We start from the raw sequence: 230686 nt of genomic DNA on the forward strand, positions 1-230686 counted from the left end.
GCCTGGGCCACCGGGTTGCTGGTCTTCGTGGAATCCAGCATCAGCGTACTGACGGTCGGCACCCTCTACCGTCCCATCTTCGACAAACTCGGCCTGAGCCGCGAAAAGCTGGCGTACATCGCCGACTCTTCCTCCGCCCCCAGTTCCATCCTCATCCCCTTCAACGGCTGGGGTGCCTTCATTATGACGCTGCTGGCCGCCGAAGGCTTCGCCAACCCCTTCGGTACCATGCTGCGGGCCCTGGGCTACAATTTTTACGCCTTTGCGGCCCTGTTCCTGGTGCCGGTCGTGGTCCTCACCGGCGTGGAGTGGGGCCCCATGAAGAAGGCCGAGCAACGGGCCCGGGAGGGCAAGCCCCTCAACGACAACGCCCAGCCCGTCGTCGATACCTCCCTTACCGATATCGAGGCCAAAGACGGTATCACGCCGAAGGCCTACAATATGATCGTACCCATCGTGGTGATGGTCATCTGCATGCCCTTCATGCTGGCCTACACGGGCTGGGCCGACGCCCGGGAGATCGTAGGCGAGGGCGCGGGCGCGGGTGCGATGATTTTTCAGGCCATCGGCAGCGGCTCGGGTTCCACCGCGGTGCTGGTGTCGGTCGCCATATCCATTCTCGTGTCCATAGCCAGCTACAAGGTGCAGGGGATCTTTGGCGTACGCGAGTCGGTAGACCTCGTACTCAAGGGTATCGCCGGACTCATTCCCCTGGCCCTGCTGATGCTGCTGGCCTTCGGTATCGGGGCGCTCTGCAAGAAACTCGAAACGGGTATTTACGTCTCCGAACTGGCCCGCGGCTGGCTTTCGCCGGGGCTGGTGCCCTTTCTTGTGTTCGTCGTGACCTGCTTCATCGCCTTCAGTACCGGCACCAGCTGGGGCACCTTCGCCATCATGATCCCCATCGCCGTGCCCATGGCCCAGGAGATGGACGCCAACGTGCTCATGGCCATCGCCGCGGTGCTCGGGGGCGGCGTCTTCGGCGACCACTGCTCCCCCATCTCCGATACTACTATCCTGTCCAGTCTGGCGTCCGCGACCGACCACATCGATCACGTGAAAACGCAGCTGCCGTACGCGGGGCTGGCGGGGGGGATCGCGGCTGGCCTGTACCTGATCCTGGGCTTGTTGTAGGGTTTCACCGCGGATTGCGGCCAGTACAACGCTGCCTCCGGCAGCGACAGTAAGAGGCTGCCTCCGGCAGCGCCGATGGCTACACCAGCTCATCAGTCCTCTCACCCACCAGACCTGGATAAACCAACCCCGCTAAAGCGGAAACGTCATGCCCGTTACCCCAAAAACTCCAGCAACTCCCGCAGCTTGTCTTCCCCCATTACCTTCGGGAACTTGATCTGCCCGCCCTTTTTCTTGGTCTGCTCAAGGAAAGCGTAGAGGCGGTCCGCCGGCTCCACCCGGACGCGCAGGTCCTTGAGGGCTTTCTGCCGGGCTACTTTATAGTTCTTGTTGACCTCCTGCAGGTGGGCATCCAGTACCTTCTTCGCCTCCTCGGAGTCGAGCTCGCCCTCTTCCAGGCCGAGGACCCACTGGTGTACGTACTCACCGTCTTCCTCGCGCTTGATCGCCCCGACGGTAAATTCCTTCACGTTGGCACCGGTTTTCTTGTTGAGGGTGGCGATCGCCTTATTGAGCTTCTCCTCCGACAACTGGCTGCCGACCACGTTGAGGAAGTACTTCGTGCGGCCGGAAATGACCATTTCCATACGCTCGAGGTCAGTGAACTTGATCGTATCGCCGATCATGTACCGCCAGGCGCCCGCGGGAGTGGATACGAGCAGCGCGTAGTCGACTCCTTCTTTCACGTCGCGGAAGTCGAGTACCTCGGGTTTTTCGAGGATCGTGCCGGTCGCGTCAAAGCCCCGTTCGTCGTGGGGAACGAACTCGTAGTAGATGCCGTGGTCCAGGGCCAGCTGCATCGACATGGTGCCGGGCCGGGCGTTGAAGGCAAAGAAGCCCTCGCTGGCCAGGTAGGTATCCATGATGACGATCGGGTGGTCCAGCAGGGCCTCGAAGGTCTGCCGGTAGGGCTCGAAGGCCACCCCTCCGGTCGTAAAAATGGACAGGTTGGGCCAGATCTCGTGGATGTTGTTGAGTTTATTGACCTCGATCACCTTGCGGAGCATCATCACCATCCAGGAGGGGATGCCCGCGAGGGCCCCCACGTCCCACTTCGGGGCCTCCTCGGCGATCCGCTGTACGCGCTCGTCCCATTCGGGGATGCGGGCGATGTCGATGCCGGGCTTATAGACGCCCTCCATGAATTCCGGCAGATTACTCACGTTGATGCCGCTAATCTCCCCCTCCTGGTAGCCGTCGCGCTCCTCCAGGCTGGCGGAGCTGCTGAGCATGAGAATGTCCTTTTCGAAGAGGTCCGCGTCCAGGTCGAAGTTGGCCAGGCACTCGGCCTGGGCGCGGCCGACCCGTTGGGTACACTCGAGCATCTCGTCGGTGACGGGGATGCGCTTGCTCTTCTTTCCGGTGGTACCGCTGCTGAGGGCGAAAAATTTGGGCCGCCCCGGCCAGGTGATGTCGGGATCCTTGCGCTGCTTCTTCCACCACTCGTCGTTCATTTCGTGGTAGTCGAAGATGGGCACCTCCCTGCGGTAGGCTTTGCGGATGTCCTCGGCCCCGAGGATGCGTTCGAAGTTATAGTACTTGCCGAAGGCCGTGTCCTTGGCCTCCTCCAGCAGGTCGCGCAGTTGCCGCTGCTGGGCGGCGGCCGGGTCGGTGGGTTCGTGCGGTAAGAGGTTGTGTTTGGTCTCGATCAGGGCTTTGATCACGTGTCCGTAGAAGGCCATAGAGGGGGGGCTAGCATGTAAGTGATGAGTACTCCCCCAACAAGACTTTGAAAGGTGGCGTTCGAGCCTCAGATAAACAATCTCCGCACGACCACCCGCAGGCCCACCTGGTAATAATTGCGGTTAACGTCCGCAGCTGTGTCCGGCCGGAGGCTCCCGTTGAGGAAGAACTGGAAATTCGGCTGCACCCGCAGCGCCCAGTTGGCCGATAGCTTACGATCGTAGCCGATGCCGGTAACGAAGGACGCCAGGAAGGGGCGATAGTCCGACCGCTCCAGGTCCAGCGCCGAGGACCCGGTCTCGGCACCGCCCGTGAGGCTCGTGCGCTGTCCCCCCGTGCCGAGGTGGTACTGTCCGGCAATTCCCAGCACGAAAAGTACGCGGTCCTTTTCCGTAACGTCCTGATAGAAGTTGACCTCGAAGGGCAGCGAGAGGTAGTGGGCGCTGACCCGGTCGGTGTAGGTGCCGCCGCCGGGGGCCGCCTGTTCCAGGGTTTCGTAGCCCACGTAGGTGTAGCGAAGCCCGGTGGTGAAGCCGATGCGGTCTACCCGCGACTCGTAGACCGCCCCGATGGCGAAGCCGGCCCGCCCCTGCTCGAGGCTGTCCAGCCGTTCCAGCCGGTCGAGGATGACGCTGCGGGCGTTCGAGAGGCGGTGAGACCCATAGTGGGGGGTGAGCTCCAGCCCCAGGCTGCGTTCGAGGGTCTGGGCCGGCAGTACGGCCGGCAGCAGCAGGCCGAGGGCCAGGATGAGTCGTAACATAGTGTCGCTTTCCCCTTAAACCGCCGGGGCGGACCCAAAATTATCCGCGGGGCCCGCTTCCGGTCACTCCTCCTCCCCTTCCGTCTGGAAGAAGCTGAAAATGGTTTTTCCGTAATTCCGCACCTCGGTGCAGCGGGGATCGCCGGTGAAGTCGTGGTGGGGGTTATGCTCCAGTACGAACAGTCCGCCGGGCGCCAGCAGGCCGGCGTTGAAGACTAGGTCGGGCAGCTCGGGGATGTTGGGCAGGGGGTACGGGGGGCCCGCGAAGACGTAGGTCCAGGGCTTGCTCACGGGCCGCTCCAGAAAGCGGAAGACGTCCATCCGGAAGATCTCGATGCAGTCCTCCACGCCCAGGGTAGCCACGGTCTGCCGCACGAAATTGACCGCCGGGGGGTGTTTATCGACGTAGGTGACGTCGCAGCAGCCGCGGCTCATCCACTCGTAGTCGTGGCTGCCGGTGCCGCCGAACAGGTCGAGTACGCGCTGGTCCTCGAAGTAGATGCGGTTGTTGAGGAGGTTGAAGAGTCCCTCCTTGGCGTAGTCGGTCGTGGGCCGCGTGGGCCAATTGTCGGCGGGCGGCGAGAAGCGGCGGCCCTTGAATTTTCCCGAGATGATACGCATGGCGGTGAGTTTGCGCCGGCCCTAGCCGAGGCAGAGCAGGTCGAAGTAGAGATGCCCCGGCAGGCCCGCGAGTTCGGGCGGGGCGGCCGGCGGGGTCGGATAGTCGCTGAAGCGAAGGTCCTCTACGTAGCGGTAGAACTGCTGGTAAAGTTCGCCGCTGGCCGTCACGTCGCCACTGAGGTAGAGGGGTACGCGGTCGGGGGCGAAGCCGCACTGCTCGAAGGCGAGCAGGAGGTAGTATACGCCGTCCTGGGAACTGCCGAAATGAAAGGTGTTGAAGTACGCCAGCGCGCCCTTGCGGTGTCCCGCCACGAACAGGCGGTTCTCCCGCACCGAGCAGGAAACCGAGGCGTGGCCGAGCCGCCGCGAACGGAGGGACCAGGCGGTTAGCAGTCCGCCGGCCACGTGCTGGGTGCGCAGCGCGCCGAGCTGTTCCTCGGCCGTCCGGAGGTGGTCGCGGCGGGCGGAGAAGATCAGTTCGGCACCAAGCTCGTGGTAGTGCTCGTGGCGTACCTCGTCTTCCAGTCCCACCACCGTCAGCGATTCGAGGTAGGCGAACGGGTTGCCCGACCGGTACAGGGCCGCCGGCACCAGCGTAAGGACGGGCGTATCCCAGGCCAGGACCGCCTTGCCGTACCGGAGCCCCGACAGCCGTTCGTCGTTGGCTACCACCGCGGCGAGGGCCGCGGGCCAGTCGGCGCGTTCCTCCCGCCCGAAGGAGTAGGAGCGGTAGGCCAGCAGGCGGTTGGCCGTGCGGTCGCGGATGATATACGCAAAACTGTCCACCCCCGTGAGGATGGACAGTTCGTAATCCTCCGTCCGGTCCGGCCGGAAGGCCGCGGAGGCTATATCGTAATTGCTTACTCCCAATTCCCCGCCAAGCTGGGCTTGCTGAGGTCGCCGAATTTGATGGGCTTGTTGGGGTCGTACCGCTGGTCGTAACGCTTGAACCGCTCGTCGGCAAAGCGCCCCATGAACTCCTTGTAGGGGACACCTACCTGAACGACGGGCACCTTGGTCGACTGGTAGTCGATGGTATCGGCGGCGATGTCAAAGGTCACGTTATCGGTGTAGGGAACGTACTCGAGGCGGTCGAGATCGATGCCCAGGGCATTGATGCTGTCGATGGCCGGCGAGTAGATGGTATCGTAGGCGGTGGCGGGGTCGAAGTCGGGGTCGTCGGGGTCTCCGATGATCCGTACTTCCATGAAGTCCTCCTGGCGGAGTACCTGTTTCAGCGTGTCGAAGCTCGGGGCGAACATGCCGGTGATGTCCCGGTACATTTCCTGCGTAGTACGGATAATCTTCAGTTGCTCCTCGACCGCGTCTTGCCGCACTACGCGCTCGTCCGCAAACGTGATGGGTTCTTCGATACTGCGGTACAGCAGCCATCCGAGAAAGAAGGCGAGGACCAGGAAGGCCAGACTAAATAATTTACGCATCGTGAGCTGTTAGTTTGTGCAAGTATAAAACATTTCCCCTAGAGCCGCGAAAACGACCGGGGATAAATATACGTCCGCAAGATGTGGTTTCCCCGCACGTTGGCGTTTGCCCAGCCGAAAATCTGGTCCCCGGCCCTACCTTCGCGGGCCATGCCTACCCTCTTAGCCATCGAATCGAGCTGCGACGACACGTCGGCCGCCATCGTGCGCGACGGCCGCGTACTCAGCAACGTGACCGCCAGTCAGCAGGTACACGTAGAGTACGGGGGCGTGGTGCCCGAATACGCCAGCCGCGCCCACCAGCGCAACATTGTGCCCACCGTGGAGGTCGCCCTGCGGCGGGCGGGGGTCAGCGCGGAGGACGTGGATGCCGTGGCCTTCACGCGGGGGCCGGGCCTCATCGGTTCCCTCATGGTGGGCGTCAGTTTCGCCAAGGCCTTCGCCCTGGCCCGCGACCTGCCCCTCATCGAGGTCGACCACATGCAGGCGCACGTGCTGGCCCACTTCGCCGAGGATCCAAAGCCGGAGTTTCCCTTCCTCTGCCTTACCGTCAGCGGGGGCCACACCCAGCTGGTGGTGGTGCGTTCGCCGCTGGAGCAGGAGATCATCGGCCGGACCATCGACGACGCCGCCGGAGAAGCCTTCGACAAGTCGGGCAAGCTCCTCGGCCTGTCCTACCCCGCCGGCCCGGAGATCGACCGCCGCGCGGCACTGGGCACCCCGGTGCTCGACTTCGCCCAGCCGGACCCGGGAGGGCTCGACTTCAGCTTCAGCGGCCTGAAGACCAGTATCTTGTACACGCTGCAGCGGCGCGCCCGGGAGGAGGAAGGGTACGTCAAAGATCACCTCGACGACATCTGCGCGTCGATTCAGGATGCTATCGTATCTACCCTGCTGCGCAAACTCGTCGCCGCCAGTGAGCAGACGGGCCTCAGCCGCGTCGCGCTCGCGGGCGGCGTATCCGCCAACCGCGAGCTTCGCCAGCGCCTGGAGCAGTTGGGCCGGGAACGGGGGTGGCAAACCTTCGTCCCCCGCCTCGAATACTGCACGGACAACGCGGCCATGATCGGGGTCACGGCCGCCTTTAAATTTGAGCGCGGACTGTTCGTCGGGCAGGACGTGGCCCCGGCGGCCAGGCTCTGATCCGTTACCGGCCCGGCCGGCCCTTCCAGGAGGCCCGCGCGCCGAAGAGCGCCGCGGTACCCACCGCTACCAGGTATACGGGATAGAAAGCCTGAGCGGCGGGGTACCAGGTCATGAGCTTACCGTGGCCGTAGTGCCTGCACACATCCCCCAGCAGGTAATAATCGATGGCCCACTTCAGTGCCCAGCCGCCCAGGCCCGCCAGCAGGATGCGGTAATCGAGGATACCCAGGGGGAAAGAGAAGAGAATGACCAGGGAGGTAAGAAAGCTGAGTGTCTGCGCCCAGTTCAGCGAGTGACTGCCGTACTGTCCGGCCTTACTCGCCCAGCGCAGTCGCTGCCGCCAGAGGGCCCGCCACCCGGTTACGGGTCGGGTACGCACCAGGGCGGGCGGGCGACAGGCGACGCCCACCGCGCGCACTCCGAAGCGGATGAACTTATGGAGCAGCAACACGTCGTCGCCCGACGGTAGGTGATTGACGCCCGCATAGCCGCCCACCGCATGAAAGGACGTCCGGCGAAACGCAAAGTTGGCCCCGTTGGCCAGCCCGGGCTTTCCGGCGGCGACGCAGGAGGCGGTGAACAACTGGTAGGCGGCCAGGTCCAACGCCTGGAAGCCATCCCAGAAATCTTCCACCGGGTCCACGAAGACGGGTCCCAGTACCACGTCCTGTCCGGCCACGAAGTGAGCCGCCAGTTGGCGCAGCCAGTTGGGCGGGACCCGGCAGTCCGCGTCGGTGGTCACGATGACGTCGGCCTGGGTGTGGGAGATGCCCAGTTGGAGGGCGGCCTTTTTGTAGGCACCCCGGGTCAGAAAATCGGGGTGGTCGCTGAGCCGGAGCAGGCGAACGCGCTCGTCGTCCAGCACCGCACCCGCGACCCCGCCGTCCTCCGAGTGGTCGTCGACGAGGATGACCTCGTAGCGGTCGGGGTGGTAGGTCTGGGCCAGCAGGCCCTCGAGCAGGACCGGCAGATTGTGCGCTTCGTTGCGGAACGGCACGACGACGGCCAGCCGCAGTGAATCGTCGACGGGAACCGGCGGCACGCTTTGCGCCACGGCGCGGCGCCAGCGCCGGTAGTTGCGGTACTGCCAGAGCGTATAGACCAGGGCCACGTAGAGCGGGCCGGCCGCGAGCCAACCCGGCATGCTATTTGAAGTATTCGTCGTAGCCTGGCTCGTCGCGCCGGCGAGCGACGGGGGGCGGGGGCAGTTCCTCGAAGGTGGTATCGATGTCGACAGGCTCATCGCTGACCTCCTCGTAGTCGGTCCACTTCCCGTTGCGGCGAATATCGGCCTCCTGCCGTGCCTCCTTCACTTTCTTCCTGAAGAGGGCCATGCCGAGGAAGTACAGGAAAACAAAAGGATACAGCACGACGGTGGCCCCCGCGGCGAGCAGGCCGAAGATGGGCTTGCGCTGGAAGAGGTTCTTGATGCCGGTGAGGTAGTTCAGCACGACCTTATAGTCGATGATCAGCGCGGCTACCAGCAGGATGGGTGAGAAGCGGTAGAGCAGCGCGATCAGCCAGCCCACGATCGTGAACAGCACGTACAGTACCATGATCGTAACCAGGATACCTATGATGGTACCGACCGGAGAGCGGTCGAAGGGGGAGCGAAAAGTTGCCATGTCAGGTAAACGGCTGGGAAGGCGTGGGGGTTGGGAAAGGATAGACCCGCCGGCCCTTTTTCGGCGGACGGCGGGCGTTCACCGAGGAACGGGACCGTGGCGTCGTCCACGGGACGGCGGGGGTGGCCGCAAAATCGTAAATTTGTGCCATGCGCCCCACTGCCCTGCTCTTCTTTCTGCTGCTTGCCGCCCTGCTCCCGGCCCAACGCGACGCCACCCTAACGGTCAAGGCGCAAGGTTGCCCTACCCCGCCCCGCGTGTTCACCTTCACGGGTGCCGGCTTCGCGGTGGTGGACACCCTGGCGCAGACCGCACCGGGAGAGTACCGCGCTACCCTCAGCCTGGAGGAACCGGTCTTTCGCTATGTGGGAGGCTCCCCGGGGGATGCCCTGCCGGTGATCCTCGGGGGCGGAGAGGCAGTTACCGTGTCGGCCACCTGTGGACGCTTCCGCCAGGGTACCGTGACGGATAGCCCCATCAACACGGCCTACGCCGCGCTCAAGCGGGATTTCGACACCTTCAACGAGCGATTCCAAATGCTGCAGCAGGATATCGAGGTGATCCGCGACGCCCGCGTCAATGCCGAGGGCCGGGAAATGATGCGGGAGCTCGACGCGAAAAAAAGCGCCCTGATCGACCGCCTGCAGGGGGTATACCCGCTGCTGGGGCGGATCGCCGCCCTCAATACCTACGTCAGCTGGTACTCCGCGGACACCACCGCCTACCAGGGACCGCTGGATCATTACATAACCACCTTTTTCGACCGGGTAGACTTCACCGACCCCGGCTACAACGACCTGTCGTGGACCTACGAAAGCGCCCGCAACTATACGCAGACGCTGGCCGCCGCCATCCCCGACGCCCGGCTGGGCGACGTCCTGCTCGCCGAGACCTCCCGCTGGCCGGCCGGTAGCCGGGCCCGGTTCCTGGCCCGCAGCGGAGCCCTGGCGAGCCTCCTCTCCATAAAGCACCCCGCCGCCAGTGCCCTGGCCAACGCTACGATTGAGGAATTCGCACCCCTTTTTCCGGAGCCCGTCGCGGCCCTGGAACGGCAGACGGCGGCCCTGCGCAGCTTCCTGGTGGGGTCCGAGGCGCCCCTCTTCTCGGGAGCCACGCCCGCGGGTGACACCCTCAGCCTGGAGAGCCTGCGCGGGCAGTACGTGCTGCTCGACTTCTGGGCCAGCTGGTGCGGACCCTGCCGCCGGGAGAACCCCAACGTGGTGCGGGTGTATGAGAAGTACCGCGACGCCGGCTTCGAGATCCTGGGCATCAGCCTCGACGACCGCCGCGAGCGGTGGCTGCAGGCCATTGAGGCCGATGCGCTGACCTGGCGCCACGTCTCCGACCTGAAGGGGTGGCGCAGCGAGCACGCCCAGCTGTACGGCGTGACGAGTATTCCGCAGACAGTGCTGCTCGACCCCGACGGTAATATCGTTGCCCGTAACCTGCGCGGCGCCGATCTCGAACGTAAACTGCGCGAGCTGCTCGGCGCCAAATAAGCCACTCTCCCCCAAGCCCCTACCTTTACCCCAATGAAAACCTTTAAATCACGGCTCATCGTGGTACTCGTCGCGGTCGTAGTGACCGTCGGCCTCGACCAGTGGACCAAGTACCTCGCCACCGTCCACCTACAGGGGGAGCCCGACCAGTTCTACTTCGGCGACGTGCTGCGGCTGACCCACGTACACAATACCGGGGCTTTCCTGAGCCTGGGTGCGGGCCTCAATGACTTCTGGCGGCCGGTGCTGCTGAACCTGTTCCCCGCCCTGCTGCTAATCGCCCTGCTCTACTACATTTTCAAGGAGAAGTACCTCAACCGCTGGCAGGTAGTGGCCCTGGCCCTCATCGTGGGCGGCGGCCTCAGCAATATCGTCGACCGGCTGCTTTACGGGCACGTGGTCGACATGCTGCACCTCAAGGCCTTCGGTCTCCAGACGGGTATCTTCAACGTCGCCGACATGGCCATCATGGCTGGCATGTTCATCATGCTACCCTTCGCCCTCCGCCCCGCCCGCAAGGAGGAGGAGCACAGCGGCGAGACGGTAGGCTAGTCCGTCCCATCCCTACCCCGCTCCAGGAATTCCACGTTACGCCGCAGGCCGGCGTACTTCGCGCGCTTGACGGCCGACTTCTGAAAGACTTTCCGAAAGACCTCCTCGGTCATTTCCCGCCACTCCCGCGCGCCCATCCCCGGCAGGTCGGCGTGGGGCGCAAAGGCGGGCTCGCTGTGGGGGGTGCTGAAGCGGTTCCACGGGCACACCTCCTGGCAGATGTCGCAGCCGAAGGCCCACCCCTCCATGCGACCGGCGAACTCCGCGGGGATCGCCTCCCGCAGTTCGATGGTAAGGTAACTGATACAGCGGCTGCCGTCGACCACGTATCCGGCTGGGCTGATGGCTTCGGTCGGACAGGCGTCGATGCAGCGGGTGCAGGTTCCGCAGTGGTCACGGATGGCGGTGTCCACGGCCGGGGCCAGGTCGGAGATGATCTCGGTGAGGAAGAAGTAGCTCCCTGCGCGGGGGTTCAGCAAGAGAGTGTTCTTTCCCACCCAGCCGGTACCGGCCCGCGCCGCCCAGTCGCGCTCGAGCACGGGGGCGCTATCCACGAACACCCGCCCGTCGATCGGGGCCCCGAGGGTTTCCTCCAGCCGGCCGACGAGGTCGCGGAGCTTGGCGCGCACGACGCGGTGGTAGTCCTCTCCGTAGGCGTAGCGGGCTAGCTTCGGGGCCTCCTGGCTGGGCGTCTCGTCGGCGGGGAAGTAATTGTACAGGAGCGACACGACGGAGCGGGCGCCGGGCACCAGTTTGGTCGGGTCGACGCGCTTGTCGAAGTGGTTCTCCATCCAGTGCATGGTGCCGTGGTAGCCGGCGTTGAGCCACTCTTCCAGGCGACGCTCCTCGGGTTCCATCCGTTCGGCGCGGGCGATGCCCACGTAGCCGAAGCCCAGGTCGTAGGCGGACTGCTTGATGAGGGTGGCGAGCTGGGTCGGGTCCATAGGGCTGACATGCGAACGGCCGCTCCGAGAGTCTCGGAGCGGCCGTTCTAAGGTATGCGCTGAAGAAAAAGTCTAGAAGTCGTTAATCGAGCGGCCGGTGAACGACATGACGTTGCGGAAGCCGATGTAGGACTTGGTCGTGTCCTGGTACTCGTAGGTGCGGGTACCGTTCTGGAGGTAGAAGCTGATGTCTTTCCAGCTGCCCCCGCGGATCACCTTACGCTTGTAGGAGATGGGATCATCGTCCTTGGCGTTGTAGCGGATATCGGGGTTGAAGTCGTGTACGAAGCTGGTGGCGTTCTCCTGGAAGGCGGTAATGGTCCACTCGGCTACGTTGCCGGCCATGTTGTAGAGGCCGTAGTCGTTGGGGTAGTACGCGTCGACGGGAACGGTGTAGGAACCGCCGTCGTCGGCGTAATTGCCGCGGCCGGGCTTGAAGTTGGCCAGCAGGCAGCCCTTGCTGTTGCGGGCGTAGGGGCCACCCCAGGGGAAGGGGGCATGCTCCTTGCCGCCGCGGGCCGCGTACTCGAATTCGTACTCGGTGGGGAGGCGGAAGTCTTCAATGAGGGCATCCTCGTTGTACATGTTCCACAGGGTGGTGCGCCAGTGGCTGAAGGCGCGGGCCATGTGCCAGTCGATACCTACCACGGGGTAGTTGTCGTAGGCGGGGTGGCTGAAGTAAACGCGGGCCATCGGCTCGTTGTAGGCGTAGGCGAAGTCACGTACCCACACCAGGGTGTCGGGGTAGATGTTGACCGTCTTCTCGGAGATGTAGTCGGTGATACCCTGTCCGTCAAGGCCGCGGGGGCGGGCCAGCGAGGCTTCCGTCCAGTCTACTTCGCTGTAGGTGTAGTCGTAGAGGTTGGTATTTACCTGCTTGCGGCCGGCGTAGGCTTCTTCCAGGTAGAGCTCGCTGAGGGTTTCGTCGGAGTAGTCGATAGGAAGCTCCCAGTCAATGTTACCGTTCTCATCGACGTCGCCGAGAATAACGTGAGCGATGGAGTCGCGCACCCAGTCGATGAACTGCCGGTACTCGTTATTGGAGATTTCGGTATCGTCCATGTAGAAACCGTTGATGGTAACGGCCTTCGGGCGCTGGATGAACGTACCGGTGATATCCTGGTCGCTGTTGCCTACGTGTACGAAACCCGAGGGGACGTACACCATGCCGTACGGTTGGATACCTTTCCAGGTAGGGCGATTGAGGGATCCGACGAGCTCGCCGGTTTCCCGACTGCCGCCGCAGCTGGAGAGGGTGACGGCCAGGATCGTCAGGGCCAGAAGAGTTTGTAAGTGCTTTTTCATGCGCAAAACCGGAATTTTCCTCTGGTTTGAGGGGGAGGGTATTTGTGGGGGAAACGTAGGGTAAACCATGGTTAGTATCGAAACGGCAGCCTCGGAAGCTTATTTAACAAACGTACGAACTCTAATTTCGTCAAGCCGACAAAGACAATCATTGTTTGGTCCGCGGATTGAAAATGATCGGGGGCGGTACGCCGGCCCCGATACGCTGTTGCAGGTTGTACTTCAGGGTGATCTCGTGACTTCCGTTCTGTACGGTCTGCAGGTCGGAAAGCGTAAGATCGAAGGCGTAGGCCAGGGTAATCTTGTCACTCAGGTTCACGCCCGCCATAAGTACAATGGCGTCCGTGGTTTGATTATTGTAGCCGCGGTATGCCGCTCCGGCGAAAACGTTCTCGTCGTAACGGGCGATCGCGCCGGCGCTCAGCTGGTGCTGTACGCCGTTGCTAACGGCAAACAACATCGGCATCACTTCCCAGGAACGTAATACGTCCAGACGTGTGCGGACGAATGCATGATACTGTCGGCCAAGGACATAGTCAAGTCCGGGAAAGGACAAAACGCTCTCCGTCAGGTTGCGGACGGACACGCCGCCCTCCAGGCGCTCGGCCTGGTAGTACAGTCCGGCGGCCAGGGTAAAGGTCCCGGCGCTCTCGTTGCCGGACGGGAGCAAGCCATCGTTGTGGATGACGATGTTGGGCTCGGAGTAGTCACCCTCCGGCGTACGCAGGGCGGCCCCGTCGAGGCCCATCTGGAAGTAGCGGCCGGACAGTCCGACCGACCAGACCGCGGTAGGGGTCACCAACTGGTAGTTCCAGGTGGCGCCGAAGCGGTTGAGGCTGCGCGCGCCGAGCTGATCGCGTTCGGCTTCCACGCCAAAGCCACTGCTCAGGAAGTACACCGGCAGGTGGGCGCTGATCCGCTGCCCGCTGGGCTGGCCGTCGAGGCCCGTCCACTGGGTGCGGTAGGTACCCGTTACGCTCAGGCTGTTGTCGAGGCCGGCGTAGGCGGGGTTGAACTGTACGGGGTCGAGCCAGTACAGGCTGTACTGGGCCAGTTGCTGTGCACCCGCGGACCCGCCCAGCAGCAGAAAGACGACGAGTAACGGCAGGTTGCGGGTCATGGTTGGTTCAATTGATGGCGCGCCTCTTCGGCAGTAGTAACCGGCAGATGGCAGGTCCGGTTCTTACAGACAAAGTAGCGAAGTTCCGAAAGGTAACGGTTGCGTAACAAGGGAAGATCGCCGCGGTCGACTTCCGAGGCCACGATCAACAGGCCGGGTCGGTAGTGCGACAAGAATTCGCGGGCCGCGGCCTTCGCCCCCGGTCCGGTGACGACCAGGTCCCGCTCCGGGGCTCCCAGCAGCAGGGCGGTCAGGCCCCAGCCGGCGAAGCTGCCCGGGTACCGCTGCAGGGCCCCGCGCATGGCTTCCACCATCCGTTCGGCCCGCCCGGTGTAGGCGGCTTCCCCCGTCAGGCGGCCGAGGCGGTACAGGTTGTGGGCCATCTGGGAGTTGCCGCTCGGCAGGGCGTTGTCGTAGAAATCGCGGGTAGCCACCGGCAGTTCGCTGCCGTCGGGCGGGCGCAGGTAGAACATGGTAGCCTGGGCGTCGCTGAAGGTTTCCAGCACGTGGTCGACGAGGGCGCGGGCATCGGTGAGGGCGTAGTCGGGGTCGAAGGTCGCCTCGCCCAGGTCGAGAGCTGCGGCGGCCAGGGCGGCGTAGTCGTCGAGGAACGCGGGGGCGCCGAGGGTACCGCGCGTCCGGTTGCGGTACCAGCGGCCGTCCTGGTGCAGTTGCCGCTGCAGGTCCGCGTAGAGCTTGGTGGCCAGGCGGAGGTAGCGCTCCTCGCCGGTACCGCGGTAGCACCAGCACCAGCCGGAAACGAGCAGGGCGTTCCACTGCAGCAATAATTTGTCGTCGGCCCCCGGCGGGATCCGCTGCCGCCGCGCATCGGCGAGGATGCGGCGGGCATCAGCCAGCTTGGCGACAGCCACGTCGGGCGACAGGCCGGTGACGGCGGGCAGGGGGCCCGGCCGGTAGGGGATGTTGGTGTGTTCCTCCTCCCAGTTGCCCTCGCGGGTGATGCCGTAGAAGTCGGCTACGAGCTCCACGGTTTCCGGGGGCAGCAGGGCTTCGAGCTCCGCGTACTGCCATACGTAGTACTTGCCCTCTACTCCCTCGCTGTCGGCGTCGAGGGCCGCGCGGTAGCCGCCGTCGGGCAGGGCCATCTCGGCGGCGAGCCAGTCGGTGGTTTCCGCGATGGCCTGGGCGTAGCGGGGGTCGGGGTGCACGAGCTGCAGCTTGCCCAGCAGCCGCAGCAGCAGGGCGTTGTCGTAGAGCATCTTCTCGAAGTGGGGTACCCGCCAGTGGGCGTCGACCGTATACCGGCTGAAGCCGCCGGCCAGCTGGTCGTAGATACCGCCGGCGAGCATGGCGCGCATGCCGTGGCCGGCGAAGTAGATGTCCTGGTTATTGCCGGTCAGGACCCCCGCCGCCAGCAGCAGCTCCAGGGCCTGGCTCATGGGAAATTTGGGTGCCCCGCCGAAGCCGCCGCGGGCGCCGTCGTACGACTTGCGGAGGTTCTCGAGCATGGGGTCGGGCCCTTCGGCGGCGGTTGTCATGCCGAGCAGGCGGTCGCCGCCGCTGCTGAGGGTATCGACCAGCCGCGCGGCCTGCTCCTCGAGGCTGTCGCGGTCGTCGCGGTACAGGCCGGCAAGGTGCAGCAGAAGCTCGGTCCAGGAGGGGCGGTTGTACTTCCGCTCCGGCGGGTAGTAGGTACCCGCGTAGAAGGGGCGGGTGTCGGGCAACAGAAAGGCATTGAGGGGCCAGCCGCCGCCGCCGGTGATGGCCTGGCAGGCGTCCATATACACCTGGTCGACGTCGGGGCGCTCCTCCCGGTCCACCTTGATGCACACGAAGTGCTCGTTCATGATGCGCGCGGTAGCCTCCACCTCGAAGCTCTCGCGCTCCATCACGTGGCACCAGTGGCAGGTGGAGTAGCCGATACTGACCAGGATGGGCTTGTCTTCCCGGCGGGCACGCTCGAGGGCTTCGTCGCCCCAGGCGTACCAGTCGACCGGATTGTGGGCGTGCTGGAGGAGGTAGGGGGAGGTCTCGTTAGCTAGGTGATTGATGGCTGGGGGAATTTTGGGACGTAGGTTCAACGTAATAAGGCCCCGGTCGCCCTGGTGTTTACCGCGGGGACGGGAATGCGCGACCGCGGGTGCGGCGGTCTCCCAGACCGGCATATCTTCCGGCTCGCCCACCCCCGACCAGATGACCCGCCCGTTCTCCTTGTTCCCTACCCTGTTGCTGTGGCTTGCGCTCCTCTTTTCGTCACTGCTCCACGGTCAGCCGGCCGTGAGCGGCACGGTTCGCGACAGCCTGACCGGTGAGCCGGTCTCCTTCGCCACCGTCTACTTCGACGGCACCACCGTAGGCACCACCACCGACGACGCGGGCGCGTACCGACTGCCGCTGTCCGACATGAAGCTGCCGGCCGTGGTCGTCGCTACCCACCTCAACTACCGGTCCGCCAACCGCCTCGTGGAGCGCGGCGGGGAGCAAGATCCTTTGGTGTTGGCCCCCTCCGCCTACGAGATCGCGGCGGTGGAGGTCGGCGACCGCAACAACCGGGAGCGCAACCTGCGGGAATTTCGGGAGGCCTTTCTCGGTACCGACCCCGGCGGGCGGCGGGCCACCCTGACGAACCAGGAACGGCTGCGCTTCGACCGCACTTACCGCACCGATACCCTCCGCCACGCCGACGTACTGGTCGAGCGCCACGGCCTGCCCGACGACCTGCGCAACGTGCAGTGGTCCATCGACGGCAAGTCACTCACCTTCGAGCAAGCCAGTGATTTGCGGGTCAGCAGCGCGGGCGTACTGCGGGTGGACGTCCCCGACCTGGGCTACCGGGTCTCCGTCGACCTGATCCAGTTCTCGATCGACTACCGGGCGGGGTCCACCTTCGGCCTCGGCACCTACTACTTCGAGCCCTACGAGGGCAACGGCAAGGCGCGGGGCCGCCACGTCCGCAACCGGCGGGAAACCTACTACCTGTCCTCCCAACACTTCCTGCGGGCGCTGTACGCCGACAACCTCGCCGCCGAGGGCTTCGCGGTCTACGAGATGGTGGACGACGAGGCCCGGCCCATCGACCTCACCGCTTTCCTCCGCCGCGTATCGGATACCGAAATGGCCATCGAGGGCCTAAACGGACGGCGGATCGCGGTACTGTACTACCACGACCGCCGGGGCCGCCCCCTGCCGCCCGACCGCCGGAAACGGGCGGCCTACACCACCTCTTACCTGACCGTGCTGGGCCCCTCGGCCACTTTCCGAGCGGACGGGACACTCGGGAACAGCCCCATCAGTTTCGGCGGGACCATGGGTGCCTTCCAGGTGACGCGGATGCTGCCGAGCGACTACCGGCCGGAGTGATGGTCAGGATCACTGCGCCTGACGGAGAAACGTCAGGGCCCGCTCCAGCACCTCGTCCCGCCCCGCGCGAATGGCGGCCACGGTGAGCGGTACCTCGATGTCGGGCACGATGCCCACCCGCTGGGTAGGTGAGCGATCGGGATAGTAAATCCCGACGCCGGAAATGAAAGTTTCCAGTCCCCCCGGCACGGTGATGCGGGATACGTTGCCGTCCGCGCCCGCCGTCCGGCGGCCGATCACCGTCGCGCGCCCGCCGGCCCGCAGGGCCATGGCCTCGAACTCACCGGCGCTCTGCGTGACTTCGCTGACCAGCACCACTACCGGCCCCGAATAGGTATCGACGGAACCCGAAACCTCGACCGGCTCGGTCCAGGTGAAGGTGCCGGGGGAGGTCATGCTGGCCTTGGTAGAGCGCACGAAGGGCGTGGCTTCCGCCCGCAGGAAGGCGGCCAGAGTGGAGTTTACGCTCAGGGAAGGGTAATTGCGCAGATCGAAGATGATGCCCCGGGCGTGGCGGAAGGAGTCCCGGATCACCGGCACGTCGGCGGGCCGGAGGTTTTGCAGGCTCACGTAGCCGACGTCGCCTTCGAGCCACTCATGGGCGGGTTTGCGCCGCGGGGGTACCAGGGTGTAGCGATCCAGTGCGCCTGCGTAGAACAGGGGGATGCGGCGGGTCGCCTCCCCGGTGGCCGTACGTACCCCGACCAGCAGGCTGCGGCTGGTATCGCGGAGCAAGTCCCCGGCGAGGTCGCGCAGGCGGGCCGCTTCGTTCGAGGCGGGGTAGCGATCGCGGCGCTCGGCCACGATCTCCGCTACCGGGCGGCCGTCGACGTGGGTGATCACGTCCCCGACCGCCAGGTCCGTGGCGGGTGTTATTCCCACGTTGTACACGTCGCTCACCACCGCCTGCCCCTCCGCGAAGCGCAGGTGCACCGCTGCGTAGCGGTCGCCCCGCGCCTCCTCGATGCGGTCACTGCCGGCGCCCAGCTGGGCGTGGGTGTCGTCGACCTCGGTGATGAGCTCCAGCACGGCCGTCTCGTAGGCGAGCTCGTCCTCCGCCGCCAGGAAGCGCGGCAGGTAGGCGGCCAGCACCTCCTCCCAGTCGCGGTCGGTTTCCCCCACGTAGGGGAAGTAGTAGCGCACCATATTCCAGTAGCGGTACAGGGCCAGCAGCCGGAAGCCCGCGTCGGGGTAAGCGGGCGCGGCGTAGGCCAGCTCGTGGCGGAAGTCGGGGTTGCCGGCGCCGGCCGCGGGTGCGATGTAGTACTGGGTGCCGGTGGCCCGGTTGGCGTAGACCGCGTGGAGAAGCGTGCGCAGGGTGGGACTGGCGATGCGGTCATCAATCCAGTCGCGGTCCGCGGTCCGGGCCACGTCGGTTTCCGGAGGGGGACATCGGTCGCAGGCGGGCACTTCCCCCAGCTGCCTGACCCACGCTTCCAGTTGGGATTCCCGCTGCACCTGCGTCCGCGCCGCCAGGTAGCCGGGCAGGAAACGGAACAGGGCGTAGTCCCACTGCCGCTCGCCGCGGGCGATGGTGGGGTGGTGGTACTTCAGGAAGCCCCACACGCGGCCGAGCAGCTCCAGGTGCGCCACCCGCTCCGCTGAGGTGGGTGGGAAGGTCACGTCGCTGCCGCCCGCGAAGCCGTGGTCGTTGTCGGCGGCGTAGGTGACGGGGGGCTGTTCGGCCTTGGTCTGTACGTCCTCGCCGTCGATGGTGACCCTCAGGCCGTCGATCCAGGCGGTGCCGGTACCCGTGAGGATGCCGCCGACGTAAATAACGTCTGTGTCGGCGGGATAGTCCAGGGTGACGCTGTACTCCTGCCAGTCGCGGGTGCCGTCGATCTCGCGGAGCAGCATATTATCGAAGGAGAGGGATTTACCGCCGCCGTCGAGGCGCAGGAGCAGTCCGGCCGCCCCGTCGGCGACGTCTTCCGTGCGGAGGTAGCCGGTCAGGGTGATGCTGCTGCCGCGGAAGCGGGCCGGGATGGCCAGCAGGGCCACGCCAAAGGGCACTTCACCGCCTACCCCCGAGATGCGAAGGCTGCGCTCGCCGGAGAAGGCCAGCGGATCGGTCGCAACGTCGGCCGCACCCAGGGTGGTCCAGCCCCACGGCATATCGTCCTTGCCGGGGCGTTCAAGGTCGAGATTGTACCGGCCGGAGACCGGGGCGGGGGTCGAGCGGCAGGCGGTCAGTACGATAAAGAGAAGGAACGGGAGGTAGCGCATGGGTCGGCGGTAGGTGCCCCCCTAAGTTACGCCTCACCGGTTTGGTTGGGCTCATTCACCGGCGACGAGGGCGGAGTCCCCGGTCCGAATACGCTGCGGCACCGTACCGTCGGGGAGGGCCCACGGCCGCGTCGGCTCGAAGGGCATCTCGTGCAGGCGGACGACGGTCAGCTCCTCCGGGTCGCGCCAGGCGGGGATACCGATGGTCAGCTGCTCCTGGGCGACGTCGGTGCGGCGGGTGCCGTGCAGCCAGTCCCAGAAGGGAAAGACCACCCCGAAGTTGGAGTTGAACTCCTCCTCCACGATGCTGTGGTGAATGCCGTGCAGGCGGGGGGTGATCATGAGTTTGTCGAGCGTGCGCTCCACCGCCCCCGGCAGCCGCAGGTTGCTGTGGTGAAAGGCGGTACAGCCCTCGAAGACCGCCTCGTAGCCGAGGATCAGGTCGGCCGGCGCGCCGATGAGGGCGATCATGCCGCCCCGGTACACGATCGAGAACACCTGCTCGCCCAGGTGGAAACGGAAGCCGGTGGTGACGTCCATGTCCATATCCGAGTGGTGCACCTGGTGCAGGCGGTACAGGAAGGGGACCCCGTGGGTGAGGCGGTGCCAGAGGTAGTTGGTGTAGTCGAGCAGCAGGACGCCGGCGGCGTAGCGGGCCCAGCGCGGCAGGCCCAGCCAGTACACCAGCCCGAAGCGGCGGCGGTCGGTCCACTCCCCGGCGTACACCATGGCCGGCAGCAGGGCGGCGCGCACGACGGCAAAGCCGGAGGCGGCCACGGCGGTATTGATGACGGAGCGCTTGACCTTGGACTGCCGCTGTTCGCGCAGTACCAGTACCTCTTCGAGGAGGTAGAGTCCGACCACGACACCGGCCAGTACGGGGAAGGCCTTACGGTCGAACCAGGGGAAATAGAACTTGAACTTGGGCATGCGGGAAGGTACGAAGTGGCCGGTCGGCTAGCGGCCGGTCGACTGGTCGACCGGCCACTAGTCGACCGGCCACTAGCGGTACGTACCAGTTTGCGATTCTTAACCTACAGTTAACATTGAGCTGCCCCACCGACCACGCACTCTCATACCGCAGCTACCCAACCCTGTGCAATTTCCCCCTAACTAGCATCTTGTCCCAAATCTCACCATGATCCGCCCGTCGCTCTTGCTGCTGTTCCTGCTTTACCTGAGCCACGTAGGCACCCAGGTCTTATCGAACCGCGACAGCCTGCCACCCACGACCATCGTGACCACCCGCTTCTACGGGGGCCACAGGGGGTTTTGGTGCCGCCAATTCACCGACGACCGCGGCCGCACGGTCCGCGAGGAATCCTACCGGAGAACCGAGCTCCGGGGGGTGACCCTGACCACGTACAACCAGCGGGGCGACGTAACCCACTTGGTACAGTCCTTCGATATCAATAACCCGGGGATCGACACCACCCTCCGTACCGTGTACCGCTACGGCCCGCCGGGGCAAATCCTCCGGCAGACCGACCGGCTCGGCTACGACTTCCTGAGAATGTACCGGCTCACAGCGATGCGCGGGGACACCCTGCTCTACACGGAACACCATCATCACGACCGCTCACCACCGCATACGACCGATACTGCGCTGGTAATCCTGCACCGGCTGGTCCGCGACGCCGGCGGCCGGTTGACCTACCACTCCACGACCACTGCGTCGGATGGTTCCACCGTTCGGATAACCTTCCAGTACAACGGCCACGGCGATCTCGCCCGTCGGAAGATTGCGCGTGAGCCAGCCCTCCGGGAGGGTATTGAGACCCTGTACGTGGGTGGACCGGCAGCGGACGATCAAGCGTGGTCCTACCGCTACGACCGGCACGGGCGCATCCGTCGGAAATACACTACCATCACCGGTGTTAAACTGCTGACCGCCCGTTATCGCTACCGCACGTATCGGACGCTGCCAACGCAGTACGGAGAGACGGGCCAACACAGCCTCCACCCGTCCGAATCGACACCCTTACCCTAAATCCACCTATTCCATTCCCGCTATGCCTACCAGAATTTGCTGCGCCGCGCTACTCTTCTGCGCCACCTGTGCCCTCCCTGCCCAGGCTCCCATTCCCGACTACCATCCCTCGGACTCCACCCTCTACGCAGAAATCCTGGCCATGGACCAACGTTACTTCGACGCCTACAACACCTGCGACCTTGCCACCCAGGAAGCGATCTACGCCGACGATCTGGAGTTTTACCACGACCGGGGCGGGCTGGCCACCTCCAAACCCGATCTCCTGCGCGCCATCGAGCAAAACATCTGTGGCAAGGTGAAACGCTTCTTACTTCCCGAGACCGTGGAGGTGCACCCCATACCCGGCTTCGGTGCCGTAGAACTGGGCTACCACCGCTTCGAAAATGCCGAGGAGCCGGAGGCGCCTTCGGTACCCAGCCGCTTCGTTACGGTCTGGAAGCGGGACGGGGACCGGTGGCTGATGAGCCGGGTGATCAGTTTGCACTGACCGGCAAGTCGGGGCGAGTTAAAATGAAGCCTGAACGTCCTATACGCAGCCACATTTAGGTTATGTTATCACGGCGCCCGTCAGCCCATTCAGTTAAATGTTGGCCTCCTCTTTTCCATGAACGCAACGATCAATAACGGTAAAGCCACCGTAAACCGCACCCTGAACGGCCTGACCATCAGCGTCCCCTCCCGCAAGGTGTGGTTGGCTATGATCTTTCTCCCGGTCTGGTTGTGCGGCTGGGCGTTCGGCTTCGTTGCGGCGGGCAGCAATATGCTGGGGTTGTGGGGAGCGGCGGGCGAAACGGACCTTTTCCTGGCGGTTTGGCTGGTCGGCTGGACCGTAGGTGGAATTTTCGCCATTGGCGTGGTACTGTGGCTCTGGTTCGGGCGGGAAACGTTCGAAATAAGCGGTACGAAGGTGCACTTCACCCGGGGCGTGTTCGGACTAGGACTACGGAAGGAACTGGATCGGTCGCAGGTAGAGAATGTTCGTTACCATGCCGTAGATACCGGCTCCTTCAGCGGCAACCGCAATGCCGCGGCTTTCGGCTTCGGGGACGGCCGCATCAAATTTGATTACGGAATGAAGACGTATTCCTTCGGACTGGGCGTAGACGAAGCTGAAGCCCGCTATCTTGTGGAGCAGATAGCATCGACGCTGTAGGTCCGGGCGGTGGGGCAAGAGAGTGGGGACGCAGTGACGCAGCAATCCAGCAATCCAATAGATTAACCTACAACTCGCCATCCGACCAATCAATTCCTTCGCCATGCGGTCAATCCACCTCCTGACCATCCTCCTCGCGGTGGCGGGCCTGGGAAGTTGTGACTGCGTAATCAGCGGAGAGGGGTACGTCTACGATGCCGCTACCCGGAAGCCGCTGGTCGGGGCGACCGTAAAATTTTTGGACACCTCGGAGTCCGGACGGACGGACAGTACCGGTTTTTTCGATCTGTATTTCGTTACCGGCTTTTGCCCGGACAGGGTGTTTCAGGTCGCTATGCCAGGGTATAAGCCCTTTGAACTGGAAGTGGATGGCGAAAATGACCAGACCGTCTACCGTGTACGCACGGAATCCTACGACGTAGCGCTGGACCCACCGTTCAGGCCGGATCCCGAGCAACCGGACTCCTATATCGTCAGCACGTCCTTCGACCGCTTCAGCGGTGAATTTTCCGTGGGGAAGGGGGGAGTGATAAGCTTCTACCTCGAGCGGGACGATCCCGCCGCGGAACTCCAGGAATGGAAAGCACGGATGCAATCCCGTTAGATAAACTCCCGTATCCAAAGATCGTCCCCTTTGATCAGTGGCCGGTGGATTAGTCGACCGGCCACTAGTCGACCGGCCAGTATCGGTACGTACCAGGTCGCGATTCTTAACCCACAGTTAACATTAATGCTTTCAGCTCACCTGAGCAGCTTGCCCCCCGAAACTTAGCCGGAGCAGGGTAACCCGGGAGGATCGTTATTGTATAGCACAACGCCGAAAATTACCCCCGACCAAACATATCCAGCGTTTGCCGGAGCAGTACGGATGGATTCGATAACGCAGAAGCATCCGTAACCGCGACCCGGTGACAGCTTTTGCGACGGAGCGCAGGTGCAGGGGTCGTAATTAAATTTCGGGGCTACACGGATGTGGGGCGTTAGGCTAACCGGCAATGGCGTAGTTTTCACCGTGTCTCTCGGCAACCTCTCCTTCCGGTTTTCCTGGCGCGCCTACCAGGCCCGCATCCTCGAACGGCTCGAGCAGTACCGCGACGACCGCAAGGTGCACATCGTGGCCCCGCCGGGTGCCGGCAAGACGGTCCTGGGCCTGGAGATCGTGCGCCGAATCGGCAAGCGCACCCTCATCCTGGCGCCCAGCCTCACGATCCGGGAGCAGTGGGCGGAGCGGCTGGCGACCGACTTTGGGGGCGATCCGAACCTGGTTTCCTTCGACCTGGACGCGCCGGGGGCCTTCACCATCGTCACCTACCAGGCCCTCTTCGCCTACCACGAGCGGGCGGGGACCGACGGACTCGACTGGGTGGCGACGCTCGTGGTCGACGAGTGCCACCACCTCCGGCGGGAGTGGTGGCGGGTACTCGACGCCGTCGCCGCCCGCTACCGTCCCGAGCTGGTAGCCCTCACCGCTACCCCACCCTACGACGTGAGCGGCGTGGAATGGCGGCGCTACCACGACTTCTGCGGCGAGATCGACGAGGAGATCAGCATCCCCGAACTGGTGGCCAGCGGCGACCTGTGCCCCCACCAGGATTACCTCTACCCCATCCTGCCCCCACCGGGCGAGGCCCGGCTGGTGGATGAGTGGCAGCAACGCAAGGACGACCTGCTGCAGCTGGCACACACCCGCTCGGAACTCGCCTACCGCCTGCGCGACCACCCCTGGCTCCGCGAACCGGAGGCGCACTACGCGGCCATCTTCGAGCGCCCGGAATACTTCACGGCCCTGCTGAGCGTGCTGCGCGCCCAGGGCAGTACGCCGCCCGCCGCGGCGCTGGGCGTGCTTCACGGGGAGGCTACCCTGGCCCCGCCGCTCGACGATTACTGGCTGGGCGTCTTCCTCCAGGGGGCGCTGCGGTCGGACGACTTCTTCGCCGACGGGCCCGCCCGCGTGCTCCTTCAGCCCTACCGCCGAGCCCTGTCGGCGATGGGGGCCTGGGACCGCGGCAAGCTGCGCCTCGACGAGCCGCTGCCCCCGGCCACCGGCGCCGCGGCGGACGAGCTCGAGAGCCCCCGCAGCCAGCTGGAGGCTACGGTGCGCATCGCGGACCTGGAAAGCGACAGCCTGCTGGACAACCTGCGCATGGTCATATTGACCGACAACATCCACGACGAGTTCCTGCCCACCACGGAGCACGATCGCCGCCCCCTGCTGAAGATGGGGACGGTACCCGTCTTCGAGGCCCTGCGCCGCGAAGGCGACGCTTACTACCGCGACCACCTCTGCGTGCTCACCGGCTCCCTGGTCATCCTGCCGGCGGCGGCGGTCGACCGCCTCGTACAGCTGGCCTACGCCGAGTTGCCGGCCACGACGGTGGTGGGCCGGCGGCCCCTCTTTCCCGGCTCGGACTTCACGGTAGTCGACGTGAGCGGCCTGGCAAACGCCCGCACCGTCGCATGGATCACCCAGCTCTTCACCGAGGGCGCGGTACGCATCATCGTCGGCACCAAATCGCTGCTGGGCGAGGGCTGGGACGCCCCGGTGGTCAACAGCCTGGTGCTGGCCAACCGGGTGGGCAGCTTCGTGCTCAGCAACCAGATGCGCGGCCGCGCAATCCGCACCGTGCCGGGGCAGCCGGACAAGACGGCCAACATCTGGCACCCGGTCGTCGTACACCCCGACGTGCGGCGCGGCGGGCCGCAGGTAGACCGCATGCGGAGGAGGTTTCGCGGGTTCGCGGGTCCAAGGTTAACCGGCGCGCCCGCCATCCAAAACGGCATCGAGCGCTTCGACCTTACCGTCACCACCGCCGCCGCTCCGAAACCCGAGAAATCCGGTGATGCTCCCCCGGCCCTGCCCGCCTCTGGCCAGCGCTTCCGCACCACCGACGCCGACTCCCTGCTGGAGCTGCGCGACCTGGCGGAGCAGCGGGCCACCTCGCGCGACGAACTGGCCGACCGCTGGCGGACCGCCCTGGCCTCGGGCCGGCAACTGGTCGAGGCGATCCGCCCGCCCGCCGAGCGCTACTACGAGCGGAAGGACCCCCTGACCCTCCACTACCGGGAATCCGTGGACCGCCATGTGGAGGAGCGCTACCGGCTCGTACTGGTACAAATGAAGGTCGCCAATATGCTCGCCCTCGCACTGGGCATCTGCGCGGGCGCACTGCTCCCGGCGAGCCTGCTGGCTACGGGCGTGGTGGCCGGCTTGGCCCTCGCGGGGGCGGCCTTTGTGATCCCGCGCTTCCTGCGCCTGCGGCGGGAGACGGCACCCCTGCTGCAGCGGCACGACCGGCACCCGGCCTTCGGCAAGGAGCTCAACCTGTGGCCCCACGTAGTGTATCCGGTAGTGTTTTCATTGCTGCTGGCCGGGCTGCACGTGACGGCGGTCGTCGGGTTCTGGGCGGTCTACTTCAGCTGGCTACTGATGACCACGGCCTTCCGGCCGGAAGCCAAGCGGAACGAGGCGGCCCGGCGGCACACGCTGCTGGCGGACACCAGCCACCGGCTGCTCGCCTACGGCCGGGCGCTCGCCCAGACCCTCGGGGCGGGTCACTTTCACACGGCCGACCCCGACCAGCTGCGGCTGGAAGAAACCGACGGCGAGCAGCTGGTGTACCTGGCCGGGGCCGAGCACCACGATAACCAGCTGTTTTCGGGGGCGCTGTCGGAACTGATGTCGCCGGTCGACAATCCGCGCTACCTCCTGCGACTGAAGCTGCCCGACGACTGGAGCCGCGGCGAGTACTATCTCGGTGTGCCGACCGCCCTCGGTAACCGCCGCGACGCCGACCGCCTCGCCGAGCTCCTGAGCGCGGCCGTGGAACAGGACTTCGAGGCCATCTACACCCGGGAGCCCGCCGGTCGCCTCCATTTACTCACCGCCCGCCTCCAGGCCAGCAGCAAAGCGGAAGCGGAGCTGGCCCGGCGGGAGCAACTGTGGCGCTAGATGATCTTCTATATCCTGGCCGCCCTCCTGTTCGCGCTCTGCGCCGTCCGGTTCTTCCGCCGTGCCCGGCAGGAAGCCCGCCGGCAGCGTACCCTCACCTGGCCCCGCGCTACCGCCACCCTGACGGAGGATACGGATACCCTGGAGGTAGCCTCGGTCGACCGCTTCGACCACCCGACCTTCTACCGGGCGGAACTGACCGAGTCCTACGTTTTCTACGCCCGCGGCCAGCGCTTCACCGGCCGGCGGCTGGCGCCCGGCCTCGACCGCCTGAATGCCTCCGAAGCGGGCCTTTTCCTGAAGGAACTTGCCAAGCACCGGACCTACGAAGTACAGTTCGACCCCCGGAACCCGGAGGACAATTACCTGACCGTCGGCAACGAGCTGCTGAACTACGGCAAGCAGATCATGTACCTGCTGTACGGTACCGGGCTGCCGGCGCTCTTCATCTACCTGGGGGGGAATTCAGGCGGTACCCCCGGGGCCACCTTCATCTTTGTTTGTTTGCTGCTACTGGGTCCTGCACTCCTCGCGGCCCTTTACTTCTCGGTCAAACCCCTCTTCAACCTGGGTTCCCTGCTCCTGCCCGTGGTCCAGGATCAGCCAGGGTCCCCGGAATCGCGACCGGGCGACGACCTGCTGGATAGCCTGGCCCGGCGCCCCACCGCACCTGCGGCCCCGCCCCAAAAAATAGCCCGCAAGGAACGCCGGTAAGTCGGTTCGCCACCGCCGGCCCTCCAACCCTGCCGCTGACTGGGACGTTCCTTTGGCAAATAGTTATCCCCCATGGGCGTCGATCTCCAAAGCAACACTTCTCTCTCCCCCGGTATTCAGGCAATGCTTCCGTTTCTGTACGCGGCCTGGTCGGACCGCCACCTGAGCGTACCGCAGATCCGGGCGCTGCGTAAGGAAGCGGGTGAGCTCCCCTTCCTGACCGACCAGGACAAGCAAACCCTGAACACCTGGAGCGACCCCGTGCACCCGCCGAGCCGCGAGCGCTACCAGCAGTGGCTGAGCAGTGGGCGCGCCGCCGCCGGGGCCCTGCCGGAAGAGGCCACCGCCAGCCTGGCCGAACTGGGCGTCTGGTTGGGTCTGGCCGCCGAGGAAGACCCCGACGCCCGCCGCGCCTTCTGGCAGGAGCAACTGCCCGCCCTGCGCCACATCGAGGAGGGCCTGGGCGGCGTGCAGGAGGATACCTACCGCTCGCTCTTCCCCCTCTACGACCAGCGGGAGAAACTGAACGAGGCCATCACGGAATCCAGCGTCAACCCCGCCGTCCTGCAGGACCTGCTGGAGGGCCCGCGGGCGGAGATCATCGCGCGGACCAAGGAGATCCTGCTGCGCCCCAGCTTCGACCGGCCCACCCTGCGGATTAAGGAGGACTATCGCGAGCAGGTGCTGCGCTGGTGCAAGGAACTGGCCCAGGAGGGCATCGGTGCCCTCTCCTACCCCGAAGCATACGGCGGCGAGGACAGCATGTCGGAATACGCCGGGGCCTTCGAGGCCATCGCCTACCACGACCTGAGCCTGGTCATCAAGTTCGGGGTGCAGTTCGGCCTCTGGGGCGGGGCGGTGTACAACCTGGGCAGTAAGCGCCACCACGACCGCTGGCTGCGGGAGACCGGTACCCTGGAGCTGCCCGGCTGCTTCGCCATGACCGAGACCGGCCACGGCAGCAACGTGCGCGGACTGGAAACCACGGCCGTGTACGACCCCGAGCACCGCGAACTGATCGTACACTCACCCAGCATCGCGGCCGGCAAGGAATACATCGGCAACGCCATGCACGCCCGGATGGCGGCGGTGTTCTGTCAGCTGATCGTGAACGGGGAGAGCCACGGGGTACACGCCGTAGTGGTGCCGATCCGCGACGAGGCGGGCTACGTGCTGCCGGGCATCCGCGTCGAGGACAACGGCTACAAGATGGGGCTGAACGGGGTGGACAACGGCCGGCTCTGGTTCGACCAGGTACGGGTGCCGGTGGATAACCTCCTCGACAAGTACGGCGGCATCACGGAGGAGGGGACCTACGAAAGCCCGATCAAGAGCCCGGGCAAGCGCTTCTTCACCATGCTCGGCACCCTGGTGGGCGGACGGGTGTTCGTACCGCGGGCGGGCCTGAGCGCGGCCAAGTCGGCCCTGGCCATCGCCGTACGCTATGGGCTGCGGCGGCGGCAGTTCCCCTCCGAGTCCATGCGTTCGGAGACGATCATCCTCGACTACCCCAACCAGCAGCGGCGGCTGATCCCGCGGGTTGCAAAGGCCTACGCCCTGCAGTTCGGGCTCGACCACCTGCTGGAGCGCTACGTCAACCGGACGCCCGACGACATGCGCGAGATCGAGGCCATGGCGGCGGGACTGAAGTCCTACGCCACCTGGTTCACCACCGCCACCATCCAGGAGTGCCGGGAGGCCACCGGCGGCAAGGGCTACCTGGCGGAGAACCGCTTCGCCGACCTGAAGGCCGACACCGACATCTTCGCCACCTTCGAGGGCGACAATACGGTACTCATGCAGCTGCTGGCCAAGAGCCTGCTGACCGAGTTCAAGAAATCCTTCCAGGAGGACGGTAACGTCGCGGTACTGAAGTTCATCGGCCGGCGGGTGAGTACGCTGGTCACCGAGCAGAACCCCTACGTGGTGCGGCAGACCGACCGCGAGCACCTGGAGAGCCGCGGCTTCTACCAGTCGGCCTTCCACTTCCGCGCCAGCCGGCTGGTCACCACCCTGGCCCAGCGCCTGCGCGCCTACATCAAGGAGGGAATGAGCAGCTACCAGGCGGGCCTGCTGTGCCAGACGCACATGATCGCCGCGGCCGAGGCCTACGTGGAGCAGCTGGTGCTGGACGCCAGCCTGGAGGCGGTGGACGGACGCAAGCCGGCGGACGACGCCGGCAGCTCCGACGGCTCCCACGCCCTACTGGAAAAGGTCGTCACGCTCTACGCGGCCCACACCATCGAATCGCACGCCGCCTGGTACCTGGAAAGCGGCTACATCAGCGGGCAGAAGAGCAAGGCGGTGCGCAAGCTGGTCGACAAGCTCTGCGCCGAGTTGCGCCCCGAGGCGGGCGTGCTGGTGGACGGCTTCGGGATACCGGATAAACTGCTGGGGGCGCCGATCGCGCTGTGATACGGGATGCGCCGTCGGGATAAGCCGCGGTATGAGTAATTGGTAGTAAGGCGCGCCGGGTCCGAAGTTTCTGGCATTCCCGAAGCACGGCCTGGAGGATTTATACTACTTCAGCCGCAGCACCATGAGCATCCCGCCCGCCCCGGGTGGTGGATCGTTGGAAAAGTACTGCTGAAGTACCGCTCGCCAGCTATCCGGCTCCCGGGATGGTAGCGTTTGCAGCAGTTCGTGAAAGGCACGGGGATACACCGCGGCAAAGTATCCATCGGTATAGATCGAGGGTACCGGCAGGAGTACGCCTGCCGCTTGCAAATACGCGGTATTGAGAAGTGTCGTATCCGGCAAGGACACGGCCAGGTAATTTTGGTAATTATAGTCGTAGTTCGTGAGCAGTATATCCTCGTCGCCCACCACCCACCCCGGCTGAACGAGGTTGCGGTCGGCCATATATTCGAACGCGTCCTCCACCTGACGGTCCTCAAATGGATTTGATTCGGCCTGTCCGGAATCGAATGTCCAGGAAATTTTCGGGATAAGCTCCCGGCTTGCCGTATCCACGGTATAGAGCGTATTCAACAGGGGACGGGTGTAGTATATGGAGTCTTTCCACCGCAGCAGCGTGTGATCGAAATAATAGCGCCGCTGGGCAGCCGGCAGTACCGGGGCGTTGCCGATTCCCGTGCGCAGCTTGCCTCCGTCAAGCAGTGCCAGACGGAAATATTTCGGTCCGCCGGACGGTACTTCCGTAGCGTACCCACTGACCTCCGCGAGGCGGATGTCCTGTCCTACCGATATGGCGTTATCGTGCTTCAGCCCGAGCGGAATAGTTCGGACGAAGTTTCCGTCCGTATCGATCTCCATGAGCGAGAAATCGCTGCTCCCCGATACCTCCAGGTGACCGGTATAGCTATTGCGGTAAGCGTACCGGACCGGGTTGCTTTCGCTGGGTTGCAGGTAGCGATCGTCAAGGTGCCATACCAATTCACCGTATTCGGAGACGCGACTCACGCCTCTGAATCGGTCCACTATGATATAGTCGCCCGCTACCGCCTGTACATAAATCGGATAGTTCCCCACCCGCTCGTATACCTTGTCTGAAAGTGGAATGAGGGACAGATCGAATAAGGAATCTACGTCGGCGTACGGCTGGCTGTTGGTGTTATCGATCGCGTAATGAGTAGTGTCTTGCGGGGCACTCTGGTTGCAAGCGAGCAAAAGCGTGACAACCAGCGAAATACATACACCATGGTAAATAGACTTCCCTATACCGTCTTTCGTCATCTGGAAGAATGATTTTTCGGTATTGATACGTAAGATATAAGCGAGTCTGACGGTACAATTCTTCTAATGGAATACCAGTAGCCGGTACCGGATCCTTAACTAAGCCTACGAAACGCCGTGGCGATACCTAGCCGGTCGGGATACCCGTACGCACTACCACGGAACCATCTACTTCGAAGCCTGTCCTTACCAACGGCGGCGTAGCGCGGGTGCGGTGGGCGTGGCATCCGGAGTACGCGGTGCGGCCGGCCCCTACTTTCCCGAGACGATCCGCAGCGTGGTTATTCCCCGGGTACCGGGCCGCAGTTCCGCTCCGGCGCTTTCGCGCAGGTCCTTCTGAAGTTCTTCGAGGGTGGCGGTCCGGGAAAAGGCCACCGATGCGCAGCAGACGTCCGCGTTCAGGAAGTAGGTTTCGGTCCGGTACGTATTCAGCAGGTCCACCAGTTCGGACGTGGAGATATCGGCCGCCGCCACGGATTCATCGTCGATGCTCTTTATTGCTCCTTCCGGCAGGACGTCCCGTGCCGCACGGTCTCCAAATGAGTCACCGGCTTCTACCGCGTACCCGTAGGTCGGTACGCTGATGATCTCTACCCGTCCGCCGACGTATTCCGCCAGTGCCCGGATGGCCGTCTCCGTAGCCTCCGCGGTGTTCAGGTCGGGGTACTCATAAAAGAAATCTACGCGCGGGTCCTTATTCAGCAGGTACTCTACCGGCCCGTCGCTGATGCGGTTCAGGACCTCGCTGACGGAAAAGCCCCGGTACTGCATCAGGTGCGGTCCGGAAGCCGTGCCGGTGGTGTTCCGGCTGAGTTCGGTGGGGGCGATCTGCGGTCCCTCCTGCCCGGTGGGATGTACGGCCGCGAAGAGAAGCAGGGCGAAAACGAGCAGGGAGGAGAGAAAGTATCTGGAAGTCATTGCTGAGAATTGGTTGTGCGGGGTAAACAGGTGCGTCACGAAATCGCGGCTGCTTTAAAGTACGGGGTATTTTGCTCACCTTTCAACCGTTCTCCGCCCCGCCCCATGAAAAGCTATATTCTACCCCTTCTATTTCTCGCGTACAGCCCGTTCGCCTGCCAATCGCCCCCGCCCGTGTCGCACACCGCTACCCCCGTCCATCCCCTCCGCCTGATGCCCGGCGACGACCTCCGCGCCGGCATCCAGCAGTACGTCGACGAGCACGGCATCGAGGCCGGCTACATCATTACCTGCGTGGGGAGCCTCACCGACTGGAACCTCCGCTTCGCCAACCAGGAGGGTGCGGCCTCGGGCAGCGGCCACTTCGAGATCGTCAGCCTGGTAGGTACGGTAAGCACCCACGGCAGTCACCTGCACCTGAGCGTGGCCGACAGCACCGGCCGCGTCACCGGCGGTCACCTGCTCGACGGCAACCTCATCTACACCACCGCCGAGATCGTAATCGGGGAGAGCCCGGACTACCGCTTCCTGCGGGAAGACGACGGCAGCACCGGCTACCGGGAGCTGAAGATTCGGCGGCGGTAGGGCTATTTATTGTAGGTACACGCAAAGAACTATCCGACCGGGGTGCCGTTAACTAGCAAAGCCCAACCATATGTTAGATCACCTCCTCTCCGAATACCAACTCGGCGCTACTTCGCTTAAGAACCGCGTCGTCATGGCCCCCCTCACCCGCAGCCGCGCCGAGGGTAACGTGCCCAACGACCTTATGGTCCAGTACTACCGCAACCGCGCTAATGCCGGTCTGATCATCACCGAAGGCACCTCCCCCAGCTTCAATGGCCTGGGCTACCCACGCATTCCCGGCAACTTCTCCGTCGAGCAGATGGAGGGCTGGAAAAAGGTAACCGACGCCGTCCACGCCGAAGGCGGCAAGATCTTTCTGCAGCTCATGCACTGCGGCCGCGTCGCCCACCCCGATAACCTCCCCGCCGGCGGTCGCGTCCTCGCCCCCAGTGCCGTCAAGATGACCGAGACGAAGATGTACGTCGACGGAAAGGGGCAGCTCGACATCCCGCTGGCCCAGGAGATGACGCTCGACGACATCACCTTCGCGGTCAAAGAATACGCCATGAGCAGCAAGGTGGCCATCGACGCCGGTTTCGACGGGGTGGAACTCCACGCCGCCAACGGCTACCTTATGGAGCAGTTCCTCTCGCCCGTGACCAACAAGCGCGACGACCAGTTCGGCGGCTCGATCGAGAACCGCCTCCGCTTCCTGCGCGACGCCGCCGAGGCTACCGTAGCGGCCATCGGTGCCGACCGCGTCGGTATGCGCATCTCCCCCTACGGCTACTTCAACGAAATGGGTGCCTTCGATGACGTCGACGAGACCTTCGTCGCGCTGGCCAAGACCATGAAGGAAGTCGGGCTGGTGTACCTGCACATCGTCGATCACGAAGCCATGGGTACCCCTGCCGTACCCGCCTCGATCAAGCAGAAGATCAGGGAAACCTTCGGCAAGACGATCATCCTGTCCGGTGGCTACGATGCCCACCGCGCCGAGGATGACCTGAAAGCCGGTAAGGGCGAGCTGGTCGCCTTCGGTCGCTCCTACATTGCCAACCCCGACCTCGTACAGCGCTTCGAGCAGGGGGCCGAGCTGAATATTCCGGACGCGGACACCTTCTACACCCCCGGCCCCGAAGGGTACATCACCTACCCTACCCTGGCGGAAACCGTCTAGGGCAGCACCCATAGCTAACTAAAAAGCGCGATTGACCGGTGGTCAATCGCGCTTTTTTGCTTGGGGGACCGCCGGTCGGGCTCAGGCTCCCTTTATCTTCTTGATAGCTTCGCCGAGGTCGTGCACCACTACTTCCGCCGGCAGGTGCTTGCGCAGGATGCTGGCACCGATCGCCGACTGGTACCCGCCGCCGCAGTGGACCACGATGGGGCGGTCTTGGGGGATCTCCTTCCAGCGGTTGCGCAGTTCCCACACCGGCACGTTAATCGCGCCGTAGAAGCGGGTATCCTCGGCGGCGGCCTCCTGCGGGCGTACGTCGACGATGGTGTACTTACCCACGTAGTCGTCCTTCAGTTTTTTGATGTCGAGTGGAGGCTGGCTTACTTCGTTGAGTCCGCCGGTCCACTCCGTCACGCCCTTCACCTGCGGGTCGTAGCCGATCTTGGCGATGGCCTGGGCCAGGCGATAGGCGTCGTCGTCCCGGTCGAAAAGGACGTGAAAGTCTTCGCCGGGGCGGACGATCGCACCCAGCCAGAGTGCAAAGGGTCCTTCGGCCTGGATGTTGATCGCGTTGCGGGCGTGGCCGGCGTGAAAATCCTTGGCGTTACGGGTATCGATCAGGAGTACCTCGTCGCCGATGGGCAGGGCATTTGGCGCGGACGCGGGTGCGGAGCTGGCGGCAATGCTATCCTCCTTGGTCAGGATGACGGACCCGCCCTGGCTGTCGACTACCCCGTGGCGGGGTTCGAGCTCGGCCCGCTGCTCCTCGCTGAGGAAGGCGCGGAAGGGGGCGAGGGCCTGGGCCCAGTGGGGATAGCCCTCCCGGTTGTTAATCTGGCACCCCGCGACGTAGGCGGGGACGAAGGGGGCGTTTTTCAGCAGCCAGTCCGCGAAGCGGTCCGCCGTATCCGGCTGCATGGCGGGACTCTCCTGTACGGCTTCCGTAAGGTTGAAACGCTCGTGGGTGGAGTCATCCATCTTGGCGAAGTGGGCGTCTTCCCCGAAACCCGCGAACACGGTGGCGCGCGGCGCGAAGCCGGTGATGATGTTGCGGATGCTGCCGTACTCCTCTTTGGCGTAGGTGCGCCGGCCGTGCAGGGGATTCTTGTCGCCGGGCCGCGGCAGGGGGTAGCCGGCGCCCAGGTTGAGCAGGGTGCCACCCGTGAAGATGCCGTGCACCTTCCGCTCCTTGTCGATGGCCAGCAGGCTGAGGCTGTCCTCCGTAAAGCCGGGGGTCTGCTGCGTTTGCAGGTGGGAGCCGTCGCCGAAGGGGATCATGGTGGCCCGGCCGGCCTTGACGAAGCGACCTTCGCCGTGGAAGTGGAGGGGAGAAGCGGCGTAGAGGTCGGCACCGGTGACTTCCCGCAGTTCGGCCCAGCCGCTTGCGAAGCTGCCGGGGGTGTGAGTCATCACGATACTCACCAGCCGCAGCTCGTTATCGGAGAGAAATTCCAGGTAGCTGCCGATACGGCGACTGGGGTCGACGGCGATGGCCTCGCCCTGTTCGCTGATCAGGTAGGAATACTGGTCGGTGGTTTCGTCGTGAAAGCGCTGAATGGTCATGGGCGGTAGCTTGAGTACAGGTACCTCTTAAGCACCGCCTTGCCCCCGATTGTTTAGTACCGGCGCGTGATCATCGGGCTGTGGGCTCCGGGGCCACCCGGCCGCTTGCGCAGCTCGTCGAGGCGGTCGCGGCATTTGTCGCAGGTGGCCAGGTGCTCGCTGATCTGCCGGTAGGCGGAGCGGTCCGCGTCGCGGGTGATGCCGTTCCAGTACTCCAGCAGATCCTCGTCGTCGGGGTGGCGGAAGCTGCCCAGGACCTCCCGGCCGATGCGGTAGATGATGGCCGTAGCCACGACGGTGACGAGTAAGATTTCCATGCCCCCTAAACAGGGAGCCAGCGCGGATGGTTGGCCGCCGCTCGTCCGGCATCGCCGGCGGTTGGTAGAATGAGCCGAGGCGAATCGCCGGCGCTTCCGTACTTTGACCTTCATGTCCGTCGCCACCCGAGAATCCGCCGGTACCGCCGTAAGTAACTTCGTTGACCGCCTGGGCAGCATGCTGATCCGCCGCCCCTTCTATCACGGGCTGGCCTGGTTCGGTTTTTTCGCCTTTCTGGTCATCCTCCAGTTGCAGACCGGCGAGATCGGTTTTGGGCTGGCGGTCATCAACGAGCTGATCACCGTCGTGGTGTTCGCCGTCGTGGTGTACACCAACCTGCTGTTCCTGTTCCCCGCCTACCTGAAACCGGGCCGCTACTGGCTCTACCTCGCCCTGCTCATCGGCATGTCGGTGCTCTTTACGCCCCTGGAACTGGTGATCAAGTACTTCCTCTTCAGCTACCGCGAGAACAAGCAGGTGGACCTCCTGCAGAATATGGACGCCTATTTCCTCGGCAACTTCCTCATCGGCGGCATCAGTTCGATCGGCAAGATCATGACCGACTGGCTCACCGAAAACCGCAAGCGGCAGGAGGTGGAGAACGAAACGATGCAGTCCGAGCTCCGCTTCCTAAAATCGCAGATCAACCCCCACTTCCTCTTCAATACCCTCAACAGCCTCTACGCCCTAACGCTTAAAAAATCGGACAAGGCTCCGGACATCGTCATCAAGCTCTCGGAGATGATGCGGTACATGCTCTACGAGTGCAACGAACCCCTGGTGCCCCTGCGCAAGGAGATCAACTACCTGCAGAACTACCTCGACCTCGAGCGCCTGCGGCAGCGGGAGGGAATCGATATCAGCCTCGCGGTGCACGGCAACGTCACGGACCAGCAGATTGCCCCCCTGCTGCTGATCCCCTTCCTCGAGAACAGCTTCAAGCACGGCATCAATGCCGCGATCAAGGGCGGCTTCGTGCACGCGACCCTGCGGGTGGACATGCGCACTATCCGCTTCGTGCTCGAAAACACCAAGGGCAACGTCCTCCCCCGCTCCCCCGACACGGCACGCCCCAGCGGCGGCATCGGCCTGGTCAACGTCCGCCGGCGGCTCGAACTGCTCTATCCCGAGCACCACGCCCTGGAAATCACCGAAACGCCGACGACCTACGCCGTACGCCTCGACCTGCAGCTATAACCTTTTCACTTCCAAATTCCCGACATCATGATTAACGCCATCATCGTAGACGACGAACCCCTGGCCCAGGATATTCTTGAAACCTACCTCGAACGCATCCCCGAGATCGACCTGGTCGCCAAGTGCGACAACGCCTTCGAGGCCAACGAGGTCCTGAAGAAGGAAGACGTGGACCTCATGTTCCTCGACATCAACATGCCCCAGCTCACTGGCACCGACTTCCTGCGCGGCCTCACCGATCCGCCGGTGACGATCTTCACCACCGCCTACCCCAACTACGCCCTGGACGGCTTCGAGCTCAACGCCCTCGACTACCTGGTCAAGCCCATCAGCGTCGACCGCTTCCTCCAGGCCTGCAACCGCGCCGTCGAACAGGCCGAACTGAAACAGAAGGCCAAGGCCCTGCCCGTCCAGGACGGCGGCCCCGGCTACTTCTTCGTCAAGGCCGACAAGAAACTCGTCCGCGTCAACCTCGACGAGATCGTCTACATCGAGGGCCTCAAGGACTACGTCATCATCCGCCTTCCCAACGACCGCGTCATCACCCTCCAGACAATGAAGTCTCTCGAAGACAAGCTCCCCACCGCCGAGTTCCAGCGCATCCACCGCAGCTACATCGTCAACCTTGAGCGCATCGAAGCTCTCCAGGGAAACACCGTGGAAGTAAAGGAAAAAGGCAAGATCACCAGCCTGCCCGTGGGCAAGAGCTACCGGGAGGTACTGGCTGAGCGGATTGAGAAGCTGAAGTTGTAGTCTTGTAGTCTTGTAGTCTTGTAGTCTTGTAGTCTTGTAGTTCTGTAGTTCTGTAGTTCTGTAGGCCCTTCTAACTGATGCGCGCCCTACAGGAATACAGGACTACAGAACTACCAGCGACCGCAGGGAGCGCAACTACAGAACTACCAGCGACCGCAGGGAGCAAGACTACAGAACTACCAGCGACCGCAGGGAGCAAGACTACAGAACTACCAGCGACCGCAGGGAGCAAGACTACAGAACTACCAGCGACCGCAGGGAGCAAGACTACCGCACGACCACCCTACCCCCGGCAGTATTCCCGCCAAACTCAGGTGCGTACATACACTCCACCCGGCCCAGGCCACTGCTGAAGTTACCCGCGAAAGTGGTGAAGAGGTCGTACTCGAGGGTGTAGGTACCCTTCGGCAGGTGATCGATGAAGAAATTGGTCGCCAGGTCGCCCGGGGCGAAGTAGTAGCCCAGTCCGTTATCGTAGGTGTAGCCGCTCAGGGCTTCTACGGGCTCGAAGGCGGCGGCGCGGCGGTCTTTTACGTGGACGTAGTCCATCTCACGGTCGGTGCTTACGGTCAGGCGTACGGTGATGCGGTCGCCGGGGGCCAGGGTAGCTCCCTCTTCCAGGGCGATCAGCTGGTCGCCGGTGCGCCGGAAGAGCTGCCGTTGCAGGGTCAGCGGGCCGTCGTTGCTGGCCTCCACCTTGGCGGCCACTTCGGTGTACTGCCAGTAGACGCCGCCCCAGACCAGGTCGTTGCCGCGGTTGCGGAGCCTGACGGTTGCCAGGTCACGGTTGACTTCGGCGGCGGGCAGGCGCAGGGTAAACGCACCGGTGGCGGCTTCGGCGTCTTCCTGCAGGGCGCGGACGCGGGTGTCAAGGTCGTTTCCGCGGAGGCCGGGCCAGCTGGCTTCCAGAGGACGGGCCGCGCGTTCTACCGTGTAGGACTTCCCGCCACTTAGCAGGGCGTAGACGGCAGCGGCGGTAGCCTTGGTCGTAGCCCAGCGGTTCGTGCGTTTGTTGGTGAGCAACCAGAGACGCATTTCGTCCAGTTCCTCCTGCACCGGATCGATGGTGCGGAAGGCCTCCAGCAGACGCGTGTGTGTCTCGATGGGCAGGTTGTTCCAACGGTAGCCGGCTGCGTACTTCCAGTACATACCCAGTTCGTCGGAGTGGAGGGCCCGCTCGCGCAGGCTCTTCAGGATTGCGGAGGCGCTGGCATCGCCGGCTGCGTGGGCCGTCAGGGCGATCAGGGCCTGCTCGTAGAGACCGTACTCCGTCCAGGTGGCGAAAGCCCGCTCCCGAAAGTAAGTCAGGGCCTCGCTCTCCGGCGCGTCCATACCTACCGATACGGCGCGGGCGTACAGGTAGTGTACCTGCAGGGCCGATGGCCGGTAGTCATTTCTCATTTCCAGCGAGTCCGGCACGTCGGCAAACAGGCGGCGGTAATCGTCCGCGAGTTGCGCATCGAGGTAGGAGATGGCCTGAAAGCGGATCTGGTCTACGGTAGCGGACTGGGCATCCGCAGTCACGCCCAGCTGTTGCAGACGGGCCAGGGTTTCGACGACGTACTGGGTCATGTAGCGGTCGGAACGTCCGCCGGGGAACCAGCTGTAGGCCCCGTCGGATTCCTGGCGGGCGGCCAGCTTGGCCAGGGTCGCCTGCTGCTCGTCGGCCAGGCGTTTCAGGTCGAAGAGCTCGCCGATGCGGGCCCGCTGCTCCGCTTCCGACTGCGCCTCCCGCACCCAGGGGGTTTCGGTGATGAGGGCGTTGGTCAGGGCTTCGTTACGCTCCAGTTCGCTCAGCAGGGCGGTGCTGTCGGCCTGCCACTTCCGGAAAACCTCCTCCAGTACCGGCTTGCCGGATACGGTGGCGTAGGCCAGCTGGTTGGCGAAGTAGCGGTTGGCCAGCTGCTCGGTGGATTCGTTGTCGGACTCCATCAGGTACGGTAGCGCCTTGAGGGCCAGCCAGGCCGGATTGGTGGTCGCCTCGAAGACGTAGCCCACCTGTTCCAGGGTACGGCTGTCGTAGCCGGCCAGCAGGGGCAGCGTCAGGGTCTTGCGTTCGCCCCGCTTCAAGTAGAAGGGGCGGGCTACCGTTACCAGGGTTCGGTCGGTTAGTACAGGCAGTATATTCTCTTCGCCATCACTGTAGGCTCCGCCGCGGGCGACGATACGGTAACCGAGCATTCCCCGCCGTGCCATATCCTCCGGGATCACGAGCGAAAACCGAACGGTCTCCGAGCCCTGAGCCGCCAGCGTACGCTTCACCGTGGGATCCCCGGCACCTGCGTCCCCGCCGAAGGCAGAGAAGGCGAGCAGGCTGTCCGTAGCCGGATCGAAAAGTTCCAGGCGGACGTCCACCGGCAATTCCGCGGCAGTCATGTTCGATACGCGGGCGGTCAGGGTAAGGTCGTCGCCCGCCCGTACGAAGCGGGGCACGCTGGGCAGAACCATGAGCTCCTTCTGGGTCACGATCTCCCGCTCCGATACGGTGTAGTTGAGCCCTTTGTCGTGGGTGAACAGGCGGAACTTCCAGGCCGTCAGCGCCTCGGGGGAGGTAAAGCTGATCCGCAGGCTGCCGTCGGCATCGGCGGTGAGCGTAGGCAGCCAGAAAGCGGTTTCCCGCAGGTTCGTGCGGATATCGATGGGTTCCTGCGCCCCCGGGGAGCCGGCGGCGGGCGGCGGCGGGGGTGCCGCGTTGCCGGCGGAGGCATCTTCCGCGACCATCTCCATTTCTACGGATTCTTCCAGAACCGGCGCGCTTTGGAGACGGATGCGGCCGCGCATCGACACCGGCATCGATTTGTAGACGCGTGCTTCGTCGGGGGACGGCAGCAGCAGCCGCGGCAGGTCGGGTACGGTATCGGTCGCCGCAGTGCGCGTGAGGTCGAAGGTGTAGCCCCGGGCGGTGCCGAAGCTGTTGCCGATCACCAGCGCGCCACCGCCGTAGAACAGCGGATAGGGGGAGAACTCCCAGCCGCGGCCGGCGTAGAGCTGGTCCAGGCTGGCGTCGTACATGGTAGCCAGGGCGGCGGCCTCTACCGGACTGCCGTCGCGGTTGCGGATGATGACGGTCCATTCCTCCGGCGTACCGGGGCGCAGGCGGTCGCGAAAGGTCTCGTAGGTAACGCTGAGCTCCTTATTGTTCCAGGGCAGGGAAAGCTGCCGCGACTCGGTGATGATCCGGTTCAGTCGCACGGTTGCCAGCGCGAAGGACAATCCCCCGCGGTCGGCCTCGGTGGGGGTGTAGCTGAAGGTGAGCACCCGCCCGCCGTTTTCCCGGCCGGTGGTAGCCCCGCTCCGGCTCTGCCACTGGTAGTGGACGAGCGGCAGATCGACGGCGGAGAGCAGCGTGAGTTCGAGCGGCTGCCCCACAACGACGCTGTCGGGGATGCCGTCGAGCCGGTACAGTTCGCCGGCCGGCAGCTCGGCCGCGGCGGTACTGTATACACTGAAGGTGGCGGGCTCGCCCGCCGTACCGTCGGGGTAGGTAAATTCGATGCGGTAGTACCCCACCGGGAAGTCGGCGGCCAGGGGCAGGCGCCGCTCGTTCCCGGACAGGGATACCGTGGTTTCGTACACCGGATCACCGGCGGCCGGCCACGCCGCCAGCTCGGGGACGGGGGCGTAGGCCAGGTTGGGGAAGTTGCGTGCGAAAGCGGCGCGGTTGATCACCGGTCGATCCGGCATGTCCCATTCCCGCTCCAGCAGGGCGGCATTGGGTTTGGTAACGGGCACGATCCGCAGGCGCAACTCCAGGCGGGCTTCCGGATCATCGCTGACGGCCAGGAGGGTAAGGCTGTCGCCGCGGTCCACCGATTCACGCTGGGGAGTGATGGCTACGGCGGGGCGCTGACGCTGCAGGCCCACGGTCGTGGTAGCCTGGTGGGTTTCGCCGGTCGGGTCCGTGACGTCCGCTTCCACTACGTAGCGGTAGCGGCGGAAGCCCGTGGCGGTCGCTTGCTCGCTACCCGTAAAGGTGAAGGCAAAGGTGCCGGAGGCATCGGTCTCGGTCGTACCGCTACTCAGCAGTTCGCGGCCGCCGCCGTCCCCCCCTCCGCCGTAGCGGGAGAAGAACCAGCGGACTTCCTCGAGGTACACGCGGTAGCTGACCTGCCCCTCACTGACGGGCGGTCCGGCGTAGGTCAGGGCGGTACCCGAAACCGCCACCGGGCGGCCGGAGGCTACCGCATCGGGCGCGGTCAGCTCGACGGAGAAGCGGGGGCGCTTGTATTCCTCCACGCGGAGGCTGGTCCCGCCGTTGTCGGTCTGCAGCGAGAACTCACCCGTCAGCCCTCCGTCGGGCAGCGTGAAGTCGAGGCTGAAGCGGCCGTAGGCGTCGGACATAACTTCCCGGCGGGCGACTTCCTGGTAGTTGGCATCGCGTAGTATCACGGTCACCCGATCGTCGGGCAGGATCGAGGGGAGCTCGTCGCCGTCGGTGCGGTAGCGGAGGCCATAGACGTGCACGGTCTGCCCCGGCCGGTACAGGGGCCGGTCGGTGAGGAGGGTGGTGTACCGGGTTTCCCGCCCCGGTTCCGACCGGCGGTCGTAGCTGTAGAGCTCGGTCACGAGCCGGTCCTTTCCGTGTTCGAGCACCAGCTGGTAGTTGCGGTAGTCGTCACCGCCGGGCAGCTGGAAGGTGCCGCGTCCGTCGGAGGTACGGGTGCCGGCCGGTTTGTACTCACTTCGGCGGTCGGCCAGTCGCAGCGCAACGGTCACTCCGGCGACCGGCTCACCGCTCGTACGGTCGGTCACCTGGACGAAATTGCCCCCGGGAGTCTCGAAGTGCAGGACGGCCAGGTCGCTTACCTGGAAGGGGATGACCGAGAAAATGCCCGCATCGGTGGTGAAGGACGGATCGGTGGAGATTACCAGCTGGTAGCCACCGGCCGGCAGGGGATCGAGGTCCAGTTCGGTGGTGTGACGGCTGTAGTCGTCGTTGGGCGCCAGCCGCTGACTGCCGCTGGCGGCCAGTTGGCCCTGCTTGATGATATCCAGCCGCTCGGAGGCCCGGTAGCTATTGCGTCCGGTGGCGGCGGCGGGGTCGTAAGTATAGAGCCGGTAGAAGACCCGCTCGACGTTCCGGTACTCCAGGCCTACGAGCAGGTGCTCACTACGGGGATAAAAACTCAACGCCCGGGCATCCAGGGCGGGGCGGGTGATGGCGGCGCGCAGCTGTTCCGACAGGACTACGGCCACGGAGTCGGCCTCCCCTACCCGATCGAGCAGGGCCAGGGCGCGCACGCGCGGCCGGGGTCCGAGCTGGTCGTCGTCGCGGTTGAGGACCGAAGCCATCTCCACGAGGATGCGGTCGCGTTCCTCCACCCCGGGGTAGTTGGCGTACATCCTTTCCAGGGCGGTGAAGTAGATGGAGTCGGCTACCCCGTTGCGGTGCACGAAGCGCATGCGCTCCAGGTCGGCGTACAGGAGGGCGGGGCCGCCCGCGTCGAGGTGGTAGGCGATCCACTGTTGGTAGACCTGGAGTTTGCGGGGGGTACCTTTACTGAGGTCGAAATTCAGGCTGAGGTCCTGGGCGGCGAAGGCCTCCGCCGGTAGCAGGGCCAGGGAATCGTTGGCGATCGCCTGGTCGGTCAGCGTACCCAGGCTGCTGCCGAGCACCGTCAGGGCGCGGTCAACGATCAGGTCGTACAGGGTAGGTACCTCGTTAGTACGGGACATGTTGCCCGCAACGAGGGCGGGAATAGAAACCAGGGGCGTCTGATTCTCGCGGGCCAGTTCCAGCGACCGGTAGAGGTGGCGGCGGCTCAGAAAGAGTAGTTCTTCCATGCCGTACGCGGTCAGGTCCAGGCTGTCCGGGACGGGATTCTCTCCGGCGGTGGACAGCTCGCTGAGGCGGTACGAATTCTGCTCGGCGTAGTTGTGGTAGAACTCACCCAGTAGCAGGTTGGTCAGGGTGGCGAAGACCGGCAGGTCACCGTGATTGGCGAGCGCCGACCGCAGTGTCGCCAGCGCGGCCTGGTCGCCGTCTTCCTCCAGGTTCCGGACGAGCCGGGAGCGGTACTCCAGGGCGCGCGCCAGGTGATCCGCCCGCTCATCGGCGGCGGCCCGGGTGTACAGGTCGTCGGCGACGTCGAGGGCGCTCCGCGTCAGGCCTTTTTCCAGTAGGGAGTCGATCCGCCGGTAGTCGTCGGCAAAGTTCTGGGCCATGAGGGATCCGGTGAGCAGGGGAAGGAGAAAAAGCAGCAAGTAACGCATATCAGGGGCTTATGGGGGCAATCTACGCCCCCTTGATGCACGGTACGCGGGCAATGCACACACACCTACCGTTAAGGAATCCCTAATGCTTTCGCCGCCACATTCGTTTATTGGCAGGTGGAAAGCCGGGCTACTCTTCTGTGCGGCGCGGTGCGCCCCGCGGTCGTATTTACCCTGGCATAAGGACGAGGCGGGGGGGCTTCGAAGAAAGTACCCGTCGGGCATAGGGAAACGCCCCCCTCATGGATTACGAGCAGCGGTGAACCCGGGACCCGAGGTCGGCGGCCACATGCTTGTTTTAGCAACCGTTCCGGCAAACCGTGTTACATTAGCCTGACCCGCGATGTCGCAGGGTTCCGCGTCGATCAATCCACCGGCTTGCACGATTTTCTCCTCCGCCAGCGCGCCACCTTCGATCCCCCCCGCTTCCAGGGATGGGGCCGGCACCGGCAGTATTTCGAGGGGTGGTACTTCAAGGTCGTGGTGCCCGAGGCCGGTCTGGCCTACGCCTTTATCCCGGGCATCAGCTACGACGCTGGGGGTAAGGGGCACAGTTTCCTGCAGGTCCTCGACGGGGTAGCCGCCACATCCAGTTACCACGAATACACTACCAACGATTTCCGCCCGGCCGCTTACCGCTTCGACGTGCAGTTAGGTCCCCACCGCTTTTCTACGGAACGCCTGCGGGTCGATCTGCCGGAGCTACAGGTCGATCTGAGCTTTAGGGGCATTCACCCCTGGACGCCCCGCCGGCTGGCCCGCGGCGTAATGGGCTGGTACGGCTTCGTCCCGAAAATGCAGTGCTACCACGGCCTGGTAAGCTTTCACCACCGGATGCGGGGCACGATCCGCGTGGGCGACACGACGCACGATGCAGCGTCCGGGGTCGGCTACACCGAAAAAGACTGGGGCCGCGGCTTTCCCGACGCCTGGATATGGGGGCAGAGCAATCACCTGAGCGACGCCCGCGGACCGGCCAGCCTCATGCTGAGCGTAGCGAGTATTCCCTGGATGGGAACCGCCTTTCGGGGTTTCCTCTGCACCCTGCTGCTGGAGGGGGAAATGTACATTTTCACTACCTGGACGGGCGCGCAATCCGCGGTTACCTTCTCCCCCGAGGGCACCTCGGTGACGGTGACCTTCTTTAATTCCCGGTACCACCTCACCGTTACGGGCCACCCGGCCCCCGGCGGACAGCTGGCCAGTCCCATTCAGGGCGCCATGACCGGCAAAATCAATGAAAGCCTGCGCGCCGAACTGGACGTCCGCCTGGAACGTGACGGTTCCCTCGTCTACGCCGGAACGGCCACCTGGGCCGGACTGGAAGTGAGCGACAACGCACGGGCACGGCTGGCGGGTTAGCCCGCTGGCCATCAGGTGAAATACAGCACTTCCGCCTCCGGAAACTCCCGCGCGATCGCCGCCGTGAAGTACTCCTTCAGTTCCCGCATCTGCTCCCTGGGGTAGACGAATTTGTGGCTGCCGAACTTGTTGTGCTTCTTGGTGCGCTTCTCCTCGTCGAAGTCAAGGGAGGTATTCGGGTACCACTCCTGGAGGATACCCTTCGAGCCGGGCGTGAAGCGGTGGGTGATGAGCTCGAAGGTCAGGTCCGCCCCCGCCGGCAACGCCGCCCGCAACTGCCCGAGCATCTCCGCGTAGGCTTCCTGCCATCCTTCGAAGGGCATGAGGGGAGCCAGTACGGCCCCGACGGGGTAGCCGGCCAGCGCCAGCTTCCGCAGGGCTAGCAGGCGGGCGGACAGGTCGGCCGTGCCGCCCTCCAGCCGCTTGGTCACCCAGTCGGCGTTCAGGCTGATGCGGCAGCGGGTTCGGCCGTTATGGACGAGGTTGAGCAGGGGCTCCACCCGGTCGTACTTGGTCACCCACCGCAGGCGCGCGCCCGGCTGTCCGGCAAACCACCCGATGGTGCGGCTGATCGAGCCGGTCAGGTGCTCGATGCCTAGCGGGTCGGTGTAGCAGCTGGCCTCGAAGGTGGTTTCCGGTCGGTTGGGGTCGATGTAGGCCGCGTTGTTTTCCAGGATGGTGTCCAGGTTGGCGTAGGCCCGGGTCACCGGCGCCCCCGGCAGGCTGCCGGCCAGGTAGCAGTACTGGCAGTGGGCCGGGCACCCCTTGGCCAGGTGAAACTGCCAGTCGGCCGAGGGCGGGATCGGCGTCAGCCGCAGGGCGCTGGGCGGTGCGTTGACGATGGCCAGGGTATTCTTAGCCCGCTGGTAGGTCTCGCGGACGGTGGCGCCGCCCAGCCGCGGCAGGCGGTTGCCCTTCTGCACATCGTAGGTAAGGCCCAGATCCTCCAGGCGCGCGGCAATGCGCCGGCCGTGGGGTTCGCGGTAGGCATCGGCCGTGAAGTAGATGTGCTTGGGCTTCCAGTCGCGGGCGGAGCGGCCGCCACCCGCAAAGGTGGTGATATCGGGGGCGTCCGCCTGGGAGATCGTGTCGGCGGCGTGCCCGTCGGGCAGACGGGCGCTGAGGTGGGGAGCTTCGCGCAGCGGTTTACGGGCCATGGTGTGGGTTTTTCGCCTAACGGCCTATATGGAAAACAGTTTGGGTACGCGCGTCTCCGCCTCCGGACCTAGAAGTCCTTCAGCCGCCGCTTGGTGGCCTCCAGCTTGCGGAGCTGCTCCTCGATCTCGCGTTGCTTGCTCTCCTGGTTCAGCTCGTTCTTGCGGATGGCCTCCTCAAGTTCCACGATTTTCTTGCGGGCATCCTCGATGTCGTCTTCGGCGCGCTTCTTATCGCGCTTCATGTCTTCGAGTTCGTCTTCCAGGTCCTCCAGGCGGTCCTCGTCGGCCTCTACGTCGGCTTCGATCTGCTCCTTGCTCACGGCGAGGGCAAACTGCATCAGCATCTTTTCCGCGTTGACGTAGTCGCCCTGGTCGAGCGAGGGACTTACGTAGCCACGGGGGGTGGCGATCCAGACCGTCAGCTGGGCACCGTCGCCGTCTTCCCGGACGGCGCTGTACATATCCAGGTTGTTGCCGCCGTTGACGCCCGGCAGGGAGAAATTGAGGCTGGCCAGCTCACCGATCTTGGACCGGCGGGTGCTTTTGGTCTTTACCTTGTAGTTGTCCTTCAGCCAGTCCTCCCAGAGGTCTTCGACGTCGTCTTCGTCGGCGCTCGGCAGGTCCAGTACGAGGGACTCGTGGTCCCCCTGGCTCATCGCCTGTACGCGCGTAGAGACTTGAGCGGTCAGGCCGGCGGCGGTCAGCAACAGGAGGGCGATAAAGGAAACGGAGTAAAGCGATTCTTTCATGTTCATAGTGTTGTTGGGTGAGTTGGCAACGGGGTATTCTTGTGTGGGTAACGGTTTGGCGGGGCCGCGGGTGCGATATTGGGTCAATTTCGGTTGACAAAGGTGGCATTAGGTGTGTTGCCATTCCCATGTTACCGACAACCGCATCGCCAAGCATTCCCAGTGGGAAAGGCCCCGGAAAATGAGCCGTTCTCAGCGTCATCTGCCTAGGCACCCTGATGAACACCCTCAACGCTTCGATCGTCAATATTGTCCTGCCCTCCATCGCCAACGCCTTTGGTCAACCGCTTAACGGCAAGGTACAGTGGACCATAATCATGTATCTGGTGGTACTGGCTTCGACGCTGTTGGCCTTTGGCCGGCTTGCGGACATGTACGGGGCAAGCGGGTCTGGAGCGCCGGCATCATCGTCTTTACGGTCGGTTCTGTGGCGTGCGGATTGGCGCCGAGCCTCACGGCGCTGATTGCCTCCCGGGGCCTGCAGGGGCTCGGTGCCTCCATGATGATGGCCCCCAGCGCGGTGCTCATCTCCCACACCTTTGGCTCCACCGAGCGCGGCAGGGCCCTCGGCATCAACGCGGTGGTGGTTTCCGTGAGCGTGAGCAGCGGGCCGGTACTGGGCGGCTACCTGACGCAGTACCTGAGCTGGGAGTACATTTTCTTTATCAACCTGCCGATCGGGGTGATCACGTATTTCTGGACGCTCCACACCCTGCCGAAGCAGCAACGTGGTCGGCGGGTCGGCGAGCAGTTCGATGCCTGGGGTGCCCGCTGATCGCCGTGGGCCTCGGCGGCCTTACGCTCGGCACCTCATTTGGTCCCGACTGGGGATGGGGGTTACCGGACACTCTGGCAGCCCTGGGTGTGGGGCTGACAAGCACCCTTGGAGCCTACTTCGTGGAGCGCCGGGTGACCAACCCGCTGGTCAACCTTAGTTTCTTTTACAACCGGATGTTTACCCTGTTCTTCCTTACCCTGCTCCTGTGCTCCATGACCATCGTAACGGTCGTTCTTCTGCTGCCGTTCTATTACGAGCAGCTGCGGGGCTTCGGTACGTCACGATCCGGACTGCTCATGACGCCGGCCGCCCTTGTCCTGGGGGTAGTAGGGCCCGTGGCGGGCCGGCTGTCCGATCGCTTCGGCTCTACCTACCTGGTGCCGCTTGGATTACTGCTTAACGCCCTAAGTTTTTTCATGCTGTACTTCGTAGACAGCAGCACGGCGGTAGCTTACATAGTACTGATCCTCGTGATCGATGGCGTGGGGCTTGGCATATTCTTTCCCGCCAACAGCAGCACGCTGATGAATAATCCTCCGGCGGAGCGTATGGGCGTGGGCTCCTCGATGCTAAGTACCGGCCGCCTGATCGGACAGTCGGTAGGTATCGCACTGGCCGGAGCGATCTTCAACGGGCTCCAGGGGGCCACGGCCAAAAACAGCCTGGAGCACGGGCAGCGGACGGCGGCCCTGGAGAGTACCTTTTCGCACGCCTTCGCAACCGTGATGTTGGTAGCCGGTGCTATCGGTCTGGCGGCTACGATCGTCTCCCTCCTCCGGGGGCGCTCCAGCGCTTCCCCCGAAGGCCCCGCACCCGCGCTTGTGCCGCCCGCCCACGGTGGTCCCGGCCTCCCGTGAGTACACCGGTACGGTAAATAAGCCGTTGCTTTGTGCCCATGAGCCCTATCGAAATACTCTCCCATCTCGTTTCCTTTCCCGTCCTCGGCGGCGAAAGCAATCTCCCCGTCATCCGCTGGATCGAGGGTTACCTGCGCAAGCACGACGTAGCCTATACCCTGGTGCCTAATGAGGAGGGCAACAAGATCTGCCTCCACTGTCGGATCGGCCCGGCCATCGACGGGGGCATCATTCTCAGCGGTCACACCGACGTGGTACCCACCGCCGGCCAGCCCTGGGATACCGACCCCTTCACGCTGGAGGAGCGGGGCGACCGGCTGTACGCCCGCGGCAGTTGCGACATGAAGGGCTTCCTGGCCTGCTGCCTGGCGGCCGTCCCCGAACTCCTGGCCGCGGACCTGCAACGGCCGGTCTACTTCGCCTTCAGCTACGACGAGGAGATCGGCTGCCGCTCCGGGGATATTCTGGCGGCGGCCATCCGCGATCACTACACCGAGACGCCGGCCGGGGCCATCATCGGGGAACCGACCATGATGCAACCCATGGTGGGCCAGAAGGGCATCATGGTCTACACCACGGTGGTAAAGGGGAGCCAGGGGCACAGCAGCCGGATCCGCGAGGAGGTCGACGCCGTACACGAAGCCGCCCGTCTGATCGTGTGGCTGGAAGAAAAGATGAACGGCCTGATCGCCGACGGCCACACCGACGATCGCTTCTCGCCCAACCACACCAGCATCCACGTGGGCAAGATCGCCGGTGGCTCGGCCTTCAACATCATCGCCAACGAGTGCCGCTTCGACTGGGACTACCGGAACATCCCCCTCGACGATGCCGCGGAAATCTTTGCCGACTTCGAGACCCACTGCCGGGAGCGGGAGCAACTCCGCCGCGCTACCTACCCCGAATTTTCGATCACCCACCTGCCGCTGCACCCGCCGGTACCGCCCCTGGACACCCCGGAAGCGACGCCCATCGTGGACCTGGTCAAGCGGATCTCCGGCACCTCGACCACCGGCACCGTCGCTTTCGCCGCCGAGGCCGGGCAATTCGCGAACGCGGGCTTTCCGAGCGTTATCTGCGGCCCCGGCGATATCGCCCAGGCGCACCGGGCCAACGAATTCGTGGCCATCGAGCAGCTCGGCCGCTGCGCAGCCATGATTACCCAGCTGGCCGGGGAGCTCTCCCGGGCCTAGCCATAGCGCTCGAGAAAGGCCGCCTTTTGCTTCTTGTAGTCCGGATGGGCCTTGGCTTCCTCGTAGGCCGCTTTAAAGATGCGGGCCGACTCGGCTTTCTCCGGATCCTCGTCCTGCCGGGGCAGCTGGTCGCGGCCGTGGGCACCACTCTGCCCCTTCTTGTCGTCCGGGACGGGCCCGTCGTACTTCTTGCCGCTGCGGTAGTTGGCGTAGCGCCGGGAGCGGGTATAGCCCATCTGCAGGAACTTGCGGGCCATGTCGGCGCCGACGAAGTCCTCCGCCGCCAGGTATTCCAGGAACTTGGCATACAGCGCGGCCGAGGAGGCGCGGGCGATCTCCGGGGTGCGGAACCGCCAGTCGGGCAGCAGCTCCGACTTATAGGGCTCGACCAGCAGCACGCCCTGCTCCCCCCGCCCAATCGCGTAGAGATCGGGGCGCTCGCGCAGGTTAAGCGCTTTGTAGTTCAGGGAGTAGTCGAATTTTCGCATTTTGCCGGTGACGTACCGCCGTAACATATCCTTTGCACCATTTTGTTCCTTCCCGCGTTACTAGGAGACTATGGAATGGCCGAACCGGCGGGGGCAACAGCGCGATCCGGCCCACAGAACCGACACGAGATGCACAATTTTTTTCTGACCATCCTGACCATCCTGAGCGCCGCGCTGGTAGCGCAGACCGAAGGCACTATCCTCCTCACCAATCCTTCCTTCGAGGATATGCCCCGGGTCGGTGCTGTTCCCAAGGGTTGGTCGGACTGTGGCTTCCCCGGTGAAACGCCCGTAGATATTCAACCCGACCCGCTGCGGACCTTCAAGGTCGAGAAGCAGGCCCAGCACCAGTATACCTACCTCGGGATGGTGACCCGCGACAACGACACCTGGGAGCGCGTCAGCCAGCGCATGAGCGGCCCCATGGTGGCCGGTCAGTGCTACGAATTCAGTGTTCGGCTCGCGCGGTCGGAACGATACCTGTCCCGCAGCCGGGTCACGGACTCCGACGATAACTACGATACCCCCATCCTGCTGCGCGTCCGCGGCAGCTACGGAATCTGCGACGAAGGGGAGGTCCTCGGGCAGAGCCCCCTCGTAACCAGCCAGACCTGGCGGGAATACCGCATCAAACTGGAGCCGCAGGAGCCCTACACCCACATCATGCTCGAGGCCTACTACAAGACCCCGATCTTCTTTCCCTACAACGGCAACATTCTCCTCGATAACGTTCAGCCGCTTACCCCGGTAGCCTGCGACCAGGACCTGTGGGAGGAAACCCCCGAGGTGGTCACCGAAGCCGAGGTACCCGCCCCCGCGGCCGAACCGACCACCCCCCCCGCCCGGGAAACGGCCCGCAACCCGGCACCCGCTCCCGCCCCCAAACCCGCCGCCCCCCGTGTGCGCCTGGGACAGACCGCCGGTGAGCTGAAGATCGGCCAGATCTTCTCGATCGAGAACATCAGGTTCCGCGCCAATAGCGCCGAGATCGAAGAGGACAGCAAGGAGGCCCTGGAGGAAATCGCCGATTTTCTGCGCAGCAATACCGACGTGGTCGTCGAGATCGGCGGCCACGCCAGCTACCAGGCTGGCGCCGTGTTTGCCAAGAGCATCAGCGAAGAGCGGGCGGTCGCGGTCATCAACTACCTCAATACCCTCCAGATCGACGGTACCCGCCTCCTGCCCAAGGGGTACGGACGCAACCGGCCGGTCTGCATCGAGAATACGCCCGAGTGCAACCAGCGCAACCAGCGGGTAGAGGTCAAGATCCTCCGGATCCGGTCGAGCCGCTAGCGGTCTTACCGCCGGTCGCCCCAGCTGCCCCGGTCGAGACTCCGGAAGTTAATGGCCTCCGCCAGGTGGTGGGTGGCTATTGCGGCCGCCCCCTCGAGGTCGGCCACGGTGCGGGCCACCTTGAGGATACGGTCGTAGGCCCGGGCGCTCAGTTGCAAACGATCCATAGCGGTCTTCAGGAGCTGCCGCCCGGCGGAATCCAGGCGGCAGTGCTCCCGCACCAGGCGGCTGGGCAGCTGGGCATTACAGTAGATGCCGGCGTGCCCCTCCAGGCGCCGCTCCTGTAGTTCCCGCGCCGCCCGCACGCGGGCGGCGATCGTGGCGCTGTTTTCTTCCGGCCGCGCATCCGGAGCGGTGAGGCGCTCCAGGGGGACGGGCGTCACCTCCACGTGCAGGTCGATGCGGTCGAGCAGGGGGCCGCTGATACGGTTCAGGTACCGCTTGACGGTACCCGGCGGACAGGCACATTCCTTGTCCGGATGGTTGAAGTAGCCGCAGGGACACGGATTCATACTGGCGATGAGCATGAAGGCCGAGGGAAATTCCACCGTAATGCGTGCCCGGCTGATGACGATCCGCCGCTCCTCCATGGGTTGCCGCATAACCTCCAGGGCACTCCGCTTGAATTCCGGTAACTCATCCAGAAACAATACGCCGTTGTGGGCCAGACTGATCTCTCCCGGGCACGGAAAGCTGCCGCCCCCCACGAGCGCCACGTCGCTGATGGTATGGTGGGGCGACCGGAAGGGCCGACGGGTGATGAGCGCCGCACGCTCGGGCAGCACCCCGGCCACGGAGTGGATCTTGGTGGTTTCGAGGGCCTCGCGCAGGGATATCGGCGGCAGGATGGTGGGCAGCCGGCGCGCCAGCATGGTCTTGCCGGCCCCGGGCGGGCCGATGAGGATCACGTTGTGACCACCCGCCGCGGCAATGGTGAGGGCTCGCTTGATGGTTTCCTGCCCCCGCACGTCGGCGAAATCCACGTCAAAGGCCATCCGGTCGCGGTAGAACTCCTCCCGGGTATTCACCTCGACGGGAGACAGCTCGTCGTCTCCGCGGAGGAAGGCGGCGGCCTCCCCGAGGGTATGGACGCCGTACACGGCAATACCGTCGACGATCGCCGCCTCACGGGCGTTCTCCCGGGGAAGCAGCATGCCCCGGTACCCGAGCTGCCGCGCCTTGATGGCCATCGGCAGGGCCCCCTTGATCGGCCGCAGTTCGCCGCCCAGGGACAGCTCACCCATGATGAGCAGGTCTTCGCCGGCGTCCGGCGGCAACTGACCGGTAGCCCGGAGGTAGGCCACGGCGATAGGAAAATCATAGGCGGCGCCCTCCTTACGGACATCGGCAGGAGCGAGGTTGATGACCGTCCGGACGCGGACGTTACGAAACCCGCTGTTGCGGATGGCGGTTTCTACCCGGTAACTCCCCTCGCGGATGGCGTTGTCGGGCAGACCGATCACGTTGTACCACGGGGCATTTTCGGGGAGCTGTCCTCCGGCGTTTACTTCTACGATAATGGATTGCGCGTCCACGCCCTGCACGGCGCTGGCGTACGTTTTAACTAACATCGGCTGCGATTGGCAGCACGTTCCACAGGGCAAGTATAGTTATTTTGTTTGCATAATTCAACTTATTAAACAATTTATTTAATTCTACCTTCGCGCCATGGCAGACGCACTTACCGAACGCTTCATTCAGCAGGCGGTCGCCGACCGGCTGAACGACCGGCACTACCGCCGGCGGTCGGCGTACGTGAGCACCGAGGTATATACGCGGCTGAAGCGGGCGGACGTGCTCCTGTCCTTCATGCGGGCCCGCAACCGGCCGTACGTGGTCGTGGTGGAGGCCAAGAGCCGCACGACCATTCACCAGCTGCGCCTCAAGACCAACCCCGGCCGCGCCGAGTGGACGGGTAGGTTACTCAGCCTCCTGCTCATCGTAGGGCTGTCCGCGGCACTGGGCTACCAGTGGTACTTCAACGCCCTAAACACGCTGCTGCTGCTGACGCTCTTTCTGCTCGGCTCGGTGGCCCTTACGGCCCTGGTCACTACCCTGCGGCTGCGCTTTGCCCGGTCGATCTCAGCCATCGAGCAGCTGGGGCGCTACCCGGCCAACGAAAGCTGGATCGCGGTGGGCGACGACACCTTCGTGCGCCCGGAAGAATACCGTACCCTGCTCCGGCAGTGCCGCAAGAACGGGGTCGGCCTGATCGTCGTCGACGGCCGCGGCCGCCTGGCGCTGCGGCAGCTGCCCCGCCCCCGCCACGTCTTCAACAACTACCTGGGCCGCTACGGAAAGCACCAGAGTATGCTGGCGGAAATGGAACGCGCGCCGGTCTACGGCGCCACCCCCGCCGAACGCCGACAGAACCGGCGGCGCTACCTCAATATCGGGCTGCTCCTGGCGGTCGTGGGCCTGCTGGTGTTGCTGGTTTACGAAGACAATTACGGCCCAGTGGTACCGGACCCCTTCAGCGATCCCCGCTTCCACAGTCCGGCGGGGGTATCCATTGGCCGCTCCGCCGCCGAACCACCGGCCACCGCCCCACCCGAGGACCCCGCACCCGCGGACCCCGACCCGGCCTGCCCCTACGTGCCCCGCAATCAGCCGACCTACGTGATTGTAGACGCGCTGCTCACCCCCGCCGCCGCCCGCCAGCGCGTTGCCCGGCTAACGGCCGCCGGGCTCCGCGGACAGGCAGCGCTGTCCGTCAGCTGCCTGCGGGATCCGCTCGGGAGCGGCCGGCTGGCGGTATACACCGGTACCACCTATGCGACGCCGGAAAAAGCCCGCGCAGCACAGGCAGCCTACCGCGCGCTGCTCACCCGCCTGCACCTCCCGATACTCCACGCAGAGGCCATGCTACTGACGGGGCCGGATCGGAAAAAGAATTAAATGATGTAGATACAACCGTTAAGGAAAAATAATATGTGTGGCCCACGTTTATGTACAGAGGGCCATGCCCTGCTTTACCGGTGCCCCATCTTTTGGTGGTCATCACAATGCCCTTTTGCTTTTACTTTTTAGACACTTCACACAATTTCAGTTAGCTACGCCCGCCGGCTTTCCTGGTAAAGGATGAGCCTCTCACGGGCGGTACCTCACCCCCATTCCGATCGGTTACCCCCCCTGCCCTCACCGGGCGCAGGGCAACCGTCGTACCTGCGTAGCTGCGGAAACACCACATTCATCTCATGAATAAATTTTACCTGCTCCTTTTTCTTCTCGTGGTCGCAAGGCTGTTATCGGCCAACGACGTGGCGGTAAGCAATATCTCCGTGACGACCGATAATGATGCGGACTACGTCTCGGTCAGCTTCGACCTGCACTGGGAACACTCCTGGCGTACGGCTTCCGCCCCAAATAATTGGGATGCCACCTGGGTCTTCGGAAAGTTCCGCACCGGCCCCGACCGTCCCTGGCAACACGTGAAGCTCGTCCGCCCCGCGCGGGTACCGGACGGGGCCGTGGTGGAAGTGATGGACGGCAACGGCGCCATGGTCTACGCCGCCGGCGACCACCAGGGCACCGCAGACTACCGCAACCTCACGCTGCTGTGGGACTACGCCGCCAGCGGCGTGACCAGGGTAAGCAACGTCGAACTGAAGCTGTTCGCCATCGAAATGGTGTACGTTCCCGCCGGCAGCTACTGGCTGGGCGGCAACGAGGAAGGAACGGAGCAAAACCGGTTTTATACGCCCGGGGCAACGCGGACCGACTACGAATGGACGTGGTTCGGCTGGCGGGCCCGCACCGTAAGGGAGCAGCTTCCGCTGGAAGTCACCGACGGCGGGGCCATCCCCGTAGGTACCGGCGACGGCATGCTGTACTACGATGACGAGGTCTACGGTACATCGGACCAGCGCGGGCCAGTACCGGCGGCATTCCCCACCGCGTACGAGGCTTTCTACCTGATGAAGTACGAACTCTCGCAGCAGCAGTACGTCGACTTCTTCAATACCCTCACGGACGAGCAGAAGATCCAACACGACGTCACCGGCAAGAACGGTAAGAACGGCGACCGGGAGATCTTCCGCAACGACATCGCCTGGAAGGCCCGGAACGGCAAGGAGGCCAGCACCGGCGCGCCCCACATCCCGATGAGCTATGCCTCCATCTACGATATGCTGGCCTACCTGGACTGGGCGGCCCTGCGCCCGATGACGGAGATGGAGTACGAGAAGGCCAGCCGGGGCCCCAATTATCCCGTAGCCGGCGAATTCGCTTGGGGCAACGCCAGCGTCGTGCGCCACCTGTTGCGGGCCAGAAACGGCAAGTCGAAACACGAGCGGATCGACGCCCTGGAGCTGCTGCACAACCCGAATGCCGGGAACGCCGCCTGGGCCTCCAGCATAATAAACCTGGGAACCGGCCGCGGCCCCTACCGCTGCGGTATTTTCTCAGACCTGCCTAACGCTACTCGGATCACCAGCGGTGCCGGCTACTACGGCAATATGGAGCTGTCCGGCAACCAACTGGAGGGCGTCATCGCTATCGGCGCCGCCGCCGGCCGGTCGTTCGCCAACGTGCACGGCGATGGCACCCTCACCGTAACCGGCGCCTCCGACGTCACCTCCTGGCCGGTTTCGATACAGGGTATCGGCCTACGGGGCGGCTACAGCGAAGGCGGCAGCGACTATCTCCGTACGGCCGACCGCAGCCTGTCGCAGCCCGACAGCTGGGTAACGTACAAGACCCGCTATTCCTGGCTGCAGTTCCGTGGCGTACGCGGCCTGTAAGTTCCCCCGCCCCCATCATCCTTCCCCTTACCCGCTAAACTAAATCCAGGAATGAAATCCATCCTTCTCCTTTGCTGTATCCTCGTAAGTGGCCTTACCGCCCGACTATCCGCCCAGTACCAGGGGGGTATCGGCTCCGGCAGCTCCGAAGCCTCCTTCCAGGGCGCCCCCGCCCTGCCCCTTACCCTGATCTCCTTTACCGCCGCGCAAGAAGCGGGAGGAGTGACCCTGCGGTGGACGACCGTGAATGAGGTCGGAACTGCTTACTTCGTGGTCGAGCGCACCTCCGACGGCCGCCGGTTCACCGCGGTGGGCCGATCCGCCGCAGCGGGGACCTCCACCCCCGGTGAACCCCTGTCCTACCGGCTCGAAGATCCTGCGCCCCCCGCGGGCCGCTCCCTGTACCGGCTTAAGTCCGTCGACCTCACGGGTACCTTTACCTACTCCGAACTGGTGGGAGTGACCTTCCCGGGAGGGGCCGAAGCGTCCTTCGCCATCTCCCCCAATCCCAGTCCGGCCGACCAAGTGGGAATCACCCTCGGCGCCGGCGTACAGGAGGGTACGCTGCGGGTGGAAATCTTCGACGCTGCGGGCCGCAGGCTCCTGGTCGACGAGGTTCACGGCACGGGAGGGGAACGGCTGAAGATTCCCCTGGCCGACGCCCTCCCCACGGGCACCTACGTGCTCCAGCTCTCCGGCGAAACCCTGAAAATCCACAGCGAACAGCTTACGGTGCTAGCCCGCGAATAGGACCGCCCCCACCCCTCATTCCACCTCCACCACCAGTTCGATCTCGCACACCATCCCCCGGGGCAGCGAGCCCATGCCCACGGCGGCGCGGGCGTGCTTGCCGCGGTCACCAAAGACCTCCACCATGAGATCCGAAAACCCGTTGATCACTTCCGGGTGGTCGGTAAAGTCGGGCGTCGCGTTGACCATGCCGAGCACCTTCACGATGCGCACGACGCGGTTGAGGTCGCCGAGCTCGGCCTGCAACACGCCCAGCTGGGTGATCCCGACGTTGCGGGCGGCGGCGTAGCCCTCGTCTGCGGTGGTACCGGCACCGAGTTTGCCGGTCAGCACGGCGCCGTCGGGGGTACGGGGGCCCTTGCCGGCGAGAAACAGAAGGTTGCCGGAGCGGACCACGTTGACGTAATTGGCGATGGGGGCTCCGGGGGCCTCGAGGGTAATGCCCAGGTCGGCGATCCGGGCCTCAACATCGTATGCGTAGCGCGCGGCCCGCGGGCCGGAATTGCGTTGCGGCGGCGCGCAGGTGCAAAGAAAAATCGCGAGGAGGAAGAGGATCGGAAATCTGGCCATGCACCAAGCTACCGCATCAAGGGTAAATCCGGAAGCCGGCGACCTAGTTTTACAGGATAGTGTCAAAAAGACCGTAACTATGCGATAAGGCGGTTTAAACCGGTTTCCGCACCAACTTTACTTTTTGTCACTTTGTTCCCCCCCCATCGGTAGCCCCGGCACTACGCACGTCCGTGGCCCCCTACCCCAGCCCTTCGCCCGCCCCCAGTTTGCGGCGCCACGCAGCCCCAGCCACTATGAAACTATTTACCCAGCTTCTTTCCCTCCTCTCCCTTCCCCTCATCCTGCTGTCGTGTGGCAGCGAACCGGAGGCCCCCGCCGCAGCCACCGGCCCGACCCGGGTTTCGGTCATCACGGTGCCCCAGCGTACGGTTACCACCTTTACCGACTACCCGGCCCGCATCACGGGCATCGTAACCAGCGAAGTGCGGGCCAAGATCGCGGGGTACATCACCGACGTGCTCGTGGACGATGGTGAGCGGGTGCGCCGGGGCCAGCTGCTGTTCCGCCTCGAGACGCAGACGCTCAACCAAGACGCCGCCGCCGCCCGCGCCAACGTCAATGCCGCTCAGGTAGAAGTCGACAAGCTCAAGCCACTGGTCGACAAGAACATCATCAGTGAGGTGCAGCTCGAAACCGCCCGCGCCCGCCTGCAGCAGGCCCAGAGCGGCCTGGACGCCATCAACTCCAACATCAACTACGGCCGCATCACCAGCCCCATCGACGGCTACCTCGGCCGCATCGCGCAGCGGACGGGCGCACTCGTCAGCCCCACCAGCGCCGAGCCGCTTACCACGGTCTCCGACATCAGCAAGGTGTACGCCTATTTTTCCGTCAACGAGCGGCAGTACCTCAACTACATGCAGAGTACCGAGGGCGAAACCAAGGAAGAGAAGCTGGCCAACCTGCCGGAGGTGGAACTCGTGCTCAGCAACGGGACCATCTACCAGCAGCCCGGCACCATCGAAGCCGTCATCTCGCAGGTGAACGCACAGACGGGCTCCGTACAGATTCGTGCCGTCTTTGACAACCCCGCCCGCCTCCTGAACGACGGCAACAGCGCCAGCGTACGGGTACCCCGGACGGTAGACTCGGCGGTTGTCGTGCCCAAAACGGCCACCTTCGACCGGCAGGGCACCACCTTTGTCTACCGGATCAATACCGACTCTACCCTGGATGCCACTCCCCTGGCGATCGCTTCGGAAGTGGGCAACCTTTTCGTGGTGGAGTCCGGCCTGACGGCGGGCGACCGCATCGTGGCCAGCGGCCTGGGGCAGCTCACCGGGGGGACCCGCGTAGCCGCGACGGAGATGCCCTTCGACAGTATCGCCCGACCCGTGCCCACCGTTTTCCGCTGATCCTTCCGCCGCCCCGCCCCAACCCTCCGCTATGCTCCAGTTATTTATTGACCGACCGGTATTGTCTACGGTGATCTCCATCATCATCCTGATCCTGGGCTTCCTGGGGCTGTCGCAGCTGCCCATCACCCAGTATCCGGACATCGCGCCGCCCACCATATCGGTGAACGCCACCTATCCGGGCGCCAACGCGGAAACCATCCTGGAGAGCGTCATTATCCCCCTGGAGGAGCAAATCAACGGTGTGGAGGGCATGACCTACCTCACCTCCACGGCCACCAACAGCGGGTCGGCCTCCATCACCGTCTACTTCGACCAGGGGGTGGACCAGGACATTGCCGCCGTCAACGTACAGAACCGGGTAGCCCGGGCCAACCCCCTGTTGCCGCAGGCCGTACTGCAGACCGGCGTGACCGTCACGAAGCAGCAGACGAGCGCGCTGATGTTTATTTCCTTTTTCAGTACCAACCCGGACTACGACGACATCTTCATCCAGAACTACCTGAAGATCAACGTCATCCCCGAGATGCAGCGGGTCGACGGGGTCGGCGACGTGAACCTCTTCGGGCAGCGCGACTACGCCATGCGGATCTGGTTGTTGCCCGACAAGCTGGCCGCCTACAACCTCATCCCCAGCGACGTCACCGCCGCCCTGCGCGAGCAGAGCCTGGAAGCCGCCGCCGGATCGCTGGGCGACAACGCCGGGGAGGCCTTCAACTACACCATCAAGTACAGCGGCCGCTTCAACACCGAGGAGCAATACCGCAACATCATCATCAAGGCACTTGGGGAAGGCGATTACCTGAGGCTCGGCGACGTGGCCGAGGTGGAGCTAGGCGCGCAGTCCTACAGCGGCAGCTCCTACACGGCCAAGAACCCGGCCGTGAGTATGGGTATCTACCAGATCCAAGGCACCAACGCCCGCGACATCATCGTCGACATCGAGGAAACCCTGGACAACATCCGCACTACCCTGCCCGAAGGGATCGACATCTTCGTACCCTACAACACTAACAACTTCCTGAACGCCTCCATCGAAAAGGTGGTCCACACCCTGATCGAGGCCTTCATTCTGGTGTTTATCGTCGTCTTCATCTTCCTGCAGGATTTCCGTTCGACCCTTATCCCTGCCATCGCGGTGCCGGTGTCGATCGTAGGTACTTTCTTCTTCCTCAACCTCTTCGGCTACTCGATCAACCTGCTGACCCTGTTCGCGCTCGTACTCGCCATCGGTATCGTCGTGGACGACGCCATCGTGGTCGTGGAGGCGGTGCACGCCAAGCTCGATGCGGGAGAGGACAATCCCCGCCGGGCTACCCTGACGGCCATGCACGAAATCTCCGGCGCGATCATCTCGATCACCCTGGTCATGGCGGCGGTATTCATTCCGGTTACCTTCATTCAGGGGCCCACCGGGGTATTCTACCAGCAGTTCGGTATCACGCTCATCGTGGCGATCATCATCTCCGCGGTCAACGCGCTCACGCTTAGCCCGGCGCTGTGTGCCCTGCTGCTGCGGCCCCACGCACCCGAGACCGAAGGAAAACGCAAGGGGCTGGGCAAGCGCTTTTTTGCATCCTTTAACCGGGGCTTCGCCGCCACCACGCGCCGCTACGGCCGCTCGGTGGGCTTCCTGTACCGCCACGCCTGGATTACCGTCTTGCTGCTGGTGCTGGCCGTAGCGGGTATCTGGTGGTCCGCCGGTAACCTGCGTACGGGCTTCGTGCCGGATGAGGACCGGGGCATCGTCTTTGTTAACGTCGAGCTGCCGGCCGGAGCGTCGATCGACCGCACCCACCAGGTCAACCTGCAGCTCTACGATAAGCTCGCGGCCATCCCGGGCATAGAGATGGGTACCCTGGTCGAGGGGCGCAGCTTCCTGGGCGGTGCGGGCAGCAACTACGGCCTCGGTTTTATCCGGCTCAACGATTGGGACGAGCGGGGCGCGGATTCGATGTCGCTGGAATCCATCACGGCCAAAATGTTTGCCGCGGCGGCGCAGATCCCGGAAGCCAGCATCGTCTTTTTCGCCCCGCCGAGCATTCCCGGCTTCGGGGCCGCCGCGGGTGCCGAGGTCAACCTGCTGGACCGCTCCGGCGGCAGTTTCGCCGAGCTCGACCAGGTGAATCAGGAGTTCACGGCCCGCCTTACGGAGCGGCCGGAGATCCGCTACGCCCAGTCGTCGTTCAATACGGTCTACCCCCAGTACCAGCTCGACATCAACGCGCCGCTGGCCAAGGAAATGGGCGTACCCATCAGCAGCATCTTCGGCACCCTGCAGGGGTACATCGGCAGCGTCTTCGCCACCGATTTCTCCCGCTTCGGCAAACAGTACCGGGTGTATGTGCAGTCGCTGCCGGAGGACCGGGCCGACGTTTCGGACCTGGACAAGATATTCGTCCGCACCGGCAGCGGCGAGATGACCCCGATCACGGAGTTCGTTTCCCTGGAACGGACCTACGGACCGCAGTTCGTCTCGCGTTTCAACCTCTTCAACTCGGCCAAGATCACGGCTGCCTCCAACCCGGGCTACAGCTCCGGCGACGTCATTGCCGCCGTGGAGGAGGTCGCCGAATCCCTGCCCAACAACTACTTCACCGCCTACTCGGGCCTGACCCGCGAGGAAGTGAACGCCGGCGATCAGACGACGACCATCTTCCTGCTTTCGCTGGTGTTCGTCTACTTCCTGCTGGCGGCCCAGTACGAGAGTTACCTGATCCCCTTCTCCGTACTGCTCTCCCTGCCGCTGGGGGTACTCGGCGCCTACCTGACCACCTCCCTGGCGGGGCTGCAGAACAACATCTACTTCCAGATCGCGCTCATCATGCTGGTGGGACTGCTCGCGAAGAACGCGATCCTGATCGTTGAATTTGCGCTGCAACGGCGCCGGCAGGGCGAACCGATCATCGATGCGGCGATCGAGGGGGCGGAGTCGCGGTTGCGGCCCATCCTGATGACCTCCTTCGCCTTTATCCTGGGCCTCATGCCGCTCGTACTCGCCAGTGGCGTGGGCGCCGCCGGTAACCGCTCCATCGGCACCGGCGCGGTCGGCGGCCTGCTCATCGGCACCGTGATCGGTGTATTCGTCATTCCCATTCTGTTCGTCTTTTTCCAGTGGCTGCAGGAGAAGATAACCGGTGCCCCCCGGGTGCCCGCGACTTCCCCCGCACCCGCGGCCCCCGCCGCCGCCTCGCCCGCCGCTCCCGCACCCCCCGAAGAATCCTAGGTCTATGACTTTTCCGCGCCCGATCCACTACCCGCTGCTGTGCCTGCCCCTGCTGCTGGCCTCCTGCTATTCCGCCCGCGAATACGCGCGGCCGGCGGAGGAGGTGGTGACCTCCGACCATTTCCGTTCGGACAGCCTCAGCAACGACAGCCTGTCGCTGGCCCTCGTCAGCTGGGACGAACTCTTCACCGACCCCTACCTGCAGGACTACATCCGGGAGGGGCTGCGGAACAACATCGATATCCGGGTGGCGCTGCGGCAAATCGACATCGCCCAGGCCTACCTGCTGCAGGCCGACGTACGCAACCGGCCCACCGTGGACGGTATCATGCAGTACTCCCGCTCCCAGCTGTCGAAGAACAGCCAGTTCGGTGGCCTCTTCAGTACCCTCAACCAGTACCAGATCAGCGCCACGGCCTCGTGGGAGGCGGACATCTGGGATAAGATCTCGAGTGCCCAGCGGGCGCAGCGGGCGCAGTACCTTCAGTCGGTGGCCGCGCACACCGCCGTCAAGAGCCGCCTGATCGCCAACATCGCCTCGACCTATTACGACCTGCTGGCCCTGGACGAGCAGCGGCGGGTCGCGGAAGAGACGATCGCCAACCGCCGCAATAGCCTCGAAACCACCCGCGCGCTGAAGGACGCGGGCAACGTAACGGAGGTGGCCGTGAAGCAGACGGAGGCGCAGATCTACACCGCCGAGGCCATCCTGATCGACCTGACGGAGAGCACCCGCCTGTTGGAAAACACCCTGGCTATCCTACTGGGCAGCGATCCCCGCGATTTCCCCCGCTCCGACCTGGCCGACCAGCGGGTGACCAGCACCCTGGCTACTGGCGTACCGGCCCAGCTGCTGGCCAACCGGCCGGACGTCATCGCGGCCGAGTACGCGCTCGTGAATGCGTTCGAGCTGACGAACGTGGCCCGGGCCGACTTCTACCCGTCCCTCACCTTCTCGGTGCAGGCGGGCCTGCAGAGCCTCACCTTTGCCGACCTGTTCAGCCCCGCCTCCTTCTTTGCTACCCTGGTGAGCGGCGCGGCGCGGCCGCTGGTAAACGGACGGCGCATTCGGACCGCCTACGCGGTATCGGAGCTGCAGCAGGAGCAGGCGAAGCTCGACTTCCGGTCGGCGGTGCTCACCGCGGGCAAGGAAGTATCGGACGCGCTGTACAGCTACGCCGCGGCCGAGCAGAAGATCGGGGTCAAGCAGCAGGAGTACGACGCCTACGAGCTGGCCACCTCCTACTCGGAAGAGTTGTTGGCCAACGGTTACGCCAATTACCTGGAAGTACTCCGCGCCCGGGAGAACGCCCTGAATTCCCGCCTCGATATCGTCACGGCCCGCAACAACCGGCTGCAGGCCATCGTAAATCTCTACGAGGCGCTGGGGGGTGGGTGGCGGTAGGCCAGCCTATTTCTCCCGGGCCGTGGTGATGGCTTCCGCAAATGCCTCGGGTTCGAATAGGTGTCCGGAAAAGCTCAACCGGCCGTCCGGCGTGAAGACCAAATGATACGGATACCCCGTCACCTCGTACTCGCGGCCGAGAACCTCCCGCTGTACGTTGTTCAATAGCAAGTGTTCGGCCTGGAACGGAAGCTGGGAGATATAGTCCGCCCAGATGGCTTCACTATCGTCGATGGAGGCGAAAACGAAAGCCACTTCTTCCTTTGAATACTTCTGCGTCAGGTTGGGATAGACATCGCGAAACTGCACCTTGCACGGTCCGCACCAGGTCGCCCACAGGTCGATGATCAGGACCTTGCCGGCGTGCCGTTCCAGTAGTGATGCAAAGAGGGAGCTGCTGCTGTCCGGTAACGCAAAGACCTCCTGCTCGCGGACCACGGCGGTGGGGGGATCCGTGAGCAGGCGCAGACGATCGGCGAGGGGCCGGGCTAGTAGCGGATAATCCAGTACGGGTAGGAAAGCTTCCCCCACGGTTACGACCACATCGCCCGCCCGCGCCCGTTGAAGGTACGATTCCAGGTTCAGGGATTGCCAGTAGGCCCGCGTCAGCGCGTGCGGAGTGGTGGCCAGGATGGAGTCACGCAACTGAAAAACGTAGGCGTAGCGCTCCGACTTGGGCACCGTAGCTGACCTTCCTTTGGTTTGTAGCGACAGCTTTAGTTGCTCATCGGCTACGTAGTCCAGGTAGGCATTGGAGTAGACCTCCCCTTCTTCCAGCCGCGGGGGCCGGTCGGGGAAGCGCTCAATGGCAGACGCACTGTCCCGTTCGGCTGTGCCGGGCCCGTATAGCATGAGGGGAAGTAAATTTACGTCGTGCTTCAGGCGGTAGGCGATGTACTGGCTTCCCCACTCCAGCACGTGCTTATCCGTTATCCTATCCGCTTGCCGTAGACTATCTAGCCGGTAGGTTAGCAGTGCTTCCCGGGGTGCGACGGCTCGCAGGAAGGGCCCAGGGTTTTCACCCGGTTGCGGGTAGCCTAAGCCCCGGAAGGTATCGTAATTATCGAGCAGGCTAGCCACGGCGATTCCCTGGGCGGCGAAGGTGCCCGCCTCGGCGCGTAGCCGGGGTTTTCCGCCGTCCTCAACTACCTGTAAAGCGGTTGTTTCCCCTGGGCGGGCCAGAAAAGGAAGCCAGTAGCGTCCCACAATCAGGGTGTACTCGCGGATCGTATTTTCTTCGGTGGTAAACACGAAAGAACCGTCGTCGAGAATGGTCGCCTGCTGCTCTTCGTGGGTATTGGTGATCCAGGGCCGAAATGCCAGGCCGACGGTCGAGCCCGCGAGCAGGCTATCGGGCAGCGTCACCGTTCCGGAGATGATCAGTGGACGCACTTCCGCACGCGGACCATACTCCTGAGCGAACAAGGGACAGCTCACCAGGAAGGCCAGCATGATCAAGGTATACTGCATCGCGCGGTTTTTCCCAATATAGCCCATTCAGGATTCCGACCCAAGCGTGTTCCTTCCTAAAGCACGCTAGCGCCGGCCGTAGCCACCGTATGGTCGTCCTCCACGGTGCTGCCGGACACGCCGATGGCACCGATCACCTCGCCGTCGCGCTTCAGGGCCACGCCTCCGGGGAAGGTGATGAGCCCGCCGTTGCTGGCTTCGATCTGGAAGAGGCTTTCGCCGGGTTGTACGAGGGGGCTGAGGGACTTGGTGTCCATCATGAACCAGGCGGCGGTACGGGCCTTCTTGATGGCAATGTCTACCGAGCCGATCCACGCGCCGTCCATGCGGGCGAAGGCGACCAGGTTCGCCCCGGAGTCGACGACGCAGATGTCCATTTTGGTGTTGATGTCCGCGGCCTTCTGTTTGGCGGCGGCTACGATCTGTTCGGCTTCGGAAAGGGTGATGTTCATGGGTTGTATTTGCTGACCTAAGCCGAAATCGGTAGCATATGTTTTCCGGGAAGAGCGGGCAGCCAGCAGAATCCTGCGCTGCAGGCTACCCGCTCTCACCTATTCGTCCCAGAAAATCGCGTCGAGCATGGTAACGTCCGGCACGTTTTCCGCGTTCCGGTTGGTCTCGGTGCTGGGGTACAGCAACCGGCGGGGGAACTCGGACAGCGCGGCGCCCTGGGGAAGGGTGAAGTCGGCGTAGCCGTAGTCGTAGCGGCGGGCGTCGACCCAGGTTTCGGGGTTGAGGAAGAGGGCCACGTACTTTTCCCGGAAGATGTCGTCGCGGTCGATGTCACCGTCGCCGTAGGCCTCACCGAGGTAGGCGTCGGCATCCTCCTCACCGAGCTCAAACTGCGTGAAGCTGGCCCGTACGCCCGCCCGGAAGGCCGCGTTGGCCCGCTCCTGGTCCCCGCTCGCGAGCGCGGCTTCCGCTTCGATAAACTTCAGTTCCGCGTAGGTGATGATGTACAGGGGGCTGTTGTCGGAAGAGACAATGCTCGTCGGGATCAGGTACGCCTCCGTGGTTTCCGCTCCGTTGCCCTGCCGGCCGGCGCCGTTGGGCGTACCCACGTAGGCGCTGTCCACCGTCATGTTGGTAATCAGCGGCAGCCGGGGGTCGAAGGTGGGATAGGTCACCCCATTGGTGGCATCGATGAACTGTTCGGAGAGCCAGCCGCCGAGCACCAGGCCGGCGTTGGCCACGGCCACCTGCGCCCACGGATTGCGGTTGACGAAGGCGGTAGCGGCGGCATCGTCGTCGGGGCTGGTAAATCCGTTATCGACGGCGGCGAGTACGGCCTGGGCGTCGTACTGCCCGGTTTCGCTCAGGTGGTTGAGGTAGCGGGCGCGCAGGGAATAGGCCGCGCGGGTCCACCGCTCGAGGTCGCCGTCGTAGATGAAATCGCTGCCCGACCCGATCTCCGGGGCATCCGCGGCGGCGGGCAGCAGATCGATGGCCTCCGTGAGCAGGGTAAAGATGGTCTGGTAGAGGTCCTCCGCGCTGTCGTACCGGGGCCGCAGTGTTTCCCCCGTGAAGGCGTTGGAATAGGGGGCGTTGCCCCAGTTGTCGACGACCTGCCCCAGGTTGATCGCCATAAGGATCTTGCCGATGGCCACGTGGCGGGTCAGCCCCTCCTCTTCGGCGAAGCGGATGAGGTCGTAGATGTCGGTCATCGTGTTGTAGAGCGAGCCCCAGGCTCCGCCATTCGTTACGCGGTCGTAGGTATCCGTCGAGCTCCGAATGTTGGGGCTGGCCAGGTACTGGACGAAGTAGGCGGCGTGGCCGTTGCTGATTTCCTGCAGGTTGGTGGCCGTTTCCAGGGAGGAGCCGGCCATGAGCCCGTCGATCGGGGGCCGGGTGGCTACGTTGGGGTTGTCGTTGACGTCCAGGTAGTCGGCCCCGCAACCGGTGGTGAGCAGCAGGACGAAGATTGATAAACAGGAAAGAAAGGAACGTGTCATGGCTGCGGGGATTAGAATCCAAGGTTGAGGGTGAACAGTACGCTGCGGACGGCCGGGTAGGTAAAGCCGCCGAAGCCGTCGTCGCCGTTGCCAACGCCCCGGTTACCCTCCGGGTCGAAGCCGCTGTAGGGGGTCTTGAGCCAGAGGTTGGTGCCGGTGACCCGCAGGCTTACGTTGTCGATAAAGACATTCTGCAGCAGCGCGTCCGGCAGCTGGTAGCTGAGGCTCACGTTGCGCAGGCGGATCCAGTCGGCATCCTCCACGAAGTTCTCGGTGGAGCCGCGGTATATGTTACGGTAGTAGCCGTTGCCGTAGTTCACGCCGTCCGGGCCTTCGCCCTGGCCGAGGAAGACGGCCTTCGTATTCCGCTCCCCGTCGGCGGTGACGCCGTCGAAAACGATGGTCTCGTTGCGGTTGAGGGTGTAGGGGGCGGTACCGAAGGCGGCGAAGAAGTTGCCCTGCTGGTTGTACTTCTGTACGCCCTGCCGGGTATCGAACTGAAAGGAAACGTTGACCCCCTTGTAGGTGACGCTGTTGATGAGTGCGCCGAACCAGTCGGGCTGGGTATTCCCGAGGATCTTTTGGGAGCTCTCGATCACCGGGAAGCCGTCGTCGCCGATGAGCAGCGGTTGGTTGTAGTCGATGAAGAGGTCATCGTCGTCGGCGCCGAAGCGGGCGTAGCTCTGTCCGTAGATGTTGCCGTACGGCTGCCCCTCGATCAGGCGGATGCTGGCCGTGGCGTTGGCGTAGCCGTAATGATCGGAGACCAGGATATCCTCTACGCCCTGGTAGATCTCCAGTACCTCGTTGCGGTTCTTGGTGTAGTTGAGCGTAATATCCCAGAGGAGGTCCTCGGTGGCTACCGGACTGCCCTTAAGGGAAAGCTCCACGCCCTCGTTGCGCATGGAACCGGCATTGAGTACGAAGCTGGTGAATCCGGTAGCCGGCGATGATGGGACCGGGATGATCTGGTCGATACTCTTTGCGTTGTAATAAGTGAAGTCGACCGCCAGGCGGTTCTGGAAGAAGCGCACGTTCGTTCCGAACTCAAGGGTATTCGTCCGCTCGGGCTTGAGGTCCGGGGCGCCCTGCAGGTTGCCGCGGGTCCAGCCGGTCACGCCGTTCACGGGGAAGCCGGGGATGCTTCCGTACACTACGCTGAGGCGGTAGGGGTCGGTGTCCTTACCGATCCCTGCGTAACTGCCGCGCAGCTTGAGGAAACTGATAAAGTCGGGCAGGTCGACCAGTTCGTCAAATACGACGCCCAGGCTTACCGAGGGGTAGAAGAAGGAGCGGTTGGCCACCGGCAGGGTGCTCGACCAGTCGTTGCGCCCCGTCACGGTGAGGTAGATCGAGTTGAGGTAGGCCAGCGACAGGTCTCCGTAGAGGCCCAGCAGGCGGCGGTTGGTGATGTTACTGGACGTCTGGACCTCGCTGACGTTGTTGAGGCTGTACAGGTCGTAGATCGACAGCCCCAGGCCGCTGGTGGTCACCCGATCGTAGTTGGAGTCGAAGACGTCGAAGCCCGCCAGGAAGCGGAGGTTGAAGGCTGGCGCGATGTCCTTGCTGAAGATGCCGTTGATGTTGGAGGTGAGGTCGCGGCTGCGGATCCGGGTTTCGTTGACGAACCCATTGAAGCCGCTGGGCAAGTTATCCTCGAAGTTCGGCGCTCCGTCGTAGACGGATCCCCGTCCGTAGTTCTGGCGGAAGTCGCTGTACTGGTCCAGTCCCAGCGTATAGTTGAAGGTCACCGACGGGAAGGGCGAGTAGGTAAAGTTGAGGTTGCCGATGTAGCGGTCTACGTCGTCGATGAATTTATTGGTCGCCTCGCCGTAGATGGGGTTGTTGCCGGAAGTACCATCAAAGCGGTAGCCGATCATAGAGCCGTCCTCGCGGATGTAGTCGTTGACGTCCTGGGCCGGCGCCCAGTAGGTCAGGCGGGTGCTGAAGCGGTCGGGGTTGACCCGGTTACCGCCGCTGCGCACGTAGTTGAGTCCGCCGCCGAAGCTGAATTTTTCGTTGGCGACGTAGTTGGCATTGATGCGAACGCTGGTGTTGTCGTAGGTACTGAAGGGCAGCACGCCCTCGTGCTCGAGGCGGCTGACGGAGGTGCGGAAGGTAGCCTTTTCGTTGCCGCCGCTGACGCTGATGGTGTTCCGCCACTGGTTTCCCTGCCGGAAGGCGTTCTCGTAGTTATTGAACAACTCATCGGGGTGGGTGGGGTCGATGGCCTGGGCCTCCTCTACGGTAGGTCCCCAGCTGGGCCAGAAACTATTGGCGTCGTAGACCCCACCAAATCCGCGGGTGTAGACCCGTTGTACCTCTGGAAACTTATTGACTTCCTCCGTGCCGTAGGTCGAAGTGAAGTTTACGGCCAGCCCGCCGGCCTGCCCCCGCTTGGTGGTGATGATCACGGCACCGTTGGCGGCCCGCAGGCCGTAGAGCGCGGTGGCGGGCCCGCCCTTCAGGATCGACATGCTGGCGATGTCCTGGGGGTTAAGGTCGGCGATGCGGTTGGATACCGCCCGCTCGCTGCCGCCGCCGACCGTGAGGGTCTCGTTGCTGATGGGCACCCCGTCGATGACGAACAAGGGTTCGTTGTTGGCTCCCGGATCGAGGGAGTTCACGCCCCGGATGATGATGCGGGAGGCCTGACCGGGCCCGCCGCCCGCGCTGGTGATCTGCACGCCGGCCACCTGGCCCTGGAGGCTGTTGATCAGGTTATTCTGTTCGGTACGGACGATCTCGTTGCCGTCCAGTTGCTCCACGGAGTAGCCGAGGGCCTTCGTTTCCCGGCTGATGCCGAGGGCGGTGACGACGACTTCGTCGAGCTGGGCCCCGGCCTGCAGTTCCACGTCGATGACCGTCTGGGTGCCTACTTCCCGGCTCACCGTTCCGTAACCGGTATAGCTGTAAATCAGGGTGTTACCCTCCTGGGTAGTGAGGCTGTAAGTACCGTCTACGTCGGTGACGGTGCCGGTGCCGGTGCCTTCGATCCGGACACTGACCCCGATGAGGGCCATGCCGTCGTCGCCGGTGACCGTGCCCGTGACCAGCTGTTGCGCCAGACCGAGCGCGCTGCTCACCAGAGCCAGCAGCAGGAGTATTCCGCGGAGGTGATTGCTATTCATATCAACTAGTGTTTGTGTAAAAAAGGCACGTCTTCTGCGCCAAGCGTGCTAGCAAAGCTATCTTTTCCTCCCCATAACAGGAAATTTACCCCCCGCATTAACGCGGTTGGTGGTACGTCCTGTGGCCAAGGCCGCGGCCTTCCTTACCTGCGGACAAAAAAAACTGCCCCACCGGTATATACCGGGAAGGGCAGCCGCATGTGTAAGTAATGACCAATCAGTGTGTGCTCATAGTGTGCTTTGCGTACAAATTTGGGGGGTACGGGCCGTTCCTCCCACCGTTCTTTTCCCAAGCGGGTCATTTTCTTTCCGAAGGACGCCCAACGCTGTATAAGTACAGCTACTGCACCAGGAAGGGGCGGCCGACAACCTCCCCCGCACCGGATATTCGGAGCGCGTACTTGCCCGGAGAAAGCCCCACTACGTCAAGAGCAATCCGGTTGGCCCCCGCCCGCACGCCCGTCCGCGCCCGGCGTACCGTCCGCCCCAGCATGTCCACGATCGAAACGTGTAATTCTCCGTCCACAGCAGCGGTGAAGTCCAGCCAGGCGGGGCCGGCGGTGGCGGCGGGGTTAGGGTATACGGTGCCTGCGCCTAGGGTTACCCCGGCATGATGTACGCTCACCACCGGGCTGTAGGTGGCACGTCCGTCCAACTCCACCCGCCGGAGGCGGTACAGGTTGTACCCGTAGTCCGGTGAGTCATCCAAAAAGCTGTACCGCCCCTCACCGGCGGGCACCCGCCCGACTCTCCGGAACGGCTCATCACCCCGGGAAGCTTCTACCTCGAAGTCCGCCGCGCCCGTTACGTCCGCTACCTCCCACCGCAGTCGGACTCCCTGCCCTTCCGGGCGGGCGGTCAGGCTTATCCACTGAATAGGGAGGGCCGGCGCAGCCGAATACCCCAGGTTGTACATCACCGTGGCGGCGTTGCCTACGTCGTGGAGCGCCGTACCCGGACCGATGGCGTAAGACATCAGTTCGCTAGGGTCGTCAAAGTGGGAATAGGAGCTCCCCCGGCTGAAGGTAGCCGGCGTGTAGAGCAGCGAGGTGGTCGTACCCGTATGGTTGGGATTGCTTTCGTTGGTTTCGTCGAACACCACGCCCCCACCGCCCCCGGTCAGGGCGGCAGCGATCTCGGTACCCGGGTTGGCGGGCAGATCGATCAGTCGGGTGCCGTCCGAAGTGCGGTCGGTAAACAGGTCGTAGACCAGCGGGTGATATTTCTCCTGTCTGCCCGCGATCGAGGCACGCACTCCGACGCAGCCGTCGCCCGGTACATTGTGGCACTCCACCCCATTGGTATCGTCGCCGTCGTTTACGTCCGCCTGTCCGGAAAAACCCAGCCCGTGGCCCAGTTCGTGCAACATGATGGTTACAAAGTCGAACTTGTCAATTGGGGGTGCCCCATCCGTTCCGTAGTAGAATTGCCCGGCGTACTGTGCATTCACGAAGACGTCGATGTCCCGCACGCCGCTGTCGGTGCCCACCAGCTGATCGAACAGGGCACGGGGGTAGAGGACGAAGTCGTTGGCGGCGGCATTGCCCCAGGCCACCAGGGAAGCCGGGCCGGCGGAGGCCAGAGAAGTACCGCTGCCCAGGTCGGTGTAGCAGGCATCCACCTGCACCGCCTGCTCGATCTTGAGCACATCGGTCCAGATCGAGGCGGCGTACTGCATCGCAGATTCGGCGGCCGGAGGCCAGGCGGCGCAGGTCTTGCCGTTCACGACCGAATCGGCGGGAATGAAGGTGATAGCAAAGCCGCCCGCCGCCTTCGGCCGCAGGCCCTGAACCGGTACGTAGGGTCTGTGGTACACCGCCCCCCCGGTAAGCGGCGGCAGGGTACAGCCCGCATCGGGAGGAGCATCCAGGGCATAGCTTTTCTGGGCCGGCGCGGACAGCGGCAGCAGTAGGAGCACCCCGAGCAGGTGCCGAAGGACGGCAGACATGGCGGACAACTTAGGCGCGTTTCATGAGATCAGGCATACTACACCTTATGCGTAGTATGACCTGCTCCCCTAACGACCGCGGGCCGCTCCACCGTATACGGAAGCCCTAGCTGCTGAATTCGCCTACGCGGCGCGTCACCTTCCGGCGGTACGCCCGGCCGATGGGTACGTCATGGCGGTTGATCACCAGCTTATCCGATTGGGCCTCGCTTATAAAGTTGTGGTTGACGAGGTACGCGCGGTGCGTACGGAAGAATCCCAGGTGCGCCAGCCGGTGCTCCACGAGGTGAATCGAGATCGGGATGAGGTACTCGCCCCAGGGTGTGTACAGCCGGCTGTAGTTGCGTTCGGCCCGAAAGTAGTGGATATCGGAGATTGCCACCCGGACCATTCGCTCCTGGTGCCGTAGCAGAATGCGGTCGTGGAGGATGTAGTCCTGGGGAGGTTCGAAGTCTCGACTCGGATGCCCGACGCCCAGCGCCTGGGCTACCCCCATGGCAAAGGTGGTGTAGTCGGCGTACCGGGGAACCTCGTTGCCCGACCGCTGGTCGATATCCTTGAGGAGGATGATAGCAACATCCAGATGCTCGTGGAAAAGCCGGGCGGTAGCCTCTGGCCCAAGCATGCGGGTGGTTTCCGTACCCAGCACGACTAGGTCGGGCGGGGTCTGCTGGCAGTAAGCCACGGCGTCCGCGGCACAGGTGAAGGGGTCGGCTATCTTATAGCCAAGACGTGTGAGAAGGCCGTTCACGTGGGAAGCCACGGACGGGTTGCCCTCGACGAGGAGGGCACAAGCGGGGGTGTGCATAGATAGAAAGCGTGTTCGTAGTGTGTAAGCAACACTAAGATAGACTCGCTTAGTTAGTTATGCAAGCCGCACCGGCCAGATGTTCACAGACGAAAAAGAGCACACTGCCCCATCATGCCGTCAAAACTGAGGTCACTGAGCTGTTCGAGCAGTTCGCCGCGGGTCGGGGCGACGGCCACAACTGAATTGTTATACACCGCAAAGTGCCGTTCACGTACCCCACAGGCCTTTAGGTCCTTTTTTATGGTCCGGGCACTGATTTTGGAATACATCTGCATGTAGACGTCGTGGAGCTCCGGATATTTATCCAAAATCTTTTTTATCTCCGTGGCGTGCGTGTCACGCGTCGCCGCCGTACGGAGATACTGACGCAACTCCTGCTCGGCAGCCTGGGCGGCCGGGGAGTTCTGCTCTTCCAGGGTTTGGGGGTCTAGGGTTTCGGTAATGCCGCGCACGTCTTTGATCTGTTTAAATTCATATTCAATGTCCGAACGGGACACGCTTCCGTTCTTACCGTCCTCGCAGACGGTAGAGGAAGTCATCACGATGGTGTCGTTGAAGGGCAGCAACGCCGCTTCCATGTACACGGGCAGCCCCTTGTCTACCATTTCCGCGGGGGCCTGGTCTACGCCAACCACCCCGTATAGTGTGTTCTGCTGTAGCAGGACCGCGTACTTCTTGTACTGTTTGACCAAATAGAATCGCCCCTTTCTGTATCCGACAAAATTACGGACCGCCTGTTTCTGGGCGTCCGTTAATTCTTCGCCGGCATCCCGGATGAATCGTTCAATAAGTTCGGGATCCGCGTAGGCATCCTCGACCCGCGCGGGGTCAAGTCCGGCAAAGCGGGTTAGCCGGTCGTTCAGGTACAGAAATTCCTCGCGCTGGGCGGGACTGAGGTGCATATTCATAAGGTTAAAGTAAGCTGGGCTAGCGTCCGGTCAGGTCCAGGGTAACAGGGCGGCAAAGCGCAGGTGCAATGGAACAACCAGATTGCCGATTAGTGCAATGCTTTAAGCATAAACACCTAATCTGGTCGCAGGTTGTCCTCCGCGTGGGGGTGGACCTAGCGCGTTACGGCTACTACCTCATAGTCTACGTTCGGTCCGGCGGGCGTACCAAAGCGGGCGTTGACCGCGTACAGCGTGCTTCCCTTACGGGTCACGGTGGTGGGTACTCGGAAGTCTTCGTCGGTCAGGATGTCGGTGATCGCTCCCGATAAATAATCGGGGGAAAGACGTATTTCGGCAATCTGATTGAACTGGTTCTGCACTACGTAAAGGGTCTTACCCAGCAGGAGCAGGCCGTCTCCGTTGACGACGGTTTCGCCGCCCAGGTCGATCAGCTGGGCCACTCCGGTTTCCGGATCTACCCGGTACAGGGTACCCAGGCTGCTGTTGACCACGATCAGGGCGTCGCCGGAGGGCGTGGCCTCGATTCCGTTAGCGTTGAACCCGCCGGAAACGAAGGTGTAATCGCCCGTCAGGGTCCGGGTTTCGAAGTCACCCGTAGGCTGTCCGGAACGGGTCAGCTCGGCGGCATAGAGGAAAGGACCGGCAAAGGATTCCGTGAAGTAGGCCGCATCCGGGGTCAGGATGACATCGTTCACGAAGCCCCCATCAAAAGCATAGCTTTCTACTACCTCACGGCTGCGGGTATCCAGCACGTACGCCCCGCCGCCCGGGCCACCCGCCACGTAGAGGTACTTCGTCTGCGGATCGAAGGCCAGTCCGACGGACACGCCGCTCTCCGGAGTGAAGATCACCGAACCTTCTCCGGTACGGAAATCACCGCGGTAGATCGATCCGTCGGCCAGGGAGCCCACGTAAAAATCATTGCCGGTGCCGGCCACGATGCCCTCCGGCTGAAACCCGTCGGGCAGGGGCAGTACCTCGGGAAAAGCCTTGCGGAAGGTCACCTCCTGACCCGACAGATCGGTGGCGGGGTCCGGCGTGCAGCCGGTAAGGACGAAAGCAGCCAATAAGGTCAGAAAACCGGTACGGAATAGCGTCATGATCGAAGTATTTACGAAAGCTTAATGGGATGTTCCTACACGAACAACGGGAAGCAGAATCACAATGTTTGTCGGCTTCAGCCCAGTAGCTTCAACAAGCGGTTGGCGGCCTTCTCGATCGCTCCGTAATTCTGCTGCGCGGCGCGTTGCTTGATCGCGATCAGCCCTGAGTGATGCACCCGGTGGAAGTCTCCGTAGGGGAAGCCATAGTGGCTCTTGGTCCCCTTGCTCGCGTCTTCGTGGATGCCCAGCTGCCATTCGCCGTACTCCTGCCAGCTGTGCCGCTCCAGGAAGGCATTCTCATCCTCCGTAGTGGGCTGGGCTTCGCTCCAGTCACTCTCCTTGACGTATTGGTTGGCCTTGATCAGGTTGCGGGCCTTTTCCTCGGCTGCGGGATTGAGCTTCATAAGGGTATGGTTTCCCTCTTCAACTCCACTTCCCGGCCGGCGGTTCCCTACAGGTGGCCGCCGCCGCGCTCAAAGCGGTACCGCGCCCGCCGCACCGCGGGATAAAAGGTCACGCCGAGATGGAATCCCGCGGTCACGTAGGAATAGGGATCCGTGGGGAAGGGGAGGTCAATGCCCACACTCTCCACGTCGTATACATAGGTACCGGCTATCCGGGCCCGCGCATCCAGGGCCACGTGCTCGCTCAGGTAAACGAGCAGGCCGGGGGCCAGGGCGGCCCCGCCGCCACGGGTGCTGACGCCCGTGTAGGGCTCGGAGGTGACGTAGCGCGCGGCGGTCTCGACGTAGGGTACGACCCGGCGGGGATTGCTCGTCAGGTGGAAGCGGGCACCCAGCTCGGTATCGCGGAGAGAATACTTTTCGCCGAAACGGGTGTCGACGTTCCCCTCGAGGTAGGTCATTCCGGTGCCCAGGTAAAGCGTCGTGGTACCGATACCGTAGCCGAGCTTGACACCGAAGCCGTAACCGCGGGTTCCGGCGGTCCAGTCGTTGTCCTCGTAGCGGAGCGTCGCGGCGTGACCATCCAGGTTGACGAATAATCCCCGCAGGGTAGCCTGTCCGGTGAGGGAGGCCCCGAGCAACAGGGCGGTGACGAGTAGGTAAAATGACTTCATAAGGAAATGGGTTCGGGTGAGTAGGTGAGGTATGCCGATACCCGATCAACGGATCCTCGGCACCCTACCTAACGCAGGTCCGGCGGAGCGTAGTGCCGTTTCCCTGCGCGGTAACTCCCCCGGCCCCGTCACCGGAGCTCCACGGTCACTTCCGACCCCGGCAGTCCGAAGGTCGCGGGCCGGGGGCCGTCTCCGAGGTAGGGAGTCAGGTCGAAGGTGTAGGTTTCCTCTACGATGGCCTGGCAGGTCATTTCGTTCTCCCCTACCCCGTCGTCGAAGATCAGTATACCGCCCGGCGCGTCGCCCGGTTCGCCCTCCGCCCACAGGGTCACCTTCCAGGCCTGACTGCTACAGCCGGTGGCGGATAGGGTAACGGACAGGCAGAGCCCATCGGCCGACGCCTCCACTACCCGGAAATCATCCGTGGTCAGCCGGGGCAGGGGATTACGTACCCGAATGGCCGGTCCGCAGTCGGTCAGGGCGGGAGCCACCGTATCGGGGTTTTCGTCTCCACAGCCCGCAGTACGGAACAGTGACAGGGCAAAGAGGGGAAGCAGGAGTAGTTTCATGGAAAAGGAGGTAAGGAGGATACCGCACAAACGCGGTGCCCCCGGATTTGCTCTGCGGACCGGTTTATTCTATCACCAGAACCGAATCCACGGCGTAGGAAGCACCGCCGTGCACGGTAAAGCGCGTAGGCAGCACCTCGTCCTGCAGGTAAGGCGAGAGGTTGAAGGTGAAACTGGCGGATGACTGTACGGTACAGTTGGACTCGGCATCCTCCACCTGGTCGTCCAGGTACAAGGTGGCGTGCGTGCTGGTGGGCGAGGTGCCGGCAAATTCCCCGGTGGTGATCAGGTCCATGGTCCAGTTCTCCGCGGAGCACCCCTGCTGCGATACCCGAACCGTCAGGCAACGGTCGGTGACTTCCAGCGCCTCGACCGTGAACGGATCGCCGGGTACGCCATCGTAGATGTCGGTGATCTTAATTTCCTGTCCGTCACAGGCGAGACGTAAAGCATCGTCGTCGTCGCAGCCAGTGAGTAGAACGGCGACCGCCAGGAGCAGCCAGTGAAGCAAGTTTTTCATTTTACATACGGTTTCGCTGTCAGACGCTTCGCTGCGAGCCTTTCGTTGGCGCCCCGGATGCCGTCCCACGCGCTTTGACGGATCGCTAACGCAGATGTCATTTTCCCGTTTCGGCCTACTCGGCCACCACCACCGGGCGTACGACGGCCCGCCCGTCTTCCAGTACCGCCCGCAGCCGGTAGAGGCCGGGACGGAGCCCGCTCACCAGCAGCCGCGCCGAGCGCTCCTCTGCGGATTGGCGGAGCAGGCGTCGGCCGTCGGGACCATACAGCTCCACCCAGCGCAGGGGCTGTGGCGCCCGGAGGCGAAGTATGTCGCGCACCGGGTTGGGGGCCACCACGAGCGCCAGGTTCGCCGACTCCCCCGGTCCGGTCCCCGTAGTGACGGTCAGCCGCGCGACGTACCGCCACAGCTCGTCTGCGTAGTCCGCGCCTACGTCGTCGCCCACCTCCGCACCGGCCGGCTCCTGGCCCATACGCACCCACACCAGGCCGTCCCGAGGCGCTACGCTCAGCAGCTGTCCGTTCTTTCCCGCCGCCAGGTAGGCATCCGCCGGGGCGCTCGGCAACAGCGAACCCTGGTACACATCCGGGGAACCGTTCCGCATGTAAGTGCCCTGCCCGTTCAGCCAGGTCAGCAGGCCGTATCCGGAATTCAGCGGTTGGGAGGGGGTCGTCATCGCGGCGTAGTAGTCCGCCGGGATGATGCGCTCGCCGTTCCACTTCCCCTCCCGCAGCAGCAGGAGACCGAAGCGGGCCATGGTCCGGGTAGTGCTGACAAACACCCGGTTTTCCTCCCCGAAGGGCAGGAAGGCGCCGGTTATGCCCGCTGGTCGGAAACGGCTCAGCACGTACTGTGTCGTCGTCCGCCCCGTAGCGGCTTCCAGGACATCGTGGAGCAGCATATAGGGAGCGTTGTGGTACGCCCAGCGGGTACCGGCCTCGCTGCGGTAGCGCAGGCAGTCCGCATCCGTACAGAAAAAGTCATACTCCTCGTCCAGCCCGGTTGTCATCCGCAACTGGTCGAGGACGGTGATGCGGTCTTCCTGCTCGGCGGTGGCGGCGGTCCAGCCGGTGCCCAGGTAGTCCGAAACCGGAGCCGAAAGATCGATGGCCCCCTCCCCCGCCGCGATACCGATAGCCGCGGCCAGCAGCGTTTTGCCGGCACTGGCCCAGTACCAGAGGCTGTCGCGGCCGTGGCCGTTCATGTAGTGCTCCAGGACGATCTCGCCGTCGCGCAGCAGGATGAATGACTTGCTGTGGGTCCGCTCCAGGTAGGCGTACAGGTCCGCCACGGCGGCCGGATCGTAGCCCGCCGCCGCGGGGCTGCGCGTTTTCCACTCCCCGTTCCCGGCCGGGGGCACGTAGGGCTGCTGCGCCGCTGCGGGGAGGGCCACGAAAGAAAGAAGGAGCGCGAGCGCGCAACCAGGATAGGACATGAAGGGCAACGGGTTACCCCAGGTCAACGTAGCACGGGCACTCGCTTAGTATGGAAGCCCGCAGCACCGACCGCTTTTTAAGGAGCCCGGCACCCGCGTCCGCGCCTACTCGATGTACAGGGTTGTATCCGCGCCCGTGCCGTACAGGGTCAGGTTGGTGGGCAGCAGGTCCTGGGTCAGGTAGTCCGACAGGTCGAAGGCATAGGTAACCGTAAAGTAGGCTTCGCAACTCGCGGCACCGTCCGGTACTCCGTCGTTAAAAACGAGCCCGGCAAGGGTTGACGGGGGGAGGCTTCTCCCGGCGAAACCGTCGGTGTAGATGTCCATCGACCAGCCGTCCGACGAGCAACCGGACGCGCCGACCTTCACCGAAAGGCAGGTACCGGAGGCTGCTACGTCAAGCAGGTGAAAGTCGTCCCCGTCGGGAAATTCCTCCCGATCCTGCAGAAAGACGATATCCGGCCCGCAGTCTCGGTCGGCCCGCAGGTTATCCTTTTCACAGGCGGCAAGCAGCCACAGACACAGGGTAAACGGCAGGAATCGTTTCATACCAAGCAGACGCGATTCGTTCGTCCGGCCGTTGGCGGCCCGGGCAAGATTCTATAGGCTGTCCAGAATCCCGCGCTGCCGCTGGCCGAAGTTGAGGGCCTCCATGAGGGTGGCGCTCATCACCTCCTCCAGGTTACCGTAGGCCGTGGCGTAGTCTTCCTGGCTGCGGCGGACCACCTCCTGGGCTTCCTTGCGGTCGTAGGTATGCGTGATCTCGCACTTGGGGTCCGTGCCGGGCAGCTGCTTGTAGGTTAGGAAGTAGTGACGCAGCCGGTTCAGGATGGGCTCGGGGATGTCGTGGATGTCCTGCCAGCTGCCGTACACCTCGTCGTTGTCGAGAACGGCGATAATCTTATCGTCGGCCTCACCGCCGTCGAGCATCCGGAAGCCGCCGATGGGCTTGGCCTTCACGATGATGTTGCCGTGGGTAACTTCGCGCTCGGTAAGTACGCAGACGTCCAGGGGGTCGTCGTCGCCTTTGATGTCGGTCCGGCAGGTCTGGTCCATACAATACTGGGCGACCCGGTCCTTGCAGTAGGTCTGAGGGATGAAGCCGTACATCGCCGGCACGATGTTGGAGAATTTCTGCGGCCGGTCGATGATGAGGTAGCCGGATTTCTTGTCCACCTCGTACTTCACCGTATCCGAAGGAATCACTTCGATGAAGGCGCTCACTACCTCGGGGGCACGGCTGCCGATCTCGATGCCGTGCCAGGGGTGGCTTTTGTACCGGAGACCGATTAGTTTCCAGAGCTTGTCGTAGGCTTCGTTGGCCATAGGATTGGTCGTTGTGGTTGGTTGCCGCAAAGGTACTTCCTTACGGGCGGGGGGCCGCGGGTGCGGGGTCTTTTCCCGGGCGATGAGTCAATTACGGTCAATAAACCGTTAATATCCGCGGATTGCTTAACCTTGGTTAGCAAGCGCTTGTCACCTTAACGACCGTTTCCCAGCCATGCGTATACTTATCCTGTACTGTCTTTTCCCCCTGATGGGTCTTTCCGCCCAGACCGACAGTCTGCTGCGCGCGGTCCACTGGGCCGAGGACAGTACGGCGCATCGCCTGCTCCTTACGCCCGATGGCACCTTCCAGCTCGACTACGGGCCCGCCGCCGGCCAGGGGCGCTACCTGCTGGGCCGCTATGCCCTGGACGGGGACAACCAGGAGATCACGCTGTCCGTCGACTACTTCCTTGGCAAGCGCCGTATCCCGGGCAGGTACCGCCGCGGGCAGGACTTTTACCTCGTCTACGTTCTCCAGACCCTCACGCCTGAACGGCTGGTCCTCCGCGACGTCCTCACCGGCGAGGTACGCTCCTTCACGGCACAACCGCTGGACCCCGAAGACGATCCGGCCCGCCGTCGCGTCGATCCGCCCGTGGACGTCCGGATCAAGCTTCCCCCGGGCTGGGGCGGCTGAGGGCCGGCCGCCGGCCACGAAAAAGGGAGAGCCGCTGGCCCTCCCTGGATAACTGAATCAGTGAACAAAACATGGTTGTGATGGGCCGGTACGGGTGTCCGGCTAAACAAACAGCATCACCAGGGTAAGGACGATACCGCCCAGGGTGAAGTAGAGGCCCTTCCGCAGGATCGGTCCGCCGGGCAGGTACATCCAGAAGGCGGAAACGACGAAGAACAGCAGGGAGATTCCAAAGAACATATTCAGAAAATATAGCGGGTCGTTGGTTGTCGCTTTGTGCAGGTGAGTCATCCGGTCGAGTACGAAGGGCAGTGACTTCTTCACGTAGTGTGCTTCGCCGGTGGCGGTGTTGTAGCTGCCGTCGGCGAAGTACACCAGGTCCCCTTCGGTACGCTCGACGCGGAAGTCACGCAGCCGCAGCGTCCGGCCGATGTCATCCCCCTCCAGGCCCGGGCCTACCGTCTGTACGACGGGTTTCCCGACCTTCAGGTAATCCGTATTCCGGAAGATCATCACGATGCCGCTAATGGCGTATAGGGCCATAATACCGGCCAGAAAAAACCCCAGGTAGCGATGAATAACACGTACCTGGCGGGCGCTGGAACTCGGTTTACTCATTATTCTTTTTGTTTTTGGTGGCCTTGGCCGGTTTGGCGGGCGTAGCGGAGCGGCGGGCGGCCCGGCGGCTGGAGCCGCTCGGCGTGGTCGCGTCAGCACCGCCGCCGCCATCGTCACCGCCGCCCATGAGGTCGTCGTTGCTGACGCCGCGCGTCTTGCGGCGGGCCCGGTCGGCTTCCAGCTCGCCAAATTTATAGCTGAACGTAAGCTTTACGTTGCGGTTGATGAGCAGGTCTTCGCGGTACTGGGTGAAGGTCGGCGTTTCAAGGCCCGACTTTAGCGTCCAGCCCCGCCCGGCGAAGTTCTCGGCGGAGAGGCCGATCGTTCCGCGGCCCTCGTTGAATTCCTTGCTGAAGCCCACGGCGTACATACCGAAGCCACCCCGGTAGCCCTGCAGCTGTACGCGACGGCCGCGCATGAAGGTAAAGGCCTGGGCGCTCCAGCCGTTATCCATCTTCAGTTGGCTCATCAGGCGTCCGCCATAGTTGATGCCGGAGTTGGTCGCGGTGACCGACAGGCCGTCGAGGCCGGTGACCTGTCCCTCCAGGCGGGCGTAGTCGAGGTCCACGCCCCCGTTGACGGTCCACCGGTTGGTCAGGTACAGGTTCAGGAAGAGGTTGACGCCCACGGCCTGCTCGCGGCCGATGTTTTCGTAGGTGGTCAGCAGCACGCCGTCGAGCGAATCGATGGGGGTGCGGATCTCGTTGATGGCGTTGGCGGTGTTACGGCCGAAGACGGAGAGGTTGAGGTAGGTCTTGCCTAACATGTTGCTGTAGCCGACTTCGTAGTTGTCGGTCAGTTCGGGGCGCAACAGGGGGTTACCTACCTCGATGTTTTGGGTGTTTTGCAGGTTTACGTTAGGGTTCAGTTGCTGCAGCCAGGGCCGCTGAATGCGGCGGCTGTAGGCGGCCTTCACGGTGCTGCTCTCCCCCACCCGCTTGGAGAGGTTGAGGCTTGGCACGAAGTTGTTGTAGTCGGGGATGTCGATGCGCTCGTTGTTCTGGGTAGCGTCGATCATCGTTTGCTCGTAGCGCAGACCGGCCTTGACGGTCACGTCGCCGGGCAGCAACAGGGTGTAGGCACCGTAGGCGGCGGCGATGTCCTGTGCGTAGTTCAGCGAACCGGCGGGGTTGAGGCCGTCGGCCGTGAAGGCGTCGGTACCTTCGGCACTGAGGTAGCGGAAGTCGCTGTTCACGTTGCGGAGGATGCCCTTGGCGCCCACTTCGAAGATCTGGTTCTCACCGATGGGGTGAATGTAGTCCGTCTGCAGGGTGATCTCCTGGTTGTTGTTGTCGTTCAGGTTCTGGAGGCGGCGCTGGACGACCTCTTCCCCGTCGAGGTTGGCGGAGATGAAGTTGCTGTTCTGGTCGGTGGTGCTATAGAGGGTGGAGATGCTCAGTTCCCGGCCCGGCCGGATCACGTAGAGGTAATCGAGGTTGACGTCGATGCTGTTGCCCGTCCGCTCGCTCTCGATGTCCCGCAGGAAGGTCGACAGCAGGGCCTCTTCCCCATATACGCTGGTGGTCTGCCGCTCGTCGCGACCGAAGTTGCGGACACCGAAGCGGACGCCGCCGGAGAGGAACTGCTTATCGGTAAGGTCGTAATCCAGGCCCAGGCTGTAGCGGCCGAAAATGCCGTTGTCCGAAGCCTCACCGGATTGCTCGCTCCGGCTGTCCACGAACTGCTGCAGCAATGAGGTCTCTGCCTTGTTGTAAAACGCCCGGCCGAAGCCGCCGAGGGTAAGGCCGAATTTTCCCTTGCGGTAACTGCCGTTCAGGCCCAGGTTGGAGCCGCGCAGGCCTACGCCCGTATCGACGTTGAGAAAGTAGCCGGCCAGGCTGTTCTTCTTGGTGATGATGTTGATGATGCCGCCCGATCCTTCGGCGTCGTACTTGGCCGAGGGGCTGGTGATGACCTCCACGCTCTTGATCTGGTCGGCGGGGATCATCTTCATGGCGTCGGCCACGGTACTGGCGATGATCGTCGAGGGCTTGTTGTTGATCAGGACGCGGATGTTACCGTTTCCGCGCAGGCTTACGTTTCCGTCCAGGTCGACCTGCAGCAGGGGTACGCGCCGCAGTACGTCACTGGCATCGCCGCCCCGGCTAAGCTGGTCCTGCTCGGCGTTGTACACCAGGCGGTCCACTTTTTCCTCGATGAGCGCGCGCTGACCGGTGACGGTGACTTCCTCGAGCAGTTCCGCGGAGGCGCCCAGGTTCACGGTGCCCATGTCCGTAGGCCGGCCCCCGGCCACGACGACGTCGGAAACCGACAGCTTCTCGTAGCCGATAAAGCTTACTTCAACACGGTAGGTGCCGTCGGCAACGTCGGTGACCTTGTAGGTGCCGTCGTCTTCGCTCACGGTTCCGTTCACGAGTTCCTCGGCGGTGGTGTACAGGCTTATGGTGGCGTAGCCTACGGGCGTGTTCGTCGCGGCGTCCATGACGGTACCGCTGATGGAGCCGGCCACACCATCCGTCAACGGAGCGGCGGCCGCGGCCAGGGAGAAGAACAGGGAGAGAAGTAAAAGTGTGGTCTGGCGGAACATGGGGGGTTATCGGAAGATTAGGACCGCAAATGAAGGGCCGGCCGGCGAGCCGTGGGGGGGTGTTCTACGATCCCGCCCTTTTGCTCGACGGTTCCCGCGTCGCGCCGGCCTGTCCCCCCGTATTCATCGACGATCCGGTAGTGCCGCCGACGGGCCCACCGAACCAGGGTAATGCTTCTCAGGGGATCAGCGCGAGTGCCTCCTCCGTCAGCCAGGGCCGCAGGCTGTCGTAGGGTACGTCAAGGGCAATGTTACCGGACGCGTAGGGGCCAATGGCGTAGGGGTCGTAGAGGAAGCGCATGCCACCGGGCAGGGGGGCCAGGTTGGAGGTGACGGGCACGGTATCTACGTAGACGCGCTCCGGCATTTCCCGGTGGGCCAGACGGGTGAGCAGGTCACTCAGGGGGGCATCGGCACCGGGACGGAACAGGTCGTCGTATGTCAGTTGGCGGGCGGGGTTCACCCGGAACGGGAGCAGATCGGTGCGGGTCATCCCGTGCGCTCCGCCGGTGTAAACGTAGACGAGGTGGGACAGCACCAGCAGCCGGTCGTTGCGGTAGACCTCCTCGACCCGGTGTATTTCCTCCTGGGTGTAGGGGACCTCGGATTCCTCCAGCAACCCTTCGTCGACCGGCTGGTTACGGTAATCGGCGAACGCCGTAGCGAGGTGGCGGATCAGGGCAGTATCGAAGGGTACAATGGGGCCGGGCTGGTACCCCAGGATTTTCTCGTCCACTACCGTGTTGACGGTATCCCGCAGGGCGGCCGGACCGTCTATTGCACGTAACGTTTGCAACTCGAAGGTAAAGTAGGGTCCACCGGAGCGCAGCGCGGTAGAATCGGCGTAGGTATAGTCCGTCAACCGCAGGGGGGGTGCGGGTTCTTCCGATACGGCGGCAGTGGATTCCTCGGGCTCGGAATCGGCTCCGCAGGAGGCGAGCGACAGGCATAAAAGGACGTACAGGAAGATGCGCATGGGCAGAGAGTAGCTTTGACGCGCAAAGGTACGTGTTAGGACCCCGCAGCAAGGGCTCAACTCAGCTTCCGGTAGCGTGCCTTCACCAGTACGAAAGCACCGTAGGCGAAGAGGCCCAGGGCCACCACGGCGAGAAATACGCTGCCGGCTCCCTGACTGATCAGCTGCAGAATACCCCCGGTACCCTTGTACTGGCTGGCATCCTGGGCCAGGGTAGCCTGCACCAGATAGTAGGCGGTAATGAGGTAGATCACGGCACGGCTCCCGTAGCCCAGGCGCCCCATCCAGCGGTAGCTTTCCCGCTCCTCGGGGCGCATCCGGTCGGTGTGCAGGTCGTTCATGAAGCTTTCGTCGCGGGCGCGCTCGTACTGCCGGAAGGCGATATACAGGGCAGCCAGGGCCAGAAACCCCACGGCGACCCGGCCCAGGGGCTGCTGCATCAATTGCACCAGAAGCGCCTGCTTGTCGCCCTCGGTCTGTCCGCCGGTGACCAGGGTAAGGGTGTAGACCCCGAGCAAGCCGTAGAGCGTACCGCTGATGGCGTAATGCCCGCGGTGCATGACCCCCTCCCGGTCGGTGCCCTCATCTCCCTCGTCGGTCACCGCCTTGAACCACCGCCAGGCGCAATAGGCGAACAGCCCCAGGGCGAGTACGACCAGGATCACTTTTCCGAAGGGTTCGTCGCGCAGGTAGGTCATGATACGCTGTGGCCCCTCCGGCCCGCCACTGGCCTGCCCGACGACGGTAGCCAGCGCCAGGCCGCCGACCATGAGGTAGACGATCCCCTTGGCCAGGTGCCCCCACAGGTAGAGGTGGTGGCGCCAGTCAGTAGTCGCGAGCTTGGTCATGGAGGTCGGGGTTTGCCTAACAGTACGGTTACGGCCCCCGTCGGTTCACTCTGCCCGGAGCAGCCTATAATCCGCGCATACGACTCAGGAGCCCGGCGGCTTTCTCGTAGATCGGCGGATCGTCGGGCGTTATGGCTTCCAGGTAGGCACGGGCCGCCGCCGTATCGCTAGTCTGTAGTTCGGCCAGGGCGAGGTAGTAGCGCACGGTATTCGCGTACTCGGGAAAATCTCCGGAGGCGAGCACTTCGGTAAGTACGGTCCGGGCTTCCGCGGGCCGGTCGGCCCCCACGGCGGAGACTCCGGCGTAGATGAGGTTGACCGGCTCCAGTATTTCGTTCCGGACGCCTTCCAGCAGCAGGGGGTAGGCCCGATCGTACTGGCGTGCGTCGTAGGCCTCGACACCTTCCTGGGCGCGATCGGACGGACTGAGTTTCATGCCGTCGCGGCCGAGAAACTCGAAGTACTCCCCGGCCAGGCGGGCGCCGGGGTCGGGTTGCTCGAGCAGGTAGCCGACGGCGAGGAAAATGACCGCGGCGGCCGCCGCGGCGATCCACCAGCGGCTGAGCACCCGCCGCGGGGCCCGGCGGCTGCGGCCCAGGCCGGGACCCGGGGCGGGGGCGGCGGGGGTCACCGGTACCGGAACCGGCTCGCCGGCATCTACCGGGGGCAGACCGCTTTCCAGGCGGTGGAAATGCCCGCGCATGCGCTCCCGTTCGGTAAGGGCCGCAGCGTCGGGCCGTACGCCGTGGCGGAGTATGGCTTCGTAGTCGGCAGCAAGGGAGGCAAGGGCGTGGTCTTGGTTCAGTTGGTGGCGAAGGGAGTCGGCGTCGGCGGGGGAAAGATCGCCCGCATAATACGCATCGATCTTTTCCTGTACGTCTTCCGGCAAATCAGCGTCCGCGTTCATCTTTTTCGGTTTTGCGGGTCAGCCCGTATGACGCACGTAGTCGGCGCATACACTTGGACTTATTGGTTTTGGCCGAGGCCGCGTTCTTGTACCCCAGCAGCTCGGCACAGGTGGTCCAGTCGAGCTGCAGAAAGTAGAAGTGGGTCAGCAATTGCCGACAGCGTGGCCCCAAGGCACGGATTTTTTGGTGTATTTCCTGTCTGATCAATTCGGCGTCGTCGTCGGACGCCGGTGTTACGAGGGACTCCGGTAATTCTACGGGGTCCCGGTAAATTTCCCGGTTACGGCGGCGCAGCTTGCGGTACAAATTGCGCGCGATCGCATTCAAATAAGTATCCAGTCGGGAAGTAAGTTCGACGAGCCGGTCGGCACGGGCGTTTTCCCACAGGATGATCAGCGCTTCCGTGAACAGCTCCGCCGCCAGCTCCTGGCGGTTGGGATAGTCAGGGGAGATGACCCTTCCGATGAGGTACCGCAAACAGGGTTCGCGGTACTTCAGGTATACCGGTTCTAACCCTGCAGCGTCTTCTGCCGTCCGGAGAGCGGCAAGTAAGTCCTCATCGGACATTGTATAGGTGTTGATCAAGTGTGGCGAGTAAAAGTAACCCTACCAAGATAAATAAATTTGTGGGGAGCAACACCTACTCCAGCCAATTATCTGCGCACCCGCGCACCCGCCCCCGCCTCCGAACTGATCGTGCTCCGCGCCGGTTATATGACGTGGCGCACGTACCGCCCTGCCCCGGCGGTTCGTTGCGGTCAGGGGTAAGCCCAGCTTATGGTAGGAAAAGTGATTCGGTGGAGCTTGGTGGTGGTCATGACCCTGGTGCTGCTCCTCGTTGGGGCGCTGGCGCTGCTTCACCAGTATCTGCAGTCGAACGAGGAAAAACTGGTGCGCGAATACGCCTACCCCGCCGGACTGGACATCGTCTTCCGCGAGGTGGATATCACGGCCTGGTCCACCTTCCCCCGCATCAGCCTCTCCGTCGACAGCCTGGTCATCCGCGACTCCCTGCGCACCACCGACGAGCCCGCCCTGCTCGCTACCGACAACTTGCACGCCGAGTTCTCCCTGACCTCCCTGTTTGGAGACACCATCAGCCTGCGCGCGATCACCCTTACGGGCGGCAACATCTTCCTGGACGCCGACTCCACCGGCACCTACAACGTCGGATCGCTGCTGGGCGGACCGGAAGAGGAACCCGCCGACACGACCGCGCAATCGCCGAAAGAGATTAGCTGGGACGGGGTGCGCGTCAACCTGCTCGGCGTGGACTTCGCCTTCCGCAACCCCACCAAGCGCAAGCGCATCGAGGCCTACCTGGACACCCTGCAGGCCGTGGCCACCCGCTCCGACTCCAACACCGTCGAGCTGACCGCCCTGCTGCGGACCCACTTCGGGCAGCTGGGGCTCAACACCGACAAGGGGGCCTACCTCACCGACGTGCCCCTGAGCGGCACCCTCTCGGCCAGTTTCGGGGCGGAAACGATCACGGTGCCCCCCGCCCGCCTCCATATCGGTACGCAGTGGTTCGATGCCTCGGCCGTGATCGACCGCGACGTGACCGCCCTCAGCCGCATCGAGGTGGCCGCCGATACCGCCGCCTACGCCGTCACCCAACAACTGCTGCCCGCGGACCTGCGGGCCAAACTGGACGACTTCTACGTGAGCGGGCAGTTTCCCGCCCGGGCCATCATCCTCACCCCGCTGAAGCGGGGCGGCGACCCGGAGGTCACGATCGATTTCCGCCTGACGGGGCAGGACGTCCGCGTAAAGGAATATGGCTTTACCGACGTACATACGCGCGGGAGGATCGTCAACCGGCTGGAACCGTGGGAAGGCGGCATCCCCGGCAGCAAAAAGAACATGCGGGTCACGCTCGATTCCACGAGTACCTACTACCTCGGTGCCCGCATCGAAGCCCCCCGGGCCACGGTGGCGGTCTTCGGCCGCGATGCCCGCCTACGGGCTCCCCTGACCATTTCCGGTCCGTCATCCGCGGTGAGCGATTACCTCGAGAACCGCGACTTTTTCTTCGATCGCGGGACCTTCGTCCTGCAAACCGAGATCGACGCTTCCCTGCTCTCGTTCGAGGAGATCGCTACCACCAGCGACGGAACGATGACCTTCGAAGACCTGGAAGTCGTCTACCAGCCCGCGAATGTCCGTTTCCCTTTCCGGAACATCCGGGTGACCAAGGACCGGCAGGACGTCGACTTCCGCATCCAGAGCTTTCCACTCAGCACCGGGGTATCCTTCGAGCTGCGGGGACAGATCGATAACCTCAAGCCCCTCCTGGTAGACGCCCCGGGCGAGACCATCCACTCCGACGTAACGCTGCTGTCGCCGCGGATCGACTGGAGCGACTTTCTCGGTTTCTTCGGTGAGGACGGCTACTTCGCGCCGGACGAGACCGATTCCACCACCGCGGCAGTACTTACCGCGGCGGAGGTCGGCGAGCAGACCCGCGCCATGAAGTCGGCCATGCTCGGTGTCCGGTCGACCTTCCACCCCGACATCAGCGTTCACTTCGATACGGTCGCCTACTACGACGTACTGACCGTCACCGACTTCGCGACCGGCCTCAACTTTGCCGGCGACACCCTCGTCCTGCAGGAAACGACCTTCAACTGGGCCGGCAGTGACCTGTTGCTCGGGGCGCAACTCGATCTGGGTATCACCGGACGGACCCCCTTTCACCTCATGGTGGAGGGCGAGCACATCGACCTGAACGCCCTGCGCTCCTCGCTCGATTACTTTGGCGTACAGATCCCGGAGGGGATCGACGAGCTGCCCAGCGACCTCAGCATCGACTTCAACCACACCGGCCGCATTGCCGACAGCCTGGGCATCGAGCCGGGATACAATGCGGGGCGCCTGGTCTTCAACGACGGTTACGATGACCTCTTCGACGGGTTGCTGCAGTATGAGCCCGGTCCCAATGGCCTGTCTACCGACCTCCACCTGGCCGGCGACCCCCAGCTGGTCAATTACCTCTTCCGTTCCACCAACTTCTTCTTCGGATCGGGTACCTTCGCGATCGACCTCTGCGTAGAGGGCAATCCGGTCGACGTGCAGGAGCTGCTGAACAACGGCGAACTGCACCTGCGGATCGACAGCAGCCGCGTAGACTACCGTCCCGGTCAGGTATTCGTGCCGGTGCAGGCCTTCGAGGTCAACGTCAAGGACGGCAGCGCCGACTACCAGATGCACCTGCTGACCGAGCTCGGCCAGCGCTCGGTACGGTTCGACGGCGAGCTCGATCACTTCGCCGCCTTCCTCTACCCCGAAAACGGGGAAACCTTCACGATGCGCGCCGCGGCCACGGCCCCGATCCTACGCTGGTCCGACCTGCGCGGCTTCGTACAACTCAATACCGGCAACGAGCCGGACACCACCGACCAGGGCTTTGACCCCCAGACGCTGCTCTCGGCGACGACCGGGGTCTTCGAGTCGTTCCGCCCGGACGTGAGCCTGCGCATCGATACTTTCTGGGCGGGCAATCGCACCCCGCTGATCGATCTTCATTCCGGCTTCCGCCTGCGCGACTCCACCATGCTGCTGCTGGAAAAGTCGGGCTTTACGCTCGACGGCGGCGACGTGGAATTCGAAGCCAGCTACGCCCTCGACACCACCGTTATTTCTCCCTTCACCGCCAACTGGCGGACGGACACCCTGGCGCTGGAGGACGTGCTGGAGGAGCTTCGCTTCCTGGACGTGCCCATCCCGGAAAACGTCGGAGTACTGCGGGGACAACTCACCATGTCCGGCACCCTGGAGGGATTGCTCAACGAGGCCACCGGCATGCCCCTCATGGACAGCACCCACGGGCGGGTCACCTACCGGCTTTCCGACGCCGAGCTCACGGACTGGCCCATGCTGGCTCGGCTCGGCAAAAAGACCCGCATGCAAAAACGCTTCGAGCGACTGCACTTCGCGCCCCTGGAGGGTATCGTGCTCCTCGACAGCGGCCGGGTGGTGGTGCCGCGCACGGAGATTCAGTCTACGGCCCTGCAGCTCTTTATCGAGGGCAACTTCACTCCGGAGAACGGCGCGAATATGCTAATCTCCATTCCCCTGCGCAACATCGGTCGCGGCGTCCTGGAACGCGCGCCGGATCCCACCGGTTACGCCCTGGCGGGCTGGAAAGTATACCTGGTGCAGGAGACCGGCAAGGACGGCGAAACGAAGACCAAGTTCCGGCTGGGCCGCCGCCGCTACTTCAAGGAACGTGGTCGGCTGGAGGAGTGGCGGCAGCGGCGGGAGGCCTACCGGGAAGAGCGGCGGAAGGCCCGGCGGGAGCGGCGGAGAAACTGAGTGTTACTCCCTGATTTCCGTAGCAACCCTGGCCTAACGCAAAAAGCCCGTACCCCAATGCAGGAATACGGGCTTCATAAGTCAGTACCTACGCGTTACCGGAGCGCAGCATAGAGCGTCTCGGCCACCTTGGCCGAGCTGGCCGGATTCTGACCCGTGATCAGGTTTCCGTCTTCGATCACGTGGACGTTCCAGTCGTCCGCCTTGGAGTAGATACCGCCGTTTTGCTTTAGCATATCCTCCACCAGGAAGGGTACCACCTCGGTCAGTTGGACGGCCGCCTCCTCGCTGTTGGTGAAACCGGTGACCCGCTTGCCCTTGACGAGGGGATCGCCCGCGGCGTTCCTGACGTTCTTCAGGGCGGCCGGTGCGTGGCACACGAAGGCGATCGGCTTATTCTGCTGGTCGAACGCTTCGATGAGGGCAATGGACGTCTTGTCCTCCGCGAGGTCCCACAGGGGGCCGTGGCCGCCCGGGTAGAAGACGGCGTCGAAGTCGCCGGCGGATACTTCGCTCAGCTTCTTGGTGGTACGGATCACCTCCTGGGCGTTTTCGTCCCGCTTGAAGCGCTTGGTATCCTCGGTCTGGGCATCCTCCGTGTCGCTGCTGGGGTCGATCGGTGCCCGTCCGCCCTGGGGGGTGGCCACGGTGATCTCGGCGCCCTTGTCGAGCAGGGAGTAATAGGGAGCGGCGAACTCCTCGATCCAGAAGCCGGTCTGTTTGCCGGTGTCTCCCAGCTTGTCGTGGGAGGTAAGTACGAATAGGACTTTCATAAGCTTAGATTGATTATTTAGTGATTGATGGTCGGGAATGGCTCAGCAGCCCATTGTACCGACTGCCCGGGCGGTGCGGATGAATTCCGAACGGTTGGTGTCGATCCCGACTTGGTGGAAGAAGGCCGCCGTCCTCAGATCCTGACGACCATCTTGCCCTTATTCTTTCCGTCGAAGAGGTCAAGGAAGGCCTGGGGGATATTGTCAAATCCTTCGCGCACCGTCTCGGTGTGCGTCAGCTTGTCCTGCCGCAGCCATTCGGCCAGCTGCCGGACGCCGGCGGGGAACTTGTCCGCGAAATCCGAAACGATGAAGCCCTGCATCAGCGCGCTGTTCTTCACCAGGAAGGGCTGTACGCTCACGCCGCGCGGCAGTTCGGTGTCGTTGTAGACGGAGATCGCGCCGCAGTTGATCGTGCGGCTGAATTTGTTGATGTTGAAGAGGACCGCGTCGGAGATCGGTCCCCCGACATTGTCGAAGTAGATGTCGACGCCGTCCGGGCAGGCCGCGGCGATCGCCTTGCGCATGTTCTCCGTGGTGTTGTAGTTGATGCCCGCGTCGAAGCCGAATTCCGACTTGAGCATCTCCACCTTCTCGTCGGTACCGGCGATGCCGACTACCCGCAGCCCGAGGATCTTGCCGATCTGCCCGACCACGCTGCCCACCGCGCCGGCCGCTCCGGATACGACGAGGGTTTCTCCTGCTTTAGGCTTGCCGATCTCCGTCAGTCCCAGGTAGGCGGTGAGGCCGGTCATCCCCAGCACGCCTAAGTAGGCGGAGAGGGGAGCCTGCTCCGGATCCACCCGCTGCAGCCCCTCGGCCCTGGCCACCTGCGTTTCCTTCCACTGCAGGGAGCCGGAGACGTGATCGCCCTTTTTGAATTTGTCACTCTTCGATTCCACCACTTCGGCAATCGCGCCGGAGATGATCGGCTGGCCAACCTGAAAGGGCGGTACGTAGGATTTGGCATCGCTCATGCGGCCGCGCAAATAGGGATCTACCGATACGTAGGTAGCGCGGAGCAGAACCTGCCCGTCCTGCAGCGAACCGACATCCGATGTGGTCAGGTCGAAATTATCGAGTGTCGGCGTGCCGGTGGGGCGGCTTGCCAGGTTGATGGTTTTGGTAGTACTCATGGTATAATGGTTAAATTTTGATGCTGTTCCAGGCCATTTCGTAGGCGGCGTCGACCCGTGCCGGAGTGAGCTCGCAGTAGCCCCGCTCCTGCATGTTCAGCAGGAAAGCGACGGGGTATACGGTGTAGGCGTACAGCAGGTAGGGCGACACCGGTCGAATGCTGCCCAGCTCCTGCCCCCGCTCCCAGAGGTCGAGTAGCGGTTTCAGGTGCCTCAGGCCCTCCTGCCGGCTGGCCTCGTCGATCATCGGCGTATTGTCGCACTGGCTGAGGAAGAGGGCCTGTTCCACTTCCCGCAGCTTGAAGTCGGCGATGTTGTACCATATCTTCCGAAAGTCGGCTTCTACGGAATCCGTCTCTTCGTAATCCCGGAAGGCCGAGACGCTGAAGGCCGACTTTACCTCCAGGTAGACTTGGTTGATGAGGTCCTGCTTGCTCTCAAAATAGCGGTAGATCGTACCCGCCGACACCCCCGCCAGCTTGGCGATCCGGGCCATTGGTGCTGCGTGAAAGCCGCTGTTGTTGACCAGGGTGATCGTGGCGCGCACCAGGGCCGCTCGCTTCACTTCGCCTTTTGGGGTGGTACTCATGGTTGCTGGTTGCTGGTTGCTTTCAGTAAACGTACAAAATGAATGAACGTTCATTTTTTTATCGACGCGGCCGCAGGTGCGGGGAAGTACCGGAGCCCCCGGACCGAGCGGCCTCCCCCGGCGCGGGGTGTCCGCGATTGCTTCCGCCCGCCCGGCTAACTGCGGGATTAGCTAACTTCGACGGATGCGCTTCCTTCCCGTCTGCCTCTTGTTCTTGCTCTGTGTCTCTACTGGCTGCCGGCACGAGTCAGAGCACTCCGAAACTGACAACCTAGTCGCCTTCGGTCGACTCGTGGGATACGTCCGTTTCTTTCATCCGACGGAGGCCGCCGCGGAGCTGGACTGGGATAAGTTCATTGCGTACGGATGCGAGCAGGTTATCGGCTGCCGTACCTCCGAGGAACTGGAAGCTCGACTGAACCGGCTGTTTTTTCCCATTGCCCCTACCCTGGTGCTCGGATCTCCTGACCAGTTGGATGACGGCGCTCCCCCACCCCTGTCCGCCGATACGGTCTATACCTTCTGGCAGCACCAGGGGGTAGACCTGAAGACGGACCAAAACGGCGGAGCTTACGCCAGCCGACGCGTTGAAGTCCGGCACGGAAGGCTGCAGGATAGCCTCTTCGCGGCCGTACCGCAGCGCCGCGTAGTGGTACGGCCGCTGAGCCGTGACCTGGTATGCCGCCTCCCCCTCGTTCTGCCCGTGGAGGAAACCGCCCCACCCAATTCAGCCGATTCACTGACCGCGCTCATGGCGAACATCGCGCCCTATTCGTTCGACGCCCGGCGACCGGAGAGCCGGTTTGCGAATGTCATTACGACCTATAACGTACTCCGGCATTTCTATCCCTACTTCGACGTCGTGGAGGTCGATTGGCCGGAAGAGATGCGCCGGGCCCTCATCCGGAGTGTGGCGGACCGTACCAAAGCCGATCACGTAAATACGCTGCTCCGCATGACCGCGGCCCTGGACGACGGGCACGTCCAGGTCAGGACGGAATCCCAGGAATACTTCCCCCCGATCTACTGGGAGTGGATCAACGATACCCTGACCATCACCCGCGTCGTGGATACTACCCTTGACATCAGCGTCGGACAGGTAGTCACCGGCATCGAGGGGATGTCCGTCGACGAATACTTCAGTGACGTAATGTCCATCCTATCCGCCGGGACCGATGGCTGGCGGGCGTACCGGTCGCAGCGGCAATCCCTGAGCGGCGACCGCAGCAGCCCCTTTCCCATCGAAGTCGACGGGGTGCTCCGTAGACTAACCCGGCATATCCCGCTTTTCGAGTATTACCCATTGACCAAGGTGAATCAGACCCAGCATCGTTCCTATCCGGACGGGATCGAATACGTCAACCTGGACATGATTTCAATGGAGGAGCTCACTGATCTACTCCCCGAGCTCAGCCGGGCCAGTGGCTTACTGTTCGACCTGCGGGGCTACCCGAACGGAAACCACGGGCTGATCAATCATTTAATGACCCAGCCCGATACGGTCAGCGCCTGGATGAAAATCCCACAGATCGTCTACCCGGATGGCGAAGAGCCGGTCGGCTACAGCCCCCGAAACTGGATCGATTTCATGCAGCCCCAGGCTCCCTTCCTGGGCGAGCGGCCCGTAGTATTCCTGACCGACGGCCGGGCGGTCAGCTATGCGGAGAGCTTCCTCGGGTTTGTCAAAGGATATGGACTTGGGACCCTCATGGGTCAGCCCACGGCCGGCGCCAACGGGAACGTCAATACCCTCCATTTGCCCGGGGAGATATCAATCACCTTCACGGGGATGCAGGTGACCCAGCACGACGGGAGTCGGTTGCACGGGGTGGGCATTCAGCCCGACGTATACCTGGAGCGGTCGGTGGCGGGAGTCCGGGAAGGACGGGATGAGTTCCTGGAAGCGGGGCTGAATTACCTGAGGGACCGGCGAAACAAATAGAATCCGGCGGGCACGCAGGTGCGGTGGAGAAAACCTACGAATACTTTGCGGCCGGGCACATTAGCCGCTTGATCACCTCTTTGCTGCTCTATCTACCCAATATTTTAGGGTAAAAGCGACAAAAATTCGGAGGAAAGCTCGCTAGTTTTTCTATTTTACATCGGTTGCACACCGGATCGGCCGGCCGGAATCGCGCGGTAGCGTACCGCACAGCCCGGACGGCATCCAGTGAATAACAATTCGATCATTCCGATCCTACCATTCACTTAACCCAGTCATCATGCACAACTTTTTTTACTCTCTACTGGCCTGCGCGCTGGTGGCGCTGGCCGGTTTGTCCGGCGTACAGGCGCAACAACTCGCCTTTCCCGGAGCGGAAGGCTTCGGCCGCTACGCGGTTGGCGGGCGCGGCGGCGAAATCTACCACGTCACCAACCTCGACGACGCCGGGCCCGGCTCTTTCCGGGACGCCGTGAGTGAGCCCCACCGTATCGTGGTCTTCGACGTGGCCGGCATCATCAACATCTCCTCCCGCATCGTGGTGAAGCACCACGTCTACGTGGCCGGTCAGACGGCCCCCGGCGAGGGCATCACCGTCTACGGCAACGGCCTGGCCTTAAATGAAGACTCCGGCGACAACATCATACGCTACCTCCGCATACGGATGGGCAAGAACGGCGACAGCGAAAAAGACGCGGTAGCGGTGTCGGCCAACAAAAACTACATCTTCGACCACGTATCCATCTCCTGGGGCCGTGACGGAACGCTCGACGTCAACGGCAACGGCATCGACAGCCTCACCTTTCAGGACTGCATCATCGCCCAGGGCATCAACAATACCAACCACTCGACCGGCGGGCTGATGCAGAGTGGAAAATGGTCGGTGATCCGGTCGCTCTACATCGACAACAAAACGCGCAATCCGAAGGCACGGGGCAGCCACGAGTTCATCAACAGCGTACTCTACAACTGGGCGGAGAACGGCTACATCGCGGGCGACACCGAGGGCCGCTCGGAAGCCAACCTGCTGGGCAACTACTTCATCTACGGCCCGTCGAGCGACGCCAATTCCCACATCACCCGTACCACTCCGGCCTTCCACGTTTACGCGGAAGACAACTGGGTAGACCGCGACAGCAACGGCACCCTGGACGGCTCCCTCCTGACGGACTACTTCACGGCTACGGTAGTGGATACGCCCTTCGACTATCCCGGAGTCGACGAGTTACTGTCGGCGCAGGAGGCCGTGCACCACGTAGTAGATCACGTCGGTGCCTCGCTACGGCGGGACAGCGTCGACAAGTTCCTGATCGACGAGCTGACCTCCTACGGCACGAAGGGGCAGATCATCAACACCGAAGACGACAATGGCATCACCAACAACGTCGGCACCGTCAACGGCGGGCCCGTCCCCCCCGACACCGACCGCGACGGCATGCCCGACGCGTGGGAGATCGAGCGCGGCCTCGACCCGAATACGCCCGACGATGCGGGCGACGACGACCAGGACGGCTACACCAACATCGAGGAATACCTGAGCTGTCTGGTCAGTGGCGACAGTGCCTGTGCTTTCAACGTGGTGGTGGACTGCAACGGCGACATGGACGGGACCGCCTACTACGACGAATGCACGCGTTGCGTAGGCGGCAACACCGGCCTGGAGCCCTGCACCACCGACTGCAACGGCGACCAGAACGGAACCGCCACGATCGATGACTGCGGCGTATGCAGCGGCGGAAATACGGGCATCGTGGCCTGTACCGATGCCCTGCAGGCGGAGGATTTCTGTACGGCTACCGGAGTCGCGGAAGCGAGCAACGAGGGTTTTCTCGGTGACGGGTACCTCAACCTGGACAACGAGATGAACGCTACGGCCACCTGGTACGTGGTCGCGTCGGAAGCCCAGACCACCACCTTCCAGGTGCGTTACGCCAACGGTTCGGGCACGGCCCGGGGCCTGAACGTACTGGTCAACGGACTGCAGCAGGGGACCGTCAGCGGCGGCAAAACCCAGGGCTGGACCACCTGGCTGGAAGAAAGCGTGTTGCTCACCCTGCGGGAAGGGCCCAACGAGATTGCCCTCCAGGCCAATACGCCCGATGGAGGGCCGAACATCGACCTGATCGCCTTTGCCAGTCCCACCGTATCCGTATCCGCCTGTACGGACTGTAACGGCGACGTGGGCGGTACCGCTTTCTTTGACGACTGCGGCGAATGCATAGGCGGGTCGACGGGAGCCACGGCCTGCGTTATCGACTGCAACGGCGACCCCGACGGCACGGCCTATGTCGACGAATGTGGCGTGTGCGTGGCCGGAAACACCCCCTACCTGCCATGCACTTCGTCGCGCGAAGCGGAGGAAGCCTGCTACGTAGACGGCATCACACTGGAGTCGGTCAACGAAGGATTTTCGGGCGAAGGCTACGTAAACACCGATAATGAGACGGGCGCCGCGGTGGTGTGGCAAGTAGAAAGCGCCGTTGGCGACAGCACCACGCTCACCTTCGTGTTTGCCAACGGCGGTTCGGGCAACCGGGACGGAGAACTGTACATCAACGGCGACAGCATCGGCGTGGTAGCCCTGCCCGCTACGGGGGGCTGGACAAACTGGACCACCGTAAGTACCAACGTCTACCTACGGGCGGGAACCAACGTCATCGAACTGGTGGCCACCTCCGGTGGCGGCCTCGCCAACCTGGACGTACTACACTTCTCGCAGGCGGTAGCGAACGCGCCCTGTGACCTCACGTCCGTAACGTCGGGCAGTGACGACTACCCCCTCGAGCTATACCCCAACCCCACGGACGGGACGGTCACCTTCTCCGCCGCTACCCGCTGGGAGATCCACACGATTGACGGCCGGCGCCTCGCCACGGGACAGGGCACCCAGGCGGACCTGGCCGACTTTGCTGCCGGACTGTACATTATCCGCACCCCATTCCGGGCGTATAAGGTGGTAAAACGATAGGGTACCGACGGGGGGCGCCTCCCGGCGCCCCCCGCTACCTATAACGCTCCCGTACCGGGCCGGTACTCATCCCGCGGTTGCAGATCGAACGGTAGTTCCTGGACCTGCCGCCGCGGCGTGGTTCAGCACTATGCCCGTGCGGCGGTACGCCGGGATCCGGTCGCGGTGCCCCGGGCCGACATTCCCGAAGGCACGGACACACCTACCGACCGCGGTACGCGTCTGGTCATTCCCGCCGCCAACCAGACGCTTTGTCGCTTAGTCTGCTTGATTAGCCGCGGGCTCACGCTATTTTAGCCGTCCACGCTTACAATATGTCGTTCATGAACTATTCCTTTCCGGCGGTTTTGCTGGTTCTGGCCGCGTTGCTGATCCCGGAAGCACCCCACGCGCAGGACGTACTCTCCTACGTAGACCCCAACATCGGTACGGCGCACAGCCGCTGGTTCTTTTACACCCCGGCGGCCGTACCCTATGGCATGGCCAAACTGGCCCCCTCCACCAACGGCCACTACGGCAATGCCTCGGGCTGGGAAGCCGTGGGCTACGACACCCGGCATACCTCGATCGAGGGCTTCGTACACTTTCACGAGTGGCAGGTGGGCGGCGTGAGCTTCATGCCCACCGTCGGCGATCTCCAGGTGACGCCCGGCGACCTCGAGGACCCCGCCAGCGGCTACCGCTCCAACTTCGATCCGAGTAATCAGGTGGCCGAGCCCGGCTACTACCGCGTGCGGCTCGATGACTACGGCATCACCGCCGAACTGACGGCCACCCAGCGAGTTGGCTTTCACCGCTACACCTTTCCCGCGAGCGACCGGGCACACATCCTGCTCGACATCGGCAACACCCAGGGAGAAAGCGGAGAAGTGAAAGGCGCCAGCGTCCGGATGGTGGACGCGACCCACGTGGAAGGCTTCGTAAGTACCTACCCCAAGTACGTAAATACCTACGACCCCGGTGGCGAGGTGAATATGTACTTCTTCGCGGAGCTCAGCAAAGCCCCGGCCAGCGTCGACGCCTTCTCGGCCACGGGCACCCACCCCGCCGGTCGGGAGGCCACCGGTAAGGGAGCGGGGCTCGCCCTGAACTACCAGACCACGGAGGGGGAAACGATCGAACTGAAGGTCGGCCTTTCCTACACCTCCGTCGCCAATGCCCGGGCCAACCTGCTCGCCGAGGCCCCTGCCCTCACCTTCGACCAGGCCCGTAGCGCGGCCCAGGCTACCTGGACGCGCGAACTGGGCAAGATCGCGGTCGAAGGTCCCGACGAGCAGGACAAGACCAAATTCTATACGGGCCTGTACCATGCCCTGCTGGGCCGCGGCGTCGCCAGCGACGTCAACGGCGACTACCCCCGCCACGGCGGCGGGATCGGTCGCCTCGAGGCCCACGGCTCCGGGCCCCGCCCCGAATTCATCAATACCGACGCCATCTGGGGGGGGTTCTGGAACATCACCCAACTCTGGGCCCTGTCGTACCCCGAGTGGTACGGCAACTACGTGAATACCGAGCTGCAGGTATACCGCGACAAAGGATGGTTCGGCGACGGACTGGCCAACAGCGAGTACGTCTCTGGGGTCGGCACCAACTTCGTGGGCCTGGCCGTCGCGGCGGCTTACCAGGTAGGTATCCGCAACTACGACGTAGACCTGGCTTACGAAGCCGTTCGCGCGAACGAACTGAATTACCGCGACCGGGCCTTCGGCTCGGGCAAGATGGACGTGAAGGCCTTCACCGAATACGGATACGTCCCCTTCAGGGACGAATACAGGACGTACGAAGGGGAATGGTTCCGGACGGACTCCACCGGCTCCTACTTCGCCAACTCCCACACCCTGGAATACAGCTTCAGTGCCTTCGCCGCCGCCCAGATGGCCAAGTCCCTGGGCAAAACCGAGGATTACCAGCGACTGCGTGAGCTTTCCGAGGGCTGGAAGCTGATCCTGAACCCGGAAAACCAGCTTATGCAGCCCCGGTTGGCAGACGGCAGCTTCGCGCGCAACTTCGACCCCTACGAGCCGTGGCGCGGTTTCCAGGAGGGTAACGCCATGCAGTACACCTTCTACGTACCGCACGACCCGGCCGGACTCGTAGGAGCCCTGGGCCGCGAGACCTTCAACGAACGCCTCGACAGCATCTTTACGGCCTCCGCCAAGACGGGATTCGGTGGCGGCAAGGAGATCGATGCCTTTGCCGGGATCAAGGCCATCTACAACCACGGCAACCAGCCCTGCCTGCACATCAGCTGGCTGTTCAATTTCTCGGGCCGGCCCTGGCTCACCCAGAAGTGGACGCGCCGGATCTGTGACGAATTTTACGGTACCGAGCCCATCCACGGCTACGGCTACGGTCAGGACGAGGACCAGGGCCAACTCGGTGCCTGGTACGTCATCACGTCCCTCGGTCTGTTCGATGTGAAAGGCTTTGCCGATACCCGGCCTACTGTGCAGTTGGGCAGCCCGCTGTTCAGCAAGGCGACCATCCAGCTGGGCACCGGAAACGAGTTGGTAATCGAAGCCCGAAATACCGCCAAGGAAAACGTCTACGTACAGTCGGCCGAGTTCAACGGCGCGCCGCTAGACAATTGCTGGCTCTACCGCGACCAGCTGATGGAGGGCGGCCGGCTCGTCTTCACGATGGGCAACCAGCCCAACAAAAACTGGGGCACGGAGACGCCGCCGCCTTCGGCGCAGTAACGGACAGGGTTACGGAGCGTACCGGTCCGCCAACCTTGGCCGCTGTTGCAGGATTTGCACCGCATCCCGCGTGCGCGACAACCAGGTAAAACGCTTGACCGACCGACATCTGGAGTCCGGCCGATTTGCGTTTGGCCGGATCCCGAAATATACCAGGGTGGAGCAGCACTATCCTGCTGGAATACCCGGTCTTATACAGGAAAATACTCCGATCATGCGAGATCAATTTCGGCTCTTACTCCTGTCGATTACCCTACTGGTCTTGCACAACGGAGCGGCCGGGCAAACCGTGGTCTTCCACGACGTAAGCGTCGGTCTCAACCACACCCGCGTCCCCCATACCGGCGCACTTGGCCGCGGAGGATTTTACACTTCCAGTTCAACCTCAATCCCCTCCGGGACGATTCCACGCCGCAAAAATTCTGCCTCGCCTCCTCGGTACGGTACGCCAGACGAAATTTCATCCTTGCGCAGGACGGTTCGGGCCGGTTCGGCACCTCCTTTATCGACTTGGGCCTCGGCCCTAAATTTTCGGGCCAGGCTATTGACGTACAATTGAAGGGGCAACTGGCCGTACCGATCAGTAACTCGGCGGATAAATCCCCGTCCCTGTACACGAGCGATGACCCGGACGGAGCATTCGCCGCGCTGCTCGTAGAGATTTACCTGAAGGTTTCCGAGCGCGTGCACGTGGGCGGCGAAGTCAGTTTGCTATCGACGGTATACATGTCGCACACCAGCCCGGGATCCCTTGATTCGAACGGCCGGCCCGGCCTGCCGTCCACCTTCGGTCATAAGCTTTAGTGGGTGGGCGTCAACGTGAAGTACGTGCTGCAACCTACGTCCGTAGCGCCCCGGCTGGGCGTGCTGTAGCTATTCCGCCTGCATCGGTCTTGCCAAGTAGCGGAATCGCATCGGGGTGGGTCGCCGATCTGCGGACGGGCCGGAAGATCCGAGAACTTTTCATTTACTACACGTGTGGTATACGTTGTAGTAGCCCGCTACCCCGATACTTTCCGACGCCGAATTACGGATCCTGCAGTACCTCCGGAAGTGCCGTGCCGTGTGCCTTATAAGCGCGGCCGCAGTGTTACTAAAGGCCACTCCGAACTAATGGGCTAAGTACCACCGCAATGCACTCTACTCCTCAACTTTCCAAACGACCGCATTCCCGTCCGCGTCCGTAACGACCACTCCGGCGGGCAACGAAGGAAGGGCCTCGGAACTTACCGTCCCGATCGGTTCCATCTTCAGCGGCCGGACATTTTGCGTATCTCCATTGCTTGCCTCAACGCCGGGGGGCGGGGTCGACATCCGGAAGGCCAGGAGGGAAAAGGCGGTTAGTGATATCGATAGGTAGTGGAAGCGGTTCATACGGGTAATATACAACCTGTTACGCGCTCCTCAGGCCACCGAATTGTCTGCGGTTGGCCGTGACCACTGTATCCCGGGCTTATTTCCCGTCCATAAAGGGCCGCAGGTGAAAGAGTTGTCCGTTGTCCGCGTCGGTCAGCACGTACAGGGTGCCGTCCGGCGCCTGCACCACGTCGCGTACGCGGGCCCCGATAGGGATGCGCTCGAGTTCCTCGGCCTCGTCTCCGTTCACGGCCACCCGAACAAGGCCGCCGGCGGTCAGGCCGCCGATGAGGGCGTTGCCCCGCCAGGCCGCGAATACGTCGCCGGTGTAGAACACCATTCCGGAAGGAGAAATCGTGGGCGACCAGTACAGGGCCGCGTCCGCAAATTCCGGGCGGGTGGTCGGGTCGGGGATGTTCGTATCGTCGTAGTTCTTGCCCCAGCTGACCACGGGCCAGCCGTAGTTTTCACCGGCATGGACCTGATTCAATTCGTCGCCACCCATCGGGCCCATCTCCGTCACCCACAACTGGCCGGTGGCCGGATCGATGGCCGCGGCCTGGATGTTACGGTGGCCGTAGGAGTAGATCTCGGGCAGCGCGCCGTCCTCGTCGGCGAAGGGGTTGTCTTGCGGTACGGTGCCGTCGTTGTTCAGCCGTACCACGGTACCGAGGTGATTGCTCAGGTCCTGGGCGGGCTCGAACTGAAAGCGCTCGCCCATGGTGAAGTAAACCATGCCGTCCCCGGTGAATTCCATGCGTCCGCCGAAGTGATTGGGCCCCTTCATCTTGTAGTCCTGCACGAAGAGCGTCTCGAAGTCCTCGATGTGGTCATCCACCCACCGGCCACGACCGAAGGCGGAGGAAACCATCGAGTCCTGCCCCGGATCGGAAAAGGACAGGTACACATACTGGTTATCGGCAAAGTCGGGGTCGAGGGCCACGTCCAGCAGTCCCCCCTGCCCGTAGGCCAGTAGCTCCGGCAGTCCCGCCACGGGTTCCGACAGCGTCGAGTCGGCCTCCAGGATGCGCAGGCGGCCCGGCCGTTCGGTGATGAGCATGCGCCCGTCGGGCAGGAAGGCCATCCCCCAGGGGTGCTCGAGACCATCGACGATGGGGACGATCTTGATGGCACCGGCTTCCGTCAGTGCCTGCCCTTTCTGGGCGAGGAGGGTACCCGATAGCAGGCAAAGGAACAGCGGAAGGACTCGTAGGATGTGCATAGCTAACTTTCCTATACAATAGCAATCCACCCAAAGGGTTCAGGAGAGGCGGGGCCGCGGGTACGGTGCCCCCGGCTTGTGGCAGGAGCGTGGGCGGGTGGCACGGTCACGCTACACCTTCCGTAACCGGAACCACCGGTAGCCGTAGGAACCCAGCCGCACCTGGTGTCCCCCCTTCTCGCCGGGTTCCAGTTCGATCACTTCCCGCAGGTCGAGCAGGTTGGCCTCCGCTTCGGGCCCCTTCTTAAGGGTCACCACGATCGGGCGGTTGCTGAAGTTGTGGAATACGACGACCACTTTCCCGCGAAAGGTGTAGCGCAGGCCGAGTACCGCGGGTTCTTTCGTCTCGATCAGTTCCCATTCCCCGTAGCCGATCTCGGGGGTTTCCTTGCGCAGGCGTACAATCTTCTTTGTCCAGTTCAGCAGGCTGTCGGCGTCCCGCATCTGGTTCTCGACGTTAAGCAACGGGTAGGCGTAGGCGCCGTCTCCGATGACGGGGTGGACGAGCTGTTTCTCAGCGGCCCGGCTAAATCCTCCGTTGGCTTCGTCGCTCCACTGCATGGGCGTGCGCACGGCGTCGCGCTCGTTCAGGCTCAGGTCGTCGCCCATACCCAGTTCGTCGCCGTAGCGCATCACGGGCGTTCCGGGCAGGCTGAACATCAGGCTGTAGGCCAGTTCGATGCGTGGCCGCTCGCCGAGCATGGGGGCCAGGCGGCGACGGATACCCCGGTCGTAGAGCTGCATGTCCTTTTCCGGACCGAAATGAGCGAACACTTGCTGCCGCTGTTCCTCGGTGAGCCGGCCGAGGTCGAGCTCGTCGTGGTTACGCAGGAAGTTGCCCCACTGCGCCATGGGCAGGTCGGTACGGGTATCCTCCAGCGCCTCACGCAGGGCGGTCGTGTCTTCACTGGCCAGGGCATGGAAGAGGAACTGATTGACGTAGAAGTTGAACATCATGTGCAGCCCGCCTCCGCCCTCCCCGAAGTACTTCTTGGCCTGCCTGGGGGCCACGTTGGCCTCGCCGAGCAGGATGGCGTCGCCCCGGTGCCACTGCAGGAAACGGCGCAGGTCCTCCAGGATCTCGAAGCGGATTTCGGCCTCATCCAGTTTGCCGGGCCCCTGGGTTTCCAGCACGAAGGGTACGGCGTCTACCCGGAAGCCCGCCACGCCCAGGGCGAGGTAGTAGCCGATCACGCGGTGGAGCTCCTCCCGTACGGCGGGATTGCTCACGTTGAGGTCGGGCTGAAATTCGTAGAAGCGGTGGAAGTAATACTGCTGCGCCTTGCGGTCGTACGTCCAGGTACGCTCCTGTACGCCCGGGAAAATGATACCGTCCTCGGCGTCCGAGGGCTTCTTGTCGCTCCACACGTACCAGTCGTGGTAGGGGTTGTCCTTCCCCTTCCGCGCCTCCTGGAACCAGGGGTGCTGATCGCTCGTATGATTGATGACCAGATCGATGATCACCTTGATGCCCCGGTCATTGGCCAAGTCCATAAACTCGGCGAAGTCGCCCGGCGTCCCGTGGCGGTGGTCCACGCCGTAATAGTCGCTGATGTCGTAGCCGTTGTCCCGGTTCGGCGTCGGCTGGAAGGGTGCCAGCCAGATTACATCTACACCTAGCCCCTGCAGGTAATCAAGCCGCGCGCTGAGGCCACGAAAGTCCCCTACCCCGTCGCCGTTGCCGTCCATGAAGGTTTCCAGGTCGAGGCTGTAGATGGTGGCGTTCTTGTACCAGTAGTCGTCTATCATGGGTGAATTGGTGCGTCGCTAAATGGGTGGTCTACCGTGTTACCTGTAGAACCGGTGGCCCGCGGGGCGGGAGACGGCCCGGGGAATGATGAAACGAAGGATTGGTGCGTTGGTGCGTTAGTGCATTACTGAATTGCTGCGTTGCCCGGCGGGTGGGTGTCCCTCGCTTCCCGCGGCCCGGGGCGGCAACGCAAACCCATAGCGCTCCGAACCTACCCGAGCGAAGCGGGGGGCAACTGCCACGCAACGCAGCAATTCACCAACGCAGCAATACACCAACCCCAAACAAATCCCCACCCCCCTTGCTTACTAAGCAAACCCTTCTCCCTTGGCCACCTTCGGATACCAGATCTCCCAGGAACAATTCGACCCCCGACACCTCCTACAACTCGCCAAACGTGCGGAAGCCGCCGGTTTTACGGAGCTCGCCACCTCCGATCACCTCTTCCCGTGGAGCAACGCCCAGGGACATTCCGGCTTCTCCTGGAGCTGGCTCGGCGCGGCCCTGGAAGCCACCGACCTGCCCTGCGGCATCGTAAATTGCCCCTACGAGCGCTATCACCCGGTCATCATCGCCCAGGCGGTAGCTACCCTCTGTCAGATGTATCCCGGCCGCTTCTGGCCCTGCTTCGGCAGCGGCGAGTTCCTGAATGAGCATATTACCGGCAACCACTGGCCCGAAAAGGACGCCCGCAACCGGAAGCTGGCGGAGGCCGTCTCCATCATGAAGCGGCTCTGGGCCGGCGAACGGTTCACCCACCGCGGCGAGTTCATCACGGCGGAAGAAGTGCGCCTGTTCACGCTGCCCGAGGAGACGCCCCTGGCCGTCGGGGCAGCCATCACCGCCCGTACCGCGGCCGAGATCGCGCCCTGGGCCGATGCCCTATACACCGTCTGGAAACCGCACAACAAGCTGGACGACGTAATCGATGCCTTCCGCAACAACGGCGGCGCGGGCAAGCCCCTATACCTGAAAGTCGACCTCTGCGTGGCCCCCACCGAGACGGAAGCCCGCAAGCTCGCCCACGAGCAGTGGCGCACCAACATCGGCACCGGATCGGTACACGGGGAACTGCGGACGCCCGAGCAATTCGAGGCGGCCAGCCAGTTCATCGGCGAGCAGGAGGTAGCCGACAACATCCGGATCACCCTCGACCCCGAGGAACACGTCGAACTCATCAAAAAGGATATCGGTCTGGGCTTCGACAAGATCATCTTCCACAACGTGGGCCTGAATCAGGACTACTTCCTCGACTTCTTTGGTAAGGAGGTACTACCCCGCTTGTAGCGCCCCCTCGTTTACCGCCTTACGACGCGGCCGGGCGGCAGCCCCGTTCGGTCGGTCTTCAGCGTACAGGAAGATTCGTGCAGCCGAAGGCAACCGTGGCGTTTGACACGCCCTCCGGCAGCCTACCCTGGTGGGGCAGGACGTCGTAGGTAGCCACCGGCCAGCAGCCGGATCTTCAGCCTGGTAGTGAGCAGGTCAGGGCATTCCCCTGCGGCCAGTTGGCGCCGAGTAGGGGAACATGATACGTTGCTTCGGAACCCTGCAGGCCCGGTGCCCCGAGAATGACGGTGCTGCTTCCGGTTCGGTTCCTTACCTGCCCCGTGGTGGGCGCGGGCGCAGGTGCAGGGGGATCAGAACACGGTGATGCGCTTGCGGACAATACCGCGTTCCGTGCTCTCCAACCGGAGCACGTATACACCTGCGGCCAGGCCGGCGATCGCGATCGGGTTGTTGGACGCGTGGGGGTCCAGACGCCCCTCGCTCACCGCACTACCCGAGCTGTTGAAGAGCTGGTAGCGGGCCGTACCTCCGGAGAAGCCGGCGGCCAGCTCGTGGTCCATGGAAACGTAAACCACCCCGCGGGCCGGCACCGGATGCACACTGACGCGCGCACTGACGGCATCGTCGTGTACGGAAGTGGTTACCCCCTCCACGCTGACCATGTTGCTCGGCCCGGAAGGACAGTCGGCGCCCTTCACCCGTGCCGTGTAGAAGCCGTTGCGCAGTGGCTGGTAGTACCGTCCGGAGCTTTCGCCTTCCAGCTCGTCCTGGTAGTACCAGAGCAGCGGGCCGGGCCGGGAGGCGGCCAGCGTGGTAGTGGATTCGTTGTACTGGATCACCGGCGCGTCGGGCGGCGTAAGGAAGGTCAGCCGGCCCACGGTGGCGGGGCTCAGGCAGTCGTTGAAGCCCTTCGTACGGACCGTAAACCGGGTGGGCTCGTAGGTCGGATATACCCGTACCACGTCGTCGGCCGTAGAGCGTTGCTCGTAGTAAGCGTATTCAAAGGTCCAGAAGTACTCCTGGGCGAAATCGCTGACCGATAGCTCGACAATATCCGTCGTGCAGGTATCGATCCGGAGGCCCTGATCGACCGTCGGGGCCGGGGGTGCCGGCGCGTCCACCGCATACAGTTCCAGGGGCGCGGAAGGCTCGGAGAGGCACTCGCTGTTCGGCTCCGTGGCGTACGCCACGTAGGTACCGGGCTCGGTCACGATCAGTACCGGCGTCGTATCGCCCGTGTTCCACACGATCGGGGTGCCATAGGGAGATTCGGCGCGTAGTTCCACCGATCCGCCGGTACAGATCGCGCGCGTCAGGGGATCGATGATGTAGGGGATACCTCCGTAGTAGCTCTCGTTCAGGTAGAAGGGCGGGCTCACCGGCCCGGGGCAGCCCGTGGCGTCCTCGATCCGGTAGGTGTACTCACCGCTCTGCGTCACGTAGATCGTGTCGCCGATCTGCCCGTTCGACCAGCGTACCGTCCCGCCCTCCGGTACGCTGCCTGCGGGCAGCGTTACCAGCAGGGGTTGCCCGGTGCAGATCGTCGTAGGCCCGCTGTAGGCCGGGGGTACCGCGCCGCCGGGGCAGAGGTACAGCAGACGCAGCAGGTTGTCGGTGGTGAGGTAGGCAAGTCCTTCCCCGCCCACCTTCTCCAGTTCGCGTACACTCTCACCGTTGTAGGAGGGGGTAGCGTAGGGATTGATGGTCTGAACGGACAAGGGGGCCAGGGTGGTCAGTTCGAAGGTGTAAAGGTTAAGCCGACCGTTGTAGTATTCGCGGGCCAGGTAGTACAGCCGGTCACCGATGGCGTCGGGTTCGACCCCCACCGGAGCGTACTGATCTACCCCCTCCAGGTAAAGGGTGGTCAGCGGAGTGGGTACGCCGCTCTCCACCATGGCGATCTCGCCACTGGGCGCGTAGAGGCGCTGGTTCATGTACTCCAGGCGGCCGACCGGGAGGTAAATCCCGCCGTAATAGGTGCTATCCGCCAGTCCGGTGTTCGTCACCCACAGTTGCTGCAGCTGGTACATGGCTTCCTGATCGATTCCCAGCAGGACGTTGTCCAGGTCGGTGTACACCAAGCTACTGGCGGCCGGGTATCCGGTAGCCAGGTCGGGCAGCTGCCGCCCCTCATCAAAGAGCACCGTACCGGTGGAGCGGGGGTAAAAGTCGAAGAGGTGACGGCGCGCCACCGCGAGCAGGTCGTCGCTACCGCGTACGGGCAGCAGGTCGGCGGCGTAATAGGGGCCGTCGTTCGCCTCTTCCCCGCCCACGCTGAATTCCAGGTCGATCCGGTTGGTCAGCAGGCTGAACCGCCGGATCAGGTTCTCTCCCCGCAGGGAGATGTAGAGGTAGTCGCCCGAGGTGGTGGCGACCACCTGCACCGGATCGGCACCGATCGGGTAGCTTTCCACGACCGCACCGGTCTGCAGATCGATCCGGCAAAGCGTATTTCCGTCCGCTGCCCCAGCGGACCGGACGGCGTACAGGGCGTCCCGGGCGGGGACGTATTCCAGATCGGCGAAGGTTCCGGGAGCCTCGACTATTCGTTGTGCGGTGAGGGGCGTAAAGAGCAGGAAAATACCGAACAGTGCGGCGACGTGCTTCATAGTGTGCGTAGTGGGTTGGTGGATGTGAGGGTACGAAAATATCTCCCCGCCCCACGCCACGCACAAGAATATTGCGTACCACAAAACTTTAACTAAACCACTGAAGCCGTGGGTTATGCGGCGGGGCCGCGGGTGCAGGGCCGGGGTAGGTAAATCGACTCCTTTGGTAGCGTAGCCTCAGTCACGATCCCGCCCTAACTTACAGGTCACTCCACCCGCTATGCTACTCCGCCTGCCCCCCCTGCTGGTCCTACTATCGGTGCTGCTCGCCTGCTCCCCCGATCCGCCGCCGTCCGACGTCCCTTATGACCACACCCTGGTCGACTCCCTGGCCTCCCTGCGCGCGGATTACGCCGCGCTCCGCCGGCCCCAGGCCCTGGCCCGCGCCCGCCGGCTGCGCCCTCTACTACATGCGGCCGGTGTACCCTGCCCGATCCGCTACGGGCCGAGGGTTACCAGTACCTAGCGATGCTCCACTTCGACCGGGGACTGTACGTAGACAGTATCGGGCTGTTCGCGGAGCTCAGTACCGCCCTCCTCAGTCCGTAAAGCCCCCTGTCAACCGGGCCCGGCAACTCCTGTTGAGGACCTACGAGGGATACTTTCAGCGCAAGTGGGTCGAGATCGACATGACCGCCGCCCTCACGATGGACCTTCTTGAAGCGGACGGACGGGAGTGGACGGATCTGTATCCGCAGCTGTTGGTAAGCCAGGGAATAGCCAGAAAAAAGTACGCCGATCAACTGTTCCGGCAGGATCCCGCCGGTACCGGGCACGCAGCGGTTTGGCGGGAAGCCGGAGACATCTTCCGCCGGGCCCTGGCCGTATACGGCGACAACGGTTCATCACGCCTTCGGCAGGCCTACGAAGAACTGATCGTGCTGGCGGCCCGCCCCTGGGCCATCGATTCCGACGCCCCTACCCTCCTGGCCGGCTTTCCCTGCGGCCCCGATACCACGGAAGCTTAGGTCGGAGACTGTACTCGCCTCCGGGGCTACGTGTACCTATTCACTTCCCAACCGGACAGCGCTACCCACTACTACCAGGAGGTCCTCAACCGCTCCCGCGTCTTTAATTACAAGTACTACGGTGAAGCAGTGTACTACCTGATGACGAACGCGCGGGCCCACGGCACCTTTGGATACGCACGCGATCTTGTGCGCTCAGGCATGGTAGCGTCGGGCTGCTGCCCGGACGATCGCCTGACCACCGACGAACTGTGCCTGGAGAGTAGCGGCTGCATTTACTCCCTCTCCGCGCTGGCCGACCTACACCTGGAAGAATATACTGCTAGCCGCGACCCGGAGAACCTGGCCACCGCCGCCAGCCTCAGCGATTTGGCGCTGCAGAGTTACGTAGCTTCCTTTCCCAGCCTGCGGGAAGAGGCCGCCCTGAACCAGTTGCTCGTCATCAGCCAGCGCCTGCTGGACGTAGTGCTGGAAGTGGCCGTCGCGGGAGCGGCCAACACGCCCGGCCCCACTGCACCAGTACATCCATAGGGTTTGTTCCGCCCGTAGCGGAAGTAGCGAATGCCCGCGCGCAAGGATATAGTACGCCACCGAAATAGTGGCGGGTGCAGAAGTCTGTGAGCGTAGCAATGCTGTCCGTCGTATCCGCTTCGACCGTTTCGGTGAGGGGGGGAGCCGGTTGAGAGCGGATCGATATCGTAGATGAGGTGAAGGAAAAAGGGTTCTTCCGCGGAGGCCGGAGCGGCCAGTGGGGTGCCATAGCCCTGGATCGTGGGCGGGAGCGTGCTGTACACTTCCACCTCCAATACGCGCCGCATACCCGGGGGGACCAGGAGCGTGGTCACGTTACACTCATACGGCCGGCTGCCACGCAGCGGCTCTCGTCGCACATCGGATGTCCGGACATCCGATGTGCGACGAGAGCCGCTGCGTGGCGACAGATAAGCAGGACGGTAGCGGGGCGGCACCGGATCAGTTGGGCTGGCTCTGGATCCGCAGGCCATACGCGCAGGGACCCCGGGTACAGGAGTACATCTTGACCTGGGTGACGTACGCTCCGCTGATTTCAGGCGTGAAGGTGATGATGGGAAAGGAGTCATCCTTGCCATCGTACTTCAGCAGGGTTCCCGAACCATCGTACAGGCTCAGATCGAGGTCGGGGCAATCCTCGTCGCAGACCGCGTAAATCTGGTAGGTGTAGCCGAAGTTCAAGTAGACCTGATCGTAGTCAGAGGCCCCCTCTTGGAGATTGCCGCAGTCGGTGAATGCCGTAAAGGGATACCCACCGCTGACGAGGGTGGCGGTGTAGGAGATCAACTGGTCGTTGACGGAGGAGCCGGAGCACTGGCCGTGGCCGCGCACGCAGGCCCCCAGCACTAGTAGGACTGAAAACAAGGTTTTCATAGGATAAGACATAGTACGGTGAACGGGATGCAGCAGGGAGGGCCGCGGCAGCGGGTCGGGGTATTGGGCTGGGGCGGATCGGCACCGGCTGTCTGCCCCGGTGCGCGCGTAGTGATTAATCCCCGCGCAGCACCTGGGTAACCCGGCCACAAAAAACATTCCCGGGCACAAAAAAACCCGCGGCGATTACGCCGCGGGCTGAGAATGTGGAGTCAAGAAAATGTCCTAGTGTCTATCTAAAAATACTTCGTTAGGCGCTGCAGGCGATGCAGTCCGGATCGTCCAGGCTGCACGTCTTACCGACGGCGGCGGTCTGCTCGGCGCTCAGTTCCTCGAATCCCTTCGCGGCCGCGGCGGCCTTGGGGGCGACGGTCTGGGTTTGCGGTACGTCACCGGCTACGGTAGCCACGGGGGTATCATCCTGGGTGGCGGCGTCCGGGGATTGGCCCTGCACCTGCGCGCGCGCACCCTGCTTGACCTGTCCGTCACCGTCGTCGCTCTGGCGGACGAGCTGGTCCTTGTCGACGGTGAACTTGATGGCATCGCGGGCGGCCTTGGTGCGCAGGTAGTACATGCCGGTCTTCAGGCCCTTCTGCCAGGCGTAGAAGTGCATGCTGGAGAGCTTGCCGAAGTTGACGTTCTCGACGAAGAGGTTCATCGACTGGCTCTGGCAGACGAAGGCGCCGCGGTCGGCGGCCATATCGATGACGACCTTCTGGCTTACTTCCCAGACCGTCTTGTAGAGGTCGCGGAGGTGCTGGGGTACGTCGTCGAAGTCCTGGATGGATCCGTTGCTCTGCATGAGGCGGTTGCGCATCTGGTTGTCCCAGAGGCCGAGGCCGATGAGGTCGTGCAGCAGGTGCTTGTTGACCACCACGAACTCGCCGGAAAGGGTGCGGCGGGTGTACATGTTCGAGCTGTAGGGCTCGAAGCACTCGTTGTTGCCAAGGATCTGGCTGGTGCTGGCGGTGGGCATCGGCGCTACGAGGAGGCTGTTGCGCATGCCGTACTTGGCGAGGTCCTCCTTGAGGCCGGCCCAATCCCAGCGGTCGCTCGGGGTGACGCCCCACAGGTCGAACTGCAGGTTGCCCTTGCTGGCGGGGCTGCCGGGGTAGCTTTCGTAGTGGCCGAGCTCCTTGGCCAGGGCGATCGATTCGGTACAGGCGGCGAAGTAGATGGCCTCGAAGATGTCCTTGTTGAGCTGCCGCGCCTCGTCGCTGTCGAAGGGCATGCGCAGCATGATGAAGGCGTCGGCGAGTCCCTGCACGCCAAGCCCGATGGGGCGGTGGCGCATGTTGGAGTTACGGGCCTGCTCGATCGGGTAGTAGTTGCGATCGATCACCTTGTTGAGGTTGCGGGTGACCACGCGGGTCACTTCGACCAGCTTATCGAGGTCGTACGCGCGGGTATCCTCCTTGACGTACTTGGGCAGCGCCAGGCTGGCGAGGTTACACACGGCTACCTCGTCGGGGCTGGTGTACTCCAGGATCTCGGTGCAGAGGTTGGAGCTGCGGATGGTGCCGAGGTTCTGCTGGTTGCTCTTGCGGTTGGCGGCGTCCTTGTAGAGGATATAGGGGGTGCCGGTCTCGATCTGGCTGTCGAGGATGGCGAACCACAGCTCCTGCGCCTTGACGACGCGGCGGGCGCGGCCGTCCTGCTCGTATTGGTGGTAGAGCGCTTCGAACTCGCCGCTGTGGGCGTCGCAGAGGCCGGGGGCCTCGTTGGGGTCGAAGAGGCTCCACTCGGCGTCGTCCTTGACGCGCTGCATGAAGAGGTCGTTCATCCACATGGCGTAGAAGAGGTCGCGGGCGCGCATCTCCTCCTTACCGTGGTTCTTTTTCAGGTCGAGGAACTCGAAGATGTCGGCGTGCCAGGGCTCCAGGTAGACCGCGAAGGCGCCCTTGCGCTTGCCGCCGCCCTGGTCCACGTAGCGGGCCGTATCGTTGAAGACCTTCAGCATCGGCACGATGCCGTTGGAGGTACCGCCGGTGCCCTTGATGTAGCTGCCGGTAGCGCGGATGTTGTGGATGCTCAGGCCGATGCCGCCGGCGCTCTGGCTGATGCGGGCGCAGCGGCGCAGGGTTTCGAAGATGCCCTCGATGGAATCGTCGGTCATGCTCAGCAGAAAGCAGGAGCTCATCTGCGGCTTGGGCGTACCCGAGTTGAAGAGCGTGGGGGTGGCGTGGATGAACCACTTCTCGCTCATCAGCTGGTAGGTCTGGATGGCGCTATCGATATCGTCGAGGTGGATGCCGACGGCCACACGCATGAGCATGTGCTGGGGGCGTTCCACCACGGCACCGTCGCGGCGCATCAGGTAGCTGCGCTCCAGGGTCTTGTAGCCGAAGTAGTCGAACTCGAAGTCGCGGTCGTAGATGATGGCCGCGTCGAGCTTGCGCTTGTTCTTGCGGATCACCTCCATGGTATCGTCGCCGATGAGGCCGGCGGGGTCGCCGGTCTTGGGATCGACGTAGGCGTACAGGCCTTCCATGGTGGCGCTGAAGCTCTTGTCGGTTTCCTTGTGCAGGTTACTGATGGCGATGCGGGCGGCGAGCTGGGCGTAGTCCGGGTGGACGGTGCTCATCGAGGCGGCGGTTTCCGCGGCCAGGTTGTCGAGCTCCACGGTGGTGACGCCGTCGTACAGGCCCTGGATCACCTTTTTCGAGACCGTGATGTGGTCGACGAAGTTTTCATCCAGCCCGTAGCAGAGCTTTTTGATGCGGGCGGTGATCTTGTCGAAGGAGACGTCTTCTTTGCGTCCGGAGCGTTTTATTACTTGCATTGTTTATTTGATATGCGATAGACGATAGGCGATACTCGATTTTTGATTTGGCTACCGCACGGCTCTGCTCGCTTCGCTCGTTTTACCGTCGGATGTTTGCCAGGGTTAAATCATGTCATCGCGTCGTGCTATCCTATGGGTGTTTGATTTTAGCTTCCATTGTCCGTACGGTGCGGACGAAGATGCTGATGAGTTGGTTGTTTTCGTCCAGGAGAGCCGCCAGGCGTTCGGCGGCGTACAATTCGGACTGCTGGATGATTTTTAGGTTGATATATGTTTCTCTGAGTTCCTTCAGGACTATGCTGCACTTGTGCCGAAAGTCCTTATCGGATTCCGCGGCCCGAGCTTCTCCGTACAGCAAGGCGGGTGCGCTGCCCGAGCGGAGAATCTGCTTGCCAAAATGCGCGCCGGCGAAACTGCTGGGTAGGTCAGCGGAGAGCCGGACGATCCGGACGGCAAAGTCAATGAGCCGTTGCTCCAGTTGAGCAGACTGCGATTGCGAGGGCTTCACGTTATGCAGGTACATCAGTTGCCCCCCCAAGACGAGCGCAGCGAGCATCCCCGTGCGGCAGCCAAATCAAGAATCGAGAATCGAGAATCACATATCGCATATCATTAGAAGTCTTCATCCAGCGTAAACACCTGCTTGTCGCGGTCGGAGGTGACACCAGCTTTCTGGTATTCGCCGACGCGCTTTTCGAAGAAGTTGGTCTTGCCCTGCAGGTTGATCATGTCCATCCAGGGGAAGGGATTTTCGACCCTCCACACCTTTTCCTGGCCGAGCTCGACGAGCAGGCGGTCGGCGACGTACTCGATGTACTGGCACATCATCTCGGCGTTCATGCCGATGAGGTTGACGGGCAGGGAGTCGCTCACGAACTCCTTCTCGATCTCGACGGCATCCTTGATGATCTTGGTCACCACGCCCTCGCCCAGCTTGTGGACGATGTGGTCGTTGTAGAGCAGGCAGGCGAAGTCGCAGTGCATGCCTTCGTCGCGGCTGATCAGCTCGTTGCTGAAGGTCAGTCCGGGCATCAGGCCCCGCTTCTTGAGCCAGAAGATGGAACAGAACGAGCCGCTGAAGAAGATGCCCTCCACGGCGGCGAAGGCGACGATGCGTTCGGCGAAGCTGCCGTTGTCGATCCAGCGCAGGGCCCATTCGGCCTTCTTCTGTACGCAGGGCATCGTCTCGATGGCGTTAAATAAGTGGTCTTTCTCGGCCCCGTCGCTGATGTAGGTATCGATCAGCAGGCTATAGGTTTCGGAGTGGATGTTCTCCATCATGATCTGGAAGCCGTAGAAAAACTTGGCTTCCGTGTACTGTACCTCGGCCACGAAGTTCTCGGCGAGGTTCTCGTTGACGATGCCGTCGCTGGCGGCGAAGAAGGCCAGCACGTGCTTGATAAAGTAGCGCTCGTTGTCGTTGAGCTTGTTGTTCCAGTCGTTCAGGTCGGCGCTCAGGTCGATCTCCTCGGCGGTCCAGAAACAGGCCTCGTTGTCCTTGTAGTACTTCCAGATGTCGTCGTGCTGGATGGGAAAAAGGACGAAGCGGTTGGGGTTCTCGACCAGGATCGGTTCTTGTTTGGCGTTCATTTCAGGACAGTTTTGCCGGCAGCTAATGCACTCCGGGTGGTTATGTAAGGGCACGCGTGGGTCGGTTCCCGACCGGTACAGTTGGTCGGGAATCGGCGGCACGGGCCGTATCGTTGTGGTTGTCAGTGTACTAAGGCGGCTCCCCTATTGGAAAGACGCCGCCCTAGTCTAAGTGGTATCAGCAAGCCGGAACTCGCGGGAGCAACAACCAAATTGTTGTTTTCCCTCGTATAAGGGCCAAGATAGGGCTCCTGTTGCCCCCCTGCGCACCCCTTTTATCCACAATATGTGGAAAACACAAATCACCGTATTGACTATCAGTTAGTTGCGATGTTAACTCTATTTATCCACAATGTTAATAAGGTTATTCACATTGTGGAAAACGAGGTGTGTTTTCCACACTTACCCGGTGGAAAGGCAGCGGGGGCGCGGCCGCGGGTGCCGTGTTATGTGGAAAATCCACAAATTTTGGTATTTTGGTTTGGTCCGCCGGTTGAATGGCGCGGACGTACCCGGCCTGGTCCTTCCCGGAAGAGCGACAAGCCCTATGGCGTGACGGATAGGGTTCTGCAGCCGTTCCATCAGTACCGCCCGGTCACCCGACGCCCCGCAAGCGGATGGAACCCGATGGCCGGGTCGGCATCCCCAACGAGCGGCCGGCAGGCCGGGCTAACTTCCGGGATCGATCACGGCCCAGGCAACGGGCAAGGTTCAGGACCAGTTCCGGGGTCATTGATCGATTTGGCGGGCGGGTAAACTGACTTTCGCGGAGTAACTTGACAGGCAGGCAAGCGGTTGAGCACCCCACACCGCGGCAAGCCCTGTGCTAAATTTCAGCAGACGAAAGGTTTGCTCCATTATCCCCACAAATGGGTAGCAAAATTCTATAGCAGAAACAGGTTGTAAGAGAGAATTATGTAAGTTACGTTGTGCATTTCCATACCACCGTGCGCTGGTAAAGTGGTCAGAAAATTCCAACTTACCGGCGACTAATCTTCATTGAACAACCACTAGGACATCCTCATGCAAACCAGAACCATCAGTGCTTCCACGATCAAACTCGAAAAGTGGCAAAAACCCAAAAAGATCACCGAGGACGTCGCGCTGGAGCTTTCCGCTTCGGGGCTTCACTGTGTCTGCTTTGATACGACAAAGGAACCCCAGGTGAGGTCCAAACCGGAAGTAACGACCGATCTTCTTTCCACCGTGATTCCCGCCAACCTAAAATGGGTAAAGAATCCCTTCGGCAATACTCCGGAAGCGTACGCGGACCGGGGGTTGGTTCCGGTGCTCAAGGGAAACAAGAGTATCGCGACGTACTTCGTGGACGGCTTTCTAACCGAGGAGGAAAAGAACGAGGCCAGCCAACAGGTCGACGATCTAGCCGTCGCCGACCCCTGTTGCGGCTCGGACGAATACGACGAGAAGGTTACAAGAGGTGGTAATAAACGGGGCGGCGGCAGGACCTGCTCGACCCTATTCTTTCAGTCCGAGGATTCCGAAGTACCACTCACGTTTCACCTCACGCTGAGTGATGTCTGGAACGGCGGCAAATCGCCGGTACGGGGTGAGCTGGACAATGGTATGGATCACTTCCTGATCCCGTCGAAGACACCGGGTAACTCGGTCGTCTGGTTGGCCTTCCCCAGATCTAAGGATCCTAAAGCAAACTTTGAAATGCTTGAAAAGTGGAAAAGAGGCGGACATAAGTTCGCGGCTTTCAGTGGCGCGATGTACACTTCGGATACGCTGAAGATTTCCATTGTGCTAGATGCGGTCCCGGCCTGACCAGACTGACTGACGGCCGGGTTGGTCAACCCTTGACCAGCCCGGCCCAGTTTCCCGGAAACGCGTACCAGGACATCTCCTTGCCACTTATCAAATCCCTTTTGGCCTTGACCAGGGACGAGGAAATACTCTCCCCCCTAAATAAATACTGGTAAAAGCGGGCGTGGACCGTCGCGGAGGCCTTGGCCGGAATCCTCCACAGGGAGTAGACAACGTGTGGAACCCCGATTTGCTGAAAACTTCTTGCAATACTGAAGTTCCCCTCCCCGATCGCCCCACCGCCGACGCCACCCTCGCAGGCGTTCAGGAACACCAGATCTGCCTGACATTTGAGCTCGGCTACGGACGCGCCGTTTAAGCTATCCCCTTTCGCAAAGTGAAGGTAATTCTGGTAAGCACTGAAGCGATCGCCCTGGGCGTGCACCATGATATTGATGATCTTGAAGTGCCGAATGTCCTGCCTGAAAGTAGCCGAACGGCATTCCGCTCCGTCGAAGATCCGACTTCCCGCGGGGGCGTTGGAGAGCTTGTCCTCGACTTCGGCAAAATAGCCCGACAACTCCGGGTGAATCCAACTGCCCACCTTTGCCGAAGCGGGATTGAGAACGGGACGCTGCCGGTTGAGCAATTCGAGCCGCAAGCTCGGCGCGTACGTTACCTCCAGGTCTCGGGCGAGAAAACCGAGGGACCCCCAGTCGGCCGGATCAGGGGCAGGATCACGGACCAGTGCATCCACGGGAAGGCTCCTGAGTGGCCCTTCGGGGACCACCAACAACTGGTTCATCCTGGTAAGTGGGCCGGCCACCGGTCCCAGCACATCGTCAAAAAGCTTGCGGGCCAGCGCCTGGTATTCTGCAACTTTCACCTTCCTGTATCCGCCACCCATCATGGTGAGCAGCGCATCTATGTCGGCAGTGAGCGAGTCGACGGAGGGGGTAGCATAGACGATGACCGTATCCGGATCGACATACTGAGCAAGGAGCCGCTCCTCTCCCTCGGCGAATATGATTGTCGCTTGCTGCCGCCCGCTTCGTTGCCTTAGTTCGGAAATGCTGGGTGGTTCGTCACGTTTGCCACCGTAAATCCCCGCCCCGGCGTGTTGGGCCGAAAGATTAAGTTCCCTGTACCGGGTTTGTAACTCTATGAGCTGATTGCGGTCGCTACGGTTGAGTTGCCCCGTGCGCATTTCCAAATCAGCCAGTAAGTTCATTTGCGTTTGTAAATGAGGCAGGGAATCGAGGCTGGGCGTTAAGTCTGTATCGTCCGAATCCCACAAGCGGTCTTTCAGCAGAAGGAAGGCTTTGGTTTTCTCCAGCGTTCGGAGCATCTGGTCGGCCCGGCCTGGATCGGGACGGTTCCGGTAAGCCAGCCAGGCCGCTTCATTCGCGTTGATAATAATTTTGCGCGTGATGTCTTTGAGTTGAGCGATCGCGGTTTCTTCCTCTCCGGTGGTGAAGAGGTCCTCCCACTCTTGCAGAATGTAATCGAAGATCAGCAACGCATCGTCCAGCGCATCCGTGGCGGCTCCCCTTCTGTACTCCGCCAGTTTTAATCGCCCGTAGTCGGACAATGGATACTTGCAGCTGTAGGAGGGAGAGAGCGTCTTGAGTAAATCCACCACCGGCCGACCCGCCTCCTCCTTGCTGCAACAGCGGTAGAGCACCAATTGCGCTCGGATACTTCGCTGTACAAGGTCCAGGTCCTTCTCTTGTAAACCGTACTGGATGAAGGTCCAGTACGTCTCATCCTGAAGGTGAAAATCAAAGGGCGGAATCTGGTCTTGGAATCGCCGATAATAGTAGAGTACGCTATCGGGATAAAGACCGGCCTGCCGATGAAAATATCCGCGTAACCGATCGGCAAAGCCGAAATTAGGTGTCGCTGAGGGTTGCAGACCAGTCGCCGGCAGTTCCGCTTTGGGCGTCGTCAGCCGGGCCAATTCCTGCTCGAATCGAGCCCGGTCACCGAACCTGCAAAGAATGATGATCTTTTCGCGTTGCGCTTCCCGCCAGCGAATCGAGCCGGCAGCTTGGTACAGGTCTACCGCTTCGGTCATTATCTCGCAGGCCTGATTCAGGAGGTCCTCCCGTTTGAATTCGGGTTGGTTATCCGCGTATTTCTTTAGGGCTAACCCCTCAGCGACGAGCAAGCGAGCGTACTTATCGGGGTATCGTTGTGGCAGATCGTCGAGGATCGTCCTACCCAACCGGGCCGCAGCGGCCTGGGTGGAATACGCATGGTTTTCGATCTGGTGCAGTGCCAGTCCTATCTGGTTCTCTGCCAGGATCGGTTCTGGCGTATCCTCCGTGATCAGGCTAGCCGCCCACCTCTGGTATATCCCCGTGGAATCTTCGTACGCCTGGTGATCAAAGTGCAGCTCGGCCAGCAGATGCATGCACTGGATGACCGTAGTAATGTTTACCGAATCCTGGTGCCGTACCAGCGCGTCAAGCGCTTGCCGGGCCTGTTCCATCGCGGTCGGAAAATCCCCCTCCTGGTAGGTGATCCGGGCCCGGAAATACTGAAGCTCGCCATCCAGGTAGCGGCAGCCGCCATCATCCGATCGCTCACGGTAAGCTGCCAAAAGAGCGGCCGCCTCCGCGAAGCGTTCGTCCACTAAAAGCTGATCGATGCACGGGTTGGCATCCGGGACATCGATCCTGAACGTACCTGGCCCACGGTCCGGCGAGCGCTGCTCCTCACCGGCGCACCCTGACAAGTGGAGAAGCTGCAACAGGAGTGTCAGGAGGGTGAGTAGACGCAAGGCGATCGGGGTTGAGCGTTAGCTAAGATAGTGGAGTTGCCCCGGGGATCAACGACTAGGGACGAACACCTGCGGTGAATCGACCAACGCCGCCGCCTCCCACCCCGATAGATGCCGGCACTCCAATCCCTGACCGAGCAGGGCCAGGCTACCATTATCGCTGGGTCGCAAGGTTACCAATCCGTTCCCCAAGGGATATACACTTCGTAGCCCGGCCCCCCGGTAGTGTACGGGCAGCTATGACCAGATGGAAAGCAATGATTTATATTAGAGCCCTTACCGCTGGTTACCGGAATAGCCTGAACACGTAAAGCACTCACACCACTATGGAAGACATTCGTAAACTCATTCAGCAGGGCAAATTGGGAGAAGCCCTGGATGCCATCCTCTCCTGCCTGGAGGGCAAGAACAGCGGCCTCTACAACACCGCTATCCTGCACAAGGCCTCCTTCAGTAGAATCCAGCGTAGTTCAATGACGGGCACCATTGCGCCCGGGGAAGAAACCATAAACACGAATAGAATAACCCTGGCAGCTCTGTCCCTCCTGACGGAGATGGAACGGGATGGGATCGTATGTGCAACCAATGGCGGGCAGGACAGGAAGAAAGGCCAGGTCAACGACTTCGAGCGGAAGGGCATCAAGATTCTGGTAACCGCCGCTGCCCCCAAGGATCTGAGTAGGCTCCGGCTTGACGAGGAAGTCAAGGGAATCCAGGAGGGCATTCAGATCTCGAAAGAGAGAGACAAGATCAAGCTCGTTCAGCGATGGGCGGTGACCGCCATAAGTTTTCAACAAGCCTTACTTGACGAAGAACCTAACGTCGTCCACTTCAGCGGGCACGGCGAGGAGGACGGGATTTACCTGGAAAACGCCCAGGGGAAATACCAACTGGTCCCGGATGAGGCCCTGGAGGAGCTGTTTGAACTATTTGCTCCTTCCATTGAGTGCGTCGTACTGAATGCCTGCTATTCCGAACACCAGGCCGGACTGATCAGTAAGCATATTCCGTACGTTATTGGCATGAACGAAGCGATACCCGATCAGGCGGCCATCGCCTTCTCGGTGGGTTTTTACCGCGCACTGGGGGCGGGCAGAGATATTCCGTTTGCTTACAAGTCAGGCGTGGTGGCGATTAAGACGCAGGGTATTGAGGGGGGGATAATTCCTCAGTTGATTACGCAAGACGCTAAGCGATAAGATTCATCTTGGATCTATATCATCTCACGATCTTGATTGCGGCGAGATGCCACCGTAGCATAGGCCTGCTGCCCGCAGCAGTCGACGTAATGAATATCCGGGGCGGGGGCGCAGGTGCAAGGTTCTTTCCGGACACCGGCTGCCGGGGTGTGAAGCTTTAGGCGAAGGCTTGCTTCACCCTATTTACGATGTCGCCGAGGTTTTGTCCTTCGTCCAACTCAACTTCAGTACCAGATTTCCCTCCGCGCTGGAGCTGGCAATCACCGCATTGGCTTCCGCCGTAAACTTGATCCCCAATTCCACCGATACCTGATCCGGAGAATCGCTGATCTTCTGCACCTTGTCTACTATCGCATTGCCAACGGACTCAATGAGCCCCAGGGCCTGTTCGAAACGGCCCTGTACCCGTTCTACGGTATCGCTGCCCCTGTCACCGCGGGTCGGGTTGCGTGGGGACTTAGGTACCTCTATCTGGATGGGGCCGTAGTCGGATTGGAAGGTGATGGTTTCTGGCATTTTACTGAGTTTGCGAGTCTGCTGCCGGCCAATACTTCCGCTATACCGTAACGCTACCTGGCCTGCGTCGACTCCTATTCGCTGCACCTTGACGGTCCCGGCAGTTCGCGTAGCACGGCTAAGGGGGACAACAGACCTTCAGTCTCCCGCTACGACTCGCTACTGGTCCGGGGATTTTGCGGTCCGACTCTCGTCAACCTCGCGTACGGTCGGCATAATGTTCGGGTTACCATAAATATAATGAGGTGTATCCAAATATATCCGCCTAAACTAATCCTTCCCAGGACAGAAGCAGTCCGAATTGAAAAGTGGCACCCGCGCCACCTTCGCCGAGATAATTCCATCGGCTTTCAACCTCCTACAAGACGGGTAGTCCGTATTCGCCCGTGGTGGATTAATGACGTCCGCGACCCGAGCGGGTCCGCCCCTCTTAGCGCCCTGGACGCCGGCGCCCGATCCGCCCGGCAATACTTGGAACGGGAGCCGGCAATGGGGTTAAGCGGTAACGGGAGCTAGATCGTTTCACCCCGCAAACCCGACCGATCCGGTACGTGAATCCCGGCTTGTCGGCACCGATACTTTCTTTACAGGACCTGATATAGGGTGGTACAAAGAGTAATCCTCCGTGCTGATTTCCCGGCGCCGGCGTGCAGGAAGTATTTTACCGCCATGAACCGTATTCTCCCCTCCCTCCTAGCGGTACTCTTCAGCACCTGCGCACGCGCCCAGTACTACCCCACCCCCACGGAGTGGGATACCCACACCGCCGCCAAAGCCGGCTTCACCGAGGCCGGACTCGACTCCGTAGTCCAGTTCGCGCGCGACCACGAGTACTCCGGCGCCCGCGACCTGCGCCTGGCCATCCTCGAAGGCTTCCGCCGGGAGCCCGGCCACACCCTGCGCGGCCCCACCAAGGAACGGGGCGGCCCCGCCGGCATGATCCTCAAGGACGGCTACCTCGTCACCGCCTGGGGCGATACCGAGCGGGTCGACATGACCTTCAGCGTCACCAAGAGCTACCTCTCCACCACGGCCGGGCTGGCCCTCGACGACGGATTGATCCGTTCGGTGCAGGACCCGGTCGACGAATATGTCTGGGACGGCACCTTCTCCGGCGACCACAACTCCGCGATCACCTGGGAGCACCTGCTGCAGCAGACCTCCGACTGGTCCGGCACCCTCTTCGGCCTCGAAGACTGGACCGACCGCCCCGCCCCCGACGGAACCTATGACAGCTGGAAGAACCGCGAGCTGCACATACCCGGCACCCACTTCAAGTACAACGACGTGCGCGTCAATATCCTAGCCTACTCCCTGCTGCAGGTCTGGCGGCGGCCCCTGCCCCGGGTGCTGAAGGAGCGGATCATGGACCCCATCGGTGCCAGTACCACCTGGCGCTGGTACGGCTACGACGACAGCTGGGTCGACCTGGATGGCCTGCGGATGCAGTCGGTCAGCGGCGGCGGCCACCACGGCGGCGGTCTTTTCATCAACACCGAGGATCACGCCCGCCTGGGCCTCCTCTTCGCCCGGAAGGGAAAGTGGAACGACGAACAACTTATCTCCGAGCGTTGGGTCGAAATGGTCCGCACCCCCGCCGCGGCCAACGCCAGCTACGGCTACATGTGGTGGCTCAACGCCGGCGACCGCGCCTGGGAAGGAGTGCCCGACCACGTCTACTACGCCGCCGGCTTCGGCGGCAACTTCATCGTCATCGATGAGGAGCGCGACCTGGTCGTCGTCATCCGCTGGCTCGAGCCGGACCGGATCGGCGAATTCATGCGGCGGGTCTACGCGGCCCTCGAGTAAGCCGCCAAGCCCCCCCTATTCGCCACGGGCGGCGATCTGCTCCAGCACCCGCCGGTGGGAGTAGTCCGTACAGTGCCCCTTCATCGGCGCGAACTCGATGACGGCATCGGAGGTCGGGTTGGTGGCCGACTTCAGGTAGGTGTCGAAGTCGCGCATCGCGTTATTTAGGTAGTAGTTGTCCATGTCACCCATCCAGACGTAGATCTTGCCGGCGACCTTAGGTCCGAGTTCCGCCCAGTTTTCCTTCGCCAGCAGTAGCAGGTCGTACTTTTTCCAGTGCTCGACCACGGTAGGATCGATCGTACCGGTGACGCCGTCGTAGGCCGCCAGCGGCTTGCCGTCTTCACCCCGCGGACTGTACAGCGCGTTCCATGCCCCCCACTGTCCGCCTGCGGTCACGTAGGTGCCGTCAGTACCCTCCGCGTTCTCCTCCGCGAATTCATCGCGAATCAGCAGGTTGGGCTCGCCGTAGATGTCGCGGCGGCTGGGGCGCTGCAGTCCGGCCTTGTTGACGAACGCATTGGTGTCGGCGTACATATCGATCAACTGCATGCGGTGGAAGCTGACCGGGTCGGGGCTGTAGGAATAGGTCGCGGCAAATTCGTCGGGATAGAACAGCTGTAGCGCCAGCGACACCCACCCGCCCGTGGAGCAGCCGTCGACGTAGCGCTCCGCCACGCCGCGGGTGCGGTAGCGGGCGTCGATGGCCGGGATGATCTCCTCGATCAGCACGTCGCCGTAGGGACCGCTGCTGGCGGAATTGAGCTGGTAGGAATCGCCGAAGGGGCCGCTGCCGTCCAGGAATACCGTGATGATGCCGGGGGCCACATCGGATGTCCACCAGTCGGCAAACTCCCGGTTACCCATGAGGCGGTTCACGCGGTTGTAGCGCCCCCCGTACCCGGCGACGTTGTAGCGTACGGGGTAGCGGCGGTCGGTAGCGGTCGCGTAGTCGCGCGGCAGCAGGACCGACACCGCCACGGACACGGGCTTGCCCCAAAATTCGGTCAGGGCCGCGCTCTCCAGCCGCAGGGTATCCACCAGGGGGTGGGCGCTTACGCTTGCCGGCTGCGGAAAGACTTGGCTGCGGAGTGTGGCACCGCAAACGGTCAGCAAGGCGAGGAATAGCAGGGTACGGGTCATGAGCGGGGCGGTTTAGCGCGGGCAAGATAGCGGCTGGACCGCGTCGGAGTGCCCGGGACTGCGTACGACATTGCGGGTTGTTCCCGAAAAAACCCCGTACCTGCGCGCCCGCGGCCTAACCTTTTTCCCCCTCCGTGTTTATACACACTATGGATATACGCTTCGTACCCCAGGCCGAGATCGACAAGCAACTCTACAACAGCTGCGTCCACTTCGCCACCAACGGCAGCCTCTACGGATACGACTGGTACCTCAACGCCACGGCCAAGGAGTGGGACCTGCTCGTGGAGGGCGACAACTACGTCACCGCCATGCCCCTGCCCAAGCGCCGCAACTGGCTGGGCCGCACCTACCTCACCCAGCCGCTGCTGGTGCCCGACCTGGCCGTGTACAGCGTCAAGCCCCTGAGCCCCAAACGTATCCAGTCCTTCTGGGATGCCATCCCCGACGACTACCGGGGCGGGGAGCTCACCGTGGAGCCGGCCAGCGTACCGCGGGAGCCCGGCCGCTTCACCGTCAGCACGGCGGAGGGGACTGCGCTCTTCCTCGACCGCCCCTACGAGGAGATCACAGACGACTTTCCCAGCACCTACTACGAACGGCTGGCCCGGGCGGAGGCCGCCGACCTGCTGCCGGTGCCCGTGCTCAAGCCGGAGGCCTTCGCCGACTTCTGGCTGAAGGTCCACGGTACCGGCGGCGACAACGAGTGGCGGTTTCACGCCATGCAGCGCATCATGTACCAAGTACTGCACCGCAGCTGGGGCAACGCCGCCGCCGTACAGACGCGCGACGGTGAACTACTGGCGGTGTCCTTTAATGCCTACAGCCACGGGCGCATCTTCCCGCTGTTCCGGGCCGAAAGCGAGGCGGGCGCGGCCGCGGGTGCCATGACGCTACTGTACGATTCCGTCCTGCGGAGTCACGCCGGGCGCAAGCTCAAGGTGGAGCTGCTTCCCTAGGGACCGACGGGGGGGCCAGGCCCATACAGCGGGAGCGATCGGGGCCTGGCAGGCGGCGGAAATACCTTGCCGCCGCGAAAGACGGGTGGCGTGTCGACCCGTAAGTTCCTACCTTAGCGTATTATTGTACGATATACACTATCCCATAACTTAAGCTACCCTTCCATGACCGACCACCAGAATACCAAGATCGTAGCTACCGTAGGCCCCGCCTGTAACTCCCGCGAGGGTCTCAAGAGCCTGATCGAGGCCGGCGTTGATGTTTTCCGCCTCAATTTCAGCCACGGTAGCCACGAAGACCACAGGAAGGTGGTCGACCACGTCATCGCCCTCAACACGGAACTGGGTACCCACTGCAGCATCATGGCCGACCTGCAGGGCCCCAAATTGCGCGTCGGAAAGATGGAGGGCGACGGACTGGAGCTCAGCGAAGGGCAGGTGATCACGTTCATCAACGAGGAATGCATCGGCAACGCCGAAAAGATCTACATGAGCTACCCCCAGTTCGCCCAAGACGTACGGGTCGGGGAACGCGTGCTGGTCGACGACGGCACCCTGGTATTTGAGGTCGTCGACACCAACGGGATAGATACCGTCAAGCTCAAGGCGCTCTTTCCCGGCAAGCTCAAGTCGAACAAGGGCGTCAACCTGCCCGCTACCAAGATCAGCTTACCCAGCCTGACGGAGAAGGACCTCGAGGACCTGCAGTACATCCTGACGATTCCCGAGATCAACTGGATCGCCCTGAGTTTCGTACGCCAGGCGCAGGACTGTAAGGAACTCCGGTCGCACATCGACCGCGCCGGCCACCAGGCCAAGATCATCTCGAAGATCGAGAAGCCGGAGGCCATCGAGAACCTCGACAAGATCATCAAGCACTCCAACGCCATCATGGTCGCCCGCGGCGACCTCGGCATCGAGATGCCCATGGAGCGGCTGCCGATCATCCAGAAGGAGATCATCCGTAAATGCATCCAGCGGGCCCGCCCCGTCATCGTGGCTACCCAGATGATGGATTCCATGATCACCAACCCCGGCCCTACCCGCGCCGAGGTGACCGACGTAGCCAACGCCGTACTGGACGGTACCGATGCCGTGATGCTGAGCGGCGAGACCAGCGTCGGCCGCCACCCGGCCCTGGTGGTCAAGTGGATGAACAACATTATCGAGGAAGCCGAAAAGATCTACGAGATCGGCGTGCGCCGCCCCAAGGCGAACGACAAGAGCGGCACCTTCGTCAGCGACGTGGTCAGCTCCGCCGCTACCTGGGCCGCCCAGAGCGTCGGCGCCCGTGCCATCACCGGTATGACGCGCTCCGGCTATACGGCCTTCAAGCTGTCGAGCTTCCGCCCCAGCTCCAAGATCTACATCTTCAGCGACATCCCCCAGATGCTGGCTACCCTTAACCTCTGCTGGGGCGTGCGCTGCTACCACTACGACAAGTTCCAGACGACCGACGACACCGTCGACGATATCGTTGACATCCTCAAGTCCAACAACCACGTGCAGGCCGGCGACATGATCGTCAATACCGCCAGCATGCCCCTGGAGAAGCGGGGCCGGATGAATATGATGAAGATCACGGTAGTGGAATAGTACGGTAGTTCTGTAGTTCTGTAGGGGGCAAATGCGGTAGCCGGGGTGCAACCCGCAACCCGTAACCCGTAACCCGTAACCCGCAACCCGCAACCCGCAACCGCCCTCCCCCCCACCCCGCACTACTTGGGTACTCATAACGTTAGTAAGGGGTAAGCCTACTTTCTACTGCCCCATGCGTACCCTGTTCCTATCCGCCTTTCTTTGCTCTTCCGCGCTTGTCTTCGCCCAGGCGGAGATGACCGAACGGGAAGTCAAGCAGGAGGAGCGCTTCATCGAAGCCAAGCGGGAAGCCTTGCTGGGAAAGACCGATGAGGCCATCGCCCGCTTTGAGACCATCGCCGAGGAGGCCCCCGACAACGATCCCGCCCGCTTCGAGCTGGCGCGGCTGCGGTACGCGGCCGGCAATACCGCCGGGGCCATCAAGGCCATGGAGGAAGCCTACGGGCTGCGCCCCAACGACGTGTACGCGGCCTATCTCGCGGAGCTCTACCAGGCGGCCGGCCGGTATACGGATGGAGCGGAGTTGTACGCCAACCTGATCCGGCAAAACCCGTCCTACGCGGAAAATTACCTGCAGCAAGCGGCCTTCCTCGTTCGGGCCCAGGATATCAAGGGCGCCCTCAAGGTGTACGAATCCCTGGAAGCCCGCACCGGTGTCAACGCCGAGCTCTCGCGCCGCAAGCACGCGCTGTACCTCGGGAGCGGCGATACGAAGCGCGCCGAGCGTGAGCTGGAGGCACTGGTCGATGCCTTCCCCGACCGCATCGAGTACCGCCACCTGCTCGCCGGCTTCTACAACAGCCAGGACGATACGAAGAGCGCCCGTCGCGTCTACGAGGAGATCCTGCGCCGGCAGCCCGCCGACGTACGCGCCCAGCTGGCTCTGCAGGACGCCAGTCCCGCCGCCGGCCCGGCCGGCAACGACGACGAATTACTGGCCATCCTGGCCCGCACCGACGTGGACCTCGACCTCAAGGTCGGCAAGCTGCTGCCGCTCATCCAGCAGGTAGCCGCTACCCATGACCGTGCCCTGGCCGACCGCGCCCTGGCGCTGGCCGCCGAGCTGCGCCGCGTCCACCCCGACGCGGCCAAGGCCGCCGCGATCTCCGGTGACCTGTACTACCACTCCGGCCGTTTGGCGGAGGCCGCCACGGCCTACCGCGAGACGCTGGAGCTCGACGATACGGTCTATCCCGTATGGGAACAACTCCTATCTACCCTCTACCTCGACAACCAGATGGCCGACCTGCGCCGCTACGCCGAGGAAGCGCTGGACATCTTTCCGAATCGTCCCTCCGTTTATCTCCACTACGCCCTCGGCGAAGCCTTCCGGGGCGACTACGACGAAGCCGACAACCTGCTCCAGCAGGCGCAGCTGATGGTCAGCGGCGTCCCCGAGGCCGCGGCGGCCCTGGAGGAGATCGCTTCCGCCATTACCCGTCTCCGCGATGGCGGCGACGGTTCCGGCCTCGATACCGACCAGTTTCCCGGCGGTGCGCAGGGGCCCCTCAGTTTTTACCTGCAACAGCGGGCCGACCCCGACCCGGCGGCCCTGACCGCGGCGGACAGCCCCGAAAATACCAACGCCCTGCTGCTGGAGCTGATGGGCGACGCCCGCAGCGCCACCGGCGACCGGGAAGCGGCCACCCGGTTCTATACCCGGGCCCGGGAGGCGGGCAGCAAGTCCTCCACCCTCGCACGCAAGATTTCCCAGCTAAAAAGCTAAGCATACATGCGCCTATATCTGCTGGCCCTCGTGGCCGTACTTACCCTGTCGTACTGCACCCGCAAGACGGGTGGCCCCACGGCCGGCGACGGCACCGCCGTGACAACCAACAAACTGCGCCTGCCCCAGGTACTGCGCTCGATCGACGATAACCGTGCCGCGCCCGAATGGATGAACGCCAAGGCCCGGGTAGACCTCAAAAGCGAGAAACTCTCCATTGGCGGGACGGCCTACATCCGCGTACACCGGGACGAGGCCATCTGGATGAGCGTCAAGAAATTCGGGATCGAGGGCGCGCGGGCGCTCATCCGGCCCGACAGCTTTTTTCTCTTCAACCGGCTGGAGGGCGAATACATCGCCGAGCCGCTGAGCTACGTAGAGGAAAAGTATAAGATCCCCGCCCGCTTCGAACTGCTGCAGGAGATCTTCTTCGGCAACGCCGTATTTCTGACCGACGACCTGGAACTGGGCCGGGCCGAAGGCTCGATCCAGCTGACCGGTCGGAGCCCCGACTTCGCCGTGGACTACCGCTACGATCCCGCCACTTTCCAGCTGTCCTCCATGGAACTCGAGGAGCTAGGGCAGAGCCGTACCCTGAACGTGTCGAATGCCGACTACGGCTCCGTGGAGGGACTGCCCGTAGCCTTCGCCAAGCGCCGGCGTGTCCTGGTAGACGGTGCCTCCGAAGGTGCAGGGCAAATGGACCTGGAGTTTACCGATCTCCGGTTCGAGGGGCCCGTGGACATGCCCTTCAGCTTCCGCTAACCCAGTACAACGCTGCTTCCAGCAGCGAAGTCCCCACTCACTCCCCCTGCAGAAGCACTACAACTCCACCTCCAACGCCCCCGGAAACCGCCGCAGCAAAAAGTCCGCCACTCCCTCCGCCATACGTACCCGGAAGGGCGCGCCCCCGTAGCGCTCCCGCGATACGCGATATACCCGTGCACCAGGTGTCTCCGATGCCGGCCTACCAGGGAAGCAGCTCAGGAGCCCCGCCAGTCCCTCTACCGTACCGGCTTCGGTACAGTCCCCGCCCGTCTCCCATTCGGCATCCGACAGCCCGGCGAAATAGCCCAGCTGCCGCAGCGAATCCCGCACCAGCATCACTTCGGCCGGCGAGAGGAAGGCGCGGGCATTCGGCCCCCGCAGACCGGACACGGCGTCCGCCAGCCGGTAATCGGTCAGCGCGCGGGCGGCGGGGGACGTCAGGGGGAGCAGGGGCACCTCGACCGGTCCGGCGGGGTCATCCGGCGTACGGACACGCGGAGCGTACAGCCGGTAGGGCGCGTTGTCGGCGTCCAGGAAGGCGTTGATCGTAGCCAGTAGTACCTCCCATTCGTAAGCGTAAAACCACGACATCCCCCCGGCTTCAAACGGAGCGTACTGCGGCACGGAACGGTCGATGAGGGTATCCGCCGAGCGGGCTACCCAGTAAAATCGCCCCTCCTCCTCCGCGGGCTCGGCGCGCAATACGAGGGTGGCAAAGCGAGGATCATATTCCTGCAGGTTGCGGAGCAGATCATCGGCAAAATCCATGGGGCCGTCCGGGCGCGGCAGGCTGAGCGTGAAGCGTGGTTCCACGTAGGTGTAGAGCATTTCGTTGTCCACCGCGCCGAGCCGGTCGGGGTGGCGGCGCAGGGAATCAGCGACCAATTCAGGCACCACGCCCCGGAACTGCAGAAAATCGAGGGCCCGGAGGCGGGCGGCGGTGCGCAGGTGCCGGGCCTCCCGTTCCCCGGCGGCGGTTGCGAGGCTGCGGACCAGGATGTAGTCGGGAAAGAGCCGGCCGGTATCCAGCCGGGCAGTGTAGGCCGTCAGGGAGTCGGCGGAGATCAGTTCCGTACGCTGGAGGCCCGCCAGTGTCTGGCGCAGATCGTATCCGAAAACACTACGGCCGGGTGCCACGAGCGTGTCGGTGTACGTGGCATTACCGAAGGGATAGAGGGAGAGACCTTCGCTGCGCGGCGGCAGTTGTCCCCGGGACCGGGCGGCGGCCTCGGCGGCCAGTTCCAGTTGGAAGCCGGGCAGGCGTTGCACGCGGAGGGCTATCTCCCGTTCGAGGGCGGGGGATTGCAGCAGGTCGGCATTGAAGTCGGACCGCTGTTGCCACTCCCGCGCCACCGCCAGCCGTACGCCGATACCCAACCGGTGCAAATAGGCCGAGGAATACGCCTCCTGTAAGAAACCCAACACCTGGCCGGCGGAAATGCTGTCCCCGTAGTCGACCGTACGCACGGCGCGGGGGGTGTAGATCGGCAGCTCGCCGGTGCGCACCAGCTTTTGCAGACTATCGCGGCCGGTGGCGGAAAGCAGCTCTGCGGCGTATAGGCTGTCGGCCAGCCCCACCGCCTCCGGCGGGGTGTAGAACTGCGCATCGGCGGGCTGCGCCAGCAGGAACAGGAAAAGGGGAAACAGGCGGGCGGCTAGCGGCACGGAAACGATCTTTACCGGGCACAAGATACCCCGCGATGGCTCCCCCCGCCGGCGCGCGCCTGCGGCTCCGACGCGCCGTGGTGACCGACGCCCCCTTCTTCCTGACCCTGTTCAACAGCCCCGGCTGGCTCCGGTACATCGGCGACCGGGGGGTATATACCGAAGCGCAGGCCGGGGAGTACATCGTTAGCCGCATCGTGCCCAGCTACGCTACCCCCGGCCACGGCAGCTACGTGGCGGTGCTGACAAAAACGAGGGGGGCTATCGGCTTCGTGGGGGTCTTCCAGCGGGAAGGCCTCGCCGCTCCCGATTTCGGATTCGCCTTTCTTCCGGAGGCGCAGGGGCAGGGCTACGCCCTCGAGGCCGCCCGGACCGTCCTGGCCCGCCCCGCGGTGGCCGCCCTCCGGGAGCTGCTGGCCATCGTGCGCCCCGACAACGTCCGCAGCCGACGATTACTGGAAAAACTTGGCTTCGAGGTGACCGACCGGACATACCCAGCGGGGGATGCGGACCTGCTGGTTTATCGGCGGGAGTCACGGCGACTACCACACCCAACGTAAATTGCAGCATGCTCCCCACCCCCACCCCCACCCCTACCCTGCCGCTCTTTCTCTTCGTCGCCCTGCTGTTTGCCGGCTGCCAGGCAGATACCGCCCCCGGAGCGGCCACCGCACCCGCGGCCGCGCCCGTTGATTCCGCCACCATCGACCGCCACCTCACCGAGCTGGCCAGCGACCGCTACGGCGGGCGGCTGCCCTTCTCCCCCGGCGAGGCCCTGACCCTTGACTACCTCGAAGCCCAGCTGAAGGCCCTCGGCCTCGCCCCCGGCAACGGAACGAGCTACCGACAGGAGGTGCCGATGGTAGAGATCACCGGCCACCCCGACGAAACGATCACTCTGGACCTGCCCGGCGGCGAAGTAGACTGGACGCTGGGTACCGACTACATCACCTTCAGCGAGCGCGCGGAGGAACGGACGGCCGTGGAAAACGCCGAGGTGGTCTTTGCCGGCTTCGGGATCGTGGCCCCGGAGTACGGGTGGGATGACTACGCAGGACTGGACGTGGCGGGCAAGACCGTCGTGGTGATGGTCAACGACCCCGGCTATTACCTGGAAGACAGCACCCTGTTCAACGGCAGCACGATGACGTACTACGGCCGCTACACCTACAAATTCGAGGAGGCGGCCCGGCAGGGCGCCGCAGCCTGCTTGGTGATCCACGAGACCGGCGCGGCCGGCTACCCCTGGTTCGTGGTGCAAAGTAGCTGGACCGGTGCCCGCCTCGGCCTGGCGGACGACGCCCAGCCCAAGGTCGACGTGGCCGGCTGGATCACCCTTGACGCGGCACGGAAACTTTTCACCCATTCCGGCGTGGAGAACGTGCGGTGGTTCGAAGCGGCGGCCAGCCCCGATTTCGATCCCATCCCGCTGAATACCACGCTGACCACCGCCGTACGCAACGACCTGCGCTTCGATAAAAGCTACAACATCATCGCCGAGTTGCCCGGCCGCGAACGCCCCGACGAGCACGTGATCTATACCGCCCACTGGGACCACATCGGTACCGGCCCGGCCGTCGACGGCGACAGCATCTACAACGGTGCCCTGGACAACGCCAGCGGCGTGGCTCAGCTACTGGCGATGGCCGAGGCGCTGACCCAGCTCGAGGAACGGCCGGAGCGATCCATTGATTTCCTGTTCGTCACGGCCGAGGAGCAGGGGCTGTGGGGCAGCGCCTACTATGTCAACAACCCGATCTTCCCCCTGAGCAAGACCGTCGCCAACATCAACATCGACGGCGTCAACCCCATTGGCCCCGCCGCCGACCTGACCATCACCGGCATGGGCCACAGCGAGATGGACGACATCGCCACCGCGGCGGCCGAACGGCAGGGGCGCTATGTACAGGGTGGCCAGGAGCCGGAAAAGGGCTACTTCTACCGCAGCGACCACTTCAACTTCGCCAAAAAGGGCGTACCCGTCCTCTACGCCGACGGCGGCTACGAACACCAGACGCTGGGCAAGGAATACGCCCAACAACAGAAGGACGACTTCGTCGCCACCCGCTACCACCAGCCGGCCGACGAGTACACCTCCGGTGCCTGGCCCCTCGGCGGTGCCGTCCAGGACGCGGAGCTGATGCTCGACATCGGCCTGCAGCTGGCCAACTCCGAGCGGTGGCCCAAGTGGCGTACTTCCTCCGAATTCTACGCCGAGCGGTAACCCGCTGCCCCAGTAAAATGCTGCCTCCGGCAGCGCAATAGAATGCTGCCTCCGGCAGCGGCCTCCCCCAAACCAAAAGCGCCACCCCCGACCAGGTCGGAGGTGGCGCCTTCAATTAGTAGAAACGGCGGTTACCGCTGCACCATGATCTTCCGTTGGATCACGCCTTCCGAGGCACGGATTTCCAGCAGGTAGGCACCGGCGGGCAGGCGACCCAATTGCAGGGGCTCGCGGTCGCTGCTGGCCCGGCGGGTCAGTACGGTACGGCCGTTGAAGTCACGCAGGGTCAGCGTCGTGTTGTTCAATATGGAGTACGGCAGGTTGACGGTCACCAGGCTGGTGGCCGGGTTCGGGGCAATGCTCACTTCGCTGGCGAAGGCCGGCTCGCGGGTGCTGGTCAGGGAAGGCGGGATCAGGACGCCGTCGATCACGTGCACAACGCCGTTGTCGGCCATCATGTCGGGCATGCTGACGTAGTAGTCGTTGACGAAAACGGAGTCGTTACTCACGGTCACCATCAGATCCTCTCCCTGTACTGTGGTGACGGTCATGCCGTCCATCAGGTCGCCGGAGTAGATAGCACCGGGTACCACGTGGTACTGCAGGATAGTGGCGAGGTCTCCGGAGGGATTTGCCAGCAGCGCATTGAGTTGGTCTTCGGGCAGTGCCATCAGGGCTCCATCGTTGGGAGCGAAGACGGTGTAGGGGCCGGCCATCGATAGTACGGGGCCGATACCGGCGGCCGTGATCGCGTCGGAGAGCATGCTCAGGGTGTCGGTTTCCATGATCACCATGCCGATGTCGCCAGCGGGCGGCATGAGTACGGCGTCAATCACGTGTACCGTACCGTTGGTGGCTTCCAGGTCGGTCATGGTCACCAGGGCACCGTTGATCATGACCATTTCACCGATAACGCGGACGTAGAGGCTGTCCTGGTTATTCAGCGTAGGCAGGGTCATGTTGTCCATGAGGTCAGCGGCCATGGTGTCACCCGGGACGACGTGGTACTGCAGGATAGCGATGAGGCTATCGCGGTTGTCTTCGTCCAGCAGGTATTCCAGCGCGCCGTCGGGCAGGGCGTCGAAGGCCGCGTCGGTGGGCGCGAAGACCGTGAAGGGACCGGTTCCCGACAGGGTACCGGCGAGTTCGGCGGTAGTGATTGCCGTTTCCAGCGTGGTGTGGTTTTCGCTGTCGGCGATGATCTGGACAACGGTTTGGCCCTGGGCGCCCAGGTGAGCACCGAGTAGCAGAAAGAGGCAAAGGGGTAGAAGTCTGTACATAAAGAATTGATTTAAAGGGGCGGGCAACACGTACCCGTGAGCGATACCCTTTGATCAATTCTTTTTACATTGAGTTTACGAGTATAGTATGTTAGGTATCTGGAACCCCCAAAAAGGTATCCCAACAATCTACATACGCACGATATAGTTTATTCCTATATACGATCAGGAGACCTTTTCACTCCGTAGCTCCTCCTCCAGCGAGGGTTCGAGCACCAGGCGTACGGCGCGGTTGTAGGTAATGTAATTCCCCGTCCAGCTGAGGAAGGTGAATACCCGGTTGCGGAAACCGATCAGGTAAAAGATGTGCACGAAGGCCCAGACGAACCAGGCCGGGATTCCGTTGAAGTGGATATTCTTCGGCAGGTCCGCCACGGCGCGGTTGCGGCCGATGATGGCGAGGTTCCCCTTGTCGAAGTATTCGAAGGCTTCCGGCTGCTTACCCGCGGCGGCGCGGTTCAGGTTTTCGGCCAGCCGCTTGCCCATCTGGATGGCTACCTGCGCCACCCCGGGGTGGCCCTTAGGCCAGGCATCGCTGGTGAGGTAGGCCACGTCGCCGAGGGCGTAGACGTTCTCGTAGCCCGCCACCCGGAGCCGGTCGTCGACTACGTATTGTCCCCTGCGGACGCTGTCGTCCCGCAGGCCGACCACCACCTCACCCGTCACGCCGGCGCCCCAGATCACGGTACCGCTGGCTATCGTACTGCCGTCCTTGAAGGTCGCCGTACGGCCGTCGTAGCCGGTGATGAGCTGGCCGAAGTGCAGCTCGATGCCCATATCCTCCAGGTTGCGGCGGGCATCGTCGCTGGACTTATCGGAGAACGCCGACAGCAGCTGGTCGCCGCCCTCCACCAGCACGAAGCGGAGGCGGTCGATGGGGGTGTCCGGGTAATCCTTGGAGAGCACGTGCTTGCGCAGCTCGCTCAGCGCTCCGGCCACCTCGACGCCGGACGGACCGCCGCCGACGATGATGAAGGTCATCAGCCGTTCGCGCTCGGCGGGGTCGTCGGTCAGGTCGGCCCGCTCCAGGGTCTGGAAAATGTGGTTGCGCAGCCTGCGGGCGTCGGGCACGGTCTTGAGGGGAAAGGCGTGGTGCTCGATGCTGTCGTTGCCGAAGAAGTTGGCGCGGGTGCCGGTGGCCAGTACGAGGTGATCGTAGCGGATGGTGCCCGCCTCGGTGCTGACGTGGCCGGCCGCCGGGTCGATGCCGTGGACCACGAGCATACGGAAGTGAAAATCCTGCTTACTGCGGAAGGTCTTGCGCAGGGGGCCGCAGATGTCGGGCGCCTCCAGCCCGGCGGTGGCTACCTGGTACAGCAGCGGGGCGAAGGTGTGGTAGTTGTGGCGGTCGAGGAGCACCACCTGATAATTGTCGGTGTCGAGCTTATTCACGAAGTTGAGCCCGGCGAACCCGCCGCCGATCACCACGACGCGGGCTTTGTTTTTGGGGTCAGGCAGGTTCAGCGCATCCATAGCAATCGGAGTAGGTACACGGTAAAACAAGTAGACGCGCACGCAGGTGCGAAGTTTTCCCGGGCGGGTCCGGATCGTGCCATATTATCCCGCCCGCCCGCGCGACCTCGCACACGCGGCGAAGCGGTTCCGTTACCCGTACACACCCCTTAATCCGCCCCCCATGGTACACATCACAGAAGAACCCGGCACCAACATCCTCTACACCACCGCCGTCGGCGAACTCGACCACGACGACTACGACCGCCTGCTGCCCGTCGCCCAGAAGATCATCCAGCGGGAAGGCGACATCCGCTGGTACTTTGAGATGGAAGACTTCGACGGCTGGACCGCCGGTACCGCTTGGCGCGACCTCAAGTTCGACGTCAGGCACCTGGGCGACTTCGAGAAAGTAGCCGTAGTCGGGCAGAAAGAATGGATGGAGTGGGCCACCGCCTTTATGAAACCCTTCGCCGAAGACACCGTCAAGTACTTCACGCTGGAGCAGCAGGCCGACGCCCGCGAGTGGGTGCGGGCCTAGGCTTCGGCCTACCCTACCGGCGACGCTTACTGTTCCGGGGTAGGTAAGCTGCGGCTGGAAAGCAGGCGGGCCGGCACCGGCGTGGTGGTCCCGTGTACCGTCTCGGCGAGGGCGGGCAGCCAGCCGGCATCCTTTTCCAGGCCGTTGCCGACGACGATCAGGTCGGCGCCGGCATCGAGGGCGTGGCGGGCGCACTCCTGGGTACGGATACCGCCGCCCACCACGAGCGGCAGGTCGATCTCGGCCCGTACGGCGCGGATGGTGGCCGGGGATACGGCATTGAGGGCCCCGCTCCCGGCGTCGAGGTAGATGAGGCGCAGGCCCAGCTGCTCGCCCGCCAGGGCGGTGGCGGCGGCAATGGCGGGCTTATCGGCCGGGATGGGCATAGTGCCGCTCATGTACGATACGGAGGTGGGCTTGCCGCCGTCGATGAGGATGTACCCGGTGGGCACGGTGGGCAGCCCCATCTGCTTGATGCGGCCGGCTACGGTGACGTGGTGTCCGATGAGGAGTTCAGGATTCCGGCCCGAGATGAGCGAAAGCAGCAGGAGGCCGTCGGCCTGCTCGTCCAGCTGGTACACCGAGCCGGGAAACAGCAGTACGGGAACCTCCGTCACCGACTTCAGGTAGCGCAGGTAATAAGCCGACTGCGGCTGGTTGACGAGGCTGCCCCCCCAGAAGAAAAAATCTACGCGCCCCCGGGCCGCCTGCTCGCCCAGGGTGCGCAGGCTGCTGCGGGAAGCCTTGTCCGGATCGACCAGTACGGCCAGCAACTTGCGGCCCGCCTGGCGGGCCCGGGACAGGAGGGGTAGAATCATGCCCCAAAGGTAGGACCGCGACGCGGCAACTAAAAACGACGGCGGCCCCGCTGCCGAAGCAACGGGGCCGCCGTATCGTGCCCAGGACAGGAGTCGAACCTGCACGTCCGCAATGGACACCAGCCCCTCAAGCTGGCGTGTCTACCAATTCCACCACCTGGGCAGGCAGTGCGCGAAGCGGACGCAAAAGTAAGACGAAGGGGTGAGATATACAAAGGGTACACTAATATTTCCCGCCGAAACCCCACATCGGATGTGCGGCACATCGGATGTCCGGGCGCCGCACATCCGATGTGGGGCCGCCCACGCGCCCGCAAAACTATTTGCCCGATCGCGAATTAATGTATGTACAATAATATCCGTATGAACCTGATTGAAAATCTGAAGTGGCGCTACGCCACCAAACGTTTCAACCCCGACCGCAAAGTGGGGGCCGACGACCTCCGCTACCTCAAGGAGGCCGTCAATCTGTCGGCTACCAGTTTCGGGCTCCAGCCCTACCGCGTGATCGTCGTCAGCGACCCCGACGTGCAGGAGCAACTCCGTGCCGCGAGCTACAACCAGCCGCAGCTGACCGAAAGCTCCCACGTATTTGTCTTCTGTGCAATGACCGACATGCCGGCCGCCCACATCGATACGTACGTAGACCGCGCCGCGGAAGTGCAGCAGGTACCGCGCGAGCAACTGAACGACTTCGCCAACTACATGAAGGGCTCCGTAGCCGGCCGCCCCGAGGAGACGATCGAACCCTGGAACAAGCGGCAGGCCTACATCGGCCTCGGAACCCTGCTGGCCGCCGCCGCCGAGCTGAAGATCGACGCCTGCCCCATGGAGGGCTTCGAGGTCGGCGAGTACGACCGCATCCTCGGACTGACCGACCGGGGCCTCACCGCCACCGTCATCGCCCCCGTCGGCTACCGCTCCGAAGAGGACGCCACCCAGCACCGCGCCAAAGTGCGGATGCCGCTGGACGTGATGTTTGAGGAAGTGTAGAACTTACAATTTACCAGCTACTATTTGGCCCGCAGGACTAGTCTCCGCGGGCCATTTTTTTGTGTAACGGAGCCGTACCCGTGTCGACAGGTCCGTGGTACATGAGGAAGTCCGGAAAGTACGATTTACCAGCTACCAAATACCAGCTACCATTTGGCCCGCAGGACTGATGTACGCAGGCCGTTTTTGTTTCTCGTGTAGCGGAGCTGAACCCGCTTTGACAGGGCCGTGGTAGATGAGGAAGTTGGGAAAGTACGATTTACTATCTACCAAGTACCATCTACGATTTGGCCCGCAGGACTGATGTACGCAGGCCGTTTTTGTTTCTCGTGTAGCGATGCTGAACCTGCTTCAACAGGTGCGTGGCAGATTTCAAATGTAAAAATTAAAATTGCTCCCAAACTGGAGCCCTGCGCGAAATAATAACTGGTACTTCGTAAATGGTATATCCTCAGCGTCCTGCGCGAAATAGTAAATAGTACTTGGCACTTCGTAAATGGTACATCCCCAGCGTCTTACGCGCAAATTTTAAATCTGAAATTTTGAATTTTCAATTCAACCCTACTCCTCATAAAACCGAATCTCCCGTTCCCCGCCGGCCTTGAGGTAGCCGCGGTACATGCCCGGGGTATTGAAGGGCATGGCCACGTTGCCCCGGGCGTCCAGCGCGATCAGGCCGCCGGTGCCGCCTTTTTCGACCAGCGTCTGGTGGATCACCGCATCGGCGGCCTCCTGCAGGCTCGAACCGGCGTAGGCCATCCGCGCGTGCACGTCGTAGGCCACGGCGTAGCGGATGAAGAACTCGCCCCAGCCGGTGCAGCTCACACCGCAGGTGGCGTTGTCGGCGTAGGTACCGGCACCGATAATGGGGCTGTCGCCGAGGCGGTTGTATCGCTTGTTGGTCATACCGCCGGTACTGGTGCCCGCGGCGAGGTTGCCGTCCTTGTCCAGGGCCACGCAGCCCACGGTGCCGTGCTTCTTGTCTACGTCGATCTTTTCCTGCTCGACCTTTTCGCCCTCCAGCGCGCGCTGCAGGCTCTGGTAGCGCTCTTCGGTGTAGAAGTAGGAGGGATCGACCACCTCCAATCCCTGGCCGGCGGCGAATTCCTCGGCGCCCTTGCCGGTGAGGAGTACGTGCTCGGACTTTTCCATCACGGCCCGGGCCGCGCTGATGGGGTGCTTGAGGTTGGTCACCCCGCCTACGGCCCCGGCGTTCTGGTCAGCCCCGTTCATGAAGCTGGCGTCGAGCTCGTTGATGCCGGCGTTGGTAAATACGGCCCCCTTACCGGAGTTGAAGTAAGGACTGTCCTCCATCACCCAGATCGTAGCTTCGACGGCGTCGGCCGCGCTGCCCCCTTGTTGCAGCACCTGCTCGCCCGCGTCCATCGCCGCGTTCATGGCGGCGGTAATGGCGGCGGCCCGCTCGTCGGTCATATTTTCCTTCAGGATGGTACCCGCGCCGCCGTGAATGACCAGGGCGTACTCCGGACGCTCCGTGGAGGAGGCGCCGGACGCGGGTGCGGTGGCTTCCGGGGAAGCCGCGGAGGCCTCCTGGCAGGCATACAGGAAGAGGACGAGGCAGAGATTCAGCAGGACGGGCAGCAAGCGCATAGCGGTCGGTTAGGTTACGCACTAAAGGTAGAACCAATCGCCGGAGAATAACAATCTGCTATGCGACGGCGGCCCGTACCTCCTCGCTGGTGCGCGGGTTGGCCGCCCCCTGGTGCAGGTAGTCCGGCAGCGCCCGCAGCTTCGCCAAATTGCAAAAGGAAAATCCGGCCTTGGAAACGATCGGAAGAAGGATGAACAGAACCGAGGTCACTTCAGCCCCGAGGATGCCCGCCCCCGTAACCCCAATGCCCAGACCAGGGGATACAGCAACCACTGGATACTCAGGTAATTTGCTGACGCCCGGTGGGCGGCGGTCAGTTTCGGCCCCTGGATCTTGGCCTGCTGGTAAAGTTCCCGCCACATCAGGCGGTAGACCGCGAGCAACGCCACGCAGCCCGCGATGTACCAGAACTACCTGGTATCGCCGGCGGACAGATCCGCCACCAGCCCCGTCAGGATCATAATCACCTGACTGCCGAGCAGGCCGGCGGTGATGGAGCCCTCCAGCTTCAGGGTATACTTTCCGGTTAGCACCAGGGAAAGCAGGAGCAATAGCGTACTGACCACCCAATCCACGTAGCGGGCGAAGTAAACGGTCTTGCCCCCCACTTCTACCGATCCCTGACCGAGGGTAATGGCTGAGTATACCAGTCCCGACCAAATGACCATGAATGCGTGGATCAGGTAGTTATACTGCGGCGCGCCCTTCGGCTTGCGCGACATGATCAGAATTGCCATCGCACTTCCAGCCATGACGGCTACGTAGGCCCAGCGAATCATAACGTCGAAATCACTCACAGGGTGCTTTATGTTCCCAACCCGGGTTGCAGGAGAAAGCAAACCAAGCAGATAGATGGTCGGGTTTGTCCGTGACGTCACTGGAGGGGGCGGGGAACGCGGGTGCTGGGGTGTGCGGTACCGGGAGGCCGGTACACGGTGGGAAGCGTCGGGTGGATTCCCGCGTTGCTACGTAGCGCTACCCACCGATCCGGTTTACTCCTGCACGACGGTAAAGCTAATGCAGTAGTCCGCCTGGGGGATTTGCGCCGGATCACACGCTCCGGGAAAAACCCCGACGGTATCGATGGAGATCGTGAACCCCCGGTACGCGACATGGGTCATCAAGTCGGGGCTACCGCCGGACAAGCGATCCGCAACGAAGCGTTTACCCTCCGCGTCATCCAGTTCGGCAACCAGGTTGCCCTCCCAGACACAGTTTGCGTTGCAGGGGCAGTAGCCGTTGTCAACGCGGCTCAGCGTCAACTGGTGGCCGTCGGGCAGCGTCAGAGGCTCTCCGACGGCGATGCAATCCGAAAGCTCAGGAGCATACACGTCCCGCTGACAGCCGGCGAGCAACAAAATGGAAAGGAGGATGGCGTACCGCACGGTTGATCTTTACCCGCAAGACGTCGGAGTCAGCGGACTACGTTGGCTGAACAGCTAAATAAACGAAAGCACCTCCAGAAGCATAAGTCCCGTGCAGGCATCAGAGATAAGTGGACGACCCGACGATCGTACTACACTACTACCCGACTACCGTACTACTCAGCGTGCCGAGTCTTAAGCGCATCCTCCCGCAGCCGCCGCAGGAACGGACTGGCGAAGATGAAGTCCTGGAGCACCTCGCTGTCGCTTTCCAGCACTTCGTTCTTGTTGCCCTGCCAGGCGAGGTTGCCGTCCTTGAGCAGGACGATGTTGTCGCCGATGCCCATGACGGAGTTCATGTCGTGGGTATTGATGACGGTGGTGATGTTGTTGCGGTTGGTGAGGTCGCAGATAAGCTCGTCGATGAGGATCGAGGTCTTGGGGTCGAGACCGGAGTTCGGCTCGTCGCAGAACAGGTACTTCGGCTCCAGCACCATGGCGCGGGCGATGCCGACGCGCTTCTGCATGCCGCCGGACACCTCGGAGGGGAAGCGGTCGTTGATGCCTTCCATGTTGACCATCTCGAGGCACTCGTTGACCCGCTTTTCCTTTTCGCCCATGGTCTTGTTCGTAAACATGTCCATGGGGAAGCGGATATTTTCGCCTACCGACATAGAATCGAAGAGGGCGTTGCCCTGGAACAGCATCCCCACCTTCATGCGCACTTCCCGAAGGGCCTCGTCGTCGAGGGCGAAGAGGTCGGTGTCGTCGTAGTATACCTTGCCCGAGGTGGGCTCGAAGAGGCCGATCAACAGCTTCAGCAGGACCGTCTTACCCGCTCCCGAACTGCCGATGATCAGGTTGGGCTTACCGGCGTAGAATTCCGTGGTGACCCCCTTGAGCACGTCGTTGTCCCCGAAGGACTTGATGATATTATCCGTACGGATCATGGTAGCGGGATTTAGGTAAGGACGAGGGCGATAAGGAAGTCGAACACCAGGATCATCACGTCGCTCACCACCACCGCGCTCGTGCTGGCCTCACCGAGCTCGATACTGCCGCCCTTGACGTAGTAGCCGAAGTAACAGCTCACGCTGGTCAGCAGAAAAGCGAATACGGCCGCCTTGACGAACATCATGAAAACGTAGCGCGGCACGAAGAAGGACCGCAGTCCCAGGACATACTCGGTGTGGGAGATCGTCCCCGGCACCACCGTACTCAGGTACCCGCCGATGATACTCACGAAAGCGGAGATCGCCACCAGCATGGGGATGACGACTACCGCCGCGATGATCTTTGGCATGATGAGGTAGGCAGCGGTGTTCACGCCCATGATCTCCATGGCGTCGATGTGCTCCTTCTGCCGCATCCCGCCGATCTCGGCCGCGAGGTTGGAGCCGACCTTGCCGGCCAACACCAGGCAGGTGATGGTGGGCGCCATCTCGATGATGGTGATGTCGCGCACGATGTAGCCGATGTAGTACGACGGTACGAAACTGTCGCCGAGCTGGTCGGCAAACTGCACGGCGGTCACCATGCCGATGAAGACGGAGATCAGGAGCACGATGAACACGGAACCCACGCCGATGGCATCCATCTGGCGCATGGTCTCCTTGTAGTACATCGAGAATTTCTCCGGGCGCGAGACGGAATCACGTAAGAGATTTACGTACCGGCCCAGGTTGTAAAGCATGTTGTCAACGACCATCTATGCTGCGGGGGGATTGGGGTTCGAGGTGTAACGCTGACTGCCGGGGATTGGTTGGGTCATCCTTCCGGCTGCCATTCCAGGGCTCCGGCGTCGGGAGATTCGGTATCGCGGGCGTTGCCCGCCAGGTCGTCCGGCAGTTCGGGCAGGAATACCCCCAGGTCGCGGGCTACGCTCAGGCTGTCGGGGCGGTAGTCGTCTTCGCTAACCGAAACGAACAGGGGATCGCTGAACTGAAGGTTATAGCAGTTCCCGCAGTTTTCGGTGTAAAAATCCGTCCAGGCACCCCCGTTGCTCGCCAGGAACTCGTCGTCGGTCCGCACCACGGAGTTTTCGATGCGCAACTGGAAGAAGGCCGGATCGCTCCCCTCGAAGGCGTCGGCCAGCGAGAGCTCGCTGCTCCGGGAACCGGCGATGATACTGTTGCGCACCGTGCCGGCGAAGGGGGCGGCGAAGCATTCGTCATTTTCGTCGCAGGCGAAGTTCTGTACCAAAAGGGCCGAGGCATCCACGCCGTAGTTGGCCAAAGTCACCTGGTCCAGGAGGAGATTGCCGCCCTTCACGACCTGGATGGTGTTGCTGAAGTTGGAGTGAAACAGGCTGTTGCGGATGGTGATATCCGACTGGTAGCCCGTCACCGCGGGTCCGCTGCTGTTCGTGATCCGGCTGTCGGTGATGGTCACCTCCGCAAGGCTGTCTACGGTGACGCCCACGATGCTGTTGCGGATCTCGGTAAACTCGATCCGGTTGCCGCGACTGCCCGGCCCGAGGATGAGTCCGCGGTAGCCCCCGGTGGAGTTGGAGAACGATTCCTCCAGGCGGTCGGTGGCCAGCAGGATGGGGTCCTCGAGCGTACCCAGCAGTTCCAGGCGCCCGTCGGGGAGCGTGTAGATAAAGCCGTCGTTGAAGATGCCGTTGCCCCCGATGGCCGGATTCCGCTGGATGCCACCGTGGAAATAGACCCGCGTACCCGCCAGCATGCGCAGGGTGCAGCTGTCGACGAACATGGAGCCGTAAATGACGGTCGGCAGATCAGTGGATAGGGTAAAGGTGCCGTCCTGGCAGATGGGCTGAAAGAGTCCGCCCCGCCGGAAGCCGTTGAGGTAGTTGGCGTTCTGCCCGAAGGCCTCGAGCACGACGGAGGCCGAAGCACTTCCCGTCTCGAACACCAGGCGGTCCTCGGCGATGAAGGGGCTCACCTCCTCGGGCTGGGTGGGGTCGACCTCCACCTCCACGAAGATGTAGATGCTGTCGCGGCCGAAGATCACCACGTCCTCGGCGACGGGGCCGAGCTGCCCATCGGCGTTGAAGGTAAAGTTGACCCCCGAGCCGCCGGCCACGGAGATGCGGTCGATCTTCACCGGATCGGCCGCGTCGTTGTACACCGTAAAGAGGCGGGTGGCACTGCCGCGGGCCGTGAAGACGGTATCGAAGCGGAGCGTATCCGTACCGAACCGCAGTTCAACGGCATCCCCGGTCAGGAAATCCCGGTCCACCTCACAGGCGGTCAGGAGCAGGACCAGAAAACTCAGCAGGTAGAGTAAACGCATGGAGCGGAGAGTAGAGGTGGTAAGAACTGCCTAGGCCTGCGGACTATTGCGCCGCCCGTCCACAAGGGTGCCGGGCCAGGCGCCGCCGGAGAGGGTCTCCAGGATGCCGGGGCGGCGGCCGTTGCCGATCAGTACGGGAATGCCGGCAGCGGCGGTTTCGCGGGCGATGCGCAATTTCGTGGCCATGCCGCCGCGCCCGCCGCTGCTGCGCCGCGCCTGCACCACCCGGTCGCTGCCGGCATCGTCGGGATGCACCCAGGGAATTAGGCGGCTGTCCGGCGCGTCGGGGGGGCCGTCGTAGAGGCCGTCGACGCTGCTCAGGATCACCAGCGCGTCGGCTTGCAGCATACGGGCCACCAGCCCCGCCAGCTCGTCGTTGTCCGTGAACATCAGTTCGGTGACGGCCACCACGTCGTTTTCGTTGACTACGGGTACGATCTCGTCGAGCAGCAGCGCCCGGAAGCAGTTGAGCATGTTGTCGGCGTGGAGGTCGTCGCGGAAGTCACCCTTGGTGGCCAGCACCTGGGCGCAGAGCAGGTCGTGCCCGGCGAAGAAATTGCGGTACAGCTCCATCAGCCGCACCTGCCCGATGGCCGAGTACACCTGCCGGCGGGCGACGGCTTCGTCGTTGTCGCGCCCGGGCAGCAGTTCCTTACCCGCGCCCACCGCTCCGGACGACACCAGGATCAGCTCCACGCCGGAGCGTTTGAGGGCCGCGATCTGGTCGACGAGCGCGCTGATGTTCGTGATGTCGAGCCGCCCGTCGGGGCGCGTGAGGACGTTGGTGCCCACCTTGATTACAAGCCGCTGGTACATGGCGGCGAAGGTAAGGGGCGTGGCGCTGACCTTCCCACCGGCACCGCACCCGCGCTCCGCCGCCCCAAACGCGTACCTTGCGGGGCCAGACCCCTTCGTACGCGCATGCCCTTCCGCCTATTTTCCGTTCTGCTCCTGTTGCTGTGTCCGTGGGGGCCTCTATTCGCTCAGCTGCCGGCGGATACTACCGTCATCGAGCGCTTTAGGGACGGCAAGACCGGCGCAGTGTCCCTCACCTTCGACGACGGCATCATCACCCAGTTTACCGTGGCCCGGCCCATCCTCGACAGCTTGGACCTGCGGGCGACCTTCTACGTCATCACCGGCAAGATCCGCGGGGCCCGCTTGGGCCGCTTCATCGGCCGTAACCGGGAGGACATCGTGCGTGAGGCGATCGACGTACCCACCGATTCCACCAACCTGTTCGAGCGGGCCAGCCTCATCGCCTTCACCGGCACCAGCGAGGCCGTAGACTACCACAGCCGCATCGGGGCCGCCTACGAGGCGGGCCGGCGGCGGGAAGCTTACCGCCTCACCGACGAGGCCTACCGCAAGCTCCTCAACGGCAAGCTCCGCGATACCGACGCGGTGGTCTTCCACGACAACCCGGTCGACACCACCACCTGGGCCGACCTGCGAGCCTACCAGGCCGCCGGCCACGAGATCGCCAGCCACACCGTCACCCACCCGCGACTGGCGGTCCTCGACAGCGCCAACCTGCGCTACGAGCTGGAGCAGAGCCGCGCCGATATCGCCCGTCACCTCGGTCCCGCCGCCACCTTCTCCGCCGAGGGACCCTACGGTACGGAGGACGAGCGCGTTATGCGGTACGCCCACGCCGTCTACCCCGCCCTGCGCAACCGCATGCCCGCCCCCTACTTGGCCGAGCTGAACCGCGGGAGCCGCGCCGCGCCAGGCGCCCAGGAACGCGAGTACGTTCAGTGGCAGCGGGGACCGGTCGACGGGACCTCCCTGCGCCAAATGAAGAACTGGGTCGATACCACGCTGGCCCACGATAACGTGTGGCTGGTGGAGGTCTTCCACGGCGTCGACGACTACGGCTGGGCCGCCCGCCCCGGGGCCGAGCTGCGCACCTACTTCACCTACCTGAAGGAGCAGGAGGACCGCCTCTGGATTGCCCCCTTCGCCACCGTCACGAAGTACATCCGCGCGCGGGAGACGGCCACCCTCACTACCGAACGCAAGGCCGATACCCTCACGGTCACCCTCGCCACCCCGCTGGACACGGTGATGTACGACGAGCCTCTCACCCTCACCACCTACCTCCCCGCGGAGTGGACCGGCGCCCGCCTCGGCGACGCGCGCCTTCCCGGCGGTACCGACGAGCGGGGACGGTACGTCCGCTATGCCCTGCGCCCTGGCGCATCCGGCGACCTGATCCGCGACTAACCGGCCTCGCGATTACCCGATTACCGTAACCGATGCCCAAACGCGCCCTACTGACCCTGATTGCCTTTCTGGCCCTGGCGACGGCAATGCGGTGGGGATCCTTCTTCGTTTCCGTCATCGACCACGACGAGAGCACCTACATCGTTATCGCAGACGAGCTGCTGCGCGGGGAGACGTACTTGCGCGACGTCATCGATACCAAGCCCATCGGGATCTTCTGGATCTACGCCCTGCTCATCCAGCTCACCGGCGGCAGCATCTTCGCCCTGCGGCTGGCGGCCGCCCTCGTGGTGGGCCTGGGGGGCTGGGTGGCCTGCGTCGTCAACCGCCGCGCCACCGGCAGCGACATGGCGGGCTACGTGGCCGGCGTGGTGTACGTGCTCATGACGAGCGTATTTACCTACTACGGCATATCGCCCAATACCGAGATCTTCTTCAATCTCTTCACCCTCGGTGCCCTGGCCATATCGGTGGCCGCGCCCCGCAAGCACTGGGGGTGGGCCGGTATACTCCTGGGTCTGGGATTCCTCATCAAGCCTTTTGTAGCGGCCGAGGCACTGGCCATAGGACTGTACCTGCTGTGGTACTACCGGCAGGCCCCGGTGCGTATGGTTGCCAACGGGCTGCTGCTCACGCTGGCCTTCCTGCTGCCGCTGGCCGGGCTGGTGGCGTACTACCGGCACCTGGGCCTGCCCGATGCCCTCTACTTCTACGGCGTGGAGGTGGCGCTGGCCTACCCCGTGGAGCTGTCCTGGCCACTCCGCCTCAAGTACATGGGCGATTACCTGTTGCGCTACGCGCCCCTCATTCTGCTGGGCGGCTGGGCGCAGGTGCGGGGCCGGTCGGACAGTAAAGAGCGGACCTGGGTTCGCTACCTGCTGCTTCAGGCGGTGCTGGTCAGCATCATGATCCTCCTCACGGGCAAGCGGTTCGGCCACTACCAGATCCAGCTGCACCCGGTGGTGGCCCTGTGGGTCGGGAGCGCGGTAGCCACGGTCTGGACGGACGCCCTGCGCCGGCGGTGGGTGGCGTATGCGGTGGCCGCCGTGGCGGTGGCGATCGGGCTGGCGCACGCGGCCTACTACGCTAAGAAGGACGATGCCCCGCGCCGGACCGCCGCCTGGCTTACCCAGCGGCTGGACCCCGGGGAGACCTTTGTCGGCGTGAACGGCTTCCAGATCGTCTACCACCTTACGGACCGCCCCGTACCCACACCCTACGTGCATTCCTCCCTGCTCTTCGAGCCCACCCACCACCGGGCTTTCCGGATCGACCAGGCGCGGGAGGCCGCCTACATCCTGGCCGACCCCACCGTGCGCTACCTCGTGGCGCGGGCGGGCGACCCCGCGCTGGACTCGCGGGTGGCCAGAACGTTGCTGGAAGCGTTTGAGCCGGTCGGACAGATCGACGCGGAGACGACCGCCTACCGTAGGCTCAGTCCAGGATCACGCCCTCCTGCGCGAACCATACTTCCTTCCGGTCGCTGAAGCGCTCCCGCAGCGGGCTGTCGCAGCGGATGATGAGGTAATCCACCGGCTCATTCAGGGCGGTGGTGTCGAAGAGCAGGGCCGGCTGATTGGCGAGGTAGACATAGTACAGCTCATCGTTGGCCAGCGCGTCCAGCTCCACAAAAATGCGATCCGCCTTTTCCAGGGCGGGCAGGTGACGGGCGATGGCGGGTGCGTCGCGGGGGTTGTCCAACTGGTAGACCCGCCGCACGAGCGTGAAGGCCAGCAGGCCGAGAAATACGTACCGCCCGGCCCGGTACCGCTCGCTGAGGTACTGGAAGCCCCACACCGTGGCGACCCCCACGAAGGGCAGCACCGGTACGATATATTGCTGCAGGGCGTGGGTGGTCACCGAAAGGATCATGGCGTAAGGAAACCACAGACAGAGCGAGAGTAGCAGCAGCGGACGGGCCCGCAGCCAACCCAGCGCGGCGGTGACGCCGATGCGCGACGTGCGGTACAGACCGAAGAGCAGGGCCGCGAAGAAGGTCCAGTTCCAGAGGTTGAACATGATGTCCAGGCTGTACAGGAAGTAGTGGTAGCCCGAAGTCTTGGTCCGCCCCTCGAAGCCGGGCTGGGTAAAGCGCTCGTAGATATCGTGTACGATGAGCCGCTCAAAGACATTGCGGCCCGTATACATGGGATCCTCCCAGGTGGCTCCGTAGAGCTGCACCACCGTGTACCAGAACACCGGAAATACCAGGAACGCCGCGGCCCCGGCCCAGGCCCAGCGGTCGCGTACCACCGTCTGCCACCGCCGCGTGAGCAGCAGAAACAGGAGTAGCCCCGGCACGTAGGCGCCCATCGCAAGTCCCTTGGTCAAAAAGGCGAAGCCCCAGAAAATACCGGTAAACACTACGTCCCGCCGGTAGCCGAAGTGCAGGTACCGCAGCAGGAACAACATACCCGAAAGCAGGAACAGCAGCAGCAGGGCGTCAAAGTCGCCGGTGCGCCCGACGTGCCAGCCGGCCATGCCGCTCACGGAGAGCAGCACCAGGCCGGTGAGCAGCGCAAAACGCGGCGAGCGGTAGAGGGTGATCAGCTGAAACAGTACGTAGAAGGCCAGCGTGATGGCCACCGCCGAGGGGAAACGGAGCGCGAAAGACGTCGGCCCGAAGAGCGCCATGCTGCCGGAGATGCACCAGATCAAGAGGGGGGGCTTGCCGCGGACCTGGTCGGGCTCCCCCATGTAGTGCAGGTTGACCCAGTCGCCGTTGGCCAGCATCTCCAGCGCGTTGATGCCGCCCCGCGACTCGTCGCCCACGTAGTAGGGCTCGGCTCCCAACCGGAAGAACGCGTAGAAAAGCGTGAAGGCAAGCAACAGCGCCAGGGCGGTGCGGCGGGACAGGTCGGGGTTCACGCGGCAAAGGTAGCTTGCCCGACAGGATGATTGGGCAGGCAGGCCCGGCCGGTCGTACCTTGGCGGGCGATTCCATGACCCCTACCCCATCACGCTGGACCCTTCGTGCCCTCTGGGCGCTTCCGGTGGCCCTGATCGCGGCGCTGCTCATCGGCCCGATCCTGCGCGACGGTATGTTCATCGACGGGCTGGTCTACACCAATATCGCCAAGAACCTCTACCAGGGCATGGGCTCCCTGTGGGCACCTACGGTAGACGGGGGCGGGAGCATCTTTTACGGCCATCCCGTACTGCTGCCCTTTCTGGAGTCCGGGTTCTTCCACCTGCTGGGCAATCACCTCTACACCGAGGACGCGTATAACTTCACGGTACTGGCGCTGACGATCCTGCTGCTTTACTTCCTCTGGCGGGAGACGGCGGGAGCCAGTCGCTCCTACCTGTTCTTCTTTCCGTTGCTGTTGTTCGTCCTCAACCAGGAAGTGCAGCTCCGGTACCCGAACACCATGCTGGAGTGTGGCATGACGCTGTTCCTGCTGCTGTTCACCTACCTCTTTCTGCGGTTGCGGCCCGCCCGCCCCCGACTGGCATCGGCCGCCGCGGGGCTGGGCGCCTTCGTCGCGTTTCTGTGTAAGGGTCCGGTGGGCCTGTTTCTACTCGTGCTGCCGGTCGCCCACCGGTGGGCGACCGCGCGGCGCATCAATCCGGCGGACGTATTGCTGCCCGCCCTGACCTTGGGAATCTCCTTCGCCTTCCTGTTCCTTGCTGTACCGGAGGCGCAGGATTTCGTACTCACCTACCTCGACCACCAGGTGGGTCCCGCGCTCGCGGGGCGGGCCACGGAAAACGTGGCGGAATCGCGCTTCGCCATCCTCCTCCACGTGCTCAACGCCAACCTGCCGGGCCTGCTGGTCTGCCTGTTGCTGCTCTTCGTTCCCCGCGAAGCGGCGGACCACCGACGGCGTGCCCTGGCCGCCGTCTTCCTGCTGGTAGGCGCCGCCGCACTGCTGCCGATCATGGTCTCCACCAAGCAGGCTACCTATTACCAGCTTCCTTCCGTGCCCTTCTTTGTGCTCGGCGCATCCCTGCTGCTTACCGACCGGGTGGCGGTACTCGTGCGCCGGATCGGCGAGCGCCCCCGACTGGTCGCCGGACTGGGGGCGGTAACGTTTGCGGGGCTCATCGCGGCGGTGGGGGTAGCCATTTCCATGTACGGGACCACGGACCGGCGCGACCAGCGGGCCTGGACCCAGGCGGCGGCGATCTCGGCGGCGATGGACAGCCTGGGAACCCAGCGCTATGCGTTACGGGTGTACGGCGCCCCGGCGGGTGGCAGCTCGCCGCTGTCGTATACCCTGACCGGCACGCTCAACCGGCGATACGACATCTATGCGGACCGCGGATCGGAGCCGGCCGTCCGCCTGGAATTTGCCTACGACTGGGCCGGGGTGCCGGAGCCCCCCGCGGGTCGGGTGGTGTATACCGACGGCCAGGTGCGACTGGTAGCCCTGCCGCCGCACGGCGGCATCGCCCCTAGCGAATAACGACCTGCCGGCTCAGGCGGCGGCCGTCCTCCCGCACTATCCCGATGACGTAGGTGGCCGCGGGCAACTCGGAGGGTACCCGCACCTCCTGGACGTACGGGGCTCCGAAGACGGCTGCGCTGTGTACTTTCCGCCCCTCCAGGGAAGTCATTTCCAGTACCGCCTGTTCTCCCGTAGCTAGTCCCGTGATCTGCACGACGAGGTCTTTTCCGGCGGTTGGATTGGCGCGTGGCTCCATGCTCCACTCCGGTGTATCGAAGGTCACCTGGTCGAGCTCCGAGTGCCAGGTACTGCCGTCGGCTTCCTCGACACGAAGACGGTAAGTGGCCGTGGCGGCGGCGGGGTGGGAAAGGTGGACGGAATAGGAAACCGCAGGTTTACCGGCGTGGGCCGCGCGCCGCGCGCGGTCCTGGAAGTGCTTACCGTCCAGCGCTTCCTCCACGAAGTAGGCGGCTATGTCTACGGCGTCCCGACTTTCCCAGGCCACGATGATGCCGGTCGGCGTTTCGCAGGCCCGGAAATCAACGATCTCCACGGGCAGGGTGGTAAAGAATGAGATGCCGCTGTCGCTGCCGTCCCCGTCGCCCCCACCGAAGTGGATCGACGGCAGCGTCTGACCGTGCAGGGCCGAGGCGAGAATAAGCCACCCACAACAGCTAAAGAAACGGGGGTGCGTGAGCGTAAGAAAAGTCATAGCAGATAGATTATTGAGCGGTCCGTACGCCGCGGAAACCGACGTAGGGAGATGCGGAGTAAGAAGTAGTGGCCGCGCGGCGGTCGGAGACCCGCAGCGCGGCGGCGGTATCGTCGAAGGACCCGCCCCGTACGCCGAAGGCCGTATTGCCGGTCACCCAGTTCAGCAGCCCCCCCAGACCCAGTGCCGAGAGCAACCCGTCGCCGTGGTTGCCGGTGTATTCGCGGCCCGCCGGGTTATTGACCGTTACCACGAACTCACCGAGGTTACCGGACAGCTCCATAATTCCGTAGTAGCTCGCGCCGCTGGCGGCGCGCGACAGGGACGAAGCGCTTCCGGCAAAGATGCCGTTGCGTAGCGGTCCGGTCATCGGGCGATTGGTATTGCAGAGGGCATTTCCGATCTCGGAAGCCCCGGTGCCCGGGTTGGTAACGTATTCGTTATCGTAACCGGCGGCATCGGCCAGGTAGGCGGTCGAATAGAGGGAAGTACTGCCCCAGGCGTATTCACTCTTTTTTGCCGCCAGTGTTCCGCGGCAGGCTTTCTCGTATTCGAACTCCGTCATCGGCCGCAGCCCGCTCCAGTCGAGGTACGCGGTTACCTGCTCCGCTGACAGCCACGATATGGGTATGGCGGGATACACCGTAGCGGCCACCGCGCCCGCCTGCCAGTACATACCGTTGCGGTACGTAAGCAAGTCACCGACCTGCGCTCCGCTAGCCGACAAACCGACACTGACGCGGACCGACTCCGACAGGGAGTTCAGGTATTCGACGTATTGTGCCTGCGACGTTTCGTACTTCATACAGTAAAAAGCGGCAAAGCCCTTCGGAAAACTGGCCTCGATACTTACCGCCAGGTTACCGTCGAGGGCTGCCCCCCGGTAGGTGAAGTCCGGACTCAGCGAGCCCATGGACACCTCATCCTCCGAAGTGACCCGGTAGGGGCGATCGCTGCCGACTAATCCCCCGTCCACGTAAAAGGAAGACGTCTCCGTGCCCCCCGTACCCAGATCGAATGCCCCCTCCGGCACGTAAACCATCTCGATGGCGAAAACCTGGACGCGTACCACCTCACTGGTAGTAACGCCATCGGCGAGGTAGTCCCAGTCGACCAGCAGGTCATCGTAGAATACGTCTCCGACGCCGGGCGCGGAACGGTGTATGAAAGCGCCGACCGCATCCGGCGTGACAAAGACGGATGCCCCGGACTGCGGCTGAATATCCGCCAGCGTAGCATGGGACCATTCGCCCCCGGACACCTGGTACTTGACGAAAATGTAGGCCGCATCCCAGTTGGCGGGACCGTCGTCGAATCGCCAGGAGTTTTCCCAGCCCACGTCGAATTGAATGGTTCGCGTCGGGACGCTTGCCGGCGCAGGTCGGAGCGCGACGTCGGTTACGGAGATGTTATTGGTAAAGCCAATGGTCAGGGTACCCAGAACCAGCAGGCCAGCTAGCACAATTCTCATGCATTTGTAGTTTGTGTCTCATAGCCGGAAAACTCCGCGCTATCGAAGGCAAATAGATCGCCGGATAAAACCGTAGCGATTCAGTACTTATAAAACCTACTTCCCAGATGGCGGAGTACGTGTACAAACAAATAAAAATTTATTGAATTCCAATTGGCGGATTATTATCGGTTGCACACATGCGTTATGGTATTATATATTTAAAATGGCATCTTCCTTTTGATTACGGTTTGTATTTACATGAATACTTTTTTCAGGCATATTTTAACTACTTCCAATTGGTTTCGAATGCCATTTCCCGGCATATCAAACCGTAGCGCCGGATACGTCCACCTGCGGCGCGTTGTCCGCTACCGGGACGAAAAACCTGCGTTGCCTTCCCAAATTGGCCTTTGAGCACCCGGCGGGCGCCGGTTTCGCAGCTCGGAAGTGTTAATGCCTGTGGTAATTCGTTCCGGGTCGACCCCGGCGTCAGTAGCCGACGATCGGTTTTTGGCTTTGCCGCTCGCCCTCGGGTCGCGAAACAGGTACCACGTAAGCGGCCGGCGGCGGGGCTGCCGGAAGGAGTAATTCTTCCCCCCCCCGGCGGTAGTATCCAGCGTGGACGACCCTTCCCGCGAGATAGGTCACCGACATGCGGAAGGTAGCCTCCCCGCAATCCCGTTGACGGTCAGCACCTCGCACCCGCGGCCCCGCCCCCTGTGCCCGCCAGCGGTTACCTTTGCGCGCCACTAAAATTTACGACCATGTTTCGCACCCACACCTGCGGCGAACTCCGCCTTTCCGACGCCGGCACTACCGTCACCCTGAGTGGCTGGGTACAGGCCGGCCGAGACTTCGGCGGGCTCACCTTCGTCGACCTACGTGACCGCTACGGCATCACCCAGGTAGTATTTGACAGTGACGACGACGCGGCCCTGACCGAGCGGGCCCGCAAACTGGGCCGCGAGTGGGTCGTGCAGGTGAAGGGCACCGTTCGCGAACGCACCAACAAGAACCCCAATCGCCCCACCGGCGACATCGAGATTCTGGCCACCGAGTTCCAGGTACTTAATAAGTCCAAAGTTCCCCCCTTTACTATCGAGGATGAGAGCGACGGCGGCGACGACCTGCGCATGAAGTACCGCTACCTCGACCTGCGCCGCGGTCCCCTGCAGCGTAACCTGATGTTCCGCAGCCAGCTGGCCCTGGCGGTACGCGCCTACCTGGGCGGGCAGGGCTTCATCGAGGTCGAAACCCCTAACCTTATAAAGAGTACGCCGGAGGGCGCGCGCGACTTCGTCGTACCCAGCCGCCTCAACGAGGGGCAGTTCTACGCCCTGCCGCAGAGCCCGCAGACCTTCAAGCAGCTGCTGATGGTGGCCGGGTACGATCGCTACTTCCAGATCGTGAAGTGCTTCCGCGACGAGGACCTCCGCGCCGACCGGCAGCCGGAGTTCACCCAGATCGACTGTGAAATGGCCTTCGTGACCCAGGAGGAGGTGCTAAATACCTTCGAAGGACTGACGCGCCACGTTTTCCAGCAGGTCCTGGAAGTGGACCTCGGCGACTTTCCCCGGATGGCCTACGACGAGGCGATCCGGCGGTTTGGCTCCGACAAGCCCGACCTGCGGTTCGGTATGGAACTCACGGACCTGAACGCCGTGGCCCGGGGCAAGGGCTTCCAGGTATTCGACGCCGCCGAGCTGGTGGCGGGCATCCGGGTACCCGGGAAGGCCGACCTTAGCCGTAAACAGCTCGACGCCCTGACCGACTGGGTAAAGCGCCCGCAGATCGGGGCCAAGGGCCTGGTGTACGTGAAGTGCAACCCCGACGGGACATACAAATCGAGCGTAGATAAATTCTTCGACCAGCAGGCACTCGCCGCCTGGGCGGAGGCCGCTGGTGCGGAGGCCGGCGACCTGCTGCTGGTGCTGTCCGGCGAAGCGGAAAAGACCCGTACGCAGCTCGGCAACCTGCGCCTGCACGTGGCGCGGGAATATGACATGATTCCCGCGGGGGTATTCGCGCCGCTGTGGGTGGTCGACTTCCCGCTGCTGGAGTGGGACGAGGAGAGCAACCGCTTCCACGCCATGCACCACCCCTTTACCAGCCCCAAGCGGGAGGAGGTCGACCGCATGCTCACCGGCGACCACGAAACAATGAAGTCACTGAAGGCCGACGCCTACGACCTCGTCATCAATGGCGCGGAAATCGGTGGCGGCTCGGTCCGGATCTACGACCGTGGACTGCAGGAGAAAAACTTTCAGCTGCTGGGCTTCACGCCCGCGGAGGCGGAGGAACAGTTTGGCTTTCTCATGGGCGCCTTTGAGTACGGCGCACCGCCCCACGCGGGTATCGCCTTCGGGTTCGACCGGCTGTGTGCCGTGATGAACGGGCAGAGCTCCATCCGGGACTTCATCGCCTTCCCGAAGAATAATCAGGGGCGCGACGTCATGATCGATGCCCCGGCCCGTATCGATGCGCAGCAGCTTGACGAACTGAACCTGGAGCTGAGCATACCGGACGCAAGTGTTAAACCCGGGCAAAACGGATAATTTAAGGTGATTTACAGCGGCGCGCCGAACATTCCCGACGTACCTTTGTATTACCGATAGATCGCACGCTGTGATAGCGAATGAATCTGCACTTGCTTTACTATTGTAATTTAGGTTTATAGCCGTACCTCGACCAGAACGTATTACCGATTCACTTCGCGCTCCGCGCTGGCGGGTCATCTTTTGGACTGTTTTCCGGGTACCGGCACGTATTGACACACTGAACAACACAACGCATTGGGTCTCTCCTGCTCCGTATGGATTGCTGTTTGGTGATGTTGCACCCGGGTTTTTACACCCGAAGTGCGGTATCGCCTCGTTGCATTTTGCCCCATTGCCCCGCATTCTTTTTACACGTTATATCATTTAGGCTACATAACACTATGAACGAGTTTTACTGAACAACACAGGCCGGCGAATGCCGGAGACACTAGAGTTTACTATTGAACAACACAGGTTTTGTCTATTCTTTTCGAGTTTTTCAACACAACACTATTCAACGCAAACGAACTCCGCTCCGGGGCGGCCTCTCTGCCGCCCCGCCCTCCCGTCCGACGGTCCCCGACCGTTCAAGGTGAGTCCCCCCCCCCGCCGATTTTGCTTTGCTGAAACACTATGAACAGGGAGTGCCCCCGGGCAACTTCCACGCTAAATAACTACCGTTTTAACATGTGTTTAGTCACCAGCGCCTCGCCCCTCGGGGGTGGGGCGCTTTTTTGTTTGGTGACGGGGGAAGTTACCGGGTACGGCCGACGAGGCGGTACACCGCGCGGAAAGAATCGTCGCGCACGCCATCCTGGTCCTGATCGACCAGCCCGGTCAGCTCAAGCCGCCCATCCTCCAACCGTGGATAATAGGTGTAGGTGATATTCGGCTCGATAATGAAGAGGCTGTCCCCCTGCGCTTTCCAGATCCCGTTGGTGACATTAGCCACTTCGCCCGACCGCATGCGGTGCGTGCGCTTCAGTTTTCCGTCGGCCGAAAAAACCGTGGTTGGAGGATGTACGCCGTACCGGCGCCCCCAGTCCGCTTCCCGGATGGTCTCGACGAACGCCGTATCGCCGCCCATGTAACTCGGATAGCTCACCTCGTAGGTAACGGTTTCCCAGGTACCGACCAGATCTTCGGACAGGGCCGGGGAGGGATCAGCCTGGTCAGGGTCGGTCTCGCCGCAGGCGGCGAGCAGCAGCGCCAAGAATGGGACAAGAACGGACGGCAACTTCTTCATGCCGGCAAATATCCGAAACCCGACGCGGAACCTGTCACGTCGGGGACGGTAGAGAGCCGACACATCCTCCGCCAGACAGTTGTCGTTGTAACAATCCCTATCCGGCATGGCGCTTTAAGCGTCAAGATTCCCGAGTCCGAAGGGTAAAAAGGGGGTGAAATAGAGAAGTTTCAAAAAAATTCCGGGGAGGCTAGAATCCGCGTTATTTACATGTTTAAACACATGAAAAACAAATTATATGGTGCCACATTTATTACATACTGATTCCGTATATCTTACGAAAATACAAATTACATCATTTCCATATCTAATGTAAGTACAATATATTATAAACAGTACAATGTGCTGAAATATCATTTTATCTCGGTATTTTTTACTGAAATCTTGAATCCGGTCGGAATCCCTCACTCGTATATAATAGCGAACAACCGATCACTAACTACTTCACCTTAGTTTTTGGGTCGGTCCTCTTCCGCTTCTATTCGGGGGAGGGCCACTCGACCCGCCGGCGGAAGGCCAACCTGTATAATAGGTTCCTGACGCTGCCGACGCTGCCGGTCAACCCGGTGTTTTCCGCTTGCCGGACCGTCGCGCCTGAATCCCCTGAATGACTAGTTGCATAGTATTTGACCTTTTCCCATTGGAGTCCGGTCCTGTGCCGGCCTACCGGCCAGACCATCCGCGGCCCACGGAAGCATGCTTCCGGAACTGCCGTCACGTGACCGTGACTACGGGATCGAGAGACACATTGACCAAACTTCTACCAGATGGCAAAAAGACTTACGGGAGCGCATTGATGCGCCGGGGCCAGGCCCCTTGATTTTTCTGAAATAGGCTGTTGTGCCGGGGAGTAATGTGTGTGTGAGAGACTCCCCGGCTTTTTCCCCTGCCGCCCCTGTCGGGTGCGGACCGGACGCGCCTATCCCTTAGGCTACATCACTATCACTATGAACCAATTTGATTATGAACAACATCTACACTGTCTTACGTATTTTTCTTTGTGCACTTCTGCCGTACGCCCTCGCTGCGTCGGCGGATTGTGCCACGTGTACCGTCACCAAGAAAAACGGTAAGCTGCACTACTCCGAAGCCTGCAGCAGCCCCAAGTCGGTCTGTACGATCGACCTCGCCCGCGACCTGGGCAGCGTGGACCTGCTAACCTTCGTAGACCTGCGCGAGGTGACCGTCATCCTGGGTGAGGGTACTTACCCCAAGTTCCTGTCCTCTACCCTGGTGTCTGCGGGCACCTACTTCGAGACCGACCTCACCGACGGGGTACACGTAGGGCTCGACGTAGTTGCCGCGGCCGGCAACCGGGAGCGGATCCGCGGCCTGGAGTCAGTCGGCTTCCTCAACGGAATCCTGCTCGACCTGAGCGCGCTGATCTGTCTTAACATCGACATCAACCTGTTCGGAGGTTCGGGGTCCTACATAGGGCCCTGCACCCTGGGTGACCGGGTGGTGTTCCCGGTCGAGCTGCTGAGCTGGACCACCGAGCCTACCGCGGCGGGCCTCGCATCCGACTGGCAAACCGTTTCGGAACGGGAAGCTGACTATTACCGGCTGCTGCACTCGACCGACGGGGCGACCTTCACCGAACTTACGCGTATCCCGGCCGCCGGTACCACCGACGGGCTCAGCACGTACAACTACGTCCACGGCGACCCGAGTCCCGGTGTCAATTACTACCGACTCGAGCAGTACGACTACGACGGTACGGTACATACCCTCGGCGTCCGTACGGCCCGCTGGTCGGGGACCGGGGCGGACCGGATGACGGCCTACCCCAATCCCGCCAGCCCCGGTGCCCGGATCCGCCTGTCCACCGCGGCCGGTGACCACGCCGAGGTACGGCTGGTCGGCCCCACCGGCCGGGTAGTGCGTTCCTACCGCCTGCCGGACAGCGGTGAACTTACCCTGCCTACCGACCTGCCATCCGGTTGTTATTACCTGCAACGCGGGGAGACGGCTATGCGGCTTCTCGTTTCCCGGTAAGCCGACGGGTAGCATGGGGCCGGGCCGGGGGAGATAGTACCTTTGCAGGATGCAATCGTCCTTTCCCCCGCTCCGGCCCCGGTGGCTGCTGCTGGCCTGGCTCGTCCTTAACCTGGTGCAGGCCGCCCTGTCGCCGCTGGATCCGGACGAGACCTACTATTGGATGTACGCCGGTGCCCTGGACTGGGGCTACTTCGACCACCCGCCCGCGGTGGCCGTACTCGTCGGCCTCGGCCGCGACTGGCTTCCGGGATCGCTGGGCCTGCGCCTGGGACACGTACTGGCCGGCACGGCCACCGTTGCCGCTCTCTACCGGCTCCTCGGCCGACCGACCGGCTCCCCGCTCCTGCTGGCTGCGCTGCTCATCCTGGCCCAGCCCATGCTCCAGGTCTACGGGTTCATTGCCACTCCGGACGGCCCGCTCCTCCTGTTCACTACGCTGTACCTGCTGGCTTACCGCCGGTTCCTGCGCGAGCCGACCCTGGCCGCGGGGGCGGTCTGGGGGCTCACCATGGCCGGCCTGATGTACAGCAAGTACCACGGGGCCATCGTCATTTTTTTCAGCGTGCTGCCCAATTTGTCCTTCCTCCTCCGCCGCCCCGGGGCGTGGGTCGCGGCGCTCGGCGGGATCCTGCTGTTTTTTCCCCACATCTACTGGCAGTATGCCAACGATAACCCCTCGTTGCGCTACCACTTCAGCGGACGTAATGCGCCCTACCGCCTGTCCTTCACCCTGCAGTATATCGGCAACCAGCTGCTCGTGTTCAGCCCGCTGCTGCTCTACCACTACTGGCGCACCTTTACCGTCAGTCGGGCCGCCGATTCGTTCGAGCGGGGATGTCGCTGGCTGGTGTTGGGCGTTCTGCTTTTTTTCCTGCTCTTTACGGCAAAGGGTCGGACGGAGGCCCACTGGACGGCCGCCCTGGCCGTTCCGCTGGTCTACCTGGTATTCCGGGAAGCCACGCGGCACCCGGCGTGGCAGCCCGCCCTGCGCCGGCTCTGCCTGGCCACCGCTATCCTGCTGCTGGGAGCCCGCCTGCTGCTGATCGCGCCGCGGGAGTGGCTCCCCTTCGCCAAGCCCTTCGATAACGCGCCATGGGTGGAGGACTTGCGGGACCGGGCCGCGGGATTGCCAGTGATCTTCGAGAACACCTACCGCCTGGCGTCCCTGTACCAGTTTTATTCGGGCGGCGAGCCGGGCTTCACCCTGACGGACGTGGACTACCGCCCCAACCAGTACGACCTGTGGCGGGGAGACACGACCCTGCGGGGCGATACCGTGTTACTGGCCGGGCAGGCCAACTGGGAAATGCCGGGCACCACCCCCTTCCGGGCCGGGCGGGTGTCCCTGCTTCTCCGTGAGGTCCCCGACTTCCAGGTGGCCCGGTTAGCCCGGTTGCGGACGCAGTCTCCCCCGCCAGACGTGCTTCGGTACGGGACCGACGCCGAAGTGACCGTTTATGCGCGCTCGCCGGTGCCGGTGAAGCTACGGGCCGCCCTTCCGGTTTGGCTCTACGCCGTCCTGCACTACTCCGACGGAAGCGTCGTTTTCTGGCGCCTGCGCCCGCTGGCCACCGAAAGGTTGCCGGCCGGGGAAGAGCGGCGGCTGTACCGCGGCCCGCTGGCGGTACCCCGGGATGCGCCCGCTGGGGAAGTCAGCCTCAGCTTTGCCCTAGGATACCGGGGCATGCCGCCGCTGGTGGCGCAGAGCGAGCCGAGCAAGGTCACCGTTCGGGCTAGGCGGTAAGCCGTCCGCCCCCGGACAATTATCCCGGCCGGGCCGTATAGTCGCGGCCCGGAATGACGTTACCTTTAACGTACCTCCTGCTTTATGCCGGCCGAACCTCCCTTTATGCAGCGCATTTTTACCTTTCTGTTCCTCTATTTCGCCTTTACCGCCTGCCTGCAGGCCCAGATTCCCACGAGCGGAGATACTCTGTTCGGCAACGAGTGGATCACGCCCGGACAAGTACACCTGCGCATTGATGTCGCCGACGATGGCTTCTACCGGATCGACCCGGATGCCGTGGCCGCGGCCGGCCTGCCGGCCACGGAAAGCGACGCCCAGCGCTACCGCCTGTACCACTGTGGCCAGCCCGTACCGATCGAGGTCAGTGAGGGGCGGATCTCATTTTACGGCAAGCGGACGCGGGGCGAGATGGACACCCTGCTTTTCCCGGGCGGGCGGGACGAACTGCTGAACCCCCGGTACAGCATGTATACGGACACGGCGGCCTACTACCTCACGACCACCCCGGCCCTGGAAGCCGGCGAGCGGTACGCAGCCGGTACCGCCGGCAGTACCGGCCCGGCAAGCGCGACGATCCGCCGCACCGCGGAGCAACTGTTCACCGACCAGCAGAGTAAGTACTACCGCCGCAGCTCCGGCTCCACGATCATGTTCTCTCACTACGAGCTCGCCGAAGGCTATGGTCTGCTGAACAACAACCAACTGCTCAGCAGCAACGGCTCCACCATATCCGCCGCCGAGGTCAACCTGCCGAACGGCGTCGCGGGAACCATGGACGTAACGGTTCGTTTCGGCCTGGCCTTCGGGGACACCCACCAGCAGCGGGTGAGTATCAACGGGGCGACGGTCGATGAACTTACGTCCGAAGACTGGAGCGTGACCGAGCGGACCTATACCGTCAGCGGCAGCGGTACCCGCGCCACCCTGCGCATGGAGGGCCTGGCCGGTAAACAGGACAAGGCCAACCTGGCCTACGTGCGGGTAGAGTACCCCGCGACGCCCACCCTGACCGGCGACCAGTTACGCTTTCACCTTCCGGCCGGGGATGCGGTCTCCCTGGATTTCGGAACCGCGGGCGCATCCGCCCGTCTGTACGATCTGACCAACGGTACCGTATACACCCCGGCCGGCGGCACCTTCGCGCTTCCCGGCAGCGGGGCGCGACGAGAGTTCGCGCTCGTCCGGGCTTACCTCGCCCCGGTGGCCGCGGTGCCGGTTTCCTTCGCTGATCTTCTTCCGGATGCGGGCGATACGTACCTGCTCCTGACGAGTCGTCGCCTCGCCGGGACCGGCGTGGAAACCCTGGCCGCGTACCGCGAAACGCCCGTGGGGGGCGGACACGGCGTTCACGTGGTATACGTGGAGGACCTCTACGAGCAATTCGGGTACGGCATTCGCCGTCACCCCCAATCCATCCGCAACTACCTGGCCGGCGCCTACCGGCGGGCGCCGGGGCTCGACTTCCTCTTCATCGTAGGAAAAGGGCGGGAGTACCTCAATCTGCGGAAAACGCAAGGACTGGCCGAGGCCTGGTCCACCTTTTTCGTGCCCAGCTTCGGCGTACCCGCCTCCGACAACCTCCTGTCGGCGGAACTCAACAGTATCGTGCCCCGCCTGGCTACGGGACGCCTCGCGGCGATCACCCCGGAGGAGGTACTCCTGTACGCCCGCAAACTCATGGCCGTGGAACGGCAGATCACCGAGGCCGGCCAGAACATCACGGACCTCGACTGGATGAAGCAGGCGCTCTTCCTCGGCGGCGGGGGCTCCGTCGCCGAGCAGGAGTACATCCGCTACAACCTGGGCACCATGCAGCGGATCTTTGAAACAAGCAAATTTGGTGGAAACGTCACCAATGTCTTCCGTACCAGCAGCGAACCCATCGAAGACGCGCGGCAGGAGATCATCTTTGACCGCATCAACGCGGGCACTTCCCTCATCGTCTTTCACGGCCATTCCAGCAGCCAGGGCTTCGACTTCAACATCGACAACCCCGAAAACTACGACAACGTCAACCGCTACCCCTTCATGATCAGCCTCGGCTGTTACAGCGGAGACGCCTTTACGGAAGCCCGAAGCATCAGTGAGCGGTTCATTTTTCTCGAAGACGGCGGTGCCGTGACCTTTGCCGCCTCGAAGGGGCTCGGGTACATCAGTGCCCTGGGTACCTTCGGCCGCGCGGTCACCAATCACCTGAGCAACGACCAGTATGGAATGGGTGTCGGCTCGGCCATACGCAGCGCGATCGCCGACTACGCCACCACCACCAACTTTACCCTGGGCATCTTGCTGGAGCAGTTTGCCCTCAGTGGCGACCCGGCCTTCCGCCTGCACCCCCGCCCCGGCCCCGACCTGGTCGTGGACCCGGCCTCGGTAGCCTTCGAGCCCCGGGTGGTACCCGCACAGGATACCGGCTTCACGGTCCGGTTGCGCCTCCTCAACCTCGGCACGCGGGCGGAGACCCTCCCCGACAGTACCGTACTCCTGTTCCGGCAGCAACTCCCCTCCGGAGAGATACGCGAGCTGGGCCGCCGGACCGTGGCCGTACCCCACTACGACGAGGTGCATGACTTCCTGCTACCTACCGTGGGCCTCGAGGCGGTAGGTGCCAACCGCCTGCTGGTAACGGTCGACGTGGACGGCACCCTCACCGAACTGCCCGGCCCGGCGGCCGAGGCCAACAACGAATTGATCATCGGGAACCAGCCCGGCGCGCCGCTCACCGTAGTGGCAAACTCCGCCAAGACCGCCTTCCCTCCCGACTTCGCGCTCGTGGGCCCCGGCGTGGAACTCATTGCCGGCTCCACCGATCCCCTGGCCCCCGAACGGACCTACCGGATACAACTGGCTGCCGATCCGAATTTTGCCACCCCCCTCCTGGACGAGGAACTCACCTCGCCCGGAGGCGTACTGCGCTACCGGCCCCAACTTACCTTCGCCGATAGCACCACCTACTACTGGCGCATCAGCCCCGACAGCAGCCGCACCGACGACGAGGGCTACCTCTGGGACCAAAGCAGTTTCACCTACGTCGCCGACCGGCCGGCGGACAAGGTGGGTTACGCCATTCAGGACCCCGGACAGTTTATCCGCGGAGAATCCGAGAACATCAACCTGTCGGCCACCCAGCCCGACTGGAATTTCGCCCGGACCGCCAACGACGTAGAAATTTATAATGGCGTCTATGAGGACCGAGCCATGCCGCGGCTGGCCCTCAACGGGCTGAACCTGAACTCGCCCCACCCCTGGAAAATCCTCGTAGGCATTCAGGTGTTGGTCATCGACAGCATTTCAAATGCGCGCTGGTACCCTAACCCCGGGGACGGCCAGTACAACACCCCGCCGGGTCGCGCTTCGGTCTGGAGCTTCGACACCCGGGAGGAAGCGGGCCGCGAGGGACTCGTCAACTTCCTGGACGAATATGTACAGGAGGGGCAGTACGTGCTCCTCTGGAGCGTGCAGCGGGGCAAGGACCTGGAGTACCACGGTCCCGAATGGCAACAGGATTCCCTCTCGCTCGGCCGTACGGTCTACCAGGTACTAGAGGAGCAGGGAGCCGAACAGACGCGTCTCCTGGAAAGTCTCGGATCGGTGCCCTATACGTTCATCTTCCAGAAAGGACTGGGTCCGATCGCCGAAGCGGTGGCCACTTCCCAGGACGCAAACACCCACGTGCTCTTCCCCATCCGCGAGAACTGGGCCGACGGCCGCTACGCCGGCCCGCGGGTTGGCCCCTCCCTGGAGTGGCGCTCCCTGCGGACCCGCTTTCAGGACCGCAGCATCGGAGAAGCTGACAGCTGCTATTTCCGGTTGTACGGCTTCGACCGGGAAGGAAACCGGTCCATCATCCGCGAGCAGGGCCTGCCGATCCGTTCGATCCGCAGCTTCACCTTCGACCTCACCGACGTCGACGCGGCAACCTACCCCTACCTCCAGCCCGAGTTTCTCCTCCTGGACGAGACCGACCGCACGGTAGCGAGCCTGGACGATATTTACTTCGATTATCAGCGCCCGGGTGACGCGGCCATCAGTCCCGCCGTGGCCTATTCCGTACCCGAGCGCCTCGATCAGGGCCAGCTCGCCCGCCTGGAAGTAGGTTACGAAAACCTGACGCCTACGCCCATGGACAGCCTGCTGGTGCAGCTCACCGTTTACGATGCCCAGAACAACGTCACGCTACTGCGCCGTCGGGAACCCCCGCTGGCGGCCGGCGGCAGCGGCGTTGCTGCTTTCGACCTGCCCACCCAGGAACTCAACACCTCCCTGCGGGTCGAGCTGCGCCTCAACCCCGACGACGACCAGCCCGAAGACATACTGTTCAATAATCGCATGAATACCGACCTGGGCGTCGGGCTCGACTACGTAGCACCCGACCTGAAGGTGTACTACGACGGGCGGACCATCCGCGACGGCGAGCTGGTCAGCGCCACCCCCGAAATCCGTATTCAGCTGCGCGACGAGAACGAGTTCCGCCGCCTGACCGATTCAAGTGCCTACTACCTGCGCCTCGCCTACCCCGACGGTGCCAAGGAAACCGTGCGCCTCTCCGACGAGCGCGTGGAGTTCGTACCGGCGGGCCCCGACGGGGACAATATGGCGGAGATCTTTTTCCGCCCGGAACTCACGAACGATGGCATCTACTCCCTTACGGTCCGGGCCACCGACCGGGCCAATAACCCGGCGGGGCGGCTGGACTACGAGCAGCGCTTCGAGGTGATCAACCAGCAGCTCATCGCCAACGTACTGACCTACCCCAACCCCTTCACCACCCAGACCCGCTTCGTTTATACCCTGACCGGCAGCGTGGCTCCGGAAGTCTTCCGCATTCAGATTATGACGGTTTCCGGGCGCGTGGTTCGCGACATCGACCTGCTGGCCTATGAAAACATTTCCGTCGGCACCCACCAGACCGATTTCGCCTGGGACGGTACCGATGAATACGGAGATCTGCTGGCGAATGGTGTTTATTTGTATCGCGTGATTACTTCCGACTCCAACGGCAGCGCGCTCGAAAAGCACGATAATGGCACCGACCAATATTTCGATAATGGATTCGGCAAGGTCGTTATTCTGCGCTAGTCACCGTGTCAGGTCCCTCGAGTAGTACACAACCGGAAACCGCATCCCCCCCGTCCTTGCCGCGGCAGTGGCTTAAACTATCGCTTTGCGTTTTCTCCATTTTCCTTTTTAACTACGTAGTACCCAGTGATCTCAACAACTGGACGTTGAGCCTGAATTTCTCGATAGACCCCCTGCTCACCGACGAGGTGATGCGCCAGGAAACCGAATGGCGATACCATAATTCCGAATTCGGGCGGCGTCCGTTTATGCTGTCAGTAATGCGATACGGGACACGGTGGACGGGAATACCGTCTCCCCTTTTCTTTTCTCTGGTTCAGTTTCTAGGATACCTCGGCTGCTTAGTTGCGTTGCACCGGCTTACCTGTTTTGTGTGGCCCGGTCAACGAATCCCGCCGCTGACACTGCTCCCCTTTGTTCTGATCTTCCCAAGTGTCTTTTTATTCACGGCTCATGCACACACCTACAATGACCTTTATCAGTATATAGCCATCACGCTGCTGATGCTATTCGCCATTAGCCATCGACCCTTCCCGGCATTATTGATGGGGTTCCTTGCCTGCATCATTCGGGAGAGCAGTCTTTTCTTTTTACCCGTACTGATGTATTTACTGAGCCGGTACGCTTATTGGTCCCCGTGGAAAGCGGTAGCAACCGTCGCCGTGACCGCTTGCTTAAGCGTGCTGTTCCTCTACCTGTACCTTCCCGAAGAAGTCGTAGACGCTACCGTGGCGTTTAGCCATAAGCAACGATTTGGAGCCTGGCGGGAGAATTTTGGCACCTTGTCAGATGCCAGTGAAACGCTGGTGCTCACGGTTATCATTTTGGTTCCTTTTGCTGCCGTCGCGTGGCGATTCCGTTCTCAGATAGGGAATAATGCCTTGCACAAGGACCTTGTTTACTGCTCCTTATTCGTCGCACTTGTCAATACCCCGATCGTCTACGCTGCAGCCCTGGCCCGGGAAGCCAGGTTACTCGTGCTGCCCCTGCTGCCGTTACTCCCCGTAGTCTGCCCGATATTGCTGCAGTGCTGGAAACGGGGCGACGTCGCATCCCAGAAAATTTCGCTGCTTCAGGGAGTTGGGGCGCTCTTGCTTGGGTTGGCAGTTGCCCTGATCTACCAGCCGTCCGTAGGGGGTACCGGTTACTTTTACCGGGCATACGTATTTGTGTGGGTGGCCGGCTGGTCTCCTTTGCTGCTTCGACTAGTTACAAACCGCCTGGAACAGGTCGACGTTTCCCCCACCAGATAGGCTCTGGGCCACGCGATCAGGAGACGGCAGCGTATCGGCACAGCCGTACGGAAACCAACCAGAATTTCGGGCAGACCTTCATCCTTCACCGGCCTCCACCCGCCGGAGGTCGACCTCTTTGATCCATAGAGCGGACCCTGCCGACCCGCCAGATCCGGAAATCCGCAGCCGGTGTTCACCTGCCGGCACCGTGATCTCCCCAACCTGCCGCACGGCCCACCCCCTCGGCAGCACTTCCTTGCGCGGTACCCGGTCGTGCACGGGCAGCGTCTCGGTGACGGCTACTGGCAACGTCGGGGTAAGGGAAGCCGCCTCCGAAACGCTCACGCTAATGGTCAGCGGGTCCGGTGCATCCAGATGATACCGTACCGTAACGGCAAAGCGTGCGGCGGAATCCAGGACCACCGGCCAGTAAGCACCCCGGTCGTCGACATTGACAAAGAAATCATTCGCCCATCCGTAAGGATCGCTGAAGTGGGTATTGCCCAGGGGCTCCCCCTCATGGGCCAGCAGCCGGACCGTCCCCTCCCCCGCATCCAGGTCGATCGGGGGAGCTACCCGGTCCGGCCGGCCGATACCGGCGGCAACGTCCCGGTAGCTCTCCCGCATCCGCCGGCCCGGCGTACCGGGCCGGCCGTAGATATCGGTTTGCTGGCCGGGGTCATCCCGCAGGTCGTACAGCTCGTCCGACAGGCTGTCCCGGGCTACGTAGAGGTAGCGCGCGTCGCGCATGCTTCCCGGATAGCCGGTATAGACCGGCCCCTGCCCGAAGGCGTACACGTAGCGGTCGGCCAGCGTGTCGCCGCGCAGCAGGGGCAGCAGGCTAATGCCGTCGAGGCCGTCCGGCACCGGCAGGCCCAGGTAATCGAGCACCGTAGGCAGCAGGTCGACGTGGGCGGCCGGCGTATCCACGACGCGTCCGTTGGCCGGGTCCGCTCCGGGCATGAGCAGGCCGAAGGGTACCCGCACGCCCCCCTCGTCGACGTGTCCTTTGGTGCCCCGCAGGCCCCGGCGGTAGCGGTCGCCGTTGGGTCCGTTATCGGAGGCGAAGATCACGAGCGTGTTATCCAGGAGCCCGGCCTCGGACAGCGTATCCAGCAGCCGGCCTACGCGGTCGTCCACCGATTCGACCATCGCGTAGATCCCGGTATTGTAGTCCGTTAGCCCCCGCGCGGCGACCCCGTCCCAGTAGCGGTCGGCCACCTGCACCGGAGTGTGCGGTGCCTGGTACGCCAGCATACAGAAGAAGGGGGCATCCGAGTTCAGCATGAAGTGAGCCGCGGAATCGGTGAGGATTCCCGTGAGGTCGCCCTGGAAGGGTACCGCTTCGTCGTGCTCGTTGCGCAGTTCTCCAACGAAGTAGTCGTTGAGGTGACCCAGGGTGAAGCCCAAAAACTCGTCAAATCCCTGCCCGGCCGGGTGGTAGGGGAAGGTGGCCCCGTTGTGCCACTTGCCAAACAGCCCGGTCCGGTAGCCCGCCCGCTTCAGGTACTCGGGCAGGGTGACCACGGCGTCGTCCATCGTTTCCTGGCGGCGGGTGACAAAGATGGCCCCGGTGCGCGGGGCGTACTGCCCGCTCAGAAAACTGGCCCGGGTGGGGGCGCAAACCGGGCTCACGTAAAAGCGCTCGAAGCGTACGCCCCGCCTCAGCAGCCGGTCGAGGTGGGGGGTGCGGATGGAATCGTTGCCGGCCAGGGAGAGGTCGCCGATGCCCTGGTCGTCGGTGAGGATGAACAGCACGTTCGGCGGCGGCGGGTCCGCGGAGCGGGGGCCGGGGCCGCAGGTGCAGAGCAGCAGCCCGAGGAGACAAAGCACGAGGGTTCGCATGCCCGATGACGTTGGCCAAGATTGGCGTAAGTAAGGTACGGCGCGGGGCGGCGGCGGCAGTATATTGTAGTCCGGCCACCCCCCTAGCCTATGATCCCAGTTCGCCGCCCCACGCTGCTGCTCTGCCTGCCCCTGCTCTGCCTGCTCGGCGCCGCGCGGCTGGGTGGCCAGTCCCTGCTGCGGCAACTGGCCGACGAAGTATGCGAATGCCTGGGTACGGGCGAGATCGTCTATCCCCGCCTGCAGGCCGGCCGGTGTATGGAGAACGTAGCCCGGGCGCATCCCCGCCGCATCCAGGAGGAACTGCGCCTCACCGTGACCAGTGCCGGCGACCGGGAACGACTGAGCGAACTACTGATCGAGCCCCTCGCCGAGCACTGCAACGCCCTCCGGCGGCTGGCGGAGCGCGCCGCAGACCCGGAGCCGCGCTACAGCGACATCCCCCTGCTCCGGCAGCGAGCGACGTCGCCCTACGCCAAGGAGCCGCCGCCGGACGGCCCCGCCGCTACGGTGGCCACTCCGGCCAATCGCCGCCTGGTCAGCGGAAGGCTAGTGGCCATCGGCCGCGAGGAATTTACGGTGCGGCTCCCCGGGGGCGAACGGCTTACGCTGCGTTATAACCACCGGCAACTCCGCCGGGCCGGGCCCCGCGTCGGGGAAACGCTCAGCTTCACATACTACCTGGACTGGACCGCCGAAGCCGGTCGCGTCGTCCCCACCCTGGGCGAGCTCCGGTAAGCCCCGGCAAGACTTTCTCGCAAGAACCCATTTTCAAAAAAAACTGAAAGTTGGGAGAGGTGTTGTATTACGGACGCCCCCAAGTGTAACCGTATGAATACCCCTTGCCTTTCCACCATCCTTCAGGACCCGAAACTCCCGCCGCACCTGCGCACCGTCGCCCAAAAGGTGAACGACGGCGAGCGGATCACCCCGGCGGAGGGGTTGATGCTGTACGAGGAAGGACCTCTCGGCTACCTCGGTGCCCTGGCCAACCATGTGCGCGAGCGGATGCACGGCGACCGGACCTACTTCAACCGCAACTTCCACGTGGAGCCGACCAACGTGTGCCTCTACACCTGCACCTTCTGCAGCTACAGCCGCCGCATCAAGAAACGGGAAGACGGCTGGGAGTACTCCCTGGAAGACATTATGGACATCGTACGCAAGTACGACGACCAACCCGTCACCGAAGTACACATCGTGGGGGGCGTGCTGCCGCAGTACGACGTGCCCTTCTACGCCGAGCTGTTCCGGCAGATCAAGGCCCACCGGCCGGACCTGCACGTGAAGGCCCTTACGCCGGTGGAGTACCACTACATCTTTAAGAAGGCCAAGATCAGCTACGAGGAGGGCATGGCCCTGATGAAGGAAGCCGGACTGGAAAGCATGCCCGGCGGCGGCGCGGAGATTTTCGCGCCCGAGATCCGCGATCAGATCGCCGGTGGCAAGTGTACCGGCGAACAGTGGCTGCGCATTCACGAGATTTGGCACGAGCTGGGCATGCGCTCCAACGCGACCATGCTCTACGGCCACATCGAGGAATACCGCCACCGCGTCGACCACCTGGAGCAGCTGCGTCAGCTGCAGGATAAGACCGGCGGCTTTCAGACCTACATCCCCCTCAAGTTCCGCAACGAGAATAACGAGATGAGCCACCTGCCCGAGAGCACCACGGTGGAGGACCTGCGCAACTATGCCATCGGCCGCATCTACCTCGACAACTTCGACCACGTGAAGGCCTACTGGCCGATGATCGGCCGCACCACCGCCCAGCTGAGCCTCGCCTTCGGCGTAGACGACCTGGACGGCACCATCGACGATACGACCCGCATCTATAGCATGGCCGGCGCCGAGGAAAAGCACCCCGCCATGAGCACCGAGGACCTGGTCAAGATGATCCGCGCCGTCGGCCGCAAGCCCATCGAACGGGACACCCTCTACGGCATCGTGGAGGATTACACGGACGCGGAGTTTTCGGACGATAAGCTTTACCGGGGATACACGGCGCTACCAGTGGTGTAGGATGTACAAATTACCATGTACAAATTACCAATTACAATTTGCGCGGCTGCTCGCTTCGCTCGGGGTACATGGAAAATTACTGAATAGATTATTGGCTGTGACGCAGAGACGAGCGTCAGCGAGCAAAGCCGTCAAATGGTAAATGGTGCATTGTAAATGGTAAACGGTAAATTGATCTACATCGTAAGGCACGGGGAAACCGACTACAACCTCCAGGGGATCGTACAGGGCAGCGGCGTGGACGCCAGCCTTAACGACACCGGGCGGGAGCAGGCGGGCCACTTCCACACGCGTTACGGCGATGAGCCCTTCGACCTGGTGATCACCAGCGGACTGAAGCGGACGTGGGAGACCGTTTCCCACTTCATCGACGGGGGACTGCCCTGGGAAAAGCACGAGACGATCAACGAGATGTGCTGGGGCAGCCACGAGGGCAAGAAGGGCACCCCGGAGAGCATCGCGGAGTACCAGCGCGTGAAGGAAGGCTGGGGCGAGGGCAAGCTGGACGCGCGCATCGGCGGCGGGGAGAGCGCCCGCGAGATGGGCGACCGCCTGGAGCGCTTCATCGAGCACCTGAACGAACGCCCGGAGCAGAAGATCCTCGTGTGCAGCCACGGCCGCGCCATGTGCGGCCTGGTCACCCTCATGATGGGCCGCCCGCTGGAGCGGATGAATGAGCTCCGCCACAGCAACCTGGGCCTCTGGGTCGCCGAACAGCAGCCCGACGGCCACTACGAATTCATCGTACAGAACGACCGGGCCCACCTGCCCGCCGCCCCAAACCAGGAAAGATGGTAGCCGACAAGCACCGCATGGTAGCCGTAAGTTACCTGAACACCAAGCCCCTGCTGTACGGCCTGCTGCGCAGTCCCGTCAGCGAGCAGCTGGACATGAACCTGGCCATCCCGAGCGAGTGCGCCCGCCAGCTGGTGGCCGGCGAGGCCGATATCGCCCTGGTACCCGTGGCGGTACTGCCCGAGCTGCCCCGCTACGAGATCATCAGCGACTACTGCATCGGGGCCGACGGAGAGGTGGCCACCGTGTGTATCTACGGCGAGGTGCCGCTGCACGAGATGACCCACATTTACCTCGACCACCACAGCCGTACCTCGGTGATGCTGGCCCGCCTGCTGCTGGAGGAATACTGGGAGCACGAAGTGACCTTCCTCAACGCCCGCGAGGGCTATATCGACCGGATCGGGGGCACCACCGGCGGACTGGTGATCGGCGACCGCACCATCGGGCTCGCCGGCCGCTTCGCCCACGTGTATGACCTGGGTACGGCCTGGAAGGACCATACGGGATTGCCCTTCGTCTTCGCGGCCTGGGTGACGACCGCCGACCTGACGCCGGAGTTCATCGCCGAGTTCAACGCGGCACTCCGGGAGGGGTTGGAGCATTTGCCGCAGTTGCAGCTGTTGCTGCCCTCCCCCAGCCCCGACTTCAGCCTGGAGGAATACTTCACCCACCACATCGACTATGCGCTGGACAGCGGGAAGCGGGCGGCACTGAAGCGTTTCCTCACCTACCTGCGGACACACGCCGGTGGCTACGAGGTGGCTGGCACCCGAACCGGAACGTTTGGGTAGTGGCCGCCGCCGCTACCGGTCTATGTTGAGTTCCATCGTTACTCCCCGGCCCCAGCTCTTGCCCGTTTCGGCTTTCCACAGCTTATTGAATTGGTTGTAGGCCGCCCGTCCGAGCTCCTTTCCGTTGACCTGCAGGCTGCCCCGCTCGATGCGTATGCGCCGGAGCGGTTCGTCGCCCAGATCGCCCGCCGCCTTCAGTTGGTTGATGACCCGCCCGATACGGGAATCGAGCCTGCGCATGTCGGGGGTAGGGTCCGTGGCCCAGTCATCTTCGATCTCCCGCTGCTGCTGGCGTATGTTCTCGAGTTGGGCCTCCAGCAGCGCGCGGCGCGCCTCCAGCATTTCGAGGGTGGAGGTGGTGCGGATGTCGATCAGCTGGGAATCAACGCGCATCGACGAATGGTGAGGGGGCATCGCGCCGAGGGCGTCGAGGGCGTGTTGCCGCACTTCTGCGGGTTCGAAGTGGCGGTAGTCCAGCCGGGGCACGGATGCCATGATGGAGTCCAGGTTGACGGATTCGAGCGCCTGGAATGCTATTCTACGCAGGCTATCGGGGGAAAAGTCGAAGGACCAGTTCTCTCCCGCCCGGAGAGAGTGCTCGCCGTTGCGCAGTGATTCCCCGGCGATGCGCAGCGACTCATTGCCAAAGCGCAGCATGCGGAGCGCGGAGGCGAAGCTGTCTTCCGGAAAGTAGAACGCAGTGGGCTCCGCACGGGGTGCGGGGGTGCGTATACCCAGTAATTCCTCGGCCTGCGCCTCGTACTCCGGAAAATCTTCTTCCGGGATGACCTGACCGTCCAGTTCGAGTTCCCGGATGCTGCCGTCCTCGACGCGCAGCCGGGTGGTCTTGCCGTTGGAGATCCGGGTGACTTGGTGGGTACCCTGCGGCAGGGTATCGGCGGGCGGGGCCGCGGGTGCGGGGGCCGTGGGGAGCTCGGCAGATGGCTCGGCTCCCCCTTCGGTGGGCGCATAAGCGGCCGACGCGGCCAGGGTCAGGAGTGCAAAGAGGGGCAGCAGGAGCAGGCGGGCGTTCATGGTGTATATTTTTTCTTGGTGATGAATGAAGCGACGCACCCGGTCCAGCAGGCGGCTGCCGTCGGTGAGGGCCAGGACAGCGGGTCCCGTTGCCCGGGCGTGCTCGCTGAAGTAGAGAAGCGCGCGGGCGTACGCCAGCCGGCCGCCCCCGTACCGCAGCACGGTATCGTCGCAGCAGTTTTCCCGTTCCTCGCGGACGCGGGCGCTGATCCAATGGATGGCCGGGTGGTAATAGAAAAGTACCTCGATGAAGCACTGCAGGGGGTGCAGCAAATGGTCGTAGCGCTGCAGGTGAGCCAGTTCGTGCAGGATAGCGGCTTCGGCCTCGTCGGGGGGGAGGTGGGTGATCAAGACGGCCGGGAACAGCAAGATCGGTCGGAGGTGGCCCACCAGCATCGGCCCGCTGATGGCATCGCTAATGCCCAGGCGCAACCTGCCGCGGATACCCAGCCGGGCCGCCAGGCTCCTAACCTGTCCGTAGACGGCCGCGTAGGGCCCGGTCGGAGTGACCGGTCGGGCGTGGCGCGCCACGCGACGGGCTCCTACGTAAGCACTGAAGAGCCGCAAGCCACCAACCAGCATACTCAGCAACCAGCAGCCTACCAGAACAGCCAGCCAGAACTCCGGCAGTGCCCAGAAGGCAGGAGCGGGAGTGGCGGCGGTCACGACCACTGTCGTGGCCGGGACGGGCCATCCCACCACCAGGGCAACCTCCGCCGGCGACACCGGCACGTAAACGTAGCGGAAGGTGCACACGGACAGCAATACCTGTAGCAGCAGGAGTGCGAAGCCGAGGCGGTAGCGAACTTCCGCCGCGCAGCGCCCCACGCGGGAGATGCCCCACAGCAACAGGGCCAGTAGGCTGGCCTGCCAGAAGGAGTGCAGTACGGTTAGGCCGGCGGCATACCAGCTGGCGTAGGTGATCAGCGCATCAGTCATGGTGGTCTTCCTTTTCGAGGCTTTCGATGAGCCGCTTGATTTCGGCCAATTCTTCCGCCGAGGCCTCGCCCCCGCCGAGGGCCCGCAACACCAGCTGGGTGCGCGAGCCGCCAAAGGTGGAGTCGACGAAGCGGCGCAGCAGACCGCGCTGCGTGTGCTCCTGCCCCGCTACCGCCGAATAGACGTGGCTGCGCGCAGAAGTGTCACGGTCGACCAGCCCCTTGTCCGCCATCAGCTGCATGAGCTTGAGGGTGGTGGTATAGCCGACGGGCTTATCACTCGTTTTATTCAGCCGGTCGTTCACCGCCCGAACGGTCGCCGGCCCGTCGGACCACAATACGCGTAAAATGGCCAGTTCGCCTTCGGTGGGTGCTAACATATACGAATCGTTTCGTACAAATATATACGAAGGATTTCGTAGTTGCAAGCGATCAAGGAATGAATTTTGAAGGATTGAATAGTGGATAGGCCCGTGCCTCCCTACACAGCATGGGTTGAGCGCCTCCCTGCGCGACCATTGGTGCGTTGCTGCATTGCTGCATTGGCCCACAGAATTGCGCACGCAGCATAAAGGGTTGACCCCCCTCCCTGCGCGACCATTGGTGCGTTGCTGCGTTGCTGCATTGCCCACAGAATTGCGCACGCAGCATAAGCGGTTGACCCCCCTCCCGGCGCTATACTGGTCAGATATAATTATCGTGTAAAACCATCACAATGGCCTGCGGGAATGCCCTACGCGCCCATTCACTAATTCACTCCCTCACTAATTCACCCCTTCAAGCCTTAGCCAGCGTAATCCCAAACGTAGACCCCAGTCCGGGCGTACTGCGCACGTTGATCGTCTGCTGGTGGGCTTCCATGATGTGCTTCACGATGGACAGGCCGAGTCCGCTGCCGCCCTTCTGCCGGCTGCGGCTCTTGTCGACCCGGTAGAAGCGGTCGAAGACGTGGGGCAGGTGCTTCTCGGGGATGCCGATGCCGTTGTCGGCTACCTCGCAGAGGATGTAGGTCTCCATATCGTAGAAGCCGAAGCGGGTGGCGCCGCCCTGGTTGCCGTACTTGAGGGAGTTGCTCACGAGGTTGACCAGCACCTGCCGGATGCTCTCGCGGTCGGCGCTGACCATGAAGCCGGTGTCGGCCCCGGGCTTGAACCCCAGGGTGATGTGGTTCTGCCGGCTCTTGAGGTCGAGCTCCTCGACTACCTCCTGGGCGAGGTCCTTTATGTTGAAGGGCTCGAAGTCGAACATGAGGTCGCCGCTCTCGAGGCGGCTGATGGCGCTGAGGTCCTCCACGATGGTCTGCAGCCGCTCGACGTTCTTGGCGGCCTTCTTGATGAAGGACTTGGTGATCTTCTTGTCGTCGTAGCCGTGGTCCATGAGGGTATGCAGATAGCCCTGAATGTTAAAGATGGGTGTCTTGAGCTCGTGGCTGATATCGCCCACATACCGGCGGCGGTACTCGGCGAAGCGCTCGTACTGGTCGAGTTGTTCCTGCTGGTTCTCGGCCCACTCGGCCACCTCCTGCTCGACGTCGTCGATGATCGGCTGGTCGGGGTCGATGCCCTCGCGCTTCACGTCGGTGCTCACCTTCTGGCTGTGGATGGTCTTGTAGATCAGCTTAATCTTGCGGTAGATGTAGCGATCGAGGGTACCCAGCACGATGTAGTAGCTACCGACGAAGGTAGCCGGGCCGACCAACAGCACCGGCAACCAGCTGAAGGGGACCGACGGGAGCGCGAAGATCAGCAGCAATACGCCCTCGGTCGCCAGGGCGATGTAGAGTCCGGCACGGATGGAAATTTCCCGGGGGGTACTGTTCTTCAGCATGGTTAAAACTCGAACTTATAGCCGATGCCCTTGATGGTCTTAATGTAGTGATCGCCGAGCTTCTCGCGCAGCTTGCGGATGTGGACGTCGATCGTCCGGTTGCCGACGATGACGTCGGTGCCCCACACCTTATTAAAGATCTCCTCGCGGCTGAAGACCTTGCCGGGCTTGGAGGCCAGCAGGGTCAGCAGGTCGAACTCCTTTTTGGCCAGTTCGATGCGTTCCTTGCCGCGGCGCACCACGATCTGCTCGAGGTCGATCTCGAGGTCGCCGATGGAGATAAAGTTGCTGTCCTCTTCTTCCTCCTGCCGGGCGTTGCGGCGCAGCAGGGCCTTCACCCGGCTGATGAGTACGCGGGGGCGGATGGGCTTGGTGATGTAGTCGTCGCCGCCCGTGTCAAGGGCCGCGATCTGGCTGTAGTCCTCCTCGCGGGCCGTCAGAAAGGTGATGATGGTGTTGTCGAAGGTGGCATCGGCGCGCAGTTGCCGGCACACTTCCACGCCATCCATGACGGGCATCATGATGTCGAGGACGATCAGGTCGGGGCGAAATTCGCGGGCCTGCGCGAGGCCTTCCTCCCCGTTGCCGGCGGTCGCTACCTCAAAGCCCTCCTTGCGCAGGTTGAACTCGAGAATTTCCAAAATATCCGGTTCATCGTCTACCAGAAGTATCTTCGCCGGGGCATCGCTCATGTCGGGTGTAGTTATATAAGGGACAAAAGTAGGCTCCCCGTATGGCTTACACCTTAACTCCGCGTTAATTGCAGGTAAACCCCTGCCGAATAAACCCCCTACCGTGAAAGAAGTCTATCTCATCCGTCACGCTAAAAGTAGCTGGGCGGACCCCAACCAAAAGGACCACGACCGCCCCCTGAATTCCCGCGGCAAGCGCGATGCCCCCGATATGGCTGCCCGGCTGGCCAAGACCGGCCTCAAGGTCGACGGTATCCTCACCTCCAGCGCCAAGCGTACCCGGCAGACCGCGAAGGTCTTCGCCGAAGCCTTCGGCCTGGGCAAGTCGCGCATCGTAAAGGAGAAGAAGCTGTACCACGCGGGGCCCAAGACCATCCAGAAGTGCATTCAGGACCTCCCGGAGGACTGGTCCACCGTCCTGGTCTTCGGCCACAACCCGGGCTACACCGAGGCGGCCAACGCGCTCCAAAACGACGACTACATCGGCAACGTGCCCACCTGCGGCATCATCGGCAGCCGCCTGGAAACAAAGAAGTGGTCGAAATGGACCCTCGCCGATGCCACCCGCACGGCGTTTTACTACCCCAAGCAGAAAAAGTGACGCCTATCGTCCGTTGTCTCCCGCCCCTGTTGCTGCTCCTGACGTGGGGCTGCGCCAACGTGTCGCCCGGACCGCCGCCCGCCGACCTGGGCGAACTGGGCATCATCGTAGCCGAACTGCAACTGGCCGAGGCGATCGCCGCCGAAGTGCCGGTTATCGTCCGCGACAGCATGCAGAAGGTCTACTACGATTCCGTCCTGGCCGAGCACGGCTATACCCGCGAGTCCTTTGACAGCATCATGTGGATCATCCGCGACGAGCCCGTCTGGATCGATTCGGTCTTTACGCGGGCCGGGGAGGTTGTTGCCCGGGATATGGCTGAGATGTAGGGGGCTCGCTGCGCTCGTAGTAGATGCTCGCTGCGCTCGCGGTAGAAGAATGCTGATGACTGCGTTTCCTGACCCGCACGTTCTACCGCGCAAAGCGCCGTCTACCCCGCAAAGCGCCGTCTATCCCGTGAAGCGCCTCTACCGCGCAAAGCGCCGTCTACCGCGCAAAGCGCCGTCTACCCCGCGAACGAAGTGAGCCGTATCTTCGCCCCCAATGAGCCACTTCGTAGTCTCCGCCCGCAAGTACCGCCCCGTCCGCTTCGATGAAGTCGTCGGGCAGCGGCATGTGTCGCAGACCCTGAAGAACGCCCTGCAGACCGACCACCTGGCCCACGCGTTCCTGTTCTGTGGCCCGCGTGGCGTCGGAAAGACCACCTCGGCCCGTATCCTGGCCAAGGTGCTCAACTGCGAGAACCGCACCGAAGACTACGAGCCCTGCAACACCTGCCCCAGCTGCGTAGCCTTTAATAACAACGCCAGCCTCAACATCACGGAGCTGGACGCGGCCAGCAACAACTCCGTCGACCACATCCGGGCGCTGACCGAGCAGGTCCGCTTCCAGCCGCAGCAGGGCGAATACAAGGTGTTCATCATCGACGAGGTGCACATGCTCTCGCAGCAGGCCTTCAATGCCTTTCTCAAGACCCTGGAGGAGCCGCCGCCGTACGCCATCTTCATCCTGGCCACGACCGAGAAGCACAAGATCATCCCCACCATCCTGTCGCGGTGCCAGATCTTCGACTTCAAGCGGATCCAGCCCAACGACATCATCGAGCACCTTCAGGGCATCTGCCAACAGGAGGGGATCACCGCCGACGAGGACGCCCTCCACATCATCGCCCAGAAGGCCGACGGGGCCCTGCGGGACGCCCTGTCCATTTTCGACCGCATCGTAAGCTTCAGCGGCGACAGGATCGAATACGCGGCGGTGATCGAGAACCTGAACGTCCTCGACTACGACTACTTTTTCCGGGCCGTCGACTACCTCCTGACCGAGGACCGGGCCGGCATGATGCTGCTCTTCGACGAGGTGCTCAAGCACGGCTTCGACGAGGACCTCTTCCTGAGCGGACTGGCTGCCCACCTGCGCGACCTCCTCGTGTGCAAGGACTCCGCCACCCTGCAGCTGCTCGAGGTAGGCGAACGCCTCCGCGAACGCTACCACCAGCAGGCCGGCATCGCTCCGGCCGACCTGTTGCTCACCGCCCTCGACATCGCCAACGCCTGCGACCTGGGCTTCCGTACGGCCCGCAACAAGCGGCTGCACGTCGAGATGAGCCTGCTGCGCATGGTCACGATCCGGCGCGCCTTTCGCAACGAGCCCGTAAGCCTCGCGCCCGCCGGAGAATCCCCCGCACCCGCGGCCGCGCCGGAAAAAAAAAGCCCTGAACCGGCGGCCGCCGAACCCGAGACCGCACCCGCCGCGCCCGAACCCGAACTGCCCAACGAGCAACCCCCGGTAAGTCCCATGGCACCCCCGCCCGGCATCCCCGGCCCGGCGGCCTTCGCCAGCGTGGACATGAACAGCCTCATCGCCGAGGCCGAGGAGGAGGTCGGCCGCAGCCTGCCCGACGAAGAACTGCCCCCCCTGGACGACGAGCACCTGCGCGGCGCCTGGGACGTTTTTCTTGCCGAACAGCACGGCACGACCCTCGCCGTGTACCTCAAACAGGCCCTGCCGTCCGTCAGGGGCGAGGGGGAAATCGTGATCCGGGTCGGCTCCGCCCGCGCCCACGCCTCCCTGCGCGACGACGACAGCCTCATCGCCCACCTGCGCAAGACCTTCGAGCGGCCGAACCTGGTGATGCTGCTGGAGCACGACGAAAGCCTGAAACCGGTACAGGTACAGACCAAAAAGCGCCTCACCGCCAAGGACAAGTTCCTGGCGATGCGGGAGAAGAACCCCGCCCTCGACGAGTTGCGGCGGCGCTTCGACCTGCGGCCGGAGGAGTAGTTCCTAGGCGTCCGCCGGCTTGCGGAAATATTGGATGGCCAGGTAGATGACGTAGGCGACCAGCCCGCCGCCGCCCACCCAGATCAGGATGCTCTTCAGCTGCTCGATGTCCTGGCTGAAGAAGGCGATCAGGATCGTGAGCGGTACGATGCCCGCCAGGGTGGCCGCCAAGAAGCGCAAGTAGCCCATCTTGATCATGCCCGCCACGAAGCTGATGGCGTCGTTGCTCAGGAAGGGGGCCAGCCGAAAGAGCACCACGGCGCCCATGCCGTAGTCATTGACGGTCTTTTCCAGTTTGTCTTCGGTACTCTCGCCCACCAGTTCGGTCAGGGCGGCCTTGCTGAGCCCGCTGCCGATACCGTAGCCGACGGTGGAGGCGATCACTACCGCGACCACCGACAACAGCCCGCCCCACACCGGCCCGTAGGCCAGAATGGCGATGATCATGAGTAACCAGGAGGGCACCACGATCAGGAACATTTGCACCGTCATGATGAGGATCACGACTACCGGTCCCCAGAAACCGAACTGCCGCACGTATTCCGTGATGCGGGGCTTGTCTCCGCTGCTGATCACCGCGTAGCCCTGCTGTACCTCCTCCTCAAAGGAGGGTACGGCGAAGTAGCAGACGATCAGGCCGAGAAAAAGCAGGCCCGAAATGCCGTAGACGTAATACTGGACGCGGGAGGAGGAAGATCGGCTCATAGGAGATAGTGGGGGCAAAGGGCAAGCAGTTCAAATCCGCTAGCTTTGTCGGAATGCAAACGAAAGCTGACCTGTTCGGGGAAGACGCCCCGCCGCGCGTAAAGATTGCCGTTGCCGACATCGACGGGGTGCTGCGCGCCAAGTACGTCTCGAAGGAAAAATTCGCCTCCGCCCGCGAGGACGGCTTCGGCTTCTGCAACGTCATCTTCGGGTGGGACAGCCAGGATATGCTGTACGGCGGGGCCGCCGCCGACCCGGGCTTCGCCGACGCCCACGCCACCGTGGCCGAAGAAACCGGGCGCCGCCTGCCGTGGGAAGGCGGCACCCCTCTCTTTCTGGCCGACTTCCGCGACGATGCGGGGATCGCGGGCACGGCCTGTCCGCGCGCCCTCCTCCGGCGGGTGGTGGAGCGGGCCGCCTCTCTGGGATTCATTGCCCGTTTCGGCCCGGAGTACGAGTGGTTCGCCTACCGGGAAACGCCCGGCAGCCTGGCCGAGAAGGACTACCGCCACCCCACCCCGCTCTCGCCCGGCATGTTCGGCTACTCGGCCCTGCGCACGGGACAGCGGGCGGACCTGATGCGCGACCTCTTCGAGCAGCTGGCCGCCTTCGACGTCGACCTGGAGGGACTCCACACGGAAACCGGCCCCGGGGTACTCGAGGCAGCCATCAGCCACCGGGAGGCCCTCGAGGCCGCTGACCAGGCCGTTCTGTTCAAGCAGGCGGTCAAGGAGATCAGCTACGGCCACGGGCTCGTATCCAGTTTCATGGCCAAGCCTTCCGCCGACCTGCCGGGCTGCGGCGGTCACCTGCACCAGTCCCTCTGGCGCGACGGGGAGAATGCCTTCCACGACGCCGACGGTCGCCACGGCATGAGCCAGGTATTCGAGAGTTACCTGGCGGGTCAGTTGCGCTTGTTGCCGGTACTGATGCCGCTCTTCGCGCCTACCGTCAACAGCTACAAGCGCTACGTGGCCGGTTCCTGGGCGGCGACGCGGGCCAACTGGGGGGTGGACAACCGCACCGTCGCCCTGCGCGTCATCCCCGGATCCGCGGACGCCACCCGGCTGGAGACCCGCGTGCCGGGGGCCGACGCCAACCCCTACCTCGCCATCGCCGCCGCCCTGGCCGCCGGACTGCATGGGATCGCCGAGGGTTGGACGCTGGACGCCGCACCGGTAACGGGAAGTTCTTACGCCCAGGAAATCGGCGTATCCCTCCCCCACCACCTGGGCGCGGCCGCGGGTGCCCTGGGGGGCAGTGCCGTAGCCGCGGAGCTGTTTGGTTCGGGCTTCCGTGACCATTTCGTGGCCACCCGGCAGTGGGAATGGGAGCAGTACCTGGGGGCGGTCACCGACTGGGAGGCGCGCCGCTACTTCGAACTCGCCTAGCCGCGGCCGGCGCGTCGGCGCAGCGCGCGGTGCTTGTATGCCGGACCGAACGCCCTTCGTCGGGTAACGTGGCGGTGGAACCGCAGGGACGTAAAGGTGGAACTGCCTTCCTGTCCGCGTTTGCGCGGCAATCGCCGCAAACGGTGGTTACGGGTAACGGCCTGGCGGATCTCCCGGTTGCGGGTGAGGGTACGGCCGGCCGCCAGCGGATTCTTATAGCGGGGGCCGTAGGCGTGGCGGGCCACCGCCCGGCGGGGGGCGGGCCGCAAGTCGGGTGCTGTGGCGACGACGGTGTCCACGTCGACGGTGTCGCGGGCCGTGGCCCAGCTGGGCAGGGAGGCAATAGCCAGAAACAGAATAAGTAAGGGTAATGGGTTTTCTCGCATGATCGATCGGCTTAGTCGGCTATAACCTACTGATTTTCGGCCAGACCGCCGCCCGGCAAGTCGGCGCCGGCACTGTACCTTACCACCATGGCGCGCACTCCCACAATGCACAATTACGAGAATATCCTGCGCTACGCCTGGCGGGCCTACGACCACACGCGGTCCATACGCTCGGTCGAGGACATCAGCGCGCAGGTATCCACCAACCACGTCTTCAAACTGCTGATGACGGACGGCAACGTACTGATTGCCAAGGTGACCTACTTCGGCTCCTTCGAAGGCTTCGCCGAGGACCACACGATCATCAACGTCCTGGCCAACAACCTGCCGGTTCGCTACGCCAACTTCCTGAGCCGCGGGCTGATGAAGGGCAATCAGCTGTTTTTCCACCGTCACATCGACGCCGAGCAGGACGCCTGGATCATCTTCTACCGCCCCATCCAGATCCAAGAGAACCCGCCGCGGCGGCTGACGGAGGAGCAGGTCCGGCAACTGGGCCGCGAAATGGCCTACTTTCACCGCGACTGCACCCTGGTTTCGAACACGCTGCCGCGCAGCGACCGTGACATGACCTCGGACGTCAACGCCCTGCTGCAGTCGGCGCGTACCGACTTTCCCGATGATTACGAGCTCATCGCGAAGCACTGCCGGCTGTTCCTGGAGAATACCTTCCGCATCAACGTCCACGGTTTTCAGAAGATCCCGGTGTTCGTCGACTGGAACATCGGCAACTTCAGCGTCGACCAGAACGGGCGTCTGGCCAGCCGGTGGGACTACGACTGGTTCCGCGTATCGACGCGGGTGGCGGACTTCTACTTCCTGAGCCGGGTGGTCAGCGACGCCGGCGACCGGACCGCCTTCACCTACGAGGCGGACCGCCTGACCGAGCCCCGCTTTCTGCTCTTCCTGCAGGCCTACCACGCTATTTTCCCGCTGACGCGCCCCGAGGTCCTCTTTATCAAGGAGGCATACCGTTTCTTTCTGCTGAACTACGTGCTTCGGCTCGGTCAGTATTTCTTCCGCCCCTCCTTCGCGCGCAAGCTTTCGGCCGACGTGCTTACCACTCACTTACCTACCCTGGACGAGAAACTCTCGACCGACAAAATCCTGCGGGCCCTCAACCTATGAGTGACTCCCTCCAGCTCACCGCCTTCTCCGAGATCGCCAACCGGTACCCGGTGGTCTTCTTCGACAGCTACGGCGTCCTCCGCAACCACCACGGGCTCATCCCCGGGGCGGTAGAGACCGTGCACCGCCTGCGTCGGGCCGGCAAGCACATTCGCGTACTGACCAACAACGCCGCCCGCAGCCCCGCCATGGCCGCCGACCGACTGGCGCACTACGGCCTGGACGGCATCTTCGCCGAGGAGATCATCACCAGCGGGGCCACCACCCGGCACTTCCTCGAACAGAAGGTGAAGCACGGCAAGGTGGCCTACCTCGGCACCGCCACCTCGGCGGAGTACATCATCGGGGCGGGGCTGGAGGCGATCCCCATCTGCGAGGTGAGCTTCGACCGACTACACGAGATCGGGGCGGTGGCGTTCCTGGACGACGAGGGATACGACCTCAACGTCGACATCAACCTGCTCATCAATCTCCTCCGCCGCTGTCAGGTTCCCGTGGTCGTGGCCAATACCGACCTGCTCTACCCCACCACGGCCAACGACGTGGCCCTCGCAACCGGCAGCATCGCCCGCTTGGCCGAGTACGTGCTGGGCCGGAAGTTCGTGAAGTTCGGCAAGCCGGCTTCGCAGATGTTCCAGATGGGGCTCGACAGCGTAGCCCGCGAAATGCCCGACGTCTGCCCCGGCGACATCCTGATGGTGGGCGACACCCTCCACACCGACATTCTCGGGGGCAACACCTACGGGATGGCTACGGCCCTCGTCCTGAGCGGCAATACCCGGCCGGAAAGCGCCGCAACGGAGATCGCCGCCTCCGGTATCATTCCCGACTACGTATGTGCCTCCATTGGCCAATAACTATCGACCATGCCTAACTACACCGAAGCCGACCAGGTATACATCCGCATCATCCGCAGCCAGCTCGGCGAGGAATGGCCCACCGCAAAGCAGCGCATCCTGGAGCGCCTGCCCGAAGACGCCGACCCCGAACTGATCGCCAAGTTCGTCGACGAACGCGACGAGCCGGGCATCCACATCAACGCCTGGGGCGTGGAGCCGCGCTTCTATCCCCACCGTACGTCCAAGCGGTTGCTGGAGTTCTACCGCATCCGGAGCCTGGGCTCCTAGGCTTCGGACGCGTACAGCATCATTTCCAAAATCTCTTCCGCGGCCGCGGCGATATTGGTGCCGGGCCCGAATACGCCGACCACGCCGTGATCATAAAGGAACTGGTAGTCGGCGGGCGGGATCACGCCCCCTACGACCACGCGTATATCTGAAGCGTCCTCCTCGGCCAGGGCGTCGATGACTTCCGGCACCAGCGTTTTGTGGCCGGCGGCGAGTGAGCTGATCCCGAGCAGGTGCACGTCGTTTTCGACGGCCTGCCGCACCGCCTCGGCGGGGGTCTGGAAGAGGGGGCCTACGTCCACGTCGAAGCCCAGGTCGGCAAAGCCGGAGGCGATTACCTTGGCACCCCTGTCGTGGCCGTCCTGCCCCAGCTTGGCAATGAGGATGCGGGGGCGGCGGCCCCGGGCCACCTGGAACTGCTCGGCCAGTCCACGGACCCGTTCGAGTCGCTCTCCGGCCGAATGGCCCGCGTACACCCCGCTGATGAGTTGGTGGGTGGCCCGGTACCGTCCGAAGACGGTCTCCAGCGCGCCGCTGATCTCGCCCAGGGTAGCGCCGGCTCGGGCGGCCTCCACGGCGGCGGCCAGCAGGTTGCCGTCGCCGCGGGCGGCGGCGGTCAGGGCGCGTAGCGCTGCCTGCAGCGCGTCTTCGTCCCGGGCGTCCTTCACCCGCTGCAACTGTTCGAGTTGCTCCCGGCGGACGCGGGCGTTATCTACCTCCAGCAGATCGAAGTCGGCGTCGCCGCTCGTCCGGAATACGTTGACGCCGACGATCTGTTCCCGCCCCGAGTCGATGGCCGCCTGCTTCACGGCGGAGGCCTCCTCGATGCGGAGTTTGGGCAGGCCCGACTCAATGGCGCTGACCATCCCGCCGGCGGCTTCCACCTCCTCCATCAGGGCCCGCGCCTCGCGCAGAAGCCGCTCCGTCTCCGCTTCCACGGCGTAGCTGCCGCCCCAGGGGTCCACGGCCCGGGTGATGTCCAGCTCCCCCTGCAGGTAGAGCTGGGTATCGCGGGCGATCTTCGCGCTGTAGTCGGTGGGCAGGGCAATAGCCTCGTCGAGGGCGTTGGTGTGCAGGCTCTGGGTACCACCGAAGACGGCCGCCAGGGCCTCGATGGCCGTACGGGCCACGTTGTTGTAGGGGTCCTGCTCCGTCAGGCTGTAGCCGCTGGTCTGACAGTGGGTACGCAGCATCGAGCTTTTCGGATTTTCGGGGTTGAACTGGGCCATCAGTTCCGCCCACAGCTGCCGGCCGGCGCGGAGCTTCGCGATCTCCGTAAGGTGTTTCATGCCGATGCCCCAGAAGAAGCTCAGCCGGGGGGCAAAGTCGTCCACGTCGAGGCCCGCCGCCACGCCCGCCCGCACGTAGGCGAGGCCGTCGGCCAGCGTGTAGGCCAGCTCGACGGCCGCCGGGGCCCCGGCCTCGTGCATATGGTAGCCGCTGATGCTGATGCTGTTGAAGCGGGGCATCCGTTCGGCGGTATAGGCGAAGATGTCCGACACGATGCGCATACTGGGCGCCGGGGGGTAGATGTAGGTATTCCGCACCATGAACTCCTTGAGGATATCGTTCTGGATGGTGCCGGCCAGGCGCTCGGGCGGTACGCCCTGCCGCTCGGCCGCCACGATGTAGAAGGCCATGACCGGCAGTACGGCCCCGTTCATGGTCATGCTCACCGACATTTTTTCCAGCGGGATCCGGTCGAAGAGGCGCTCCATATCCTCCACCGTGTCGATGGCTACGCCGGCCTTGCCCACGTCTCCCCGTACCCGCTCGTGGTCGCTGTCATAGCCCCGGTGGGTGGCCAGGTCGAAGGCGACCGAAAGTCCGCGCTGCCCGGCCGCGAGGTTGCGCCGGTAGAAGGCGTTGGACTCCGTGGCGGTGCTGAAGCCGGCGTACTGGCGGATCGTCCAGGGGCGCCCCACGTACATACTGGCGTACGGACCACGCAGGTACGGCGGATACCCCGCCACCGCCGGGGGCGGAGCGGGGCGGGGGCCGGCGGCGGGTTCGCGCGCCAAAAGATGATCGGGGTGGGCGGGATAATTCGGTCGGGACATACGGTAAGGGTGGCGGGTAAAATACGTAATTCGCCGCCGCGAACACTACCCGCGCATTCTCCTTTAAAGGAGGAAACACCGCGCCTAGTGGCCAAACATACCCCAGTACAACGCACCGTCTCCTTCACCCAGGAGCTTTTTGCCAATTACGGGCAGGATAATGCCTTCACCCTCGGAGCCGCGCTGGCCTACTACACGGTGTTCAGCTTCGCTCCCCTGCTGGTGGTGGCCATCGCCGTCGCCAGCTCCTTCGTGGGCCAGGATGCCGTCACCGGCCAGCTGTACGGTGAGCTCAACGGCCTGCTCGGTCCCGAGGCCGCCAAGACGCTCCAGGAGATCGTTGGCAATGCCTACTCCACCGGCGACAGCCTGTGGGCCACCGTCCTGAGCGTGGCTACCCTGCTCTTCACCGCCTCCACGGTATTCGCAACGCTGAAGATGAGCCTCAACAGCATCTGGGAGATCGAGGCCCGCCCGGCCAACAACATCATCGGGTTTCTGGTCACCCGACTGCTCAGCTTCAGCTTCGTGGTGGGGCTCGGCTTTTTGCTGATGATCACGCTGGTGGTCAACACCCTCATCATCGGCTTCATGGACCAGATCGCCGAACTGCTGCCCGCACTGAGTTCCGTATTCCTGGCCGTCACCAGCTGGGTCATCTCCACCGCGGTCACGGCCGTCATTTTCGCCCTGCTCTTCCGCTACCTCCCCGACGCCAAGGCGCGCTGGAAAGACATCTGGGCCGGGGCCATCTTCACCGCTCTCCTCTTCGGTCTCGGCCGGTGGCTCATCGGGCTCTACATCGGCAATTCCAATTTCGGGAGTACGTACGGCGCCGCGGGGGCCCTGGTCACCCTCCTCGTCTGGACGTACTACAACAGCCTGATCCTGTTCCTCGGCGCCGAGTTCACCTTCGTCTGGGCCGAACGGCGTGGTTTTCCCATCCGCCCCAATAAGCACGCCGTACGCGTGATTAAGGAAGTTCGCAAGGTCGACGGCATCAAGGTCTAGGCGGGGTCGCAGGTGCGGTGCGTGTTAAAATGGGGGATCGGCCAGGCCGGGTTTGGGTACGGCTTAGTTTGTGCCTACCTTACTGTCTGATATAACAGACGTTTGGGCCACCAGGCTTTTCGCCCTACTTGAGTTTTAGCCACGCACTACCACCCCGTGAACCAACCCGCTATTCAGGTCAGTAAGACCTATCTGCCCCCGCGTGAGGACTACCACGCATTGCTCGAAAGCGTCTGGGACTCCCAGTGGGTTACCAACAACGGGCCCCTTTTGCGTGAGCTCGAACGTACGCTGGCCACCCGCTTTGATTCCGATACCTACGTGGTAACCAACGGCACCGTGGCCTTGCAGCTGGCCATCCGTAGCCTTTCCCTGACCGGCTCCGCGATCACTACTCCCTTCAGCTACGTTGCCACCACCAATGCCCTGCTCTGGGAGGGCGTGGACCCGATCTTCGTCGACGTCGACCCGGACTGGTACTGCCTCGACCCCACCCTGGTGGAGGCTGCCATCCGGCCCGATACCACCGCCATCTTGGCCACTCATGTATACGGATACCCCTGCGACCATACGGCCCTGGCCGCCATTGCCGAGCGCCACGGCCTCGCCCTGATCTACGACGCCGCCCACGCCTTCGACGTGAAGGTGGACGGCCGCAGCATCGTCACCTGGGGAAGCGCCTCCACGTTGAGCTTTCACGCGACCAAGGTCTTTCATACCATCGAGGGGGGTGCCGTCGTGGCCGGCGATGCGGAACTGCTCGCCCGGGTCGACCTGATGCGCAGCTTCGGACACACGGGCCGCGAATACCTCGGACTGGGCATCAACGGCAAAACCAGCGAGCTGCACTGCGGCATCGGGCTGCTCAACCTCCGCCAGCTGGCCGCCAACCGGGTGGCGCGCCGCGACCTGTCCGAACTGTACCGCGATCTGCTACGCGACCTACCGCTGCGCTGCCTGGACCCCGCGGACTTTCCCGGTCTGGAGTACAACTACGCTTACTTCCCCATCTTCTGCGCGACCAACAGCCTGCGCGAAAGCCTCGTCGAACGGCTCAACGCTCACAACATCTTTCCCCGCCGGTACTTCGAGCCGTCCCTGAACGAACTGGACTTCCTGCCAACCGAGCTGCGGGTGGCGTGCCCCGTTTCCGAGCACGCTTCCCGCACGGCCCTGTGCCTGCCGCTCTATCCGGATCTGGATCCCGTCGACGTCCACCGAATCACCTCTATCATACGTGAAACCGTCGTGCAATGGGCGTAGTCGCCGTCATGCAGCCCTACCTGTTTCCCTACATCGGTTACTACCAGCTGGTGGCGGCCACGGATGAGTTCGTCTTCTACGACGACGCCCAGTACATGAACGACGGCTGGATCAACCGCAATCGAACGCCCGACGGCTGGTTTACCGTGCCGGTGGCGGCCGATGCGCTGGAGACCCCGATCCGGGGCCGGCGGGTAGCCCCCCTCCCCTACGCGCGCTTCCGGCGCAAGTGGCTCAAGCGCTTTGCCCTGCGCTACCGCGGAGCCCCCCACTACGCCGCCGCGGCGCGGCTGGTGGAGGAGGTATTTACGACCGAGCCGCACTCCATCAGCCAGATGGCCGAACGGAGCGTCTCCGCCACGGCGGCTTACCTGGGCCTGGACCGGCCGTTTCGCCGCTCCAGCGAACTGACGTACGACCGGACGCTGCCGCGGGAGGAAAAGCTCCTGAGCCTGCTGGCCACCCGCGATGCTGACGGCTACGTGAACCCGGTGGGGGGGCGGCACCTTTACGGGGGAGAGTCCTTTTCGGCCCGCGGGATCGACCTACGGTTTTTACGTTCCACCCTTGACTATACCGCCGAAGCGCCCGGTTTCGGCTATTCGATTCTTCACCTGCTAGCACACCATTCGCCCGAAGACTGCCACGAATGGCTCTCACACTATACACTGACACCCCCACGTCCAGATGAATCCCCTAACCACCGACCCGCAGAAGATCGTCATATTCGGTGAGTCACAGCTCGCCAGCCTGGCCCACTTCTACCTGACCCACGACAGCCCCCACGAGGTAGCCGCCTTCACCGTCGACGCTGCCTACCGCAAGGCGGACACCTACGAGGACCTGCCCCTGGTCGACTTCGAGCGTGTCACCGATGCCTACCCGCCGGAAGACTACTGCATGTTCCTGCCCGTCAGCTTCAAGCGGATGAGCCACCTGAGGCGGGAAAAGTACGAAGCGGCCAAGGCAAAGGGCTACCGCCTCATCAGCTACGTGAGCAGCAAGGCCACGACCTGGCCGGGACTGGACGTCGGCGAGAACTGCTTCATCTTCGAGGACAATACGATTCAGCCCTTCGTCAAGATCGGCGACAACTGCGTACTCTGGAGCGGCAACCACATCGGTCACCATACGACCATCGGGAGCCACGTCTTCGTGACTTCGCAGGTGGTAATCAGCGGAGCCTGCACCATCCACGATCATGCCTTCTTCGGCGTGAACGCCACGGTGCGCGACGAAACCATCGTGGGCGAGGCTACCCTGGTAGGCATGGGCGCCCTGATCACCCGGGACACCGAGCCCTACAGCATCCACCTCGGCGCCAAGGGCAAGATCGCCCGCGGCAAGAGCGTGGAACTGGATTCCATTTCCCACAAAAGCGGAGGCTGATGGGCTGGCAGAAACTGGGACGCTTCTTCGAAACCGCACGGCAGCAGCCGTTCATGGTCAGCCACGCCTGTACCCCAACGGCGCTGTACCTGCCGGCATCCGACCGGATCCGCGTGTACTTCGCTCCGCGCAACGCGCGCGGGCAGTCGTTGCCGACCTACCTGGAAGTAGCCGCCGCCGACCCGACCCGGGTATTGTATCTCCACGACCGGCCGGTCCTGGAGCTGGGTGTCCGCGGCACCTTCGACGACGGCGGCATCATGCCGTGCAGCCTCGCGGAAGCCGCCAACGGCGACCTGTGCCTGTACTACGTGGGCTGGAACCCCTCGGTGTCCGTGGCCTACCGCAACGCCGTGGGGCTGGCGATCAGCACCGACGGCGGCCGGACGTTTAAGCGCCCCTTCCCGGGTGCGGTGGTAGACCGTAACCGCACCGAGCCCTTCTTTACCGCCAGCCCCTGCGTCCTGCGCGAGGGTGATACCTGGCACCTGTGGTACGCCAGCAGTACCGGCTTCCTGGAAGTCGAAGACCGCATCGAGCCCCTCTACGTACTGAAATACGCGCAATCGGCCGACGGGGTAGAATGGCACCGCGACAACCGGACCCTCCTTGCACCCGCGTCCCCGCACGAATGCACCGCCCGCCCCACCGTCGTACGGGACGGCGACACCTACCGCATGTGGTACTGTTACCGCGGGAGCGCGGACTACCGCGACGGAAAGGATGCCTACCGGATCGGCTACGCCGAAAGCCGGGATGCCCGCAACTGGGAGCGCCGGGACGCCCAGGCCGGCATCGACTACTCCACCACCGGCTGGGACGCCACCATGCAGACCTACCCCAACGTACTTGACACCCCCCACGGCCGCTATCTCTTTTACAATGGCAACGGCTTCGGCAAGACCGGTATCGGTTGCGCCCGCTGGCAGCAAACCCCCTGAGAACCATGGAAACCAAATTATTCGACTACGACCCGGCGCGCTACCCCTTCCGCAGCCTCATCAGCCGGTACATCGGCACGGATGACCTGGAGGATCTCCGGGCCGCCTACACCAGCGACCCGGAACTGGCCAACTCCCTGTACAAGAATATGGAGCAGTCGCCGGTCTTCAAGGCGATGTACGCCGGCCTGCGGTCCGCGGAGGGCGAGGAGTTTTACGCCGTCTACGAGTGCTTTATCCGGGAGGTGATCCGTCCCCAGTTCACGGAACCGATCTACTACCAGACCAAGCCGAGCCACCGCATCCTGTTTGCCGACGTACCGGGGCAAAGCCGGTTCCACCGCGACGCGGACTACGGCCACGACCCCGCGGAGATCAATTACTGGGTGGCCCTGACCCCCGCCTACGCAACCAACACCTTCTGGATCGAGAGCGAGGAAGGAAAAGAAGATTACCAGCCGGTAGAAACCCGGCCCGGGCAGTACGCCCGCTTCCGGGGCAGCACGCTTTCCCACGGAGCCAAAAACAATACGACGGGCAAAAGCCGGGTATCCTTCGACTTCCGCGTCATTCCCGCCGCCGATGCCCCCGCGCGCTACCGCGAGCAGGCGGCGGCGGACGCCAACGCCGCTAACCCCGTACAGGCCAATGCCCTAAAATTCAGCTACTGTGAGTGACCACGCCCCGCCCGCGGTCAGCATATCGATCATCACCTACAACCAGCGCGACCTGGTGGGTCGAGCGATCGACAGCGCGCTGATGCAGCGGACCGATTTTCCCTTCGAGATCGTGATAGGCGACGATTGTTCCAGCGATGGCACCCAGGAGGTGTTGCGCGAGTACGCCCGCCGCTACCCCGACAAGATCCACCTGATATTGCATCCGCGGCGCTACCGGGGGGAGGTACCGGGACGGACCAACAATACCACCAACCTCCTGAACTGCCGCGGACGCTATACGGCCATGCTGGACGGTGACGATTACTGGACCGATCCGGACAAGCTGCAACGCCAATACGACCTTATGGAGGCGGAGCCGGACCTGAGCATGTGCCTGCACGACGCGCGGATGGACTACGCGAACCCAGCCGACCCCGGGGAGGATCGCATGGAATTTATGTCGGACCAACTCGGGGGGTGCGCCACCGGACGCTACACCCACGAGGACCTGGCGATCCGTAATCGCCTGAACCCCTTCATCGGCAGTATCATGTACCGTACCGCACAGCTGCGTGACCTGCCCGACTGGTTCTACAGCATCGTAGCGGCGGATTACGCGCTGATGTTACACCTGAGCCGCAATGGGCCGGTGTACTACGACGCGCGTCCGGCGGCCGCCTACTACATCTCTCCGCAGGGTTTTCAGCGAGTGTTCCGGAAGAACCCGACCATCCTCCTGCAGGAACTGCGCGACTTCGACACCTACGCCGAGCACTTTCCGGCCACGCGCCTGAGCCGCAAGGCGAAGCGGCGACGCGCGCACCTGCACTGGCACCTGTCGCAGCACTACCGGGAAACGGAGGCCTGGGGGCGGGCCCTGCACCACCTGGTCCACCTGTTCCGTACGGATGCCCGCTTCGGGTTGAGCATGATCTTCAACCCCGCCCGCCGGGCGCGCGCCTACCTGGGTGGGCGACCCTCGCCCAGCCGGGCGAGTAAATCGGAGGAGAATTCGGCCGCTATCCGCTCGTAGTTATACTGCTCCAGAATAAACTGCTGGCCGCGGGCGGCAATCTCTGCCCGCTCCCCGGGATGGGCCAGGTAGTAATCGATCTGTCGCAGGCAGTCTTCCTCGTCTTCGTAGGTCGCAAATATGCCTTCCGGGAAAACGTCGCTGAAGTTAGGGGCGGCACGGGTAAGCAGGAAGCCCCCGACCCCCATGACCTCGAACATCCGCTGATTGAAGCCGACCCCGTTCGCGGTATCGACGTAGTCGTTCAGGCAGATGGTGGCGTCGTGGTAGGTTTGGTACATTTCCATGCCGCTGGTCACGCCGCGGAAACCCCGCTCAAGCCCGGGAAAATCGGCGAGCGTACGACCGTCGCCGCCGCCGTCCCACCAGTAGCCCCACCAGGTAAATTTGGTGCGCCCGGCGATCCGTTCGAAGAACAGGGTACGCGCCAGGAAATTCTGGGTGCCCAGCCCTCCGACGAACACCACCCCGGGAGATGGCAGTCCCTGCTCGAGGCGCTCCACGATACGGGCATCGAATCCCTGGTCGTTGATGATGGTCTCTGTACCGTGCAGCTCGAAGAAGTGTTTGAAATCGGGCTGGTCGGTATAGACGAGGTCGAAATCGTTGGGGTGCCAGTTGAAGGGCAAGCGGGCACTGAGGCGTGCTACTAGCAGGGTATCGTGCCGGTACGGCTGCCAGAAGGCGGAGGGCTGCGGCTGGGAGCGCGCGAAGATCACGTCGGGCCGCCGCTCCGCCAGGTAGGCGCGGGCGATATAGTCCCGGAAATCGTTACGCCGTTTGGTTATTCGCCGCACGCCCCGTCCGATGCCTTCCAACAGGCGGGCCCGGACCTTGCCGAACAGGTGCTCGGCCACCTTGCGCGTGAATACGGCGTCGTTGAAAAAGTACTCCTCGGCCTCCCACGCGCCGCTGCGGTTGAGGTAATACGTGTAGAAATCCGAGTAGTTGGAGGCCAGGTCGAGGAGCCACTGCCGGTACTCCCCGAGGTCCATGCCGTGGATCTCCGGCGCCTCGGCCTGCTTGCGCAGCAGGTAGGAATTGGGGTGGATGATGTCAAATTTGATGAGCCGCTTCATACGCCGAAAAAACGGTTGACGTGGTCGGTCACGTAGGCGAGTTGCTCGTCCGTCAGCTCTGCGTACATGGGCAGGCTTAGCGCCGTACGGCTCAGCGCTACGGCTTCGGGGAACTCCTCCGGCCGGTGACCGTAGCCCGCGTAGCAGGCGTGCAGGGGAAGCGGAGTGGGATAATGAACGGTGGTCGCAATACCCGCCCCGCCGAGGTAGTCGGCCAACTCATCCCGCCGCTCGCTGCGAACGACGAACAGGTGGTAGCCATGGTAGGCGTCCTCCTGCACCATAGGTAACCGGAGATCCGCTTTGGCCAGGTGGTCACGGTACAGCCCGGCCAGGCGATTCTTTGCGGAGATCCAGGCGTCGAGATGGGGCAACTTTTCCAGCAATACCGCGGCCTGCAAGCCGTCGAGCCGGCTGTTGCGACCGTGGTAGCGGTGATAGTGGCGGCGTCCGGGCATACCGTGATTGGCCAGCGCCCGCACCCGGTCGGCGAGTTCCGCGGAATCCGTCCCTACCAGTCCTCCGTCTCCGTAGGCACCCAGGCTCTTGGAAGGAAAAAAACTGTAGGTCGCCGCATCCCCTATGGTCCCGATGTGCCGGCCCCGGTAGCGGGCGCCGTGGGCCTGGGCGCAATCCTCGATCAGGTACAGTCCCCGCTGGTCGGCGAGGGTCCGCAGCGCACCTAGGGGGGCGGGGTGCCCGTAGAGGTGTACGGCAATGATGGCCCGGGTCTTGTCCGTTACCGCGGCGGCGGCACGGTCTGGGTCAAGGCAGTGCGTAAGAGGATCGACATCGACAAAGACCGGCCGGGCACCCCGGGTGGCTACAATTTCGCTCGTGCTGATCCAGCTCATAGCCGGGACGATGACCTCGTCGCCGGGACCGATCTCCCAGGCGTCCATCAGCAGTTCCAGGGCATCGGTACCGTTGCCACAGGTCACGGCGTGCGCGTGGCCGGCGTAGCTGGCGAACGCCTCGCCGAAAGCGGCGACCGCGTCGCTACCGATGAAGGCCGCCTCGGACAGGACCGCGGCGATCCGGTCGTCGATGGCCGGACGCAGGCTTTGGTACTGGGCCTGCAGGTCGATCAGGGGGATGGTCATGGCTACAATTTTGCGTTTACGGGAAGGGCGTGCAGGGTACTGCCCGACAACAGGATCGATCCGCCGTACCCACAGGCAACGAGTACCGCTTCTCCGCGGCGACCGGCGAGGGTACCGGGGATGGCACCGACGAAGCGCCGCGGGTCGCGCCGGGCGTCGGAAAGGACGTGCTGGTTTCCGGCGTGTACCACGTAGGCGGGATGGTCGTCGTGGCGCAGGGCCCGCACCGTACGGAAAACCCGGTCCCGGTCGGACCAGTCGGTAATCCGACCGTCTTCCGGGAAGCGGCGGGTAACGTAGGTTGCGGCGGCAGGGTCGTTGGCCAGGCCCGGGTTACCGGGATCGTAGGTATCGAGAAAGGAGGGGAAGGCAAGCTCCACCCGGCGCAGCAGGGCCTCGCGGAGCTCTGCGGCCGACCAGCCGTCCTCCACGGCAATGTGGTCTTGCCAGCGGATCGTTCCGGCGTCGTACGCGTCGGTGATGTCGTGTATGGTAGCGCCGAATTCCGTTTCTCCGTTGATGAGGGCCCACTGCAGGGGGTGGCGCCCGCGGTAGGCGGGCAGGGGGGCCAGGTGGACGTTGACGGCCGGATAGCGCAGGTGAAGGCGGCGGTAGCGGAAGTTGGCGAAGCAGTTGACCAGCAGGTCAAAGGATACATCGGCCAGCAGGCGCTCGGCGGCGGCCTCGTCGGGTACGTCGATTTTTTGCCGGCCGATGCATACCACCTTGTGGCTACTGCCGGCCAGGGAGGCCGCTAAGCGATCGGGCCCGTCGTTGTTTCCGATGATAGCTACCCTCATGCGAAATAGCGATAAAGGGCTTCGCTCACCGGGATGACGGTATCCGCCGGAGCACCTATCGCGGCAAGTCGGGAAGTGACCGCCCCCAGCCCCACCAGGAACTCGGCCGACCCGTCGTCCGCGTAATCCGGCGGCTCGCAGGTAAGGTAGGTGAGGGGATGCATTTCGGCCCCGGTGGCCGACTTAAACCGCCGCAGGCCGGCGTACGCCTCCGAGCTGCCGCTGAGCCCCAGATCAAGAAAGGTGGACTCGCCGTCATCCACCGCCGCCGTGAGGTGGTCGAACAGCAGGTTGTTGGGGCGATCCGCGAGTAAGTCCGGGTCGGAGGCCCCGAATTTATAGAACCAGCCATCGCCGCAGCGAAGGACGACCAGCGTGGCGGCGTGCCGTCCGGCGGATGACCAGGCCTCCAGGTAAAATCCATTACCGTTCCCGATGAAGCGGCGGTGCACGGACTGGAAAAAGGAGGGGGACTGGGGAATGGAGCCGAACTTCTGCAACCGCTGCCGTAGGTAGAGGTGGTAGAACCGGTCGCACGCCGCCTCGTCGGAGGCGCGGCGCACCTCGATGCCCGCCCGGATCGCCTGCCGGGTGCCGCGGCGAAAACTGGACGACGCACCGCCGCCGCCCGGACGGTACCGGTGGCAATAGGCCCGTTTGCTTATATGGGCGTCGCTGCCGGGGGAAGTATCGTGGGGCAGGCGCGACTTGAGCACTACCCGGTAGGTGGGGTACCGCCGGGAAAGGGTAGTCAGGAACTTATTGGCGCGGTCCGCCTGATCCACCGGCAGGTAATCCGTGAAGGGCAGGGCAATCACGCGGCGGCCGGCAGCATCGTCGATGCGGCAGAAGGGCAGCTCGTCCTGGTACTCCACGGTAAAGCCGTAGGTCTCCGTCAAGACGCCGGCCCAGGCCGCGCTGCCGAACAATTCACTTTCGCTCATACGCCGCCGTAGATTCTTTCAATGGCGCGGATCGTCTTCAATCCTTCCTCTCCTTCGACTACGCCTTCCCGGCTTTCGACCAACTGATGTACCAGGTCATTGATGAGCTTGTCGTGGTTGCTGCTGCTGCCCTGGTAGGTGCCATAGTCGTTGGGTGCGTCGTCCATCGCCACGTCCGTTGGCTGGGGATAATCCTCCACGTCCCAGTGTTCGATCTCGTTCAGGTACTTGCCGCCGATCTTGACCAGGCCCTTTTCGGCGATCACGGTCAGGCTGCCTTCAAAATTCTGCCGGTAGGCACAGGTGGTCCACAGGAGAGAGCCTACTACCCCGCTCTCGAAGCGCAGGGCGCTTGCCCCGCAGTCCTCGATCTGAATAGTGTGGTTGAGGGTATCCATGACCGTACGCGCCTGGGTGATCTCACCGAACCACCAGACCATGAGATCGAGGAAGTGACTGACCTGGGTCTGGAGTGCCCCTCCTTCCAGGTGCCGGCGGCCGCGCCAGCGCGACTGTTCGTAGTAGGCGTCGTTTCGGTTCCAGATGACGTTGCACTGTACCATGAGGGGCCGGCCGAGGAGTCCCTCGTCCAGGGCGCTTTTCGTCAGCAGGATCGGTCGGTTGTACCGGTTTTGCTTGACCACGTAGAGTTTGACGCCGGCCTCCCGGGCGGCGGCGATCATCCGCTCGCTTTCGATGCTGGTGAGGGCCATGGGCTTTTCCACCAGGATGTTCTTACCCGCGTAGGCGGCCTGAATACTCATGATGGAGTGCAGTCCGTGGGGGGTACAGATGGCCACTACGTCAGCGGGACTGTCGCGGAGCATTTTCTCGTAGTCGGTGTAGGGCGTCGCGGCGGGATAGCGATCCGCGAATTCGCTCAATTTGTCGCGGTCGACGTCACAGAAAGCCACCAGCCGGGAAAGCGGGTCGGCGTCGATTACCGCAAGATGACGCTTGCCGATGTGACCGCAACCGACAACGGCAAAATTTATGGGGCTGGGGGAACTCAAGGTGGGTTGTGGTTTAAATGGGTTGGCAAGTTACCTAGCCCTTACCATCTTGGTTACCTTTACGGTGAAATTATCCCAAATGACCGAAAAAAACACCACGGTAATCCAGGCTACCAGTGGGTGGCAGGTCATCGATACGGCGGCATTGTGGCGTTACCGTGACCTGCTGTATTTCCTGTCCTTACGGGGTATAAAGATCAAATACGCCCAGTCCATTCTCGGCGTCGGCTGGGCCGTGGCCAACCCCCTGATCCAGACCCTGCTGTTTACCCTGATCTTTGGCAACCTGGCCCAATTGAGCTCGGACGGCAGCCCGTATATCCTGTTTAGCTATACCGCGATGGTTTCCTGGTCGTACTTCAGCGGCATCCTCACCGACAGTACCAATTCCCTGGTCAACAACCGGGACATGATCGGCAAGGTCTACTTTCCCCGCCTGATCCTGCCCATGGCTCCCGTCCTCGGAAAGCTGGTGGATTTCGGGGTGGCCTTCGTGGTACTCATCGGGCTACTATTCTATTACCGGATGGTGCCGGGGTGGGAGATCGTCATGCTACCGGTTCTGATTCTCATCATGGTCTTCACCAGTTTGGGGGTAGGCGCCTTTTTGTCCGCCCTGGCCGTACAGTACCGGGACGTGCAGTACGCCATGACCTTCATGGTCCGCCTGCTGATGTACACGGCGCCGGTCGTGTACTCCGTAGCGATCATACCGGAATACTGGCAGTGGGCCTATGCCCTCAATCCGATGGTGGGTGTGATCGAGGGAATGCGGGCCATCTTTCTCAATACCCGGGAGTTTCCCTGGCAGTGGGTAGGTACCGGAGCGGTGGTTTCGGTCCTGCTCTTCCTGTACGGTTGCTTCTACTTCCGACGCATGGAACGGCACTTTGCCGACGTGGCGTAAGCCCCGTGGCCGCCACCCAAACCCCAAGTTTATGATCGAAGTATCCGGACTCAGCAAACGTTACCGCCTCGGCTCCAGCAAGCGGGACGACACCCTGGTCGGCGCCGCGAAGGGCTTGCTGACCTATCCCCTGCGCAACTACCGGGAACTGCGCCAACGCAAGAAATTCGCGGACAAGGGAGAGGAAGACGATACGGTACTCTGGGCCCTCCGGGAGGTGGATTTCACCGTGGAGACGGGCGAGGTGCTGGGCATCATCGGCCACAATGGGGCCGGCAAGAGCACGCTGCTCAAGATCCTCAGCCGCATCACCGAGCCGACCGAGGGCCGGGTCGTCCTCCGGGGCCGGGTATCCAGCCTGCTGGAAGTGGGTACCGGATTCCACAGTGACCTGTCCGGACGCGACAATGTATTCATGAACGGCACCATCCTCGGGATGTCACGCCGGGAAGTGCGCCAGAAGTTCGACGAGATCGTCGCCTTCAGCGGCGTGGGGAGCCACATCGATACGCCGGTGAAGTTCTATTCCAGTGGGATGAAGGTGCGCCTGGCATTTGCCGTGGCGGCCCACCTTGATCCCGAAATCCTCATCATCGATGAGGTGCTGGCCGTGGGTGACCTGGCCTTCCAGGAAAAATGCCTGGCCAAGATGGACAACGTGAGCCGGAGTGGCCGCACCGTGCTTTTCGTCAGCCACAACATGGGGGCGGTGGAAGGGCTTTGCCAGCGGTGCCTGCTGATGGAGCGGGGGCGCAAGGTATTCGACGGGGCCGTACCCGAAGCCATCGCCCGCTACCGGGACTCCACCCTGAGCCGGGCCTCCGCCGTGGACCTGGCGGACCGGACCGACCGCTACGGCGACGGTGCCATCCGGTTTCAGCGCGTTTCCTTCAACGGCGGCCGGCCCGTCGTAGTCGGAGAACCGCTCCGCGTCGAAGTCGAATTCCTCTGCACCGAAGCGATCGATTCCTGGCAGTTCACCCTGCGCTTCTGCCGCAACTACCGGGAGGCGGTCATTATGATTGACAGCAAGAGCCAGGGCGTCGCCCTCTCCGCCCAGGCGGGGCTCAACAAACTGACCATCGACCTGCCGTCCTGCACCCTGATGCCCAACCGCTACCTGGTCGAAATGTGGGCCAACAGTTCCAACGCCACGGTAGACGGCCTCTTCGACGCGGCGAGCGTCACAGTGCAGGAGGGCGACCCCTACGGCACGGGGACGATGGTATACGCGCCCCACAACGGCCTGGCCATTGCCCCGCGGGGACAATGGCGGATCGCGAAGGACGCGGCCCCGGTATCCGGAACCTGACTCGTACACCTCCGTTCCGGATCAGGCGCCCAGCCAGGTGTGGGCGATAGCGAAGACTTCCTCCCTTTCCACGCCCCGCTCCCGGACGCCCCGGGCCCCCTGTCGCTTGCTGATCTTTTCCCCCTCCTCCGTTAGAAGCGGGTGATGCACGAACCGGATTCGTTCGTGCAGCTGCGGATAGCCCAGCAGATCGGAGAGTAAGGCTTGTGCTTCGGTGCTGTCCCGCAGGTCCGCGCCGCGGGCGCAGGCGGTGATGCCGAAGTGCATATCGTCTACGGTGCAGGCCAGCTGATAGCTGGGCCGGCCATCCTTCTTCCGAACGGCAAACCAGGGCATGGAATCGTGGAGGGGGTGCTGCCGGGTATCTATTCTCCAGGCTACGTCCCGGCGGTCGGGATCGACCGCGCCGGCCAGGCAGCCGTGGCGGTGGCCGCCCCCGGCCAGTTCCTTTCGCGAACAGGGACAGGCGAAAACGCCGGGCTGCTGACGCAACTGCGCCAGTGCTTTCCGGTAGGCCGGCATCCGGTACTCCTGTGACCATTGCGCTTCGAAGTCTGCCGGGTCGCGGGGGCCGTGCGTCCATTCTATCTCCAGCCACCGGAGCACATCGAATACATCCTGCAGGTACTCCTCCCGGAAGCGTGCCCGGTCGAGGTCGTCGATGCGGAGCAGCAGCGGGCCGCCTTCGGCAAGCAAGGCGTTTGCCGCGAAGTTGGCGGCGTTGCCCAGGTGGAGGTAACCAGAAGGCGTGGGAGCTATGCGGTGCACGGAGAGGCGGTGTTGTAAATTTAAAACGTACAATTTACCATTTGCGCGTAGGACTTCGCTTGCTATCAGGTTATTCTCATCAACAACCGGAGGATGTACGATTTAAAATTTACCAGTTAAAATTGGCCCGCACTACTTCGCTCCCGGCCGGGGCGATTCGCTCCTACTAGTAGTCCCCGGGATATACGATTTACCAGTTACCAAGTACTATTTACCATTTGCGCGCAAGACTTCGCTTGCCCCCGGGTTGTTCTCATTGATACCCAGAGGAGTTACGATTTAAAATTTATCATTTGAAATTGGCCCGCACTACTCCGCTCCCGACCGGGGGGCTTTGCGCCTACTAGTAGTCCTTGGGATGTACGATTTACCATCTACCAGGTACTATCTACCATTTGCGCGCAGGGCTCCGGCTCCGCTCGCTATTCTTCACAGTACTGCGGGAATCCGCGAAACCGCCGCAGGCAGCAGCGAAGCTAATCTGTGGATCAATTTGCGACGCCGCAGGCGATCTGTGTGAAACGGAGCTATGCGGGGAGAGCAAGTAGCCATGATGGATATACGATTTACCAGTTACCAAGTACTGTTTACCATTTGCGCGCAGGACTTCGCTTGCTATCAGGTTATTCTCATCAACAACCGGAGGATGTACGATTTAAAATTTACCATTTAAAATTGGCCCGCACTACTCCGCTCCCGGCCGGGGGGCTTTGCGCCTACTAGTAGTCCTTGGGATATACGATTTACCATCTACCAGGTACTATCTACGATTTGCGCGCAGAACTCCGGCCAGCGGCACACACGCAACCCCCACCCCGGATCGTTCCTCCCGCGTAGCCACTTTCAGATACCACACCGCATGAAACGAAAAAACCAGCTCACGCTTCTGTTCTTCCTGTTGCTCGGCACCGGCGTCCGCGCCCAGCAGCCCTACGGCACCGCCAAGAGCCCCGAAAAACTCGAGGGCATCAGCGACGTGGCGGCGCTCGACCAGCTGATGTACTACATCCCCGGCATCGGCAGTTCGGCACGTGAAGACCTGCTGCGGCAGAACATCAAGCCCTACATGATGCCCATCCGGCAGGTACCGCAGATGGGAATGGAGTGGGCCTATGCCCTGGCCGACGCGCTGGAGTACTACGTGAATCTCAACAGCAACTTCAAGGACAACCTGAGCCCCGACTACATCGCCATGAGCCTGGCCAACGCCGGTACGCGCCCCAACCTCGTCGACGGCCTCGGACTCCTCATGAACTCCGGCACGGTTTCGGCGGCCATCGTGCCCTACAATAGCAGTACCATCCCCAACTCGGTGTACTCGGTGGCGCGCTTCGGCATCACCAACTTCGGCTACCTTTTCCGGCCCGAGACCAAGGCCCGCAACCGCGTGTTCGAGACCCGCAAGGCCCTGAGCCGCGGCAACCCCGTCATCGTGGAACTGGCCACCGACGCCTCCTTCAGCAACCTCAAGGGCAGCGCTTACGCCCCCACCGGCCCGGTGGCCGAGTCCCACTATCTCACCGTCATCGGCTACGACGGTGAGGCCGAAACCTTCGAACTGCGCAGCTCCCTGGGCCGCAACTGGGGTAACGGCGGGTACGTCACCATCGGCTACGCGGATTTCGGCGAGCTGGCCCAGACCGGCTACGTGCTCATTCCCCGGGAGTGAGTGTAAAATTCACGCGTCGGTTACCTTTGCCCGATGCATGGACTTCGCCTCCTACTCTGCCTGCTGTTGACCCTGCCCCTGACAGCCCAAACCACCCTGCGCGTTATCGACAACGAGGGTGCCCCGCTGGTCGGGGCCTCGGTGCTCCGCCTGCCCGACCAGGCCATCGGCACGACCGACGCAGCGGGTGAACTGACGCTGGACCCGGCCGCGGCCACCGATACCTTGCGCGTCAGTTACCTCGGTTTCCGCCCGGCCCTGCTGGCGGGGACGCAGGTGCGGGGAACGTACACGGAGGTGCGCCTGCAGGAGCAGTACGGCGGCCTCCTGCTCGACGCAGCTACCGTAGTCGGTCGCCGCAACGAGCTGGCCGTGGACCTCCCCTACCAGATCGAAACCGTGGAAGCGGAAAACATCACGCAGGTACAGAGCCTGACCACCGCCGATGCGCTGGCGGGTCTCACGGGCGTATACGTGCAGAAATCACAGCTGGGTGCCGGCAGTCCGGTCGTACGCGGCTTCGAGGCCAACCGGGTACTCCTGGTCGTCGACGGGGTACGCATGAATAACGCGATCTACCGCAGCGGCCACCTGCAGAACGCCATCACCGTCGACCCTAATGCCCTGGAGCGGATCGAGCTTATTTACGGCGCCGGAGCCCTGGCCTACGGCAGCGACGCCCTGGGCGGGGTGGTACACTTCCGTACCCGGCAACCGGAATTCCGGCCCGGCGGCGGCCTGACCGGTTATGCGCAGGCCAACTACGCCACGGCGGCCAACGCCTACAACCTGGCTACCGGTCTTGACTACGGTGGGGCGAAGTGGGCCGGCTTCACCGCGGTTTCCGTTGCCCGCTTCGGCGACCTGCGCGCCGGTGGCAACCGGCCGGACAACTACGGCGACTTCGGGCTGCGGCCCAACTACGTGGTCGGCGACGAGGTCGTCACCAACGACAACCCCCAGCTGCAGGTCGGCAGCGGCTACGAGCAGTATAACCTGCTGCAGAAATTCCGTTTCTTGGTCGGGGACGGGCTGGAACTCCAGACCAACCTACAGTTCTCGACTACCGGCGACATCCCGCGCTACGACGCCCTCACCGAAGTCCGCAACGGACAACTCCGCTGGGCCCGCTGGGACTACGGACCGCAGACCCGCGCGCTGGGCAGTCTGCGCCTCGACGACCGCCGGTCCACGGCCCTCTACGACGTAGCCTCTTACCTGCTTTCCTACCAGTTCGTGGAAGAAGACCGCATCCAGCGCCGCCTCGGCGACCCTCTGACCGAGCGCAGCCTGGTGGACGTCGGCTCCGCCAATTTCCAGATCGACTACGCCAAGGCCCTGACGCCCGGCACCAACCTCCGCTACGGCGGCGACCTGCGGCGCGACCTCGTGGATGCCCGTGCCACGCCCGCGGGTACGGCCACCCGCTACCCCAGCCAGGGCAGCGGGATCACCTCCTGGGGGGTGTACGGCGACGTAAGCCATACCCTGAGCAATTACTGGGAGCTGCGCGGGGGACTGCGCTACAATTACCAGCGGCTCACGGCTACCTTCGGGACCGACGATCCCATCGCCTGGCCAGAGGCCTACCTCGACGGCATCGTGAACCCCTCCGGAGCCCTCACCGCCGCCCTCGGGGCACAGTACCGGCGCGGGGGAAACAAGCTACGCTTTCTCTTCGCCCAGGGCTTTCGCGCGCCGAACGTGGACGACAACGCCAAGTTCCGCGAGCAGAGCGGGCGGATCCAGGTTCCCAATCCTGACCTCGGGGCCGAACGGTCCAACACCCTGGAACTAGCGTACTCCCGCCTCGAAGGACCGTTCCGCCTGGAGGCGACCGCCTACGGCACCCTGCTTGAAAATGCCATCATCCGGCGCAGCGGCACCCTGCCCGACGGCAGCCCCTTCCTCGTGAGCCGGGGCGACACCCTGTACACCGACACCAACGTCAACGCCGAGCGGGCCTGGATCTACGGATTCGACCTGGCGGCCGCCTGGACCTTTGCACCGGACTGGGAATTTCGCGCGGAGGGGCACTGGCTGCGGGGGCGGCGGCGACAGGAGGCACCCGACGGCAACCTGCTGACCGTGCCCCAGGACCACATCCCCCCCGCCTACGGCCGCGCCGGGTTCTACTACGCTTCCGGCAACTGGGACGCCCGGCTGCGCGTCGACTGGCAGATCGGCAAACCGCTCGACGAGTACGCCGTCAACTCCATCACCGGCACGGCGGCCACCGGCTACACCTACGAGCGGGTGGGCAGCGCCGACAACCCGGAGCTCACCCCCTACGGGGAGGGTACGCCCGGATGGTGGACACTGAATGCCTACGCGGCCTACGCGGTGTCCGAACGCCTGTCGTTCCAGGTGAAGGCGGAGAACGTTTTCGACCGCTTTTACCAACCGTTCGCCAGCGGGATCGCCGCCGCGGGAATCGACCTGGGCGTAGGCGTACGCTATACCTGGTAACGGGAACTCAGAAAATGACCACGCAGCCGGTACCGAGGTAATTGCCGCGGCGCACCGGGCCTACTCCTACTTGCTGGAAAAAGTTATTGTTGATCTCCGCGGGGTCGCTTTCGCCGGCGTCGCCGTGGCGGTAGGCATAGAAGAGTGAGAGCTTGAAGTTGGCGTTCAGGTAGAGGTTGGCACCCAGATCGAGGCCTATATCGGAGCCCGTAAACGATCGCGTGAGCTGCGCCCGGAAGATGGCTTCCGGTGAAGTGGGGCCGCGAAAGAACCAGTAACTCACTACCGGTTCGAGAATACGCTCCTGCGCGAGCGGCAGGTTGTAGCCAAGACGGAGGTAGCCGGTCCGGGCCGCGGTACGCGTATCCGCATTGCCACCAGCCACGTTACGGCGCAGAAAGTGGTAATCGCCGTCGAGGTGAAAGCCGGCCGTGCTGTACAGTACCTCTACGCCAAGCGTGGACATACGACCGAAGGCGGCGGTCTCTCCCTGCCGGGCCGCGCTCAGGCTCAGGGTGATCCCTTCGCGTTGGTTGAAGTAGTTGACCCGGCGCAGGAGGGTGAAGGTCTTGCTCTCCACGTCGCCCAGCTGGACGGACAGGCGTGCGCTGAGCAGGGGGCTCCAGTTTATGCCGCTGGAGTTGCCGTTATAGTCCTGCCCGGTGGGGTTTTGCAGGGCGGCCTCGTAGGTCAGGTGCAGGTCGTCGTCCGGGGCGTGCCACTGTCCTCCCAGCAGGAGACCGCTAGCCCGGCCCGGACCGCTTCCGGTGAGGTGACGCCGGAGGTAATTCTGCGACCAGGCCTTTTCAAAACTGGTGCTGCGCAGCGCCGCGGTGCTGCTCTCCCGGCCGACGGGCGGGAGAAAATAGCCGGTCAGCAGGTAGAGACGGTCGGGCTGCTTGGAGAGGCGGTACTGCAACCACAGGTTCCAGAGGCGGAAGCCGGGGGAAGGCGCGTTGTTGCCGGCAGCCTCGGTGGCCGAGAGCAGGTCGTGCCCGACCAGGTCGAGCGCAGCCGTGATGTTGAATTGCAGACGCTCGTAGGGCTGGCCGGTGAAGACGAAGCGGCTTCGCCGCAGCTGGGTGTTGAGTCGGTTGTCGGCGTGGGTATAGGTGCCGGTGGCGGCATCGTAGACGTCCATACCCGCCGAGTAGGTCGACCACAGTTGCAGGCCGATGCTGGTCTTGATCCGGTACTCCGCAAGCAGGCGCGTAAGGCGTGAACTATCCTGCTGCGCGCCAAGACCAACAGTCACACACAGGCAATACAGAAGGAGACAGCCTCGATTCATACCCTTCACGGTTTTCCGCTGCACCCGCGCAGCCCGCCCTAAAGTGCGAAGAAATTGGCGACTCCGCCCTCTTTTCCGGCACGGAGCCCGACACCATCGGAAAGGATAGGGTCAGGGCGAGACGATCTGACCGCCGAGGATCACGAGCTCGACATTGCGCAGGGCGGAGATATCGGCGGACGGATCGCCGGAAACAACCAGCAGGTCGGCCAGTGATCCCGGCCGGAGCCGGCCCACCCTGCCGCTCAGTCCGAAGGCATCCGCATTGACGCTGGTCGCGGCCCGCAGCACCGCCAGGGGTTCCATGCCGTAGTCTACCATCATCTCCAGCTCGCGTACATTGTCGCCGTGGGGGAAGACGCCGACGTCGCCGCCGGCCACGATCGTCACCCCGGCGTCCAGGGCCTGCCGGAAGGACTGCCGTTTCTGGCTGATGCGGTCGGGTTCCGGATCGGTCCCCTTTTTCCAGCCGCGGTACTGGGAGATGGCGTCACCGGCCGCCAGGGTCGGACAGAGCGCCACCCCCCGTTCGGCCATGAGCGCGAATACCTCGGGCGTGCCGTCGTCACCGTGCTCGATGGTAGCGACCCCGGCCAGGGTGGCGCGCCGCATGCCCTCCGCGGTAGCTGCGTGAGCCACCACGGGCCGTCCGCTACTGTTGGCGATCCGAACCATGAGTTCCAGCTCCTCCTGGGTGAAGGTGGGCATCGCTTCCCCGTTCGGGCCCCAGCGGTAGTCGGCGTAGACCTTGATCACGTCCGCCCCGTGGCCGATCTGGTCGCGCACCACCCGGGTGATGCCGTCGACGCCGTCAGCCTCTTCCGCGCCCAGCGGCACCTCTACCTGCTCGATGAAGCCACCGGGGCCGTAGCTGCCCGTGGCCACGATGGCCTTACCGGCGACCAGCAGGCGGGGACCGGGGATAACCCCCTTCTCGATGGCCTGCTTCAGGCCGACGTCCACGTAGCCCGCTCCCTCCGAGCCGAGGTCGCGCACCGTCGTGAAGCCCGCGCGCAGGGTCCGGCCGGCGTGAAGCCCGCCGCGAATGGCACGCTCCGCGTAGGACTCCCGCAGTACCTGCTCGTTCCATCCCACCTCGTTGTAGGGGTGCAGCAGCAGGTGGGCGTGGCCCTCGATGAGGCCGGGCAGCAGGGTGCCGTCGGGGAAGTCAAGTACCCGGCAGCCCGCGGCGTCCGGCAGGCCAGCGCGGGGACCAGTGGCGGCGATGGTATCGCCCCGTACGAGCAGCGCGTGCCCCCGGTGGAGTTCGGTGCCGTCAAAGACATAGCCGGCGGTGATAAGGGTACAGGAATCCGCCTGGGCGGCGAGGCCGGCGGTCAGCAGCAGGGCCGCGGCGGAAAGGAGGAAGCTTCGCATACCGCCAAGATAGCCCGCCCGCCGCCCTACTGCTCGACCAGCGTCAGGTTTGGATGGTCCAGGATGATGCTCCGGATCAGCCCGTAAAGGGTCTGCCCCTCCCCCCGGCGGGCGGCGTCCAGGTGGGCTACCGCCCGGTAGCGCTGCTTGGGGTGGAAGGTTTCGACCTTTTCCGCCCAGTAGGCTTCGGTAGCGGCGTAGCCGAGGTCGGCCCGGCTCTTGGCGCTGTGCAGCCAGTCTATGCGCACCGGCTCCCCGCTCTCGAATACGCCGAAGCCGCCGTACAGGATATCGTGCAGGGCGTCGAAGTTGGGCGCCACGGGCCACGACAGGTCGCGGGTGAACAGGCGCTCCGCCTCGGCGAAGAAACCCGGTAAATCGGCAAAGCACCGTCCGTCTAATTCGATGATCCGCACCCTAGTCCTCGCAGTCGAACCGCAGCAGGGGCATCGTGGAAGTGAACGCCAGGCGACTGCGGTCGGCGAAGGCGGTGCCGGTCGCGTTTTGCGGCCCGTAGCCCTCGATTAGCCGGTCGCCCCGCTTCAGAAAAGCTACCTCCCGCACGCTCTCGCGCCCCTCGGACTCAAAGGCGTACTCCCCGATCAGCGTGTCGCCGCGCCACCGTCCGTCGAAGGTGCCGGTATTGGCGTCCTTCTCGTCGAGGGCATAATCGAGGGTGCCGGTGACCTTGCCGTCCGTATCGGTCAGGTAGAGATCGACGGTACCGCCCTTCCCCGCGTAGGCATAGCAGCCGGCGCCGGAGGGCGGACGATTGCCCTCGGCCCCGACGCCCGGGATGTTCTTTTCCATTTCCGAGCCGTCCGCGCAGGCGGCGAACAGGAGCAGCAATAGGGGCAGTGCTTTCATGGGATATGAATTTGGTACGGGAACCGCCGGACGGCCCGGCATGTGCGCGGCTAGTCTTCCCAGCCGATGTCCCAGAGCGGCTCCACGCCCCGCAGGTGCTCGAGAAAATAGTTCCACCGCACCTTGGTAAAGTAGCGGTTGGCCTGCCCGCGGTAGCCGTGCCGCTGACTGGGCAGGATGAGCATGTCGAAGGGGCGATCGGCACGGATGAGTGCCTCGGCCAGCTTGAAGGTGGCCGAGGGGTTCACGTTCTCGTCGATGCCCCCGTGGGTGACCAGTAGCTTGCCACGCAGGTTGCCGGCCAGGGTGATGTTGGACTGCTGTTCATAGACCGAGTCCACCGGCCAGCCCATGTACATCTCCGGCCACCAGGCCTTTTCCATGCGGTGGTCGTGGTCGGCCGAGCTGGCCACCGCCACCTTGTAGAAGTCGGGGTAGGCCAGCACGGCGTGGCCGGCGTCGTAGCCGCCGGCGGAGTGGCCGAACACCCCCACCCGCGTGGTGTCGAACCAGGCGTGGCGGCGGCCCATTTCCCGCATGACGGTGATGTGGTCGGCCAGGCCGCCACCCAGGTTTTTGTAGCTGTAGTCGTGAAAGGCCTTGGAGCGCCCCGACGAGCCGCGCCCGTCGATGCGCACGACCACGAAGCCCAGCTCGGCGAAGGACTGCATACTGAGTACGCTACCGAAATCTTCCGGGAACACGTGGGTGTGTGGCCCCGTATAGCTCGATTCAAGCACCGGATACCGCCGCGTTGAATCGAAATTGATCGGCTTCCACACGGCGCCGTAGAGCGTCGTCTTGCCGTCGCCGGCCAGCGTTGAGAAGGTCTCCGGCGGCGACCAGCCCGCCGGTACCCGCAGGTCGGCCCGGCTGAGCTCCTGTACGACGGAGCCGTCGGAGGTCCGCCGCACCACCGTGACGGTGGGCTCGCTCAAGGTCGAGTAGTTGTCCAGGAAGTAGCGGCCGCCCGGCGCGATGTCGACATGGTGGTGGCGGTTCTCCGGCGTGAGAAGCGTCAGGTCGCTGCCGTCAAACCCTACGCGGTACAGGTGCTGGAAGTAGGGGTTGCGCCCCGGCTCCCGGCCGGTGGCGGTGAAGTAGAGCGTGCGCTCTGCGGCATTTACGTGCTCGATCCCGGTCACGTAGAATTCACCCTGGGTGACCGGCGTGACCGCGTCCGTGGCCAGGTCGATGCGGTACAGCTGCCGCCACCCACTGCGCTCGGAGAAGAAGAACACCGAGCCGGCTTTCTCGGCTGCCACATATCCGAAATTATCGATGTTGGTGGGGCTGTGCTCGGTGTACAGAGTATCGAGCCGCTCCGAGTTGAGGTCAAAACGGTAGAGCGCGATGTCCTTGAAGCCGCGCCGCTGTTCCTGCAGGTAGACCTGCCCCGGGGCCTGCGACCAGCGTACCCCCAGCGCGTTGATGTGGGTGCCCCGCGGCAGGTTAGGCCTGACGGTGCGGCCGGTACGGGCCTCGAAAAATACCGGCTCCACGTACACCATTCCCGTGTCGCCGGGCGAGCCGCGGTAGTACGACAGCAGCTTCGGCCGGTACAGGCTGTCGACGCTCCAGTCGAGCAGGTACATCTTCTGCGCCCGCCGCAGGTCGACGACGCTGGTGGAGATCCACTTCCCGTCCTCCGACCAGTCGACGCCGAAGTGGGCCGGCCGTTCGCCGCCTTCCCCCTCGATGATGTCGTCCCACCCGTACCAGGAGGCGTATTCGTAGCCCCGCTCCCCGTCGGTGGTCAGGGCCCGCTCCTCGCCGGTGGCCGCGGTGCGGAGGTACAGGTTCTGGTCGCGCGTGAAGGCCACGTAGCTGCCGTCGGGGGCGGGTGCCTCTTCCCTATTGCCCCGCCACCGGTACGCGGGGGCCCGCGTCAGGCTATAGTCCGTACGGCCCAGGAGGTAGCGGCGCCCCGCGGCGGTAAGGGAGAGGGTGTCCGGGCCGAGGTAGCGGAGGTCGGCGATCGGCAGGCGACGGGCATCCACGGGCGTGTCCAGCGAGTCACGGAGGGCGGCGGCGAGCCGCTCCGGATCGAAGAGCGGAGCGGTGGTGCCCGCCGCGAAGGAGTAGCTCCGGTACGTTTCCCCCCCCGGGTCCCGAAGCACGTACCAGAGCCCCGAGCTGTCCGGCAGCCAGTGCGGACTTACGTGGGCGTTGAAGAGCTTGTCGTCTCCGTAGTTCTCGTACAGGTACTCGATGGCGCGTTGGTAGTCGGCGCGGCCGATGGTGTCTTGCCCAGGCAGGGAAGAACACAGCAGAAGCAGCAGCACCGTTGCCGTGGGGTGGTTCAGTCGCATACTGGCAAGATAGCCCACCTGCCTTTTTCGGGCGGGGCCGCGGGTGCCGGGGCGGTCACGTAACGGTAAAGTCTCCGGATAGCCAAACAACCGGCCGACGGGGCCACCTATATCAGTATCCCCTAACCAACATATCACCCCATGCGAAAGCTAGCCCCCCTACTCTGTCTGCTTACCCTGAACCTGACCGCCCAGGACGTACAGGCCGATTTCACCCCCGATACCGAGCTCCAAGCCGGTGAGCAGCACATGCTCTTTTCCTTTCCCGATTACCTGTCCCAGCCCGACGGCATGGCCCTGGACCAGGCGGGCAACGTCTACGTTTCCAACCCCAACTTCAACAACACGAAGTATCCCGGCCTCATTCTCAAGGTGACGCCCGACTACGAGTGGAGTGTTTTCTACGCTTCCCCGGCCAGCCCCGACACGAAGAAGGCCGGTCCGATGGGCATCTCCTTCGGCCCCGACGGTAATCTCTACATCGCCGACAACCAGTACTACAGCAGCAAGGATTACGCCTCCCGCATCCTGCGCCTCAACATGAAGGAAGGCAAGCCGACCGGCGTCGACGTGGTAGCCACCGGCCTCAAGCACCCGAACGCCGTGCGCTGGCACGACGGCGCGCTGTACGTTACCGATACCAAGTGGGAAATGGACTCCACGTCCAACACCAGCGGCATCTGGCGCTTCCCGCTCGACGCTCTGAACGACTCGATCCACGTGGAGAAGAGCATGACCGCCCGTTACCTCATCGATACGCTGCACGCCATTCGCCAGCCGAACGGCAAGGCCATGGGTACCGACGGTATGGACTTTGACAGCGAAGGCAATATGTTCGTCGGCATGTTCAGCGACGGTCGCGTGTTCAAGTACACCCTTAAGGAGGACGGAACCGTAGACTCCCGCGACGTCTTTGTCGACTACGGCAAGATTCCGAGCTGCGACGGCATCTTCATCGACCGCAATACCGATAACCTCTACATCGCCGACTCCCAGGCCAACGCGCTACGGCTCGTCACCCCAGACGGCACGGTACATACGCTGGCCGAGAACGGTGACACCAACGGTGCAGACGGTAAGATGGATCAACCCTGCGAACCCCTGCTCGTGGGCGACAAGCTGTGGGTAGCCAACTTCGACAGCCCCAACGACAACTTCGTGAATACCGGCTTCGACGACGTCCACAACATGACGATCATCCAGGTGCCGGCAAAGTGGCTGGGCGAAGCCGCCGACAAGCAGTAGAACGAGCGGACCGAGAAACCCCATGAGGGCCGAGTGAATATGTCTAACACTATATTCACCGGCCCCTTCAGTCGAATCAGATAATTATTTGGCAAACTCCTGAACCGTAAGGACCCACGATCGATTCGATAGTCCCAACCGAAACTGGCATTGCCCGAGGTCCAGGCGATCTTGCGTGATCACCCCCACCGGCCGGCGGGTCGCCCGGTTCTTTCCATCACTTAACCACACCCAACCAAACCACCATTTTATGAAAGTTTACGGTTACGGCGCCATCGAAGCCAAGGACGAACTCGGACCCGTAGTATTCGACCGCAAAGACCCCCGGGCCGGCGAGATCGGCTTCAAGGTCATCTACTGCGGCGTCTGTCACTCGGACGTCCATCAGGTCAACGACGACTGGGACAACTCCGTCTACCCCTGCGTTCCCGGACACGAGATCATCGGTCGCGTGACCACCGTGGGCGACGGCGTCTCCAAATTTAAGGAAGGCGACCTCATCGGGGTCGGCTGCATGGTCAACAGCTGCCAGCAGTGCGACGAGTGCAAGAACGACATGGAACAGTACTGTACCGGTCCGAAGGGCGCTACCCTGACCTACAACGGACCCACCGTCCCCGACGGTTCCAACACTTACGGCGGCTACACCACCCACATGGTCGTGCGCGAGGAGTTCGCCATCACCATCCCCGACGCCATTGAGCCGCAGTACGCCGGCCCCATCCTGTGCGCGGGCGTGACTACCTACTCCCCCATGAAGCACTGGAACCTGCAGGCCGGCCAGACGCTGGGCGTCGCCGGTATCGGCGGACTGGGCCACATGGCCGTGCAGCTCGGAAAGGCGCTGGGCGCCAAGGTGATCGCCTTCACCGGTCACAAGAGCAAGCGGGACACTATCCTGGCGCTCGGTGCCGACGAGGTGGTGGTGACCAGTGACGAGGACGCCATGGAAGCGCACGCCATGAGCCTGGACCTGATGATCAACACCATCCCCTACCCCTTCGACCTGTCCGACTTCATCCCCCTGATGAAGAAGAATTCCAGCCTGGTCATGGTCGGCAACTTCATCAAGATCCCCGAATTCGTACCGGCCGACGTGGTCTTCAACCGGATCGAGATCGCCGGCTCCCTGATCGGCGGCGTGAAGGAGACCCAGGAGGTCATCGACCTCTGCGCCAGGCACAACATCCGGCCGAAGATCGAAGTCATCGAGATGGACCGCATCAACGAGGTCTTCACCAAGCTGCGGGAGGACACCACCGACCACGAATTCCGCCACGTGATCGACATGGAATCCCTGCATTCGAAGTCCGGCCAGCTGGACGGCAAGGCGGAGTCCATCCACCAGCCTACCCGCGGGGAAGTGGTTGGTGCGTGAGCCCCTCCCCGTCTATTGTCAGAGAACCCCGTCCGGCCGTGCCGGACGGGGTTTTTTCGTGCCCGTAGCGAAGACAGCACGACCGACGGGAACTCCAGTAAACGGTTGCCTACCGCCGCAACTCGTAAAAGTCGGGGTAACCGGCGGGGTACACCGCGAGCTGGTCGATCACGATACCGGTCTGGTTGACGTACAGCTTTAGCGTCTGGGTACCGGGCGCATCCACGGTAACGTCGAAGGTAGCCGGGACGTGGTTGCCCAGTACGAACTCTTTCCACGCTTCACTGCGTCCCCGGGTGTTGAGCGAGAAGTAATAGATTTTTCCCCCGTTGAAGCGGGCCCGCAATTCGTGGTCAAAATCGTTAGCGTGGGTAGGCAGACAGCGGATCTCGACGGTGTACGTTCCTGCCCTTTCCACCTCGAAGGAATATTCCACGTAGGGAGCATCGTCCGTAAAGCGGGCGGTGGTGGCCGGCAGCAGCGTGAGGGCCGCTCCGCCGTAGCCCAGGCCGGTGACGGTTTGCCAGCGGAAGCCGACGGGTGCCCGGTGATCACCAAAACCGGCGGCGGGTAGGGTCAGCGGTTCGGGCAGGTCACCGGCCGGCTCGACCGTATAGTCCGCCGCCGCCAGCCCGCTGAAATCCGGTTCGTCAAAAACGGGGAGGCCGCGCGGGGCGGCGTTCATCATGCCCGCCCACTTGCCGCCGGCCAGTAGGGTGTTGTAGTAGCGGGTAAGTACGCCGATCTCATCGTGGGCGGTCCGGGAGGCCTTCCGTAATCGCTGTCGCTCACCATTGTCCCTGGCCAGCAGGGCCTGCTTGGCGTAGCCGTAGGTCTCGTTCAGCAGGGCCGCGCCGCGGACCGGGTAGTCGACCAGTTGAAAATAGGCGTCGCGGCGGCCCTCGCCCAGTTTACCCGCCAATGCTTTGGACCGTTCGTACAGGTCGCGGTAGGCGTCAATGCGGCGCTGTAGCTCGTCGCCGTTGGCGGTGGTGAAGGCGGCCGGGGCGGTACCCGTAGTGGGTTCCGTCTGGCTCCAGCCCATGTATTCGGGCTTGCGGAGCATGGCCAGGCGGTAGTGCTCGCTCAGGAGTGCGGCAACCTCTCCGGCTACGTCCGACCCGAACTCGCGGGCAGCCCAGGCGGTGAGGTGATCGTGGATGTCGTCCGGTCCGATGCTTTCCGGATCCCAAGCCAGGTCGAGGAAAAACTCCATACTGTATTCGCCGGGCTTGATGTCGCCAACGTTCGCGATCCAGATGTTGCGCGCGCCATTCGCGTAGGCCCGCTGCATTTCGTACCAGATCAGTCCGGGTTGGATGGTGGACAGCCACAGGTAGTCGTGGGGGCGCCCCCAGTAGCTGAGGTGATAGTACACGCCGCTGCCTCCGGAGCGCTCCCGTTCAGCATCCTCGCTGAGGCGGCGGATGTAGCCGTAGTTGTCGTCGGTCCACACCAGCGTCACGTCCTCGGGTACCTCCAGCCCGGCGTCGTAAAGCTCCAGCACTTCCTTGTAGGGGACGAAGAACTGCGGGATCTCCGCGGCGCGAGTACCCTTTTCGCGCTCAAGCATGGCGCGCTGGTCGGCGATGATCTTATCGAGGAGTTCCACCCGCTCTTCGGTGGTGGCGTCTCCCTCCATACCGGAATCGTGGATGCCCCGCATCCCGACCGTGTAGAGGTAGTTGTCGGCCGTGGTTTCCGCCACCCGTTCGCCCCAGTAGGCGCGGATGGTATCCGCATTCTCGAGGTAGTTGTACGCCCCGTAGCGCTCGTGGTCCCACTCCCCCACGTTGTTGCGCAGCATGGGTTCGGCGTGGGAGCTGCCTACGTAGATCTGGTACCGCTCCGCCATCTCCCGGTTGCCGGGAATGGTGAAGAAGGCCTGCGTGGAGGGGTGCATGGCCGGCCAGATAGTGTTGGCCTTAAGTCGCAGCAGGAGCTGAAAGATCCGCTCGTAGGTCCGAGGTCCGATATCTCCGATCTCCGGCTCGAAGGTGGCGGCCGCCCAGGGCTGCAGTCCCCAGTCCTCGTCGTTCAGGAAGATGCCCCGATACCGCACGCCGGGCGCTTCGGAGATGCCTTCCGCCGGCAGCTCCAGGATGGCCCGGTCGCGGGGGGTCACGGCCACGTCGGCCCACCACTTCCAGGGGGAAATGCCCAGCCGCTCGGCCAGGTCGAAGATGCCGTAGACCGTGCCCCGCACGTCGCTGCCGGTGACCAGCAGGCTGCCGTTCGCCTCCCGCAGGGCGAAGGCTTCCCAGCCCGTCGGTAGTTCAGCCGTTGGCGTTACCGGAAAGCTCCGCACCAGCGCGCCGCCGGCCAGTCCAATGTAGATGCCGGGCCTGGCGGGATCGTAAGCACCTGTGGTTCTGAGGACTATGGACTGCCCGGAAAGCTGCTCCAGGTCCGTCGCGAGGTCCTCCGCCGCCCACCGCAGCAGGCTGTCCGTCCCGCTTTCGAGGTAGAGGGCAGGCGCCCGGCCCGGAGCAAAAACTTCGAACGTTCTTCCCTGGGCCTGCAACGGCATTGGCAAAGACAACCAGATGAGAAACAAGCAAAAGGGGAGGGATAGTCGGGCAGTCAAATGCATGGGCATAAGATAGCCTGGTCTAAGTAATGAGCGTTCCTTACTCGCCCCGAAGCGCGCGGGCGATCCGTGTCCTCAACGTCATAGCCCCCAAGGTGAGGGCTTCAGCATCCCGCTCCGCCAAATCAAACACGCGCAGGGCGGGGGCGAAATGCCCCAGCGCGTAGAAGTAGTGCGCCAGGGGCTTCAGGGCCGGACCGGAAAGGCGGCGGTCCAGGAAGTAGGCCTCCAATTCCGGCGCGGACAGCGCTACCAGTACCTCGGGATCGAGGTCGAGGTCGACCAGCTCGCGGTCCGTTGCCGCGACGTCCTCCTCGCCGTGGGTCTCCTCCCGGAGCTTAAAAAATTGGCTGATCACCTTGCCCAGCGCGTTTCCAGGACGCTCGGCTTCTTCCTTGATCAGATCGCGTTGTTCCATCGTCTCTAGGAACCCGGCAGCCGGGGCGGGGTTGCGGGCCGGATCAGGACGCTACGGGATGTCCTTTCGGCTCGTGGAGCGGAAGGATCAATTAATCTCGAAACGATCCTGGATGACGACCCGGAACACCTCAAGGATGCTCTTCTCGGTAAGTACCGTGCGGGGATCGCCGTGCGCGAAGACCGTACCGTTCCGGAGCAGAAGGATCTGGTCCGCAAACTTGGCGGCAATGTTGATGTCGTGGACCACGCCGATGACGGTGAGCCCGGGGTTACCGGACATGAAGTCCCGGATCTTCCTCATGAGGTCGTACTGGTAGAAAATATCCAGGAAGGTGAGCGGTTCGTCCAGCAGTAACAGGCGGGGCCGATCCGCTACCGCCGTCCAGATCTGGGCGAAGACGCGGGCGAACTGCACCCGCTGTTTTTCTCCGCCGCTCAGGGTGAGGTAATTCCGGTCCTGCATGGCGAGGACGCCGAAGAGGCGCATCGCTTCCTCCCGGATCGCGAGGTCCTCCGCCCGGGGCCGGTCCGTGAAGTGGGGGTAGCGGCCCAGCATTACCACCTCCCCGACGCTGAGGGGAAAGGTCAGTTCCAGGTTCTGGGAGAGTACCGCCCGCCGCCGGGCCTGCTGGAGGAGGGAGAGGTCCCGGAGGTTTGTCCCGTCGAAGTGGATCGCCCCGGTCGAGGGTGCCAGCTCCCCGCTGATGAGCCTGACCAGCGTTGATTTTCCCGCCCCGTTCGGCCCGAGGATCAGGTGCATCTTTCCCGGGGCGAACTCGGCCGACACCTCGCGCACCAACTCTTTTTTCTTTACCGCAAACGATACGTTTTCCAGGCTGATCATGCTAGAAGAGGTAGTTGGTGCGCCGGAGCAGAAGGATGAAGATCGGCGTACCGATCACGGAGGTCACGATGCCCAATGGCAGTTCGGCCGGACTCACGAGCAGCCGGGCCGCCAGGTCGGAGGCCGTCAGCACGATGGCCCCCGTCAACGCGCCCGCCCCGAGGAGAAAGCGGTTGTCCGACCCGTTGAGCATCCGCAGAAAGTGGGGGACGATCAGTCCCACGAAAGCGATCACGCCCACGAAGGCCGTGGCTACGGCGACCATGACTACGTTCACCGCCAGCACCTTCAGCTTCAGTTGACCGAGACTTACGCCGAGCAACTGCGCTTCCTGCTCGCCCAGCATCAGGGCGTTGAGTTGCTTGGCGTAGCGCAGGCTGAGCCACAGCCCGATCCCCGTGACCGCACCCACGATGCCCACCGCCCCCCAGTAGGCCCCGGACAGGGTGCCCAGGTTCCAGAAGGTGATCGAGCGGGCCTGGGGGTCGCGGGCGATGTACGACAGGAAGCCGACCCCGCTGAGGAAGAGGGCGTTGACCGCCACCCCGGTGAGCAACAGGGCGATCACCGAGCTGCGGCCGCTGTCCCGCGACCGAGCCAGGTAGAAGACCAGGGTCGTAGAGACCATCCCCCCGATACAGGCGGCCAGGGGCAGCCCCCACTCCCCCAGCTCGATCCCGAACGCCGCGCCCAGCACGAAGTAGAGTGAGGCCCCGAAGGCCGCCCCACTGGAGGTACCGACCAGGCCGGGCTCCACGATCGGGTTGCGGAAGAGCGCCTGCAGCAGTACCCCGCCGATGGTGAGGGTGGCCCCGACGAAGATGCCCATGATGACCCGCGGCAGGCGGATCTGCAGGAAAATGCGCTCGTTCAAACTCGCGAGTGTTTCGCCGCTTAGGGCGTGGGCGAGGGCGCTCCCAATCTCCCCCACGGTGATCTCCACCGCCCCGAATATGACGGATGCGAGCGCGAGCAGAAACAGCAGGACGACCAGCACCAGGTATATTCCCGCCGACCTACCGCCCCGCATCCGGATGAATAAGTTGCTGCAGGCGGAGCACGACCTCCCCCGTGCGGGGCCCCAGGTACACCATATCGTGCTCCTCGACGCGGAATACCCGGCCGTCCCGGTAGGCGTTCGTGGTGGATACCCCCGGCAGCTGCACGACTTCCCCGCCGTCGTCCAGTCGGTCGTAGCCGAAATCGGTGAGCAGGATGATATCCGGGTCCGCCGCGGCGATCACCTCGGGGGAAATCTGGGCCATCTCCCGCTCGCCCGCCACGGCCGTTTTTCCGCCGGCCCATTCCAGTAGGCGGGCGGCGGTACTGTTTTCAGTCATCACGAGGTACACGTTGGAGGCGCGCCCGTAGTGGATGATCAGCACCGTGGGGGTTTCGGTGTACTGACCGGCCGCCGCCAGTGCCCGCTCCATATCGGCGTCGAGCTTCCGGACGAGGGAGTCGGCCGCGGCCTCTTTACCGAAGTAGGCACCCATTTCCCGAATCAGCGAGTCGGTGCCCGCGATCGTGTTGCCGTAGTGGCCGAAGGTCCTCATCGGGATCTCCAACTCCTCCAGCTGGGTGACCACCGGTTCCGGTCCGATGTTGTTGTCGTGCAGGATCAGGGTAGGCTTCATGGCCAGGATGGGCTCGGCAGCCAGGGCCCGGTGATAGCCTACGGTGGGCAGCTCTTTGATCTCCGGCGGGTAGGTGCTCGACAGGTCTACGGCCACCAGATTTTCCGTGGCACCCAGGGCATACATGATCTCGGCGTACTGCTTGGAGATGACCACGATGCGCTCCCCCTCGTCCATCTTTTCGTCGGGGTTGTCGAAGCGGCCACAGCCCAGGACGGTCACGGCAAACAGTAAAAGCAGAAAGGAATATCTCACGGTTCGGTGGGCGTTTGTCGGTGCCTGACTAGAGGGTATAACTGAGGTTGATCCCGCCGAAGAAGTTGGCTTCGTTGGGACCGGGGATGTAGGCATCCGGCAGCTGGTTCACGAAGACCATCTGGTAGTATTGGGCCCCCGTCAGGTTGTAGGCGCCGGCGTAGAGGTCGAGGGACAGGTGGCCGAAACGTTTGCGGACCCCCACCTTGGCGTTTAGCAGCCCGTAGGGGTCGGTCTCGTTGACGCCGTCGGAAGTGAAGGGCATGCGGCCGCGGTAGTTGTAGTAGGCATTGCCGTAGACGCCGGCCCGGGTAGCCACGTCTACGCCGAGGTTAAAGACAACGGGTGCGACACCCGCCACCGCCTTGCCGGAATAGTCCTGGACCACGGTGCTGTCGCCATTGGCCGCGTTCTTGCCCACGGACTCAAACCGGTACTCCTCGTAGGTAAAATCGGAATAGGTGAGGTTAGCGAAGGGCCGCACCTCCGTCATGAAGCCCGTCCCCGCCCGGACGGCGTCGTAACTCGCCGCCACTTCCAGGCCCTGGTTGTTGAGCCGGCCGCCGTTGACGATGTAAGAGTAGAGGGTGGCGGTGTTCTCGGGATTCTGCACCGTGATGGTGGTAAACTTGTCCTTGAATTTCGTCTGGAAGGCGGCCAGGGTATACGCCAGGCGGCCGGCCAGGAAGCTGCCCTTGGTGCCCACTTCCAGCTGCACGCCGTGCTCGGGGGTGAGGCCGGTGTTCAATTCGCCCGTCGTGGAGATCAGGATGTTGCCGCTCACCGGTGCCTTGTAGCCGCTCGAGTAGGCGGCGTAGACGGAAGCCACCGCGCCCAGTTGCTTGTTGATCGCCAGGGAGGGGGACAGCAGGTTGGTGTACTTGCGGTCGTAGACGGGCAGGCGGGCGTTGCCGGGGTGATTGTTGGAAAGCCCCCAGAGGCGGTCCTCCAGCCGCAGGTGCATGCTGCTCACCCCTACCCCGGCGGTGAGGCTGAACCGGCGGGGCAGGTCGAGGGTCCACTGGGTGAAGTACGACACCGTCGAATTGATGGTTGCCTGATCGCTGCGCAGGCTGGTGATGATGTTGTAGCCTTCCAGGTGGGAGCTGTCGGGGCCCATGCCGTAGCCGATCGTCTGGGCGTTCATTTTTTGCGCCTCTACGCCGGTGATGCCGGAGAGCTGCGTTTCCCCGCCCAGCGCAAAGCGGGTTTCGAAGACGGAGCGGAGGCCATAGTTGGCGGGTTGCTTGTCGGTCCAGCCGCCGGCGGAGCTGTTGTCCAGGTTCTGGGCGGAGCCGAACAGCGTCGTGGTATTGGAGAGGTGCGCGCCGAAGCGGTAGTGGTGGCCGATGCCCGCGCGGAAGGTGCGGACGGCGGAGTGGGCATTGTTCTTTATATAGCGGGGGTTGCCAAAGTAGTCCAGGCTCTCGTACTGCGCGATACTCAGTTCCCCGTTGCGCGCGTCGTAGCTGTCGGCGTAGCCCAGGTAGGTGGTCACGGTCTGCTTGTCGTTAAGGCGGAAGTCGCCGAGCAGGTTCGCGAAGTCCTTGCGCGACTCCGTATGCGGCATGAAGCCCCCGAATTCCTGGTGGCCGTAGTTGACCAGCACCGAGGAGGTCTTGCCCCCGATGCGGAGGCGGGTGGTCGTCCGCAGCAATCCGTAGTTGCCCACGAGCACTTCCTGTCCGACGGAGGTTACCTCCCGCGGCGCCCGCTCGGTCTCCAGGTTCAGGACGCCGGCGATGGCCAGTCCGTAGAGCGTACCGGCAGGCCCCTTCAGCACCTCGGCGGTGGAGACCGATCCGAAGTCGATGTCGTCCAGTACCGTCAGTCCCTCCGCATCGGTGACGGGGATGCCGTTGAGGTACACTTTCACGCCCTGTCCGTCGAAGTTGCTGCTCACGCCCCGCGGTCCGATGCCGCTGCCGTAGCCCCGGATGTTGAGCTGCTGCCCGCCCGACTGGGTCCGCCGCTGCATGGTCACCCCCGGCACGTTGGTGTTGATGGCGTCCTCGAGGTAAAGGCCGGTGGACCGCTCCAGGGCCGTCTCTTCCAGCTTCACGATGGCCCGCGGCTGCTCGAGGGGGGAGGTCGTGGTGGTGGAGGTGGCGGTCACTTCCACGGTACCCAGTTCCTGGACGTCGGAAGCCAGGGCGATCACTACCCTACCGGCGTCCCCGCAGGCAAGCGTCCGCTGCAGGGTCCGGTAGCCCAAGAAGCTCAGGCGCAGGTGCACGGAGTCGGTACAGGACAGGGTGAATTCGCCGTTGCGGTCGCTGGTCATTCCACCTGCGTCCCCGCCTAAGATAGTAACGCCTTCCAGGGGGCCCCGGGTACTTTCGTCGACCACCCGCCCCCGCAGGGCGCCGGTTTGCGCAAGGGACAATAACGGACAACAGATGCTCAACAGCAACAGGACTAAATTTTTCATTTTTGGGCTTTTGGGTAACGGAAAACGTGACGAAACGGCGCGCACGCGGGTGCACCAGCTACCCGGATTAGCCTGCTCGTCAGAAGCTAAGGTATCGAAATATTGTGCTTCAAAAACACACCCGAAGGAAGAAACGGGAATGGAGGTCACCACTACTGGGCCCGTGCCGAACGCCCGCTACCCATGCAGCCGCCGCGCTTGGTGGAGAAGAATTTCCTGGATCACCGGCGTGAGCGCGATTGTCGGAGGTAGCTTCGGCCAGGCAGGGCGGAACCTACGCCGCCGGCAGCTAGTGGCGGCGGCGGCTTCAGGGGTGATAGGGCGCGCCGAGCACCAACGTGTCGCCCGACACGTCGACCCGGAAAAAGTGCGGCTGCCGCCGGTAGCGTCCGTTAGATGCCACGCTATGGCTGTGCACCGACATCAGCAGCGTACCGTCGAAGGTGCGGAAGAGCATACCGTGGCCGAAGTTGGGTGGCGTGATCGGCTGCGGCTCCTGTATCCAGGGGCCGTCGAGGGTGCCGCTCTCGGAGTAAGCGACGCCCTGTACGTAATCGTCGTACACCCAGCTGGTCCAGAGCATCCCGAGCCGGCCGGTACCGGTGCGGAAGAGGAAGGGTCCGTCGGTGACCTTATTTGGCCGTTCGGTGCCGTCGTCGACGTCGGCGCGGCTCCACGGGGAATCGCTGGCACGAAAAAGCACGGTGGGTTCGCCGACGGTGCCGCTGAGGTCGGGCTTGAGCTCGATCTTTTCCATGGTACCGTTGCGGTTCTGCAGCCATTCCTCGCAGTACACCATCCAGGGGGTGCCGGCGCGGTCTACCCAGAAGGTACCGTCCAGCGTGGGCCGGTCGGCTGAGAGGTAGGTGGGGTCGGCCATGGGCAGGTAGGGGCCGGCGGCGGAGTCGCTCACCAGTACGTGACTGGCACGCCGCTCGATGACGTTGCCGTCTACCGTATCGATCTTGACGTCGCGGTTGGTAAAGGTGGCAAAGTAGTAGTACTTATCGCGGTATGCGTGCAGCTCGGCGGCCCAGATCATGGGGTCGGGGCCCATCCAGGAATCCGGGTCGGTGGCGGTTACGCGGCGGGGCCCCTCCCAGGTCTTCAGATCGGTGCTGCTCCACATGCGGCCCCCGCTGCCGGTCAGGTAGTACCGCTGCGTAACCGGGTCGGCCAGTACGTACGGGTCGCTCAGGTAGATCGAGTCGAGGGGTACCCTAACCTCCTGCGCACGCAGGGCGGGTGCGGCCGGGAACAGCGCCAGGTAAATGAAAAAGAACAGCGAAGGACGCATGAAGGCGGAGATTTAGGGCGGCAGGGCGCGGGTGCCGGGATTAGCTGCGGAAGATAGGCTATCCGGTTCATTCCCGAGAGGCCCTGAGAAAGTAGGTGATATTTATTTGTCATTATGACAATTATATCTACATTGTTGTGTCTCTTCATTATCTACTACTCATCATGCACTACACGATCCCGCTGTTCTTCCTCTTTGGCCTGCTGGCCTGCTCCGCCCCCCCGGCGGACGACACGCCCGAAACCGTCGACGCGTCGGCCCGGACGGCCCCGGCCGAGATCAACAACCCCGTCATCCGCGACCAGTACACCGCCGACCCCGCCGCCCTGGTCCACGACGGTACCGTGTACCTCTACACCGGCCACGACGAGGCTCCCAACGACTTCAATTTTTACCGGATGAACGACTGGCTGGTGTATTCTTCCACTAATATGGTCGACTGGGAGGAGCACCCCGTGCCCCTGAGCGTGAGCGACTTCACCTGGGCGAAGGCCGACGCCTGGGCCGCCCAGGTGGTGGAGCGCGACGGCAAGTTTTACTGGTACGTGAGCGTGGAGCACGACAGCATCGTTGGCAAGTCCATCGGCGTAGCCGTCGCCGATTCGCCCACCGGCCCCTTCCGGGACGCCCGCGGCTCGGCCCTTATCACGAACGACATGACCAAGGCCACCGACATCACCTGGGACGACATCGACCCCACCGTCTGGATCGAGGACGACGGGCAGGCCTGGCTCTACTGGGGCAATACGGCCCTCTACTACGCTCCGCTGAAGGACAACATGATCGAACTCGACGGTGAGATCCGGGTCGTCGAAGGCCTGCCCAAGTTTACCGAAGCCCCCTGGATCCACAAACGGGGCGACTGGTACTACCTCTCCTACGCCACCGAGTTCCCGGAAAAGATCGCCTACGCCATGTCCCGCTCGATCACGGGCCCGTGGGAGTACAAAGGCCTCCTCAACGAGATCGCCGGCAACTCGAATACCAACCACCAGTCCATCATCACCTTTCAGGGAAAAGACTACTTCATTTACCACACCGGTGGCATTAATCCTCACGGCGGCAGCTACCGCCGTTCGGTGGCCATCGACCGGTTGTACTACAACCCCGACAGCACGCTGCAGCGGATAGTGATGACCTCGGAGGGCATTCAGCGGGAGGATGAGGCGCGGTAAGACGTCGGGCGCGGAATCAGTTACGTTCCGGAAAGCCCGTGAGTATGACGTCGCTCAGAAGAATATCTTCGACGCGCACCTGACAGCCCGTTCCCCGGGGAGACTGCGCACCGAACCCGACGGACAGTCGCGAATCCATAGAGAGTTTGAAGGAGTCCACCAGCTTCCAACCGTAGGGTTCCAGTGAATAGTACAGGTAAAACTGGTCGCCCCGGCGTACGATCCGCAGGTAACAGCTCTGGACGTGAAGACAGTCTCCCAGCGTATCCTCCGACCAGCCGTCGGTCCGGCGGGAGACGATCCGGCAGCCCCCGTCCGCTTCCCGGCGCAGGGTGATCTTCACCCACCGTTCCCGATGCTCCCGTACCATTAAAAAAGCTCCGTCCTCGGGCTGATCGCCCCACAGAATCACCCGCGCGGAAAGGGAAAAATCGCCTTCCTGGTGGACGCAGCAGAAAGCGGCATTATCCAGTGCGATGGCCCCGGGCTTACGTATAAAGTTGGATCGGGCAGGTGCACCCACTTTTACTATTCCCTCCTCCACGGCATAATCACATGGATTCAGGGGAACTACGTCGTTGTGCATGAGCGTGTCAGATACAGGAATTTAATTCCCCGAATATAAACCGGTGATACCCAATTTGCCAGCTTAGCCCGCGAAAGGGTAAGCGAAAGACATGAGGCCAGCCGGCGTCATGCGTTTCACGCGAAGGACGAACGCCCCGGGTTCGCGACTTAGTGCGCGGACGGCTGCCCGGCGGTGCGGGTAGGCAAGCGGTCAAGATCGTCGATCTCGCGCTTATAATCCGCTGGAAGAATCAGGGCCTTTATCGCCCGGTCCAGCCCGATAGCATGGCTTGCCTTGTAAAGCATGAGCACCGGCCCCAGTAGCGAAAACCTGCGCAACCCCAGCAGGTCGCGTACCCGCTCCGGCACGATCAGAGCCTGGGCCTCCCGTAGGAGGAAGTAGCGTACCGGCCCCAGGTGCTTGCGGTACTGACGGTACAGATCGACCGTATAGTCACTTCGGACAAGGTTTGCCTGCAGGTGTTCCCGGCGCATGGCCTGCCAGGCCGGGAAGTCGTCGGGCAAACCCCGTACGCCCATCCGGGAACCCACGCGGTGAAAGACGGTGAAAATCTCCCGCCGTTCGGCCTCCGACAGTGGCCGCTCCAGCACCTCGTATGCCCGGATCGAGTAGTCGATCAACATGAAGAGTACGTCGCGGTAGGCCCAGTCGGGAATGCGCCGGCCACGCTTCTCTTCCACGACCGCGTGAATAGCCGCCATACTGTCAATGGCCCGCAGGGCCACCTCCCTGCGCGCAAAAACGATGGTCCGGGCATAGGATACCGTAGAAAACAACCTTCCCAGGGGATCGGCCGGCAACCGCCCCGTGAAGTAGAGCCAGTCCACCGCCTTATTCACCGCGAACTCCGCGGCCGCGCCGGCAAAGATGAAAAGGATGGTATCGCCCTTGCCCCAGATCTCCCGGACGATAGAGGTCGGAGCGACAAAATTTTCGGCTTGCTGATGCTGGGGGAGGGTGTTCGTCATCGGACGGAGCGGTTGAGTAGGCACAGGAATAAATCAGTACTACGCAAACGTTACGAGAATACAAAAAGTGCTTTTAAAATAAAAGTTACTTATGCGCCCAGCCACTGGGAACTCGTTTGCGTCCGTTCGCTGCGGTGCCAGGCCCTGCGGATGCACGTGGCAAAGCTGGTCTTGACCAACAATAGGAGTAGTTCGCCACGGGGCCTGAAACCTGCCGTATCCACCTGCTACGTAACGGCAATGCCCGCCGGCAATCCCCAGCTCACCGATACTCGAAGCGGGTCTGCAAAACGGGATTGATGGGTCGGAACCCGATCTTCTGGTAGATGCTGTTGGACACCGGATTGCTCAGGTCGGTGAACAGCGAGCAAAAGCTATACTCCTCCAAAAGCAAATCACTCAACCTGGCGACGCAGCTGGTCGCGTAACCTTTCCCGCGGTGTGCTTCCGGGGTGTATACGGGCCCAATGGTGATTCCATTGCGCGTGGGCCGCACCCACCCGGCCAGGGAGACCGGCGCTTCCCTTTCCCACACGTATAGTGCGCCCTCCAAGAGCTTCCTGTCGGTCAGCTGGGCAGCCTCGACTGCTGATATGGGTTCCACCGCCTCTGCGTGAAACTGTAGCATCCACTCCCTCAGCAGTTCACGATCTGAATCTTCCGCCCGCCGAAAGCGCCCTGGAGCTACCGGGACGGCGGTTACCGTGTCCAGCCGGTAGACCATCTCGCGCACTTCCACGATCGGTTGGGCACCTGCCTGCCTCGCCCACGCTTCGCTGAAGCGGGCAACGGTTTCCTTCGGCCCGATAACCCCCGGAATCCGGATACCCTCCGCGACCAGGTACGTACAGAGCTGGCGTACGAATGTGGTAGCAGCTCCCGGCCTCGCGTACAGGATGATGTTGCGCGGGGGGGTCCGTAGCGCGGCACCGATACATGCCTCCCCTGCGTGTACGGAGACCAGCAGGGGCGGTGCTTCCCCATAGTAGGTCCTATCGCCGGCTAGCGTAGTTGCCAGTCCGAGGATCAGGTTGTTCTCGGCTTCCCGCTCCTCCAGCATGCTGCGGGTCGCCGCTAAAAAGGACCGGGCGGTAGGGTGTGCTTTCATCATAGCCTTCGACAATTTATCTCTCAGCCGGCCTCCGGAAAACGCACACCGGTTACCTGTTCACATTGGTTGATCAGTTCATTCTGCTTACCGGGGTCGCGGGCGATATCCTGCAGTTGCCCGTCGCCCTTATGGTAGAGGTAACGCCCCGAAGTACGTGCTTCGGCCGAGGCGCCTTCCGCCAGCCATACCTGCGTGGCGTACCCCTGTTCGAGGTCGTCGGGGGCCCCCTTCCCGCCCATCTTGGTCGGCACCCAGCCCGGATCGATGGCGTTGGACCGGACCGCCGGCCACCGCCGGTCAACGGCCAGTGCGAAGGTAGCGATGAGCAACTTGGAGTCGGCGTAGGTCATATCGGGAGCGGCGGCGCCCAGTTCACCGGCTTTCCACTTCCCCCAGGTGTGGTCGTTGGAGCTGAGATAGATCAACTGCTCCGGTGGCTCCATCAGGCAGGTCAGCAGGTAGGGTGCCAGTACGTTGACGTCCGCAATAGTGCGGCCGTCGGTGCGGTAGACCGCCGCATTATGCATGACGGTAGCAAAGGGGCCGACCGCGTTGGCGTCCCGGGCCAGTTGACGAACGGCTTCCAGGTCGGACAAGTCGGCCACCAGAACGCCGGCCGCACCGGGCAGAGCTGCGCGCGCATCCGCGGCGCGGCGGTCGTTGCGGGCGTGAAGGTATACGTAGTGCCCGTCCAGGATCAGGGTCCGGGCGGCCATTTGACCCAGTCCGTCGGTGGAGCCGGTGATGAAGATGCTTGACATAGTGGCGGGTTGAGTACAGCAGCAGGCAGTAGGGACGGTGTGCATCCACTGCCCAGTACCAAGTGGGGTGGTTCGTTGCTAGAGCGCGGCCAGGGCCTCCGCGATCGGCGTATCCCCCCGGTTGAAGGAAATGACCTTGCCTACGGTCGCCTTCGTGCGCAGTACCTCCACGATCGTACGGGCTACGTCGGCGCGGGGGACGCTCTTGCCGTCGTCGGGCGACTGGGTGTTGATCCTGCCGGTACCGTCCTCGTCCTTCAGCGCCCCGGGACGCAGGATGGTGTATTCGAGCCCGCTGTCCTGCAACATCCGGTCGGCGTAGTGCTTAGCGACGTAGTAGGGCTTCATGTCGGGGTTGGTCCATTTGCTGCGGTCGCCGGCGTGGAGGGCGCTGACGATGACGAAGCGCCGTACGCCCGCTTGTTGGGCGGCCTCCATGGCCTTTACGGCTCCGTCGAGATCGATCGTGAGGGTCTTGTCGGGGCCGGTACTACCGCCCGATCCCGCGGAAAATACGATGGCGTCTACCCCGCCCATCTGGTCTGCCAGGACATCTACGCCGTCTTCCAGGCTGGCCAGGCGTGCCTCGACGCCCTTGTCCGCGAAGAGCGATCGCTGCTCCGCCTTCCGGATCAGGGCCAGGGGCGTGAAATCGGACGAATCCGCCAGTTGGTCGGTGAGCAGCTGCCCTACCTGTCCGTGGGCGCCGATGATGAGTACGTTCTGCATGATATATGTAGGTTGGGTATATCCCGCTAATGGATTTGACCCTCCCAAGGTTGGGTTGTTTCCCTTAACTGACGGGCAGGCTGGCTGTCTTGTGCACCGCGTAGTGCTGGCGGATGAGGCCCGACTCGTAAAAGCGGGCCTGCAGCAGCTCCAGGTTGAGCGGCGGCTCGTCTTTCGGAAAGACCAGCCGTCCATCGCCCAGGGCCACGGGCACGACCACGAACCACAGCTCGTCTACCAGACCCGCCCGCAACAAATCGTGGGTCAGGCTGAGGCTGCCCCAGATCACGATGTCGCCGCCCGGCTGCTCCTTGAGCCGGCGAACCGACTCCACCCCCTCCCCGGGCATCACCTGTACTTCCTTACCCTTGGGCCACGGGGCCACGGTGAGGGAGTTGGAAACGACCATCTTGGGGGTCTGATTCATGAATTCCGACAACGGCTCCTTTTTCGAGTCGGGGGTCGGCCAGAATTTAACGAACAGCCGGTAGGTTTCGGCCCCCAGCAGGATGGTATCCACGGGTTCAAGCAACTTCACCTGCTCGACGGCTTCGGGACTGTCCGGGGCCACCACGTCGGCAAAAAAATCAGTGGAGCCATACTTATCCGTTGCGTATCCATCGGCGGATACGTAACCTTCGTAAATCAATTTTCTCATAAGCCGGATGATTGTCGGCCGTCCCGCTACGGGAGCGCCAAAACTTCTAACATGACACCAGATAACCAAACTTAGTTCCCAAGGTTGAATTTTGCGAATCCGCGCTCCGTTTTAGTGGCTATTTGGTTACGAGCGGCACGTCGCCGGGGATAAAAATCGGGCACTCCACGGCACCCAATTTGCCCTACCGGTACACCGAGGCAACCTGCCGGTACAGTTCGGCGTAGGCGGCGGGTGCCTGTTCGGCCAGGTCGTCCCAGCGGCACTCCAGCATCAGGTTGCCGGTGTAGCCCTCTTCCTTCAGCGCCCGCAAGTAGGGGGTGAAGTCGTCGCCGCGTACGCCCGGTGCCGTACGGTCCTTGCGCTCTGCGATCTCGGAGTAGACGGCGTACTCCCCTACCCCGCGAATGTCGGAGGCCGGCTGCTTGTCCTTCAGCATATGGTAAATATCCACGCAAAGGCGCAGGTTGGGGTGATCCACCGCCCGCACCACCGCCAGGGCTTCCGGCACGCTGGTGATGAAGTTGCACTCGGTACTGTTGAGATTTTCCAGGACCAGCGTGATGCCGTACCGACCGGCGACCTCCGCTACCCGCCCCGCGAGGTGGATGAACTGGGCCGTGGCGCGGACGCGCGAGAACCCGTCGGGCAGGGAACGGGAGCCGCAGCTTCCCCAGGTGATTACGGTGAGGTCCAGCGCCTGCGCCCTGCGGAGCACGGTATCGACGTAGCCCAGTATCGCCTCCTCATCCACGTTGGGGCCGACCACCTTCAGCTCTCCCGGAATAAACAGGTTGGACCCGTAGAGTGGAATAGCCATATCCTGGCTTTTCCGTTGGTATTCCGCGAACTCGGCTTCCGACACCCGGCGCGGCGACAGGATCCGTTGGGTACTTTCGAGTACGTAGCTGAAGCCCGCCGCGGCGAGCAATTCCGCGTTCTCCAGGTCA

General features: G+C 63.2%; 187 protein-coding genes, 1 tRNA gene and 1 pseudogene (2 of these 189 running past the window's edge). 81 read left to right on the forward strand and 108 right to left on the reverse strand.

The genetic code is table 11. The annotated features are described in order from the left end of the window. A protein-coding gene (locus DQG19_RS12560; protein ID WP_116126611.1) for a Na+/H+ antiporter NhaC family protein crosses the window boundary here: on the forward strand, positions 1 to 1134 show its 3' portion. The gene continues 354 nt to the left of window position 1, outside the view; 1134 of the gene's 1488 nt are visible here — the last part of the coding sequence; the start codon falls outside the window, past its left edge; its stop codon occupies positions 1132 to 1134. Positions 1135 to 1289: 155 nt separating this feature from the next. On the opposite strand, the gene DQG19_RS12565 is transcribed toward DQG19_RS12560, so the two are convergent. The 5 genes from DQG19_RS12565 to DQG19_RS12585 all read right to left on the reverse strand — a co-directional run bounded on the left by DQG19_RS12565 (position 1290) and on the right by DQG19_RS12585 (position 5640). Beyond that, positions 1290 to 2816, reverse strand: a complete 1527-nt coding sequence (locus tag DQG19_RS12565; RefSeq protein WP_116126612.1) for a GH3 auxin-responsive promoter family protein — start codon at positions 2814 to 2816, stop codon at positions 1290 to 1292. A 68-nt stretch (positions 2817 to 2884) separates the two neighbouring features. Beyond that, positions 2885 to 3577, reverse strand: coding sequence for an outer membrane beta-barrel protein (locus tag DQG19_RS12570; RefSeq protein WP_116126613.1), 693 nt, complete (start codon positions 3575 to 3577; stop codon positions 2885 to 2887). A gap of 63 nt (positions 3578 to 3640) precedes the next feature. After that, complete coding sequence (locus DQG19_RS12575; RefSeq protein WP_116126614.1) at positions 3641 to 4198, reverse strand: RsmD family RNA methyltransferase; 558 nt, start codon at positions 4196 to 4198, stop codon at positions 3641 to 3643. Positions 4199 to 4219: 21 nt separating this feature from the next. Then, on the reverse strand, positions 4220 to 5068 hold the full coding sequence (locus tag DQG19_RS12580; protein WP_157974481.1) for a DUF3822 family protein: 849 nt from the start codon (positions 5066 to 5068) through the stop codon (positions 4220 to 4222). Beyond that, positions 5059 to 5640 (reverse strand): hypothetical protein, encoded by a 582-nt coding sequence (locus DQG19_RS12585; protein ID WP_116126616.1) that lies wholly within the window; start codon positions 5638 to 5640, stop codon positions 5059 to 5061. Before DQG19_RS12585 ends, DQG19_RS12580 begins: the two co-directional genes overlap by 10 nt. A gap of 150 nt (positions 5641 to 5790) precedes the next feature. Here DQG19_RS12585 and tsaD point away from each other — a divergent pair, with 150 nt between their 5' ends. Then, the gene (gene tsaD, locus DQG19_RS12590; RefSeq protein ID WP_116126617.1) at positions 5791 to 6783 is read left to right on the forward strand and encodes a tRNA (adenosine(37)-N6)-threonylcarbamoyltransferase complex transferase subunit TsaD; all 993 of its coding nucleotides are present in this window, start codon (positions 5791 to 5793) and stop codon (positions 6781 to 6783) included. 4 nt (positions 6784 to 6787) lie between these two features. On the opposite strand, the gene DQG19_RS12595 is transcribed toward tsaD, so the two are convergent. Together DQG19_RS12595 and DQG19_RS12600 are read right to left on the reverse strand one after the other, a co-directional pair. Continuing rightward, entirely contained in the window at positions 6788 to 7930 is a 1143-nt protein-coding gene (locus DQG19_RS12595) for a glycosyltransferase (protein WP_157974482.1), read from the reverse strand. Position 7931: 1 nt separating this feature from the next. After that, positions 7932 to 8411: a hypothetical protein gene (locus DQG19_RS12600; RefSeq protein ID WP_116126619.1), complete on the reverse strand. Its 480-nt coding sequence runs from the start codon at positions 8409 to 8411 to the stop codon at positions 7932 to 7934. A 149-nt stretch (positions 8412 to 8560) separates the two neighbouring features. Between DQG19_RS12600 and DQG19_RS12605 the strand changes: the two genes are divergently transcribed. Beyond that, positions 8561 to 9910: a TlpA family protein disulfide reductase gene (locus DQG19_RS12605; RefSeq protein WP_198661737.1), complete on the forward strand. Its 1350-nt coding sequence runs from the start codon at positions 8561 to 8563 to the stop codon at positions 9908 to 9910. 33 nt (positions 9911 to 9943) lie between these two features. After that, a complete protein-coding gene (gene lspA / locus DQG19_RS12610) occupies positions 9944 to 10462 on the forward strand; it encodes a signal peptidase II (protein WP_116126620.1) in 519 nt (172 codons plus the stop codon). Here the strand turns inward: lspA and queG are convergent. From queG to DQG19_RS12630, 4 genes are all read right to left on the reverse strand, one after another. After that, complete coding sequence (queG, locus tag DQG19_RS12615) at positions 10459 to 11406, reverse strand: tRNA epoxyqueuosine(34) reductase QueG (RefSeq protein ID WP_116126621.1); 948 nt, start codon at positions 11404 to 11406, stop codon at positions 10459 to 10461. The genes lspA and queG overlap by 4 nt on opposite strands. Positions 11407 to 11478: 72 nt before the next feature. Further along, a complete protein-coding gene (locus tag DQG19_RS12620; RefSeq protein ID WP_116126622.1) occupies positions 11479 to 12711 on the reverse strand; it encodes an SUMF1/EgtB/PvdO family nonheme iron enzyme in 1233 nt (410 codons plus the stop codon). A gap of 148 nt (positions 12712 to 12859) precedes the next feature. Beyond that, on the reverse strand, positions 12860 to 13831 hold the full coding sequence (locus tag DQG19_RS12625; protein WP_116126623.1) for a type IX secretion system membrane protein PorP/SprF: 972 nt from the start codon (positions 13829 to 13831) through the stop codon (positions 12860 to 12862). Then, a complete protein-coding gene (locus tag DQG19_RS12630) occupies positions 13828 to 15873 on the reverse strand; it encodes a thioredoxin domain-containing protein (protein WP_198661738.1) in 2046 nt (681 codons plus the stop codon). Before DQG19_RS12630 ends, DQG19_RS12625 begins: the two co-directional genes overlap by 4 nt. Before the next feature lie 112 nt (positions 15874 to 15985). On the opposite strand from DQG19_RS12630, the gene DQG19_RS12635 reads away from it, so the two are divergent. Further along, positions 15986 to 17152, forward strand: a complete 1167-nt coding sequence (locus DQG19_RS12635; RefSeq protein WP_157974484.1) for a carboxypeptidase-like regulatory domain-containing protein — start codon at positions 15986 to 15988, stop codon at positions 17150 to 17152. Between the two features lie 9 nt (positions 17153 to 17161). Here the strand turns inward: DQG19_RS12635 and DQG19_RS12640 are convergent, their stop codons facing one another. Then, positions 17162 to 19378, reverse strand: coding sequence for a S41 family peptidase (locus DQG19_RS12640; protein ID WP_116126626.1), 2217 nt, complete (start codon positions 19376 to 19378; stop codon positions 17162 to 17164). A gap of 51 nt (positions 19379 to 19429) precedes the next feature. Further along, entirely contained in the window at positions 19430 to 20308 is an 879-nt protein-coding gene (locus DQG19_RS12645) for a sterol desaturase family protein (protein ID WP_116126627.1), read from the reverse strand. Positions 20309 to 20516: 208 nt separating this feature from the next. Here DQG19_RS12645 and DQG19_RS12650 point away from each other — a divergent pair, with 208 nt between their 5' ends. The 7 genes from DQG19_RS12650 (at position 20517) to DQG19_RS12680 (ending at position 29602) form a co-directional block, all read left to right on the forward strand. Continuing rightward, the gene (locus DQG19_RS12650; RefSeq protein WP_116126628.1) at positions 20517 to 21368 is read left to right on the forward strand and encodes a hypothetical protein; all 852 of its coding nucleotides are present in this window, start codon (positions 20517 to 20519) and stop codon (positions 21366 to 21368) included. Positions 21369 to 21390: 22 nt separating this feature from the next. Then, complete coding sequence (locus DQG19_RS12655) at positions 21391 to 21858, forward strand: nuclear transport factor 2 family protein (RefSeq protein WP_198661739.1); 468 nt, start codon at positions 21391 to 21393, stop codon at positions 21856 to 21858. A 117-nt stretch (positions 21859 to 21975) separates the two neighbouring features. Continuing rightward, on the forward strand, positions 21976 to 22524 hold the full coding sequence (locus tag DQG19_RS12660; protein ID WP_116126629.1) for a hypothetical protein: 549 nt from the start codon (positions 21976 to 21978) through the stop codon (positions 22522 to 22524). Between the two features lie 103 nt (positions 22525 to 22627). Further along, entirely contained in the window at positions 22628 to 23128 is a 501-nt protein-coding gene (locus DQG19_RS12665; RefSeq protein WP_116126630.1) for a hypothetical protein, read from the forward strand. Positions 23129 to 23536: 408 nt separating this feature from the next. Further along, positions 23537 to 26473, forward strand: a complete 2937-nt coding sequence (locus tag DQG19_RS12670) for a DEAD/DEAH box helicase family protein (RefSeq protein ID WP_198661740.1) — start codon at positions 23537 to 23539, stop codon at positions 26471 to 26473. Further along, on the forward strand, positions 26474 to 27187 hold the full coding sequence (locus DQG19_RS12675; RefSeq protein ID WP_116126632.1) for a hypothetical protein: 714 nt from the start codon (positions 26474 to 26476) through the stop codon (positions 27185 to 27187). 123 nt (positions 27188 to 27310) lie between these two features. Next, positions 27311 to 29602: an acyl-CoA dehydrogenase gene (locus DQG19_RS12680; protein ID WP_232826516.1), complete on the forward strand. Its 2292-nt coding sequence runs from the start codon at positions 27311 to 27313 to the stop codon at positions 29600 to 29602. A gap of 105 nt (positions 29603 to 29707) precedes the next feature. Here the strand turns inward: DQG19_RS12680 and DQG19_RS12685 are convergent, their stop codons facing one another. Together DQG19_RS12685 and DQG19_RS12690 are read right to left on the reverse strand one after the other, a co-directional pair. Further along, positions 29708 to 30628, reverse strand: a complete 921-nt coding sequence (locus tag DQG19_RS12685) for a hypothetical protein (RefSeq protein WP_157974485.1) — start codon at positions 30626 to 30628, stop codon at positions 29708 to 29710. A gap of 507 nt (positions 30629 to 31135) precedes the next feature. Continuing rightward, a complete protein-coding gene (locus tag DQG19_RS12690) occupies positions 31136 to 31801 on the reverse strand; it encodes a hypothetical protein (protein ID WP_116126635.1) in 666 nt (221 codons plus the stop codon). Between the two features lie 174 nt (positions 31802 to 31975). Between DQG19_RS12690 and DQG19_RS12695 the strand changes: the two genes are divergently transcribed. Together DQG19_RS12695 and DQG19_RS12700 are read left to right on the forward strand one after the other, a co-directional pair. Then, positions 31976 to 32386 carry a PPC domain-containing DNA-binding protein gene (locus DQG19_RS12695; protein WP_198661741.1) on the forward strand — a complete coding sequence of 137 codons (411 nt, stop codon included), beginning with the start codon at positions 31976 to 31978 and terminating at the stop codon, positions 32384 to 32386. Between the two features lie 70 nt (positions 32387 to 32456). Then, positions 32457 to 33548, forward strand: a complete 1092-nt coding sequence (locus DQG19_RS12700) for an alkene reductase (RefSeq protein WP_116126637.1) — start codon at positions 32457 to 32459, stop codon at positions 33546 to 33548. Positions 33549 to 33629: 81 nt separating this feature from the next. On the opposite strand, the gene DQG19_RS12705 is transcribed toward DQG19_RS12700, so the two are convergent. Both DQG19_RS12705 and DQG19_RS12710 read right to left on the reverse strand, forming a co-directional pair. Continuing rightward, entirely contained in the window at positions 33630 to 35111 is a 1482-nt protein-coding gene (locus DQG19_RS12705; RefSeq protein ID WP_116126638.1) for a rhodanese-like domain-containing protein, read from the reverse strand. Between the two features lie 53 nt (positions 35112 to 35164). Then, positions 35165 to 35428, reverse strand: coding sequence for a hypothetical protein (locus tag DQG19_RS12710; RefSeq protein WP_116126639.1), 264 nt, complete (start codon positions 35426 to 35428; stop codon positions 35165 to 35167). A gap of 112 nt (positions 35429 to 35540) precedes the next feature. Between DQG19_RS12710 and DQG19_RS12715 the strand changes: the two genes are divergently transcribed. Continuing rightward, positions 35541 to 36626, forward strand: coding sequence for a sensor histidine kinase (locus DQG19_RS12715; RefSeq protein WP_116126640.1), 1086 nt, complete (start codon positions 35541 to 35543; stop codon positions 36624 to 36626). Between the two features lie 27 nt (positions 36627 to 36653). Then, the gene (locus tag DQG19_RS12720) at positions 36654 to 37379 is read left to right on the forward strand and encodes a LytR/AlgR family response regulator transcription factor (protein WP_116126641.1); all 726 of its coding nucleotides are present in this window, start codon (positions 36654 to 36656) and stop codon (positions 37377 to 37379) included. A gap of 267 nt (positions 37380 to 37646) precedes the next feature. Here DQG19_RS12720 and DQG19_RS12725 read toward each other — a convergent pair whose 3' ends face one another. Beyond that, on the reverse strand, positions 37647 to 43592 hold the full coding sequence (locus DQG19_RS12725; protein ID WP_116126642.1) for an alpha-2-macroglobulin family protein: 5946 nt from the start codon (positions 43590 to 43592) through the stop codon (positions 37647 to 37649). A 378-nt stretch (positions 43593 to 43970) separates the two neighbouring features. Between DQG19_RS12725 and DQG19_RS12730 the strand changes: the two genes are divergently transcribed. Next, positions 43971 to 44954, forward strand: coding sequence for a tocopherol cyclase family protein (locus tag DQG19_RS12730; protein ID WP_116126643.1), 984 nt, complete (start codon positions 43971 to 43973; stop codon positions 44952 to 44954). Positions 44955 to 44965: 11 nt separating this feature from the next. Here the strand turns inward: DQG19_RS12730 and DQG19_RS12735 are convergent, their stop codons facing one another. Then, a complete protein-coding gene (locus DQG19_RS12735; protein ID WP_198661742.1) occupies positions 44966 to 46111 on the reverse strand; it encodes an SPL family radical SAM protein in 1146 nt (381 codons plus the stop codon). Positions 46112 to 46179: 68 nt separating this feature from the next. Beyond that, a complete protein-coding gene (locus tag DQG19_RS12740) occupies positions 46180 to 46860 on the reverse strand; it encodes a hypothetical protein (RefSeq protein WP_116126644.1) in 681 nt (226 codons plus the stop codon). A 304-nt stretch (positions 46861 to 47164) separates the two neighbouring features. On the opposite strand from DQG19_RS12740, the gene DQG19_RS12745 reads away from it, so the two are divergent. The 3 genes from DQG19_RS12745 to argE are packed head-to-tail and all read left to right on the forward strand — an operon-like array spanning position 47165 to position 49688. Continuing rightward, entirely contained in the window at positions 47165 to 47635 is a 471-nt protein-coding gene (locus DQG19_RS12745; protein ID WP_116126836.1) for an MFS transporter, read from the forward strand. A gap of 5 nt (positions 47636 to 47640) precedes the next feature. Beyond that, complete coding sequence (locus tag DQG19_RS20910) at positions 47641 to 48495, forward strand: MFS transporter (protein ID WP_410503626.1); 855 nt, start codon at positions 47641 to 47643, stop codon at positions 48493 to 48495. Between the two features lie 38 nt (positions 48496 to 48533). Further along, entirely contained in the window at positions 48534 to 49688 is a 1155-nt protein-coding gene (gene argE / locus DQG19_RS12755) for an acetylornithine deacetylase (protein ID WP_116126646.1), read from the forward strand. Here argE and DQG19_RS12760 read toward each other — a convergent pair. After that, on the reverse strand, positions 49685 to 50176 hold the full coding sequence (locus DQG19_RS12760; RefSeq protein WP_116126647.1) for a DUF4385 domain-containing protein: 492 nt from the start codon (positions 50174 to 50176) through the stop codon (positions 49685 to 49687). The two genes, argE and DQG19_RS12760, sit on opposite strands and share 4 nt — an antisense overlap. A gap of 129 nt (positions 50177 to 50305) precedes the next feature. On the opposite strand from DQG19_RS12760, the gene DQG19_RS12765 reads away from it, so the two are divergent. Continuing rightward, positions 50306 to 51469, forward strand: coding sequence for an OmpA family protein (locus DQG19_RS12765; protein WP_116126648.1), 1164 nt, complete (start codon positions 50306 to 50308; stop codon positions 51467 to 51469). Between the two features lie 5 nt (positions 51470 to 51474). Here DQG19_RS12765 and DQG19_RS12770 read toward each other — a convergent pair whose 3' ends face one another. After that, the gene (locus tag DQG19_RS12770) at positions 51475 to 53040 is read right to left on the reverse strand and encodes a YifB family Mg chelatase-like AAA ATPase (protein WP_116126649.1); all 1566 of its coding nucleotides are present in this window, start codon (positions 53038 to 53040) and stop codon (positions 51475 to 51477) included. Between the two features lie 97 nt (positions 53041 to 53137). Between DQG19_RS12770 and DQG19_RS12775 the strand changes: the two genes are divergently transcribed. The 3 genes from DQG19_RS12775 (at position 53138) to DQG19_RS12785 (ending at position 56961) form a co-directional block, all read left to right on the forward strand. Then, the gene (locus DQG19_RS12775) at positions 53138 to 54367 is read left to right on the forward strand and encodes a hypothetical protein (RefSeq protein WP_116126650.1); all 1230 of its coding nucleotides are present in this window, start codon (positions 53138 to 53140) and stop codon (positions 54365 to 54367) included. Positions 54368 to 54666: 299 nt separating this feature from the next. Next, complete coding sequence (locus tag DQG19_RS12780; RefSeq protein ID WP_116126651.1) at positions 54667 to 56211, forward strand: SUMF1/EgtB/PvdO family nonheme iron enzyme; 1545 nt, start codon at positions 54667 to 54669, stop codon at positions 56209 to 56211. A 51-nt stretch (positions 56212 to 56262) separates the two neighbouring features. Continuing rightward, on the forward strand, positions 56263 to 56961 hold the full coding sequence (locus DQG19_RS12785) for a T9SS type A sorting domain-containing protein (protein ID WP_116126652.1): 699 nt from the start codon (positions 56263 to 56265) through the stop codon (positions 56959 to 56961). Positions 56962 to 56976: 15 nt separating this feature from the next. On the opposite strand, the gene DQG19_RS12790 is transcribed toward DQG19_RS12785, so the two are convergent. Continuing rightward, on the reverse strand, positions 56977 to 57531 hold the full coding sequence (locus DQG19_RS12790; RefSeq protein ID WP_116126653.1) for a RidA family protein: 555 nt from the start codon (positions 57529 to 57531) through the stop codon (positions 56977 to 56979). Positions 57532 to 57767: 236 nt separating this feature from the next. On the opposite strand from DQG19_RS12790, the gene DQG19_RS12795 reads away from it, so the two are divergent. From DQG19_RS12795 to DQG19_RS12805, 3 genes are read left to right on the forward strand one after another with little or no spacing between them, the layout of a single operon-like run. Next, the gene (locus DQG19_RS12795; RefSeq protein WP_116126654.1) at positions 57768 to 58889 is read left to right on the forward strand and encodes an efflux RND transporter periplasmic adaptor subunit; all 1122 of its coding nucleotides are present in this window, start codon (positions 57768 to 57770) and stop codon (positions 58887 to 58889) included. Positions 58890 to 58920: 31 nt separating this feature from the next. After that, complete coding sequence (locus tag DQG19_RS12800) at positions 58921 to 62115, forward strand: efflux RND transporter permease subunit (protein WP_116126655.1); 3195 nt, start codon at positions 58921 to 58923, stop codon at positions 62113 to 62115. Between the two features lie 4 nt (positions 62116 to 62119). Beyond that, positions 62120 to 63520 carry an efflux transporter outer membrane subunit gene (locus DQG19_RS12805; protein WP_116126656.1) on the forward strand — a complete coding sequence of 467 codons (1401 nt, stop codon included), beginning with the start codon at positions 62120 to 62122 and terminating at the stop codon, positions 63518 to 63520. Between the two features lie 6 nt (positions 63521 to 63526). Here the strand turns inward: DQG19_RS12805 and DQG19_RS12810 are convergent, their stop codons facing one another. From DQG19_RS12810 to DQG19_RS12880, 15 genes are all read right to left on the reverse strand, one after another. Beyond that, positions 63527 to 64990, reverse strand: coding sequence for a TlpA family protein disulfide reductase (locus DQG19_RS12810; protein WP_157974487.1), 1464 nt, complete (start codon positions 64988 to 64990; stop codon positions 63527 to 63529). A gap of 56 nt (positions 64991 to 65046) precedes the next feature. Continuing rightward, on the reverse strand, positions 65047 to 65442 hold the full coding sequence (locus DQG19_RS12815; RefSeq protein WP_116126658.1) for a GlcG/HbpS family heme-binding protein: 396 nt from the start codon (positions 65440 to 65442) through the stop codon (positions 65047 to 65049). 99 nt (positions 65443 to 65541) lie between these two features. Then, positions 65542 to 66942 carry a SusD/RagB family nutrient-binding outer membrane lipoprotein gene (locus tag DQG19_RS12820; RefSeq protein ID WP_116126659.1) on the reverse strand — a complete coding sequence of 467 codons (1401 nt, stop codon included), beginning with the start codon at positions 66940 to 66942 and terminating at the stop codon, positions 65542 to 65544. An 11-nt stretch (positions 66943 to 66953) separates the two neighbouring features. Continuing rightward, positions 66954 to 70073, reverse strand: a complete 3120-nt coding sequence (locus DQG19_RS12825; RefSeq protein ID WP_116126660.1) for a SusC/RagA family TonB-linked outer membrane protein — start codon at positions 70071 to 70073, stop codon at positions 66954 to 66956. A 340-nt stretch (positions 70074 to 70413) separates the two neighbouring features. Beyond that, complete coding sequence (locus DQG19_RS12830; RefSeq protein ID WP_116126661.1) at positions 70414 to 72021, reverse strand: T9SS type A sorting domain-containing protein; 1608 nt, start codon at positions 72019 to 72021, stop codon at positions 70414 to 70416. A gap of 106 nt (positions 72022 to 72127) precedes the next feature. Next, positions 72128 to 72829: a LytR/AlgR family response regulator transcription factor gene (locus DQG19_RS12835; RefSeq protein ID WP_116126662.1), complete on the reverse strand. Its 702-nt coding sequence runs from the start codon at positions 72827 to 72829 to the stop codon at positions 72128 to 72130. Between the two features lie 83 nt (positions 72830 to 72912). Next, positions 72913 to 73734 carry a hypothetical protein gene (locus DQG19_RS12840; protein WP_157974488.1) on the reverse strand — a complete coding sequence of 274 codons (822 nt, stop codon included), beginning with the start codon at positions 73732 to 73734 and terminating at the stop codon, positions 72913 to 72915. A 161-nt stretch (positions 73735 to 73895) separates the two neighbouring features. Then, a complete protein-coding gene (locus DQG19_RS12845; RefSeq protein ID WP_116126664.1) occupies positions 73896 to 74843 on the reverse strand; it encodes an SMP-30/gluconolactonase/LRE family protein in 948 nt (315 codons plus the stop codon). Between the two features lie 77 nt (positions 74844 to 74920). Further along, positions 74921 to 75250, reverse strand: coding sequence for a hypothetical protein (locus DQG19_RS12850; RefSeq protein WP_116126665.1), 330 nt, complete (start codon positions 75248 to 75250; stop codon positions 74921 to 74923). 47 nt (positions 75251 to 75297) lie between these two features. Next, positions 75298 to 75924 carry a hypothetical protein gene (locus DQG19_RS12855; protein WP_116126666.1) on the reverse strand — a complete coding sequence of 209 codons (627 nt, stop codon included), beginning with the start codon at positions 75922 to 75924 and terminating at the stop codon, positions 75298 to 75300. 128 nt (positions 75925 to 76052) lie between these two features. After that, positions 76053 to 76493, reverse strand: a complete 441-nt coding sequence (locus DQG19_RS12860; RefSeq protein ID WP_116126667.1) for a hypothetical protein — start codon at positions 76491 to 76493, stop codon at positions 76053 to 76055. Positions 76494 to 76557: 64 nt separating this feature from the next. After that, positions 76558 to 77013 (reverse strand): hypothetical protein, encoded by a 456-nt coding sequence (locus DQG19_RS12865; RefSeq protein ID WP_116126668.1) that lies wholly within the window; start codon positions 77011 to 77013, stop codon positions 76558 to 76560. 115 nt (positions 77014 to 77128) lie between these two features. Further along, a complete protein-coding gene (locus tag DQG19_RS12870; protein ID WP_116126669.1) occupies positions 77129 to 78451 on the reverse strand; it encodes a serine hydrolase domain-containing protein in 1323 nt (440 codons plus the stop codon). A gap of 105 nt (positions 78452 to 78556) precedes the next feature. After that, positions 78557 to 79000 (reverse strand): hypothetical protein, encoded by a 444-nt coding sequence (locus DQG19_RS12875; RefSeq protein ID WP_116126670.1) that lies wholly within the window; start codon positions 78998 to 79000, stop codon positions 78557 to 78559. A gap of 51 nt (positions 79001 to 79051) precedes the next feature. Next, the gene (locus tag DQG19_RS12880) at positions 79052 to 79777 is read right to left on the reverse strand and encodes an inorganic pyrophosphatase (protein WP_116126671.1); all 726 of its coding nucleotides are present in this window, start codon (positions 79775 to 79777) and stop codon (positions 79052 to 79054) included. Between the two features lie 175 nt (positions 79778 to 79952). Between DQG19_RS12880 and DQG19_RS12885 the strand changes: the two genes are divergently transcribed. Continuing rightward, complete coding sequence (locus tag DQG19_RS12885; protein WP_157974489.1) at positions 79953 to 80417, forward strand: hypothetical protein; 465 nt, start codon at positions 79953 to 79955, stop codon at positions 80415 to 80417. A 102-nt stretch (positions 80418 to 80519) separates the two neighbouring features. On the opposite strand, the gene DQG19_RS12890 is transcribed toward DQG19_RS12885, so the two are convergent. The 6 genes from DQG19_RS12890 to DQG19_RS12915 form a co-directional block, all read right to left on the reverse strand. Next, entirely contained in the window at positions 80520 to 81035 is a 516-nt protein-coding gene (locus tag DQG19_RS12890; protein WP_232826518.1) for a PepSY domain-containing protein, read from the reverse strand. Further along, positions 81028 to 83583 (reverse strand): TonB-dependent receptor domain-containing protein, encoded by a 2556-nt coding sequence (locus tag DQG19_RS12895; RefSeq protein ID WP_116126674.1) that lies wholly within the window; start codon positions 83581 to 83583, stop codon positions 81028 to 81030. The genes DQG19_RS12890 and DQG19_RS12895 overlap by 8 nt, the downstream gene beginning before the upstream one ends. Positions 83584 to 83761: 178 nt before the next feature. Further along, positions 83762 to 84559: a DUF3298 and DUF4163 domain-containing protein gene (locus DQG19_RS12900; RefSeq protein ID WP_116126675.1), complete on the reverse strand. Its 798-nt coding sequence runs from the start codon at positions 84557 to 84559 to the stop codon at positions 83762 to 83764. Between the two features lie 56 nt (positions 84560 to 84615). Further along, the gene (locus tag DQG19_RS12905; protein ID WP_116126676.1) at positions 84616 to 85407 is read right to left on the reverse strand and encodes a DUF1206 domain-containing protein; all 792 of its coding nucleotides are present in this window, start codon (positions 85405 to 85407) and stop codon (positions 84616 to 84618) included. Positions 85408 to 85471: 64 nt separating this feature from the next. Beyond that, on the reverse strand, positions 85472 to 86314 hold the full coding sequence (locus DQG19_RS12910; protein ID WP_116126677.1) for a hypothetical protein: 843 nt from the start codon (positions 86312 to 86314) through the stop codon (positions 85472 to 85474). Beyond that, entirely contained in the window at positions 86298 to 86882 is a 585-nt protein-coding gene (locus tag DQG19_RS12915) for an RNA polymerase sigma factor (RefSeq protein WP_116126678.1), read from the reverse strand. The genes DQG19_RS12910 and DQG19_RS12915 overlap by 17 nt, the downstream gene beginning before the upstream one ends. A gap of 210 nt (positions 86883 to 87092) precedes the next feature. Between DQG19_RS12915 and DQG19_RS12920 the strand changes: the two genes are divergently transcribed. Further along, on the forward strand, positions 87093 to 90632 hold the full coding sequence (locus DQG19_RS12920) for a hypothetical protein (protein ID WP_116126679.1): 3540 nt from the start codon (positions 87093 to 87095) through the stop codon (positions 90630 to 90632). Between the two features lie 95 nt (positions 90633 to 90727). On the opposite strand, the gene DQG19_RS12925 is transcribed toward DQG19_RS12920, so the two are convergent. The 3 genes from DQG19_RS12925 to DQG19_RS12935 all read right to left on the reverse strand — a co-directional run bounded on the left by DQG19_RS12925 (position 90728) and on the right by DQG19_RS12935 (position 93130). Beyond that, positions 90728 to 91405 carry a type 1 glutamine amidotransferase domain-containing protein gene (locus DQG19_RS12925; RefSeq protein WP_116126680.1) on the reverse strand — a complete coding sequence of 226 codons (678 nt, stop codon included), beginning with the start codon at positions 91403 to 91405 and terminating at the stop codon, positions 90728 to 90730. Positions 91406 to 91539: 134 nt separating this feature from the next. Next, complete coding sequence (locus DQG19_RS12930; RefSeq protein WP_116126681.1) at positions 91540 to 92541, reverse strand: NADP-dependent oxidoreductase; 1002 nt, start codon at positions 92539 to 92541, stop codon at positions 91540 to 91542. Between the two features lie 10 nt (positions 92542 to 92551). After that, the gene (locus DQG19_RS12935) at positions 92552 to 93130 is read right to left on the reverse strand and encodes a TetR/AcrR family transcriptional regulator (protein WP_116126682.1); all 579 of its coding nucleotides are present in this window, start codon (positions 93128 to 93130) and stop codon (positions 92552 to 92554) included. Between the two features lie 184 nt (positions 93131 to 93314). On the opposite strand from DQG19_RS12935, the gene DQG19_RS12940 reads away from it, so the two are divergent. The 4 genes from DQG19_RS12940 (at position 93315) to DQG19_RS12955 (ending at position 101543) form a co-directional block, all read left to right on the forward strand. Continuing rightward, positions 93315 to 95072 (forward strand): S41 family peptidase, encoded by a 1758-nt coding sequence (locus DQG19_RS12940; protein ID WP_116126683.1) that lies wholly within the window; start codon positions 93315 to 93317, stop codon positions 95070 to 95072. 280 nt (positions 95073 to 95352) lie between these two features. Continuing rightward, positions 95353 to 98040: a carbohydrate-binding protein gene (locus DQG19_RS12945; protein ID WP_116126684.1), complete on the forward strand. Its 2688-nt coding sequence runs from the start codon at positions 95353 to 95355 to the stop codon at positions 98038 to 98040. A 323-nt stretch (positions 98041 to 98363) separates the two neighbouring features. Further along, positions 98364 to 100739, forward strand: a complete 2376-nt coding sequence (locus DQG19_RS12950; protein WP_116126837.1) for a GH92 family glycosyl hydrolase — start codon at positions 98364 to 98366, stop codon at positions 100737 to 100739. A 555-nt stretch (positions 100740 to 101294) separates the two neighbouring features. Then, entirely contained in the window at positions 101295 to 101543 is a 249-nt protein-coding gene (locus DQG19_RS12955) for a hypothetical protein (RefSeq protein WP_116126685.1), read from the forward strand. A gap of 336 nt (positions 101544 to 101879) precedes the next feature. Here DQG19_RS12955 and DQG19_RS12960 read toward each other — a convergent pair whose 3' ends face one another. The 3 genes from DQG19_RS12960 to DQG19_RS12970 all read right to left on the reverse strand — a co-directional run bounded on the left by DQG19_RS12960 (position 101880) and on the right by DQG19_RS12970 (position 105066). Next, on the reverse strand, positions 101880 to 102113 hold the full coding sequence (locus DQG19_RS12960; RefSeq protein WP_116126686.1) for a hypothetical protein: 234 nt from the start codon (positions 102111 to 102113) through the stop codon (positions 101880 to 101882). Between the two features lie 79 nt (positions 102114 to 102192). Continuing rightward, positions 102193 to 103317: a PQQ-dependent sugar dehydrogenase gene (locus tag DQG19_RS12965; protein ID WP_116126687.1), complete on the reverse strand. Its 1125-nt coding sequence runs from the start codon at positions 103315 to 103317 to the stop codon at positions 102193 to 102195. A 111-nt stretch (positions 103318 to 103428) separates the two neighbouring features. Then, positions 103429 to 105066: an alpha-amylase family protein gene (locus DQG19_RS12970; protein WP_116126688.1), complete on the reverse strand. Its 1638-nt coding sequence runs from the start codon at positions 105064 to 105066 to the stop codon at positions 103429 to 103431. Between the two features lie 328 nt (positions 105067 to 105394). On the opposite strand from DQG19_RS12970, the gene DQG19_RS12975 reads away from it, so the two are divergent. Then, the gene (locus DQG19_RS12975) at positions 105395 to 106354 is read left to right on the forward strand and encodes a TIGR03885 family FMN-dependent LLM class oxidoreductase (protein ID WP_116126689.1); all 960 of its coding nucleotides are present in this window, start codon (positions 105395 to 105397) and stop codon (positions 106352 to 106354) included. Positions 106355 to 106704: 350 nt separating this feature from the next. On the opposite strand, the gene DQG19_RS12980 is transcribed toward DQG19_RS12975, so the two are convergent. Next, entirely contained in the window at positions 106705 to 108963 is a 2259-nt protein-coding gene (locus DQG19_RS12980) for a hypothetical protein (RefSeq protein WP_116126690.1), read from the reverse strand. Between the two features lie 220 nt (positions 108964 to 109183). On the opposite strand from DQG19_RS12980, the gene DQG19_RS12985 reads away from it, so the two are divergent. The 3 genes from DQG19_RS12985 to DQG19_RS12995 all read left to right on the forward strand — a co-directional run bounded on the left by DQG19_RS12985 (position 109184) and on the right by DQG19_RS12995 (position 110462). Next, positions 109184 to 109429 carry a hypothetical protein gene (locus DQG19_RS12985; protein ID WP_116126691.1) on the forward strand — a complete coding sequence of 82 codons (246 nt, stop codon included), beginning with the start codon at positions 109184 to 109186 and terminating at the stop codon, positions 109427 to 109429. Positions 109430 to 109544: 115 nt separating this feature from the next. Then, positions 109545 to 109931: a hypothetical protein gene (locus DQG19_RS12990; protein ID WP_157974490.1), complete on the forward strand. Its 387-nt coding sequence runs from the start codon at positions 109545 to 109547 to the stop codon at positions 109929 to 109931. Positions 109932 to 109961: 30 nt separating this feature from the next. After that, on the forward strand, positions 109962 to 110462 hold the full coding sequence (locus DQG19_RS12995) for a hypothetical protein (RefSeq protein ID WP_116126693.1): 501 nt from the start codon (positions 109962 to 109964) through the stop codon (positions 110460 to 110462). Positions 110463 to 110903: 441 nt separating this feature from the next. Here DQG19_RS12995 and DQG19_RS13000 read toward each other — a convergent pair whose 3' ends face one another. The 4 genes from DQG19_RS13000 to DQG19_RS13015 all read right to left on the reverse strand — a co-directional run bounded on the left by DQG19_RS13000 (position 110904) and on the right by DQG19_RS13015 (position 115710). Next, positions 110904 to 111335: a hypothetical protein gene (locus DQG19_RS13000; RefSeq protein ID WP_157974491.1), complete on the reverse strand. Its 432-nt coding sequence runs from the start codon at positions 111333 to 111335 to the stop codon at positions 110904 to 110906. 250 nt (positions 111336 to 111585) lie between these two features. Beyond that, on the reverse strand, positions 111586 to 114117 hold the full coding sequence (locus tag DQG19_RS13005) for a ribonucleoside-diphosphate reductase subunit alpha (RefSeq protein ID WP_116126695.1): 2532 nt from the start codon (positions 114115 to 114117) through the stop codon (positions 111586 to 111588). Between the two features lie 133 nt (positions 114118 to 114250). After that, the gene (locus DQG19_RS13010) at positions 114251 to 114676 is read right to left on the reverse strand and encodes a four helix bundle protein (RefSeq protein ID WP_198661743.1); all 426 of its coding nucleotides are present in this window, start codon (positions 114674 to 114676) and stop codon (positions 114251 to 114253) included. A 56-nt stretch (positions 114677 to 114732) separates the two neighbouring features. Then, on the reverse strand, positions 114733 to 115710 hold the full coding sequence (locus DQG19_RS13015; RefSeq protein ID WP_116126696.1) for a ribonucleotide-diphosphate reductase subunit beta: 978 nt from the start codon (positions 115708 to 115710) through the stop codon (positions 114733 to 114735). Positions 115711 to 116733: 1023 nt separating this feature from the next. Here DQG19_RS13015 and DQG19_RS13020 point away from each other — a divergent pair. Further along, positions 116734 to 117498, forward strand: a complete 765-nt coding sequence (locus DQG19_RS13020; protein ID WP_116126697.1) for a hypothetical protein — start codon at positions 116734 to 116736, stop codon at positions 117496 to 117498. 25 nt (positions 117499 to 117523) lie between these two features. Here the strand turns inward: DQG19_RS13020 and DQG19_RS13025 are convergent, their stop codons facing one another. After that, complete coding sequence (locus tag DQG19_RS13025; protein WP_116126698.1) at positions 117524 to 120262, reverse strand: CHAT domain-containing protein; 2739 nt, start codon at positions 120260 to 120262, stop codon at positions 117524 to 117526. Between the two features lie 326 nt (positions 120263 to 120588). Here DQG19_RS13025 and DQG19_RS13030 point away from each other — a divergent pair, with 326 nt between their 5' ends. Beyond that, positions 120589 to 121461 (forward strand): CHAT domain-containing protein, encoded by an 873-nt coding sequence (locus tag DQG19_RS13030; protein ID WP_198661744.1) that lies wholly within the window; start codon positions 120589 to 120591, stop codon positions 121459 to 121461. Positions 121462 to 121644: 183 nt separating this feature from the next. Here DQG19_RS13030 and DQG19_RS13035 read toward each other — a convergent pair whose 3' ends face one another. After that, entirely contained in the window at positions 121645 to 121977 is a 333-nt protein-coding gene (locus tag DQG19_RS13035; protein WP_116126699.1) for a CU044_2847 family protein, read from the reverse strand. A gap of 669 nt (positions 121978 to 122646) precedes the next feature. Between DQG19_RS13035 and DQG19_RS13040 the strand changes: the two genes are divergently transcribed. Then, positions 122647 to 123786 carry a serine hydrolase domain-containing protein gene (locus DQG19_RS13040; RefSeq protein WP_116126700.1) on the forward strand — a complete coding sequence of 380 codons (1140 nt, stop codon included), beginning with the start codon at positions 122647 to 122649 and terminating at the stop codon, positions 123784 to 123786. Positions 123787 to 123801: 15 nt separating this feature from the next. Here DQG19_RS13040 and DQG19_RS13045 read toward each other — a convergent pair whose 3' ends face one another. After that, entirely contained in the window at positions 123802 to 124929 is a 1128-nt protein-coding gene (locus DQG19_RS13045) for an alpha/beta hydrolase-fold protein (RefSeq protein WP_116126701.1), read from the reverse strand. A 149-nt stretch (positions 124930 to 125078) separates the two neighbouring features. Here DQG19_RS13045 and DQG19_RS13050 point away from each other — a divergent pair, with 149 nt between their 5' ends. The 4 genes from DQG19_RS13050 (at position 125079) to DQG19_RS13065 (ending at position 129978) form a co-directional block, all read left to right on the forward strand. Continuing rightward, entirely contained in the window at positions 125079 to 125888 is an 810-nt protein-coding gene (locus DQG19_RS13050) for a hypothetical protein (protein WP_116126702.1), read from the forward strand. Between the two features lie 165 nt (positions 125889 to 126053). After that, on the forward strand, positions 126054 to 127484 hold the full coding sequence (pyk, locus tag DQG19_RS13055) for a pyruvate kinase (protein ID WP_116126703.1): 1431 nt from the start codon (positions 126054 to 126056) through the stop codon (positions 127482 to 127484). A 175-nt stretch (positions 127485 to 127659) separates the two neighbouring features. After that, complete coding sequence (locus DQG19_RS13060; protein WP_116126704.1) at positions 127660 to 129213, forward strand: tetratricopeptide repeat protein; 1554 nt, start codon at positions 127660 to 127662, stop codon at positions 129211 to 129213. Positions 129214 to 129219: 6 nt separating this feature from the next. Continuing rightward, a complete protein-coding gene (locus DQG19_RS13065) occupies positions 129220 to 129978 on the forward strand; it encodes a DUF4292 domain-containing protein (protein ID WP_116126705.1) in 759 nt (252 codons plus the stop codon). A 57-nt stretch (positions 129979 to 130035) separates the two neighbouring features. Here the strand turns inward: DQG19_RS13065 and DQG19_RS13070 are convergent, their stop codons facing one another. After that, entirely contained in the window at positions 130036 to 131646 is a 1611-nt protein-coding gene (locus DQG19_RS13070) for a hypothetical protein (RefSeq protein ID WP_116126706.1), read from the reverse strand. 35 nt (positions 131647 to 131681) lie between these two features. Between DQG19_RS13070 and DQG19_RS13075 the strand changes: the two genes are divergently transcribed. After that, entirely contained in the window at positions 131682 to 132206 is a 525-nt protein-coding gene (locus DQG19_RS13075) for a GNAT family N-acetyltransferase (RefSeq protein ID WP_116126707.1), read from the forward strand. Between the two features lie 8 nt (positions 132207 to 132214). Further along, entirely contained in the window at positions 132215 to 133870 is a 1656-nt protein-coding gene (locus DQG19_RS13080) for a M28 family metallopeptidase (protein ID WP_116126708.1), read from the forward strand. 131 nt (positions 133871 to 134001) lie between these two features. Here the strand turns inward: DQG19_RS13080 and DQG19_RS13085 are convergent, their stop codons facing one another. Further along, complete coding sequence (locus tag DQG19_RS13085) at positions 134002 to 135150, reverse strand: fasciclin domain-containing protein (RefSeq protein WP_116126709.1); 1149 nt, start codon at positions 135148 to 135150, stop codon at positions 134002 to 134004. A 165-nt stretch (positions 135151 to 135315) separates the two neighbouring features. Beyond that, entirely contained in the window at positions 135316 to 136623 is a 1308-nt protein-coding gene (locus DQG19_RS13090) for an NAD(P)/FAD-dependent oxidoreductase (protein ID WP_116126710.1), read from the reverse strand. Positions 136624 to 136786: 163 nt separating this feature from the next. On the opposite strand from DQG19_RS13090, the gene DQG19_RS13095 reads away from it, so the two are divergent. Continuing rightward, entirely contained in the window at positions 136787 to 137143 is a 357-nt protein-coding gene (locus tag DQG19_RS13095; protein ID WP_116126711.1) for an STAS/SEC14 domain-containing protein, read from the forward strand. 26 nt (positions 137144 to 137169) lie between these two features. Here DQG19_RS13095 and DQG19_RS13100 read toward each other — a convergent pair whose 3' ends face one another. Beyond that, positions 137170 to 137961 (reverse strand): geranylgeranylglyceryl/heptaprenylglyceryl phosphate synthase, encoded by a 792-nt coding sequence (locus DQG19_RS13100; protein WP_116126712.1) that lies wholly within the window; start codon positions 137959 to 137961, stop codon positions 137170 to 137172. A 78-nt stretch (positions 137962 to 138039) separates the two neighbouring features. Beyond that, positions 138040 to 138124 (reverse strand) — tRNA-Leu (locus DQG19_RS13105). A 200-nt stretch (positions 138125 to 138324) separates the two neighbouring features. Between DQG19_RS13105 and DQG19_RS13110 the strand changes: the two genes are divergently transcribed. Beyond that, positions 138325 to 138954 carry an NAD(P)H-dependent oxidoreductase gene (locus tag DQG19_RS13110; protein WP_116126840.1) on the forward strand — a complete coding sequence of 210 codons (630 nt, stop codon included), beginning with the start codon at positions 138325 to 138327 and terminating at the stop codon, positions 138952 to 138954. Positions 138955 to 139515: 561 nt separating this feature from the next. On the opposite strand, the gene DQG19_RS13115 is transcribed toward DQG19_RS13110, so the two are convergent. The 8 genes and pseudogenes from DQG19_RS13115 to proB all read right to left on the reverse strand — a co-directional run bounded on the left by DQG19_RS13115 (position 139516) and on the right by proB (position 146004). Then, complete coding sequence (locus DQG19_RS13115; RefSeq protein ID WP_116126713.1) at positions 139516 to 140565, reverse strand: isoaspartyl peptidase/L-asparaginase family protein; 1050 nt, start codon at positions 140563 to 140565, stop codon at positions 139516 to 139518. A 58-nt stretch (positions 140566 to 140623) separates the two neighbouring features. Continuing rightward, the gene (locus DQG19_RS20915; protein ID WP_157974492.1) at positions 140624 to 140776 is read right to left on the reverse strand and encodes a hypothetical protein; all 153 of its coding nucleotides are present in this window, start codon (positions 140774 to 140776) and stop codon (positions 140624 to 140626) included. After that, positions 140773 to 141345, reverse strand: a pseudogene (locus DQG19_RS21370) (bacteriorhodopsin). Before DQG19_RS21370 ends, DQG19_RS20915 begins: the two are co-directional and overlap by 4 nt. Positions 141346 to 141558: 213 nt before the next feature. Then, positions 141559 to 141951 carry a hypothetical protein gene (locus tag DQG19_RS13130; RefSeq protein WP_116126716.1) on the reverse strand — a complete coding sequence of 131 codons (393 nt, stop codon included), beginning with the start codon at positions 141949 to 141951 and terminating at the stop codon, positions 141559 to 141561. A 155-nt stretch (positions 141952 to 142106) separates the two neighbouring features. Next, positions 142107 to 142880, reverse strand: a complete 774-nt coding sequence (locus DQG19_RS13135; RefSeq protein ID WP_116126717.1) for an ABC transporter ATP-binding protein — start codon at positions 142878 to 142880, stop codon at positions 142107 to 142109. Between the two features lie 11 nt (positions 142881 to 142891). Continuing rightward, complete coding sequence (locus DQG19_RS13140; protein ID WP_232826519.1) at positions 142892 to 143638, reverse strand: MlaE family ABC transporter permease; 747 nt, start codon at positions 143636 to 143638, stop codon at positions 142892 to 142894. Between the two features lie 59 nt (positions 143639 to 143697). Beyond that, positions 143698 to 145188, reverse strand: coding sequence for a right-handed parallel beta-helix repeat-containing protein (locus tag DQG19_RS13145; RefSeq protein WP_116126718.1), 1491 nt, complete (start codon positions 145186 to 145188; stop codon positions 143698 to 143700). A 30-nt stretch (positions 145189 to 145218) separates the two neighbouring features. Continuing rightward, positions 145219 to 146004, reverse strand: a complete 786-nt coding sequence (proB, locus tag DQG19_RS13150; RefSeq protein ID WP_116126719.1) for a glutamate 5-kinase — start codon at positions 146002 to 146004, stop codon at positions 145219 to 145221. A 105-nt stretch (positions 146005 to 146109) separates the two neighbouring features. Here proB and DQG19_RS13155 point away from each other — a divergent pair, with 105 nt between their 5' ends. Together DQG19_RS13155 and DQG19_RS13160 are read left to right on the forward strand one after the other, a co-directional pair. After that, positions 146110 to 147414 carry a polysaccharide deacetylase family protein gene (locus DQG19_RS13155; RefSeq protein WP_116126720.1) on the forward strand — a complete coding sequence of 435 codons (1305 nt, stop codon included), beginning with the start codon at positions 146110 to 146112 and terminating at the stop codon, positions 147412 to 147414. 32 nt (positions 147415 to 147446) lie between these two features. Further along, positions 147447 to 148901, forward strand: coding sequence for an ArnT family glycosyltransferase (locus tag DQG19_RS13160; protein WP_116126721.1), 1455 nt, complete (start codon positions 147447 to 147449; stop codon positions 148899 to 148901). On the opposite strand, the gene DQG19_RS13165 is transcribed toward DQG19_RS13160, so the two are convergent. Next, positions 148849 to 150282: an ArnT family glycosyltransferase gene (locus DQG19_RS13165; protein ID WP_116126722.1), complete on the reverse strand. Its 1434-nt coding sequence runs from the start codon at positions 150280 to 150282 to the stop codon at positions 148849 to 148851. The genes DQG19_RS13160 and DQG19_RS13165 overlap by 53 nt on opposite strands. A 74-nt stretch (positions 150283 to 150356) precedes the next feature. On the opposite strand from DQG19_RS13165, the gene DQG19_RS13170 reads away from it, so the two are divergent. Beyond that, a complete protein-coding gene (locus tag DQG19_RS13170; protein ID WP_116126723.1) occupies positions 150357 to 151823 on the forward strand; it encodes a hypothetical protein in 1467 nt (488 codons plus the stop codon). Here DQG19_RS13170 and DQG19_RS13175 read toward each other — a convergent pair. Both DQG19_RS13175 and DQG19_RS13180 read right to left on the reverse strand, forming a co-directional pair. Continuing rightward, positions 151813 to 152517, reverse strand: coding sequence for a hypothetical protein (locus DQG19_RS13175; protein WP_116126724.1), 705 nt, complete (start codon positions 152515 to 152517; stop codon positions 151813 to 151815). The genes DQG19_RS13170 and DQG19_RS13175 overlap by 11 nt on opposite strands. Positions 152518 to 152527: 10 nt before the next feature. After that, complete coding sequence (locus DQG19_RS13180) at positions 152528 to 153988, reverse strand: formylglycine-generating enzyme family protein (protein WP_116126725.1); 1461 nt, start codon at positions 153986 to 153988, stop codon at positions 152528 to 152530. 746 nt (positions 153989 to 154734) lie between these two features. On the opposite strand from DQG19_RS13180, the gene aspS reads away from it, so the two are divergent. Continuing rightward, positions 154735 to 156525: an aspartate--tRNA ligase gene (aspS, locus tag DQG19_RS13185; protein ID WP_116126726.1), complete on the forward strand. Its 1791-nt coding sequence runs from the start codon at positions 154735 to 154737 to the stop codon at positions 156523 to 156525. Between the two features lie 736 nt (positions 156526 to 157261). Here aspS and DQG19_RS13190 read toward each other — a convergent pair. Continuing rightward, positions 157262 to 157753, reverse strand: coding sequence for a hypothetical protein (locus DQG19_RS13190; protein WP_116126727.1), 492 nt, complete (start codon positions 157751 to 157753; stop codon positions 157262 to 157264). Between the two features lie 963 nt (positions 157754 to 158716). On the opposite strand from DQG19_RS13190, the gene DQG19_RS13195 reads away from it, so the two are divergent. The 4 genes from DQG19_RS13195 to DQG19_RS13210 all read left to right on the forward strand — a co-directional run bounded on the left by DQG19_RS13195 (position 158717) and on the right by DQG19_RS13210 (position 167830). Then, positions 158717 to 159748 (forward strand): hypothetical protein, encoded by a 1032-nt coding sequence (locus DQG19_RS13195; protein ID WP_116126728.1) that lies wholly within the window; start codon positions 158717 to 158719, stop codon positions 159746 to 159748. A gap of 49 nt (positions 159749 to 159797) precedes the next feature. Beyond that, positions 159798 to 161495: an ArnT family glycosyltransferase gene (locus DQG19_RS13200; protein ID WP_116126729.1), complete on the forward strand. Its 1698-nt coding sequence runs from the start codon at positions 159798 to 159800 to the stop codon at positions 161493 to 161495. Between the two features lie 105 nt (positions 161496 to 161600). After that, positions 161601 to 166577, forward strand: a complete 4977-nt coding sequence (locus DQG19_RS13205; protein WP_157974494.1) for a C25 family cysteine peptidase — start codon at positions 161601 to 161603, stop codon at positions 166575 to 166577. A 146-nt stretch (positions 166578 to 166723) separates the two neighbouring features. Further along, entirely contained in the window at positions 166724 to 167830 is a 1107-nt protein-coding gene (locus DQG19_RS13210; RefSeq protein WP_116126731.1) for a hypothetical protein, read from the forward strand. 78 nt (positions 167831 to 167908) lie between these two features. Here DQG19_RS13210 and DQG19_RS13215 read toward each other — a convergent pair whose 3' ends face one another. Then, the gene (locus DQG19_RS13215; RefSeq protein WP_157974495.1) at positions 167909 to 169657 is read right to left on the reverse strand and encodes a sulfatase-like hydrolase/transferase; all 1749 of its coding nucleotides are present in this window, start codon (positions 169655 to 169657) and stop codon (positions 167909 to 167911) included. Between the two features lie 90 nt (positions 169658 to 169747). Here DQG19_RS13215 and DQG19_RS13220 point away from each other — a divergent pair, with 90 nt between their 5' ends. The 4 genes from DQG19_RS13220 to DQG19_RS13235 all read left to right on the forward strand — a co-directional run bounded on the left by DQG19_RS13220 (position 169748) and on the right by DQG19_RS13235 (position 173268). Further along, the gene (locus DQG19_RS13220) at positions 169748 to 170395 is read left to right on the forward strand and encodes a hypothetical protein (RefSeq protein WP_157974496.1); all 648 of its coding nucleotides are present in this window, start codon (positions 169748 to 169750) and stop codon (positions 170393 to 170395) included. 93 nt (positions 170396 to 170488) lie between these two features. Further along, complete coding sequence (gene mqnE, locus DQG19_RS13225) at positions 170489 to 171679, forward strand: aminofutalosine synthase MqnE (RefSeq protein ID WP_116126734.1); 1191 nt, start codon at positions 170489 to 170491, stop codon at positions 171677 to 171679. Positions 171680 to 171850: 171 nt separating this feature from the next. Further along, positions 171851 to 172477 (forward strand): histidine phosphatase family protein, encoded by a 627-nt coding sequence (locus tag DQG19_RS13230; RefSeq protein ID WP_232826520.1) that lies wholly within the window; start codon positions 171851 to 171853, stop codon positions 172475 to 172477. Further along, complete coding sequence (locus DQG19_RS13235) at positions 172471 to 173268, forward strand: menaquinone biosynthetic enzyme MqnA/MqnD family protein (protein ID WP_116126736.1); 798 nt, start codon at positions 172471 to 172473, stop codon at positions 173266 to 173268. The genes DQG19_RS13230 and DQG19_RS13235 overlap by 7 nt, the downstream gene beginning before the upstream one ends. A 12-nt stretch (positions 173269 to 173280) precedes the next feature. Here the strand turns inward: DQG19_RS13235 and DQG19_RS13240 are convergent, their stop codons facing one another. The 4 genes from DQG19_RS13240 to DQG19_RS13255 form a co-directional block, all read right to left on the reverse strand. Continuing rightward, positions 173281 to 175242, reverse strand: coding sequence for a M56 family metallopeptidase (locus tag DQG19_RS13240; RefSeq protein WP_116126737.1), 1962 nt, complete (start codon positions 175240 to 175242; stop codon positions 173281 to 173283). Continuing rightward, positions 175235 to 175621, reverse strand: a complete 387-nt coding sequence (locus tag DQG19_RS13245) for a BlaI/MecI/CopY family transcriptional regulator (protein ID WP_116126738.1) — start codon at positions 175619 to 175621, stop codon at positions 175235 to 175237. The genes DQG19_RS13240 and DQG19_RS13245 overlap by 8 nt, the downstream gene beginning before the upstream one ends. A gap of 397 nt (positions 175622 to 176018) precedes the next feature. Continuing rightward, positions 176019 to 177068, reverse strand: coding sequence for a sensor histidine kinase (locus tag DQG19_RS13250; protein ID WP_116126739.1), 1050 nt, complete (start codon positions 177066 to 177068; stop codon positions 176019 to 176021). Between the two features lie 2 nt (positions 177069 to 177070). After that, the gene (locus DQG19_RS13255) at positions 177071 to 177760 is read right to left on the reverse strand and encodes a response regulator transcription factor (protein ID WP_116126740.1); all 690 of its coding nucleotides are present in this window, start codon (positions 177758 to 177760) and stop codon (positions 177071 to 177073) included. A 103-nt stretch (positions 177761 to 177863) separates the two neighbouring features. Between DQG19_RS13255 and DQG19_RS13260 the strand changes: the two genes are divergently transcribed. From DQG19_RS13260 to dnaX, 3 genes are all read left to right on the forward strand, one after another. After that, positions 177864 to 178361: a SixA phosphatase family protein gene (locus tag DQG19_RS13260; RefSeq protein WP_157974497.1), complete on the forward strand. Its 498-nt coding sequence runs from the start codon at positions 177864 to 177866 to the stop codon at positions 178359 to 178361. Beyond that, complete coding sequence (locus tag DQG19_RS13265) at positions 178358 to 178690, forward strand: hypothetical protein (protein WP_157974498.1); 333 nt, start codon at positions 178358 to 178360, stop codon at positions 178688 to 178690. The genes DQG19_RS13260 and DQG19_RS13265 overlap by 4 nt, the downstream gene beginning before the upstream one ends. Positions 178691 to 178904: 214 nt before the next feature. Further along, entirely contained in the window at positions 178905 to 180644 is a 1740-nt protein-coding gene (dnaX, locus tag DQG19_RS13270; protein ID WP_116126743.1) for a DNA polymerase III subunit gamma/tau, read from the forward strand. A 3-nt stretch (positions 180645 to 180647) separates the two neighbouring features. Here the strand turns inward: dnaX and DQG19_RS13275 are convergent, their stop codons facing one another. Further along, positions 180648 to 181349 carry a TVP38/TMEM64 family protein gene (locus DQG19_RS13275; protein WP_116126744.1) on the reverse strand — a complete coding sequence of 234 codons (702 nt, stop codon included), beginning with the start codon at positions 181347 to 181349 and terminating at the stop codon, positions 180648 to 180650. 53 nt (positions 181350 to 181402) lie between these two features. Here DQG19_RS13275 and DQG19_RS13280 point away from each other — a divergent pair, with 53 nt between their 5' ends. Beyond that, the gene (locus DQG19_RS13280) at positions 181403 to 182740 is read left to right on the forward strand and encodes a glutamine synthetase family protein (protein WP_116126745.1); all 1338 of its coding nucleotides are present in this window, start codon (positions 181403 to 181405) and stop codon (positions 182738 to 182740) included. Here DQG19_RS13280 and DQG19_RS13285 read toward each other — a convergent pair. Next, positions 182737 to 183126: a hypothetical protein gene (locus tag DQG19_RS13285; protein WP_116126746.1), complete on the reverse strand. Its 390-nt coding sequence runs from the start codon at positions 183124 to 183126 to the stop codon at positions 182737 to 182739. The two genes, DQG19_RS13280 and DQG19_RS13285, sit on opposite strands and share 4 nt — an antisense overlap. Positions 183127 to 183213: 87 nt before the next feature. Between DQG19_RS13285 and DQG19_RS13290 the strand changes: the two genes are divergently transcribed. From DQG19_RS13290 to DQG19_RS13300, 3 genes are read left to right on the forward strand one after another with little or no spacing between them, the layout of a single operon-like run. Then, positions 183214 to 184254 (forward strand): hypothetical protein, encoded by a 1041-nt coding sequence (locus tag DQG19_RS13290; RefSeq protein WP_232826521.1) that lies wholly within the window; start codon positions 183214 to 183216, stop codon positions 184252 to 184254. Next, a complete protein-coding gene (locus tag DQG19_RS13295; RefSeq protein WP_116126748.1) occupies positions 184251 to 185111 on the forward strand; it encodes an HAD-IIA family hydrolase in 861 nt (286 codons plus the stop codon). Before DQG19_RS13290 ends, DQG19_RS13295 begins: the two co-directional genes overlap by 4 nt. A 9-nt stretch (positions 185112 to 185120) precedes the next feature. Then, a complete protein-coding gene (locus DQG19_RS13300) occupies positions 185121 to 185381 on the forward strand; it encodes a hypothetical protein (RefSeq protein WP_116126749.1) in 261 nt (86 codons plus the stop codon). Here the strand turns inward: DQG19_RS13300 and scpA are convergent. Further along, positions 185378 to 187441 (reverse strand): methylmalonyl-CoA mutase, encoded by a 2064-nt coding sequence (gene scpA / locus DQG19_RS13305; RefSeq protein WP_116126750.1) that lies wholly within the window; start codon positions 187439 to 187441, stop codon positions 185378 to 185380. The two genes, DQG19_RS13300 and scpA, sit on opposite strands and share 4 nt — an antisense overlap. Before the next feature lie 87 nt (positions 187442 to 187528). Here scpA and DQG19_RS13310 point away from each other — a divergent pair, with 87 nt between their 5' ends. The 7 genes from DQG19_RS13310 to DQG19_RS13340 all read left to right on the forward strand — a co-directional run bounded on the left by DQG19_RS13310 (position 187529) and on the right by DQG19_RS13340 (position 193737). Further along, positions 187529 to 188452, forward strand: coding sequence for a YihY/virulence factor BrkB family protein (locus tag DQG19_RS13310; RefSeq protein WP_157974499.1), 924 nt, complete (start codon positions 187529 to 187531; stop codon positions 188450 to 188452). Positions 188453 to 188608: 156 nt separating this feature from the next. Then, complete coding sequence (locus tag DQG19_RS13315) at positions 188609 to 189715, forward strand: DegT/DnrJ/EryC1/StrS family aminotransferase (RefSeq protein ID WP_198661745.1); 1107 nt, start codon at positions 188609 to 188611, stop codon at positions 189713 to 189715. Continuing rightward, positions 189706 to 190449 carry a WbqC family protein gene (locus DQG19_RS13320; RefSeq protein ID WP_116126752.1) on the forward strand — a complete coding sequence of 248 codons (744 nt, stop codon included), beginning with the start codon at positions 189706 to 189708 and terminating at the stop codon, positions 190447 to 190449. The genes DQG19_RS13315 and DQG19_RS13320 overlap by 10 nt, the downstream gene beginning before the upstream one ends. Beyond that, complete coding sequence (locus DQG19_RS13325) at positions 190403 to 191104, forward strand: acetyltransferase (RefSeq protein WP_116126753.1); 702 nt, start codon at positions 190403 to 190405, stop codon at positions 191102 to 191104. Before DQG19_RS13320 ends, DQG19_RS13325 begins: the two co-directional genes overlap by 47 nt. Beyond that, positions 191104 to 192045, forward strand: coding sequence for a hypothetical protein (locus DQG19_RS13330; RefSeq protein WP_116126754.1), 942 nt, complete (start codon positions 191104 to 191106; stop codon positions 192043 to 192045). Before DQG19_RS13325 ends, DQG19_RS13330 begins: the two co-directional genes overlap by 1 nt. Positions 192046 to 192050: 5 nt before the next feature. Next, a complete protein-coding gene (locus tag DQG19_RS13335; protein WP_116126755.1) occupies positions 192051 to 192722 on the forward strand; it encodes a hypothetical protein in 672 nt (223 codons plus the stop codon). Continuing rightward, the gene (locus tag DQG19_RS13340) at positions 192715 to 193737 is read left to right on the forward strand and encodes a glycosyltransferase family 2 protein (protein ID WP_116126756.1); all 1023 of its coding nucleotides are present in this window, start codon (positions 192715 to 192717) and stop codon (positions 193735 to 193737) included. The genes DQG19_RS13335 and DQG19_RS13340 overlap by 8 nt, the downstream gene beginning before the upstream one ends. Here DQG19_RS13340 and DQG19_RS13345 read toward each other — a convergent pair. The 5 genes from DQG19_RS13345 to DQG19_RS13365 are packed head-to-tail and all read right to left on the reverse strand — an operon-like array spanning position 193665 to position 198676. Continuing rightward, positions 193665 to 194816: a glycosyltransferase gene (locus DQG19_RS13345; protein WP_116126757.1), complete on the reverse strand. Its 1152-nt coding sequence runs from the start codon at positions 194814 to 194816 to the stop codon at positions 193665 to 193667. The two genes, DQG19_RS13340 and DQG19_RS13345, sit on opposite strands and share 73 nt — an antisense overlap. Further along, positions 194813 to 195919: a DegT/DnrJ/EryC1/StrS family aminotransferase gene (locus DQG19_RS13350; protein ID WP_116126758.1), complete on the reverse strand. Its 1107-nt coding sequence runs from the start codon at positions 195917 to 195919 to the stop codon at positions 194813 to 194815. Before DQG19_RS13350 ends, DQG19_RS13345 begins: the two co-directional genes overlap by 4 nt. 2 nt (positions 195920 to 195921) lie before the next feature. Next, entirely contained in the window at positions 195922 to 196719 is a 798-nt protein-coding gene (locus tag DQG19_RS13355; protein ID WP_116126759.1) for a formyltransferase family protein, read from the reverse strand. Continuing rightward, on the reverse strand, positions 196716 to 197663 hold the full coding sequence (locus DQG19_RS13360; protein ID WP_116126760.1) for a GNAT family N-acetyltransferase: 948 nt from the start codon (positions 197661 to 197663) through the stop codon (positions 196716 to 196718). The genes DQG19_RS13355 and DQG19_RS13360 overlap by 4 nt, the downstream gene beginning before the upstream one ends. Beyond that, positions 197660 to 198676, reverse strand: coding sequence for a Gfo/Idh/MocA family protein (locus DQG19_RS13365; protein ID WP_116126761.1), 1017 nt, complete (start codon positions 198674 to 198676; stop codon positions 197660 to 197662). Before DQG19_RS13365 ends, DQG19_RS13360 begins: the two co-directional genes overlap by 4 nt. Before the next feature lie 79 nt (positions 198677 to 198755). Between DQG19_RS13365 and DQG19_RS13370 the strand changes: the two genes are divergently transcribed. Continuing rightward, positions 198756 to 199583, forward strand: a complete 828-nt coding sequence (locus tag DQG19_RS13370) for an ABC transporter permease (protein WP_116126762.1) — start codon at positions 198756 to 198758, stop codon at positions 199581 to 199583. Positions 199584 to 199614: 31 nt separating this feature from the next. Next, on the forward strand, positions 199615 to 200895 hold the full coding sequence (locus tag DQG19_RS13375) for an ABC transporter ATP-binding protein (protein WP_116126763.1): 1281 nt from the start codon (positions 199615 to 199617) through the stop codon (positions 200893 to 200895). Between the two features lie 21 nt (positions 200896 to 200916). Here DQG19_RS13375 and DQG19_RS13380 read toward each other — a convergent pair whose 3' ends face one another. Continuing rightward, positions 200917 to 201663, reverse strand: a complete 747-nt coding sequence (locus DQG19_RS13380; protein ID WP_157974500.1) for a glutamate--tRNA ligase family protein — start codon at positions 201661 to 201663, stop codon at positions 200917 to 200919. 859 nt (positions 201664 to 202522) lie between these two features. On the opposite strand from DQG19_RS13380, the gene DQG19_RS13385 reads away from it, so the two are divergent. Both DQG19_RS13385 and DQG19_RS13390 read left to right on the forward strand, forming a co-directional pair. Next, positions 202523 to 203332 carry a C1 family peptidase gene (locus tag DQG19_RS13385; protein ID WP_116126765.1) on the forward strand — a complete coding sequence of 270 codons (810 nt, stop codon included), beginning with the start codon at positions 202523 to 202525 and terminating at the stop codon, positions 203330 to 203332. 33 nt (positions 203333 to 203365) lie between these two features. Further along, positions 203366 to 205801: a TonB-dependent receptor domain-containing protein gene (locus DQG19_RS13390; RefSeq protein WP_116126766.1), complete on the forward strand. Its 2436-nt coding sequence runs from the start codon at positions 203366 to 203368 to the stop codon at positions 205799 to 205801. Positions 205802 to 205808: 7 nt separating this feature from the next. On the opposite strand, the gene DQG19_RS13395 is transcribed toward DQG19_RS13390, so the two are convergent. The 5 genes from DQG19_RS13395 to DQG19_RS13415 all read right to left on the reverse strand — a co-directional run bounded on the left by DQG19_RS13395 (position 205809) and on the right by DQG19_RS13415 (position 211648). After that, positions 205809 to 207056: a porin gene (locus tag DQG19_RS13395; protein WP_157974501.1), complete on the reverse strand. Its 1248-nt coding sequence runs from the start codon at positions 207054 to 207056 to the stop codon at positions 205809 to 205811. 147 nt (positions 207057 to 207203) lie between these two features. Further along, complete coding sequence (locus DQG19_RS13400; protein WP_116126768.1) at positions 207204 to 208469, reverse strand: metal-dependent hydrolase family protein; 1266 nt, start codon at positions 208467 to 208469, stop codon at positions 207204 to 207206. Positions 208470 to 208495: 26 nt separating this feature from the next. Further along, on the reverse strand, positions 208496 to 208885 hold the full coding sequence (locus tag DQG19_RS13405) for a hypothetical protein (protein WP_116126769.1): 390 nt from the start codon (positions 208883 to 208885) through the stop codon (positions 208496 to 208498). Position 208886: 1 nt separating this feature from the next. Continuing rightward, on the reverse strand, positions 208887 to 209336 hold the full coding sequence (locus DQG19_RS13410; protein ID WP_116126770.1) for a hypothetical protein: 450 nt from the start codon (positions 209334 to 209336) through the stop codon (positions 208887 to 208889). Positions 209337 to 209386: 50 nt separating this feature from the next. After that, a complete protein-coding gene (locus DQG19_RS13415) occupies positions 209387 to 211648 on the reverse strand; it encodes a S9 family peptidase (RefSeq protein ID WP_116126771.1) in 2262 nt (753 codons plus the stop codon). Between the two features lie 141 nt (positions 211649 to 211789). On the opposite strand from DQG19_RS13415, the gene DQG19_RS13420 reads away from it, so the two are divergent. Then, positions 211790 to 212893 (forward strand): SMP-30/gluconolactonase/LRE family protein, encoded by a 1104-nt coding sequence (locus tag DQG19_RS13420; protein WP_116126772.1) that lies wholly within the window; start codon positions 211790 to 211792, stop codon positions 212891 to 212893. A 250-nt stretch (positions 212894 to 213143) separates the two neighbouring features. Beyond that, complete coding sequence (locus DQG19_RS13425; protein ID WP_116126773.1) at positions 213144 to 214271, forward strand: NAD(P)-dependent alcohol dehydrogenase; 1128 nt, start codon at positions 213144 to 213146, stop codon at positions 214269 to 214271. Positions 214272 to 214380: 109 nt separating this feature from the next. Here the strand turns inward: DQG19_RS13425 and DQG19_RS13430 are convergent, their stop codons facing one another. The 7 genes from DQG19_RS13430 to DQG19_RS13460 all read right to left on the reverse strand — a co-directional run bounded on the left by DQG19_RS13430 (position 214381) and on the right by DQG19_RS13460 (position 223745). Beyond that, entirely contained in the window at positions 214381 to 216801 is a 2421-nt protein-coding gene (locus DQG19_RS13430) for a glycosyl hydrolase 115 family protein (RefSeq protein WP_198661746.1), read from the reverse strand. Between the two features lie 100 nt (positions 216802 to 216901). Continuing rightward, a complete protein-coding gene (locus DQG19_RS13435; protein ID WP_116126775.1) occupies positions 216902 to 217279 on the reverse strand; it encodes a hypothetical protein in 378 nt (125 codons plus the stop codon). Between the two features lie 87 nt (positions 217280 to 217366). After that, entirely contained in the window at positions 217367 to 218125 is a 759-nt protein-coding gene (locus tag DQG19_RS13440) for a heme ABC transporter ATP-binding protein (protein WP_116126776.1), read from the reverse strand. Position 218126: 1 nt separating this feature from the next. After that, positions 218127 to 219155, reverse strand: coding sequence for a FecCD family ABC transporter permease (locus DQG19_RS13445; RefSeq protein WP_116126777.1), 1029 nt, complete (start codon positions 219153 to 219155; stop codon positions 218127 to 218129). After that, on the reverse strand, positions 219142 to 220017 hold the full coding sequence (locus DQG19_RS13450) for a hemin ABC transporter substrate-binding protein (protein WP_116126778.1): 876 nt from the start codon (positions 220015 to 220017) through the stop codon (positions 219142 to 219144). Before DQG19_RS13450 ends, DQG19_RS13445 begins: the two co-directional genes overlap by 14 nt. A 28-nt stretch (positions 220018 to 220045) precedes the next feature. After that, on the reverse strand, positions 220046 to 222448 hold the full coding sequence (locus tag DQG19_RS13455; protein ID WP_116126779.1) for a TonB-dependent receptor: 2403 nt from the start codon (positions 222446 to 222448) through the stop codon (positions 220046 to 220048). A gap of 307 nt (positions 222449 to 222755) precedes the next feature. Beyond that, a complete protein-coding gene (locus tag DQG19_RS13460) occupies positions 222756 to 223745 on the reverse strand; it encodes a glycoside hydrolase family 43 protein (RefSeq protein ID WP_116126780.1) in 990 nt (329 codons plus the stop codon). 164 nt (positions 223746 to 223909) lie between these two features. Here DQG19_RS13460 and DQG19_RS13465 point away from each other — a divergent pair, with 164 nt between their 5' ends. After that, positions 223910 to 224920: a glycoside hydrolase family 43 protein gene (locus DQG19_RS13465; protein WP_116126781.1), complete on the forward strand. Its 1011-nt coding sequence runs from the start codon at positions 223910 to 223912 to the stop codon at positions 224918 to 224920. 16 nt (positions 224921 to 224936) lie between these two features. Here DQG19_RS13465 and DQG19_RS13470 read toward each other — a convergent pair whose 3' ends face one another. The 7 genes from DQG19_RS13470 to DQG19_RS13500 all read right to left on the reverse strand — a co-directional run. Beyond that, positions 224937 to 225506 (reverse strand): DUF1349 domain-containing protein, encoded by a 570-nt coding sequence (locus DQG19_RS13470; protein WP_116126782.1) that lies wholly within the window; start codon positions 225504 to 225506, stop codon positions 224937 to 224939. Between the two features lie 149 nt (positions 225507 to 225655). After that, entirely contained in the window at positions 225656 to 226477 is an 822-nt protein-coding gene (locus DQG19_RS13475; RefSeq protein ID WP_116126783.1) for an oxygenase MpaB family protein, read from the reverse strand. A 262-nt stretch (positions 226478 to 226739) separates the two neighbouring features. Next, entirely contained in the window at positions 226740 to 227588 is an 849-nt protein-coding gene (locus DQG19_RS13480) for a GNAT family N-acetyltransferase (protein ID WP_116126784.1), read from the reverse strand. A 20-nt stretch (positions 227589 to 227608) separates the two neighbouring features. Further along, positions 227609 to 228349 carry an SDR family NAD(P)-dependent oxidoreductase gene (locus DQG19_RS13485; RefSeq protein ID WP_116126785.1) on the reverse strand — a complete coding sequence of 247 codons (741 nt, stop codon included), beginning with the start codon at positions 228347 to 228349 and terminating at the stop codon, positions 227609 to 227611. A 78-nt stretch (positions 228350 to 228427) separates the two neighbouring features. Next, a complete protein-coding gene (locus tag DQG19_RS13490; RefSeq protein WP_116126786.1) occupies positions 228428 to 229078 on the reverse strand; it encodes an SDR family oxidoreductase in 651 nt (216 codons plus the stop codon). A 64-nt stretch (positions 229079 to 229142) separates the two neighbouring features. Beyond that, complete coding sequence (locus DQG19_RS13495) at positions 229143 to 229736, reverse strand: dihydrofolate reductase family protein (RefSeq protein ID WP_116126787.1); 594 nt, start codon at positions 229734 to 229736, stop codon at positions 229143 to 229145. Between the two features lie 184 nt (positions 229737 to 229920). Next, positions 229921 to 230686, reverse strand: partial view of a sugar phosphate isomerase/epimerase family protein gene (locus DQG19_RS13500; protein ID WP_157974502.1) — the 3' portion only. The gene runs 98 nt beyond the window's last position; the window shows 766 of its 864 coding nt (coding positions 99-864); its start codon lies beyond the right edge, outside the window — the gene reads right to left on this strand; its stop codon occupies positions 229921 to 229923.

The organism is Lewinella sp. IMCC34183, assembly GCF_003390915.1.
Lineage (GTDB): Bacteria > Bacteroidota > Bacteroidia > Chitinophagales > Saprospiraceae > Neolewinella.

What these genes read in the sequence shown, in the direction of transcription:
- DQG19_RS12565 (WP_116126612.1), bottom strand. Translation starts at nt 2,816, where the DNA reads ATGGCCTTCTACGGACACGTGATCAAAGCCCTGATCGAGACCAAACAC.
- DQG19_RS12570 (WP_116126613.1), bottom strand. Translation starts at nt 3,577, where the DNA reads ATGTTACGACTCATCCTGGCCCTCGGCCTGCTGCTGCCGGCCGTACTG.
- DQG19_RS12575 (WP_116126614.1), bottom strand. Translation starts at nt 4,198, where the DNA reads ATGCGTATCATCTCGGGAAAATTCAAGGGCCGCCGCTTCTCGCCGCCC.
- DQG19_RS12585 (WP_116126616.1), bottom strand. Translation starts at nt 5,640, where the DNA reads ATGCGTAAATTATTTAGTCTGGCCTTCCTGGTCCTCGCCTTCTTTCTC.
- tsaD (WP_116126617.1), top strand. Translation starts at nt 5,791, where the DNA reads ATGCCTACCCTCTTAGCCATCGAATCGAGCTGCGACGACACGTCGGCC.
- DQG19_RS12595 (WP_157974482.1), bottom strand. Translation starts at nt 7,930, where the DNA reads ATGCCGGGTTGGCTCGCGGCCGGCCCGCTCTACGTGGCCCTGGTCTAT.
- DQG19_RS12600 (WP_116126619.1), bottom strand. Translation starts at nt 8,411, where the DNA reads ATGGCAACTTTTCGCTCCCCCTTCGACCGCTCTCCGGTCGGTACCATC.
- DQG19_RS12605 (WP_198661737.1), top strand. Translation starts at nt 8,561, where the DNA reads ATGCGCCCCACTGCCCTGCTCTTCTTTCTGCTGCTTGCCGCCCTGCTC.
- lspA (WP_116126620.1), top strand. Translation starts at nt 9,944, where the DNA reads ATGAAAACCTTTAAATCACGGCTCATCGTGGTACTCGTCGCGGTCGTA.
- queG (WP_116126621.1), bottom strand. Translation starts at nt 11,406, where the DNA reads ATGGACCCGACCCAGCTCGCCACCCTCATCAAGCAGTCCGCCTACGAC.
- DQG19_RS12620 (WP_116126622.1), bottom strand. Translation starts at nt 12,711, where the DNA reads ATGAAAAAGCACTTACAAACTCTTCTGGCCCTGACGATCCTGGCCGTC.
- DQG19_RS12625 (WP_116126623.1), bottom strand. Translation starts at nt 13,831, where the DNA reads ATGACCCGCAACCTGCCGTTACTCGTCGTCTTTCTGCTGCTGGGCGGG.
- DQG19_RS12635 (WP_157974484.1), top strand. Translation starts at nt 15,986, where the DNA reads ATGACCCGCCCGTTCTCCTTGTTCCCTACCCTGTTGCTGTGGCTTGCG.
- DQG19_RS12640 (WP_116126626.1), bottom strand. Translation starts at nt 19,378, where the DNA reads ATGCGCTACCTCCCGTTCCTTCTCTTTATCGTACTGACCGCCTGCCGC.
- DQG19_RS12645 (WP_116126627.1), bottom strand. Translation starts at nt 20,308, where the DNA reads ATGCCCAAGTTCAAGTTCTATTTCCCCTGGTTCGACCGTAAGGCCTTC.
- DQG19_RS12650 (WP_116126628.1), top strand. Translation starts at nt 20,517, where the DNA reads ATGATCCGCCCGTCGCTCTTGCTGCTGTTCCTGCTTTACCTGAGCCAC.
- DQG19_RS12655 (WP_198661739.1), top strand. Translation starts at nt 21,391, where the DNA reads ATGCCTACCAGAATTTGCTGCGCCGCGCTACTCTTCTGCGCCACCTGT.
- DQG19_RS12660 (WP_116126629.1), top strand. Translation starts at nt 21,976, where the DNA reads ATGAACGCAACGATCAATAACGGTAAAGCCACCGTAAACCGCACCCTG.
- DQG19_RS12665 (WP_116126630.1), top strand. Translation starts at nt 22,628, where the DNA reads ATGCGGTCAATCCACCTCCTGACCATCCTCCTCGCGGTGGCGGGCCTG.
- DQG19_RS12675 (WP_116126632.1), top strand. Translation starts at nt 26,474, where the DNA reads ATGATCTTCTATATCCTGGCCGCCCTCCTGTTCGCGCTCTGCGCCGTC.
- DQG19_RS12680 (WP_232826516.1), top strand. Translation starts at nt 27,311, where the DNA reads ATGCTTCCGTTTCTGTACGCGGCCTGGTCGGACCGCCACCTGAGCGTA.
- DQG19_RS12690 (WP_116126635.1), bottom strand. Translation starts at nt 31,801, where the DNA reads ATGACTTCCAGATACTTTCTCTCCTCCCTGCTCGTTTTCGCCCTGCTT.
- DQG19_RS12700 (WP_116126637.1), top strand. Translation starts at nt 32,457, where the DNA reads ATGTTAGATCACCTCCTCTCCGAATACCAACTCGGCGCTACTTCGCTT.
- DQG19_RS12705 (WP_116126638.1), bottom strand. Translation starts at nt 35,111, where the DNA reads ATGACCATTCAGCGCTTTCACGACGAAACCACCGACCAGTATTCCTAC.
- DQG19_RS12710 (WP_116126639.1), bottom strand. Translation starts at nt 35,428, where the DNA reads ATGGAAATCTTACTCGTCACCGTCGTGGCTACGGCCATCATCTACCGC.
- DQG19_RS12715 (WP_116126640.1), top strand. Translation starts at nt 35,541, where the DNA reads ATGTCCGTCGCCACCCGAGAATCCGCCGGTACCGCCGTAAGTAACTTC.
- DQG19_RS12720 (WP_116126641.1), top strand. Translation starts at nt 36,654, where the DNA reads ATGATTAACGCCATCATCGTAGACGACGAACCCCTGGCCCAGGATATT.
- DQG19_RS12725 (WP_116126642.1), bottom strand. Translation starts at nt 43,592, where the DNA reads ATGCGTTACTTGCTGCTTTTTCTCCTTCCCCTGCTCACCGGATCCCTC.
- DQG19_RS12735 (WP_198661742.1), bottom strand. Translation starts at nt 46,111, where the DNA reads ATGGCCCGTAAACCGCTGCGCGAAGCTCCCCACCTCAGCGCCCGTCTG.
- DQG19_RS12740 (WP_116126644.1), bottom strand. Translation starts at nt 46,860, where the DNA reads ATGAAAGAATCGCTTTACTCCGTTTCCTTTATCGCCCTCCTGTTGCTG.
- argE (WP_116126646.1), top strand. Translation starts at nt 48,534, where the DNA reads ATGAGCCCTATCGAAATACTCTCCCATCTCGTTTCCTTTCCCGTCCTC.
- DQG19_RS12760 (WP_116126647.1), bottom strand. Translation starts at nt 50,176, where the DNA reads ATGCGAAAATTCGACTACTCCCTGAACTACAAAGCGCTTAACCTGCGC.
- DQG19_RS12765 (WP_116126648.1), top strand. Translation starts at nt 50,306, where the DNA reads ATGCACAATTTTTTTCTGACCATCCTGACCATCCTGAGCGCCGCGCTG.
- DQG19_RS12770 (WP_116126649.1), bottom strand. Translation starts at nt 53,040, where the DNA reads ATGTTAGTTAAAACGTACGCCAGCGCCGTGCAGGGCGTGGACGCGCAA.
- DQG19_RS12775 (WP_116126650.1), top strand. Translation starts at nt 53,138, where the DNA reads ATGGCAGACGCACTTACCGAACGCTTCATTCAGCAGGCGGTCGCCGAC.
- DQG19_RS12780 (WP_116126651.1), top strand. Translation starts at nt 54,667, where the DNA reads ATGAATAAATTTTACCTGCTCCTTTTTCTTCTCGTGGTCGCAAGGCTG.
- DQG19_RS12785 (WP_116126652.1), top strand. Translation starts at nt 56,263, where the DNA reads ATGAAATCCATCCTTCTCCTTTGCTGTATCCTCGTAAGTGGCCTTACC.
- DQG19_RS12790 (WP_116126653.1), bottom strand. Translation starts at nt 57,531, where the DNA reads ATGGCCAGATTTCCGATCCTCTTCCTCCTCGCGATTTTTCTTTGCACC.
- DQG19_RS12795 (WP_116126654.1), top strand. Translation starts at nt 57,768, where the DNA reads ATGAAACTATTTACCCAGCTTCTTTCCCTCCTCTCCCTTCCCCTCATC.
- DQG19_RS12800 (WP_116126655.1), top strand. Translation starts at nt 58,921, where the DNA reads ATGCTCCAGTTATTTATTGACCGACCGGTATTGTCTACGGTGATCTCC.
- DQG19_RS12805 (WP_116126656.1), top strand. Translation starts at nt 62,120, where the DNA reads ATGACTTTTCCGCGCCCGATCCACTACCCGCTGCTGTGCCTGCCCCTG.
- DQG19_RS12810 (WP_157974487.1), bottom strand. Translation starts at nt 64,990, where the DNA reads ATGCAGTATACCTTGATCATGCTGGCCTTCCTGGTGAGCTGTCCCTTG.
- DQG19_RS12815 (WP_116126658.1), bottom strand. Translation starts at nt 65,442, where the DNA reads ATGAACATCACCCTTTCCGAAGCCGAACAGATCGTAGCCGCCGCCAAA.
- DQG19_RS12820 (WP_116126659.1), bottom strand. Translation starts at nt 66,942, where the DNA reads ATGACACGTTCCTTTCTTTCCTGTTTATCAATCTTCGTCCTGCTGCTC.
- DQG19_RS12825 (WP_116126660.1), bottom strand. Translation starts at nt 70,073, where the DNA reads ATGAATAGCAATCACCTCCGCGGAATACTCCTGCTGCTGGCTCTGGTG.
- DQG19_RS12830 (WP_116126661.1), bottom strand. Translation starts at nt 72,021, where the DNA reads ATGTCTGCCGTCCTTCGGCACCTGCTCGGGGTGCTCCTACTGCTGCCG.
- DQG19_RS12835 (WP_116126662.1), bottom strand. Translation starts at nt 72,829, where the DNA reads ATGCACACCCCCGCTTGTGCCCTCCTCGTCGAGGGCAACCCGTCCGTG.
- DQG19_RS12840 (WP_157974488.1), bottom strand. Translation starts at nt 73,734, where the DNA reads ATGCACCTCAGTCCCGCCCAGCGCGAGGAATTTCTGTACCTGAACGAC.
- DQG19_RS12845 (WP_116126664.1), bottom strand. Translation starts at nt 74,843, where the DNA reads ATGACGCTATTCCGTACCGGTTTTCTGACCTTATTGGCTGCTTTCGTC.
- DQG19_RS12850 (WP_116126665.1), bottom strand. Translation starts at nt 75,250, where the DNA reads ATGAAGCTCAATCCCGCAGCCGAGGAAAAGGCCCGCAACCTGATCAAG.
- DQG19_RS12855 (WP_116126666.1), bottom strand. Translation starts at nt 75,924, where the DNA reads ATGAAGTCATTTTACCTACTCGTCACCGCCCTGTTGCTCGGGGCCTCC.
- DQG19_RS12860 (WP_116126667.1), bottom strand. Translation starts at nt 76,493, where the DNA reads ATGAAACTACTCCTGCTTCCCCTCTTTGCCCTGTCACTGTTCCGTACT.
- DQG19_RS12865 (WP_116126668.1), bottom strand. Translation starts at nt 77,013, where the DNA reads ATGAAAAACTTGCTTCACTGGCTGCTCCTGGCGGTCGCCGTTCTACTC.
- DQG19_RS12870 (WP_116126669.1), bottom strand. Translation starts at nt 78,451, where the DNA reads ATGTCCTATCCTGGTTGCGCGCTCGCGCTCCTTCTTTCTTTCGTGGCC.
- DQG19_RS12875 (WP_116126670.1), bottom strand. Translation starts at nt 79,000, where the DNA reads ATGAAACGATTCCTGCCGTTTACCCTGTGTCTGTGGCTGCTTGCCGCC.
- DQG19_RS12880 (WP_116126671.1), bottom strand. Translation starts at nt 79,777, where the DNA reads ATGGCCAACGAAGCCTACGACAAGCTCTGGAAACTAATCGGTCTCCGG.
- DQG19_RS12885 (WP_157974489.1), top strand. Translation starts at nt 79,953, where the DNA reads ATGCGTATACTTATCCTGTACTGTCTTTTCCCCCTGATGGGTCTTTCC.
- DQG19_RS12890 (WP_232826518.1), bottom strand. Translation starts at nt 81,035, where the DNA reads ATGAGTAAACCGAGTTCCAGCGCCCGCCAGGTACGTGTTATTCATCGC.
- DQG19_RS12895 (WP_116126674.1), bottom strand. Translation starts at nt 83,583, where the DNA reads ATGTTCCGCCAGACCACACTTTTACTTCTCTCCCTGTTCTTCTCCCTG.
- DQG19_RS12900 (WP_116126675.1), bottom strand. Translation starts at nt 84,559, where the DNA reads ATGCGCATCTTCCTGTACGTCCTTTTATGCCTGTCGCTCGCCTCCTGC.
- DQG19_RS12905 (WP_116126676.1), bottom strand. Translation starts at nt 85,407, where the DNA reads ATGACCAAGCTCGCGACTACTGACTGGCGCCACCACCTCTACCTGTGG.
- DQG19_RS12910 (WP_116126677.1), bottom strand. Translation starts at nt 86,314, where the DNA reads ATGAACGCGGACGCTGATTTGCCGGAAGACGTACAGGAAAAGATCGAT.
- DQG19_RS12915 (WP_116126678.1), bottom strand. Translation starts at nt 86,882, where the DNA reads ATGTCCGATGAGGACTTACTTGCCGCTCTCCGGACGGCAGAAGACGCT.
- DQG19_RS12920 (WP_116126679.1), top strand. Translation starts at nt 87,093, where the DNA reads ATGGTAGGAAAAGTGATTCGGTGGAGCTTGGTGGTGGTCATGACCCTG.
- DQG19_RS12925 (WP_116126680.1), bottom strand. Translation starts at nt 91,405, where the DNA reads ATGAAAGTCCTATTCGTACTTACCTCCCACGACAAGCTGGGAGACACC.
- DQG19_RS12930 (WP_116126681.1), bottom strand. Translation starts at nt 92,541, where the DNA reads ATGAGTACTACCAAAACCATCAACCTGGCAAGCCGCCCCACCGGCACG.
- DQG19_RS12935 (WP_116126682.1), bottom strand. Translation starts at nt 93,130, where the DNA reads ATGAGTACCACCCCAAAAGGCGAAGTGAAGCGAGCGGCCCTGGTGCGC.
- DQG19_RS12940 (WP_116126683.1), top strand. Translation starts at nt 93,315, where the DNA reads ATGCGCTTCCTTCCCGTCTGCCTCTTGTTCTTGCTCTGTGTCTCTACT.
- DQG19_RS12945 (WP_116126684.1), top strand. Translation starts at nt 95,353, where the DNA reads ATGCACAACTTTTTTTACTCTCTACTGGCCTGCGCGCTGGTGGCGCTG.
- DQG19_RS12950 (WP_116126837.1), top strand. Translation starts at nt 98,364, where the DNA reads ATGAACTATTCCTTTCCGGCGGTTTTGCTGGTTCTGGCCGCGTTGCTG.
- DQG19_RS12960 (WP_116126686.1), bottom strand. Translation starts at nt 102,113, where the DNA reads ATGAACCGCTTCCACTACCTATCGATATCACTAACCGCCTTTTCCCTC.
- DQG19_RS12965 (WP_116126687.1), bottom strand. Translation starts at nt 103,317, where the DNA reads ATGCACATCCTACGAGTCCTTCCGCTGTTCCTTTGCCTGCTATCGGGT.
- DQG19_RS12970 (WP_116126688.1), bottom strand. Translation starts at nt 105,066, where the DNA reads ATGATAGACGACTACTGGTACAAGAACGCCACCATCTACAGCCTCGAC.
- DQG19_RS12980 (WP_116126690.1), bottom strand. Translation starts at nt 108,963, where the DNA reads ATGAAGCACGTCGCCGCACTGTTCGGTATTTTCCTGCTCTTTACGCCC.
- DQG19_RS12985 (WP_116126691.1), top strand. Translation starts at nt 109,184, where the DNA reads ATGCTACTCCGCCTGCCCCCCCTGCTGGTCCTACTATCGGTGCTGCTC.
- DQG19_RS13000 (WP_157974491.1), bottom strand. Translation starts at nt 111,335, where the DNA reads ATGAAAACCTTGTTTTCAGTCCTACTAGTGCTGGGGGCCTGCGTGCGC.
- DQG19_RS13005 (WP_116126695.1), bottom strand. Translation starts at nt 114,117, where the DNA reads ATGCAAGTAATAAAACGCTCCGGACGCAAAGAAGACGTCTCCTTCGAC.
- DQG19_RS13010 (WP_198661743.1), bottom strand. Translation starts at nt 114,676, where the DNA reads ATGCTCGCTGCGCTCGTCTTGGGGGGGCAACTGATGTACCTGCATAAC.
- DQG19_RS13015 (WP_116126696.1), bottom strand. Translation starts at nt 115,710, where the DNA reads ATGAACGCCAAACAAGAACCGATCCTGGTCGAGAACCCCAACCGCTTC.
- DQG19_RS13020 (WP_116126697.1), top strand. Translation starts at nt 116,734, where the DNA reads ATGCAAACCAGAACCATCAGTGCTTCCACGATCAAACTCGAAAAGTGG.
- DQG19_RS13030 (WP_198661744.1), top strand. Translation starts at nt 120,589, where the DNA reads ATGGAAGACATTCGTAAACTCATTCAGCAGGGCAAATTGGGAGAAGCC.
- DQG19_RS13035 (WP_116126699.1), bottom strand. Translation starts at nt 121,977, where the DNA reads ATGCCAGAAACCATCACCTTCCAATCCGACTACGGCCCCATCCAGATA.
- DQG19_RS13040 (WP_116126700.1), top strand. Translation starts at nt 122,647, where the DNA reads ATGAACCGTATTCTCCCCTCCCTCCTAGCGGTACTCTTCAGCACCTGC.
- DQG19_RS13045 (WP_116126701.1), bottom strand. Translation starts at nt 124,929, where the DNA reads ATGACCCGTACCCTGCTATTCCTCGCCTTGCTGACCGTTTGCGGTGCC.
- DQG19_RS13050 (WP_116126702.1), top strand. Translation starts at nt 125,079, where the DNA reads ATGGATATACGCTTCGTACCCCAGGCCGAGATCGACAAGCAACTCTAC.
- pyk (WP_116126703.1), top strand. Translation starts at nt 126,054, where the DNA reads ATGACCGACCACCAGAATACCAAGATCGTAGCTACCGTAGGCCCCGCC.
- DQG19_RS13060 (WP_116126704.1), top strand. Translation starts at nt 127,660, where the DNA reads ATGCGTACCCTGTTCCTATCCGCCTTTCTTTGCTCTTCCGCGCTTGTC.
- DQG19_RS13065 (WP_116126705.1), top strand. Translation starts at nt 129,220, where the DNA reads ATGCGCCTATATCTGCTGGCCCTCGTGGCCGTACTTACCCTGTCGTAC.
- DQG19_RS13075 (WP_116126707.1), top strand. Translation starts at nt 131,682, where the DNA reads ATGGCTCCCCCCGCCGGCGCGCGCCTGCGGCTCCGACGCGCCGTGGTG.
- DQG19_RS13080 (WP_116126708.1), top strand. Translation starts at nt 132,215, where the DNA reads ATGCTCCCCACCCCCACCCCCACCCCTACCCTGCCGCTCTTTCTCTTC.
- DQG19_RS13085 (WP_116126709.1), bottom strand. Translation starts at nt 135,150, where the DNA reads ATGTACAGACTTCTACCCCTTTGCCTCTTTCTGCTACTCGGTGCTCAC.
- DQG19_RS13090 (WP_116126710.1), bottom strand. Translation starts at nt 136,623, where the DNA reads ATGGATGCGCTGAACCTGCCTGACCCCAAAAACAAAGCCCGCGTCGTG.
- DQG19_RS13095 (WP_116126711.1), top strand. Translation starts at nt 136,787, where the DNA reads ATGGTACACATCACAGAAGAACCCGGCACCAACATCCTCTACACCACC.
- DQG19_RS13100 (WP_116126712.1), bottom strand. Translation starts at nt 137,961, where the DNA reads ATGATTCTACCCCTCCTGTCCCGGGCCCGCCAGGCGGGCCGCAAGTTG.
- DQG19_RS13110 (WP_116126840.1), top strand. Translation starts at nt 138,325, where the DNA reads ATGAACCTGATTGAAAATCTGAAGTGGCGCTACGCCACCAAACGTTTC.
- DQG19_RS13115 (WP_116126713.1), bottom strand. Translation starts at nt 140,565, where the DNA reads ATGCGCTTGCTGCCCGTCCTGCTGAATCTCTGCCTCGTCCTCTTCCTG.
- DQG19_RS13135 (WP_116126717.1), bottom strand. Translation starts at nt 142,880, where the DNA reads ATGATCCGTACGGATAATATCATCAAGTCCTTCGGGGACAACGACGTG.
- DQG19_RS13140 (WP_232826519.1), bottom strand. Translation starts at nt 143,638, where the DNA reads ATGGTCGTTGACAACATGCTTTACAACCTGGGCCGGTACGTAAATCTC.
- DQG19_RS13145 (WP_116126718.1), bottom strand. Translation starts at nt 145,188, where the DNA reads ATGCGTTTACTCTACCTGCTGAGTTTTCTGGTCCTGCTCCTGACCGCC.
- proB (WP_116126719.1), bottom strand. Translation starts at nt 146,004, where the DNA reads ATGTACCAGCGGCTTGTAATCAAGGTGGGCACCAACGTCCTCACGCGC.
- DQG19_RS13155 (WP_116126720.1), top strand. Translation starts at nt 146,110, where the DNA reads ATGCCCTTCCGCCTATTTTCCGTTCTGCTCCTGTTGCTGTGTCCGTGG.
- DQG19_RS13160 (WP_116126721.1), top strand. Translation starts at nt 147,447, where the DNA reads ATGCCCAAACGCGCCCTACTGACCCTGATTGCCTTTCTGGCCCTGGCG.
- DQG19_RS13170 (WP_116126723.1), top strand. Translation starts at nt 150,357, where the DNA reads ATGACCCCTACCCCATCACGCTGGACCCTTCGTGCCCTCTGGGCGCTT.
- DQG19_RS13175 (WP_116126724.1), bottom strand. Translation starts at nt 152,517, where the DNA reads ATGACTTTTCTTACGCTCACGCACCCCCGTTTCTTTAGCTGTTGTGGG.
- DQG19_RS13180 (WP_116126725.1), bottom strand. Translation starts at nt 153,988, where the DNA reads ATGAGAATTGTGCTAGCTGGCCTGCTGGTTCTGGGTACCCTGACCATT.
- aspS (WP_116126726.1), top strand. Translation starts at nt 154,735, where the DNA reads ATGTTTCGCACCCACACCTGCGGCGAACTCCGCCTTTCCGACGCCGGC.
- DQG19_RS13190 (WP_116126727.1), bottom strand. Translation starts at nt 157,753, where the DNA reads ATGAAGAAGTTGCCGTCCGTTCTTGTCCCATTCTTGGCGCTGCTGCTC.
- DQG19_RS13195 (WP_116126728.1), top strand. Translation starts at nt 158,717, where the DNA reads ATGAACAACATCTACACTGTCTTACGTATTTTTCTTTGTGCACTTCTG.
- DQG19_RS13200 (WP_116126729.1), top strand. Translation starts at nt 159,798, where the DNA reads ATGCAATCGTCCTTTCCCCCGCTCCGGCCCCGGTGGCTGCTGCTGGCC.
- DQG19_RS13205 (WP_157974494.1), top strand. Translation starts at nt 161,601, where the DNA reads ATGCAGCGCATTTTTACCTTTCTGTTCCTCTATTTCGCCTTTACCGCC.
- DQG19_RS13215 (WP_157974495.1), bottom strand. Translation starts at nt 169,657, where the DNA reads ATGCGAACCCTCGTGCTTTGTCTCCTCGGGCTGCTGCTCTGCACCTGC.
- DQG19_RS13220 (WP_157974496.1), top strand. Translation starts at nt 169,748, where the DNA reads ATGATCCCAGTTCGCCGCCCCACGCTGCTGCTCTGCCTGCCCCTGCTC.
- mqnE (WP_116126734.1), top strand. Translation starts at nt 170,489, where the DNA reads ATGAATACCCCTTGCCTTTCCACCATCCTTCAGGACCCGAAACTCCCG.
- DQG19_RS13235 (WP_116126736.1), top strand. Translation starts at nt 172,471, where the DNA reads ATGGTAGCCGACAAGCACCGCATGGTAGCCGTAAGTTACCTGAACACC.
- DQG19_RS13240 (WP_116126737.1), bottom strand. Translation starts at nt 175,242, where the DNA reads ATGACTGATGCGCTGATCACCTACGCCAGCTGGTATGCCGCCGGCCTA.
- DQG19_RS13245 (WP_116126738.1), bottom strand. Translation starts at nt 175,621, where the DNA reads ATGTTAGCACCCACCGAAGGCGAACTGGCCATTTTACGCGTATTGTGG.
- DQG19_RS13250 (WP_116126739.1), bottom strand. Translation starts at nt 177,068, where the DNA reads ATGCTGAAGAACAGTACCCCCCGGGAAATTTCCATCCGTGCCGGACTC.
- DQG19_RS13255 (WP_116126740.1), bottom strand. Translation starts at nt 177,760, where the DNA reads ATGAGCGATGCCCCGGCGAAGATACTTCTGGTAGACGATGAACCGGAT.
- dnaX (WP_116126743.1), top strand. Translation starts at nt 178,905, where the DNA reads ATGAGCCACTTCGTAGTCTCCGCCCGCAAGTACCGCCCCGTCCGCTTC.
- DQG19_RS13275 (WP_116126744.1), bottom strand. Translation starts at nt 181,349, where the DNA reads ATGAGCCGATCTTCCTCCTCCCGCGTCCAGTATTACGTCTACGGCATT.
- DQG19_RS13280 (WP_116126745.1), top strand. Translation starts at nt 181,403, where the DNA reads ATGCAAACGAAAGCTGACCTGTTCGGGGAAGACGCCCCGCCGCGCGTA.
- DQG19_RS13285 (WP_116126746.1), bottom strand. Translation starts at nt 183,126, where the DNA reads ATGCGAGAAAACCCATTACCCTTACTTATTCTGTTTCTGGCTATTGCC.
- DQG19_RS13290 (WP_232826521.1), top strand. Translation starts at nt 183,214, where the DNA reads ATGGCGCGCACTCCCACAATGCACAATTACGAGAATATCCTGCGCTAC.
- DQG19_RS13295 (WP_116126748.1), top strand. Translation starts at nt 184,251, where the DNA reads ATGAGTGACTCCCTCCAGCTCACCGCCTTCTCCGAGATCGCCAACCGG.
- DQG19_RS13300 (WP_116126749.1), top strand. Translation starts at nt 185,121, where the DNA reads ATGCCTAACTACACCGAAGCCGACCAGGTATACATCCGCATCATCCGC.
- scpA (WP_116126750.1), bottom strand. Translation starts at nt 187,441, where the DNA reads ATGTCCCGACCGAATTATCCCGCCCACCCCGATCATCTTTTGGCGCGC.
- DQG19_RS13320 (WP_116126752.1), top strand. Translation starts at nt 189,706, where the DNA reads ATGGGCGTAGTCGCCGTCATGCAGCCCTACCTGTTTCCCTACATCGGT.
- DQG19_RS13325 (WP_116126753.1), top strand. Translation starts at nt 190,403, where the DNA reads ATGAATCCCCTAACCACCGACCCGCAGAAGATCGTCATATTCGGTGAG.
- DQG19_RS13330 (WP_116126754.1), top strand. Translation starts at nt 191,104, where the DNA reads ATGGGCTGGCAGAAACTGGGACGCTTCTTCGAAACCGCACGGCAGCAG.
- DQG19_RS13335 (WP_116126755.1), top strand. Translation starts at nt 192,051, where the DNA reads ATGGAAACCAAATTATTCGACTACGACCCGGCGCGCTACCCCTTCCGC.
- DQG19_RS13345 (WP_116126757.1), bottom strand. Translation starts at nt 194,816, where the DNA reads ATGAAGCGGCTCATCAAATTTGACATCATCCACCCCAATTCCTACCTG.
- DQG19_RS13350 (WP_116126758.1), bottom strand. Translation starts at nt 195,919, where the DNA reads ATGACCATCCCCCTGATCGACCTGCAGGCCCAGTACCAAAGCCTGCGT.
- DQG19_RS13355 (WP_116126759.1), bottom strand. Translation starts at nt 196,719, where the DNA reads ATGAGGGTAGCTATCATCGGAAACAACGACGGGCCCGATCGCTTAGCG.
- DQG19_RS13360 (WP_116126760.1), bottom strand. Translation starts at nt 197,663, where the DNA reads ATGAGCGAAAGTGAATTGTTCGGCAGCGCGGCCTGGGCCGGCGTCTTG.
- DQG19_RS13370 (WP_116126762.1), top strand. Translation starts at nt 198,756, where the DNA reads ATGACCGAAAAAAACACCACGGTAATCCAGGCTACCAGTGGGTGGCAG.
- DQG19_RS13375 (WP_116126763.1), top strand. Translation starts at nt 199,615, where the DNA reads ATGATCGAAGTATCCGGACTCAGCAAACGTTACCGCCTCGGCTCCAGC.
- DQG19_RS13385 (WP_116126765.1), top strand. Translation starts at nt 202,523, where the DNA reads ATGAAACGAAAAAACCAGCTCACGCTTCTGTTCTTCCTGTTGCTCGGC.
- DQG19_RS13390 (WP_116126766.1), top strand. Translation starts at nt 203,366, where the DNA reads ATGCATGGACTTCGCCTCCTACTCTGCCTGCTGTTGACCCTGCCCCTG.
- DQG19_RS13400 (WP_116126768.1), bottom strand. Translation starts at nt 208,469, where the DNA reads ATGCGAAGCTTCCTCCTTTCCGCCGCGGCCCTGCTGCTGACCGCCGGC.
- DQG19_RS13410 (WP_116126770.1), bottom strand. Translation starts at nt 209,336, where the DNA reads ATGAAAGCACTGCCCCTATTGCTGCTCCTGTTCGCCGCCTGCGCGGAC.
- DQG19_RS13415 (WP_116126771.1), bottom strand. Translation starts at nt 211,648, where the DNA reads ATGCGACTGAACCACCCCACGGCAACGGTGCTGCTGCTTCTGCTGTGT.
- DQG19_RS13420 (WP_116126772.1), top strand. Translation starts at nt 211,790, where the DNA reads ATGCGAAAGCTAGCCCCCCTACTCTGTCTGCTTACCCTGAACCTGACC.
- DQG19_RS13425 (WP_116126773.1), top strand. Translation starts at nt 213,144, where the DNA reads ATGAAAGTTTACGGTTACGGCGCCATCGAAGCCAAGGACGAACTCGGA.
- DQG19_RS13430 (WP_198661746.1), bottom strand. Translation starts at nt 216,801, where the DNA reads ATGCCGTTGCAGGCCCAGGGAAGAACGTTCGAAGTTTTTGCTCCGGGC.
- DQG19_RS13435 (WP_116126775.1), bottom strand. Translation starts at nt 217,279, where the DNA reads ATGGAACAACGCGATCTGATCAAGGAAGAAGCCGAGCGTCCTGGAAAC.
- DQG19_RS13440 (WP_116126776.1), bottom strand. Translation starts at nt 218,125, where the DNA reads ATGATCAGCCTGGAAAACGTATCGTTTGCGGTAAAGAAAAAAGAGTTG.
- DQG19_RS13445 (WP_116126777.1), bottom strand. Translation starts at nt 219,155, where the DNA reads ATGCGGGGCGGTAGGTCGGCGGGAATATACCTGGTGCTGGTCGTCCTG.
- DQG19_RS13455 (WP_116126779.1), bottom strand. Translation starts at nt 222,448, where the DNA reads ATGAAAAATTTAGTCCTGTTGCTGTTGAGCATCTGTTGTCCGTTATTG.
- DQG19_RS13460 (WP_116126780.1), bottom strand. Translation starts at nt 223,745, where the DNA reads ATGCGTCCTTCGCTGTTCTTTTTCATTTACCTGGCGCTGTTCCCGGCC.
- DQG19_RS13465 (WP_116126781.1), top strand. Translation starts at nt 223,910, where the DNA reads ATGCACTACACGATCCCGCTGTTCTTCCTCTTTGGCCTGCTGGCCTGC.
- DQG19_RS13470 (WP_116126782.1), bottom strand. Translation starts at nt 225,506, where the DNA reads ATGCACAACGACGTAGTTCCCCTGAATCCATGTGATTATGCCGTGGAG.
- DQG19_RS13475 (WP_116126783.1), bottom strand. Translation starts at nt 226,477, where the DNA reads ATGACGAACACCCTCCCCCAGCATCAGCAAGCCGAAAATTTTGTCGCT.
- DQG19_RS13480 (WP_116126784.1), bottom strand. Translation starts at nt 227,588, where the DNA reads ATGATGAAAGCACACCCTACCGCCCGGTCCTTTTTAGCGGCGACCCGC.
- DQG19_RS13485 (WP_116126785.1), bottom strand. Translation starts at nt 228,349, where the DNA reads ATGTCAAGCATCTTCATCACCGGCTCCACCGACGGACTGGGTCAAATG.
- DQG19_RS13490 (WP_116126786.1), bottom strand. Translation starts at nt 229,078, where the DNA reads ATGCAGAACGTACTCATCATCGGCGCCCACGGACAGGTAGGGCAGCTG.
- DQG19_RS13495 (WP_116126787.1), bottom strand. Translation starts at nt 229,736, where the DNA reads ATGAGAAAATTGATTTACGAAGGTTACGTATCCGCCGATGGATACGCA.